This is a genomic window from Bradyrhizobium sp. A11, from assembly GCF_042077125.1.
In the GTDB taxonomy this organism is placed as follows: domain Bacteria; phylum Pseudomonadota; class Alphaproteobacteria; order Rhizobiales; family Xanthobacteraceae; genus Bradyrhizobium; species Bradyrhizobium japonicum_B.
In genome coordinates this window covers 6,510,092-6,737,645 of sequence record NZ_CP149509.1, presented here as the reverse complement: position 1 = coordinate 6,737,645, position 227,554 = coordinate 6,510,092, and the positions used below count along the sequence as shown (strand labels likewise).

At 65.1% G+C, this 227,554-nt stretch carries 205 protein-coding genes, 2 tRNA genes and 1 pseudogene (2 of these 208 cut by a window edge); 109 read left to right on the top strand and 99 right to left on the bottom strand.

Annotated elements, in window-relative coordinates; genetic code table 11:
- From leuC to ffh, 6 genes are all read right to left on the bottom strand, one after another.
- Positions 1-683: the 5' portion of a 3-isopropylmalate dehydratase large subunit gene (leuC, locus tag WI560_RS31655; protein WP_257178901.1), read on the bottom strand. It extends 724 nt beyond the left edge of the window; the window shows 683 of its 1,407 coding nt (coding positions 1-683); the start codon lies at positions 681-683; its stop codon lies beyond the left edge, outside the window.
- A 376-nt stretch (positions 684-1,059) separates the two neighbouring features.
- A complete protein-coding gene (rplS, locus tag WI560_RS31650; protein WP_028133304.1) occupies positions 1,060-1,443 on the bottom strand; it encodes a 50S ribosomal protein L19 in 384 nt (127 codons plus the stop codon).
- 110 nt (positions 1,444-1,553) lie between these two features.
- Positions 1,554-2,309 (bottom strand): tRNA (guanosine(37)-N1)-methyltransferase TrmD, encoded by a 756-nt coding sequence (gene trmD / locus WI560_RS31645; RefSeq protein WP_375306293.1) that lies wholly within the window; start codon positions 2,307-2,309, stop codon positions 1,554-1,556.
- Positions 2,310-2,436: 127 nt separating this feature from the next.
- Positions 2,437-2,994 carry a ribosome maturation factor RimM gene (gene rimM, locus WI560_RS31640; protein ID WP_375306292.1) on the bottom strand — a complete coding sequence of 186 codons (558 nt, stop codon included), beginning with the start codon at positions 2,992-2,994 and terminating at the stop codon, positions 2,437-2,439.
- Between the two features lie 125 nt (positions 2,995-3,119).
- A complete protein-coding gene (gene rpsP / locus WI560_RS31635) occupies positions 3,120-3,452 on the bottom strand; it encodes a 30S ribosomal protein S16 (protein ID WP_008133080.1) in 333 nt (110 codons plus the stop codon).
- A gap of 86 nt (positions 3,453-3,538) precedes the next feature.
- Positions 3,539-5,086 (bottom strand): signal recognition particle protein, encoded by a 1,548-nt coding sequence (gene ffh, locus WI560_RS31630; RefSeq protein WP_375306291.1) that lies wholly within the window; start codon positions 5,084-5,086, stop codon positions 3,539-3,541.
- 444 nt (positions 5,087-5,530) lie between these two features.
- Here ffh and WI560_RS31625 point away from each other — a divergent pair, with 444 nt between their 5' ends.
- The gene (locus WI560_RS31625; protein WP_375306290.1) at positions 5,531-6,595 is read left to right on the top strand and encodes an MBL fold metallo-hydrolase; all 1,065 of its coding nucleotides are present in this window, start codon (positions 5,531-5,533) and stop codon (positions 6,593-6,595) included.
- A gap of 186 nt (positions 6,596-6,781) precedes the next feature.
- Here the strand turns inward: WI560_RS31625 and WI560_RS31620 are convergent, their stop codons facing one another.
- Positions 6,782-7,507, bottom strand: coding sequence for an SIMPL domain-containing protein (locus tag WI560_RS31620; RefSeq protein WP_375306289.1), 726 nt, complete (start codon positions 7,505-7,507; stop codon positions 6,782-6,784).
- Complete coding sequence (locus WI560_RS31615) at positions 7,504-8,307, bottom strand: GyrI-like domain-containing protein (RefSeq protein WP_375306288.1); 804 nt, start codon at positions 8,305-8,307, stop codon at positions 7,504-7,506. Before WI560_RS31615 ends, WI560_RS31620 begins: the two co-directional genes overlap by 4 nt.
- Here WI560_RS31615 and WI560_RS31610 point away from each other — a divergent pair.
- From WI560_RS31610 to mtaB, 3 genes are all read left to right on the top strand, one after another.
- Positions 8,224-8,442: a hypothetical protein gene (locus WI560_RS31610; protein ID WP_375308977.1), complete on the top strand. Its 219-nt coding sequence runs from the start codon at positions 8,224-8,226 to the stop codon at positions 8,440-8,442. The genes WI560_RS31615 and WI560_RS31610 overlap by 84 nt on opposite strands.
- A 112-nt stretch (positions 8,443-8,554) precedes the next feature.
- Entirely contained in the window at positions 8,555-9,430 is an 876-nt protein-coding gene (gene dapF, locus WI560_RS31605) for a diaminopimelate epimerase (RefSeq protein ID WP_375306287.1), read from the top strand.
- Positions 9,430-10,683 (top strand): tRNA (N(6)-L-threonylcarbamoyladenosine(37)-C(2))-methylthiotransferase MtaB, encoded by a 1,254-nt coding sequence (gene mtaB / locus WI560_RS31600; RefSeq protein WP_375306286.1) that lies wholly within the window; start codon positions 9,430-9,432, stop codon positions 10,681-10,683. The genes dapF and mtaB overlap by 1 nt, the downstream gene beginning before the upstream one ends.
- 93 nt (positions 10,684-10,776) lie before the next feature.
- Here mtaB and WI560_RS31595 read toward each other — a convergent pair whose 3' ends face one another.
- Together WI560_RS31595 and WI560_RS31590 are read right to left on the bottom strand one after the other, a co-directional pair.
- Complete coding sequence (locus WI560_RS31595) at positions 10,777-11,886, bottom strand: DUF2336 domain-containing protein (protein WP_375306285.1); 1,110 nt, start codon at positions 11,884-11,886, stop codon at positions 10,777-10,779.
- Between the two features lie 245 nt (positions 11,887-12,131).
- On the bottom strand, positions 12,132-12,833 hold the full coding sequence (locus WI560_RS31590) for an RluA family pseudouridine synthase (RefSeq protein ID WP_375306284.1): 702 nt from the start codon (positions 12,831-12,833) through the stop codon (positions 12,132-12,134).
- A gap of 44 nt (positions 12,834-12,877) precedes the next feature.
- Here WI560_RS31590 and ftsY point away from each other — a divergent pair, with 44 nt between their 5' ends.
- Entirely contained in the window at positions 12,878-13,822 is a 945-nt protein-coding gene (gene ftsY / locus WI560_RS31585) for a signal recognition particle-docking protein FtsY (RefSeq protein ID WP_375306283.1), read from the top strand.
- A gap of 121 nt (positions 13,823-13,943) precedes the next feature.
- Entirely contained in the window at positions 13,944-14,546 is a 603-nt protein-coding gene (locus WI560_RS31580; RefSeq protein WP_257178888.1) for a septation protein A, read from the top strand.
- A gap of 137 nt (positions 14,547-14,683) precedes the next feature.
- On the opposite strand, the gene WI560_RS31575 is transcribed toward WI560_RS31580, so the two are convergent.
- The 5 genes from WI560_RS31575 to ccmA form a co-directional block, all read right to left on the bottom strand.
- Positions 14,684-15,277: a DsbE family thiol:disulfide interchange protein gene (locus tag WI560_RS31575; RefSeq protein ID WP_375306282.1), complete on the bottom strand. Its 594-nt coding sequence runs from the start codon at positions 15,275-15,277 to the stop codon at positions 14,684-14,686.
- Complete coding sequence (ccmD, locus tag WI560_RS31570) at positions 15,274-15,459, bottom strand: heme exporter protein CcmD (RefSeq protein WP_375306281.1); 186 nt, start codon at positions 15,457-15,459, stop codon at positions 15,274-15,276. Before ccmD ends, WI560_RS31575 begins: the two co-directional genes overlap by 4 nt.
- Complete coding sequence (locus tag WI560_RS31565; RefSeq protein ID WP_028133289.1) at positions 15,456-16,244, bottom strand: heme ABC transporter permease; 789 nt, start codon at positions 16,242-16,244, stop codon at positions 15,456-15,458. The genes ccmD and WI560_RS31565 overlap by 4 nt, the downstream gene beginning before the upstream one ends.
- A gap of 91 nt (positions 16,245-16,335) precedes the next feature.
- On the bottom strand, positions 16,336-17,004 hold the full coding sequence (gene ccmB, locus WI560_RS31560) for a heme exporter protein CcmB (RefSeq protein ID WP_375306280.1): 669 nt from the start codon (positions 17,002-17,004) through the stop codon (positions 16,336-16,338).
- A gap of 163 nt (positions 17,005-17,167) precedes the next feature.
- A complete protein-coding gene (ccmA, locus tag WI560_RS31555) occupies positions 17,168-17,770 on the bottom strand; it encodes a heme ABC exporter ATP-binding protein CcmA (RefSeq protein WP_257197051.1) in 603 nt (200 codons plus the stop codon).
- Positions 17,771-18,009: 239 nt separating this feature from the next.
- Here ccmA and acnA point away from each other — a divergent pair, with 239 nt between their 5' ends.
- The 3 genes from acnA (at position 18,010) to WI560_RS31540 (ending at position 22,705) form a co-directional block, all read left to right on the top strand.
- Positions 18,010-20,730, top strand: coding sequence for an aconitate hydratase AcnA (gene acnA, locus WI560_RS31550; RefSeq protein ID WP_028133286.1), 2,721 nt, complete (start codon positions 18,010-18,012; stop codon positions 20,728-20,730).
- A 214-nt stretch (positions 20,731-20,944) separates the two neighbouring features.
- Positions 20,945-21,718, top strand: coding sequence for a DUF1223 domain-containing protein (locus WI560_RS31545; protein WP_375306279.1), 774 nt, complete (start codon positions 20,945-20,947; stop codon positions 21,716-21,718).
- A 615-nt stretch (positions 21,719-22,333) separates the two neighbouring features.
- Positions 22,334-22,705, top strand: a complete 372-nt coding sequence (locus WI560_RS31540; protein WP_375306278.1) for a DUF2794 domain-containing protein — start codon at positions 22,334-22,336, stop codon at positions 22,703-22,705.
- 145 nt (positions 22,706-22,850) lie between these two features.
- Here the strand turns inward: WI560_RS31540 and WI560_RS31535 are convergent, their stop codons facing one another.
- From WI560_RS31535 to WI560_RS31520, 4 genes are all read right to left on the bottom strand, one after another.
- On the bottom strand, positions 22,851-23,381 hold the full coding sequence (locus tag WI560_RS31535; protein WP_375306277.1) for a GNAT family N-acetyltransferase: 531 nt from the start codon (positions 23,379-23,381) through the stop codon (positions 22,851-22,853).
- Positions 23,382-23,596: 215 nt separating this feature from the next.
- Positions 23,597-24,388, bottom strand: coding sequence for a Bax inhibitor-1/YccA family protein (locus WI560_RS31530; protein WP_257178879.1), 792 nt, complete (start codon positions 24,386-24,388; stop codon positions 23,597-23,599).
- Between the two features lie 281 nt (positions 24,389-24,669).
- Positions 24,670-27,240: an ABC transporter permease gene (locus tag WI560_RS31525; RefSeq protein WP_375306276.1), complete on the bottom strand. Its 2,571-nt coding sequence runs from the start codon at positions 27,238-27,240 to the stop codon at positions 24,670-24,672.
- On the bottom strand, positions 27,237-27,959 hold the full coding sequence (locus WI560_RS31520; RefSeq protein ID WP_257178877.1) for an ABC transporter ATP-binding protein: 723 nt from the start codon (positions 27,957-27,959) through the stop codon (positions 27,237-27,239). Before WI560_RS31520 ends, WI560_RS31525 begins: the two co-directional genes overlap by 4 nt.
- Before the next feature lie 55 nt (positions 27,960-28,014).
- Here WI560_RS31520 and WI560_RS31515 point away from each other — a divergent pair, with 55 nt between their 5' ends.
- Both WI560_RS31515 and thpR read left to right on the top strand, forming a co-directional pair.
- Complete coding sequence (locus WI560_RS31515; protein WP_375308960.1) at positions 28,015-28,650, top strand: arylesterase; 636 nt, start codon at positions 28,015-28,017, stop codon at positions 28,648-28,650.
- Between the two features lie 171 nt (positions 28,651-28,821).
- Entirely contained in the window at positions 28,822-29,358 is a 537-nt protein-coding gene (thpR, locus tag WI560_RS31510; RefSeq protein ID WP_257178876.1) for an RNA 2',3'-cyclic phosphodiesterase, read from the top strand.
- 55 nt (positions 29,359-29,413) lie between these two features.
- On the opposite strand, the gene WI560_RS31505 is transcribed toward thpR, so the two are convergent.
- Complete coding sequence (locus tag WI560_RS31505; protein ID WP_375306275.1) at positions 29,414-29,668, bottom strand: type II toxin-antitoxin system VapB family antitoxin; 255 nt, start codon at positions 29,666-29,668, stop codon at positions 29,414-29,416.
- A gap of 135 nt (positions 29,669-29,803) precedes the next feature.
- On the opposite strand from WI560_RS31505, the gene zapE reads away from it, so the two are divergent.
- The 10 genes from zapE (at position 29,804) to WI560_RS31455 (ending at position 42,294) form a co-directional block, all read left to right on the top strand.
- The gene (zapE, locus tag WI560_RS31500) at positions 29,804-30,991 is read left to right on the top strand and encodes a cell division protein ZapE (protein WP_375306274.1); all 1,188 of its coding nucleotides are present in this window, start codon (positions 29,804-29,806) and stop codon (positions 30,989-30,991) included.
- Between the two features lie 234 nt (positions 30,992-31,225).
- Positions 31,226-32,194, top strand: a complete 969-nt coding sequence (mdh, locus tag WI560_RS31495; RefSeq protein ID WP_028133274.1) for a malate dehydrogenase — start codon at positions 31,226-31,228, stop codon at positions 32,192-32,194.
- Between the two features lie 204 nt (positions 32,195-32,398).
- Positions 32,399-33,598, top strand: a complete 1,200-nt coding sequence (gene sucC / locus WI560_RS31490; RefSeq protein WP_375306273.1) for an ADP-forming succinate--CoA ligase subunit beta — start codon at positions 32,399-32,401, stop codon at positions 33,596-33,598.
- Between the two features lie 4 nt (positions 33,599-33,602).
- Entirely contained in the window at positions 33,603-34,082 is a 480-nt protein-coding gene (locus tag WI560_RS31485; protein WP_028133272.1) for a DUF1579 family protein, read from the top strand.
- Between the two features lie 33 nt (positions 34,083-34,115).
- On the top strand, positions 34,116-35,000 hold the full coding sequence (gene sucD, locus WI560_RS31480) for a succinate--CoA ligase subunit alpha (RefSeq protein ID WP_024338867.1): 885 nt from the start codon (positions 34,116-34,118) through the stop codon (positions 34,998-35,000).
- Between the two features lie 137 nt (positions 35,001-35,137).
- Complete coding sequence (locus tag WI560_RS31475; RefSeq protein WP_257178873.1) at positions 35,138-38,107, top strand: 2-oxoglutarate dehydrogenase E1 component; 2,970 nt, start codon at positions 35,138-35,140, stop codon at positions 38,105-38,107.
- Positions 38,108-38,218: 111 nt separating this feature from the next.
- Positions 38,219-39,460, top strand: a complete 1,242-nt coding sequence (odhB, locus tag WI560_RS31470) for a 2-oxoglutarate dehydrogenase complex dihydrolipoyllysine-residue succinyltransferase (RefSeq protein ID WP_375306272.1) — start codon at positions 38,219-38,221, stop codon at positions 39,458-39,460.
- Between the two features lie 52 nt (positions 39,461-39,512).
- A complete protein-coding gene (locus tag WI560_RS31465; protein WP_375306271.1) occupies positions 39,513-40,274 on the top strand; it encodes an SDR family oxidoreductase in 762 nt (253 codons plus the stop codon).
- 56 nt (positions 40,275-40,330) lie between these two features.
- Complete coding sequence (lpdA, locus tag WI560_RS31460) at positions 40,331-41,731, top strand: dihydrolipoyl dehydrogenase (protein ID WP_375306270.1); 1,401 nt, start codon at positions 40,331-40,333, stop codon at positions 41,729-41,731.
- A 32-nt stretch (positions 41,732-41,763) separates the two neighbouring features.
- Positions 41,764-42,294: a hypothetical protein gene (locus WI560_RS31455; protein ID WP_375306269.1), complete on the top strand. Its 531-nt coding sequence runs from the start codon at positions 41,764-41,766 to the stop codon at positions 42,292-42,294.
- 164 nt (positions 42,295-42,458) lie between these two features.
- Here the strand turns inward: WI560_RS31455 and WI560_RS31450 are convergent, their stop codons facing one another.
- A complete protein-coding gene (locus WI560_RS31450) occupies positions 42,459-43,046 on the bottom strand; it encodes a DUF4337 domain-containing protein (RefSeq protein ID WP_375306268.1) in 588 nt (195 codons plus the stop codon).
- Positions 43,047-43,164: 118 nt separating this feature from the next.
- Here WI560_RS31450 and WI560_RS31445 point away from each other — a divergent pair, with 118 nt between their 5' ends.
- Positions 43,165-43,734, top strand: coding sequence for a hypothetical protein (locus tag WI560_RS31445; RefSeq protein ID WP_375306267.1), 570 nt, complete (start codon positions 43,165-43,167; stop codon positions 43,732-43,734).
- A gap of 4 nt (positions 43,735-43,738) precedes the next feature.
- On the opposite strand, the gene WI560_RS31440 is transcribed toward WI560_RS31445, so the two are convergent.
- On the bottom strand, positions 43,739-44,704 hold the full coding sequence (locus WI560_RS31440; protein WP_375306266.1) for a tyrosine recombinase XerC: 966 nt from the start codon (positions 44,702-44,704) through the stop codon (positions 43,739-43,741).
- 124 nt (positions 44,705-44,828) lie between these two features.
- Between WI560_RS31440 and WI560_RS31435 the strand changes: the two genes are divergently transcribed.
- Positions 44,829-47,039 carry a primosomal protein N' gene (locus tag WI560_RS31435; protein WP_375306265.1) on the top strand — a complete coding sequence of 737 codons (2,211 nt, stop codon included), beginning with the start codon at positions 44,829-44,831 and terminating at the stop codon, positions 47,037-47,039.
- A 177-nt stretch (positions 47,040-47,216) separates the two neighbouring features.
- Here the strand turns inward: WI560_RS31435 and WI560_RS31430 are convergent, their stop codons facing one another.
- Complete coding sequence (locus tag WI560_RS31430) at positions 47,217-47,711, bottom strand: septal ring lytic transglycosylase RlpA family protein (RefSeq protein ID WP_375306264.1); 495 nt, start codon at positions 47,709-47,711, stop codon at positions 47,217-47,219.
- A gap of 674 nt (positions 47,712-48,385) precedes the next feature.
- On the opposite strand from WI560_RS31430, the gene WI560_RS31425 reads away from it, so the two are divergent.
- From WI560_RS31425 to WI560_RS31405, 5 genes are all read left to right on the top strand, one after another.
- On the top strand, positions 48,386-48,946 hold the full coding sequence (locus WI560_RS31425) for a F0F1 ATP synthase subunit delta (protein WP_028133261.1): 561 nt from the start codon (positions 48,386-48,388) through the stop codon (positions 48,944-48,946).
- Complete coding sequence (atpA, locus tag WI560_RS31420) at positions 48,946-50,475, top strand: F0F1 ATP synthase subunit alpha (RefSeq protein WP_375306263.1); 1,530 nt, start codon at positions 48,946-48,948, stop codon at positions 50,473-50,475. Before WI560_RS31425 ends, atpA begins: the two co-directional genes overlap by 1 nt.
- A 148-nt stretch (positions 50,476-50,623) precedes the next feature.
- Positions 50,624-51,496, top strand: coding sequence for a F0F1 ATP synthase subunit gamma (locus WI560_RS31415; protein ID WP_375306262.1), 873 nt, complete (start codon positions 50,624-50,626; stop codon positions 51,494-51,496).
- Between the two features lie 83 nt (positions 51,497-51,579).
- The gene (gene atpD, locus WI560_RS31410; protein ID WP_025032831.1) at positions 51,580-53,013 is read left to right on the top strand and encodes a F0F1 ATP synthase subunit beta; all 1,434 of its coding nucleotides are present in this window, start codon (positions 51,580-51,582) and stop codon (positions 53,011-53,013) included.
- An 86-nt stretch (positions 53,014-53,099) separates the two neighbouring features.
- On the top strand, positions 53,100-53,507 hold the full coding sequence (locus WI560_RS31405) for a F0F1 ATP synthase subunit epsilon (RefSeq protein ID WP_028133258.1): 408 nt from the start codon (positions 53,100-53,102) through the stop codon (positions 53,505-53,507).
- A gap of 195 nt (positions 53,508-53,702) precedes the next feature.
- On the opposite strand, the gene WI560_RS31400 is transcribed toward WI560_RS31405, so the two are convergent.
- The 10 genes from WI560_RS31400 to proB form a co-directional block, all read right to left on the bottom strand.
- Complete coding sequence (locus WI560_RS31400; protein WP_375306261.1) at positions 53,703-54,203, bottom strand: RNA pyrophosphohydrolase; 501 nt, start codon at positions 54,201-54,203, stop codon at positions 53,703-53,705.
- A gap of 60 nt (positions 54,204-54,263) precedes the next feature.
- On the bottom strand, positions 54,264-54,770 hold the full coding sequence (locus WI560_RS31395; RefSeq protein ID WP_375306260.1) for an RNA pyrophosphohydrolase: 507 nt from the start codon (positions 54,768-54,770) through the stop codon (positions 54,264-54,266).
- 78 nt (positions 54,771-54,848) lie between these two features.
- Positions 54,849-56,057, bottom strand: a complete 1,209-nt coding sequence (locus tag WI560_RS31390) for a divergent polysaccharide deacetylase family protein (protein ID WP_375306259.1) — start codon at positions 56,055-56,057, stop codon at positions 54,849-54,851.
- A gap of 176 nt (positions 56,058-56,233) precedes the next feature.
- Entirely contained in the window at positions 56,234-57,595 is a 1,362-nt protein-coding gene (locus tag WI560_RS31385) for a S41 family peptidase (protein WP_257178859.1), read from the bottom strand.
- The gene (locus WI560_RS31380; protein WP_375306258.1) at positions 57,592-58,938 is read right to left on the bottom strand and encodes a murein hydrolase activator EnvC family protein; all 1,347 of its coding nucleotides are present in this window, start codon (positions 58,936-58,938) and stop codon (positions 57,592-57,594) included. Before WI560_RS31380 ends, WI560_RS31385 begins: the two co-directional genes overlap by 4 nt.
- 32 nt (positions 58,939-58,970) lie before the next feature.
- Positions 58,971-59,453 (bottom strand): 23S rRNA (pseudouridine(1915)-N(3))-methyltransferase RlmH, encoded by a 483-nt coding sequence (gene rlmH, locus WI560_RS31375; protein WP_375306257.1) that lies wholly within the window; start codon positions 59,451-59,453, stop codon positions 58,971-58,973.
- A 111-nt stretch (positions 59,454-59,564) separates the two neighbouring features.
- Complete coding sequence (rsfS, locus tag WI560_RS31370; RefSeq protein ID WP_028133251.1) at positions 59,565-59,921, bottom strand: ribosome silencing factor; 357 nt, start codon at positions 59,919-59,921, stop codon at positions 59,565-59,567.
- Positions 59,922-60,159: 238 nt separating this feature from the next.
- Positions 60,160-60,804, bottom strand: coding sequence for a nicotinate-nucleotide adenylyltransferase (locus tag WI560_RS31365; RefSeq protein WP_375306256.1), 645 nt, complete (start codon positions 60,802-60,804; stop codon positions 60,160-60,162).
- A gap of 19 nt (positions 60,805-60,823) precedes the next feature.
- The gene (locus WI560_RS31360; protein WP_375306255.1) at positions 60,824-62,119 is read right to left on the bottom strand and encodes a glutamate-5-semialdehyde dehydrogenase; all 1,296 of its coding nucleotides are present in this window, start codon (positions 62,117-62,119) and stop codon (positions 60,824-60,826) included.
- Positions 62,120-62,323: 204 nt separating this feature from the next.
- Complete coding sequence (proB, locus tag WI560_RS31355; RefSeq protein WP_257178854.1) at positions 62,324-63,445, bottom strand: glutamate 5-kinase; 1,122 nt, start codon at positions 63,443-63,445, stop codon at positions 62,324-62,326.
- Positions 63,446-63,589: 144 nt separating this feature from the next.
- Between proB and WI560_RS31350 the strand changes: the two genes are divergently transcribed.
- A complete protein-coding gene (locus WI560_RS31350; protein ID WP_375306254.1) occupies positions 63,590-63,805 on the top strand; it encodes a hypothetical protein in 216 nt (71 codons plus the stop codon).
- 139 nt (positions 63,806-63,944) lie between these two features.
- Here the strand turns inward: WI560_RS31350 and WI560_RS31345 are convergent, their stop codons facing one another.
- From WI560_RS31345 to WI560_RS31335, 3 genes are all read right to left on the bottom strand, one after another.
- Positions 63,945-65,579 carry an alkaline phosphatase family protein gene (locus WI560_RS31345; RefSeq protein WP_375306253.1) on the bottom strand — a complete coding sequence of 545 codons (1,635 nt, stop codon included), beginning with the start codon at positions 65,577-65,579 and terminating at the stop codon, positions 63,945-63,947.
- A gap of 219 nt (positions 65,580-65,798) precedes the next feature.
- Entirely contained in the window at positions 65,799-66,839 is a 1,041-nt protein-coding gene (obgE, locus tag WI560_RS31340) for a GTPase ObgE (RefSeq protein ID WP_375306252.1), read from the bottom strand.
- Between the two features lie 84 nt (positions 66,840-66,923).
- Positions 66,924-67,406, bottom strand: a complete 483-nt coding sequence (locus WI560_RS31335; protein ID WP_375306251.1) for a MaoC family dehydratase — start codon at positions 67,404-67,406, stop codon at positions 66,924-66,926.
- Positions 67,407-67,669: 263 nt separating this feature from the next.
- Here WI560_RS31335 and WI560_RS31330 point away from each other — a divergent pair, with 263 nt between their 5' ends.
- The gene (locus WI560_RS31330; RefSeq protein ID WP_375306250.1) at positions 67,670-68,584 is read left to right on the top strand and encodes a DMT family transporter; all 915 of its coding nucleotides are present in this window, start codon (positions 67,670-67,672) and stop codon (positions 68,582-68,584) included.
- Positions 68,585-68,662: 78 nt separating this feature from the next.
- Here WI560_RS31330 and WI560_RS31325 read toward each other — a convergent pair whose 3' ends face one another.
- The 3 genes from WI560_RS31325 to rplU form a co-directional block, all read right to left on the bottom strand.
- Positions 68,663-69,256, bottom strand: coding sequence for a GNAT family N-acetyltransferase (locus WI560_RS31325; RefSeq protein WP_375306249.1), 594 nt, complete (start codon positions 69,254-69,256; stop codon positions 68,663-68,665).
- Positions 69,257-69,404: 148 nt separating this feature from the next.
- Positions 69,405-69,674 (bottom strand): 50S ribosomal protein L27, encoded by a 270-nt coding sequence (gene rpmA / locus WI560_RS31320; RefSeq protein ID WP_028133240.1) that lies wholly within the window; start codon positions 69,672-69,674, stop codon positions 69,405-69,407.
- A 103-nt stretch (positions 69,675-69,777) separates the two neighbouring features.
- Complete coding sequence (gene rplU, locus WI560_RS31315) at positions 69,778-70,164, bottom strand: 50S ribosomal protein L21 (protein WP_028133239.1); 387 nt, start codon at positions 70,162-70,164, stop codon at positions 69,778-69,780.
- A gap of 331 nt (positions 70,165-70,495) precedes the next feature.
- Between rplU and WI560_RS31310 the strand changes: the two genes are divergently transcribed.
- Positions 70,496-71,620 (top strand): ROK family protein, encoded by a 1,125-nt coding sequence (locus tag WI560_RS31310; protein ID WP_375306248.1) that lies wholly within the window; start codon positions 70,496-70,498, stop codon positions 71,618-71,620.
- A gap of 503 nt (positions 71,621-72,123) precedes the next feature.
- Positions 72,124-72,213, top strand: a tRNA-Ser gene (locus WI560_RS31305).
- 176 nt (positions 72,214-72,389) lie between these two features.
- On the opposite strand, the gene WI560_RS31300 is transcribed toward WI560_RS31305, so the two are convergent.
- The gene (locus WI560_RS31300) at positions 72,390-73,727 is read right to left on the bottom strand and encodes a GH1 family beta-glucosidase (RefSeq protein WP_375306247.1); all 1,338 of its coding nucleotides are present in this window, start codon (positions 73,725-73,727) and stop codon (positions 72,390-72,392) included.
- A gap of 143 nt (positions 73,728-73,870) precedes the next feature.
- On the opposite strand from WI560_RS31300, the gene WI560_RS31295 reads away from it, so the two are divergent.
- From WI560_RS31295 to WI560_RS31285, 3 genes are all read left to right on the top strand, one after another.
- Positions 73,871-75,211 (top strand): agarase, encoded by a 1,341-nt coding sequence (locus tag WI560_RS31295; protein WP_375308959.1) that lies wholly within the window; start codon positions 73,871-73,873, stop codon positions 75,209-75,211.
- Positions 75,212-75,593: 382 nt separating this feature from the next.
- On the top strand, positions 75,594-77,054 hold the full coding sequence (locus WI560_RS31290; RefSeq protein ID WP_375306246.1) for a trypsin-like peptidase domain-containing protein: 1,461 nt from the start codon (positions 75,594-75,596) through the stop codon (positions 77,052-77,054).
- 16 nt (positions 77,055-77,070) lie between these two features.
- Positions 77,071-77,379 carry a hypothetical protein gene (locus WI560_RS31285; RefSeq protein WP_375306245.1) on the top strand — a complete coding sequence of 103 codons (309 nt, stop codon included), beginning with the start codon at positions 77,071-77,073 and terminating at the stop codon, positions 77,377-77,379.
- Between the two features lie 124 nt (positions 77,380-77,503).
- Here the strand turns inward: WI560_RS31285 and WI560_RS31280 are convergent, their stop codons facing one another.
- Both WI560_RS31280 and WI560_RS31275 read right to left on the bottom strand, forming a co-directional pair.
- Positions 77,504-77,716 carry a hypothetical protein gene (locus WI560_RS31280; RefSeq protein WP_080672208.1) on the bottom strand — a complete coding sequence of 71 codons (213 nt, stop codon included), beginning with the start codon at positions 77,714-77,716 and terminating at the stop codon, positions 77,504-77,506.
- Between the two features lie 20 nt (positions 77,717-77,736).
- The gene (locus WI560_RS31275) at positions 77,737-78,423 is read right to left on the bottom strand and encodes a CBS domain-containing protein (RefSeq protein WP_375308958.1); all 687 of its coding nucleotides are present in this window, start codon (positions 78,421-78,423) and stop codon (positions 77,737-77,739) included.
- Between the two features lie 126 nt (positions 78,424-78,549).
- On the opposite strand from WI560_RS31275, the gene WI560_RS31270 reads away from it, so the two are divergent.
- The 3 genes from WI560_RS31270 (at position 78,550) to WI560_RS31260 (ending at position 80,413) form a co-directional block, all read left to right on the top strand.
- Complete coding sequence (locus tag WI560_RS31270; protein WP_375308957.1) at positions 78,550-78,993, top strand: host attachment protein; 444 nt, start codon at positions 78,550-78,552, stop codon at positions 78,991-78,993.
- Between the two features lie 110 nt (positions 78,994-79,103).
- Positions 79,104-79,925: a universal stress protein gene (locus tag WI560_RS31265; protein WP_375306244.1), complete on the top strand. Its 822-nt coding sequence runs from the start codon at positions 79,104-79,106 to the stop codon at positions 79,923-79,925.
- Between the two features lie 32 nt (positions 79,926-79,957).
- Positions 79,958-80,413, top strand: a complete 456-nt coding sequence (locus WI560_RS31260) for a CBS domain-containing protein (protein ID WP_375306243.1) — start codon at positions 79,958-79,960, stop codon at positions 80,411-80,413.
- A 157-nt stretch (positions 80,414-80,570) separates the two neighbouring features.
- Here the strand turns inward: WI560_RS31260 and WI560_RS31255 are convergent.
- The 5 genes and pseudogenes from WI560_RS31255 to WI560_RS31235 form a co-directional block, all read right to left on the bottom strand.
- Positions 80,571-81,294, bottom strand: a pseudogene (locus tag WI560_RS31255) (CBS domain-containing protein).
- A gap of 88 nt (positions 81,295-81,382) precedes the next feature.
- Entirely contained in the window at positions 81,383-81,904 is a 522-nt protein-coding gene (locus WI560_RS31250) for an Hsp20/alpha crystallin family protein (RefSeq protein ID WP_375306242.1), read from the bottom strand.
- A gap of 113 nt (positions 81,905-82,017) precedes the next feature.
- Positions 82,018-82,236: a ChaB family protein gene (locus tag WI560_RS31245; RefSeq protein ID WP_375306241.1), complete on the bottom strand. Its 219-nt coding sequence runs from the start codon at positions 82,234-82,236 to the stop codon at positions 82,018-82,020.
- A 45-nt stretch (positions 82,237-82,281) separates the two neighbouring features.
- Positions 82,282-83,904, bottom strand: coding sequence for a chaperonin GroEL (gene groL, locus WI560_RS31240; protein ID WP_375306240.1), 1,623 nt, complete (start codon positions 83,902-83,904; stop codon positions 82,282-82,284).
- A gap of 261 nt (positions 83,905-84,165) precedes the next feature.
- On the bottom strand, positions 84,166-85,065 hold the full coding sequence (locus WI560_RS31235) for a LysR family transcriptional regulator (RefSeq protein WP_375306239.1): 900 nt from the start codon (positions 85,063-85,065) through the stop codon (positions 84,166-84,168).
- Between the two features lie 115 nt (positions 85,066-85,180).
- Here WI560_RS31235 and WI560_RS31230 point away from each other — a divergent pair, with 115 nt between their 5' ends.
- Entirely contained in the window at positions 85,181-86,821 is a 1,641-nt protein-coding gene (locus WI560_RS31230) for an FAD-dependent oxidoreductase (RefSeq protein ID WP_375306238.1), read from the top strand.
- Positions 86,822-86,891: 70 nt separating this feature from the next.
- Positions 86,892-87,872 carry a Bug family tripartite tricarboxylate transporter substrate binding protein gene (locus tag WI560_RS31225; RefSeq protein WP_375306237.1) on the top strand — a complete coding sequence of 327 codons (981 nt, stop codon included), beginning with the start codon at positions 86,892-86,894 and terminating at the stop codon, positions 87,870-87,872.
- Between the two features lie 209 nt (positions 87,873-88,081).
- Here the strand turns inward: WI560_RS31225 and WI560_RS31220 are convergent, their stop codons facing one another.
- A complete protein-coding gene (locus WI560_RS31220) occupies positions 88,082-89,278 on the bottom strand; it encodes a tripartite tricarboxylate transporter substrate-binding protein (RefSeq protein WP_375306236.1) in 1,197 nt (398 codons plus the stop codon).
- A 409-nt stretch (positions 89,279-89,687) separates the two neighbouring features.
- Here WI560_RS31220 and WI560_RS31215 point away from each other — a divergent pair, with 409 nt between their 5' ends.
- Together WI560_RS31215 and WI560_RS31210 are read left to right on the top strand one after the other, a co-directional pair.
- Complete coding sequence (locus WI560_RS31215) at positions 89,688-90,962, top strand: DUF2157 domain-containing protein (protein ID WP_375306235.1); 1,275 nt, start codon at positions 89,688-89,690, stop codon at positions 90,960-90,962.
- Complete coding sequence (locus WI560_RS31210; protein WP_375306234.1) at positions 90,959-91,564, top strand: GDYXXLXY domain-containing protein; 606 nt, start codon at positions 90,959-90,961, stop codon at positions 91,562-91,564. Before WI560_RS31215 ends, WI560_RS31210 begins: the two co-directional genes overlap by 4 nt.
- Positions 91,565-91,570: 6 nt before the next feature.
- Here WI560_RS31210 and WI560_RS31205 read toward each other — a convergent pair whose 3' ends face one another.
- Complete coding sequence (locus WI560_RS31205; RefSeq protein WP_375306233.1) at positions 91,571-92,935, bottom strand: PLP-dependent aminotransferase family protein; 1,365 nt, start codon at positions 92,933-92,935, stop codon at positions 91,571-91,573.
- Between the two features lie 162 nt (positions 92,936-93,097).
- On the opposite strand from WI560_RS31205, the gene WI560_RS31200 reads away from it, so the two are divergent.
- Positions 93,098-93,958 (top strand): DMT family transporter, encoded by an 861-nt coding sequence (locus WI560_RS31200; RefSeq protein WP_375306232.1) that lies wholly within the window; start codon positions 93,098-93,100, stop codon positions 93,956-93,958.
- Between the two features lie 34 nt (positions 93,959-93,992).
- Here the strand turns inward: WI560_RS31200 and WI560_RS31195 are convergent, their stop codons facing one another.
- A complete protein-coding gene (locus tag WI560_RS31195) occupies positions 93,993-94,913 on the bottom strand; it encodes a LysR family transcriptional regulator (protein WP_375306231.1) in 921 nt (306 codons plus the stop codon).
- Between the two features lie 91 nt (positions 94,914-95,004).
- Here WI560_RS31195 and WI560_RS31190 point away from each other — a divergent pair, with 91 nt between their 5' ends.
- Positions 95,005-95,838 (top strand): NAD(P)H-dependent oxidoreductase, encoded by an 834-nt coding sequence (locus WI560_RS31190; protein ID WP_375306230.1) that lies wholly within the window; start codon positions 95,005-95,007, stop codon positions 95,836-95,838.
- Positions 95,839-95,929: 91 nt separating this feature from the next.
- Here the strand turns inward: WI560_RS31190 and WI560_RS31185 are convergent, their stop codons facing one another.
- Positions 95,930-97,138, bottom strand: coding sequence for an EAL domain-containing protein (locus WI560_RS31185; RefSeq protein WP_375306229.1), 1,209 nt, complete (start codon positions 97,136-97,138; stop codon positions 95,930-95,932).
- Between the two features lie 696 nt (positions 97,139-97,834).
- The gene (locus tag WI560_RS31180; protein WP_375306228.1) at positions 97,835-98,998 is read right to left on the bottom strand and encodes a hypothetical protein; all 1,164 of its coding nucleotides are present in this window, start codon (positions 98,996-98,998) and stop codon (positions 97,835-97,837) included.
- Positions 98,999-99,322: 324 nt separating this feature from the next.
- Here WI560_RS31180 and WI560_RS31175 point away from each other — a divergent pair, with 324 nt between their 5' ends.
- A complete protein-coding gene (locus WI560_RS31175; protein WP_375306227.1) occupies positions 99,323-99,946 on the top strand; it encodes a LuxR C-terminal-related transcriptional regulator in 624 nt (207 codons plus the stop codon).
- 45 nt (positions 99,947-99,991) lie between these two features.
- On the opposite strand, the gene WI560_RS31170 is transcribed toward WI560_RS31175, so the two are convergent.
- From WI560_RS31170 to WI560_RS31155, 4 genes are all read right to left on the bottom strand, one after another.
- A complete protein-coding gene (locus WI560_RS31170; protein ID WP_028133218.1) occupies positions 99,992-100,240 on the bottom strand; it encodes a hypothetical protein in 249 nt (82 codons plus the stop codon).
- Positions 100,241-100,339: 99 nt separating this feature from the next.
- On the bottom strand, positions 100,340-100,714 hold the full coding sequence (locus WI560_RS31165; RefSeq protein WP_375306226.1) for an Hpt domain-containing protein: 375 nt from the start codon (positions 100,712-100,714) through the stop codon (positions 100,340-100,342).
- Between the two features lie 152 nt (positions 100,715-100,866).
- A complete protein-coding gene (locus WI560_RS31160) occupies positions 100,867-101,565 on the bottom strand; it encodes a Crp/Fnr family transcriptional regulator (protein ID WP_375306225.1) in 699 nt (232 codons plus the stop codon).
- 184 nt (positions 101,566-101,749) lie between these two features.
- A complete protein-coding gene (locus WI560_RS31155) occupies positions 101,750-102,460 on the bottom strand; it encodes a Crp/Fnr family transcriptional regulator (protein ID WP_375306224.1) in 711 nt (236 codons plus the stop codon).
- 446 nt (positions 102,461-102,906) lie between these two features.
- Here WI560_RS31155 and WI560_RS31150 point away from each other — a divergent pair, with 446 nt between their 5' ends.
- The 7 genes from WI560_RS31150 to WI560_RS31120 all read left to right on the top strand — a co-directional run bounded on the left by WI560_RS31150 (position 102,907) and on the right by WI560_RS31120 (position 109,450).
- Positions 102,907-103,371 (top strand): response regulator, encoded by a 465-nt coding sequence (locus WI560_RS31150; protein ID WP_375308956.1) that lies wholly within the window; start codon positions 102,907-102,909, stop codon positions 103,369-103,371.
- 440 nt (positions 103,372-103,811) lie between these two features.
- Complete coding sequence (locus WI560_RS31145; protein ID WP_375305574.1) at positions 103,812-106,628, top strand: chemotaxis protein CheW; 2,817 nt, start codon at positions 103,812-103,814, stop codon at positions 106,626-106,628.
- 24 nt (positions 106,629-106,652) lie between these two features.
- Positions 106,653-107,129, top strand: coding sequence for a chemotaxis protein CheW (locus WI560_RS31140; protein WP_375157752.1), 477 nt, complete (start codon positions 106,653-106,655; stop codon positions 107,127-107,129).
- A 31-nt stretch (positions 107,130-107,160) separates the two neighbouring features.
- Complete coding sequence (locus tag WI560_RS31135) at positions 107,161-107,547, top strand: PleD family two-component system response regulator (protein WP_028133211.1); 387 nt, start codon at positions 107,161-107,163, stop codon at positions 107,545-107,547.
- A gap of 59 nt (positions 107,548-107,606) precedes the next feature.
- On the top strand, positions 107,607-108,485 hold the full coding sequence (locus tag WI560_RS31130; RefSeq protein WP_375306223.1) for a CheR family methyltransferase: 879 nt from the start codon (positions 107,607-107,609) through the stop codon (positions 108,483-108,485).
- 2 nt (positions 108,486-108,487) lie between these two features.
- Positions 108,488-108,805, top strand: a complete 318-nt coding sequence (locus WI560_RS31125) for a hypothetical protein (protein ID WP_027563592.1) — start codon at positions 108,488-108,490, stop codon at positions 108,803-108,805.
- A 141-nt stretch (positions 108,806-108,946) separates the two neighbouring features.
- Positions 108,947-109,450, top strand: coding sequence for a response regulator (locus WI560_RS31120; RefSeq protein WP_375157750.1), 504 nt, complete (start codon positions 108,947-108,949; stop codon positions 109,448-109,450).
- A gap of 46 nt (positions 109,451-109,496) precedes the next feature.
- On the opposite strand, the gene WI560_RS31115 is transcribed toward WI560_RS31120, so the two are convergent.
- On the bottom strand, positions 109,497-109,787 hold the full coding sequence (locus tag WI560_RS31115) for a hypothetical protein (RefSeq protein WP_257196987.1): 291 nt from the start codon (positions 109,785-109,787) through the stop codon (positions 109,497-109,499).
- 149 nt (positions 109,788-109,936) lie between these two features.
- On the opposite strand from WI560_RS31115, the gene WI560_RS31110 reads away from it, so the two are divergent.
- A complete protein-coding gene (locus WI560_RS31110) occupies positions 109,937-110,572 on the top strand; it encodes a response regulator transcription factor (protein WP_257178827.1) in 636 nt (211 codons plus the stop codon).
- Between the two features lie 172 nt (positions 110,573-110,744).
- Positions 110,745-111,797: an IS110 family transposase gene (locus tag WI560_RS31105; protein ID WP_375306222.1), complete on the top strand. Its 1,053-nt coding sequence runs from the start codon at positions 110,745-110,747 to the stop codon at positions 111,795-111,797.
- 329 nt (positions 111,798-112,126) lie between these two features.
- On the opposite strand, the gene WI560_RS31100 is transcribed toward WI560_RS31105, so the two are convergent.
- From WI560_RS31100 to WI560_RS31090, 3 genes are all read right to left on the bottom strand, one after another.
- The gene (locus WI560_RS31100; RefSeq protein WP_375306221.1) at positions 112,127-115,720 is read right to left on the bottom strand and encodes a PAS domain S-box protein; all 3,594 of its coding nucleotides are present in this window, start codon (positions 115,718-115,720) and stop codon (positions 112,127-112,129) included.
- Entirely contained in the window at positions 115,698-116,117 is a 420-nt protein-coding gene (locus WI560_RS31095; protein ID WP_028133205.1) for a response regulator, read from the bottom strand. The genes WI560_RS31100 and WI560_RS31095 overlap by 23 nt, the downstream gene beginning before the upstream one ends.
- A 181-nt stretch (positions 116,118-116,298) precedes the next feature.
- Positions 116,299-117,015: a GntR family transcriptional regulator gene (locus tag WI560_RS31090; protein ID WP_375306220.1), complete on the bottom strand. Its 717-nt coding sequence runs from the start codon at positions 117,013-117,015 to the stop codon at positions 116,299-116,301.
- A 93-nt stretch (positions 117,016-117,108) separates the two neighbouring features.
- Between WI560_RS31090 and WI560_RS31085 the strand changes: the two genes are divergently transcribed.
- The 5 genes from WI560_RS31085 (at position 117,109) to WI560_RS31065 (ending at position 122,338) form a co-directional block, all read left to right on the top strand.
- Positions 117,109-118,128 (top strand): ABC transporter substrate-binding protein, encoded by a 1,020-nt coding sequence (locus WI560_RS31085; RefSeq protein WP_375306219.1) that lies wholly within the window; start codon positions 117,109-117,111, stop codon positions 118,126-118,128.
- Positions 118,128-118,889: an ABC transporter ATP-binding protein gene (locus WI560_RS31080; RefSeq protein ID WP_375306218.1), complete on the top strand. Its 762-nt coding sequence runs from the start codon at positions 118,128-118,130 to the stop codon at positions 118,887-118,889. The genes WI560_RS31085 and WI560_RS31080 overlap by 1 nt, the downstream gene beginning before the upstream one ends.
- A gap of 11 nt (positions 118,890-118,900) precedes the next feature.
- Positions 118,901-119,761, top strand: a complete 861-nt coding sequence (locus tag WI560_RS31075; RefSeq protein ID WP_375306217.1) for an ABC transporter permease — start codon at positions 118,901-118,903, stop codon at positions 119,759-119,761.
- Positions 119,758-121,494 (top strand): L-arabinonate dehydratase, encoded by a 1,737-nt coding sequence (gene araD, locus WI560_RS31070; RefSeq protein WP_375306216.1) that lies wholly within the window; start codon positions 119,758-119,760, stop codon positions 121,492-121,494. Before WI560_RS31075 ends, araD begins: the two co-directional genes overlap by 4 nt.
- Positions 121,495-121,618: 124 nt before the next feature.
- Positions 121,619-122,338: a ribonuclease activity regulator RraA gene (locus WI560_RS31065; RefSeq protein ID WP_375306215.1), complete on the top strand. Its 720-nt coding sequence runs from the start codon at positions 121,619-121,621 to the stop codon at positions 122,336-122,338.
- A gap of 185 nt (positions 122,339-122,523) precedes the next feature.
- Here the strand turns inward: WI560_RS31065 and WI560_RS31060 are convergent, their stop codons facing one another.
- Positions 122,524-124,629 carry a S9 family peptidase gene (locus tag WI560_RS31060; protein WP_375306214.1) on the bottom strand — a complete coding sequence of 702 codons (2,106 nt, stop codon included), beginning with the start codon at positions 124,627-124,629 and terminating at the stop codon, positions 122,524-122,526.
- Between the two features lie 299 nt (positions 124,630-124,928).
- Between WI560_RS31060 and WI560_RS31055 the strand changes: the two genes are divergently transcribed.
- The gene (locus tag WI560_RS31055) at positions 124,929-126,365 is read left to right on the top strand and encodes an MBOAT family O-acyltransferase (protein WP_375306213.1); all 1,437 of its coding nucleotides are present in this window, start codon (positions 124,929-124,931) and stop codon (positions 126,363-126,365) included.
- On the top strand, positions 126,365-127,468 hold the full coding sequence (locus WI560_RS31050) for a hypothetical protein (RefSeq protein ID WP_375306212.1): 1,104 nt from the start codon (positions 126,365-126,367) through the stop codon (positions 127,466-127,468). The genes WI560_RS31055 and WI560_RS31050 overlap by 1 nt, the downstream gene beginning before the upstream one ends.
- 240 nt (positions 127,469-127,708) lie before the next feature.
- On the opposite strand, the gene WI560_RS31045 is transcribed toward WI560_RS31050, so the two are convergent.
- From WI560_RS31045 to WI560_RS31035, 3 genes are all read right to left on the bottom strand, one after another.
- Positions 127,709-128,896 carry a pyridoxal-phosphate-dependent aminotransferase family protein gene (locus WI560_RS31045; RefSeq protein WP_375306211.1) on the bottom strand — a complete coding sequence of 396 codons (1,188 nt, stop codon included), beginning with the start codon at positions 128,894-128,896 and terminating at the stop codon, positions 127,709-127,711.
- 100 nt (positions 128,897-128,996) lie between these two features.
- Positions 128,997-129,719: a thermonuclease family protein gene (locus tag WI560_RS31040; protein ID WP_375306210.1), complete on the bottom strand. Its 723-nt coding sequence runs from the start codon at positions 129,717-129,719 to the stop codon at positions 128,997-128,999.
- 214 nt (positions 129,720-129,933) lie between these two features.
- Positions 129,934-131,661 carry a hypothetical protein gene (locus tag WI560_RS31035; RefSeq protein ID WP_375306209.1) on the bottom strand — a complete coding sequence of 576 codons (1,728 nt, stop codon included), beginning with the start codon at positions 131,659-131,661 and terminating at the stop codon, positions 129,934-129,936.
- 432 nt (positions 131,662-132,093) lie between these two features.
- Here WI560_RS31035 and WI560_RS31030 point away from each other — a divergent pair, with 432 nt between their 5' ends.
- Positions 132,094-132,942, top strand: coding sequence for a caspase family protein (locus WI560_RS31030; protein WP_257178814.1), 849 nt, complete (start codon positions 132,094-132,096; stop codon positions 132,940-132,942).
- A gap of 175 nt (positions 132,943-133,117) precedes the next feature.
- Here the strand turns inward: WI560_RS31030 and WI560_RS31025 are convergent, their stop codons facing one another.
- Positions 133,118-134,008, bottom strand: a complete 891-nt coding sequence (locus WI560_RS31025; RefSeq protein WP_375306208.1) for an efflux RND transporter periplasmic adaptor subunit — start codon at positions 134,006-134,008, stop codon at positions 133,118-133,120.
- Between the two features lie 291 nt (positions 134,009-134,299).
- Here WI560_RS31025 and WI560_RS31020 point away from each other — a divergent pair, with 291 nt between their 5' ends.
- Positions 134,300-134,911, top strand: coding sequence for a PAS domain-containing protein (locus WI560_RS31020; protein ID WP_375306207.1), 612 nt, complete (start codon positions 134,300-134,302; stop codon positions 134,909-134,911).
- A 6-nt stretch (positions 134,912-134,917) separates the two neighbouring features.
- Here WI560_RS31020 and WI560_RS31015 read toward each other — a convergent pair whose 3' ends face one another.
- Together WI560_RS31015 and WI560_RS31010 are read right to left on the bottom strand one after the other, a co-directional pair.
- On the bottom strand, positions 134,918-135,049 hold the full coding sequence (locus tag WI560_RS31015) for a hypothetical protein (RefSeq protein ID WP_257180939.1): 132 nt from the start codon (positions 135,047-135,049) through the stop codon (positions 134,918-134,920).
- Between the two features lie 125 nt (positions 135,050-135,174).
- Complete coding sequence (locus WI560_RS31010; protein WP_375306206.1) at positions 135,175-136,317, bottom strand: lactonase family protein; 1,143 nt, start codon at positions 136,315-136,317, stop codon at positions 135,175-135,177.
- A 486-nt stretch (positions 136,318-136,803) separates the two neighbouring features.
- Here WI560_RS31010 and WI560_RS31005 point away from each other — a divergent pair, with 486 nt between their 5' ends.
- From WI560_RS31005 to WI560_RS30960, 10 genes are all read left to right on the top strand, one after another.
- Positions 136,804-136,968: a hypothetical protein gene (locus WI560_RS31005; RefSeq protein WP_375308976.1), complete on the top strand. Its 165-nt coding sequence runs from the start codon at positions 136,804-136,806 to the stop codon at positions 136,966-136,968.
- A gap of 172 nt (positions 136,969-137,140) precedes the next feature.
- Positions 137,141-138,118 carry a phosphatase PAP2 family protein gene (locus WI560_RS31000; RefSeq protein ID WP_375306205.1) on the top strand — a complete coding sequence of 326 codons (978 nt, stop codon included), beginning with the start codon at positions 137,141-137,143 and terminating at the stop codon, positions 138,116-138,118.
- Between the two features lie 60 nt (positions 138,119-138,178).
- A complete protein-coding gene (locus WI560_RS30995) occupies positions 138,179-138,331 on the top strand; it encodes a hypothetical protein (RefSeq protein ID WP_375306204.1) in 153 nt (50 codons plus the stop codon).
- A 22-nt stretch (positions 138,332-138,353) separates the two neighbouring features.
- On the top strand, positions 138,354-139,478 hold the full coding sequence (locus WI560_RS30990; RefSeq protein ID WP_375306203.1) for a LysM peptidoglycan-binding domain-containing protein: 1,125 nt from the start codon (positions 138,354-138,356) through the stop codon (positions 139,476-139,478).
- 314 nt (positions 139,479-139,792) lie between these two features.
- Positions 139,793-141,097, top strand: a complete 1,305-nt coding sequence (locus tag WI560_RS30985; RefSeq protein WP_375308955.1) for a Spy/CpxP family protein refolding chaperone — start codon at positions 139,793-139,795, stop codon at positions 141,095-141,097.
- A 112-nt stretch (positions 141,098-141,209) separates the two neighbouring features.
- Positions 141,210-143,960: a class I SAM-dependent DNA methyltransferase gene (locus tag WI560_RS30980; RefSeq protein ID WP_375306202.1), complete on the top strand. Its 2,751-nt coding sequence runs from the start codon at positions 141,210-141,212 to the stop codon at positions 143,958-143,960.
- 83 nt (positions 143,961-144,043) lie between these two features.
- Positions 144,044-144,328: a BrnT family toxin gene (locus WI560_RS30975; protein ID WP_375306201.1), complete on the top strand. Its 285-nt coding sequence runs from the start codon at positions 144,044-144,046 to the stop codon at positions 144,326-144,328.
- A complete protein-coding gene (locus WI560_RS30970; protein ID WP_375306200.1) occupies positions 144,300-146,483 on the top strand; it encodes a DEAD/DEAH box helicase in 2,184 nt (727 codons plus the stop codon). The genes WI560_RS30975 and WI560_RS30970 overlap by 29 nt, the downstream gene beginning before the upstream one ends.
- Positions 146,476-147,672, top strand: coding sequence for a GIY-YIG nuclease family protein (locus WI560_RS30965; protein WP_375306199.1), 1,197 nt, complete (start codon positions 146,476-146,478; stop codon positions 147,670-147,672). The genes WI560_RS30970 and WI560_RS30965 overlap by 8 nt, the downstream gene beginning before the upstream one ends.
- A gap of 19 nt (positions 147,673-147,691) precedes the next feature.
- The gene (locus tag WI560_RS30960) at positions 147,692-147,859 is read left to right on the top strand and encodes an AbrB/MazE/SpoVT family DNA-binding domain-containing protein (protein WP_375306198.1); all 168 of its coding nucleotides are present in this window, start codon (positions 147,692-147,694) and stop codon (positions 147,857-147,859) included.
- Positions 147,860-148,601: 742 nt separating this feature from the next.
- Here the strand turns inward: WI560_RS30960 and WI560_RS30955 are convergent.
- Positions 148,602-151,049, bottom strand: a complete 2,448-nt coding sequence (locus tag WI560_RS30955; RefSeq protein ID WP_375306197.1) for an adenylate/guanylate cyclase domain-containing protein — start codon at positions 151,047-151,049, stop codon at positions 148,602-148,604.
- 171 nt (positions 151,050-151,220) lie between these two features.
- Positions 151,221-153,284 carry an AsmA family protein gene (locus WI560_RS30950; protein ID WP_375306196.1) on the bottom strand — a complete coding sequence of 688 codons (2,064 nt, stop codon included), beginning with the start codon at positions 153,282-153,284 and terminating at the stop codon, positions 151,221-151,223.
- Between the two features lie 248 nt (positions 153,285-153,532).
- Between WI560_RS30950 and WI560_RS30945 the strand changes: the two genes are divergently transcribed.
- Positions 153,533-154,207 carry a Crp/Fnr family transcriptional regulator gene (locus tag WI560_RS30945; protein ID WP_028133182.1) on the top strand — a complete coding sequence of 225 codons (675 nt, stop codon included), beginning with the start codon at positions 153,533-153,535 and terminating at the stop codon, positions 154,205-154,207.
- Between the two features lie 67 nt (positions 154,208-154,274).
- Here WI560_RS30945 and WI560_RS30940 read toward each other — a convergent pair whose 3' ends face one another.
- The 5 genes from WI560_RS30940 to WI560_RS30920 all read right to left on the bottom strand — a co-directional run bounded on the left by WI560_RS30940 (position 154,275) and on the right by WI560_RS30920 (position 161,173).
- Positions 154,275-154,514, bottom strand: a complete 240-nt coding sequence (locus tag WI560_RS30940; protein WP_375308954.1) for a DUF433 domain-containing protein — start codon at positions 154,512-154,514, stop codon at positions 154,275-154,277.
- Positions 154,515-154,574: 60 nt separating this feature from the next.
- The gene (locus tag WI560_RS30935; protein ID WP_375306195.1) at positions 154,575-157,724 is read right to left on the bottom strand and encodes an efflux RND transporter permease subunit; all 3,150 of its coding nucleotides are present in this window, start codon (positions 157,722-157,724) and stop codon (positions 154,575-154,577) included.
- The gene (locus tag WI560_RS30930) at positions 157,724-158,656 is read right to left on the bottom strand and encodes an efflux RND transporter periplasmic adaptor subunit (protein ID WP_375306194.1); all 933 of its coding nucleotides are present in this window, start codon (positions 158,654-158,656) and stop codon (positions 157,724-157,726) included. The genes WI560_RS30935 and WI560_RS30930 overlap by 1 nt, the downstream gene beginning before the upstream one ends.
- A gap of 158 nt (positions 158,657-158,814) precedes the next feature.
- Complete coding sequence (locus WI560_RS30925; protein ID WP_375306193.1) at positions 158,815-159,486, bottom strand: OmpA family protein; 672 nt, start codon at positions 159,484-159,486, stop codon at positions 158,815-158,817.
- A 142-nt stretch (positions 159,487-159,628) separates the two neighbouring features.
- The gene (locus WI560_RS30920; protein WP_375306192.1) at positions 159,629-161,173 is read right to left on the bottom strand and encodes a caspase family protein; all 1,545 of its coding nucleotides are present in this window, start codon (positions 161,171-161,173) and stop codon (positions 159,629-159,631) included.
- A gap of 365 nt (positions 161,174-161,538) precedes the next feature.
- Between WI560_RS30920 and WI560_RS30915 the strand changes: the two genes are divergently transcribed.
- Entirely contained in the window at positions 161,539-162,345 is an 807-nt protein-coding gene (locus WI560_RS30915) for an N-acyl homoserine lactonase family protein (protein WP_375306191.1), read from the top strand.
- Between the two features lie 242 nt (positions 162,346-162,587).
- Here the strand turns inward: WI560_RS30915 and WI560_RS30910 are convergent, their stop codons facing one another.
- Positions 162,588-162,818, bottom strand: a complete 231-nt coding sequence (locus WI560_RS30910) for a hypothetical protein (RefSeq protein ID WP_375306190.1) — start codon at positions 162,816-162,818, stop codon at positions 162,588-162,590.
- A gap of 167 nt (positions 162,819-162,985) precedes the next feature.
- Between WI560_RS30910 and WI560_RS30905 the strand changes: the two genes are divergently transcribed.
- Positions 162,986-163,714 carry an outer membrane protein gene (locus tag WI560_RS30905; protein WP_375306189.1) on the top strand — a complete coding sequence of 243 codons (729 nt, stop codon included), beginning with the start codon at positions 162,986-162,988 and terminating at the stop codon, positions 163,712-163,714.
- A gap of 263 nt (positions 163,715-163,977) precedes the next feature.
- On the opposite strand, the gene WI560_RS30900 is transcribed toward WI560_RS30905, so the two are convergent.
- Positions 163,978-164,520 (bottom strand): MarR family winged helix-turn-helix transcriptional regulator, encoded by a 543-nt coding sequence (locus WI560_RS30900; protein ID WP_375306188.1) that lies wholly within the window; start codon positions 164,518-164,520, stop codon positions 163,978-163,980.
- Positions 164,521-164,629: 109 nt separating this feature from the next.
- Between WI560_RS30900 and WI560_RS30895 the strand changes: the two genes are divergently transcribed.
- From WI560_RS30895 to fahA, 5 genes are all read left to right on the top strand, one after another.
- Positions 164,630-166,246 (top strand): FAD-dependent oxidoreductase, encoded by a 1,617-nt coding sequence (locus tag WI560_RS30895; RefSeq protein WP_375306187.1) that lies wholly within the window; start codon positions 164,630-164,632, stop codon positions 166,244-166,246.
- Positions 166,247-166,267: 21 nt separating this feature from the next.
- The gene (locus tag WI560_RS30890; protein ID WP_375306186.1) at positions 166,268-166,495 is read left to right on the top strand and encodes a DUF2783 domain-containing protein; all 228 of its coding nucleotides are present in this window, start codon (positions 166,268-166,270) and stop codon (positions 166,493-166,495) included.
- A gap of 24 nt (positions 166,496-166,519) precedes the next feature.
- On the top strand, positions 166,520-167,476 hold the full coding sequence (locus WI560_RS30885) for an MBL fold metallo-hydrolase (protein ID WP_375306185.1): 957 nt from the start codon (positions 166,520-166,522) through the stop codon (positions 167,474-167,476).
- Between the two features lie 2 nt (positions 167,477-167,478).
- On the top strand, positions 167,479-168,825 hold the full coding sequence (gene hmgA, locus WI560_RS30880; protein WP_375306184.1) for a homogentisate 1,2-dioxygenase: 1,347 nt from the start codon (positions 167,479-167,481) through the stop codon (positions 168,823-168,825).
- A 211-nt stretch (positions 168,826-169,036) separates the two neighbouring features.
- Entirely contained in the window at positions 169,037-170,308 is a 1,272-nt protein-coding gene (gene fahA / locus WI560_RS30875) for a fumarylacetoacetase (RefSeq protein ID WP_375306183.1), read from the top strand.
- Between the two features lie 99 nt (positions 170,309-170,407).
- On the opposite strand, the gene WI560_RS30870 is transcribed toward fahA, so the two are convergent.
- The 5 genes from WI560_RS30870 to WI560_RS30850 form a co-directional block, all read right to left on the bottom strand.
- Entirely contained in the window at positions 170,408-170,719 is a 312-nt protein-coding gene (locus WI560_RS30870; RefSeq protein ID WP_375306182.1) for a DUF1272 domain-containing protein, read from the bottom strand.
- Positions 170,720-170,803: 84 nt separating this feature from the next.
- Positions 170,804-171,919: a CaiB/BaiF CoA transferase family protein gene (locus WI560_RS30865; RefSeq protein ID WP_375306181.1), complete on the bottom strand. Its 1,116-nt coding sequence runs from the start codon at positions 171,917-171,919 to the stop codon at positions 170,804-170,806.
- A 199-nt stretch (positions 171,920-172,118) separates the two neighbouring features.
- Positions 172,119-172,919, bottom strand: a complete 801-nt coding sequence (locus WI560_RS30860; protein WP_375306180.1) for an FAD binding domain-containing protein — start codon at positions 172,917-172,919, stop codon at positions 172,119-172,121.
- Between the two features lie 15 nt (positions 172,920-172,934).
- Positions 172,935-175,277 carry a xanthine dehydrogenase family protein molybdopterin-binding subunit gene (locus WI560_RS30855; RefSeq protein WP_375306179.1) on the bottom strand — a complete coding sequence of 781 codons (2,343 nt, stop codon included), beginning with the start codon at positions 175,275-175,277 and terminating at the stop codon, positions 172,935-172,937.
- An 83-nt stretch (positions 175,278-175,360) separates the two neighbouring features.
- A complete protein-coding gene (locus tag WI560_RS30850) occupies positions 175,361-175,846 on the bottom strand; it encodes a (2Fe-2S)-binding protein (protein ID WP_028133164.1) in 486 nt (161 codons plus the stop codon).
- Between the two features lie 93 nt (positions 175,847-175,939).
- Here WI560_RS30850 and WI560_RS30845 point away from each other — a divergent pair, with 93 nt between their 5' ends.
- From WI560_RS30845 to WI560_RS30820, 6 genes are all read left to right on the top strand, one after another.
- On the top strand, positions 175,940-176,143 hold the full coding sequence (locus WI560_RS30845) for a hypothetical protein (RefSeq protein ID WP_375306178.1): 204 nt from the start codon (positions 175,940-175,942) through the stop codon (positions 176,141-176,143).
- 209 nt (positions 176,144-176,352) lie between these two features.
- Positions 176,353-176,802, top strand: a complete 450-nt coding sequence (locus WI560_RS30840; protein WP_375306177.1) for a carbon monoxide dehydrogenase subunit G — start codon at positions 176,353-176,355, stop codon at positions 176,800-176,802.
- Between the two features lie 261 nt (positions 176,803-177,063).
- Positions 177,064-178,779, top strand: a complete 1,716-nt coding sequence (locus WI560_RS30835) for a PQQ-dependent methanol/ethanol family dehydrogenase (protein ID WP_375306176.1) — start codon at positions 177,064-177,066, stop codon at positions 178,777-178,779.
- 140 nt (positions 178,780-178,919) lie between these two features.
- Entirely contained in the window at positions 178,920-180,110 is a 1,191-nt protein-coding gene (locus WI560_RS30830) for a c-type cytochrome (protein ID WP_375306175.1), read from the top strand.
- A 108-nt stretch (positions 180,111-180,218) separates the two neighbouring features.
- Complete coding sequence (locus WI560_RS30825; RefSeq protein ID WP_135167195.1) at positions 180,219-180,905, top strand: response regulator transcription factor; 687 nt, start codon at positions 180,219-180,221, stop codon at positions 180,903-180,905.
- Positions 180,906-181,017: 112 nt separating this feature from the next.
- Complete coding sequence (locus WI560_RS30820; RefSeq protein ID WP_375306174.1) at positions 181,018-181,713, top strand: response regulator; 696 nt, start codon at positions 181,018-181,020, stop codon at positions 181,711-181,713.
- Between the two features lie 148 nt (positions 181,714-181,861).
- Here WI560_RS30820 and WI560_RS30815 read toward each other — a convergent pair whose 3' ends face one another.
- Positions 181,862-183,220: an ATP-binding protein gene (locus WI560_RS30815; protein WP_375306173.1), complete on the bottom strand. Its 1,359-nt coding sequence runs from the start codon at positions 183,218-183,220 to the stop codon at positions 181,862-181,864.
- On the bottom strand, positions 183,217-184,383 hold the full coding sequence (locus tag WI560_RS30810; RefSeq protein WP_375306172.1) for an FIST N-terminal domain-containing protein: 1,167 nt from the start codon (positions 184,381-184,383) through the stop codon (positions 183,217-183,219). Before WI560_RS30810 ends, WI560_RS30815 begins: the two co-directional genes overlap by 4 nt.
- A 245-nt stretch (positions 184,384-184,628) precedes the next feature.
- Here WI560_RS30810 and WI560_RS30805 point away from each other — a divergent pair, with 245 nt between their 5' ends.
- On the top strand, positions 184,629-186,668 hold the full coding sequence (locus WI560_RS30805; protein WP_375306171.1) for a methyl-accepting chemotaxis protein: 2,040 nt from the start codon (positions 184,629-184,631) through the stop codon (positions 186,666-186,668).
- Positions 186,669-187,051: 383 nt separating this feature from the next.
- Positions 187,052-189,085: a methyl-accepting chemotaxis protein gene (locus WI560_RS30800; RefSeq protein WP_375306170.1), complete on the top strand. Its 2,034-nt coding sequence runs from the start codon at positions 187,052-187,054 to the stop codon at positions 189,083-189,085.
- 278 nt (positions 189,086-189,363) lie between these two features.
- Here WI560_RS30800 and WI560_RS30795 read toward each other — a convergent pair whose 3' ends face one another.
- A complete protein-coding gene (locus WI560_RS30795) occupies positions 189,364-189,750 on the bottom strand; it encodes a DUF3175 domain-containing protein (RefSeq protein ID WP_375306169.1) in 387 nt (128 codons plus the stop codon).
- Between the two features lie 178 nt (positions 189,751-189,928).
- Between WI560_RS30795 and WI560_RS30790 the strand changes: the two genes are divergently transcribed.
- From WI560_RS30790 to WI560_RS30780, 3 genes are all read left to right on the top strand, one after another.
- Entirely contained in the window at positions 189,929-191,413 is a 1,485-nt protein-coding gene (locus WI560_RS30790; protein ID WP_375308953.1) for an MFS transporter, read from the top strand.
- Positions 191,414-191,417: 4 nt separating this feature from the next.
- A complete protein-coding gene (otsB, locus tag WI560_RS30785) occupies positions 191,418-192,236 on the top strand; it encodes a trehalose-phosphatase (RefSeq protein WP_375306168.1) in 819 nt (272 codons plus the stop codon).
- A 243-nt stretch (positions 192,237-192,479) separates the two neighbouring features.
- Entirely contained in the window at positions 192,480-193,943 is a 1,464-nt protein-coding gene (locus tag WI560_RS30780) for a trehalose-6-phosphate synthase (RefSeq protein WP_375306167.1), read from the top strand.
- Positions 193,944-193,993: 50 nt separating this feature from the next.
- Here the strand turns inward: WI560_RS30780 and WI560_RS30775 are convergent, their stop codons facing one another.
- Positions 193,994-194,335, bottom strand: coding sequence for a hypothetical protein (locus tag WI560_RS30775; RefSeq protein WP_375306166.1), 342 nt, complete (start codon positions 194,333-194,335; stop codon positions 193,994-193,996).
- Positions 194,336-194,529: 194 nt separating this feature from the next.
- Between WI560_RS30775 and WI560_RS30770 the strand changes: the two genes are divergently transcribed.
- Together WI560_RS30770 and WI560_RS30765 are read left to right on the top strand one after the other, a co-directional pair.
- A tRNA-Ser gene (locus tag WI560_RS30770) sits at positions 194,530-194,619 on the top strand.
- Positions 194,620-194,791: 172 nt separating this feature from the next.
- The gene (locus WI560_RS30765; protein WP_375306165.1) at positions 194,792-196,348 is read left to right on the top strand and encodes an amidase family protein; all 1,557 of its coding nucleotides are present in this window, start codon (positions 194,792-194,794) and stop codon (positions 196,346-196,348) included.
- 182 nt (positions 196,349-196,530) lie between these two features.
- On the opposite strand, the gene WI560_RS30760 is transcribed toward WI560_RS30765, so the two are convergent.
- Both WI560_RS30760 and WI560_RS30755 read right to left on the bottom strand, forming a co-directional pair.
- The gene (locus WI560_RS30760; RefSeq protein WP_375306164.1) at positions 196,531-197,331 is read right to left on the bottom strand and encodes an SDR family NAD(P)-dependent oxidoreductase; all 801 of its coding nucleotides are present in this window, start codon (positions 197,329-197,331) and stop codon (positions 196,531-196,533) included.
- Positions 197,332-197,401: 70 nt separating this feature from the next.
- Entirely contained in the window at positions 197,402-197,980 is a 579-nt protein-coding gene (locus WI560_RS30755) for a TetR/AcrR family transcriptional regulator (protein ID WP_375306163.1), read from the bottom strand.
- A 209-nt stretch (positions 197,981-198,189) separates the two neighbouring features.
- Here WI560_RS30755 and WI560_RS30750 point away from each other — a divergent pair, with 209 nt between their 5' ends.
- The 6 genes from WI560_RS30750 to recQ all read left to right on the top strand — a co-directional run bounded on the left by WI560_RS30750 (position 198,190) and on the right by recQ (position 207,997).
- Positions 198,190-199,293: an efflux RND transporter periplasmic adaptor subunit gene (locus WI560_RS30750; protein ID WP_375306162.1), complete on the top strand. Its 1,104-nt coding sequence runs from the start codon at positions 198,190-198,192 to the stop codon at positions 199,291-199,293.
- Positions 199,293-202,403, top strand: a complete 3,111-nt coding sequence (locus WI560_RS30745; RefSeq protein WP_375306161.1) for an efflux RND transporter permease subunit — start codon at positions 199,293-199,295, stop codon at positions 202,401-202,403. The genes WI560_RS30750 and WI560_RS30745 overlap by 1 nt, the downstream gene beginning before the upstream one ends.
- Positions 202,404-202,634: 231 nt before the next feature.
- Positions 202,635-203,936, top strand: coding sequence for an O-acetylhomoserine aminocarboxypropyltransferase/cysteine synthase family protein (locus tag WI560_RS30740; RefSeq protein ID WP_375306160.1), 1,302 nt, complete (start codon positions 202,635-202,637; stop codon positions 203,934-203,936).
- Positions 203,937-203,948: 12 nt separating this feature from the next.
- Complete coding sequence (locus WI560_RS30735) at positions 203,949-204,947, top strand: homoserine O-succinyltransferase (protein WP_375306159.1); 999 nt, start codon at positions 203,949-203,951, stop codon at positions 204,945-204,947.
- Between the two features lie 106 nt (positions 204,948-205,053).
- Complete coding sequence (locus WI560_RS30730) at positions 205,054-205,800, top strand: polysaccharide deacetylase family protein (protein ID WP_375306158.1); 747 nt, start codon at positions 205,054-205,056, stop codon at positions 205,798-205,800.
- A 331-nt stretch (positions 205,801-206,131) separates the two neighbouring features.
- Positions 206,132-207,997, top strand: coding sequence for a DNA helicase RecQ (gene recQ / locus WI560_RS30725; protein ID WP_375306157.1), 1,866 nt, complete (start codon positions 206,132-206,134; stop codon positions 207,995-207,997).
- A gap of 201 nt (positions 207,998-208,198) precedes the next feature.
- On the opposite strand, the gene WI560_RS30720 is transcribed toward recQ, so the two are convergent.
- Positions 208,199-209,215 carry a 1-aminocyclopropane-1-carboxylate deaminase gene (locus WI560_RS30720; protein WP_375306156.1) on the bottom strand — a complete coding sequence of 339 codons (1,017 nt, stop codon included), beginning with the start codon at positions 209,213-209,215 and terminating at the stop codon, positions 208,199-208,201.
- A 158-nt stretch (positions 209,216-209,373) separates the two neighbouring features.
- On the opposite strand from WI560_RS30720, the gene WI560_RS30715 reads away from it, so the two are divergent.
- Positions 209,374-209,838 carry an Lrp/AsnC family transcriptional regulator gene (locus tag WI560_RS30715; protein ID WP_375306155.1) on the top strand — a complete coding sequence of 155 codons (465 nt, stop codon included), beginning with the start codon at positions 209,374-209,376 and terminating at the stop codon, positions 209,836-209,838.
- A 66-nt stretch (positions 209,839-209,904) separates the two neighbouring features.
- On the top strand, positions 209,905-211,065 hold the full coding sequence (locus WI560_RS30710; RefSeq protein WP_375308952.1) for a PLP-dependent cysteine synthase family protein: 1,161 nt from the start codon (positions 209,905-209,907) through the stop codon (positions 211,063-211,065).
- 13 nt (positions 211,066-211,078) lie between these two features.
- Here the strand turns inward: WI560_RS30710 and WI560_RS30705 are convergent, their stop codons facing one another.
- Both WI560_RS30705 and WI560_RS30700 read right to left on the bottom strand, forming a co-directional pair.
- Positions 211,079-212,662 (bottom strand): diguanylate cyclase, encoded by a 1,584-nt coding sequence (locus tag WI560_RS30705; RefSeq protein ID WP_375306154.1) that lies wholly within the window; start codon positions 212,660-212,662, stop codon positions 211,079-211,081.
- Positions 212,663-212,892: 230 nt separating this feature from the next.
- Positions 212,893-213,765: a hypothetical protein gene (locus WI560_RS30700; protein WP_375306153.1), complete on the bottom strand. Its 873-nt coding sequence runs from the start codon at positions 213,763-213,765 to the stop codon at positions 212,893-212,895.
- A gap of 204 nt (positions 213,766-213,969) precedes the next feature.
- On the opposite strand from WI560_RS30700, the gene WI560_RS30695 reads away from it, so the two are divergent.
- Positions 213,970-214,215: a hypothetical protein gene (locus tag WI560_RS30695; RefSeq protein ID WP_375306152.1), complete on the top strand. Its 246-nt coding sequence runs from the start codon at positions 213,970-213,972 to the stop codon at positions 214,213-214,215.
- Between the two features lies 1 nt (position 214,216).
- Here the strand turns inward: WI560_RS30695 and WI560_RS30690 are convergent, their stop codons facing one another.
- Positions 214,217-215,152 carry an alpha/beta hydrolase gene (locus tag WI560_RS30690; RefSeq protein WP_375306151.1) on the bottom strand — a complete coding sequence of 312 codons (936 nt, stop codon included), beginning with the start codon at positions 215,150-215,152 and terminating at the stop codon, positions 214,217-214,219.
- A gap of 134 nt (positions 215,153-215,286) precedes the next feature.
- Here WI560_RS30690 and WI560_RS30685 point away from each other — a divergent pair, with 134 nt between their 5' ends.
- The gene (locus WI560_RS30685; protein ID WP_375306150.1) at positions 215,287-216,174 is read left to right on the top strand and encodes a branched-chain amino acid aminotransferase; all 888 of its coding nucleotides are present in this window, start codon (positions 215,287-215,289) and stop codon (positions 216,172-216,174) included.
- 106 nt (positions 216,175-216,280) lie between these two features.
- On the opposite strand, the gene WI560_RS30680 is transcribed toward WI560_RS30685, so the two are convergent.
- Together WI560_RS30680 and phaR are read right to left on the bottom strand one after the other, a co-directional pair.
- The gene (locus tag WI560_RS30680) at positions 216,281-216,898 is read right to left on the bottom strand and encodes a class I SAM-dependent methyltransferase (protein WP_375306149.1); all 618 of its coding nucleotides are present in this window, start codon (positions 216,896-216,898) and stop codon (positions 216,281-216,283) included.
- Between the two features lie 41 nt (positions 216,899-216,939).
- Positions 216,940-217,530: a polyhydroxyalkanoate synthesis repressor PhaR gene (phaR, locus tag WI560_RS30675; protein WP_028139066.1), complete on the bottom strand. Its 591-nt coding sequence runs from the start codon at positions 217,528-217,530 to the stop codon at positions 216,940-216,942.
- Positions 217,531-217,847: 317 nt separating this feature from the next.
- Between phaR and WI560_RS30670 the strand changes: the two genes are divergently transcribed.
- The 4 genes from WI560_RS30670 to WI560_RS30655 all read left to right on the top strand — a co-directional run bounded on the left by WI560_RS30670 (position 217,848) and on the right by WI560_RS30655 (position 221,322).
- Positions 217,848-219,026, top strand: coding sequence for an acetyl-CoA C-acetyltransferase (locus WI560_RS30670; protein WP_257196917.1), 1,179 nt, complete (start codon positions 217,848-217,850; stop codon positions 219,024-219,026).
- A gap of 264 nt (positions 219,027-219,290) precedes the next feature.
- Positions 219,291-220,016: an acetoacetyl-CoA reductase gene (gene phbB, locus WI560_RS30665; protein WP_028139064.1), complete on the top strand. Its 726-nt coding sequence runs from the start codon at positions 219,291-219,293 to the stop codon at positions 220,014-220,016.
- A 164-nt stretch (positions 220,017-220,180) separates the two neighbouring features.
- Entirely contained in the window at positions 220,181-221,050 is an 870-nt protein-coding gene (locus tag WI560_RS30660) for a DMT family transporter (protein ID WP_375306148.1), read from the top strand.
- Positions 221,050-221,322: a hypothetical protein gene (locus tag WI560_RS30655; RefSeq protein WP_375306147.1), complete on the top strand. Its 273-nt coding sequence runs from the start codon at positions 221,050-221,052 to the stop codon at positions 221,320-221,322. The genes WI560_RS30660 and WI560_RS30655 overlap by 1 nt, the downstream gene beginning before the upstream one ends.
- A gap of 45 nt (positions 221,323-221,367) precedes the next feature.
- On the opposite strand, the gene WI560_RS30650 is transcribed toward WI560_RS30655, so the two are convergent.
- A complete protein-coding gene (locus WI560_RS30650; RefSeq protein ID WP_375306146.1) occupies positions 221,368-221,790 on the bottom strand; it encodes a cupin domain-containing protein in 423 nt (140 codons plus the stop codon).
- A gap of 37 nt (positions 221,791-221,827) precedes the next feature.
- Positions 221,828-222,595, bottom strand: coding sequence for a hydroxyacylglutathione hydrolase (gene gloB, locus WI560_RS30645; RefSeq protein WP_375306145.1), 768 nt, complete (start codon positions 222,593-222,595; stop codon positions 221,828-221,830).
- A gap of 108 nt (positions 222,596-222,703) precedes the next feature.
- Between gloB and WI560_RS30640 the strand changes: the two genes are divergently transcribed.
- Positions 222,704-223,447 (top strand): class I SAM-dependent methyltransferase, encoded by a 744-nt coding sequence (locus tag WI560_RS30640; protein ID WP_257178750.1) that lies wholly within the window; start codon positions 222,704-222,706, stop codon positions 223,445-223,447.
- Positions 223,448-223,504: 57 nt separating this feature from the next.
- Here WI560_RS30640 and WI560_RS30635 read toward each other — a convergent pair whose 3' ends face one another.
- The 4 genes from WI560_RS30635 to ptsP all read right to left on the bottom strand — a co-directional run.
- Positions 223,505-224,287 (bottom strand): DUF4167 domain-containing protein, encoded by a 783-nt coding sequence (locus WI560_RS30635; protein ID WP_375306144.1) that lies wholly within the window; start codon positions 224,285-224,287, stop codon positions 223,505-223,507.
- A 463-nt stretch (positions 224,288-224,750) separates the two neighbouring features.
- Complete coding sequence (gene prmC / locus WI560_RS30630) at positions 224,751-225,632, bottom strand: peptide chain release factor N(5)-glutamine methyltransferase (protein ID WP_375306143.1); 882 nt, start codon at positions 225,630-225,632, stop codon at positions 224,751-224,753.
- 3 nt (positions 225,633-225,635) lie between these two features.
- Positions 225,636-226,721, bottom strand: a complete 1,086-nt coding sequence (gene prfA, locus WI560_RS30625) for a peptide chain release factor 1 (RefSeq protein WP_257178740.1) — start codon at positions 226,719-226,721, stop codon at positions 225,636-225,638.
- Positions 226,722-226,778: 57 nt separating this feature from the next.
- Positions 226,779-227,554, bottom strand: partial view of a phosphoenolpyruvate--protein phosphotransferase gene (ptsP, locus tag WI560_RS30620; protein ID WP_257178739.1) — the end only. The gene runs 1,492 nt beyond the window's last position; the window shows 776 of its 2,268 coding nt (coding positions 1,493-2,268); the start codon falls outside the window, past its right edge; its stop codon occupies positions 226,779-226,781.

The following is a 227,554-nucleotide window of genomic DNA, read 5'->3' as shown; positions in this document are numbered from 1 at the left end:
CCTTCGATCGACATGTTGCAGACCGTCATGCGGCCTTCCATGCTGAGCGCACTGATCGCATCGCCGGCATATTCCAGCACGTAGCCGGTGCCGCCCGCGGTGCCGATCTCGCCGATGATGGCCAGGATGATGTCCTTGCCCGTGACACCGTCCGGCAATTTGCCGTCGACGGTGACGCGCATGTTCTTCGCCTTCTTCTGGATCAGCGTCTGCGTCGCCAGCACGTGCTCGACCTCGCTCGTGCCGATGCCGTGCGCGAGCGCCCCGAACGCGCCATGCGTCGAGGTGTGGCTGTCACCGCAGACGATGGTGGTGCCGGGCAGGGTGAAGCCCTGCTCGGGGCCGATGACGTGGACGACGCCCTGGCGCTTGTCGAACTCGTTGTAATATTCGATGCCGAATTCCTTGGCGTTCTCGGCCAACGCCTTGATCTGCTCGATGCTCTCCGGATCGGGATTCGGCTTGGTGCGATCGGTGGTCGGCACGTTGTGGTCGACGACGGCGAGCGTCTTCTCCGGCGCGTGAACCTTGCGCCCCGTGGCGCGCAGGCCTTCGAACGCCTGCGGCGAGGTCACCTCGTGCACCAGATGGCGGTCGATATAGAGCAGGCAGGTGCCGTCCTCGGCTTCGTGCACCAGATGGTCGTTCCAGATCTTGTCGTACAATGTGGTCGGCTTGGACATGAGCGTCAGCTCCGAAGAATGTTGGTAGCGGATGTGCGCGAGTGCGCGCGGGCAACAAAATCGTCAGCGCAGCCTTTCAGGCTGCGCGAATAAGCTCTGACGTTGCCGAGGTCGCGAAGCGGCCGAAGAACCGCCCAGGCAGCCGCGAGCGATCGTCGATGACGACGCGCTGGACAGGGGCGAAGCTGGTCGGATCTGGAAACATTCCAGGAATATATAGCAGGCCGAATTGAAATCGCGAGTGGTTTCAATGCGCGGTCAGGGCATGACCCTCATCCAGAGGAGCGCGGGCGGCACCGCATGCGCGGCTTGAGGCCCAACAAAAAAGCGCGGAGCCGAGCCCCGCGCTTTCGAAACTCGCATGGAGCAGCGAGGCTTACTCGTTGACGGCAGCCTTGGCGTGCTCGGTCTTCTCGACGATGCGGGCCGACTTGCCGCGCAGGTTGCGGAGGTAATAGAGCTTGGCGCGACGCACCTTGCCGCGGCGCACCACCTTGATCGAGTCGATCATCGGCGACATCACCGGGAACACGCGCTCCACGCCCTCGCCGTAGGAGATCTTGCGCACGGTGAAGCTCTCGTTGAGGCCACCGCCGGAACGGCCGATGCAGACGCCTTCATAGGCCTGCACGCGGGTGCGGTCGCCTTCGACGACCTTCACGTTGACGATCACGGTGTCGCCGGGACCGAATTCCGGAATGTCCTTGCCGGCGGACAGCTTGTCGAATTGCTCTTGCTCGAGCTGCTTGATCAGGTTCATGGGTAAATCTCCATCGGCGCGCCCAGCCCTGGAAGCGGGGGGCTGCGCAAAATTCGTCTATCCAGCCATTGCGGATTTGGCCGCTCCTATAAGGCAAGCCGGAGCGTTTGTCACCCGTCTGTCTTGTTTTTTGGCGTTTTTTGGCGCCCGGCCCGATTCGCCGGCTTCGGCGGGATCCGGGCCCATAAATCAGGCCGCCGGGCCTCGGTAAGCGCCTCCGATTGCGCCCGCCGCCAGGCTGCGACCTTGGCGTGGTCGCCGGAGGTCAGCACCTCCGGGATCGGAGCTCCCTCGAACAGCTGCGGGCGGGTGTATTGGGGGTATTCCAGCAGGCCCTCGGAGAAGCTTTCCTCGGTTCCCGAGGCCTCCTTGCCCATCACCCCCGGCAGCAGCCGGACGCAGGCGTCGATCAGGGCCAAAGCGGCGATTTCGCCCCCGGACAGCACGTAATCGCCGATCGAGACCTCCTCCAGCCCCCGCTTGTCGATCACCCGCTGGTCCACCCCCTCGAAGCGCCCGCAGACGATCAGCGGGCCGGACCCGCAGGCGAGCTCCTGGACACGGGCCTGGGTCAATGGCCGACCGCGCGGGCTCATCAGCAGGCGTGGCCGTTCGGGTCCTGCCTCCGCCGCATCGATGGCCGCCGCCAGGACATCGGCCCGCAGCACCATGCCCGGGCCGCCGCCGGCCGGGGTGTCGTCGACGCTGCGGTGGCGGTCGGTGGCGGAGGCCCTGATGTCCCGCGCCTCGAGCTGCCAGATCCCGGACGCCAGCGCCCGGCCGGCGAGGCTCACGCCCAGCGGCCCCGGAAACATCTCCGGAAACAGCGTCAGCACGGTTGCGCGCCAGGGTGAGGGATCGGTCATCGGATCTCAGTTCTCGTCATCCCGGACAAGCGCGCCTCAAGCGCGCGCAGATCCGGGATCCATAACCACCGCAGCCAGTTTTGCGATGGCTGGAGCAAACAGCTTAGCGAAAAATGTTGGCCTGTGGTTATGGGTCCCCGCGTTCGCGGGGACGACCCGTGGAGAGAGCTTCGCCCCGCTCCTCGGCCTCGATCTCCTGCGGCAGCGCGATCACCACACGGCCGCCGGCAAGATCGACCTCCGGCACCACCGCGTTCGAGAACGGCAGCAGCATCGTCGCGCCCTTGGGCGGGGCGATCTCGATGATGTCGCCGGCGCCGAAATTGTGGATCGCGAGCACGCGGCCGAGCGCATCGCCCTCCGTGGTAACGGCGGCGAGCCCGATCAGGTCGGTGTGGTAATATTCGTCCTCATCCGTCGCGGGCAGCTTGTCGCGCGCGACGTAGAGCTCGATGCCGTTGAGGCGCTCGGCCTCATCGCGGGTCGTGACGCCCTTGAACGTCGCGACCAGATGATCCTTCGCCTCACGCGCCTGTGCGACTTCGAACTGGCGCTTGCCGTCCTTGGACAGCAGCGGGCCATAGCGCTTCACGGCAAAGGGATCTTCGGTGAAGGTCCACAACTTGATCGCACCGCGCACCCCGTGCGCGGCGCCGATCCGCGCGACGCAAACGAGCTGAGACATCAGCTGGCCTCGTCCTTCGAGACGCCGCTTCGCGGCTCCTCAGGATGAGGAGATAGACCCTCATGCTGAGGAGCACGGCGCAAGCCGTGCGTCTCGAAGCATGAAGGCCCGGCCATCGAAGCGACTTAGCCCTTCGCCGCAGCTTCGGCCTGCGCCTTGCGCTCCTTGCGCGGCACGGCCTTTTCGGGATTGTTGCGGGCTTCGCGCTTCTTGACGCCGGCGGCGTCGAGGAAACGCGCCACGCGGTCCGAGGGCTGCGCGCCCTTGGCGAGCCAGGCCTTCACCTTGTCCATGTCGAGCTTGAGACGGGTCTCGTTGTCCTTCGGCAGCAGCGGGTTGAAATAGCCGAGACGCTCGATGAAGCGGCCATCGCGCGGAAAGCGCGAATCGGCGACGACGACGTGATAGACGGGACGCTTCTTGGTGCCTGCGCGGGCGAGGCGGATAACGACGGACATTCAGTTCTCCTTCAAAGTACGTTTTGTTCGGTTGATTGGTATTTCCGCGTCGCGCGAGACCGGTGCGATCCCGTGCGACGAATTCCTCATTTCTTCTTGCCCGGGAAACCGCCGAGCCCCGGAAGGGTCGGCTTGCCGCTGAGGCCGGTAAGCCCCGGCACATTCGGCAGGCCCGAGCGAAGACCGGGCGGCAGATCCTTCGGCAGGCTGGGCAGGCCCTGGCCGCCGCCAGCCTGCATTTTCTCCTGCATGGCCTTCATCTCTTCCGGAGACGGCATCTTCATGCCGCCGCCAAAGCCCATGGCCTGCGCGATGCCGGCGAGCGGGCCGCGCTTGCCCGAGCCCATGGCCTTCATCACGTCGGCCATGTTCCGGTGCATCTTCAGCAGCTTGTTAACCTGCTCGACGCTCTGGCCGCTGCCGGCGGCGATGCGCTTCTTGCGGCTGGCCTTGAGCAGGTCGGGATGACGGCGCTCGTCGCGCGTCATGGAATCGATGATCGCGACCTGGCGCTTCAGGATCTTGTCGTCGATGCCGGCGGCCGCGATCTGGTTCTTCATCTTGGAGATGCCGGGCATCATGCCCATCAGCCCGCTGATGCCGCCCATGCTCGACATTTGCAGCAGCTGCTCGCGCATGTCGTTGAGGTCAAACTGACCCTTGCGCATGCGCTCGGCGGTGCGCGCGGCCTTCTCGGCGTCGATGTTGGCGGCGGCGCGCTCGACCAGCGAGACCACGTCGCCCATGCCGAGGATGCGGCCGGCGATACGGTCGGGGTGGAAATCCTCCAGCGCGTCGGTCTTTTCGCCGGTGCCGAGCAGCTTGATCGGCTTGCCGGTGACCGCACGCATCGACAGCGCGGCGCCGCCGCGGCCGTCGCCGTCGACGCGTGTGAGCACGATGCCGGTAAGGCCGACGCGCTGGTCGAACGCGCGCGCGAGATTCACGGCGTCCTGGCCGGTGAGGCTGTCCGCGACCAGCAGCACTTCGTGCGGGTTGGCCGCGGCTTTGATCGCCGCCGCTTCCGCCATCATGTCTTCGTCGAGCGTGGTGCGGCCGGCGGTGTCGAGCAGCACGACGTCGTAGCCGCCGAGCTTGCCGGCCTCCAGCGCGCGCTTGGCGATCTGCGGCGGCTGCTGTCCGGCGACGATCGGCAGGGTCGGAATGTCGAGGTCGCGGCCGAGCACGGCGAGCTGCTCCATCGCCGCCGGACGATAGACGTCGAGCGAGGCCATCAGCACCTTGCGCTTGTCGCGCTGGACCAGGCGGCGGGCGAGCTTCGCGGTGGTGGTGGTCTTACCCGAGCCCTGCAGGCCGACCATCATGATCGGCACCGGCGGCACGGAATTGACGTCGATGGTCTGGCCTTCGCTGCCCAGCGTATTGACCAGCTCGTCATGGACGATCTTGACCACCATCTGGCCGGGGGTGACCGACTTGACGACGGTGGCGCCGATCGCCTGCTCGCGGACGCGCTCGGTGAAGCTGCGCACGACCTCGAGCGCGACGTCGGCCTCCAGCAGCGCGCGGCGCACCTCGCGCATCGCGGCGTCGACGTCCTTTTCGGTCAGCGCACCGCGCCCCGTCAGACGATCGAGAATTCCGCCTAGCCGTTCCGACAGATTGTCGAACAATGCCGTTGTCCTTTGTCCTGCTCGCGCAGGGTTGCCGCGTTCACCGCTGTCATGCCCCGGCTTGACCGGGGCATCCAGTATGCCGCGGCTTCTCGATTCTAGCCGAGGGGCCTCGGAATACTGGATCCCCCGCCTTCGCGGGGGATGACCACTCTCCTGGTAAGCAGTCGTCCAAACACCTTTGCGCCCGAGGGCGCACAGCGCTGTCGGGCGTTGACCTCCGGCCTCGAGGGCCGGTCGGCGGGTCGAAAAGAAAGCCTTTCCGAGAAAGTGCCGGGGTTAAACGCCGCTCCCGCCCAAAAGTCAAGGAAAGTTAGGGTGCCGGGGCGGCGCTGCCAGGGCAAGATCCTGAAAAGAGAGCCATTTCGACTGCCGGTTCCTTTTCGCCCGGATCCGCCCATATAGAACTGATGACCCGCCTCCGTTACCACCGCTGAAACCCCCGTGCCGATCACCCGCCGCCGCCTGTTCGGACTGCTTGCCGGGGCCGGCGCCCTGGTCGGTGCTCCCCCGCTCTGGATGTCCCATATGAAGACCTATGACGGCCCGGTCTCCGATCATTTCGACGGCCTCACCTTTTTCGATCCGGACGGAGCCCCGCCGAAATCGCTGCGTGAGGTGCTGCGCTGGCAGTTGGGCGGCAAGCGCCAGCGCGCGACATGGCCGGATTGGGCCCCCAGCCCCCACGCCGACACCCCGCCGGAGCGGGTCGACGGCGACAAGGTGCGGCTCTCCTTCGTCGGCCACGCCAGCTGGCTGATCCAGGCCGGCGGCCTCAACATCCTGGTCGATCCGGTCTGGTCGATGCGGGTGTCGCCGGTCGCCTGGGCCGGGCCGAAGCGGCACAACGATCCCGGCATCGCCTTCGAGAAGCTGCCGCAGATCGACGTCGTGCTGGTCTCGCACGGGCACTACGATCATCTCGACATCGCGACGCTGTCGCGGCTCACCAAGAATTTTGCCCCGCGCGTGGTCACCCCGCTCGGCAACGACGTCACGATGCGCAGCTGGGATCCCAGCATCAAGGTCGAGGCGTTCGACTGGCACGACCGCGTCGAGCTCGGCAGCGGCATCGCCGCGCATCTGGTGCCGACCCGGCACTGGACGGCGCGCGGCATGTTCGATCGCAACAAGGCGCTATGGGCGAGTTTCGTCCTGGAGACGCCGGCCGGGAAAATCTACGTCGTCTGCGATTCCGGCTATGGCGATGGCCGGCATTTTCGCCGCGTCGCCGAGAAGCACGGCAAGCTGCGCCTCGCCATCCTTCCCATCGGCGCCTACGAGCCGCGCTGGTTCATGCGCGACCAGCACATGAACCCGGAGGACGCGGTGAAGGCGCTGGCGGATTGCGGCGCCGAGGCCGCGCTCGGGCATCACCATGGCACGTTCCAGCTGACCGACGAAGCCATCGACGCCCCGGCCAAGGCGCTGGTGGCCGCGCTCGACGCTGCGAAGATCCCGCAGGAGCGGTTCGTGGCGATGCAGCCGGGACAGGTGGTGGAGATTTAGCTGAGATTTCGCGTCATTCTCCGCTGTCGTCCCGGACAAGCGCAGCGCAGATCCGGGACCCATAACCACAGGGAGAAGTTTGGCGAAGATTCGGAGTGACCTGCGTCGCGCGATAACCACTCTCTGTGGTTATGGGTCCCGCCTGCGCGGGGACGACAGTTGTATTCTTCGCCGGCAGCGTGCGTCTTACTGCACCTGCTTGATCGCCCAGCTCACATTCACCGTCACCGACAGCGTCTCCTCGCCCGGCGCGACCGCGGCCTGCGGGGCTGCGGCCATTCGGTCGGCCATCCGCGGCTTGAACAGCGGCACCGGCGCGCCGCCCTCGGACACGCTCAGCGGCGCGCCCAGCGTCACGCCGGTGGCCTTGGCATAGACCTCGGCCTTGCGGCGGGCGTCCGCGACAGCCTGCTCGCGCGCATCGTCGAGCAGCTTCGAGGCCTGCGTCACCTCGAAGGAGATGTTGCCGATGTCGTTGGCGCCGGCGCCGACCAGCGTGTCGATGATGGCCGCGACCTTGGTGATGTCGCGGATCTTCACGGTGACGCGGTTGCTGGCGCGGAAGCCGACCACCGGGGATGCGCCGGTGGATTTGTTCTGGCCGTATTGCGGCTGCAGCGACAGGCGTGAGGTCTGGTAGTCCTTCTCGGCGATGCCGGCGCCCTTCAGCGCCAGCAGCACCTTGCCCATCGCGGCGTTGTTGGCGTCGGAGGCTTCCTTCGCGGTCTTGGCGTCGTTGGCGACGCCGGCGTCGATCTGCGCGAGATCCGGCGCCACGGAGACATTGGCTTCGCCGCTCACCGAAATGGCGGACGGAAAATCATCGGCGAGCGCAGGCATTGCCGGCAGCGCGACGGCAACAACGGCGGCAAGGGACGCGGCAAGGATGGCAGGGTTCTTCATGATTCTCATTTCAGCGGCACGAAAACGTTGATCACCAGCTTGTCTTCAACGGTCTTCAGGGGATCGGTGAGGTATTCCTCGATGAAGGTGTCCTTGGCTTCCAGCCTCTTGTCGTCAAGGTGATTGGTGATCGCCTCGTAGGTGTTGTCCATGTTGTCGTAGGAGCCGCGATGGACGAATTTCAGCACCTTGCCCTCCGGCGATTTGCCGATGCTCATGTCCTTGGGCAAGTTCTTGGGGTCCTGCTCGACCGGGATCTCGGCCAGGAAGGTGAAGCCGGTGTCGTCGGTCGAGGTGTAGACTACCATCGCATTGCCGGCGGCCTTGATAGCCTGCTTGTCCAGGAGCGTGTTCAGCGCCTTGAAAGCGTCGATCAGCGTGTCGAAGGCCGAGTCCCAGTTCGCGGTGCCCTTGACCATCACGACTTTCCTGGCCTCGAGCGTGGTCTCAAGGCCGAACGGGTCGGCGGTCTGCACCGGGGCGGGGGTTGCAGCGGCCGCCGGAGGCGGAGCCGTTGGGCTGGCCGAGGGTGAGGCGCTGGCGGCGGGCGAGGGCGTTGCCGCAGGTGCCGGCGAAGCGCTGGCTGCGGGTGATGGCCCTGCCGCAGGCGCGGGCGATGCGCTCGCGGCCGGGGAGGGGGTCGCCAACGGGGCCGGCGAGGGACTTGCGGAGGCGGCCGGTGCCGGGCTTGACGTTGCCGGGCTTGGCGTTGCGGGGCTTGGGGTTTGCGCCAGAACCTCAGGCAGGCCAAGCAACAAGGCCGCTGCCGGGATCAGCGCGGCCAGAGCAAGACGACGAAACCCGATCATTTCATTCTCCCCAAGACCTTCACCACCAAGACCTTCAAAACCAAGGCCTTAATCACCAAGACCTTGCCCACCAAGGCCTCATCCGGCTCGAGCCCGGCCCCGCATCCCGGCTCGCGGCGAGCGGCGCCGTTCTAACACGCGAGTGCGGAATTCGTCCCATGACAGATGCGTCATGTCGCCGACCGCAAATCACTGGCCAAGCGGGCCAAGGATCGCCATATAAGGCGGGCGAAATTCGGGAATTTTCATGAGCGCGCTGGCCAACCACGCATTTGCCAAGATGAATGGCATCGGCAACGAGATCGTCGTTGTCGACATGCGCGATTCCGCTGGCCGGGTGACGCCGGACGACGCCCGCGCGGTGGCGTCCGCGAACGGCGGCGTGGCTTACGACCAGCTCATGGTACTGCAGAAGCCGCGGCTGGGCGGCACCGAGGCCTTCATCAGCATCTACAACAATGACGGCTCGGAGGCCGGCGCCTGTGGCAACGGCATGCGTTGCGTGGTCCGCCGCATCTTCGAGAAGACCGGGCAGACCAGTGCGACGTTCGAGACCGCTGCGGGCCTGCTCAACGCCTGGCAGGGTCCGTCGCCCGATCTCTACACCGTGGACATGGGTGCGCCGAAGTTCGGCTGGCAGGACATTCCGCTGGCGGAAGAGTTCCGCGACACCCGCTACATCGAATTGCAGATCGGGCCGATCGACAATCCGATCCTGCATTCGCCCTCCGTGGTCAGCATGGGCAATCCGCACGCAATCTTCTGGGTCGACGACGTCGACGGCTACGATCTCGCCCGCTTCGGCCCCCTGCTCGAAAACCATCCGATCTTTCCGGAGCGCGCCAACATCACGCTCGCCCATATCGTCGATGACAAGCACATCACGATCCGCACCTGGGAGCGCGGCGCCGGCCTGACCAGGGCCTGCGGCTCGGCGGCCTGCGCCACCGCGGTCGCCGCGGCCCGCCTGAAGCGTGCCGAGCGCAATGTCGAGATCACGCTGCCCGGCGGCAAGCTCGGCATCGAATGGCGCGAGCGCGACGACCACGTGCTGATGACGGGCACCGCGACCTTCGAATATGAGGGCAAGTTCGATCCGGCGCTGTTCGCGCCGGTCGCCTGATGGCCGTCGACATCGTCACCTTCGGCTGCCGCCTCAACGCCTTCGAGGCCGAGGTGATGCGCCGCGAAGCCGAAGCTGCCGGACTCGAGGACACCATCGTCATCAACAGTTGCGCGGTCACCAACGAGGCGGTGGCGCAGGCGCGGCAATCGATCCGCAAATTGAAGCGCGAACGGCCCGGTGCGCGCATCGTCGTGACCGGCTGCGCGGCACAGACGCAAGCGGCGATGTTCGCCGACATGGCCGAGGTCGATCGCGTCCTCGGCAATGACGACAAGATGCGCGCGTCTGCGTGGCAGGAGACGCGCAGCGCGTTGGACCTCGGCGCCCGCGAGAAGATTGCCGTCAGCGACATCATGGCTGTCAGGGAGATGGCGCCGCATCTCGTCGACGGCTATGCGGGCGGCCTGCCGCGCGTGTTCGTGCAGGTGCAGAACGGCTGCGACCATCGCTGCACCTTCTGCATCATTCCCTATGGCCGCGGCAATTCGCGCTCGGTGCCGATGGGCGCGGTGGTCGAGCAGGTGCGGGCGCTGGCGATACGCGGCCATGCCGAGATCGTGCTGACCGGCGTCGACCTCACCAGCTACGGCGCCGACCTGCCGGGCGCGCCCAAGCTCGGCCTGCTGACGAAGCAGATTTTGCGGCACGTGCCGGAGCTGAAGCGCCTGCGCATTTCCTCGATCGATTCGATCGAGGCGGATGACGATCTGCTCGATGCCATCGCCGAGGACGCGCGGCTGATGCCCCATTTGCACCTGTCGCTGCAATCCGGCGACGACATGATCCTGAAGCGCATGAAGCGGCGGCATTCGCGGCAGGACGCGATCGCGTTCTGCGACCAGGTCCGCCGCCTGCGCCCCGACGTCGTGTTCGGCGCCGACATCATCGCGGGCTTCCCGACCGAGACGGAAGAGATGTTCTCGCGTTCGTTCGATCTCGTCGAGGCATGCGGCCTGACATTCCTGCACGTCTTCCCCTATTCGCCCCGCCCGGGCACGCCGGCCGCAAGGATGCCGCAGGTGGCGGGGCCGGCGATCAAGGAGCGTGCGAAACGGCTGCGCGCGGCAGGCGAAGCGGCGCTGCGCAAGCGGCTGCAAGCGGAGGTGGGAAAGACGCGGCAGGTGCTGATCGAGAGCGAGGCGCAGGGCCGCACCGAGCACTATCTGCCGGTAGCGATTGCAGGCGAGCCGGTGGGCAGCGTTGTGCCGCGCAGGATCGCTGCCAGCGATGGCGAGCGGCTCACCACGTAATCGGGAAGTTACGCCGCGCTCCATCCTCGACGTCGTCTCTGCGCACGCAGGGACGACACCGAGGGTACAGATGGGCCGTGCCTCGGAGCGCCGCTACGAAGCCCTGACCTGCCAGAACCGCAGCGTCCGCTTGGCATCCTCCGCCGTTATCCGCGCATAATGCGCTTGCGCTCGCGCGAGGTCCGCGGGCTTCATCGCGCCGGTGGCGAAGCGACTTTCGAGCACGGCGATGGCGGTTTCCCAGCTGAGCTGAGCGGCCTTGCACGGCACCAGGAGCCCGTCGTCGCGCAGGCTCTGCATCAGCGGACGAATCACCTCGACGGTCGATCCGGACAAGGCGGCCAGGGCGGCGGCGGTCTCCTCGTAACGCCGCTGCCTGGCGAAGCCGAGCAGCGTTGCCTCGTTGAGCTGGCCGGTGGCTTTGAGCATCGCAATCGCGCGTTTGGCGCCCTCGAAATCGCGAACACCCGACATCTCGCGCTCGACGCCGACGGCGATGGCCGCGATCGCGCTCTGGATCTCCTCGAACAGATGCGGCGGCGCGCGCGACAACAGGCGGGCGCGCACGGCATCGGTGGCCGAGCACAGCAATCGGCGGCGCAGCTCCGAGGGCAGGTCGACGCGGACGCCGACGCTGACGGCAAGCTCGGGATCCGCCTCGGCTTGGGCGACCATGAGCGCGAATCCGCTCCCGGAGACGCGCGCGCCGGGATTGGCGGCGATCCTGCGGCTGACGCTGGGATAGCGGCGCGCCAGCAGCGCGTCGGTGACGACCTCCTTCAGCCACCAGCGGCCGGCAATCGCGAGCAGATGCGGCTCGCCCTTGGCTGATGCGATCTTCACCAGCTCGCCGTCGTCGAGGCGGGCGGATTCCTGCAGCACGGGACCGGCGATGCGGATCTCGTCGTTGCTGGCGAGGCGGCGGATCACGGAGGGCGGCGCCTGCGCGACCGGCGCCAGCTGCGCGCTGATCTCGGCGAGGGCGATGCGTGCGCCCATGTCGGCGAGCGCGCGCAGCTCGATGGTGCCGATCAGGCGATCGAGTACGTCGTCGAACAGCGCAATCTGCTCATCGTCGAAACTGCCAGCGGAAGTGAGGAACAGGTCGGTGACCCTGCGGGCCGTTGCCAGGCCCTTCTCCGGCGAGCCGGCGCGAATCGCGGATTCGACCTCGTCGATGATCGATAGCCCGGCCGTGGACATGACGCGTTGCTCGTCCTGAGCGAATTGACGGAAGCTTGTTCTAAGCAACCGCGATCATGAGGGACGAGGACTGAAGGTTTCGTAAACCATGGGGCGGTAGCTGAGCGCGACGCTCCTTCCGACCACCGCTCCTCATCCTGAGGAGCCCGCGACAAGCGGGCGTCTCGAAGGATGGCGGCAACGATCGGGCCCTTCATGGTTCGAGACGGCCGCTACGCGGCCTCCTCACCATGAGGGTCGGACCCCTATTCCCCGTTCCAGCCGCAAGCCCTCAGCTTCTCGTGCATATGCGCCGGCGCCGGCGCCACGACGCGGACCGGCTCCTTGTTCCGGGAGATCGGCACCACGATCTCGCGGGAATGCAGGTGCAGCTTCGGCTCGCCGAAGCGCGGGCCGTTGCCGTAAATGTTGTCGCCGAAGATCGGCCAGCCGGTGGCCGACGAATGCACCCGCAATTGATGGGTCCGTCCCGTCACCGGTTCCATGGCGAGCCAGGTGAAACCGTCGCCGCGGCCCATCACTTTCCAATTCGTGACGGCCTTCTGGCCTTCCGGATCGGGCTTCTGCCACCAACCGCGCTCGGCATTGAGCCGTCCCAGCGGCATGTCGATGGTGCCTTCGTCGTCAGTGGGGCCGCCCTCGACCACGGTCCAGTAGGTCTTGCCAATCTTGCCGTGCTTGAACAACAGGCCGAGCGAGGCGGTTGCCTTGCGATGGCGGCCCAGCACGAGGCAGCCGGAGGTGTCCTTGTCCAGCCGGTGGGCCAGCACCGGCGGCCGCGGCAGGCCGAAGCGCAGCGCGTCGAAGGAATCCTCCAGATTGGGACCGCCCTTGGGGCCGCGATGCACCGGCAGGCCGGCCGGCTTGTCGATGACCAGCATCAGGCCGTCGCGATGGAGTACGCGCGACAAAATCTCCTCGGCGGTCAATTGGGGAACATCGAGCAATTGCAAGACTTTCGTTTGGAAGCGGGAACGGCTAACACGCCTCCATGAACGATACCACCTCCGAGACCCCCAAGCTGAGCTGGTGGCGCCGCCTGTCAAACGGGCTCAAGCGCACCTCGTCCTCGCTCGGGACCGCGGTCGCCGACCTCGTCACCAAGCGCAAGCTCGACCGCGCCATGCTCGACGACATCGAGGACGTGCTGCTGCGCGCCGATCTCGGCACCTCCGTCGCAGTGCGCATTGCGGATGCGGTCGGCACCGGCCGCTACGACAAGGCGATCTCGGCGGACGAGGTCAAGGACGTCGTCGCCACCGAGGTCGAGAAGGTGCTGGCGCCGGTGGCAAAGCCGCTCGAGATCGATGCGGCCAGGAAGCCTTTCGTCATCCTCGTGGTCGGCGTCAACGGCTCCGGCAAGACCACCACGATCGGCAAGCTCTCGCAAAAATTCGCCTCCGAAGGCCGCAAGGTGATGCTCGCCGCCGGCGACACGTTTCGCGCGGCGGCGATCGAGCAGCTCAAGGTCTGGGGTGAGCGGACCAGGACGCCCGTCATCGCGGGCGCGCAAGGCTCGGATTCCGCAAGCCTCGCCTTCAACGCGCTGACGGCGGCGAAGGAGCAGAACATCGACGTGCTGCTGATCGACACCGCCGGGCGTCTGCAGAACAAGGCCGAGCTGATGAACGAGCTCGAAAAGGTCGTGCGCGTCATCCGCAAGGTGGATGACACTGCGCCGCATGCCGTGCTGCTGGTGCTGGACGCCACCGTCGGCCAGAATGCGCTGTCGCAGGTCGAGGCGTTCCATCGCACCGCCGGGGTCACCGGCCTCGTGATGACCAAGCTCGACGGCACCGCGCGTGGCGGCATCCTGGTGGCGCTCGCCGAGAAGTTCAAGCTGCCGGTGCATTTCATCGGCGTCGGCGAAGGCGTCGACGATCTCGCGCCCTTCACCGCGCGCGATTTCGCCCGCGCCATTGCCGGAATCGAATAGCTTCATCCTTCGAGACGCCGCTTGCGCGGCTCCTCAGGATGAGGTCGTGCCACACAGGAGGTCCTCACCCTGAGGAGACCGCGAGGCGGTCGTCTCGAAGGGCGAGAGAGACGGAAAGAGAATGGACAAGACCCAGCCGCATCCGCTGTTCAAGCTGGCGACCGAGCTCGGTCCGCTGCTCGTGTTCTTCTTCGTCAACGCGAAGTTCAACCTGTTCGCCGCGACCGGGGCCTTCATGGTGGCGATCGCAATCGCGATGGTCGCGTCCTACGTGGTGACGCGCCACATCCCGATCATGGCGATCGTGACGGGCGTGATCGTGCTGGTGTTCGGCACGCTCACCCTGGTGCTGCACGACGAGACCTTCATCAAGCTCAAGCCGACCATCATCTACGGCCTGTTCGCGGCGATCCTCGGCGGCGGCCTGTTGTTCGGCCGTTCCTTCATCGCCGTGATGTTCGACCAGGTGTTCAACCTGACGCCGCAGGGCTGGCGCATCCTCACGCTGCGCTGGGCGCTGTTCTTCGCCGGCATGGCGGTTCTGAACGAGATCATCTGGCGCACCCAGAGCACGGACTTCTGGGTGAACTTCAAGGTGTTCGGCGTCACCCCGCTGACCATGATCTTCGCCATCGCCCAGATGCCGCTGACCAAGCGCTACCACCTCGAGCCGGTGTCGCTGGAGAGGAGCGAGGCCGAGGCGGGGGACATCAGCAAGGGCTGACGGTCCCGTGTCCCGGACGCGCGAAGCGCGAGCCGGAACCCAGTCTCTTTCCAAACGTGACGTCGTGGTGACATGGGCCCTGGCTCTGCAGCGCATCGATGAAGGATCGCTGCGCTGCGTCCGGGGCACGAGATGGCTTACGAGCCGGCGTTCAACGCCTTCTCCATCTGCGGCATCAGCACCGTCCGCAGATTGTCCGGCGTGATCGGGCCGACCAGCTTGTAGACGATGGTGCCCTCGCGGCCGACGACGAATGTCTCCGGCACGCCGTAGACGCCCCATTCGATCGAGGCGCGGCCGTTGGCGTCGACGCCGACACGACTGAACGGGTTGCCGTAGCGGCCGAGGAAGCGGCGCGCGTTGTCGGCGGCGTCCTTGTAATTGATGCCGACCAGCTGGAAGCGCTTGTCCTTGGCGAGCTCGGTCAGCAGCGGCGCCTCGTCGTGGCACGGTACGCACCAGGACGCCCAGACATTGACGAGGCTGACCTTGCCCTTGAACGCGGCGGGATCGAGGCCCGGCACCTGCGCGCCGTTGTCCTGCAATCCCGCGAGCTCAGGCAAAATGGTCTGCGGCGCCGGACGGCCGATCAGCGCCGAAGGAATCCGTGAGATATCGCCGCTGCCGAGCCGGAACCAGAACAGCAGCGCAAGCCCGATGAAGGCGATCAGCGGCAGCACCATCAGGAAGGTGCGGCGCTGCGGCGCCGCGGAGGCGGGTTGATCGCTCATCGCAGGTCCGTCGCGCTGCTGCCGGACCGGCGCGTGATGCCGCGCTCCTCCAGCTCGCGCAGGCGCTGGGTCTGATTGCGATAGTCGAGCGCAATCCAGCCGATCAGGATCGCGACCACGAATGCCGCCGCCGCATAGGACGTCACGATGAAGGATGCATAGGGACCGAGCGACATCATCATGCGGCCCCGACTTCGTTCGCATTTTGCCCGCGCGAGCCGGCGCCCATCTCGCTCGAGAACGCGACGCGGCTCGCCTGCATCATCTGCAGCGAGCGGACCCGGCGGCGCAGGATCTCGTTGCGCATCGCCGCCAGATGCAGCGTCACGAACAGCAGCGTGAAGGCGATCGCCATCACCAGGAGCGGAATCAGGAACGATTTGTCGAGGGCCGATCCGCCCATGCGCATCACAGAGGCCGGCTGGTGCAGCGTGTTCCACCAGTCGACGGAGAATTTGATGATCGGCAGATTGAGCGCGCCGACCAGGGTCAGCACCGCGGCGGCGCGTGCCGCGCGCGAGGGATCGTCGACCGCGCGCCACAGCGCCATCAGGCCGAGATACATCAGGAACAGGATCAGCACCGAGGTCAGCCGCGCATCCCATTCCCAATAGGTGCCCCACATCGGCCGGCCCCACAGCGATCCCGTGAGCAGCGCCAGGAAGGTGAAGGCGGCGCCGATCGGCGCGGCCGCCTTGGCGGCGACGTCGGCGAGCGGATGCCGCCACACCAGCGTGCCCAGCGAGGCGATGCTCATGACGCCCCAGACGAACATCGACAGCCAGGCATTGGGCACGTGGATGAACATGATCTTCACCGTCGCGCCCTGCTGGTAGTCGTCGGGCGCGAGCGCGGCTTGATAGAGACCGATCGCGAGCAGGACGACGGTCGCGGCCGCGAGCCACGGCAGGACCCGCGCTGTCAGCGCGAGGAACCGCGTGGGGTTGGCGAGGTCGATCAGTGACATGGTACCCTGATAATCATCGATGGCCGCTCAGGCAATCAGCACGAAAGCGCGCGGTGAAAGTTGATCCGGGTCAAGGCCGGTCGCGTGCATCTCAATCGAGCCCGTGCCGCAAGCTCGCTGCGGCTGCGAAGGGGCCGATCACGAGGCTGACCAGCGACAGCGCGCACAGGATCGAGAACGGCGCGCCGAACGTCATCGGGCCGACGATCACGGCCTGCGAGGCCGCAACCCCGAAAATCAGCACCGGAATCGACAGCGGCAGCACCAGCACCGCCATCAGCAGGCCGCCGCGGTGCAGCGTGACCGCCAGCGCCGCGCCGATCATGCCGGTGAAGGTCAGCGCCGGGGTGCCTGCCAGCAGCGTCAGCGCCACCGCCCCGGTCGCGACCATGTCGAGGTTGAGCAGCAGGCCGAGCACGGGGGTTGCGACAATCAGCGGCAGGCCCGCCGCCAGCCAATGCGCCAGCGCCTTGGCGGCGCAGGCGAGTTCCAGCGGGGTCCGGCTCATCGTGATCAGGTCGAGCGAGCCATCCTCGTGGTCGGCCATGAACAGCCGGTCCAGGGTCAGCAGGCTCGCCAGCAGCGCGCCGAGCCAGAGGATGGCCGGCCCCAGCCGCGACAGCAGCGCCAGATCGGGCCCGACCGCGAACGGCATCAGCACCACCACGGTCAGGAAGAACAGCACCCCGATCAGCGCCCCGCCACCGACGCGGAGCGCGATCCGGATGTCCCGGTGGATGAGGGCGGACAGGGCGATCATGGGGTGGCTCCGGCGCGCCCCAGGGGCGGTGCGCTCCCTCCCCCGCTTGCGGGGGAGGGCTGGGGAGAGGGTGTCTCGACGACGAAGGCTCCCCCAGAGGAGAGAGGCGAGGGAACGGCGAGGCCGGTGCCTAGCCGCTCGGAAAGCTGAGGGTGCAGGGGAATCACGCCGCACCCCCGATCCGCAGCTCCCGGGATTCGATCCCGAGCGGGGCATGGGTCGCCGCGACGATGAGGCCGCCGCGCGCGAGGTGCTCGCGCATCAGGCCGCCAAACATGTCCTGGCCGGCAACGTCCAGCGCATTGGTGGGCTCGTCCAGCAGCCAGACCGGGCGGCGGACGGTCAGCAGGCGCGCCAGCGACAGCCGGCGGCGCTGGCCCGCCGAGAGGAAGCCCGCAGGCAGATGGGTGGCATGGTCGAGCCCGACGGTGGCGAGGGTCGCGGCGGCGTCACCGCGCTCGCCGCCCAGGAAATCAGCCCAAAAGGTCAGGTTCTCCGCCACGCTGAGGGCCGGCTTCAAGGCATCGCGATGGCCGAGATAATGGCACTGCTCGGGCAGCGTCAGCTCGGCATCGCCGCCTGCGAGCGCGATCTGGCCGCCCGCCGGCACCAGCAGGCCCGCGATCAGCCGCAGCAGCGAGGTCTTGCCCGAGCCGTTGCGGCCGACCACCGCCACGGCCTCGCCGGAGACCGCGGCGAAATCGAGCCCGGCAAACACCTGGCGGCCGCCCCGCACGCAGGCAACTCCCTGTCCGGAGAGCCGCATCTCGCCTCGTTTCAATTCACTCAAAGCCGGGCCTCAGGAAAACTTGGGGTAGCGCATGGGAATTTTTGGCTCGCGATTGCTGCGGCACGATTGTGGCTGTGGCGGTGCGGTTAGAAAGCTTCTATAAGCCCGGAACTACTTGATGCAGCAACTCAACCTGCCCCTGCAAGCGGCCCAGCCTGATACGCTGACGGTGTTAAGATACCCTGCCGGGTATAGCTAACAATTGGGATTCCTACATGACCTCGCTCGACAGCTTCAAATGCAAAAAGACCCTCAAGGTCGGCGCCAAGACCTACGTCTATTACAGCCTGCCCACGGCCGAGAAGAATGGTCTGAAGGGAATTTCCAAACTCCCCTATTCGATGAAGGTGCTGCTCGAGAACCTGCTGCGCAACGAGGACGGCCGTTCGGTCAAGAAAGAGGACATCGTCGCCGTCTCCAAATGGCTACGCAAGAAGTCGCTGGAGCATGAGATCGCGTTCCGTCCGGCGCGCGTGCTGATGCAGGACTTCACCGGCGTGCCGGCGGTGGTCGACCTCGCCGCGATGCGCAACGCGATGCAGAAGCTCGGCGGCGATGCCGAGAAGATCAATCCCCTGGTGCCGGTCGACCTCGTCATCGACCACTCCGTGATCGTGAACTTCTTCGGCGACAACAAGGCCTTCGGCAAGAACGTCACCGAGGAATACAAGCAGAACCAGGAGCGCTACGAGTTCCTGAAGTGGGGCCAGAAGGCGTTCTCGAACTTCTCCGTCGTGCCGCCCGGCACCGGCATCTGCCACCAGGTCAACCTGGAATACCTGGCCCAGACGGTCTGGACCAAGAAGGAGAAGATGACGGTCGGCAAGAAGACCGGCACCTTCGAGGTCGCCTATCCCGATTCGCTGGTCGGCACCGACTCCCACACCACCATGGTCAACGGTCTGGCCGTGCTCGGCTGGGGCGTCGGCGGCATCGAGGCGGAAGCCTGCATGCTCGGCCAGCCGCTGTCGATGCTGCTGCCCAACGTCGTCGGCTTCAAGCTGAAGGGCGCGCTGAAGGAAGGCGTCACCGCGACCGACCTCGTGCTGACCGTGACGCAGATGCTGCGCAAGCTCGGCGTGGTCGGCAAGTTCGTCGAGTTCTTCGGCCCCGGTCTCGACCACCTCTCCGTTGCCGACAAGGCCACCATCGCCAACATGGCCCCCGAATACGGCGCGACCTGCGGCTTCTTCCCTGTGGACGCCGCCGCGCTCGACTATCTCAAGACCTCCGGCCGTGCCTCGGCGCGCGTTGCGCTGGTGCAGGCCTATGCCAAGGCGCAGGGCCTGTTCCGCACCGCCAAGTCGCCCGATCCGGTGTTCACGGAAACGCTGACCCTCGACCTCGGCGACGTCGTGCCGTCGATGGCCGGCCCGAAGCGCCCGGAAGGCCGCATCGCGCTGCCGACCGTCGCGGAGGGCTTCTCGCTTGCGCTCGGCAGCGAGTACAAGAAGGCCGAGGAGCCCACCAAGCGCTTCCCGGTCGAAGGCAAGAACTTCGACATCGGCCATGGCGACGTCGTGATCGCCGCGATCACCTCCTGCACCAACACCTCGAATCCGAGCGTCCTGATCGGCGCCGGCCTGCTGGCGCGCAACGCCGCGGCGAAGGGCCTCAAGGCCAAGCCGTGGGTGAAGACCTCGCTCGCCCCGGGCAGCCAGGTGGTCGCCGAATATCTCGCCAATTCCGGCCTGCAGCCCTATCTCGACAAGGTCGGCTTCAATCTGGTCGGCTTCGGCTGCACCACCTGCATCGGCAATTCCGGTCCGCTGCCTGAAGAGATCTCGAAATCGATCAACGACAACGGTGTGGTCGCGGCCGCCGTGCTCTCCGGCAACCGCAACTTCGAAGGCCGCGTCTCGCCGGACGTGCAGGCGAACTACCTGGCCTCGCCGCCGCTGGTCGTTGCCTACGCGCTCGCCGGCAGCGTCACCAAGAACCTCGCCACCGAGCCGCTCGGCGAGGGCAAGGACGGCAAGCCGGTCTACCTGAAGGACATCTGGCCGACGACCAAGGAGATCAACGCCTTCATGAAGAAGTTCGTGACCGCGTCGATCTTCAAGAAGAAGTACGCCGACGTGTTCAAGGGCGACACCAACTGGCGCAAGATCAAGACGGTCGAGAGCGAGACCTATCGCTGGAACATGTCTTCGACCTACGTGCAGAACCCGCCCTATTTTGACGGCATGAAGAAGGAGCCGGAGCCGGTCACCGATATCGTCGAGGCGCGCATCCTCGCCATGTTCGGCGACAAGATCACCACCGACCACATTTCGCCGGCCGGTTCGATCAAGCTCACCTCGCCCGCGGGCAAGTATCTCAGCGAGCACCAGGTGCGTCCCGCCGACTTCAACCAGTACGGCACGCGCCGCGGCAACCACGAAGTGATGATGCGTGGCACCTTCGCCAACATCCGCATCAAGAACTTCATGCTGAAGGGCGCCGACGGCAACATTCCGGAAGGCGGCCTCACCAAGCACTGGCCCGACGGCGAGCAGATGTCGATCTATGACGCCGCAATGAAGTACCAGGAAGAGAAGGTGCCGCTGGTGGTGTTCGCCGGTGCCGAATACGGCAACGGCTCCTCGCGCGACTGGGCGGCCAAGGGCACGCGTCTGCTTGGCGTGCGCGCCGTGATCTGCCAGAGCTTCGAGCGCATCCATCGCTCCAACCTCGTCGGTATGGGCGTGCTGCCGCTGACCTTCGAGGAAGGCACCTCCTGGTCCTCGCTCGGCCTGAAGGGCGACGAGAAGGTCACGCTGCGCGGCCTCGTCGGCGACCTCAAGCCGCGCCAGAAGCTGACCGCGGAGATCGTCTCCGGCGACGGCTCGTTGCAGCGCGTTTCGCTGCTCTGCCGCATCGATACGCTGGACGAGCTCGACTACTACCGCAACGGCGGTATCCTGCACTACGTGCTGCGCAAGCTCGCGGCGTAAGCGCGGATTTGTGAACAATGGCTCACTGCGAAGTGAGTAGAAGCCCAAACGAAGGCGGCCTATCACAAGGCCGCCTTCGCGCGTTTGCGGCACGCTTCGAATCGGCCCGCCCGGCGAAAAGCTTCGCATCGGACGGACTGCCGTGCCCGTAAGACTACGGTGACCATCAGGCGATAGAATCCTTCCCTATGAGTGACGGTGTGTGACGTTCGACATGACAGCAATGACGGCTTCTCATCTTTCGCGTTGGTCTGGTGCGCTGTGGTCGGGAGCTCTCGGCATCTGTGCCATCGTCGCCGTCATCCGGCCCGCCGAGGCTGAACCCCGTGCCGTCGTCGAACTGTTCACCTCGCAGGGCTGCTCGTCCTGCCCGCCCGCCGACCAGATCATCGGCGATCTTTCGAAAGACCCGTCGATCATCGCGCTGAGCATGCCGATCGATTATTGGGACTATCTGGGCTGGAAGGACACGCTGGCTGATTCGCGTTTCTCGGCGCGGCAGCGTGCCTATTCGCGCGTGCGTGGCGACCGCGAGGTCTACACCCCGCAGGTCGTGGTCAACGGCTCCACCCATGTCGTCGGCAACGATCGTGCCGGCATCGAGAATGCGATCGGCAAGGCCACCAAGGGTACGGGCGTGATGAGCGTGCCGGTGACCATGTCGCTCGCGGGCAAGCAGATCAACGTCTCGGTCGCCGCGAGCAACGAGCCGGCCGTCTCGCGCGGCGAGGTCTGGATCTGCTCGATCGCCAAGTCGGTGCCGATCGCGATCACCCGCGGCGAGAATCGCGGGCAGCAGGTCACCTATCACAACGTGGTGCGCAACCTGCTCAAGGTCGGCGACTGGACCGGGCGTCCGGAAAGCTGGACGGTGCCGATCGAGAACCTCACGCGCGACGGCGTCGATGGCGCTGTGGTCTACGTCCAGGACGGCAGCCGCGAACGACCGGGCCCGATGCTGGGCGCGGCGTACACGTCGCTGCATTGAAGAGCGCGCTTCGAATCCTTTGAGTCGAACATACTCTCAACCCTCATGGTGAGGAGCGCGCCCTTGCGCGCGTCTCGAACCATGCAAGGCCCCCGCCGGTGCAGCTCGGGCCTTTCATCTTCGAGACGCCGCGCAAGTGCGCGGCCCTCAGGATGAGGCGAGAGAGTCTTGCCTCGGATGCTTGGAGAGACGGTCGCACGTCGCCAGCAACATCCCGGCACAAACAAAAAAGGACCAACTTGCGTTGGCCCTCCTTGTGGCGCGTACAGACCCGATCCTGTTCGACCCCGGGGGGCTGGGGGCTGAGGAATCCGGAACCGAAAGGACCGGGTCAACGCACGTGAATCTTCTCGCAGTGCAGGGCGGCAGTCGCTAGGCGGAAAAGCGGCGATACTATGATTCCTGCTAACGATCCCGTGACGGTTTGCCGCGACAGAGTTCCACCTTTGCGTGTGGGAGGAGTGCCGGCTGATTCGACCGGTTGAAAGCAGACACCGGGTTCCATCAAGGGCCCTTGCGGCGAACAACGGTTGGCGCAATCATACCCTTGTCATGATCCGGTTCCGGGGACGGTTCGCGGACCGGGGTTCAAGCCGTGCGATGAGGAGGCTCTCCATGAGTCTGATGTCGGAGGATGCCGATCCGAGCGAGCAGCGCGCGGCGGCGCGCTCCGCCGCCGTGAATGCGCAACAGAGCAGGGTGACGTTCAACCGGCTCGAGCTGAACCGTATCCTCAATCTCTACGGCCGCATGGTCGCCGACGGCGAGTGGCGCGACTATGCCATCGACTTCCTGAAGGACCGCGCCGTTTTCTCGGTCTATCGCCGCGCCTCGGAAGTGCCGATCTATCGTATCGAGAAGGATCCGCGCCTGGCGCGCAAGCAGGGCATGTACAGCGTGATTTCGGCGACCGGCCTGATCCTGCGCCGCGGCCACGAGCTGGAGCGCGTGCTGCTGGTGATCGATCGGAAGCTGGCGGTGGTGTAGACGGACGAGCGGTGCCGTAGGGTGGGCAAAGGCGCAAAGCGCCGTGCCCACGTCCTGTCTCGATCGCCGCAGATCGTGGGCACGCTTCCGCCTTCGCTCTTCGAGCTACGGCGGACAAGCCGCTTTGCCCATCCTCCGGGACCGCTTATTTCGTTGGCACCGTTCTCGCGCCCTCGCCGAGGTCGCGCTGCATCATCACCGTGTCCAGCCAGCGGCCGAATTTCAGCCCGACATTGGGATGCGTGCCGATCATCCTGAAGCCGCCCCTGGTGTGCAGGCCGATCGAGCCGGCATTGGCGGAATCGCCGATCACCGCGATCATCTGGCGAAAGCCGCGCGCCTCGCATTCGGCAACCAGCCGCTCGAGCAGCAACGAGCCGATGCCGCGGCGGTGGAAAGATGGATCGAGATAGATCGAGTTCTCGACCGTGAAGCGATAGGCGGGCCGCGGCCGGTAGGCGCCGGCATAGGCGTAGCCGGCCACGCGTCCCTCGAGGATGGCGACGAAATAGGGATAGCCACCGTCGATCAGCGTGCGGTAGCGGCGCGTCATCTCCGCGAGGTCGGGCGGCTCCAGCTCGAATGTCGCGGTGCCCTCGCGGACGGCCTGCTGGTAGATGGCGGTGATGGCGGGAAGGTCGGCCTCTAGCGTGGGCCTGATTTCGGGTGCGGACATGGCGTGAAGATAGCAGGGACGTAGCGATGAGCAACGCTGTTCCCGCATACGTCATGGCCGGGCTTGTCCCGGCCATCCACGTTCTTCCGCGCCTTCGACTGCCGAGGTCGTGGATGCCCGGGACGAGCCCGGGCATGACGAGAAGTTCATGACTCACCCAAACAAAAACCCCGGCCTCGCGGCCGGGGTTCGTGTCGTTCGCTCTGGTCCGTCGCCTACTCGCGCTGGCCGAGCAGCTGCAGCAGCAGCGTGAACAGGTTGATGAAGTTCAGGTACAGCGACAGTGCGCCGGTGATGGCCGCGCGCTCTGCGATGTCACCGCCGGCCGAGGCATAGCCGTAGATGTAGTCGTTCTTCAGCCGCTGGGTATCCCAGGCGGTGAGGCCCGAGAACACCAGCACGCCGACCACCGACACGATGAACTGCAGCATCGAGCTGGCCAGGAACAGGTTCACCAGGCTGGCGAGAACGATACCGATCAGGCCCATGAACAGGAACGAGCCCATGCCGGTGAGGTCACGCTTGGTGGTGTAGCCATAGAGGCTCAGGGCACCGAAGGTGGCCGCGGTGATGAAGAACACCCGCACGATCGAGGTGTGCGTGAACACCAGGAAGATCGACGACAGCGAGATGCCCATCAGCGCCGAGAACACCCAGAACAGGATCTGGGCGGTCGAGGGAGCCAGACGGTTGATGCCCGCCGAGATCACGAACACCATCGCCAGCGGCGCGAGCATGAACAGCCACTTCAGGGGGCTGACGAACATCGCGTAGCCGAACGGCGTCAGGAACAGCTTGCCGACGCGCACCGCGTCCGGCGTCGCGACGTCGGTCACGGCAGCCATGTAGACGCCGAGCGCGGCAAGGCCGGTGATGGCCAGGCCGATGGTCATGTAGTTGTAGATGCGCAGCATGTAGGCGCGCAGGCCGGCATCGACCGTCGCGGCGTCAACACGCCCGGCGGCCCTGCCGAAAGGAGAAGCGTAGTTACGGTCTAGGTCCGACATGGTCGAATTCCCGTTGGTTGGTCCGGTCCGGCACGAGGGTCGCCATGCCGCCGGTTCGTCAAATTCTATCTCGGATACCGACGCCAGCCGGCTAAATTTTGGCTAACGATCCGGACTCCGAACCCATTCGATATGTGGGAAACTAACACATCCGCTGCAACCTTCCACGCGCGGCTGAATGTCGCCCTTGGCGGCAATCCTGACGCGAACCTGACGAGCAGTCGTGGTTAATCGCGGGAATCATGCGATTCCGCATCGGTGCGGGCATCCGCTACCATTTGTCACAAATTCCGCAACACCGTGGCAGGCTTTTTGTTCAACGCCAGCAGCGTGCCCGCGAGCCCGAGCCCGACGGTGACGACGAGCGCGGCCGCCACAACCCCGGCCGCGCTGCCGGCCTGCCAGACGAAGCTGAGCGTCATCAGCCGCGTCACGATCATCCAGGCCGCGACGCTGCCGGCGATCACCCCGAACAAGGCGGTGGCGAGCCCGATCAGGAGGTATTCGAGCGCATAGGCGCCCAGCAGCCGCAGCCGCGTCGCGCCCAGCGTCTTCAGGATCACGGCATCGTAGACCCGGTGGCGATGACCGGCGGCAAGCGCCCCGCCCAGCACCAGGATCGCCGAGATCAGGGTCACCGCGCTGGCGCCGCGAATCGCCAGCGCCAGATTGGTCACCACCGAGCCGACGGTCTCCATCACCTCGCGCACCCGCACGCTCGTCACCATCGGATAGGCGTCGGCCACCTGCCTGATGATCTTGCCGTCGGCTGCGGCATTTCCGCCCGGTTCCGTCAACGTCGCGATATGGGTGTGCGGCGCGCCCTTGAAGGCGTTCGGCGAGAACACCAGGACGAAGTTGATGCCGAGCCCCTGCCAGTCGATGGTGCGCAGATTGCCGATCCTGGCCGGGATGTCGCGGCCGAGCACGTTGACCACGATCTCGTCGCCGAGCTTGAGGCCCAGTCCGTCGGCGATCTTCTTCTCCATCGAGACCAGCGTCGGGCCGGAATAATCGGCGCTCCACCATTCACCCTCGACCACCTTGGAGCCCTTCGGCAGCTCGCCGGTATAGGTCAGGCCGCGGTCGCTCTGCAGCACCCATTCGGAATCGGCGGACGGCTTGAGCTCTTCGGCACGCAGCCCGCGCGCGGCGACGATGCGCCCGCGCAGCATCGGGACGTCCTCGACCTTCGCGCCGGGCGCGATCTTGCGGAGATAATCGTCAAACGGTGCGGCCTGCCCGCTCGGAATGTCGATGAAGAAGAACGACGGTGCCTGATCGGGGAGGGCCGCGAGGAACTGCCGCCGCAGATTGCCGTCGATCTGGGTGATGGTGACGAGCACGGCCAGCCCGAGCCCCAGCGACAGCACGACCGAAGGCGTCAGTGCGCCCGGCCGGTGGATGTTGGCGATCGCAAGCCGCAGCATCGGCAGCCGCGTCCGCGGCAGCCGCCGCGCGATCGCCATCAGCAGGGCGGCGATGCCGCGCAGCAGCGCGAACACGACGACCGAGGAGGCCACGAACACCGCGGCGATGCGCTTGTCGAAGGAGAGCCCGATCACCACGGTGATGAGCAGGGCGATCACCACGCCCATGAACACGAGATAGCCCGCGCGCGGCCGGTGCCATTCCGAGCTGACGGTGTCGCGGAACAAGGCGGCCACCGGTACGTCGTGGACGCGTCCGAGCGGCCACAGGCCGAAGGCCAGCGCGGTCAGGAGGCCGTAGACGAACGACAGCGCGAGCTCGTCGGCATGCACGGCCGGCACCACCGGCAGCGGCAGCAGCTTGCCGAACAGGCCGACGATGGCGAACGGCATGGCGGCGCCGAGCGCAAGGCCGATCACCGAGCCGATGCCCGCGAGCACGAGAACCTGCGCCAGATAGATGCCGAACACGTCGCGGCCGGTGGCGCCGACGGCCTTGAGGGTCGCGATCACCTCGATCCGGCGGTCGATATGGCTCTTCACCGCATTGGCGACGCCGACACCGCCGACCAGCAGCGCGGCGAGCCCGACCAGCGTCAGGAACTGGGTGAAGCGGTTGATGTTGCGTTCGAGCTGCGGCGAGGCGTTGGAGCGGCTGCGGATCTCCCAGCCCGCCTGCGGCGCCGCGCTCCGCGCATCCGCGATGAAGGCTTCGGTGGCGCGCTCGTTGTTGGCGGCTTCAGGCAGCTTCACCCGGTAGACCCAGCGCACCAGGCTGCCGGGCTGGATCAGGTCGGTGGCGCGCAGGCCGGCCTGGCTGATCAGGAAGCGCGGGCCGAAGCCGATGCCGCCGGCGAGCTTGTCGGGCTCGGCTTCGACCGTCGAGCGGATCTGGAAGGTCGCCGAGCCGATCGTGACACGGTCGCCGGTCTTCAGCGACAGCCGCGCCAGCAGGGTCGGATCGGCGGCCGCGCCGAACGCGCCGTCGCGCTCCGCGAGCAGGTCGGACATCGCCAGCTGTGGCGCCAGCGTGAGCTGGCCCAGCATCGGATAGGTGTCGTCGACCGCCTTCATCTCGACCAGTGCGAGCTGGCCGTCGGCCGCGCGCGCCATGCCGCGCAAGGTGGCGGCGGTCGACACCGTGCCGCGCGAGCGCAGGAAGGCAACCTCCTCGGGCTTGGCTTCGCGCTGGAACAGCACGAAGGAGACGTCGCCGCCGAGCAGCGTGCGGCCCTCGCGGGCAAGGCCGTCGGAGAGGCTCGCCGACACCGAGCCGACGCCGGCGATCGCCATCACGCCGAGCGCGATACAGGCGATGAAGACGTAGAAGCCGCGCAGGCCGCCGCGCAATTCGCGCAGCGCATAACGCAGCGACAGCGCGACCCCGTTCGGCTTCGCAAAGGGTTCGGCCGCCGTGCTCATGCCGGCGCAGTCTGCGTGTCGATGCGGCCCGAGCGCAGGCGGATCACGCGATCGCAGCGATGCGCCAGCGAGGAATCGTGCGTCACCAGCACCAGGGTCATGCCGCGCTCGGCGTGCTTGCTGAACAGGAGATCGACGATCTGTTGTCCGGTGGCCTCGTCGAGATTGCCGGTCGGCTCGTCGGCGACGAGGATGGCGGGATCGGGCGCCAGCGCGCGGGCCAGCGCGACACGCTGCTGCTCGCCGCCCGAGAGCTGCGTCGGATAATGATGCAGGCGGTCGCCGAGCCCGACCGATTGCAGCTCCTCTGCCGCGCGCCTCGCGGCATCGGGATTGCCCGCAAGCTCGAGCGGCACCGCGACATTCTCCAGCGCCGTCATGGTGGGGATCAGATGAAAGGACTGGAAGACGATGCCGACCTGGCGGCCGCGGAAGCGGGCCAGCGCATCCTCGTCGAGGGCATTGAAAGGCGTGCCTGAGACCACCACCTCTCCGCTGTCAGGACGCTCCAGCCCCGCCATCACCATCAGCAGCGTGGATTTGCCCGAGCCTGACGGGCCGATCAGGCCGACCGTCTCGCTACGGCCGACCCGCAAGCTGATATTCTTGAGGATATGAACGCGTGCCGCGCCCGTGCCCAATGAGAGATTGACGTTGGAGATGGCGATGGTGTCCGCCGACGTGACGGCGAGCGAAGAGGGATCGATGCGAGTGTCCATGGTCCGGTCATATGGCAACTCCGATAGCGCGGTCGAGAGGCGTTACGGATTGTTCATGCACATAGCCGTGTTGATGCTCGCCTTCATGACAATGGCGAACCCGGCCTGGGCGGACGCGACAAAGCCGATCAAGCTCGTCGTGCTCGGCGATTCCCTGAGCGCCGGCCTCGGCCTGCCGGCTCAGGACGCGTTCCCCCAGAAGCTCAAAAAGGCCTTGCAAGTCAAGGGCATAGCGGTCGATATGACCAATGCCGGGGTGTCCGGCGACACCACTTCCGGCGGCCGCGACCGGCTCGACTGGTCGGTCCCCGAGGGAACCGACGGCGTCATCGTCGAGCTCGGCGCCAACGACGCCCTGCGCGGCATCGCTCCCGATCTGGCGCGCGCCGCGCTCGCCGACATCGTCCAGCGGCTCAAGGCGCGCAAGATCGCGGTGATGCTGTGCGGCATGCTGGCGCCGCCGAATTACGGCGCCGATTATGCCGCGCGATTCAATTCGATTTATCCGGATCTGGCGAAACAATTCGACGTGCCGCTCTACCCCTTCTTTCTGGAGGGCGTTGCGGCCGACGCCAAGCTCAACCAGCCCGACGGCATTCATCCGACCGCTGAAGGCGTCGACATTATCGTCGGCAACATCATGCCCGCCGTGCAGGCATTCGTTGGCACGATCGCTGAGCAACGGCGTTGAAAGCAGGCAGCGCTATCAGTAATTCCCAGGGTTTTACCGGGGTGAGGCGCGGCATGCTTCGCAGAGTCACACAACTGCGATAGGAATCAGGGTACCGGTGATTCGTCGCCGGCTCTAATTTGGATATGATCCTGCTCAGGGATCGTACCCAAGCATCGGGAGTGCGAAACGATGCCGCGTTTGTTCACGGGTCTGGAAATTCCGGCCGAGATCGGCCAGGCGCTTTCCAACTTGAGAGGAGGCCTTCCCGGCGCCCGCTGGATCGATCCCGAAAATTATCACGTCACCTTGCGCTTCATCGGCGATATCGACGGCGTCTCCGCCAACGAGATCGCCTCGATGCTGTTTCGCGTCGACCGCAAGCCCTTCGAGGTCAAGGTGCAGGGCCTGACCAGTTTCGGCGGCCGCAAGCCGCGCGCCGTCGTCGCGACCATCGCGCCGAGCAAGCCGCTGATGGAATTGCAGGCCGAGCTCGAACGCATGATGCAGCGGATCGGTCTCAATCCCGAAGGCCGCAAGTTCATTCCGCATGTGACGCTGGCCCGGCTGCACGATGCCACCGACCGCGACGTCGCCGACTATCTCTCGCTGCGCGGCTATTTCCCGAGCAAGGCGTTCATGGCCGAGCGGTTCGTGCTGTTCTCCTCGCGCGCCTCGACCGGCGGCGGCCCTTACGTTGTCGAGGACGCCTACGAGCTGTGCGAGTAGCTGGCCCGCAAGGAGACGGATTACACAGCGCGCGCACGCGTAACGTCTATCGTGGTCAAATTGGTAATCCGTGTTCGTCAAAGACGACAACTTCATCCGCCGTCGGGTCAGCGACAACAGGCAGCTCGCTCCAGCGTCGGCGGATCGCGGCCATATCGTCCAAGAGAGCAGCTTTGCGCTGTTGGTCGTCGAGCCGAGGAAGCCGCTCCTGGATAGCTCGCTTCGTTGCGACTACAACGGACTCGCCGGTGAGTTGCGCCAGCCTCCGCATGAGGTGTTCGGTCTCGGGGTCATCAATATTAAGAGCCATACAGAACCTCGAATAGCCGCGTAACTATCTGATATTCCAGTTATTCACCTGCCTCACGTCGGTGAGGATAAGTGCATACGCCCCTTGCGCCAATATACCATTGCAATTTGCCGCTTTCTCTGGCGGTAAAGGGCCATGCTCTCGACCCCGAGTTCCCCCTTCAGCGAAGCCTATCAGGCCCAGATCGCCTCCGGCGCGATCGAGGCCGATGCTGCGCAGGCGGAGGTCGCCGAGGCCTATGCGGCGCTGGACCTGCGGCTTGCGACCTACAGCCCCAAACGCAAGCAGGGCCTGCTCAGCCGCCTGTTCGGCGGCGGTGACAGGGACGATGTGCCGCGCGGGCTCTACATCCATGGCGAGGTCGGCCGCGGCAAGACCATGCTGATGGATCTGTTCTTCCAGCACTCCGATGTCGAGCACAAGCGCCGCGCGCATTTCCACGAATTCATGGCCGACGTGCATGAGCGCATCTACGACTATCGCCAGAGCATCGCGCGCGGCGAGATCGCCGACGGCGACGTCATCGCACTGACCGCGAATGCGATCTTCGAGGAGAGCTGGCTGCTCTGCTTCGACGAATTCCACGTCACCGACATCGCGGATGCGATGATCCTGGGGCGCCTGTTCGCCAAATTGTTCGAGCTCGGCACCGTCGTGGTCGCGACCTCCAACGTGGCGCCTGACGATCTCTACAAAGGCGGCCTGAACCGGTCGCTGTTCCTGCCCTTCATCAAGCAGATCACCGACCACATGGACGTCGCGCGGCTCGATGCGCGCACCGACTTCCGGCTGGAGAAGCTGCAGGGCGTGCCGATGTGGCTGACGCCGGCCGATCGCGATGCGGACGCTGCGCTCGATCGCGCCTGGTCGCGGATGTCGGGCGGCGCCAAATGCCGCTCGCGCGACATTTCGATCAAGGGCCGCATCCTGCACGTGCCGTGCTCCGCTCACGGCGTGGCGCGGTTTTCGTTCGCCGACCTCTGCGAGAAGCCGCTCGGCGCATCGGATTACCTCAGGCTGGCGCACGATTATCACACCATCCTGGTCGACCATATTCCAGTGATGGATTTCTCCCAGCGCAACGCCGTCAAGCGCTTCATCACGCTGATCGACACGCTCTACGACAATGCGGTGAAGCTGATGGCCTCGGCCGACGCCAACCCGATTTCGCTGTACCTCGCCCATGAGGGCACTGAGGCCATGGAATTCAAGCGGACCGCCTCGCGCCTGATCGAGATGAGTTCGGAATCCTACCTGGCGCTGGCTCACGGCCGCAAGGATTCCACCGCCAGCGGCTCCACCAAGGGCCTGGTAGAGACTTAAGTCCTATTTGCCACCGCCGTCATTCCGGGCGCGCGTCAGCGCGAACCCGGAATCCCGAGATTGTCGCGCGAGATTCCGGGGTCGTGCTCCGCACGCCCCGGAATGACAGGGCTGCGTGCCCGCGGCCGCGCCAAGCCCGACAATTGGGCATTGGGCGACTTGAACGGGGGAGGCGAAAGGGATAACCACCCGTCTCAGTTTTCCCCTCCTTACGTGTCTAAAGGACAGGCTCACATGGCGCGCGACAAGATTGCTTTGATTGGCTCCGGTCAGATCGGCGGAACGCTGGCTCACCTCATCGGCCTGAAGGAACTGGGCGACGTCGTGATGTTCGACATCGCCGAGGGCGTGCCGCAGGGCAAGGCGCTCGACATCGCGCAGTCCTCGCCGGTCGATGGCTTCGACGCGCACTACACCGGCGCCAATTCCTACGAGGCGCTCGACAATGCCAAGGTCTGCATCGTCACCGCCGGCGTGCCGCGCAAGCCCGGCATGAGCCGCGACGACCTGCTCTCCATCAACCTCAAGGTCATGGAGCAGGTCGGTGCCGGCATCAAGAAGTACGCGCCCGACGCCTTCGTCATCTGCATCACCAACCCGCTCGACGCGATGGTCTGGGCGCTGCAGAAGGCTTCCGGCCTGCCGCACAAGAAGGTCGTCGGCATGGCCGGCGTGCTGGACTCGGCCCGCTTCCGCTACTTCCTGGCCGACGAGTTCAACGTCTCCGTTGAAGACGTCACTGCCTTCGTGCTCGGCGGCCATGGCGACACCATGGTGCCGCTGGTGAAGTATTCCACCGTTGCCGGCATTCCGCTGCCCGACCTCGTCAAGATGGGCTGGACCTCGCAGGCGCGCCTCGACGAGATCGTCGACCGCACCCGCAACGGCGGCGCCGAGATCGTCAACCTGCTCAAGACCGGCTCCGCCTTCTACGCGCCGGCCGCCTCGGCAATCGCGATGGCCGAGAGCTATCTGCGTGACAAGAAGCGCGTGCTGCCCTGCGCCGCCTATCTCAACGGCGAGTACAGCGTGAAGGACATGTATGTCGGCGTGCCCGTCGTGATCGGCGCCAAGGGCGTCGAGCGCGTCGTCGAGATCGAGCTTGCCGGCAAGGATCGCGAGGCCTTCGACAAGTCGGTCGGTGCCGTGCAGGGTCTGGTCGATGCCTGCAAGAAGATCGCACCCGATCTTCTCGGCCGCTGAGGCGCAAACAATCCCGCCGAAGATCGAAACCCGGTCTTCGGCGGTTTCACTTCCGGACCCGGCTGACCGGGGTGGGGTTCCGGTTCCGGCAGAGATCTCGATGTCAAAGAATCCGGGTTGCAGTTCCTGTGGTATATGGTATGCCAGCCACAAGACTGAGGTGGGCCCTAGAGGTCACCGCCCGCGGGTTCAGGGAGCGACCATATGAATATCCATGAATATCAGGCCAAAGCGCTGCTGCATGAATTCGGCGTACCGATCTCGCGCGGCGTAGCAGTTCTCAAGGCCTCGGACTCCGACGCCGCCGCAAGGAAGCTTCCCGGCCCGGTCTGGGTGGTGAAGAGCCAGATCCATGCCGGCGGGCGCGGCAAGGGCAAGTTCAAGGAGGCGTCCGCCGGGGACAAGGGCGGGGTCCGCATCGCCAGGTCGGTGGAAGAGGTCAACGAATTCGCCAAGCAGATGCTGGGCGCCACGCTGGTGACCGTGCAGACCGGCCCGGCCGGCAAGCAGGTCAACCGCCTCTACATCGAGGACGGCTCCGACATCGACAAGGAATTCTACCTCTCGATCCTGGTCGACCGCGAGACCTCGCGCGTCTCCTTCGTGGTGTCGACCGAAGGCGGCGTGAACATCGAGGACGTCGCACACAACACGCCCGAGAAGATCGTCACTTTCTCGGTCGATCCCGCCACCGGCATCATGGGCCATCACGGCCGCACCGTGGCGAAGGCGCTGAATCTGTCCGGCGACCTCGCCAAGCAGGCCGAGAAGCTCACCGCGCAGCTCTACGCCGCCTTCGTCGCCAGGGACATGTCGATGCTGGAGATCAATCCGCTCGTCGTCACCAAGCAGGGTGAGCTCCGCGTGCTCGACGCCAAGGTGTCGTTCGATGACAACGCCATGTTCCGCCATCCCGAGATCGCGGTGTCGTTGCGCGATCTGACCGAGGAAGACGCCAAGGAAATCGAGGCGTCGAAATACGATCTCAACTATGTCACGCTCGACGGCGACATCGGCTGCATGGTCAACGGCGCCGGTCTCGCCATGGCGACGATGGACATCATCAAGCTCTACGGCATGGCGCCGGCGAACTTCCTCGACGTCGGCGGCAGCGCCAGCAAGGAGAAGGTCGCCGCCGCCTTCAAGATCATCACCGCCGATCCCAACGTGAAGGGCATCCTGGTCAACATCTTCGGCGGCATCATGAAGTGCGACGTGATCGCCGAGGGCGTCACGGCGGCGGTTCGCGAAGTCGGCCTCAGCGTGCCGCTGGTGGTCCGCCTCGAAGGCACCAACGTCGAGCTCGGCAAGAAGATCATCCGTGAATCCGGCCTCAACGTAGTGCCGGCCGACAATCTCGACGACGCCGCGCAGAAGATCGTGAAGGCCGTCAAGGGAGGCTAACGCCATGGCCCAGGACCATCTCGCCGCATCATCCCCGCTTCCCGAGCATGCGCGCCTCGCCGCGTTCGCCGGTGAATGGGATGGCGAAGAGATGGTCTTCCCGTCGCGCTGGACGGCGGGCGGGCCGGCGACCTCGCGCACCGTCGCGCGCATGGATCTCAACGGGTTCTATCTGATCCAGGACTCGGTCCAGATGCGCGACGGCAAGCAGATCTTCGCCACCCACGGCATCTTCAGCTACGACCGCGACGACCGGACCTACAAATTGTTCTGGTACGACTCGCTCGGCTACACGCCGCCCTCGCCCGCCTCCGGCGGCTGGGTCGGCAAGACCCTGACGCTGGTGCGCGGCTCGCTCCGCGGCAATGCGCGCCACGTCTACGAGATCATCAACGAGGATTCCTACTCGTTGAAGATTCAGTTCTCGCCGGACGCGGAAGGCTGGGCTGACGTGCTCACCGGCGTCTACCGCCGCATCCACTGACCTCTCACTCGTTAGTTCGCGAAAGCAGACCTCATGTCCATCCTGATCGACAAGAACACCAAGGTCATCTGCCAGGGCTTCACCGGCAAGAACGGCACCTTCCATTCCGAGGCCGCGATCGCCTATGGCACCAAGATGGTCGGCGGCACCTCGCCCGGCAAAGGCGGCTCGACGCATCTGGGCCTGCCGGTGTTCGACACCGTTCGCGAGGCGCGCGAGAAGACCGGCGCGGATGCGTCGGTGATTTACGTGCCGCCGCCGGGCGCGGCGGATGCGATCTGCGAGGCCATCGACGCCGAGATCCCGCTGATCGTCTGCATCACCGAGGGCATTCCCGTTCTCGACATGGTGCGGGTGAAGCGCTCGCTGCTCGGCTCCAAGTCGCGCCTGATCGGGCCGAACTGCCCGGGCGTCATGACCGCAGGCGAATGCAAGATCGGCATCATGCCCGCCAACATCTTCAAGACCGGCTCGGTCGGCATCGTCTCCCGTTCGGGCACGCTGACTTACGAAGCCGTGTTCCAGACCTCCCAGGAGGGCCTCGGCCAGACCACCGCGGTCGGCATCGGCGGCGACCCGGTCAAGGGCACCGAGTTCATCGACGTGCTGGAGATGCTGCTGGCCGATCCCAAGACCGAATCGATCATCATGATCGGCGAGATCGGCGGCTCCGCCGAGGAGGACGCCGCCCAGTTCCTCAAGGACGAGGCCAAGCGCGGCCGCAAGAAGCCGATGGTCGGCTTTATCGCCGGTGTCACCGCCCCTCCGGGCCGCCGCATGGGTCATGCCGGCGCGATCATTTCGGGCGGCAAGGGCGACGCCGGTTCCAAGACCGAGGCGATGAAATCGGCAGGGATTACAGTGTCTCCGTCGCCCGCCCGGCTCGGCCATACGCTTGCCGAAAAGTTGAAAGGCTAATTCACTTCTTCGTGCTTTTCCGGGCGAAGTTTCGCAGCAAATAGGGTAAAGGGTGCCTGTCGCGCCGAGCCTCTGCCGGGGAGCTCGGTGCCAGCGCCGTTTGTTATGCGCGAACCGAAATCGCCAGGAACTCCAGTATGTCTCGCCAGGACGCGAACGCAGCCTTTGCCTTGTCATCGTTTTTGCAGGGCACCAACGCCACCTACATCGACGAAATCTACGCCCGCTACGAGAAGGACCCGTCCTCGGTCGACGCCGAATGGCAGGAGTTCTTCAAGAGCCTCAACGACCAGCCGGCTGACGTCCGGAAGAACGCAGAAGGCCCGTCCTGGGAGCGCGACAACTGGCCGCTGACGCCGCAGGACGATCTCACCTCCGCTCTCGACGGCAATTGGGCCGAAGTCGAGAAGGCGGTCGGCGCCAAGATCGCCGCCAAGGCGCAGGCCAAGGGCGGTGACAAGGGCGCAAGCCTCTCCTCCGCCGACCTGCTCCAGGCGACGCGCGATTCCGTCCGCGCCCTGATGCTGATCCGCTCCTACCGCATGCGCGGTCATTTCCATGCCAAGCTCGATCCGCTCGGCATCGAAGCCCAGCGCAACCGCGAAGAGCTCGATCCGCGCACCTACGGCTTCAGCGAAGCCGATTTCGACCGCAAGATCTTCCTCGATCACGTGCTCGGTCTCGAATACGGCACCTTGCGCGAGATCACCGCGATCTGCGAGCGTACCTACTGCCAGACGCTCGGCGTCGAGTTCATGCACATCAGCAACGCCGCGCAGAAGGCCTGGATTCAGGAGCGCATCGAGGGGCCCGACAAGGAGATCTCGTTCACCCGCGAAGGCCGCCGGGCCATCCTGATGAAGCTGGTCGAGGCCGAAGGCTTCGAGAAGTTCTGCGACACCAAGTTCACCGGCACCAAGCGCTTCGGCCTCGACGGCGGCGAGGCGCTGATCCCGGCGCTCGAGCAGATCATCAAGCGCGGCGGCAATCTCGGCGTGAAGGAGATCGTGCTCGGCATGCCGCATCGCGGCCGTCTCAACGTGCTGACCCAGGTGATGGGCAAGGCGCACCGCGCCCTGTTCCACGAATTCAAGGGCGGCTCGGCCAATCCCGACGCGGTCGAAGGCTCCGGCGACGTCAAGTATCACCTCGGCGCCTCCTCGGACCGCGAGTTCGACGGCAACCGCATCCATCTGTCGCTGACCGCCAACCCCTCGCATCTCGAGATCGTCGATCCCGTGGTGCTCGGCAAGGTGCGCGCGAAGCAGGACCAGCACGGCGATCCGCCCGATATGCGCATCTCCGTGATGCCGCTGCTGATGCACGGCGACGCCGCGTTCGCCGGCCAGGGCGTGGTCGCCGAGTGCTTTGGCCTGTCCGACCTGAAGGGCTACCGCACCGGCGGCTCCGTGCACTTCATCGTCAACAACCAGATCGGCTTCACCACCTATCCGCGCTACTCGCGCTCCTCGCCCTATCCGTCGGATGTGGCGAAGATGATCGACGCGCCGATCTTCCACGTCAACGGCGACGATCCGGAAGCCGTGGTGTTCGCGGCCAAGGTCGCGACCGAATTCCGGCAGAAGTTCCACAAGCCCGTCGTCATCGACATGTGGTGCTACCGCCGCTACGGCCACAATGAGGGCGACGAGCCGGCTTTCACCCAGCCGGTGATGTACAAGCGCATCGCGGCCCATCCCTCGACGCTCACGCTCTACTCCAAGCGCCTGATCGCCGAAGGCGTGGTCACCGAGGGCGAGGTCGACAAGCTGAAGGCCGACTGGCGCGCCCGGCTCGATGCCGAGTTCGAGGCCGGCACCTCCTACAAGCCGAACAAGGCCGACTGGCTCGACGGCAAGTGGGCCGGCTTCAAGATCGCCGACCAGGAAGAGGACGCCCGCCGCGGCGTCACCGGCGTCGATCTGCCGATCCTGAAGGACATCGGCCGCAAGATCACCAAGGTGCCGGACGGCTTCCGCGTCCACCGCACCATCCAGCGCTTCCTGGAGAACCGCTCCAAGGCGATCGAGAGCGGCAACGGCATCGACTGGGCAACCGGCGAGGCGCTGGCGTTCTGCACGCTCTTGAACGAGAACCACCATGTCCGCCTGTCCGGCCAGGACTGCGAGCGCGGCACCTTCTCGCAGCGTCACTCGGTCCTGATCGACCAGGAAGACGAGAGCCGCTACACGCCGTTCAACCATCTCGGCGGCGAGCAGGGCCATTACGAGGTCATCAACTCGCTGCTGTCGGAAGAGGCCGTGCTCGGCTTCGAATACGGCTATTCGCTCGCCGAGCCGAACACGCTGACGCTGTGGGAAGCCCAGTTCGGCGACTTCGCCAACGGCGCGCAGGTCGTGTTCGACCAGTTCATCTCCTCGGGCGAGCGCAAATGGCTTCGCATGTCCGGCCTCGTCTGCCTGCTGCCGCACGGCTATGAGGGCCAGGGACCCGAGCATTCCTCGGCGCGGCTCGAGCGTTTCCTGCAGATGTGCGCCGAAGACAACATGCAGGTGGTCTACCCGACCACGCCGGCGAATTACTTCCACGCGCTGCGCCGCCAGCTGCATCGCGAGATCCGCAAGCCGCTGATCATGATGACGCCGAAGTCGCTGCTGCGTCACAAGCGGGCGGTGTCGCGTCTGGAGGAGCTGGCCAAGGGTACGACCTTCCACCGCATCCTCTATGATGACGCCCAGATGCTGCCGAACGAGGCGATCAAGCTCGTCCCCGATGAGAAGGTCCGCCGCATCGTGCTGTGCTCCGGCAAGGTCTATTACGACCTCTACGAGGAGCGCGAGAAGCGCGGCATCGACGACATCTATCTGATGCGCGTCGAGCAGCTCTATCCGGTGCCGCTGAAGGCGCTGGTGGCCGAGCTGTCGCGCTTCAAGAAGGCCGAAGTGGTGTGGTGCCAGGAAGAGCCCCGCAACATGGGAGCCTGGCACTTCATCGAGCCCTATCTGGAATGGGTGCTGAATCAGGTGAACGGCGCGAGCCGGCGTCCGCGTTATGTCGGCCGCGCCGCTTCCGCTGCGACCGCCACGGGTCTGATGTCCAAGCATCAGGCGCAGCTGAAGGCGTTCCTGGACGAAGCACTGAGCTGAGAAGTTTTTAAGACGCTGTCATCATGCCCCGCCCCAGTGCGCAAGCGCGCACTAGGCGGGCGATGACACTTGAATTCCTGTCCGCGACTGCGATCCCTTAAGGAAAAGACCATGACTGAAATTCGTGTGCCGACGCTCGGCGAATCCGTCACCGAGGCCACCATCGGCCGCTGGTTCAAGAAGGCCGGCGATCCCGTCGCCGTCGACGAGCCCCTGGTGGAGCTCGAGACCGACAAGGTCACCATCGAAGTGCCCGCGCCCTCCGCCGGCACGCTGAGCGAGATCATCGCCGCCGATGGCGCGACCGTTGCGGTCGGCGCGCTGCTCGGCCAGATCACGGAAGGTGCCGGTGCAGCCAAGCCGGCCGCCGCGCCAGCGAAGCCCGCTTCTGCTCCCGCACCCGCTGCTGCAGCTCCGGCCGCTGCCGCTGCGCCGAAGGCGCCGCCTGCCGATGCCCCGCTCGCGCCCTCGGTGCGAAAACTCTCCGCCGAGACCGGCATCGACGCCTCGACCGTTCCGGGCTCCGGCAAGGACGGCCGCGTCACCAAGGGCGACATGCTGGCTGCGATCGAGCGCGCGGCCTCGGCGCCGACCCCGGTCAACCAGCCTGCCGCCGCCGTGCAGGTCCGCGCGCCGTCGCCGGCCGATGACGCCGCGCGCGAAGAGCGCGTCAAGATGACCCGGCTGCGCCAGACCATCGCGCGCCGCCTCAAGGACGTGCAGAACACCGCGGCCATGCTGACGACCTTCAACGAGGTCGACATGACCAACGTCATGGCGCTGCGCGCGCACTACAAGGACGCGTTCGAGAAGAAGCACGGCGCCAAGCTCGGCTTCATGGGCTTCTTCACCAAGGCCGTCGTGCAGGCGCTGAAGGACATCCCGGCGGTCAACGCCGAGATCGACGGCACCGACCTGATCTACAAGAATTATTATCACATCGGCGTCGCCGTCGGCACCGACAAGGGCCTCGTCGTCCCTGTGGTGCGCGACTGCGACCACAAGTCGATCTCCGACATCGAGAAGAGCATCGCCGATTTCGGCCGCCGCGCCCGCGACGGCCAGCTCAAGATCGACGAGATGCAGGGCGGCACCTTCACCATCACCAATGGCGGCATCTACGGCTCGCTGATGTCGACCCCGATCCTGAACGCGCCGCAGTCCGGCATCCTCGGCATGCACAAGATCCAGGAGCGGCCGATGGTCGTCGGCGGCAAGATCGAGGTCCGCCCGATGATGTACCTGGCGCTGTCCTACGATCACCGCGTCATCGACGGCAAGGAAGCCGTCACCTTCCTGGTTCGCGTCAAGGAGAGCCTGGAAGATCCGGCGCGCCTGGTGCTCGATCTCTGATTCCTGATGCTCTGCGAGCGCCGTCGCCATGCACGACGGCGCGTGTCGAACCATGGAGGCTGATGTGACGGATAAGGTCGTTGTCATCACCGGCGGCAGCCGCGGCATCGGGCGGGCGACCGCGATCGCGGCGGCCGCGCGCGGCTACCGGGTTGTGGTCGGCTATGCCAGCAACAAGAAGGCTGCCGACGAGGTGGTGGCGCAGATCGAGGCCAGCAACGGCAAGGCCGTTGCGGTGAAGTGCGATGTCGCCGAGGAGCGCGACATCATCGACCTGTTCAAGGAGGCCGACAAGCTCGGCACGCTCGGCGCACTCGTCAACAATGGCGGCATCGTCGGCACCAGCGGCGTACGCGTCGACGAGATGTCGGCCGAGCGCATCCAACGCGTGCTGGCGGTCAACGTCACGGGCTCGATCCTCTGCGCGCGCGAGGCGGTGAAGCGGATGTCGACCCGGCATGGCGGCGAGGGCGGCGTGATCGTCAATCTGTCGTCGGTCGCCGCCAGGCTCGGCGCGCCCAACACCTATGTCGACTATGCCGCCTCCAAGGGCGCGATCGATTCCTTCACCACTGGCCTCGGCTATGAGGTCGCCGGCGAAGGCATTCGCGTCGCGGGCATTCGCCCCGGCCTGATCGACACCGAAATCCATGCCTCGGGCGGCGAGCCCGACCGGCACCATCGCCTGGCCCATATGGTGCCGATGAAGCGCGTCGGCACCGCCGACGAGATCGCGAACGCCATCCTCTGGCTGATGTCGGACGAGGCCTCCTACATCACCGCAGCCACTCTCGATGTGTCCGGCGGACGCTGACGCGCCGCGCGGACGCTGACACAATCTCATCACGCTAAACTTACGGGACTTCTCTCATGGCTACCTACGATCTCGTCGTCATCGGCACTGGACCTGGCGGTTACGTCTGCGCGGTGCGCGCCAGCCAGCTCGGCATGAAGGTCGCCGTGATCGAAAAGAACGCTACCCTCGGCGGCACCTGCCTCAATGTCGGCTGCATGCCGTCGAAGGCGCTGCTGCACGCCTCCGAGATGTTCGAGGAAGCCGCGCACTCCTTCGCCAAGATGGGCGTGTCGGTGTCGGCGCCGAAGCTCGATCTTCCGGCGATGATGAACTTCAAGCAGCAGGGCATCGACGGCAACGTCAAGGGCGTCGAATTCCTGATGAAGAAGAACAAGATCGACGTGCTCAAGGGCACCGGCAAGATCCTCGGGAGCGGCAAGGTCGAGGTTTCCGCCGACGGCAAGTCCCAGGTGGTCGAGACCAAGAACATCGTGATCGCCACCGGCTCGGACATCGCGCGCCTCAAGGGCATCGAGATCGACGAGAAGCGCATCGTGTCGTCCACCGGCGCGCTGTCGCTGGACAAGGTCCCCGGCAAGCTCCTGATCGTCGGCGCCGGCGTGATCGGCCTTGAGCTCGGCTCGGTCTGGCATCGTTTGGGCGCCGAAGTCGTCGTCGTCGAATTCCTCGACCGCATCCTGCCCGGCATGGACGGCGAGATCGCCAAGCAATTCCAGCGCATCCTTGAAAAGCAGGGCTTTGCGTTCAAGCTCGGGGCCAAGGTCACCGGCGTCGATACCTCCGGCAAGACGCTGAAGGCGACAATCGAGCCCGCGGCCGGCGGCACTGCGGAGACGCTGGAGGCCGATGTCGTGCTCGTTTGCATCGGCCGCGTGCCCTACACCGACGCGCTCGGGCTGAAGGAAGCCGGTGTCGCGCTCGACAATCGCGGCCGCGTGCAGATCGACCCGCACTTCGCCACCAGCGTGAAGGGCGTCTATGCCATCGGCGACGTCGTTGCCGGCCCGATGCTGGCGCACAAGGCCGAGGACGAAGGCGTTGCGGTGGCCGAGATCATTGCCGGCCAGGCCGGCCATGTGAACTACGATGTGATCCCGGGCGTTGTGTATACCTCGCCGGAAGTGTCCTCCGTCGGCAAGACCGAGGAGGAGCTGAAGCAGGCGGGCGTGGCCTATACCGTCGGCAAGTTTCCGTTCACCGCCAATGGCCGCTCCAAGGTCAACCAGACCACTGACGGCTTTGTGAAGATTCTCGCAGATGCGAAGACCGATCGCGTGCTCGGCGTGCACATCATCGGCCGCGAAGCCGGCGAAATGATCCACGAGGCCTGTGTTCTCATGGAGTTCGGCGGCAGTGCGGAAGATCTCGCGCGCACCTGCCACGCACATCCGACCCGCTCGGAGGCCGTCAAGGAAGCCGCGCTTGCAGTCGGCAAGCGGGCCATCCATATGTAGCCACGCCCAGCGCCGAACCGGGCGGGAAACACATGCTGCGCCGCCTTCTTCAACCGCTCTGGGTCCTGCTTGCGATCATCTTTTTGATCGAAGCCTGGCTGTGGGACCATCTCGAGCCGATCGTTGCCAGGATCGTCGCGGCCATCCCGCTGGCGCGCTTCAAGCATTGGCTGACGGAGCGCGTCAATGCGCTGTCGCCGGCCATGACGCTGATCGTGTTCGCCGTCCCGGTCGTGCCGCTGTTTCCGCTCAAGCTGGTCGGCCTCTGGCTGCTCGCGCACGAATACTGGACCAGCGCGGTCTTCATGATCGTGTTCGCAAAGCTGGTCGGCGTCGGCGTCACCGCCTTCGTGTTCGACGTGACGCGCCACAAGCTCCTGGAGATGCACTGGTTCGAGCGGATCTACGATCTGGTGCTGAGGATCCGCGCCAAGGCCGCCGAGCTGGTCAACCCGATCAAGCAGCGCATCCGCGAGCTGATTGCCGGCAACGGCGAGGGATGGTCGTCACGGACGCTGCGCATGATCCAGCGCTTCAGGAAGAGCGTCCACGAGGCGCGGTAGTTGCCAGCCACACGCTCAGCTGTCATCGCCCGGCTTGACCGGGCGATCCAGTATTCCAGAGACGTGAGTGATTGAATCGAGAGGCCGCGGCCTGCTGGATGCCCCGGTCAAGCCGGGGCATGACACCGTCTGCGAGGCTTCAAGCCTGCGCGACACCGCGCGTCCTAATGCAAATGCAAGAGATGCGGCCACCACAGGCCGAGCGCGGTCATGATGAGTCCGGCGACGGTCAGCACGCCGCTGACGTAAGCCAGCGCAAGCATGCCAGTGATGATGGTGGCCGAGGCCAGCACGATGCCGATCTGGAACGCGGCCGAGGCCAGCTCGAAGTGATGGTATTTCGCGGTCGCCTCGTCGCGCGCGTGCTCGGCATGCTTGGCCTTCTCGGCGAGCTGCTCGGTGCCTTCGCCGGTTTCAGGCTCGGAGCGGTAGCGCGCCGCCGTTCTGGTCCAGTCGTCGATCTGCTTCTGCACGGCGGGCTTCTGCGCCTCGTCGGCGGCGGCGAGCGCGAGCTTGCCCTGCTCGCCTGCGGTCACCACCACGGTGCGGCGGATGCTCTTGGCCTGGAAGAATGCCCAGAGATTGGCGGCCTCGACGTTCTTGCTGATCGATTCGGTCTGCGCGCCCTTGCCGAGCGTCTCCGAGATCGCAAGAAATAATGCCAGCACCGCGATCAGGAGCGCGATCTTCTTGTTCGAGCCGGACGCGTGTTCGGCGTGCTCGGCGTGCTCCATGCTTTCGTGTGCACCCATGAATCTCTCCTGCCTGTTTACCAACGATTGACCGAACCGCGCGACAGGCGCAAGTGCCAACGTTTCGCGGCGATTGCAATTAATGGTTTTGCGGTTGAGACCATTCTAGTAGTTTGTCATGACCACAGCGGAATTCATTGCAGCCTGCTTCTGGCCCTTCGTCGTCATCGCGGTGCTAATACTGTTGAAGGTCCGCAACACTGATGTCTCGTGGTTTGTTGCTTGGCCCGTTGTCGCTATCGGCATCATTTATGCCATCCTGCTGATATTTTATGACAAGAGCTCGATGATTGCGGTCAACGACGTTCATATTGGCGGCGTCGTTCTTGGTCTGGCCATCGTGTGCCATCGGCTTCTCGTGCTCGATCTTCAAGGCTCATTGAAAGACAAGATGAAAGCGCTTGGGGTGATGATCTTGGGCATCGTTCTCGGCAGCGGATTAGCCTGGATAACCGGGCGGATGCTCTATCTGGACTACTTCTCGCCCCGGCTCGTGATCGAAGGCCGCGTCGACAAACCAAGGACGTCGGGTGGCCGCAGAACCAACTACCTCGTCGACATCGGAGGCCGAACAATGAAGGTCACAACGCCGCTTTATGAGCGTCTCGAGAAGTTCAGGCCGATGGTCCGCGTCGAGGTCGGACGCGGATCGGATTACGTCTACGATATCGAATATCTCGCCAACTGAGCCGCTAGCGCCGCGGATGCGCGCTCGCATAGACTTCGAGCAGGCGCTCGGAATCGATGCCGGTATAGACCTGCGTGGTCGACAGCGAGGAATGGCCGAGCAATTCCTGGATGGCGCGCAAGTCGCCGCCGCGCGACAGCAGATGCGTGGCGAAGGAATGGCGCAGCGCGTGCGGGGTGGCGCTGTCGGGCAGGCCGAGCGCGCCGCGCAGACGCTCCATCGCCAGCTGGATGATGCGTGGGCTCAAGGGCCCGCCGCGCGCGCCGACGAAGATCGGCCCTTCCGCCGGCAGCGGATAGGGGCACATCGAAACGTACTCCTGCACCAGCTCGAGCACGTTCTGCAGCACCGGCACCATGCGGGTCTTGTTGCCCTTGCCGGTCACGACCAGGACGTCGCCTTCGCCGGGCCGCGGCACCTCGCGGCGCGTCAGGCCGAGCGCTTCGGAGATGCGCAGGCCCGAGCCGTACAGCAGCGCCATCACCGCGGCATCGCGTGCCAGGATCCAGGTCTCGCGGTCCTCGCCGGCGCGCTCGTCGGCATCGGCAAGACGCTTCGCGGAAGCCATCGGCAGCGGCTTCGGCAGGCTCTTGGCCACCTTCGGCGCCCGAATCGCGGAGAGGGCGCCGACTTTGCCCTTGCCTTCGCGCTCGAGGAAGCGGCCGAACGAGCGGAGCCCTGCGAGCGCACGCATCAGACTGCGGCCGGCGATGTCGTCGGCCCTGCGCATCGCCATGAAGGCGCGCACGTCGGTGGCTTCCAGCGCGGCGAAACGCTTGAGCGTGACGCGCTCGCCCCAATGGGCACAGAGAAAATCCAGGCATTGCCGCAAGTCGCGGCCATAGGCTTCCAGCGTCTTCGGCGACAACCGCCGCTCGGCCCCGAGATGCGACAGCCAGCGCGTCATCTCCTGCGCGATCGAGGGATCGGCGCTGGCGAGCTCGATCTGAGGGGCGGCTGCTTTGCTCATGCGCTCTGGACGGAATGATTCCGCACAGTATATCGCATCACACTCGTTTATCGTTCGCTAAGGTCGCCCCCGGACGCTAGCCTTCGCACCCCCGGGGTTCCGATTCTCCCTGCAAAGACCGTTGATGGATCATTCGTCGCGCAGCAACGCCGCCCCCACCAACGCGACCGGCATGGTCGACGTGCTGGTGCCGGTCGCGCTCGACCAGACCTATTCCTACAAGGTGCCGCGCGGCATGGAGCTGAAGGCGGGCGATCTCGTCGGCGTGCCGCTCGGGCCGCGCGAGGTGCTGGCCGTGGTCTGGGGCGAGAACGCCAATCCGGATCCGCGCCTGCACAACCGTCTCAAGGAGGTCAGCGAGAAGCTCGACATCCCGCCGCTCAAGCCGGAGCTGCGCCAGGTCGTCGACTGGGTCGCCAATTACACGCTGAGCCCGCGCGGCATGGTGCTGCGCATGTGCCTGCGGATGGGCGACAATCTCGGTCCTGAGCGGGTGCGTCCCGGCGTGCGCCTGACCGGCGAGCCGCCGAAGCGGCTGACGCCGGCGCGCCAGCGCGTGATCGAGCTGCTGTCGGACCGGCTGCTGCACGGCAAGTCGGAGGCCGCCAAGGAGGCCGGCGTCTCCTCAGGCGTGATCGACGGCCTCGTCGACGAAGGCACGCTCACGGTCGAGCCGATGCCGCCGCCGGCGCCGCCCCCGGCACCCGATCCGGATTTCGGCCGGCCGGATTTTTCGCCGCTGCAGCGGGCCGGCGTGGACGCGATGCGCGCGCTCGCCGCCAACGGCACCTTCCACGTCGCGCTGCTCGACGGCGTCACGGGGTCGGGCAAGACCGAGGTCTATTTCGAGGCCGTCGCGGAAACCATCCGCCGCGGCAGACAATCGCTGATCCTGATGCCGGAGATCGCGCTCACCGGCCAGTTCCTCGATCGCTTCGCGCAGCGCTTCGGCGTGCGGCCGATCGAGTGGCACTCCGAGCTCACCCCGCGCACGCGCGCGCGCAATTGGGCGGCGATCTCCTCGGGCACCGCGCCGGTCGTGGTCGGGGCGCGCTCGTCGCTGTTTCTGCCTTACGCCGATCTCGGCCTGATCGTGGTCGATGAAGAGCACGACCAGGCCTACAAGCAGGACGAGGGCGTGCATTATCATGCCCGCGACATGGCGGTGGTGCGCGGGCATATCGCCAAGATCCCGGTCGTGCTGGCGTCGGCGACGCCGTCGGTGGAGTCCGAGGTCAATGCGCGCAAGAACCGCTATCAGCGCATCGCGCTGCCCTCGCGCTTCGGCGGCCAGCACATGCCGCATATCGAGGCCATCGACATGCGCCGCGAGCCGCCCGCGCGCGGCCGCTTCATCTCGCCACGGCTGGCCGGCGAGATCAGGACCGCCATCGAGCGGCGCGAGCAGGCGCTGCTGTTCCTCAATCGCCGCGGCTATGCGCCGCTGACGCTGTGCCGCGCCTGCGGCCATCGCTTCGCCTGCACCATCTGCGATGCCTGGCTGGTCGATCACCGCTTCCGCCAGCGCTTGGTCTGTCACCATTGCGGCTTCTCGATGCCGCGCCCGCACATCTGTCCGAACTGCTCGGCCGAGGAATCCCTGGTCGCGGTCGGACCCGGCGTCGAGCGCCTGCAGGAAGAGGCGGCCGCGCTGTTCCCGCAGGCGCGCACCATGGTGCTGTCGAGCGATCTCGTCACTTCGATCGAGACGATGCGAAGCGAGCTTGCCGAGATCGCGGAGGGCCGCGTCGACATCATCATCGGCACGCAGCTGGTGGCCAAGGGCCACAATTTTCCGCGGCTCAACCTGGTCGGCGTGGTCGATGCCGATCTGGGCCTGTCCAACGGCGATCCGCGCGCGGCGGAGCGCACCTGGCAATTGCTCAACCAGGTGATCGGCCGCGCCGGCCGCGAGCAGGGCCGCGGCGTCGGGTACTTGCAGACCTACCAGCCCGACCATCCCGTGATGCGAGCGCTGATCGCCTGCGACCGCGAGGCCTTCTACGACAGCGAGATCGAGCTGCGCGAGAAGACGCTCTATCCGCCGTTCGGCCGGCTCGCCAGCCTGATCATCTCCGCCGGCGACCGCCCCAGCGCCGAAGGTCTCGGCCGCCGTCTGGTCGCGCTCGCGCCGCGCGACGAGCGTGTCGTTGTGCTCGGCCCGGCCGAAGCGCCGCTCGCCGTGATCAAGGGCCGCTACCGCTTCCGCATCCTGGTGAAATCGGCGCGCAATTTCGACCTGTCGGACTACTTGCGCAACTGGCTCGCGGTCTGCCCGAAGCCATCAGGCAATCAGAAGCTCGAAGTCGACGTCGACCCGCAGAGTTTTTTGTAGCTCCACTCTCTCCTCTCGTGCCCCGGACGCAGCGCAGCGCTCTTCAGCGCTGCGCTGCAGAGCCGGGACACGTGCGCCAAACAAAAAGCCCGCGGTCCCCCAAGACCGCGGGCTTGTTTCAGGCGCGCATCAAATTGATGGAAACTGCGCGCGTTGATGTGAGGCGCGGCTGGCGCCTTAGGAGACGACTTCCGCGGTGACGCGGCCGACGCCGGCGCCGGTGAGGCCGATGGCGCGGGCGGCACCGGTGGAGAGGTCGAGAACCCGGCCGCGAATGAACGGGCCGCGGTCGTTGATGGTGACGATGACGCTCGAGCCGCGGTGGGTGACGCGCAGCTTGGTGCCGAACGGCAGCGAGCGGTGCGCCGCGGTCATGGCGTTCTGGTTGAAGCGTTGGCCCGAGGCAGTCTTGCTGCCGGACTCGTTGCCGTAAAAGGAGGCCATGCCGGAGAAGCTGTGGCCGCTGCCCGAGGTCGGATTCATCGACGCATTGGCGTTGCGCCAGTCGGAGCTGGCATTGGTGTCGGCCTGGGCGTGGTGGCGGTGATGCTTGTGGTGGCGGGATTTGGCGGAAGCTTCGGTGGCAATTCCACCGATCAGGAGAGTTGCGGCAACGAAAGCAATCGCCGTACGCGGCCGGGTCACAAAGCCCAGCGTCTTCAAAGACAGCATTTATTGGTCCCTAAGCTAGTATTGCCACATATGTGGCAAGTGGAGCCCCCATCAATTTGCGAGCGATCTGGCGTTTCGATTCCCAATGCGGCGTGAATTGGGCAGTAAATCCGTTCTGTGTCGTCATGAAACATCTTGTTACTCGAACAAGATATTCATCTCATGTTCGCTAATCTTCGCATTTAACGATTTGTTAACCTATGGATTACTCACGAATACTGTAAAACGAAGTCATCCCTTCCGGCGTTTAGAATTGGGTAAGTATTCGGCGAGTGAAGCTGTCGGCGCGGGATTCACGGCTCAGCGATCCGTGTTCATGGCCGCTATGCACTGGGGGCAGGAACCAATCCGGGCAGAGTGGCAAACCCGCCAATTCCGCGACCGGGAAGATCGCCATCCAAGTCCTTGATCGAGTCCTGCTCCGATCGCCGAACCGGACAAAAGATGTCGCAGCGTGCGACGAACTGGCGACAGAACCTCGTGCCTTTAATTTGGCGTCATGTTGCACCTGCGCGCCTGCTATGTTAGCAAAGCCGCGATTTTAACGAGCCCGGCACGTCCCGTGCTGGTCGAAAATCGAAGTCCCGCTTGAATTCCAAGGGCTTGGATCGCTAGGCGCCGCTTCGTGGCGACGGTTTTTCCCTTGCGAGTTTGACAGCAAAAAGAGCGCGTCTGTGGCTGCAGAAGATACCTCCGTTTCCGGTGTGTCCGGCCGTTATGCAACGGCCTTGTTCGACCTGGCCCGCGATCAGAAAGTGGTCGACGAGGTCAAAGCCGATCTCGAGAAATTCGAGGCCCTGCTGAACGAGAGCGCCGATCTGAAGCGTCTCGTCCGTAGCCCGGTGTTCGCCGCCGACGCCCAGTCCAGGGCCCTGTCGGCCGTGCTGGCCAAGGCCGGCATCGCCGGCATCTCCGCCAATTTCCTCAAAGTGCTGACCGCCAACCGCCGCCTGTTCGTGGTGGCGGACGTCATTCGCGGCTACCGCGCCCTCGTCGCCAAGTTCAAGGGCGAGACGACGGCCGACGTCACGGTGGCGGAAGCGCTCTCTGACAAGAATCTCGACGCCCTCAAGGTTGCCCTGAAGTCGGTGACCGGCAAGGACGTCGCGCTGAACGTGAAAGTCGATCCCGCGATCATCGGTGGCCTCGTCGTCAAGCTGGGCAGCCGCATGGTCGATGGTTCGCTTCGCACCAAACTCAATTCGATCAAGCACGCGATGAAAGAGGCAGGCTGATGGACATCCGCGCCGCGGAAATTTCCGCGATCCTCAAGGACCAGATCAAGAATTTCGGCCAGGAAGCTGAAGTCTCCGAAGTCGGACAGGTGCTGTCCGTCGGCGACGGTATCGCCCGCGTCTACGGTCTGGACAACGTCCAGGCCGGTGAAATGGTCGAGTTCGAGAACGGCACCCGCGGCATGGCGCTGAACCTCGAAACCGACAACGTCGGCGTCGTTATTTTCGGTGCCGACCGCGAGATCAAGGAAGGCCAGACCGTCAAGCGCACCCGCGCCATCGTGGACGCGCCGGTCGGCAAGGGCCTGCTCGGCCGCGTCGTCGACGCGCTCGGCAACCCGATCGACGGCAAAGGCCCGATCCAGGCCGACAAGCGCATGCGCGTCGACGTCAAGGCGCCCGGCATCATTCCGCGCAAGTCGGTGAGCGAGCCGATGGCGACCGGCCTCAAGGCGATCGACGCCCTGATCCCGATCGGCCGCGGCCAGCGCGAGCTGATCATCGGCGACCGCCAGACCGGCAAGACCGCGATCGCGCTCGACACCATCCTGAACCAGAAGCCGCTCAACGCGCAGCCCGACGAGAACATCAAGCTGTACTGCGTCTACGTCGCGGTCGGCCAGAAGCGCTCCACGGTTGCCCAGTTCGTCAAGGTGCTGGAAGAGCAGGGCGCGCTCGAATACTCGATCATCGTCGCCGCCACCGCCTCGGATCCGGCGCCGATGCAGTACATCGCGCCGTTCACCGGCTGCACCATGGGCGAGTACTTCCGCGACAACGGCATGCACGCCGTCATCATCTATGACGACCTGTCGAAGCAGGCCGTCGCCTATCGCCAGATGTCGCTGCTGCTGCGCCGCCCGCCGGGCCGCGAAGCCTATCCGGGCGACGTGTTCTATCTGCACTCCCGCCTGCTCGAGCGCGCGGCGAAGCTGAACAAGGACCAGGGTTCGGGCTCGCTGACGGCGCTGCCGGTCATCGAAACCCAGGCCAACGACGTGTCGGCCTACATCCCGACCAACGTCATCTCGATCACCGACGGCCAGATCTTCCTGGAAACCGACCTGTTCTTCCAGGGCATCCGTCCCGCGGTGAACGTCGGTCTGTCGGTGTCGCGCGTCGGCTCCTCGGCGCAGACCAAGGCCACCAAGAAGGTCGCCGGCAAGATCAAGGGCGAGCTAGCGCAGTACCGCGAAATGGCGGCATTCGCGCAGTTCGGCTCCGACTTGGACGCCTCGACCCAGCGCCTGCTCAACCGCGGCTCGCGCCTCACCGAGCTGTTGAAGCAGCCGCAGTTCTCGCCGCTGAAGATGGAAGAGCAGGTCTGCGTGATCTGGGCCGGCACCAACGGCTATCTCGATCCGCTGCCGCTCAACAAGGTGCGCGCGTTCGAGGACGGCCTGCTCTCGCTGCTGCGCGGCAAGCACGTCGACATCCTCAACGCGATCCGCGACAGCCGCGACCTCTCCGACGACGTTGCTGCGAAGCTGAAGTCGGTGGTCGAAGGCTTTGCGAAGAGCTTCGCTTAATTGAAGCGCCGTCATGGCCGGGCTTCCGCCCGGCCATCCACGCGCTGCGCGTGGAGACGAAGACGTGGATGCCCGGGACGAGCCCGGGCATGACGACAGAGATAGGCTAGCGGCTTGATCCGAGCGATCGAACCGTCGGGGACGAAGAATGGCGTCACTTAAAGACATGCGCGTCCGCATCGCCTCCACCAAGGCGACGCAGAAGATCACCAAGGCCATGCAGATGGTCGCAGCCTCCAAGCTGCGCCGGGCGCAGACCGCCGCGGAAGCGGCGCGTCCCTATGCCGACAAGATGAGCGCGGTGATCTCCAACATCGCCAGCGCCGCGGCGAGCTCGCCCGGCGCACCGGTGCTGCTGGCCGGCACCGGCAAGGACCAGGTCCACCTGCTGCTGGTCTGCACCGGCGAGCGCGGCCTGTCCGGCGCCTTCAACTCCTCGATCGTGCGTCTCGCCCGCGAGCGCGCCTTGGCGCTGATGGCGCAGGGCAAGGACGTGAAGTTCTTCTGCGTGGGACGCAAGGGCTACGAGCAGTTGCGCCGCCAGTTCGACAAGCAGATCGTCGAGCACATGGACCTGCGCAGCGTCCGCCAGCTCGGCTTCGTCAATGCCGAGGAGATCGCCAGGAAGGTGCTGGCGCGTTTCGACAACGGTGAGTTCGACGTCTGCACGCTGTTCTATTCGCGCTTCCGCTCGGTGATCGCGCAGATCCCGACCGCCCAGCAGATCATTCCGCTGGTGGTCGAGGAGGGCGGTGCCGCCAACACGACGTCCTACGAATACGAGCCGGAAGAGGACGAGATCCTCACCCGCCTGTTGCCGCGCAATCTCGCGGTCCAGATCTTCCGCGCGCTGCTCGAGAACAACGCCTCGTTCTACGGCGCGCAGATGAGCGCGATGGACAACGCGACGCGCAACGCCGGTGAGATGATCCGCAAGCAGACGCTGGTCTACAACCGCACGCGTCAGGCGCAGATCACCAAGGAACTGATCGAAATCATCTCGGGCGCCGAGGCCGTCTGACCAGGACGCTTCAGCACCCATTACACGCAACATCCCGGTCACGCTGACCGCGGTTTAGAAGTTCGGATCGAAGGAGACATTCAATGGCAGCCCAGGTCGGTCGCGTCACCCAGGTCATCGGCGCCGTCGTCGACGTGCAGTTCGAAGGCCACCTCCCGGCCATTCTCAATTCGCTCGAGACCAAGAACGGCGGCAACCGCCTGGTGCTCGAAGTCGCCCAGCATCTCGGCGAGTCCACCGTCCGCACCATCGCGATGGACACCACCGAGGGTCTGGTCCGCGGCCAGGAAGTGACCGACACCGGCGCTCCGATCCGCGTTCCCGTCGGCGAAGGCACGCTCGGCCGCATCATCAACGTCATCGGCGAGCCGATCGACGAAGCCGGTCCGGTCAAGACCGAAGGCCTGCGCGCCATCCACCAGGAAGCGCCGACCTACACCGACCAGTCCACCGAAGCCGAAATTCTCGTCACCGGCATCAAGGTCGTCGATCTCCTGGCTCCCTACGCCAAGGGCGGCAAGATCGGCCTGTTCGGCGGCGCCGGCGTCGGCAAGACCGTGCTGATTCAGGAGCTGATCAACAACGTCGCCAAGGCGCACGGGGGCTACTCCGTGTTCGCCGGCGTCGGCGAGCGCACCCGCGAAGGCAACGACCTCTATCACGAGTTCATCGAATCCAAGGTCAACGCCGATCCGAAGAATCCCGATCCGAGCGTGAAGTCGAAGTGCGCGCTGGTGTTCGGCCAGATGAACGAGCCGCCCGGCGCCCGCGCCCGCGTCGCGCTCACGGGTCTGACCATTGCGGAAGACTTCCGCGACAAGGGCCAGGACGTGCTGTTCTTCGTCGACAACATCTTCCGCTTCACCCAGGCCGGCTCGGAAGTGTCGGCGCTGCTCGGCCGTATTCCTTCGGCGGTGGGTTATCAGCCGACGCTCGCCACCGACATGGGCGCGCTGCAGGAGCGCATCACCACCACGCAGAAGGGCTCGATCACCTCGGTGCAGGCCATCTACGTTCCGGCCGACGACTTGACCGACCCGGCGCCGGCGACCTCGTTCGCGCATCTTGACGCGACCACGACGCTGTCGCGCTCGATCGCCGAAAAGGGCATCTACCCGGCGGTGGACCCGCTCGACTCGACCTCGCGCATGCTCTCCCCGCTGGTCGTCGGCGAGGAGCATTACGCGGTGGCCCGCCAGGTCCAGCAGGTGCTGCAGCGCTACAAGGCGCTGCAGGACATCATCGCCATTCTCGGCATGGACGAGCTTTCGGAAGAGGACAAGCTGACCGTGGCCCGCGCCCGCAAGGTCGAGCGCTTCATGTCGCAGCCGTTCCACGTCGCCGAAATCTTCACGGGCTCGCCCGGCAAGTTCGTCGACCTCGCCGACACCATCAAGGGCTTCAAGGGCCTCGTGGAAGGCAAGTACGACCACCTGCCGGAAGCCGCCTTCTACATGGTCGGCACCATCGAAGAAGCCGTCGAGAAGGGCAAGAAGCTGGCGGCGGAAGCCGCCTAAGGGCGAATGGCGAATGGGGAGTAGCGAAAGACGCGCTGCTCCCGACCGCCACTCGCTATTCGCCACTCGCTATTCGCAGGTTTCCCATGGCCACCTTCCATTTCGATCTCGTCTCTCCGGAAAAGCTCGCCTTCTCGGGCGAGGTCGACCAGGTCGACATCCCCGGCGTCGAGGGTGACTTCGGCGTGCTGGCAGGGCATGCGCCGGTCGTGGCGGCGATCCGCCCCGGCATTCTCACCATCACCACCGGCGGCAAGCACGAGAAGATCATCGTGCTCGGCGGCATCGCCGAGGTCTCCGAAAAGGGCCTGACCGTGCTCGCCGACGTCGCGACGTCGCTGGCCGAGCTCGATCGTGCCCAGTTCGCCGAGACGATCGCGGAGATGGAAGAGAGCCTGAAGGAGCACGAAGGCGGCGAGCTCGATCACGCCATCGAGCGGCTCGACCACTTCAAGAGCATCCAGCATCAGCTCAACGCGACGGCTATGCACTAAGCCCCGGAGCGCCGCTTCGGGGCTCAAGTCTGAATTCCTGAACAGGTTCAGCGCTCGTCACCGACCGTGGCGGGCGCTGAAACTTTGTTGACCGAGAGATGAGGGTCTCTCACACGCGCAGCCGCAAATGGCCGGTCGAAATCCTCCAACAATTTCAATCCCATTCTACTGTGCATGGGGTTGTTTTCGCGGTTTTCAGTTTGCGAAGGGCGCAAACTGCCCAGCCACCGCGCGATAGACCTCGCGCCGGAACGGCACCACGATGTCGACAACGCGGTCGAGGCGCTCCCAGCGCCAGGCGTCGAACTCGGCGGGCTGGCCGTTGCGCGGCGTCAGCGGGTCGATCTCGTCATCCGTGCCGGTGAAGCGCAGCGCGAACCACTTTTGGCGCTGGCCGCGGAATTTCGCCAGGCGATGCGTCTGTGGGCCGTCGTAGGGCGGGAATTCGTAGGTCAACCAATCGGTCTCGCCGAGATAGTCCGCGCTGACGACGCTGGTCTCCTCCCAGAGCTCGCGCATCGCCGCGTCGCGCAAGTTCTCGCCCTCGTCGACGCCGCCTTGCGGCATCTGCCAGTCGAGCCCCGGCAAAATGATCTCGGGTCCGTCGCCCTTGAAACGGTGGCCGACCAGCACGCGGCCATCGGCATTGAACAGCGCGATCCCCACATTGGGGCGGTAGGGCTTTTCAGTCGTCACGCGCAATCTCTCATCGTCGTCCCGGCGATGCATTAGCACCGAAGGCGGGGCGAATCCGATTTATTGGTCCGCCAGCGCGGAAAATTCCTGCACCACGCGTTCATAGACCGGGCGCTTGAACGGAATGATCAGTCCGGTCAAATTCTTCATCGGCTCCCAGCGCCAGCTGATGAACTCGGCCTTGTGGCCGCCGCCGCCGGGCTTTTCGACGTTGATCTCGCTGTCCTTGCCGGTGAAGCGCACCGCGTACCATTTCTGGCGCTGGCCGCGGTAGCGGCCTTTCCAGGCGCGTCCGGCGACCGTGCGCGGAATGTCGTAAGTGAGCCATTCCGGGACCTCGCCGAGCCGCTCGACCGAGCGCACGCTGGTCTCCTCGTACAGCTCGCGCTTGGCGGCCTCCCAGGTGTCCTCGCCGGGATCGACGCCGCCTTGCGGCATCTGCCAGACATGGGTGTCGTCGACATGCTCGATGCCGCCGGCGCGGCGGCCGATGAACACGCGGCCTTCCTTGTTGAGCAGCATCACACCGACACAGGTCCGGTAGGGCAGATCCTCGTAACGCGCCATTCCGCCAGACCTCTCACATGCTGCCGGTACGGCTGAACCGGTCCCCCGTCAGGACAAGCGCCGTACCAATCCGTTGATTTAGCTGGATTTTGATTTCAGCATCGCGGTTGTCAATGGCACCAGGAGAATGCCCCGGTCGGCCAATGTCTTGGTCCACGCGGCGATGCGGTCGATCGAGACGGGCAAAGCGGAGGCCGTGCCGACGGCGATGCCGCGCTCGCGCGCCGTCGATTCGAGTTTGTTCAGGGCGCGGTCGATCTCGGTCGCCGTCGGCACCACGTCGATCGCGATGTCGCCCCTGCCGAACGGCATGGCCTGGCTCGCTGCCGTCTGGCCTGCGATGCTGCGGGGCGAGGAGCCGTCGTCGAAGAAGCCGAGGCCGCGCTTGGCCGCCTCGCGGACGATCGGCTGCATCGCCGGCTCGGTCGCGATGAAGCGGGCGCCCATGAAATTGGCGATGCCGGCATAGCCCTGCATCCGGCTCAGATGCCAGTACAGGCGGTCCATGTTCTGGTCGGCGCTGAGCGAGGTCAGCAGCGTCTGCGGTCCCGGGTCGTTGTCGGGAAAATCGTAGGGCTCCATCGGGATCTGCAGGAAGATCTCGTGGCGCTGCGCACGGGCCCGCTCGGCGAGCTTGCCGGGATCGGCGCCATAGGGCGTGAAGGCCAGCGTCACCGCCCCCGGCAGCTTCATGATGGCGTCGGTGGTCTTGGCGGCGCCGACGCCGAGGCCGCCGATCACGATGGCGACCACCGGCATCTTGGCGGCCTTGGCGCGGTCGGCATCCGCGGCATAGACGTTGAACGGCTTCAGCCCGTCGGCCACCACCGGGATCATGCCGTAGCGCGATTTCTCCAGTAGTTTCGGATTGATCCCGGCCATCACGGGCGGCGGGGCCGACGCTGCGGCATCGCCCTTGTCGGCGCTATCGCCGCCGCCGATGACCACGTCGTGGCGGGCGCCGGTGGAGCCGTCGATCATGGTGACGGTCTTCTGCTCGCCGGGAGAGGCCTGCTTCGGCGCCTCCTTGGTCTCGTGCTTGCTGTCCTGAGCGGCGGCGGGCTTGTCGTCCGCTGCCTTGTCCGCCGGCTTGATCGCGATCCGCGTCATCGGCTCGCCGCCGAGCGGATCCTTGTTGAAGAGGGCGAAGCCGGCAAAGGTGACAAGGAACAGGCCGAGCAGCACGGCAAGCAGCTGCGTGGCCGTGAACGGCAGCCGCAGCCGGCGTTTCCGGCGCGGCTTGTCCTGTCCGAGCGGAGCGCTCAGATCATCGGCCGTTTCAGTCATGCGCGATCCCGAATCACTGCGAATGACGATACCACGCCGAGGTCAAGCGGCGGCAGGCCGGGAGAGGCCGGGGATGCCAGGAGTTCCCAAGCAAAAAGGGCGGCTCATGGAGCCGCCCTTCAGGGATCGCGTGATACGCGAGCTGGTTCGTCGACCTAGTTCGCCGACCTAGTTCGCTAGTTCGCCGCCTTGGGCTTGTCGGTCGTGGCCTTGGTATCGCCGCCGGGCGCGGGCGCGGCCGAGGCGCTGTTCTTGATGCCGTGGAGCAGGTCGCCGGCGAGCTTGAGCGCCTTGTCGTCCTTGGCGTCCGGCGGGACGTAGGATTGCGAGCCGGTCTTCTCGTCGCCGTCGTTCTTGAGATGGCCGCGCAGCGAAGCCTCGCCCTTGGTGTCGGTGCGCGCCTTCAGCTCGTCCGGCACGTCCTGCAGCACCTCGATGTCGGGCACGATGCCCTTGGCTTGGATCGACTTGCCCGACGGCGTGTAATAGCGCGCCGTGGTCAGGCGCAGCGCGCCGTTGCCGCTTCCGAGCGGGATGATGGTCTGCACCGAGCCCTTGCCGAACGAGCGCGTGCCGACGATGGTCGCGCGCTTGTGGTCCTGCAGCGCGCCGGCGACAATCTCCGACGCCGAGGCCGAGCCGCCATTGACCAGCACGATGACCGGCTTGCCCTTGGTGAGGTCGCCCGAATGCGCGGTGCGGCGCTGAGTCTCCTCGGCATTGCGGCCGCGGGTCGAGACGATCTCGCCCTTCTCCAGGAAGGAGTCGGAGACGGTGACCGCTTCCTCGAGCAGGCCGCCCGGATTGTTGCGCAGGTCGATGATGAAGCCCTTGAGCTTGTCGCCGCCGATCTGATTCGAAAGGTTGCCGATCTCGCGCTTCAGCCCTTCGGTGGTCTGCTCGTTGAAGGTGGTGATGCGGATATAGCCGATGTCGTCCTGCTCCACGCGGGCGCGCACCGAGCGGACGCGGATGTTGTCGCGCACCAGGGTGACGTCGATCGGATTGTCCTGGCCCTTGCGGATGATCTTGAGCTTGATCTTGGTGTTGACCGGGCCGCGCATCTTCTCGACCGCCTGGTTCAGGGTCAGGCCCTGCACCGCCTCGTCGTCGAGATTGGTGATGATGTCGTTGGCCATGACGCCGGCGCGCGAGGCCGGCGTGTCGTCGATCGGCGAGACCACCTTGATGAGGCCGTCTTCCATCGTGACCTCGATGCCGAGGCCGCCGAACTCACCGCGCGTCTGCACCTGCATGTCGCGGAAGCTCTTGGCGTCCATGTAGCTGGAATGCGGATCGAGGCCGGTGAGCATGCCGCTGATGGCCGATTCGATCAGCTTGGTGTCGTCGGGCTTCTCGACATAGTCGGAGCGCACGCGCTCGAACACGTCGCCGAACAGGTTGAGCTGGCGATAGGTGTCCGCGGTGGCGGCTCGCGCGCTGGAGCCCATGAAGACCGCGCGCGGCTGGGTCACGAACAGCGTCAGCGCTGCACCGGTGGCGGCGCTGAGGAGGATTACTGAAGTCTTGCGCATCATCCGCGAACCTTCTCGCCTTCATTTGCGGCCCACCATGGGCCTGGATCGATTGGAGTGCCGTCCTTACGGAACTCGACATACAGCACAGGTTGACTCGCGTTCGTCGCGAGAATGGAGGCGACTTGAGATGTCGACCCCATGGTCGCGACCGGCTCTCCCGTGAGCACGAACTGTCCGATGTTGACCGAAATACGCTCCATCCCGGCGATCAGGACATGATACCCGCCCCCGGCGTTGAGGATCAAGAGTTGTCCATAGCTGCGGAACGGGCCGGAATAGACCACCCAGCCGTCACACGGCGTTGTGACCTGGGAGCCGGGCTTGGTTGCCAGCGAAATGCCCTTCTGAACCCCGCCGACCCCGTCGGAACCGCCGAAATCCCTGATCTTGTTACCGTTAACCGGAAGCGGCAGCAGACCCTTGGCCGAGGCGAACGCGATGGCGGGGGTGGTCCGGGATCGGTCCTTGAATGCGCCAGGGCCCGACTTGGCGCTGGCGGCCGCCAGCTTGGCTTCCTTGGCCTCGGCCTGCCTTGCGGCCTCGGCTGCTTTCTCGGCGGCCTTGGCGGCGCTTTGCAGGTCCTGCTCCATCTTGGTGATCAGGCCCTGGAGGTCGCCGACCTGCTTCGACAGCATGATCGCGCGCGCGTTCTCGGCGTCGAGATCCTTTTCGCGCGCCGCCTGCTGGCGCTGCCGCTCCTCGACCAAGGCGGTGAGCCGGGTCTGGTCGCTGCGGACCCGGTCGCGGTCGGCGGCGAGCTGGTCGCGCTCGGAGGCGATGGTCTTGCGCAAGGCCACGAGCTCGCCGAGCTCGCTTGCGATCTTTTCGGCGCGGCCGCGCAATTCCGGCACCACGGCGCCGAGCAGCATCGCGGTGCGCAAGGATTGCAGCGCGTCTTCGGGCCGCACCAGCAGCGCCGGCGGCGTCCGCCGCCCGGCCCGCTGCAGCGCCGCCAGCACCTCGACGATGTCGCCGCGGCGCGAATCCAGCGACGCGCGCATCTCCTGCTCGCGGCCGTTCAGGCTTCGCAGCCGCGCTTCGGTGTCGTCGATCTTGGTCTCGACCGTGCGCACATTGGCGGCGGTGTCGATCAGCTGCTGATTGAGCTGGGTGCGGTCCTTCCCCAGCGAGGTGATCTCGGCCTTGAGCTTGGCCTGTGCCTCTTCCGCGCTCTTCTGCCTGGCGCGGGCGGCTTCCAGCTCCTGCTCGCGCTGCTTGATGGCATCGGGCGAGACCGCGGCGGTCTGCGGCGGCGCCGTCTGAGCCTGCGCGAGGCTTGCGCCCGGAACGCCTGTTTGCAGGACGCTCGCGATCAGCAGCAGGTTGAGGACAGGCGCTCGCATCGCTTAGGCAAAGATGCTCGTTGTGGCGCGCATCACGCGCGGTGATAGGGATGGCCGGCCAGAATGGTGGCGGCACGGTAAAGCTGTTCCAGAAGCATGACGCGGACCATTTGGTGCGGCCAGGTCGCAGAGCCGAACGCGATCGCGAGCTTGGCCTTACGGCGCAATTCGGGCGAAAGTCCGTCCGCCCCTCCGATCATGAAGATAGTATGTCCGGCGCCTTCGTCCCGCCAGCGCGCCAGATGCCGTGCGAATACGGTGGAATCGAGATTCTGCCCGCGCTCGTCCAGCGCCACCAGGACGGATTTTTCCGGGACATGGGCCGAGATCGCCGCGGCCTCCTCGGCCATCCGCGTCGCCGTGTCCCGCGCGCGGCTTTCGGCGACTTCGTGGACGCTGAGCCCGCGGAATCCGAGCTTGCCGCCGGCTTCGCTGAACCGCTCGAAATAGCGGTCGGCAAGCTCCCGTTCGGGCCCCTGCTTCAGCCGGCCCACCGCAATGACGGCAACACGCATGATCTTTTCAGGGTCGCGTTTTCAACACCGCGCGCATGATGCGCGCGCACGACGCTAGCATGCGCGTCAGCCGATTCGAAATCGGCCAGCGAGCCTAGATCGCCTTGGAGCCTAGATCGCCTTCGCCGCCCCTGGGCCCTGGGTGTACAATCGCTCGAGATTGTAGAACTCGCGGACCTCGGGTCTGAACACGTGCACGATCACGTCGCCGGAATCGATCAGCACCCAGTCGCAATTGGGCAAGCCCTCGACATGGATGTTCTTGATGCCGTTTTCCTTCAGGCTCTTGGTGACGTTTTCCGCGATCGCGCCGACGTGCCGGTTGGCCCGGCCGGTGGTGACGATCATGTAGTCGGAGTACGCCGATTTGCCGCGAAGGTCGATGGTGACCGTCTCTTCCGCCTTCATGTCCTCGAGGCGGGAGAGGATCAGGCTCAGCGTCTTGTCGGCGTCGGGTTGCGCCTCCAAGGCCGCAGCTTTGGTCGATGTTTTACGCGCCGGCTTGGCAACCTTGGGTAAAACAGGCTTCGTCGAAGCTGACTTCGGGGAAGTAGACTTGGACAATACAGATGCGGTCAGGGACCATTCCTTTCACTGTATCGCGAACGCCGAATCCGGCGTCCACCGGTTACACTACATCATGTGGGGTTAAGGGTTTCAATATGCCAGAGAGGCCCGAAGCCCACACGTTCCCCCACGGTCTGACTCACTTCGTACCTTTCCAGCTCCCGTCCGGGTTCCGCAGGCCTGTCGAGGACAGGTTCAGCTTCATTCCGGTCAGGAAGACCCAGGCCGGCGCCGGCTGATCCGCAAGGAGCGGGGCCTTCTTCTCGGGCAGGCGGTAGCGCGCCAACGCCCTGGCAGCGGGCGAGGCGAGGGCGCGAAAACTCTGCGGCGGGCGATCGACCACCGCGATCGGCACCTGGTCGGCGATGCGCCGCCAGTGCTGCCAACGATGGAATTGAGCGAGGTTGTCGGCGCCCATGATCCAGACAAAGCGCAGGCCCGAGAGGCGGCGGCGCAAGGTGTTGATCGTGTCGATAGTATAACGGGTGCGAATGACGGATTCGAGACAGCTGACCTCGATCCTGGGATCGTCGGCGACGTCGCGCGCGGCCTGCATGCGCTCGCCGAGCTCATGCAGCGTGCCGTTCTCCTTCAGCGGATTGCCGGGGGTCACCAGCCACCAGACGCGATCGAGTTGCAATCGCTTCAGCGCGAACTGGCTGATGGCACGATGCGCCTGATGCGGCGGATTGAACGAGCCGCCGAGCAGGCCGATGCGCATGCCCTCCGTATAGGGCGGGACCGCTTGCGCCAGGAAACGCGGCAAGACGAAATTGTTGGTCAATGCCCGCGCCTCGCGACGTTTACGGCCGTGTCTGCCCGGTGCCGTGGACGCGATATTTGAAGCTCGTCAATTGCTCGGCGCCGACAGGGCCGCGGGCATGGAAGCGGCCGGTGGCGATGCCGATCTCGGCGCCGAAGCCGAACTCGCCGCCATCGGCGAACTGCGTCGAGGCGTTGTGCAGCACGATTGCGGAATCGACCTCGCTGAGGAACTTGTTCGCCGCAGCCTCGTCGGCACTCACGATCGCATCGGTGTGGTGCGAGCCGTGATTCTGGATGTGCGCGATCGCGCCGTCGACGCCGTCCACCACCTTCGCCGCGATGATCGCATCGAGATATTCGGTGTCCCAATCGTCGTCGCTGGCGGGTTTGACGCGCGCGTCCGTTTTCTGAACCGCGTCGTCGCCACGCACTTCGCAGCCGGCATCGAGCAGCATCTCGACCAGCGGCTTGAGATTCTTGCCGGCGGCGGCGCGGTCGACCAGCAGCGTCTCGGCCGCGCCGCAGACGCCGGTGCGGCGCATCTTCGCGTTGAGCACGATCGACTTCGCCATGGCGAGATCGGCGCTGGCATCGACATAGACGTGGTTGACGCCTTCGAGATGCGCGAAGACAGGCACGCGCGCTTCCTGCTCGACGCGGGCGACGAGGCTCTTGCCCCCGCGCGGCACGATCACGTCGATGGCGCCGTTTAATCCTGACAGCATCATGCCGACCGCGGCGCGGTCGCGCGTCGGCACCAGCGTGATCGCAGCTTCAGGCAGGCCGGCTTCGCGCAGGCCCTGCACCAGGCACTCATGGATGGCGCGGCACGAGCGGAAACTGTCGGAGCCGCCGCGCAGGATCACGGCATTGCCGGATTTCAGGCACAGCACGCCGGCGTCCGCCGCAACGTTCGGCCGGCTCTCGAAGATCACGCCGACGACGCCGAGCGGCACGCGCACGCGCTCGATGGTCATGCCGTTCGGCCGCTGCCAGCTTTCGGTGACGGTGCCGACGGGATCGGCGATGCCGCGCACGATGGCGATACCCTCGGCCATGCCCTCGATCCGCCCCTCGGTCAGCGTCAGGCGGTCGATGAAGGCGGAGGTGGCGTTACCGGAGGCGCGGGCCTCGGCGACGTCCTCGGCATTGGCGGCAAGAATGGCGGCCGCATGGCTGCGGATCGCCCGCTCCATGGCTTCCAGCGCCCGGTTCTTCTGCTCCGGCGGCGCCAGCGCCAGCACCCGCGCGGCCGCGCGGGCACGGGTCCCGAGATCGGACATCAGCGTCTGGAGATCGGCATTGCCATCGATAGCTTTGAGGGGGGCGGCCATTGGAGTTTCAACCTTCTGCTAAGGCGGTGTCCTAGCACGGAAATCCCGCTTTTGCGAAGGGCGGGCAGGGTATGGCAGGTCTCCCGACGTCATTCCGGGGCGGTGCGTGAGCACCGAGCCCGGAATCTCGAGATTCCCCGGTGCGCAATTGCGCACCTGAGGTCTGGTCCTTCGGACCATCCCGGAATGACGGCGCAAAGGGCGCTACCCGCCCACCACCAGATCGTCGCGGTGGATCATCTCGGCGCGGCCGCTGATGCCGAGGATGGCCATCACGTCCGGGGAGGAGCGGCCCCTGATCCGCTCGGCCTCGTCGGCGTCGTAGGCGATCAGGCCGCGGCCGACCTCGCTGCTGTCGGGGCCGCGCACGATCACGGCATCGCCGCGGGCGAACTGGCCCTCGACCTTGATCACGCCGGCTGGCAGCAGGCTGGCGCCGGCGCGCAGCGCCGTCACCGCGCCGGCATCGATCGTCAGCGTGCCCTTCGGCTCGAGCGTGCCCGCGATCCAGCGCTTGCGCGAGGTGATGGGGTTGGCGGGCGTCAGGAACCAGGTGCAGCGGCCGCCATCGGCGATCGCCCGCAGCGGATGCTCGATCTTGCCGGAGGCGATCAGCATATGCGTGCCGCCTGTCGTGGCGATCTTGGCCGCCTCGACCTTGGTGCGCATGCCGCCGCGCGACAGCTCGGATTCGGCATCGCCGGCCACCGCCTCGATCTCCGAGGAGATGCTCTCGACCACCGGAATGAGCTTGGCGTTCGGGTTGTTCTTCGGCGGAGCGTCGTAGAGCCCGTCGATGTCGGACAGCAGCACGAGCAGGTCGGCGCTCGCCATGGTGGCGACGCGCGCGGCGAGGCGGTCGTTGTCGCCGTAGCGGATCTCGTTGGTCGCCACCGTGTCGTTTTCGTTGATCACGGGGATGGCGCGCCATTCCAGCAGCTTGCCGATGGTGGAGCGCGCGTTGAGATAGCGGCGGCGCTCCTCGGTGTCCTGCGGCGTCACCAGGATCTGGCCGGTGCCGATGCCGTGGGTCCCGAGCACCTCGGACCAGATCCGGGCCAACGCGATCTGGCCGACTGCGGCCGCGGCCTGGCTCTCTTCCAGCTTCAGCGGGCCGCGCGGCAATTTCAGCCGGCTGCGGCCCAGCGCGATCGAACCGGAGGAGACCACGAGGACGTCGCGCCCTTCCTCGTGCAGCTTGGCCATGTCGTCGGCGAGCGCGGCCAGCCAGGACGCCCGCACCTCGCCCTTGTCGGAATCGACCAGCAACGCCGAGCCGACCTTGACGACGATGCGGCGGAATTGACTGAGTTCGGGGCTGGCCATGTCTCTGCGTGCTGGCGCTGGATGGAATGACGGCGAAGCGGCAGGCGGCGCCGATGAGCCCTGCTTTTGCAGCAGGACGGTGACCGGCGCAAGGCAATCGGGATGGTAAACGGCGCATGTCGGCCTTGTGTCGCCCGTCCCGGCATGTGGCTTCCCGCCGGCAGCCCGCCGGACTTCGCCGGCAAGCTCGCCGCGGCCGCGAGCGCGGCGCTGGCCAAGCCCGAGGTGAAGGAGAAGCTCACCGCGATCGGGCTCATTCCGGTCGGCTCGACCCCGGACGGATTGACCAAGGAGCTCGCCGCCAACACCGCGTTGTGGCAGCCGATCGTGAAGGCGACGGGCTACAAGATCGAGAATTAGGAAGCGTAGCGCGCTCCACTTTATCCCCTCATCCTGAGGAGCGCGCTCTTGCGCGCGTCTCGAAGGATGAAAGGCCCGCTGCACTAGCCGGGCCTGCATGGTTCGAGACGGCGCTTCGCGCCTCCTCACCATGAGGGTCTTATAGTTTCCTGCGCTGCGTGATCCCGTCCTTGATCGCGGCGAGCTCTGTCTCGTCCCAGATGCCGATCAGGACGCCGTTCTTCACCTGGAGCTGGTTGTCGGCGTAGGCCGCGATCTTCTCGCGCGGGGTGGTGATGTGGCCGTTCGGATGTAGCGCCCAGTCGAACAGCTCGGCCTGCAATCGCGCGATGATGCCGGCGCAATCGGGGTCATCGCCGCGATCCAGATATTCTTCCGGATCGGTCTCGAGGTCGTACAGCATCGGGCGGAAGCCGGAGGCATGGATGTATTTCCAGCGGCCGTCGAACACCATGAACAGGCGGCAGCGCTCGATCGGCTGGTTCAGCTTCAGCCTGACATCCTGCATCGCATAGTCGTATTCGGAGAACGCCACCTTGCGCCAGTCCGGCGGGCTCTCGCCGCGCAACAGCGGCAGCAGCGAGCGTCCCTCGAGGATGTGGCCCGGCACCTTGCCGTCGAAATAATCGACGAAGGTGGGAGCAAGGTCGATGGCCTCGACCAGCGCGTCGCTGCGCGTGCCGCGCGTGGCGTCGGCCGCCTTCGAGGGATCGATGATGATCAGCGGAATCTTCGCCGACTGCTCGTGAAACAGATCCTTCTCGCCCATCCAGTGATCGCCGAGATAGTCGCCATGATCCGACGTGAACACGATCATGGTGGTGTCCAGCAGATCGCGCTCTTCCAGAAACTTCATCAGCACGCCCATCTGGTCGTCGATCTGCGTGATCAGGCCCATATAGGTCGGGATCACCTTTTCCCGCGCGTCATCGCGCGCCATGTTGCGGGAGTACCGCATGTCCATATAGGCACCGAACACCGGATGCGGGTTCTGACGCTCGCGCTCGGAGCGGATCACCGGGATCATGTCGTCGGTGGAATACATGCTGGCATAGGGCTCCGGCGCGATATAGGGCCAGTGCGGCTTGATGTAGGACAGATGCAGGCACCACGGCTTGCCGTCGGTCTCGGCCTCGGTGATGAAGTCCATCGCGCGGCGCGTCATGTAGGGCGTCTCGGAATGCTCCTCCGGCACACGCGCGGCCTTGTCCGCATGCACCAGCAGCCAGCCGTTCTGCAAGGAGCCATCGTCGGCCGCGCCTGAATTGGCCCAATGCTCCCAGGGATTGGTCGCTTCAAAGCCCTGCTGGCGCAGATATTCGTCGTATTTCGGCCGCGGCCGCCCCGTCGGATGCAGGCCGTCGTCGCGTTCATAGGGCTCGAACCCGCATTCGGCGACATGCACGCCGATGATCGATTCCGGGGGGATGCCGAGCGCCTTCATGCCTTCGAGATCGGGCGCCATATGGGTCTTGCCGACCAGCACGTTGCGCACGCCGATCTTCTTGAGGTGATCGCCGAGCGTGGGCTCGCCGACGCGCAGCGGCCAGCCGTTCCAGTGCGAGCCGTGCGAGCGCATGTAGCGGCCGGTGTAGAACGACATCCGCGAGGGCCCGCAGATCGGCGATTGCACATAGGCCTTGCTGAACAGCACGCCGCGCCTGGCCATGGCGTCGATATTGGGCGTCTTCAGCGTGGGATGGCCGGTGCAGCCGAGATAATCATAGCGAAGCTGGTCGCACATGATCCAGAGAACGTTCTTCGCGCGCGCCATGCGTCATCCCTGCATTTTCTTGATTGTGTGATGCTGCGATATCGGACGCGCGAAGACAAGCTAGTGCCCACTTGATTGAGTCACAACCACCGACCCTCATCCTGAGGAGCCCGCCTAAAGCGGGCGTCTCGAAGGATGGCCGCGCGCGAGAACCGGGCCTTCATGGTTCGAGACGCGCGTTCCGCGCTCCTCACCACGAGGGTCTCCAAGCGTGAACAATCACGCGGACCACGGCTCCGCTTCCGCCGCGCTCTTGGCCTTGGCCGACACCGGGGCTTCGCCGATCACCTCGGCCAGCGCGCGCAAGGCTTCCTTGACGCCCTGGCCGGTCACGCCGGACAGCAGCAGCGGAGTCTTCTTGGCGGCGCGCTTCAGCCGCTCCTTCTGCTTCTTCAATTCGTCCGGCTCGACTGCGTCGATCTTGTTCAGCGCGACGATCTCAATCTTGTCGGAGAGCTGGTCGCCATAGGCGTCGAGCTCCTTGCGCACCGTCTTGTAGGCCTTGCCGGCATGCTCGCAGGTTGCGTCGACCAGGTGCAGCAGCACGCGGCAGCGCTCGACATGGCCGAGGAAGCGGTCGCCGAGACCGGCGCCCTCATGCGCGCCCTCGATCAGGCCGGGAATGTCGGCCAGCACGAATTCGCGGCCGTCGGCGTTCACGACGCCGAGCTGCGGATGCAGCGTGGTGAAGGGATAATCGGCGATCTTCGGCTTCGCCGCGCTGACCTTGGACAGGAAGGTCGACTTGCCGGCATTGGGCAGGCCGACGAGGCCAGCATCGGCGATCAGCTTCAGCCGCAGCCAGATCCAGCGCTCTTCCCCGGGCTGGCCGGGATTGGCGTTGCGCGGCGCGCGGTTGGTCGACGACTTGAAATGCGCGTTGCCGAAGCCGCCATTGCCGCCCTCGGCCAGCACGAACTTCTCGCCGACCTTGGTGAAATCGTGGATCAGCGTTTCGCGGTCCTCGTCGAAGATCTGGGTGCCGACAGGCACCTTCAGCACGATGTTCTTGCCGTTGGCGCCGTGGCGGTCCGAGCCTGAGCCGTTCTCGCCTTTCTGGGCCTTGAAGTGCTGCTGGTAGCGGTAGTCGATCAGCGTGTTGAGGCCGTCGGCGACCTCGATGATGACGTTGCCGCCGCGGCCGCCATTGCCGCCGGAGGGGCCGCCGAACTCGATGAACTTCTCGCGGCGGAACGCCACGCAGCCGTTCCCGCCGTCGCCGGAGCGGATATAGACCTTTGCTTCGTCAAGGAATTTCATCGGCCATAGGTAGGCCAGCAGGTCTCCCGCGGCAACCCGGATAGACCCGCAAATCGGCCGAATTTCTGCGAACTTGGGGCGTGCTTAACCAGCCGGCCGCTTCCGGATCAGGAATTTCTGCATCCCCTCCAGCACCAGCTCCTTGCGCTGGTTGAACACCGTGCTGCGCAGCGTCACCGCGCCGGTCGTGCGGCCCGGCAAGAGCTCGGTGACCTCGAGCGCCGGATAGATCGTGTCGTCCGCGAACACCGGCTTGAGAAACCGGCTCGACTGCTCGAGGAAGCCGACCAGGGAGTCCTCGACCATGAACGGAAACAGGCCGGCGCCGGGGGCGGTGTGGATCAGGGTCTGGAAGCCGTGGGCGAGCAGATGCGGCATGCCGCGGCTGCGGCAATATTCCACGTCGTAATGCACGGGATGGGTGTCGCCGCTCGCGGTCTGGAACGCCGCGAAGATCGCCGGCGTCTGGGTGCGGCCCGGCAGCACGAAGCGCTCGCCGACGACGAAATCCTCAAACCAGCGTTGCGTCGGGATCATGCGATGCTGGGTGGGATCGAAATCGGTCATGTCGGAGCTCTCTCGGTCGCTGGGGCGTTATCGCTACCGCGATGCGAGGAGTGCGACAATCCGTTCAATTCGGCGGATGCGGGCTTGTCCGGCGCGGCCACGTCATTAAAACGACCGCAGGCGACTCTAATCGTCGGATTTCCGCGCTCTCTCCGCTCGTCATTGCGAGCGAAGCGAAGCAATCCAGTCTGTCTCTGCGGAAGCAGACTGGATTGCTTCGTCGCAAGAGCTCCTCGCAATGACGGCTCCCACCCACGACAGCAATGCCCCTCTTCAAGAACCTCTCCGCCTATGACGACCGCTCCGCGCGGCTGGCCGGCATTGCGCTCATGGTGCTGTCGATCTTCATGTTCTCGTTCGGCGATGCCATGGGCAAGTTCCTGGTCGGGACTCATTCGGTGGGCCAGCTGCTGTTCCTGCGCGCCTGTGCGGCGCTGCTGCTGCTGTCGCCGCTGATCTGGAAGCAGCGTCACCTGTTCCTCCATCTGGAGCGGCCGGGCCTGCAGCTGTTCCGCGTCGTGCTCTCAACGCTGGAGGTCGCCGCCTTCTTTCTTGCGACCGTCTACCTGCCGCTTGCCGACGTCATCACCTATTATCTCGCCGGCCCGATCTTCGTCACCGCGATGTCGGCGATCTTCTTAGGGGAGAAGGTCGGCTGGCGGCGCTGGACCGCGATCCTGATCGGCTTCTGCGGCGTCCTGATCGCGCTGCGGCCATCGGCCCAGACCGTCAGCCTGCCGGCGTTGATCGCGCTCGGCGGCAGCCTGTCCTTCGCGACGCTGATGCTGATCACGCGCAGCCTGCGCAAGACGCCCGACATCGTGATGGCGTCCACGCAATTCGTCGGCACGTTCTCGCTGGGCGCGGTGCTATCGGCCTTCAACTGGGTGCCGCCGACCGCTGGCAGCCTCGTCATCTTCGCAGCCGCCGGTCTGGTTTCGGTCACCGCGCTGTTCTGCGTCAACCGCTCGCTCAAGCTGGCGCCGGCCAGCGTCGTGGTGCCGTACCAATATTCGATGATCGTCTGGGCCGTGATCTTCGGCTTCGTCGTGTTCGGCGACGTGCCGTCGGTCGCAACCCTCGTCGGCGCCGCGATCATCATCGGCGCCGGGTTCTATATTTATCTGCGCGAGCGCGATCTGGGGCGTCCGAGTGAGGAAGTGAATCCGCCAGCGTAGCTACACTCACAACGTCATCCCGGGCTCGCGGCTTTGCCGCGCCCCGGGATGACAGTTGTGAATGACGCTGCAGCGCGCCTACCGCACCCGTCTTGCGCTGCTCCAGCTCTTCAGCGAGGCCCACACGCCGCGCGACAGGCGGAAGCAATCGACCGGCGTCGAGGAGCCCAGCGCCAGGAATCGATGCAGCTGCACGCCGCTCCATTGGAAGCCGCACTTCTCCAGCACCTTGCGCGAGGCCGGATTGGTGACGCGCGCGCCGGCATGGAGATGCTCGTCCTCGAACTCCTCGAAGAAGAAATCGATCGCGCCGCGCGCCGCCTCGGTGGCAAAGCCGCGGCCCCAATGCTCGACGCCGAGCCAATAGCCGAGTTCGGCATTGCCTGATGTGGAGCAGTCGATGCCGACCATGCCGACCGGGCCGTTATCGTGCTCGATCAGGAACACGGTCTCAGCTCCGAGCGCGGCGGTGGCGCGGATGAACTCGACGGCGTCGTCCTGCGAATAGGGGTGCGGCAGGCGGCGGGTGTTTTCCGCGACGCGGCGGTCGTTGGCGAGCCGGGCGATGGTCCTGACGTCGGCCAGCGTCGGCCGCCGCAAGGTCAGCCGTTCGGTGGCGACGACGCTGGGTCTCGCCTCGGCCAAGGTCACGCTCGAGAAATCCTGCAACATGTCCGGCTCCGTGAAAGTCACTAAGTCAAAGTGAGCAAGTCAAAAGAAAAGGGGAGGCCGGTTTCCCGCCTCCCCTGGAGCCTTCGATCGCTATGATCTGGACTCCGCCGGTTCAGTCGGGACCGGCGGACTCCATTTGATCCACCGTCTATTCAGCAGCCTCTGCGATCGGGAGTACCGATACGAAGGTGCGGCCGTTGGCTTTGGCCTGGAACGCAACACGACCCTCGATCTTGGCGAACAGGGTATGGTCCGTGCCCATGCCGACATTAAGGCCGGGGTGCCAGGTGGTGCCGCGCTGACGCGCAATGATGTTGCCGGGAGTGACGAGCTCCCCGCCGAACGCCTTGATACCGAGGCGCTTGCCCTTGGAATCGCGTCCGTTACGCGATGAACCGCCTGCTTTTTTGTGAGCCATGGCTCGTCTCCGAAATCCTGCGTATGTCTAGGTCAATTCCTTGACGGAATCATTTCAAAACTTCTCACGCCTCAATTCGTGAATGGGCGTGATCGATCTTGCGTTACTCGGCGGCTTCCGCGGCCGGCTCCTTCGCCACCTTCTCCCGCTTCGGACGCGGGCCCTTGGTGGGCTTGGCGCCGTCGGTCAGGATCTCGCTGACGCGCAGAACCGTGATCTCGTCGCGATAGCCGCGCTTGCGGCGCGAATTCTTGCGGCGGCGCTTCTTGAACGCGATGACCTTGGGGCCGCGCTTGTGGTCGAGCACCTCGACCGCAACGGACGCGCCTGCGACCGTGGGAATGCCCAGCACCGGCGTGTCGCCGCCGACCACCAGAACTTCATTCAACTGCACGATCGAGCCGACTTCGCCTTCGATCTTGCCTACTTCGAGAACATCATCCGGCACGACGCGGTATTGCTTGCCGCCGGTTTTGATGACTGCGAACATCGTTCTTTCTCCGTGTTCAATCCCGGCCTCGTGACGGATTGTCCGGGCCGGCTTTTTGTCAGTCGCTACGGGTTTATCTGCGTTTTGTGCGGGTGGGGTTTATCCCCTTGAAAACCCACGCAAAAACAAGCGGCGCGAGAAACGCCCCGCGCCGGCTGTGGGACTTATAGCCGCCATCGGCCGCAAGTCAAGGAAAACCGCGGAAAAAGGCCCGGATTTGAAGGATTTGGCCGGGCTGCCGGCTTTCATGCGAAATTCGGCGACCGTTGCAACAAACCGGTTCCCGCGCCGTTGTCCCGGCCGGAACAGGTAAGCGGGCAAGGGCTCTTCAATGGCAACGGACGAACTGGTCAAGACGACGACGGGCATCGCCCATCACGGCGCCGAGCGGCTGCCGTCGGTGGACATCGACAGCTTCAACATCGAGATCAAGGACGAGGACGGCTTCCTCGGCGACCGCGCCAGCAAGGGCGCGTTCCGCGACATCCTGGACGGCTGGCGCAAGCCGCTGCGAAAGACCGGCGAGGACCCGTTCGGCAAGGTGCCGACGGAGGAGATCAACAAGAAGACGCTGGATGCCATCATGATCGGCGACGACGCCGAGGCCGCGGCGGTGGTGCACAGCGCGATCGAGGATTTCGCCCAGGAGCTCGCTTACGTCACGCGCCGCTTCCTCAAGACCAAGGCCTGGGCCAAGACCGAGCGCATCATCGTCGGCGGCGGTTTCCGCGATTCCCGGCTCGGCGAGCTCGCGATCGCGCGCGCCGAGATCATCCTCAAATCCGACGACTTCAAGATCGACATGATGCCGATCCGCCATCACCCCGATGAAGCCGGCCTGATCGGCGCGCTGCATCTGGCGCCGTCCTGGATCTTCGAGGCCCATGACAGCATCATTGCCGTCGACATCGGCGGCACCAACATCCGCTGCGGCCTGGTGGAAACCGGCTGGAAAAAAGCCAAGGACCTGTCGAAAGCCAAGGTGGTGCATTCCGAGCTGTGGCGCCATGCCGACGATGAGCCGACGCGCGAAGGCGCGGTGAAGCGGCTCACCAAGATGCTGAAGGGGCTGATCACGGAGGCCGATAAGGAAGGCTACAAGCTCGCCCCCTTCATCGGCATCGCCTGTCCCGGCGTGATCAACGCCGACGGCTCGATCGAGAAAGGCGCGCAGAATCTTCCCGGCAATTGGGAGAGCAGCAAGTTCAACCTGCCGGCGAGCCTGCTCGAGGGCATTCCGCAGATCGGCGAGCACGACACCGCCATCCTGATGCACAATGACGGTGTGGTGCAGGGCCTCTCCGAGGTCCCGTTCATGCAGGACGTCGAGCGCTGGGGCGTGCTCACCATCGGCACCGGCCTCGGCAATGCCCGCTTCACCAACCGCCGCAAGGAGAACGGCAAGGACCGGGATTCCACGGACAACGGCAAGAAGAAGGACAAGAAGGGCGACTAGCTGGCGTTTTCGAGCGAAGTCGATGCCGGTTCGCATCAAGAAGACGCGTCCAAACAGAATCGGAAGCCCTCTCGGGCTCCAGAGTAACCTTGACCGGTTAGGTTAAGGACCGGATTGCGTTGCGCACCGGCCGCCGCACGCTAGGGTCGAATCGTCGCCTCGCCTGGCCGGCGAAGCCGCCCTTCACGGCCAGAGTTTCAATGAGCGGCACCGGGACCGCCAGTGTTTACCGCGTCTGGCGGTCCCACCCCGTTTTTCCGACCGGATCGGTGATTCGGCACCCGTGCGCGGCCCGGCCGGCGCGCCGGCTGAGAAGCGGCCCATTTCCCTCAAAGTGCCGCCCAAATCCGCAATTGGCCTTGCCGCCATCGCGACATCCCAGGACGGAGCTGGAAAACCGGTCTGATTTTCGTCTCCCGCGCCTTGTCTGGCCGGCCATCCTCGCCTATTAACGCCCCCAACCACAGGGGCCCTGCCTCTATATATGATATATGGCGCCTTCAGGAGAGGTGGCAGAGTGGTTGAATGCACCGCACTCGAAATGCGGCATAGGTGCAAGCCTATCGGGGGTTCGAATCCCTCCCTCTCCGCCAGCTCTGAAATCCGATCCGGCGCTTTCTTCTCGTAGCCCGCGATGCGCTCTCGTCCGCCAAGCTGCAACAGGCTGCTCGACGGAAGACGGGGCAGAGCCCATGCCGCCGCTTCGAGAAGCGAGCGTTGGTCTCCCCGATGTCTGCGAGCAGAATGGCGGGCGTCGAAGAAGTGGCCGTCATGACGAGCGCCACGCCTTGATGAGCTCGGCGTACCAACCGAACGAAGCCTTCGGTATCCGCCGCAGCGAGACATAGTCCACATAGGCTAGGCCGAACCTGTTGCTGTATCCGGAATCCCATTCGAAATTGTCGAGCAGCGACCAGATGAAATAGCCGCGCAGATCGGCTCCGCTGGAGGCGGCGGCATTCATCGCCTCGATATAGGCCTTCAGGAATTCAATTCGGTCGCCATCGTTCACCGAACCCGTCTGGTCGGGCTCGTCGAAGCTGCCGTATCCGTTTTCGAGGACGTAGATCGGCAGCCCATAACGCGCGTGGACGGACTGGATGGTTTGCCGGAAAGCTTCGGGATCGATCGGCCAGCCGATCGGCGTCAAGGGGGTGCCGGCAGGCTTGTCGCCGAAGTCGTAACCCAGCATCGAATCCGCGCTCTCCTTCACATAGACCGGACTGTAATGGTTCAGTCCAAACCAATCGACCGGACGGCAAATGCGCGCCATATCGCCGGGTTGCATATGCGGCTCGATCGCTGTCCGCATCGACGCAGGATAAGCGCCAACGCATTGCGGATCGGGAAAAATATCATTCCAATACATGCTCAGGCGCGCCGCCGCCGCCGCATCGGCTTCGTTTGCGGTGGAGGGCCGACAGGGCTGCCGATTGTGAATGCATCCGATCGAGGCGCCAGCGACGCTCGCGCGCAGCACGTCGACAGCAGCCCCGTGCGCGAGATTGACGTGGTGGATCATGCGGTGGAGCTCATGTTCGCTTCGGCGATCCCGCTTGCCGAGCGAGCGGCCGAAGAGAGTGAAAATGGACGGCTCGTTGAATGTCGCAAACCGCTTGACCCGGTCGCCAAAGCGCCTGGCGGCCAGAGCCGCGTAGTCGGCGAACCAAGTCGTGGACTCCCGGTTCAGCCAGCCGCCCCGCTCCTCCAGGGCCTGGGGCAGGTCCCAATGATAGAGGCACAGCCATGGCTCGATTCCGGCGGCCAAGAGCGCGTCGATCAAGCGGTCGTAGAATGCAAGGCCAGCCTCGTTGGCGGAGCCCGTCCCTTGCGGCAGCACGCGCGGCCAGGCCACGGAGAACCGGTAAGCCTGCACGCCAAGGGCCTTCATCAGGCCGACATCCTCGCGATAGCGATGATAATGGTCACACGCGACATCGCCGGTATCGTGATTCTTGATGGCACCGCTCTGACAGTAGATATCCCAGACGCTGAGCCCGCGGCCGTCTTCCCGCGTCGCGCCCTCGATCTGGAAGCTCGAGGTGGAAACGCCCCAGATGAAATCCGGGCGCAGGCTCGTGGTGTTCGCCAGTTGCGTTGTCGCCATGAACGACCTGCTTGCTCCAGCCCGCCGTGATTGTCGCGAAATTGGTAATCATGCTGGTTCCGGACGGTATTGAGATAGCTCAACAAGTTCCGGCGCGGCCGTGCAAAGGATTGACATCCCAAGACCGTTGCCGGGGGCCGCAATTGCAGAGAACCAGATGGGGCGGGGTCGTTGACGGCGACCTCAGCGGGAGCGGCTACTTTCGCATCGCCGAGCGCAATGGCGTATTCTGGCTCGTCGATCCGGACGGAGGCCGTTTCCTCTCGAAGGGGGTCAATACGATCCGCTTCGATCAGGAACGCATTGGGGGGAGCGAGCGCGTGCCCTATGCCGAGGCCTGCCGGGCCAAGTATGGCAGCCTGCAGATCTGGCGCACGGCCGTGTCTGACCGGCTGGCAAGCTGGGCCTTCAACACGGTCGGCTGCTGGTCGGACGAGCTCGTTGCCAGTTCCGGATCGCACTTGCTGGCAACCACGCCGATCGCGGAGCTCGGCGCGTCCTTCCGCCTGCACCGGCGCGATCAAGTCTTCCCTGATGTTTTCGATCCCGAATTCTGGGCGCATATCCGTGCGAGCGCCAATAAGCGTTGCCGGCATCGCCGCAATGATCCCGGCTTGCTCGGGACCTTCATCGATAACGAGCTCTACTGGTCACCCGACTGGCGTAACACCGACGAGCTTCTGACGCTGTTCCTGAACCTGCCGTCTCGTCGACCTGGCAGGGACGCCGCTATCGCGGGACTGCAGGCGCGCTATCAGGATTTTGATCAGTTCAATGCGGTCTGGCGCACTCAGGCGCGATCCTGGCAGGAGCTCGGCAGAATCGAACATGTCGCGGCCCCGTTCGTCAGGCTTCGTCCCGGCGTCTTGAACGACGCTCTCGAGACCAAGGCCAATCTAGCAGATCCCTGCCGCGAGGCCTTCTCGGCAGATTGCGATGCCTTCGTGGCTGTCGTGGCTGACAGATATTTCGAACTGTGTGTCTCGGCCATCAAGACGGCCGATCCCAATCATCTCGTGCTCGGATCCCGGTTCGGCTATCAGCCGCCGGCAGGCGTCATCGCGGCTGCCGGCCGCCATCTCGATGTCATTTCCTTCAATTGCTACGAGTTCGACCCCGGCCCGGTCATCGACGCTTACGCTGCCGCCGGGAAGCCATGCCTCATTACTGAATTCTCATTTCGAGGCGACGATGCAGGCTTGCCGAATACGAAGGGAGGGGGCCCCCGGGTGGCGACCCAGACAGAGCGCGCCCGAGCTTTCGAGGGCTACGTTGCGGCGGCGCTCAGCAAGCCGAATGTGGTCGGCTATCACTGGTTCGAGCATGCCGATGAGCCGGCGCAGGGGCGATTTGACGGCGAAGATTCGAATTTCGGAACCGTCACGATCGAGGATCAGGTTTATGAAGAGCTGACGCGGACCATGACCAGGGTGAACGCATCGGCGGAGCGCATTCATGCCGCGGCTGTCCCGGCTCTCATCTAGGCGGTGAACTCATGAAACGGTCCGCGTCACGCATGCGGACTAGGGTCGCTTTCCTCCGTTAGCAGTCAAGTTTGTGCGGCGGCGCCGTTCCATTCGCGCCAATGCGTTGGGGCTCATTCGCGAGCTTATCCAGCTCGGTGATCAACAACGTGGTGATAGCCGTTCGTTTGTCAGGCGTCAGATCATCGCCGTTCAAAAGGCTGATGAAGTGGTCCACATTGGGCGCACCAAAAACCAAAGTTGGCCGGCCTTGGGGAAGCCAGCGGCTTCTGATGATTGTTTCAGCTTACGTGATGCGTCAGTTCGGTTGAGGTAAATCAACGTGCCGGTGCGAAAGCCGGCCAAGCTCAGCCGCCATTTGAGCGCGAAACGAGGTGGGAGAGTGAGTCCCGTCAACAATAGTGTGCGGGCTGCCGCCTGTGCCGGCAAACTCATCGCATTAGGCCTGTGCGTCGCGGTGTTGGGGGCGACGCTTGCATGGGATGGAGCGGGGCATGCGGTCGCCGCCGAGGTCGACGCCGCTGGCGTCACCGCTCCGGTCGGATTTGCAGAGGTCATTGAACGGGTGAGACCGGCAGTCGTGGGCATCCGGGTGAAGACCGAGCCGGGTGACGGCGAGCGGGGGCAGCTGCCGCCGGCCGGATCGCTGTTGGACCGGTTGTTCCGGCAATTCGGTGTGCAGATTCCTTCCGATCCGGCTCCCGGGTCCGACGTCACGGTTGGCGCGGGATTCCTGATCTCCGGTGACGGCTATGTTGTCACGAACGAGCACGTCGTAACCAAGGGCGTCGACATCGAGGTAACGATGGACGACGGAAAGATCTACTCGGCCAAGCTTATCGGCAGCGACCCGCAGACCGATCTCGCGCTGATCAGGATCTCCGCTCCAGGTGACCTGCCTTACGTGCGTTTTGCTGCGGCGGGGCCTCGGATAGGCGACTGGGTGCTTGCGATCGGCGATCCATTCGGGCTCGGCGGCACGGTCACCGCCGGGATCGTTTCGGCCCTCGGCCGCGATATTGGCGGAGAATCCTACAACGATTTCATCCAGATCGATGCTCCGGTCAACAAGGGCAATTCCGGCGGGCCATCGTTCAACGTGAGAGGGGAGGTCATCGGGGTCAACACCGTCATCTACTCGCCGTCGGGCGGATCGGTGGGGGTGGCGTTCGATGTGCCGGCGGAGACGGTGAGATCGGTCGTCCGCCAGCTGCGAGAGAAAGGCTACGTCTCTCGCGGTTGGGTTGGAGTCTACCTTCAAGAGATTTCGACCGGCATTGCCGACGCGCTGAACCTGAGGAGCACCCGGGGTGCTCTCGTTGCGCAGCTCGATGAAGGGCCCGCAGCCAAGCAAGGTGTAGAGCCTGGCGACGTGATTACTTTCGTGAATGATCTCGAGGTGAAAAATCCTCGCGACTTCGCCAGGAGGGTAGCTGAGATCACCCCAGGCACGGTCATCCATCTCCGCATCCTCAGGAATGCGCGGGAGATGTCGATCGAACTGACGGTGGGCGAGCTTCCCCGCGCGAGAGAATTGCCTAAAGACAAGCAAGCGGAGTTGAAGGAACGGGCGGAGCTTGGCCTCACGATCGCGCCAGCCCGTCTTGTCCCAGGTGCCGGGGATACCGGGGTGGTGGTGCTCGAAATCAGGCCGGGCAGCGGCGCGGCAGACGGTGGCCTTCAGGTCGGCGACATCATTATAGGCATCGGGGGACAGCCCATCGTCGCCGGCGCCGACCTCGATAGGATGGTCAACGAGGCCCGTGCACAATCCAGGCGCACGATTCTGGTCCGGATCAAACGTGCCGGCGCGATGAATTTCGTCGCCGTTCCCATCACCTGAGCAAGGCTCGGAGAGGATGAGCCTGCCGGGAAAGGAAGACAATATCCTCCTTGACCGATATCAAGGCGCCGCCATTTGCTTCGGCGACCATACGACTATGGAAGCCAGAACAAAGAGCAGTGCAATCAGCGAACCGGGTGATCGCGCAGCGGATTTGTTGCCGGCAGAGCGTCAGGTGCTGTCGGCGAATAAGGGTTCCCGAAGATGGGTTCGTATCAGCCCCAAGGTCTCTTGGTACGGAAAGATACTCATCGCGGGGGCCCTGCTGATCACCTTCGGATGGCAGCTGTTTCACCTCTTTATCACCCTGATGACCCTGGACTGACGTTAGTCAGGAGGCAAGGCATGCGCCGCAAATTTCACTTTGCACGAGCTTGAGGACAAGCTGGATGAGATCCAGGGCGGGGCGCTCGTTCAGATCAGCCGTCGGCGTTCAGGCCTCTCCTGGATCAAGACGGGAAGTCTGCTGGTTGCACGTCGATGCGATCCGCATGTAGCGACCAATCTCGTATTTCGCGGAGTTCGCAAAATTGTTGCGCTGCCAGAGCCGCGGCTTCAGCAGCGTCCCGTGCGTCAACGTCAATGGTACGTTGGCAAGCTTCGCAGGGTTGCCCCTGATCGCCGAGCACGTCCTTCAGGAAGCGGACGGTGAAGTGGGCCATGGCAAACCCTCCAGACGCGATCAATAGACAAAGGCCGGGGTTTCGAGCAGGTGATCGTTGACGGTTTGCACGCCAGGGACGGCTTCCGCGACCACGCGGATAGCCGTGCGCTCAGCGACTGACGGCGCGAAGCCCCAGAGATCCATCACACCATTCTGGACCGTGGCATTCACATTGAGCGTATGAGCCCAAGGTTGCTTCTTGAGCTCGTCCAAGAACCTTTTCCTGATGGCGGCATCCGGAAGAGATATTTCGAGCTTCGGCCGGGCACTCGCGATAGCCTGAAGCAGATTGGAGCGGCTGACGATCCCGACGAGCTGACCTTCTCTGTTGACGATCGGGACGCGTTTGATCTGCCGCTTCTCAAGCAGCATCGCAATATCGTTCAAGGGCGTCTCGGGCGACGCGGTCACGACGTCTTTGACCATGACGTCTTGTACCTTGGCCGAGTGCGATCTGACGTAATCAGCTGCCTGTTCGGCGTCACCGGTCAACAGGCGCAGCCACCAGGAATAGGAGCGCTCGGTACCGCTCTCCGCCCGGTGCATGAGATCGCCCTCGCTCACAATTCCAAGAAGCTTGTTGTCGGAATCCACTACCGGCACCGCGCTGATCCGGCGTTCCAGCAGGATCTTCGCGACCTGCTGAACGGACGCGTGCGGGCCGACTGTCACGACCGGGGACATCATGATGTCGCGTGCTTGCATAACAGGCTCCTTGTCGGTTCCGTATTGCTGCAACGTGCCAGCTTGGGAATCCTTTGGCTTGATGCTGATCAAAGGGGGCGCTCGACGGAGCGATAGCAATTTGCAGTGTTCACCAAGGAGGCCGAAATGGTCAGGATACCGCATCGGGCAATCGTGTTCGTAGGTGACGGACGGAAAGCATTATTCCTGCGCAACGAAGGGGACGAGAAGTTTCCGCACCTGAAAGCACAAGCGGTGTTTGAGCACGACAATCCGCCGACGCATTCACAAGGAGCAGACCGGCCGGGTCGGGTCAGCAAGGCTTCCCATTCCTCGCACAGGAGTGCCGTGGAGACCACCGATTGGCACGAGCTCGAGGAAAGCCGCTTCGTGAGGCAGGTCGCGGCGGCCGCCGAGCAGCTCATTCGCAGCGAGCAGTCGACACCCCTCATTGTTGTCGCGCCGCCCCGAACCTTGGCAGAGCTTCGCTCCGCCTTTCATGACGATGTCAAACGGCGGATTATCGGCGAACTCGACAAGGATCTCACCAAGCATCCGGTCGACGAAATCGAGAGGCATCTCCAGGGATAGGAGGTGGGCCCGTTGATGCGGCCAGCTGCGGTCCAGGGTTTGATCCTGCTCAACGGGTGAGTTACCCGCCGAGCGATAAAGAAGAAGGCGCGCATTTCCGGAGGAACCTCATGTCAATCGCCAGCGTCATGGTTTACGTCGACACCGATCAGCAGGAAGCGGGACAAGTCGCCGTCGCGGATAGTGTCGCCTCGAGGTTCGAGGCCTCGATTCTGGGTGTGTCCGCTATGGCCGTGCAGCCTCCGTTCGTGGCGGAAGGCGTCATCATTGAACAGGCCACCGAGGACGACATCAGGCGCATGCGAAATGCTCTTGCGGAAAAGGAGGTTTGGTTCAGGAGAGTTGTGCGTTCGACGAGCGAGAAGGTCGAATGGCGCTGGGCGATCGAGAATCCGACCGACTTCGTGATTGAGCAGGCGAGGGCGGCAGATCTCGTCGTCGTCAAACGCAGACCGCCTAACGCCGGTCCTTCTCACTTCTTCGACCCGGCAGAAGCCATGCTGCGCATGGGGCGCCCGACTCTATCGGTACCCGACGGCGTGACGGAATTGTCCGGAGACCAGATCGTGGTTGGTTGGAAGGATACGCGCGAGGCGCGCCGCGCCGTTCGGGACGCAATGCCGTTCCTGACTCGCGCTTCAAAAGTCACCATAACCGAAATATGCACCTCGGACGAACAGGACGCGGCACGCCGCCGCGTGCGGGATGTCGCCGATTATCTCAAGAAACATGGAGCCAATTGCGAGCACGAAATCCGGGTGCATACGGCAGAGGCCGATGCCGGGTATCTCATTCGCCTTGCCGAGGACGTTCGTGCCGATCTCATTGTTGCAGGGGGCTACGGCCATAGCAGATTGGGTGAATGGATCTTCGGAGGCATGACGCTCGGTCTCCTGCGAGACGCCAGGATCTGCGTCCTCATGTCTCACTAGGCGGCAAAATGCGGCTTTGACGGAGTGGAGCAATGAAAGCGGCAGATGTGATGCGAACCCGGTTCGCAACAATAAGACCAGGTGCGCCGCTGCTTGACGCTATCCATCTCTTGCTCGAAACCAATCAGCGCGGCCTGCCGGTGGTGGACGAGGTAGGGTCTCTGGTCGGCATCATTTCCGAGGGGGATTTCCTCCACAGACGCGAGTTGGGAGTGGAGTTCCCTGAGGGGTTTTGGCTCGAATGGCTGCTCGGAAAAGACGAGGGTCAGCTCGCCCGAGAGCGGACGAGCGGGCTTCGAGTCGCCGCCGTCATGAGTCGTCACCCCGTCTGCGTCGATGAAGAAGCCTCGATGGAGGAGGTTGTCAAACAGATGGACATCTACGAGATCTCCCAGGTGTTGGTCCTGCGTGACAAGAAGCTTGTCGGCGTTCTCGGCCGTACACAGCTGCTCGTAGCTCTTGAGGAACGGTTGAGACGATCGAGATAGGAGCCGGAAAGTCCTCAGGGAGTTCGGAGACAAGGTCGCACAGGCGTCGATGCCGCTGAGGGATGCGCCAATAGCGAATATCCGGCCCTTCGTGGGTAGAATCCTATGATCAGGCCCAAGCGATGATTGTGGCGATCCAACGAGTCGCGGAATCGGACTAACCCGCAGCCTTCAGGTCCTCCGGTGATTCCACGGCGTATCCGGAATACGTATCGACGAAGCAAAGGTGGTCGTGGACTTCCTTGACGCCATTGGTGTTCTCGGCCGCGACAATGGCCGCCCGTCGAGCCTCATCGGTGGTGATGAGCCCGTGCAGATGGACGACCCCCTGCCGGGCAGTGACCCTGAAGCCTATGGGGCGCCAGTCCGTGGCTTCGACAGCCCTGGTGATGCGTTCGCGGATGTGCTCGTCGTCGGCGGTCGGGTCCGGGATTTCGTGAGCAAGGCTCGCCATGGCTTGCAGCAGATTGCTTCTCGTGACGATTCCGACCGCGCTTCTTGCCGCGCATCACGGGAACTCGCTTGATGTCATGCTTTTCCATCAGGGCGACGATATCCGACAAGGACGTCTCTTCCTGAACCGTGATAACGTCCCGCGTCATGACGTCCGCGACCTTTCGGCCGCGCTCGTGAATGAACTCTGCGGCCGCTCGCCCCGGTCCCATGAAGAAGGTCAACCAGACGGCATGGCGACGCCCAGTGCCGATCTCGCTGCGACGCAAGAAGTCGCTTTCCGAAACCATGCCGACCAAGTTGCCAGCGTCGTCGATGACGGGCAGCCCGCTGATGTGCATCCGAAGCATGATCTTCGCGGCTTCCTCGATCGTCGTGTGCGGGGTTACGGCGACGACGTCTCTCGTCATGACATGAATTGCGTGCATTTCCTCGTCCTCGGAAGGCTGATGAAACGGTAAGGCGCCGGAATCGGCGCGAGACGGCGACAACGACCGCCTCGCGCCAGCGGGGCCGTCACGCGGCTTTCACATTGATCGTCTTGGCCGGCTTTTGGGCTTCCTCGGTTTTGGGCAGCGTAACCTTGAGCACGCCGTTCTTGAAGGTCGCCTCGATCTTGTCGGCGTTGACGCCGTCGGGCAGCGCGAAGTAGCGCTCGAAGGAGCCATACCGGCGCTCGGATACGTAATAGTCCTTGTTCTTCTCTTCGGTCTCTTCCTTCTTCTCGCCGCGGATGGTGAGACCGCCGTTAGCGAGCTTGACCTCGATGTTCTTCTCGTCGAGGCCGGGAAGTTCCGCGGTAATCTCGTAAGCCTTGTCGCTCTCGGCGACATCGACGGCCGGCGCGTTGAAGGTCTTCGGCAGGTCACGCTCAAGCCGTGCGAGCGACCGGAACGGCCGGTTCCAGAACCCGTTGCCGAAATCGTCGAAGATCTGATCGATTTCGTTTCTCAGCGCCTGAAACGGCTGCCAAGTCTCGCCGGCAGCGGCGGGCGCGGTGGACGTCTTGGTGACAGGTAGCTTGGTTTCGGTTGCCATGATCGCCTACTCCATTGAGGTTTGACCATCCGGTCGCCGGAAAGATAGGCCGAGCCATCGGGCTTTGATTGATCCTCCTCAAATGCAAAAGCGGTGCAGGAAAAATTTGATATCTACGCATCGGGCCATTTTGGCAGCCACTGATCGCCACGTTTCACGTAGCAGCGCTTCACGGCGGCCCATGCGGTTCGATGCGCGATTTCCTCCTGACGAAGGTCCCCCGCGTGTGAAGCAAAGGAATGGTTGAACGCTTCGCGGTAGATGTCGAGGGCATGAGGTGGCAGGTGGTGCCGCACGCCCGATGGAAGCTCCATGTTCGAACGGTAGGGCATCCCGATGTCTCCTGTTCGAAGGGCTGAAGCGGAGAGCCGCTGCGGCTACATCGCCAGATCGTGTTCCGGTAACCGCTCGCGCTTCGGCTCCGGAATTTCCGTCATCGTCGCCTCGGTCAGAAGCAGGACGCTGGCCACGGAGACGGCGTTTTCCAGTGCGATCCGCACCACCTTTACAGGGTCGACAATGCCGGCTTCCACCAGATCGACATACACCTTACGGGCGGCGTCGAAACCGAGATTGCCTTCACTGCTGAGCATCCGCGCGACCACGACGCCGCCGTCCGTAGCGGAGTTTTCGGCGATCTGGCGCGCCGGCGCTTCGAGCGCGCGCCTCAGGATCTGCACGCCAGTGCGCTCGTCCCCCTCGCAAGCCGCTTCTTCCTTGGCCACGGCTGCCACTGTTCGAAGCAGCGCAAGTCCGCCGCCAGGCACGATGCCCTCCGCAACGGCTGCTTTGGTCGAGCTGATGGCGTCGTCGAGCGCCTCCTTCTTCGCCTTCATCTCGGCCTCGGTCGGCGCCCCGACCCGGATCACCGCGACGCCGCCGGACAGCTTCGCGAGGCGTTCCTCGAGCTTCTCCCGGTCGTAGTCGCTGGTGGTCTTCTCGATCTCGACGCGGATCTGCGCCAGCCGTGCGTCGATGCGCGAACGGTCGCCGCCGCTTCCGATCAGGGTGGTGTTCTCCTTGTCGGCAACCACACGCGCAGCGCGGCCGAGCTGTTGCAGGGTGGCGTTTTCCAGCTTCAGGCCGATCTCCTCCGAGATCACCTGCGCGCCGGTCAGAATTGCGATGTCTTCCAGCATGGCCTTGCGCCGATCGCCGAACCCCGGCGCCTTGACCGCGCACGCCTTGAGCACGCCGCGAAGCTGATTGACGATAAGCGTCGCCAGAGCCTCGCCTTCGATGTCTTCGGCGATGATCAGGAGCGACCGGCCGCTCTTGGCCACCTGCTCGAGCAGGGGCACGAGGTCGCGCAATGCGCCGATCTTGTGGTCGCAGAGCAGAACGTAGGGATCCTGCAGCACCGATTCCATCCGGTCTGCATCCGTGACGAAATAGGGGGAGAGGAAGCCACGATCGAATTTCATGCCTTCGACGACGTCCAGGAGCGTCTCCGTCGTCTTGGACTCCTCGACCGAGATCACGCCGTCGCCGCCGACCTTCTCGATCGCGTCGGCGACCAGTTCGCCGATCGACGTATCGTTATGGGCCGAAATCGTCGCGACTTGCGCCTTTTCGGCCCTGGTCTTCACCGGCTTTGCCATCTCGCGCAACGCCGCGATGGCAGCCTGCGTCCCTCGGTCCAGGCCACGCTTCAGGTCGATCGCACTCGCGCCGGCGACGACGTTGCGGACGCCGTCCGACAGGATGGCCTGCGCCAGGATTGTCGAGGTGCTGGTGCCGTCGCCGACGACGTCGCCCGTTTTCTCGGCGGCCTGGCGAAGCACCTGGGCGCCAAGATTCTCTTCGGCATCCTTGAGATCGAACTCCTTCGCGATGGTGACGCCATCGTTGCAGACGATCGGCGCCCCCCATCCTTTCTGGATCAGAACGGATTTCGATTTCGGGCCGAGCGTGACCCGCACCGCATCCGCGAGCAGGGAGGCGCCGCGCAAAACTTTCTCGCGGGCCGCTGAATGGAACAGAACTTGTTTGTGTGCCATTGAAATGCCCTCGGGCGTGCCGACGTTGCCGATATTTCGTCGTCAGTGTGTACGACCGTGCTTCGTCGGGAGTTGATCCTGGTCAACAGGATGTCGATGCCGATGTCACGGCCTCCAGCCGTATCGGCCACCTCGTTGACCTGAATCCTGAGCGGGCCGGCCGGTCAAAAGTCGCGAAAGCAGATTATTGCGACGGCCATCATGTTCGCGGGAGACATGCTGCCTGCTGTGCTGCAGTTTTTTTCACCATATCGGCAAAGCTCACCCCGATCGCTCCGCCAGCACCGCTCGCGCCGTCGCCACGAACGCCTGCGCCGCCGGCGACAGGGTTCGGCCCTGCCGCTGCAGCACGGACACCGGTCGCGTGATGGCCGGGCGCACCAATGGCCTTGCGATCAGGGTCGGAAACTGGTCGGCCGGCAGCATCGTCGCGGGCAGGATGGCGAAACCCAGGCCCTGGGCCGTCATGGCGAGCGCGGTGTTGATCAGCGTCACTTCATAGGTTGGCGACAGACGCTTGCCCTGTGCGCCCAGCGCCTGATCGATCTGCATCCGGATCCGTGTCTCGCGCCGCATCGCGATCGTCGGCAGCTGCGCCAGCTCGTCCCATGTGAGGGAACGCCGCGCGGCGAACTCGGTGGTGCGGCGGCCGATCGCGCTCAAGCGTCCGCGCGTCAGCGTCTCGATCGTCATCTCCGCGAACTCGCCTTCCACGCTGCCGATCGCGAATTCCGCGTCGGTTGCGATCAGGCGCGGCACGAGATCGTCGGCAGCGACATCGCGCATGTCGATCTCGATGTCGGGATGGCTAGCGCGGAATGTCGCGAGCACCAGGGGCAGCAGCGCCGATGCGGCGCCGGCTGACGCGACGAACGCGACGCGGCCGGCGCGCGCTTGCGCGAGGTCGTGCATGCGCCGCGACAAGCCCAGCGCATCGCTCAGCATCCGTTCGGCGGCGTGAAATGCCTCATGGGCGGCCAGCGTCGGTTGCACCGACCGCGTGGAGCGGTCGAACAGCCTGACGCCGAGCTGGCCCTCGAGCTGCTGGATCAACAGGCTCGCTGCCGATTGCGTGATCCCGAGCTCGCGCGCCGCCCGCGTGATGCTGCGGGTGCGGTACACGCCGGCGAAGGTCCGCAGCTGCCGCAAGGTGATATTCATAGGCAAAATTCATGAGTTGATGAGTTCTTTCTGTCTTATCTCATAAACGACCCTGCAATAAAGTGCATGTTGCGCGGACGACGAAACCGCAGCTGCCCAGGGGGATGAAACGAGCATGAAGACACAGGTGCTGGTCGTGGGCGCCGGGCCCGTGGGTTTGACCGCGGCCATGGACCTGGCTTCGCGCGGGATCGACGTCGTGATCGCCGAGACCCGCCATGCCGGCGATCCGCCCAGCGTCAAATGCAACCACGTCTCGGCGCGCTCGATGGAGATCTTCCGAAGGCTCGGCGTCGCCGCCAAGCTGCGCGAGGCGGGACTTCCGGCGGACTTTCCCAACGACTGCTCCTATCGGACCACGGCGACCGGCATCGAGCTCTGCCGCATCGATATTCCCTCGCGCGCGCGTCGCTACAGCGCAACCGGCGGTCCCGATACCTGGTGGCCGACGCCCGAGCCGCCGCACCGGATCAACCAGGTCTATCTCGAGCCGATCCTGTTCGATCATGCCGCCGCGCAGCCGCGCATCACCATGCTCGCGCGCACGGAAGTCGTGTCGATCGAGCAGTATGACGATCATGCGGTCGTGCTGGCGCGCGACCTCGACAGCGGAAGCCTGCTGCGCATCGACGCCGGCTTCGTGATCGGGTGCGACGGCAGCCGCTCGCTGGTTCGCAAGTCGATCGGAGCCAGCCTGTCCGGCACGCCGGTGATCCAGCGCGTGCAATCGACCTTCATCGAGGCGCCGCAGCTCAAGGAGCTGATGGGCGCGCACAAGCCGGCCTGGATGGTGCTCTCGCTCAACCCGCGGCGCTCCGGCACCACCGTTGCCATCGACGGTCACGACCGCTGGCTGATCCACAATCACCTCAAGCCCGACGAGCCCGAATTCGACTCGGTCGATCGCGACTGGTCGATCCGCGCCATCCTCGGCGTCGACGAGCGCTTTGAATATCGTGTGCTCAGCAAGGAGGACTGGGTCGGGCGGCGCCTGGTGGCCGATCGCTTCCGCGATCGCAGGGTCTTCATCTGCGGCGACGCCGCGCATCTGTGGATGCCCTATGCGGGCTACGGCATGAATGCGGGCATCGCCGACGCCGTCGATCTCTGCTGGCAATTGGCGGCGCATCTGAACGGCTGGGCGCCGGCGTCGATCCTCGATGCTTATGAAGCGGAGCGCCAGCCCATCACCGAGCAGGTCTCGCGCTTTGCGATGGACCACGCCATGAAGATGATGGCGCAGCGCGGCGGCGTCTCGGCGGAGATCGAGGACGACACGCCGCGCGGCCAGGCGGCGCGCGCCGCGCTGGCGAAGGCGGCCTACGATCTCAACGTGCAGCAATATTGCTGCGCAGGATTGAATTTCGGCTACTATTACGATGCCTCGCCGATCATCGCCTATGACGGCGAGACGCCGCCGGCCTACACGATGGGAAGCTTCACGCCTTGCACCGTGCCGGGCGCCCGCGCGCCGCATCTGTTCCTGCGCGACGGACGATCGCTCTACGACGCCTTCGGGGTCGGCTACACCTTGCTGCGGCTCGACCCTGCGATCGACGTGGCGGCGCTGAGATCCGCAGCCGAGACACGTGGCATGCCGCTGGCCCTGGTCGACGTCGCGCCGGATGAGGCAAACGGGGCCTATGCCGAAAAGCTGGTGCTGGTGCGGCCCGACCAGCACATCGCCTGGCGTGGGCAGGCTGCGCCCGAAGATGCGCCGGGCTTGCTGGCGCGGCTCACCGGCGCGGCGGCGTAAAGACGATCAAGCTGCCGGCCTGACGACGGACGCCAGGCGGCTCACACAAAAACGCATCGAGGAGGAGAACGTGTTTCGCATTGCAAGGCGCCGCATTCTGGCCGTGCTGACGGCCGCGACTTTCGTCGGGCTGCCGCTGGGGGCCGTGAAGGCGGCCTATCCGGAGCAACTGATCAAGATCATCGTGACCTTTCCGCCCGGCGGCAGCGCCGACACGGTCATCCGCGCGCTCGAACCCTTGGTCACTGCCGAGCTCAAACAGGGCCTGGTCATCGAGAACCGCGCCGGAGCAGGGGGCAACATCGGCATGGCCGCGGTCGCGCAGGCGAAGCCGGACGGCTACACGCTCGGCGTGGCGCCGGCGGGTGCGCTGACGGTCAACCCGTATCTCAACTCGTCGATGCCGTTCGAGCTGAAAGATCTCGCGCCCATCACCCTGCTCGCGGAAATCCCCTTCGTGCTCGTCTCCGCCGCCGACATTCCCGCGCACAACATGGCCGAAACGGTCGCGCTGGCCAAGGCCAGGCCGGGCGCGCTGTCGATTGGACATGGCGGCAACTCGACCGCGATGCATTTGACAGCCGCGCTGTTCACGCACAAGACCGGGATCGCGATGGAGCTGGTCCCCTATCGCGGCACCGCACCGGCGACGGTCGACGTGCTCGCGGGCCATATCCCGTTCGCGGTGCTCGATATCCCGGCATCGCGGCAATTGATCCTGGAGCGCAAGCTCAACGCGATCGGCGTTTCCTCGGCGCGCCGCCTTGCGTCCTTGCCCGATGTGCCAACCCTCGCGGAGAGCGGCATTGCAGGCTTCGAATCCGTTGGTTGGTTCGGGCTCGTTGCTCCCGCAGGCACGCCTGCCGACGTCATCAGCAGGCTGAACGAGGCCTTCACGAAAGCGCTGAAGGACCCATCGGTGGTCGAGAAAATTAGGACGCTCGGCGCAGAGCCTGCGCCGATGTCGCCCGAACAGTTCGCCCGCTTCATTCAGGACGAAAGCGCGAAATGGGGCAAGCTCATCCGCGAGGCCGGTATCAAGGCGAACTAAAGCATGATCCGGAAAAGTGCGCAGCGGTTTTCCGAAAGGATCATGCTCAAACAACAAGCTAAAGCGCGATGGCGATATATCCTCATCGCATCGCGCTTTAGTCGTCATGCGACCGCAGCCTCGTGAGCAGGCGCTGCTCGGCAACCCGAAGCTCGTGACTCCGGGCCGCTTACGCGGTGTTGCAGCCAATGTTCGACACCGGTCGCCCGCTAATGCACGGCGATGCCCGCCCTCTCGATCACGCGCTTGTTTCGCGCCGTCTCCTCGACGATGAACGGCAGCATCTCGGCCGGTCCCTTGTCGGCGATCGAGACCTGGCCGTTGGCGGCGAGGTCCGCGGCGATGCCGGGGTCGGCGAGCACGGCGGCCAGCGCTTCGGAGAGCTTGCTCACGATTTTCGGGTCGGTCCCGGCCGGGACCGCGACCCAGGTCGAGCCGGCATTGACGGCGTCGGGATAGCCGGCCTCGAGCACCGTCGGCGCATCAGGCAGCGCGGCCATCCGCGCCGCGCCGGTGGTGCCGAGCACCTTGACCTTGCCGGTGTCGATCAGCGGCCGGAGCACGGTGAGGTAGTCGAAGGAGACGTCGAGGATGCCCGACATCATGTCGGTCATCTGGCTCGAGCCCGACTTGTAGGGCACATGCGTCAGCTTGATGCCGGCGGCCGCCTGGAGCATCTCACCGGCGAGGTGCTGTGCGGTGCCGGGGCCGGGCGAGCCGAAATTGACCTTGCCCGGATTGGCCTTCGCGTAGGCGACGAACTCAGCCAGCGTGCGGTAGGGCGCTGCCGCGGTCGCGACCAGGATCTGGTTGGACGAGCTCACGCCGCGGACGTGGACGTAGCTCTTGAGCGGGTCGTAGTTGAGCTTCGTCAGGCCCAGGCTCGGCTGGATCGTCATCGGTCCGCCGGAGGCGTAGAGCACCGTGTAGCCGTCGGGCTGGGCCCGGGCCACGAACTCCGTCCCGATGGTCCCGCCGGCGCCGGGTCGGTTCTCCACCACCACGGGCTGCCCAAGCCGCGTTCGCAGCAGCTCCGCGATCTTGCGCGAGACGAGGTCGGTGACGCCGCCGGCCCCGAACGGCACCACCCAGGTGATCGCGCGGTTCGGCCAGGATTCCACAGTCGTCTGGGCCCTCGCGGCGCCCGCCTGGAGCGCCAGCGTCGTCGCGGCGACCAGACACAGCAGCGCTCGCGTCACCGTGGCTCCGGGGCGACCGCTCAGGCCGTAGCCCGCGCCGGATCCCGCGGCGGGGCCGTCACTGTTGACGTGATGCTCGATGAACCAGGCTGCATCGAAACCGGCGGCGTGCGCGGTGACGGTCTGCTCGACCGCCTCGCTGATCACCTGTTGCGAGGTTTCATGATCGCCGCGCGTCTGCGTCACGGCGAAGGCGCCGGTGCCCATGGATGCAGTCCCCCCTCATTGCAGCGTGGCCGTTCATGGCCGTGTTGAGCGGACGCTATAGCCTCGAGTCTTCTCCAACCATGGGCGTAGTCTGAGCATCTCCTTTGCAGAATATGAAAAGATCGATTGATCGCTGTCAGGCCATGGAGCCGATCCCTGTCGCGGGTCCGCCGAGACTCGCGGAGAGCGGCGTTGCGGCTCTTGAATCCGTCGGTTGGCCCGGGTTCGTGGCCCCCGCGTAACTCATTGAACTTGCAGCCCACGTTTACTGTGCATGGGGTTGTTCTCGCGTTTATTGTTATCCGGGGCATAAAACCTCTGGCACGGCGGCACGCGCTTGAACCCAATCCCCGCCCGCTCCGACCCAGCAATGCCCCGCCCTCCGGCGGGACCGAGGTAACCACACCCGATGTTCGACAAGACTTACCGCGACCGCCTCGAAGCCGATCTGGCGCGATGGGAGGCCGAGGGCGTGATTGCGCCGGCGGCGGCCGCGTCCATCCGCAATGCGCTGCCGCCGCTGCCCGCGGGCATCAACATCGCCGTGGTCGTCGGCATCGTCGGCGGTCTGCTGATCGCGGCCGCGTTCCTCGCCTTCGTCGCCGCGCACTGGACCGAGATCGCGCGGCTGGCGCGGTTCGCGATCCTGATCGCAGGCATGGCCGTAACAGGTGCCCTCGGCGCCTGGTTCGCCGCCAGAGGCCGCGACGTTCTTGCCGATCTCTGCGCCAGCATTGGCGCGATCATCTTCGGCGCGGGCATCGCGCTGGTCGGCCAGATGTATCATCTCGGCGAGGATTTTGCCGGCGGCATGCTGCTGTGGTCGATCGGCGCGTTCGCCGCCGCGCTGTTGACCGGCTCGCGCGGGGCGCTCGCGGTCGGCCTCGTCGCCGCCAGCATCTGGACCTGCATGCGGATCCACGATTCGCCGGACGTCCTGCATCTTCCCTTCATGGCGGTCTGGCTGATCGCAGCAAGCCTTGCCGCCGCGTGGAATTCCCGCGTCGCCGCCCATCTCGTCGCGCTCGCGGTGGTGCCGTGGTGGATCGCGACCTCGCTGCGCTTCGAGCTCGACGGCGCCCAGCCGGCCTTCGTGCTCGCCAACGGCGCGGCCCTGCTGTTCGGCGCCGGGCTTGCGATCGCCGCGATGCCATCGCCGCGGGCGGCGCGGCTCGGCAGCGTGCTGTCGATCCACGGTGCGTTCGCGCTGGCCGCTGCGGCTTTCCTGGAGGTGACGACGGCCGACGACATCATTCGCTTGCGGACGGCGCGCGCAGCGTCGGCCCAACCGCTGTGGGCGATCCTGTGCGGAGCGGCGGGGGTGATCCTCGCCCTCGTCTCTGCCACGCTCACCAGGCGCAGAGGCGAGATCCTTGCCGCCGGCGCCATCGGGCTCGTGCTGCTGGCCGCGCCGTTTTGGCCGGTCGCCCCGGCCGGCGAGCCCTGGCTGGCTTATGCCGCGCTGCTTTGCGCCATGCTCTGCCTCGTCGTCTCCGGCGTGCTCGATGACGTCCGTCCGCGCATCGTCGCCGGCTGGCTCGGCATCGCCGGCGTGATCGCCGGCATCACCTGGGCGGTGAAGGGCTCGCTGCTCGCCCGCTCGGCGTTCCTGGCGGCGGCCGGTGTCGTCGCCGTTGCCTTTGCCACGGCGCTCAACCGCGCGCTGCCGAGGAGTGCACGATGAGCCGGCTGGTCACGTCCTTGTCTGCGCTCTGGCAGCGTATCCCGAAAGCCGTGCTGTTCGGCGTCGCCGTGCTGGTGCAATGCCTGCTGCTGATGCTGATGGTCGTCGATCGCGTGCAGATCCTGCGCGAAGGCGTCGAGGTGACCTTGCAGACGCAGCCGGTCGATCCGCGCGATCTCCTGCGCGGCGACTATGTCGTGCTCCGCTACCTCATCTCGGAAGTGCCGGCCGGCGCGCTCGCCGGCAAGCCGGCCGACGCGCGCAATCCGACCGTGTTCGTCAAGCTCGCGCCCAACGCCGAGGGCCTTTACACCGCCGTTTCCGTGCATGCCGAGCCGGTGCCGGTCACCGCGCCCGAGGTGCTGATCCGCGGCCGCGTCAGCTATTCCTGCGGATCGAACGTCCGCACCTTCTGTGACAAGCTGACCATCAAATACGGTCTCGAGAGCTATTTCGTGCCGCAAGGCGAGGGCGGCAAGCTCGAGCAGGCCCGCAATCAGCAGAAGCTGCGGATCGTCGCCGCCGTGCTGCCCTCGGGTCGCGCCGCCATCAAGCGGCTGCTGCTCGACGGCGAGCCGGTGTACGAGGAGCCGCCGTATTGAGCTTCGTCATCTCGCTGCCGCCTTCAGCGCCCGCCGCAGCGCGTCCCACACATGGGGATCGTTCATCTGCGCCACGTTGAAGCGCATGAAGTGCGAGGCGGTCTGCGACACGCTGAACACGTTGCCGGGCGCCAGCACCAGATTGTCCTCGAGTGCCTCGCGCGCGACCTCGGCGGCGTCCTGCCCGCCCGTGAGGCGGCACCACAGGAAGAATCCGCCGCGCGGCATCAGCCAGGGCTCGATGCCGATTGCCCCAAGCTTTCGCGCGACGTCGCGGCGGGCGTTCGCGAGCTTTTGCCGGAGCTCGTCGATGTGCTTGCGATAGCCGCCGCCGGCCAGCACCTTGGCGATGATCTCGGTCGCGACCGGGCTGGGGCCGCCAAAGTGGGTCGCGACCTGGAGGTCGACGAGATGCTCGATCCAGTCGGCCCGCGCGGCGATGTAGCCTGAGCGCACCGAGGCGGACAGCGTCTTGGAGAAGCTGCCGATGCGGATCACGCGATTGAGCCCGTCGAGCGCGGCAAGCCGCGGCGAGCGCTCCGGCTCGAGGTCGCCGAAAATGTCGTCCTCGATGATGGTGAGGTCGTGCGCGGCGGCCGCCGTCAGCAGCCGGTGCGCCGTCTGAAGCGACAGCGTCGCACCGGTCGGGTTGTGCAGGGCCGAATTGGTGATGTAGAGCCTGGGACGCTCGGTGCCGAGGATCTCTTCGAAACGCGCGACGTCGGGGCCCGTCGAAGTATAGGGCACGCCGACGATCTTGGCCTGATGCGCCCGCAGCAGGGCGCGGAAATTGAAGTAGCAGGGATCATCGACCAGCACGGTGTCGCCGGGACGGAGCAGGAAGCGGCAGACGAGGTCGGCGCTTTGCGTGCCCGAGCCCGTCAGCATCAGCTGATCGACGGAGGCGGGAACCGCATCCTCGGCCAGTCGTGCGAGCAGCAGCCGGCGCAGCGCCAGTCCGCCGCGCGTGCTACCGTAATCCGTCAGCAGATGCGTTTCGGTCCGCGCCAATGCGCGGACGGCGCGGCGCAATCCGGCCTCGGGCATCCAGCGCGGCGGCAGCCAGCCGCAGCCCGGCTTTGCCACGGCGGCGTCGGCATCGAGCGATTGCCTGGAGACCCAGAACGGATCGACCTCGCGGTCGCGCCGCGGCCCGGCTTCGGCAAGCGCAAGCGGCGGCATGGTCGTCGGCGCGACGTAGAAACCCGAGCCGCGGCGGGCGCGGATCAGGCCCTCGGCCGCAAGGCGGTCATAGGCTTCCACCACCGTGGAAGGGGAGACCTCCATCGCCGCGGCGAGACTGCGTATCGAGGGCAGCCGGTCGCCGGCACCGAGCGCACGGCCCGCGACCTTGGCCCGGATCGCGCTCATCACGTCGATGGTCCGCGTGCCGTTGCGGCCTCTGGTTTGCGCCTCGCCGGCCAAAGTGTATGACCTTCCATACCCACACAGTTCGGCCAGATTGTACTGGATTGTCACTGGTCTCGCCACCGCCGAAGGCCCAGTGTCGCGGCTCCGGAGAATGGGACGGACATGCAATCTGCGGGCAGCGGCTGGGGCAACGGACTTCTCGGCGTCGTCATCTTCAGCGGCTCCTTGCCGGCGACGCGCGTCGCGGTCGGCGGCTTCTCTGCGCTGTTCCTGACGTCGGTGCGTGCGGTGATCGCGGCGCTGATCGCTCTCGCCGTGCTCGGCCTGCTCCGTCAGGCCCGGCCGCAGCGCAACGATCTCGCTTCCCTCGTCATCGTCGCCGTCGGCGTCGTGGTCGGCTTTCCGCTGCTGACAGCGCTCGCGCTCCAGCACATCACGTCCGCGCATTCGATCGTCTTCATCGGCCTTCTGCCCTTGTCGACGGCGATCTTCGCCGTGCTGCGCGGCGGCGAGCGGCCGCAGCTGCCGTTCTGGCTGTTCGCCGGTCTCGGCAGTGCGACGGTGGCGGGCTTCGCCTTGTCCGGCGACGGATCGGTCTCGCTCACCGGCGATCTCTTGATGGTTGCCGCAATCGTGCTGTGTGGGCTCGGCTATGCCGAAGGCGCGGCGCTGTCGCGCCGGCTCGGCGGCTGGCAGGTGATCTCCTGGGCGCTCCTGCTCGCGCTGCCGCTGATGATCCCGGTCGCGCTCCTGACCTGGCCGCCATCCTGGAGCGGCGTCGGCGTGCCCGCCTGGATCGGGCTCGCTTACGTCTCGATCTTCAGCATGTTCGTCGGCTTCATCTTCTGGTATCGCGGCCTCGCCCTCGGCGGCATCGCGCGCGTCGGCCAGCTGCAGCAGCTCCAGCCGTTCTTCGGCCTCGCGCTCGCAGGGCTTCTGCTGCACGAGCCGGTCGCCTGGAGCATGATCGCCGCGACCATGCTCGTGGTCGCCTGCGTCTTCTTCGCGCGGCGATATGCGTGAGAACACCCCCCGCTAGCCCCTGTCTTCCGGCCGATCAGGCTCTTTCGATCCCTGGGATTCGCGCGATCGTCTCGGCGAGGAAATCGACCAGCAGCCGCACCCGCGCGACACCGGATCGCTCGGGCACGATCAGCATGTTGAGCGGAACGGGAGGCGGCGAATAGTCCGCAAGCACGCGTTCGAGCTTGCCGGTCGCGAGAAGATCGTCGACGAGCCAGAGATGTGTGGGCGCAATGCCGCGACTGGCTGAGAGCGCCTCTCGCGCCGCAAGTCCGTGATCCACGCGCAACCGCCCGGCGAACGGGACCTCATGGCGTCCGCCGCGGCGTCCTTGCAGAACGAGCACATCGCTGCCGGCGATGTTGGACATTCTGATTCCCTGGTGATGGGCGAGCTCTTGCGGACGCGCGGGCCTGCCGCGCTCGGCAAGATAGCCGGGTGCGGCGACGAGCACGCGCCGCGACTGGCCCAGGGATCTGCGCTTCATCGAACTCTCGGCGAGCGGCCCCAGACGGAGCGCGACATCGACCCCCTCCCTCACGAGGTCGATCCGTTCGTCCGTCAGGCTGAGATCCACCGACACGTCGGGATAGCGATCCTGGAAGGCAAAGACGAGGCGGCTGACGTGGAGCACGCCGAAGGCCGCCGTGCACGATATCCGCACCATGCCGGCGGGCGCGCCGCGCGTGCTGCGTGCCTCATCGCCCGCGCGCTCGACCAGGCGCAGGATCTGAACGCAATCGGCATAGTAGCGGCGCCCCTCCTCCGTCATCGTCACGCTGCGCGTGGTCCGCGTCAGCAGCGGCACGCCCACGGCGTGCTCCAGTTCCCGGATATGCCGCGTCACGCTGGACTGGCCCATGCCAAGCTCGCGTGCGACGGCCGACAGGTTTCCCCGCTCGGCGACCCTCACGAAGCTTCGCATCCGCTCGAGGCTGACCTCCGATCTATCCATTTTTCGGCATAATCCTATTCATTGCCAATATCTACCGGATTGCCGTCAGCCGCGCTAGCTGCGTGACATCCTCAACGAATGGGTGCTGATCATGAAGGTGTTGGTTGTCTTTGCGCATCCCGAGCAGCGTTCGCTCAACGGCTCGCTGCGGGATGTTGCTGTCAGAGAGCTGGAGGCGCAGGGCCACGACGTGTTTGTGTCGGATCTTTATGCCCAGGGCTGGACGTCGGCCGTCGATCGCGCCGACTTCCCCTCGCTGCCAGCGGATGCGCGGCTCGCGCCCGCCGCTGCATCCAAGCAAGCTTTCGAGGCGGGCACGCTCACTCCTGACGTCAAGGGCGAGATCGAGAAGCTGCTGTGGGCGGACGTCCTGATTCTGCAATTCCCGCTGTGGTGGTTCAGCATGCCGGCGATCCTGAAGGGATGGGTCGACCGCGTATTCGCCTACGGCTTCGCCTATGGCGTCGGCGAGCACAGCGACAAGCGGTGGGGCGACCGTTATGGCGAAGGCAAATTAGCCGGTAAACGTGCGATGCTGATCGTGACGGCCGGCGGCTGGCAGGAGCACTATTCGGCGCGCGGAATCAACGGGCCGATCGACGATCTGCTGTTTCCGATTCATCACGGTATTCTCTACTACCCGGGATATGCGGTCCTTCCGCCCTTCGTCGTCTACAAGGCCGACAAGCTCGACGAAGCCGGATTCGAGGCGACCACCGAACGTTTGCGGGAGAGGATGAGGACGCTTGCGACGGCCTCGCCCATTCCCTATCGGCGCCAGAACGGCGGCGATTACCTGATTCCGAGCATGCAGCTCCGCGCCGGGCTCGAGCCTCCCGAGGCGCGCGGCTTCGCGATTCACCTCGCGCGTGCCGAGGCGAGCATCTCGGTCGCGGCGTCCGGCACCAAAGCGCGATGCGATTAGGATCGTCATCGCGCTTTAGGTTGTTGCCGCGGACGCGGGGGAGATTGACGATTCGCGGCTGCGTCGATCGACGTTGGAGCCGCGAACGAGCTCACTCCATCACGGTTTTCGTCAGCGTCGAACGGGCGAATTTCTTCAGCGGCATCGGCTTGCCGAACAGGAAGCCCTGCACGAAGTCGAAGCCGAGCTCGTTGGCGACGACGAGGTCGGCGCGGCTCTCGACACCTTGCGCCACCGCGCGCGCGCCATAGCCCTTCGCGAGCTCGACGATGTGACGGCACACAGTGCGCTTGAGCCGGTCGTTGCCGCTGCCGGTGACGAACTGACGGTCGGCCTTCAGCTTGACGAAGGGAATCCGGTCCAGCTCCATCAGCGCCGGCCAGTTGGCGCCGAGATTGTCGATCGACAGGCCGATATTGTGCAGGCCGACCTCGCGCGCGACCTCGGTGAGAAGATCGAGGTCGCGGATCGCCTCCTCGCTGTCGATCTCGACGGTCAGGCCGCCGAAAGCCGGATGCGTCGGCACGCGGCGGCAGAGATCGCGCACCGCATGCGGCTCCCTGAGATAGGAGGCGGGAAGATTGATCGACAGATCGACCGGGCTCTGTTGCTCCAGCAGATAGTGCCAGTCCTGCATGGCGCGGTCGATCACGAACTCCGACAGGTCGCGCAGATGCGGATCATGCGGCTCGGGAATGAAATAGGCCGGCGGCACGACGCCCCAGGTCGGATGCCGCATCCGCACCAGCGCCTCGGCGCCGCTGCGGACCAGCGTGCGCGCGTCGATCTTGGACTGGTACCACAGCTCCAGCCAGCCGGCATGCAGCGCTTCGCCGACATGGACGGCCGGGCTCGGCGCCGGCTCCTCCGGCAGCAGCATCGCCACGCGCTCGCGCAGCGTCTCCGCGGCGAAGGGCGTGGTCAGCGGCGGCAGCATGGCCAGGCCATATTCCTCGCCGACCTGCCGCACGGCCCTGACGATGATCGATTCGCGCGCGCCGACCGCCAGAACCTTCCCGGCGAAGGCCTCGCGCACCAATATCTCCAGAAACCGTCCCGGCTCGATGCCGTCGGTGGCGACGCCGAGCAGGATCAGATCCGGCAATTCGCTGGCGAGCACCGTCTGCAATTCGTCCGCACTGGCGCATTCGCTGGTGACGAAGCCGAGATCCTCGAGCACTTCGCTGAGGAAGGCGCGCAAGTGACGCTTGCTGTCGGCCACGCAGGCCCGCGGCGTCACCTTTCTTCGCCCGAAGGTCACAGGCCTCCGTCCGACGAGTTCAACCATCCCATCGTTCATCTACACCACTCCCGTTCCGTGACGGTTTCTTAAACGGCGAGCGTGGGTTCAAATAAGGAGAGCTTCCCATCGTTGTTGAATTATCTGAGTAACGTTAAACCCTGCAATTCGAGCTAATTTCTCGACAGTTTGTTCGAAAAGAATCTGCATACCCCAGCACCGCACGCTCAACGACTGCGAGCGCTCGCAGAATCGCCTGCACGCGATACCGGGAGCGTCTGCTCGTCGACGGACGCAGGCGGCGGCGAGGCGGTGTGCCCTTTCGAGGCACCATCGACGCATCCGAGAATGAATCACAGCCGCTCGTTCGAAATGCGCCGCTGCCGGCGCTTGGCAAGTTAAGGTGAACAGGACTGCGTTCTCCGCGGCGGACTCAGTCACATCTGCCCGATGCGACCGCGTGCATTGGGCGAGCGACCGGCAAGCCGAACGATCCGCATGCGCGCGGGGCGGGCATGTTTCGCTGACGCTCGCGATGGTTCTGCGACATCGCGGCTGCGCCTGCGGCCGCGAATGTGAAGCGCATTACACGCGGATTCCCGCACTTGCGCTAATGCTCCGCGCAGCCGGTGGTGGGCTGTCGAGGATTACGACCATGACGACACGGCGAATGATGTACTGGTGGTTCCGGATCGTGATGTCAGGGCGATTTCTGGATCGCTTCCTGTGCCTGCCGCGCGCGCATTAGGCGCAAGGTCAGCTCTGCCCGATCAATTTGCGAAACGCCGCGGCGCCGTCGTGCACCACGTCGCGTCCCTTCCAGGCGAGGTAAGTCAGCTTGCCCGAGAGCGTGTCGTGGCTCCGCAATCGACGCGATCCGAGGATGTGGCCGACATTGTCGGGAAAGCGGCTCACCTCGGCCGACACCAGGGTCGCGATCGCGTCCATCAATTGCTGAAGGCGGACGCCCCATTCGCAATTCTCGATGCCGTCGATGCGCACCTTGAGCGCATATTCGGTGTCGTAGATATCGGCGAGCAGGTCGCGGGCGATCAGCACCCGGTTGTGCCGGAGCGCGACACGAAGCGCGAGGCGCTTGTCGTCGAGCCGGTCGAGCACCATGTGAACGACGCAGGCATAGGGCGTGGCGGCGACATCACTGGCGCTCTTGCTTGCGGCAGCCTTGGTGGCGAGCCGCACCAATTGCCAGGACGTCGTCAGGCGCCTCGCCACCAGCGCCAGCGCGAAGGGCAGTGCTTCGGGATGGGCCTTCTTGAAGGCGTCGAGCTGTGCGGTGATCTGAACCACCTGGCCGTCGTCGAACTTCGCGATCTTGTCGGGCAGCTTCTCGTTGAATTTCGGCAGCGCATCGCTGGCGCGCAGCACATACAGCATCTTCCTGACGTCGTCGAAGGCGCTGCGCGAGGCGGTGTATTGCGCGAGCTTGCCGCGCGCGAACTCGGTGCTGTCCACTGATGCGAAGGTGCTCTCGAGAACCTTGACGACCTTGGTCTGGAAGGTCGAGGCGACCTTCAGGACCTCCTTCTGGTTGTTCACGGCGATCTGGTCGTTGATCGCCTTGATGTAGTCGCGCGCCATGGTCGGCAGCAGGTCGCGGCAGATCCACTCCCAGATCGGAGTGAGGGTGTTGCGCGAGATCCGTCCCATGTTGGCGTGCTCGGGCGCGCCGTCGATCAGCAGCAGCTCGAGCGGCGCGAAGAAATAGCGCGAAGGGCTGGTGGCGCGCGCCTGGGTCGATCCGTCCTTGCGAAATTCGGCGCGCAAGCGGGACTGGATCTCGCTCGAACCCGGCATGTCGATGCCGCACAGCTCGAGCCGCTCGAGCTCGCTGAGCAGACAGCTGCGAGACAGCGGCGTCAGCCGCTGCAAGAATTCCGACAGCCGATCGATCTCGTTCATGGCACGCAATCTTTCGCAGCGTTTCCCGCAGGCGTTCAGGCCCAATGCGTGGGAGGCATTTGCGCGCTCTCAATCTCGCCAAGAGAAGCAAGTCGCCGTTAATTATTCCGTAAAATCCGGGGGGAGCGCGGCCGGACCGGGCGATCAGGGCCCGCCTGCCGTCCGATTCCGGCTGAATTCAACCTTCGCGGGGGCGGCCGCGACCTCGCGCAAGCACAAATTGTGCCGACGCCGCTATTTCAGCGCAAAGCCGCCGAAATCACCGTAGTCTTACGGAGCAAAAAGTTAACCACAGGCCGCCCCCGGTTCCGCTAAATGAGTGACATGGGGTCACAGAATGATACGGCCACCGATTCGCGGCCGTCGGAATGGTACGACAGCAGCGCCGCTGCAGCCGAAGAGCTCGATTTGGTCCGCCTCAGCGCCGCCCGGGCCAAGGCAGCCGACGAAATGGCTGCGGCCATCGCCCGCGAGCTCAACGGCCCCCTGACTGCGCTGCTGCTCTATATGGGCGAGATCAAGCATCACAGCGATCAGCTCGCGCCGGCGACCGGCGACCGAGCCTATTTGCAGCGGGTGGTCGAGAATGCGCTGGCACAGACCGAGCGCGTCTGCGCCCTGGTCAAGCAGCTTGCCGGCCCCGACAAGGGCGGCCTGCCGGTCCCGTCCAGCGCCGCGGATACGGACACGAAGGCCCTGCGCACACAGCAGAACCCGCGCGTGCCGAGCGCCGAGCTCCTCGGCCTGTCGGGCCAGAAGCGCCTGACCAAGCGGGAGCGCGAGGTGCTGAGGCTGATCAGCGAAGGATACTCGAACAAGCAGGGTGCGCTTCGGATGCAGATCAGTCCGCGCACCTTCGAGAGCCATCGTGCCGAGGCGATGCGCAAGCTCGGTGCGCGCAACACTGCGGACCTGGTCCGCGCGGCACTGCTGCATTCGATCGACTGAGGGGGCCGCCGGTGGCGGCCCGGGCTCGACGAAATCCGGTCGCGCTCAGAAATAGTCTTCGGCGAAGGGACGCGCGCGCGAGGCGGGGCGCAGCGGCTTGATCTCTTCCTTCGGCCCGTTCGGAATGATCGTGATGGTCCAGCGGGGCGGCATGCTCGATTCCTGCTCCAGCACCGAACGCACGAAACCCGTCACCGTCGAGTCGCCAGCTTTCACCGTTGCCATCCGGCCGTTGAACTGTGCGATGCGGAAGCGGCGAACCTCTTTCTGGTCCGCAGTCTCAAAGGTGAACATGGAAACCCTCCTGGTTTGCCGCGACTATCGCCACCTATGATTAGCCATCTCTAAAAATCCAAAGCCGTAGAAGTACGGCGGGAATGCACGCGCGGGTGGTCAGCGCGGCTCCTGCGCGCGGGCGGCGGCATAAGCCGCATCCATCAGGTCCAGGAGATCGCCGAATTCGACATCGCCGAGTCTCTCCGCGGTCTTCTCCAGCGTCAGCGCCAGCGCCGCCAGCCTGACGTAGCCGAACGTTCCAGCCGCGCTCTTGAGCGAATGCGCTTCGCGCGCGATCCTGCCATGGTGCTGGGCGAGCGCAAGCGTCCGGAATTGCTGCAGGCGCGCGGCGGTCTCGCTCCAGAACACCTCGCGCACCTCGCGGGCCCCGTCCTCGCCGATCTCGCGCACCAGCGCTTCGTATGCACGCCCCTCGCGCGCGGGCTCGGCATCAAGCGCCTTCTGCGCGGGCGCGACGGTGACGTCTAACATGGTCCTGCTGCCTTGATCACGGGTCGTTTGCCGCGCGGCACGTGCCGGCGCGAGCGGCCCCCGTGTCTACCGCACGCCAATTTCAGTTCCGGTAGCAGGACCTGAGGTGTTTGAAGGCCGGCATTAGCCGGCGGTTCACCATGCGGCCGCGGTCAGCGCGCGCCGAGCAGCCGGTCGTACTGCGCCTTCACGGTGGCGTAGCATTCGCAGGCCGTCTGGCGCAGGCCGTCGAGGTTGAGGATCTGGATATGTCCGCGGCTGTAATGGATGAAATTGGCCTGCTGCAACGTGTTGGCCACCAGCGACACGCTGTTGCGACGCGCCCCGATCATCTGTGCCATGGCCTCCTGGGTCAGCAGCAGCCGGTAATCGCCGGACAGATCATGCGTGTGCAACAGGCAGCGCGCCAGCCGCGCCTCCACCGGATGGGCGGCGTTGCAGCCCGCGGTCTGCTGGACCTGGGCATAGACCGCCAGCCCGTGGCGCGTCAGCAAGGTGCGCAGGGTGCTGCTCTGGTCGGCGGCGATCCGCAGCCGGTCGAGATCCATCACCGACGCAAGGCCCGGCATCAGCACGATGGCGGTGTTCAACGCGCACGCATCGCCCATGGTCGAGAGCGTCCCGAGCACGCTGTCGCGGCCGATCATGGCGACCTGAACGTGTTCGCCCTTGGCGAGTTTCACCACCAGCGAGATGACGCCGCGGTGCGGAAAATAGGCGCGCTTCAGCGTCTTGCCGGTCTCGACCAGCACGGCGTCATGGGGCAGGTCGACTGTCCGCAGGTGCGGGCGGATCAATTCATAATCGTCTGCCGGGAGCGCGGACAGGAAACCGTTGGACGAGCGCACCATCGTTTCCAAAGCTGCCTCCCGTGTCCTGCCGATTGAATCGCGATGCCCAAAGTCACGTGCGGCGCAGCAGCTTCCATCATGTTCCCCTCGGGATATGTTGGCAATTGGGACAAGATGTCCGCCCCGACGATCGTTCCTGGATGCGGCGTTCATGCCGGCACACAATTGATGTCCCGAGCCATCGTCACGGCACGGCTCCCAGGAGGCGGAGACGGTCGACCTTCACCGTCGCATAGCACTCGCAAGACGTCGCCTGCAGCGCCCGCAGGTCGCGGATCTCGATGTGGCCCCGGCTGTATTGGATGATGCCAGCGCGCTGGAGGTCATGTGCCACCAACGAGATGGCATTTCGCCGGACGCCGATCATCTGGGCCAGCGCCTCCTGGGTCAGCGGCAGGATTTCGCCGGGAGAGAGGTCGCGGGCGCGCAAGAGCCAGCGCGCGAGCCGCGCCTCGACCGGGTGCAGCGTATTGCAGAGCAGCGACTGCTGCGCATGCGCGAGCAAGAACTGCTCGTGGCGGATGATCAGCTCGCGAAACGACGCGCTTGCGGCAGCGACGGCCCGGAAAGCTGCTATTTCCAGCACAGAAGCCGTCCCGGGAAACAGCACGGCCGCGTCCGACAGCGCGATGCCGTCGGCCAGCGCGGCGCCGCCGCCCACGACGCTGTCGCGGCCGAGCATCGCAATCTCGATCGTCTGACCGTCGGACAGGCCCACCGTGATCGAGACCGAGCCGCCATGCGGGAAGTGGACATATCTCAGCGCGGCACCTGCTTCACCCAAGACAGACCTCCTGACCATTTCGACCGTCGCGAGATGCGGGCGCAGGAGCTCGAAAGCCGGCGGGTCGAGCAATTGCAGCAGCTGATTGGGCGGGGGTCCGCTCGCGGTCATGCAGGTCAATCCGGCGGGTTCGATGGAACAACTCTGCGGGCGTTGGTTGTTCAGTGGCGCGGCGAACACAACCTATTGTAAAGGTTGCATCGGCGTCCATATACCCGTTACAGGGCAGACAGACCGTCCGATTTGCGGCCGAAATGAGAAGGGCGTCGATTCGCTGGTGAGCGGCGGCGTCTCCTGCAAGGGCATGCAGGAAAAAGCGGTAATGGGGGCCTCATGAGCCGGAAGCATTGCATCCGCGCCGCCATCGGGCGACTGATGACCTGCGCCCTCTCGTCCGTCGAACGCGTGACGATCGTCCAACATTGCTCTGGGCCCTGGCGCGCGATGGCCGCGCAGCTCGATTCCGTCGTCTCCGTTCTCCTCGGTCCGCCAACGACATTTGCGGCCATTCCCTTTCTTGATCGAAAGCAAAGGAGAAAGGCGTGCCCCACGGTCCAATGATTGAAACGCCTAAGCCGGACGCTCACGAGAGGACCGAGGGTCGATACCATATTCTCGTCGTCGACGACGATCCGATGGTGTGCATGGCCATCGAGGTCTATCTTCAGCGCAACAATTTTCGAGTGACGATTGCCGATGGAGGTGAAGCCGGACTGCGCGCTCTCGAACATGGACAGGTCGACCTGATGATCGTTGATATTTTCATGCCGCACATGCGCGGGTTCGAATCGATCCGGCTCTTCCACGAGCGCGCGCCGGTCGTTCCGCTGATCGCGATGTCCGGCTACGCCTTCGCCGATCTGAATTCGCCTGCACCCGACTTCCTCCGGATGGCGCTGGAGCTCGGTGCCGCACGCTGTCTGCGCAAACCATTCACGCCGCACGCGCTGCTCGCGGCCATCAACGATTGCCTGGCGGAGCATCGTGCCAACGGCGGCGGCATGGCCGCGAGATTGGGTTAGCGCGGCGCCGGCCGCCATGACAACGAGGTAATCGTTCGTTTACCTCAAACGCTGGATCTGCAGCGCGGGGCGACAACGCGAAACCGGGCATGCGAGCGCGTTGCCGCTCGCGCGCGGTCCGGTCCAACGTTCCGCACGCCGGCCCTATGGTCCTTCACGAGCAGGACTTTCGCGCGCGCTTCGCCCCGTCGTTGTCGTCGGTACGTCACCGCATGCCTCCGGCGCTGCGGCGCGCAGCCGGATTTGCCGAAAAGCGCTGCTGCCTTCCGCCGAACCCCAAACTTCTCATCAATATCCGTATTAGCACGGAGGATGAAATTAACGGGACTGTGAAAGGGGTTGTCTAACGATCCAAGAGGAGGGCTTCCGTCCGTGCCAAGGATGGCTCAGGCGTCGAAGTCCGGATTTAAGTTAGTGTTCAGGTCAGTAAGGCGTAGCTCATGGATGATCTGTTGCGGGAGTTTCTGACGGAGACCAGCGAGAGCCTGGACACCGTGGACAATCAATTGGTGAAGTTCGAGCAGGAGCCGAACAACGCCAAGATCCTGGATAACATCTTCCGCCTGGTCCACACCATCAAGGGCACCTGCGGCTTCCTCGGGCTGCCGCGGCTGGAAGCGCTGGCCCATGCCGGCGAGACCCTGATGGGCAAATTCCGTGACGGCATGCCGGTGACGGCCGAGGCCGTGACGGTGATCCTGTCCTCGATCGACCGCATCAAGGAGATCCTCGCAGGGCTCGAAGCCACCGAGGCCGAGCCCGAGGGTAACGACCGCGATCTCATCGACCAGCTGGAAGCCATGGTCGAGCAGGGCATGGCCGCCATGTCAGCGTCGGCTTCGCCGATCGCGGCAGGCGCTGCTGCTCCCGCACCCGTCGCCGACGCCCCGCCGCTGGTGCCGGAAGCCCCGGCTGCCGCACCCGCCAAGGAGATGGCCACGGGCACGCTGATCGACCAGACCCTGGAGCGTCCGCTGCGTCCGGGCGAAGTCTCGCTCGACGAGCTCGAGCGCGCCTTCCGCGAGACCGCGATCGAAGCGCCGGTGCCCGCGCCGGTTGCCAAGGCCGAGGTGAAGCCCGAGGTGAAGCCCGAGGTTGCTCCCGAAGCACCGGCCGCCAAGGACGCAAAACCCGCCAGGGAGAAGGCCGCGCCGAAGAAGTCGATGGCCGACGAGGGCGCCTCTGAAGGCGACCGCATCGCCAACCAGTCGATCCGCGTCAACGTGGATACGCTGGAGCATTTGATGACCATGGTCTCCGAGCTGGTCCTGACCCGCAACCAGCTGCTGGAGATCTCCCGCCGCAACGAGGACACCGAGTTCAAGGTGCCGCTGCAGCGCCTGTCCAACGTCACCGCCGAGCTGCAGGAAGGCGTCATGAAGACGCGCATGCAGCCGATCGGCAATGCCTGGCAGAAGCTGCCCCGCATCGTCCGCGACCTCTCATCCGAACTCGGCAAGCAGATCGAACTGGAGATGCACGGCGCCGACACCGAGCTCGACCGCCAGGTGCTCGATCTGATCAAGGACCCGCTCACCCACATGGTGCGCAACTCCGCCGATCATGGCCTGGAGACCCCCGCCGAGCGCCTGGCCGCCGGCAAGGGCGAGCAGGGCACCATTCGCCTGTCCGCCTATCACGAGGGCGGCCACATCATCATCTGCATCGCCGACAACGGAAGAGGCCTGAACACCGAGAAGATCAAGGCCAAGGCGATCTCTAGCGGTCTCGTCACCGAGGTCGAGCTCGAGAAGATGAGCGAGGCCCAGATCCACAAGTTCATCTTCGCTCCGGGCTTCTCCACCGCGGCCGCCATCACCTCGGTCTCGGGCCGCGGCGTCGGCATGGACGTGGTGCGCACCAATATCGACCAGATCGGCGGCACCATCGACATCAAGAGCGTGGCCGGCGAGGGAAGCTCGGTCACCATCAAGATCCCGCTGACGCTCGCCATCGTCTCCGCTTTGATCGTGGAAGCCGCCGGCGACCGCTTCGCCATCCCGCAGCTCTCGGTGGTCGAGCTGGTGCGGGCCCGCGCCAACTCCGAGCACCGCATCGAGCGGATCAAGGACACCGCGGTGCTGCGCCTGCGCAACAAGCTGCTGCCGCTGATCCACCTCAAGAAGCTCTTGAAGATCGACGACGGCGCGGCCTCCGATCCCGAGAACGGCTTCATCGTGGTCACTCAAGTGGGCAGCCAGACCTTCGGCATCGTCGTCGACGGCGTGTTCCACACCGAAGAAATCGTGGTCAAGCCGATGTCGACCAAGCTGCGTCACATCGACATGTTCTCCGGCAACACCATCCTGGGCGATGGCGCCGTCATCATGATCATCGACCCCAACGGCATTGCCAAGGCGCTCGGCGCCGCCGGCTCCTCGGCCCATGACATGGGCGACGAGAACGGCGCCCATCACATCGGCTCGGGCGAGCAGACCACCTCGCTGCTCGTGTTCCGCGCCGGCTCCTCGCAGCCCAAGGCGGTCCCGCTCGGCCTGGTCACGCGCCTGGAAGAGCTCCCCGCCGACAAGATCGAGTTCTCCAACGGCCGCTACATGGTGCAGTACCGCGAGCAGCTGATGCCGCTCGTGGCCATGGAAGGCGTCACCATCGCCAGCCAGGGCGCCCAGCCGATCCTGGTGTTCGCCGACGACGGCCGCTCCATGGGCCTCGTCGTCGACGAGATCATCGACATCGTCGAGGAACGGCTCAACATCGAGGTCGGCGGCTCCTCCTCCGGCATCCTGGGCTCGGCCGTGATCAAGGGCCAGGCCACCGAGGTGATCGACGTCGGCCACTTCCTCCCGATGGCGTTCTCCGACTGGTTCACCCGCAAGGAGATGAAGCCGTCGCTGCACTCGCAGTCGGTGCTGCTGGTCGACGACAGCGCGTTCTTCCGCAACATGCTGGCCCCGGTGCTGAAGGCGGCCGGCTACCGCGTCCGCACCGCGCCGACCGCGCAGGAGGGTCTCGCTGCGCTGCGGGCCCAGAGCTTCGACGTGGTCCTGACCGACATCGAGATGCCCGACATGAACGGGTTCGAGTTCGCCGAGACCATCCGCGCCGACAACAATCTCGGTTCAATGCCGATCATCGGCCTGTCCGCCTTGGTGTCGCCGGCGGCGATCGAGCGCGGCCGCCAGGCCGGCTTCCACGATTATGTCGCCAAGTTCGACCGTCCCGGCCTGATCGCGGCGCTGAAGGAGCAGACCGCGGGCGCCGCCGGCGCCTCCGAGCTGAGCCGGGCCGCAGCGTAACCCAGGGGATCAGGAGACAGGCTTATGGCCAACAACAAGATGCAGTCCAGCGAAGGCGCCATGGTCGAATACGTCACCGCGATGATCGGCGGCCAGCTGTTCGGCCTGCCGATCTCCCGCGTCCAGGACGTGTTCATGCCCGAGCGCGTCACCCGCGTGCCGCTGTCCTCGCGCGAGATCGCCGGCGTGCTCAATCTGCGCGGCCGCATCGTCACCGTGGTCGACATGCGCGCCCGTCTCGGCCTGCCGCAGCCCGAGGACGGCAAGGTGCCGATGGCGGTCGGCGTCGATCTGCGCGGCGAATCCTACGGCCTTCTGATCGACCAGATCGGCGAGGTGCTGCGCCTGCCCGAGGCCGGCATGGAAGAGAACCCCGTCAACCTCGATCCCCGCATGGCCAAGCTCGCCGGCGGCGTCCACCGCCTCGACGGACAGCTCATGGTCGTCCTCGACGTCGATCGCGTCCTCGAGCTCGAAACCAAAGTGCAGATGGCCGCGTGAGCCAACGAAACATCGGAGCCGGAGAACCGAAATGAAAACCTGCTTGGTGGTCGATGATTCCAGCGTGGTGCGGAAGATCGCGCGCCGGATCCTGGAGGGCCTGGAATTCGAGGTGACCGAGGCCGAGGACGGCTCGAAGGCGCTCGAGATCTGCCAGCGGCAGCTGCCCGACGCGGTGCTGCTCGACTGGAACATGCCCGTGATGGACGGTTTCGAATTCATGGGCCACATGCGCCGCCTGCCCGGCGGCGACCAGCCCAAGGTGGTGTTCTGCACCACCGAGAACAATGTGGCTCATATCGCCCAGGCGCTCAGCGGCGGCGCCAACGAGTACATCATGAAGCCCTTCGACAAAGACATCATCGCCGACAAGTTTGCTGAAGTCGGCTTGCTCCCGGTCGGACAAGCCATGGCCTGAGCGAATCTGGCCCGCGCATCTGGTCAGAATGTTCCAGTACTGCTTCGAAGAGGCTACCAGTGACCCCGACCGAGTATGAGTACCTGCGTAAGTTCCTGAAAGACAATTCCGGTCTCGACCTGTCCGCAGACAAGCAATATCTGATCGAAAGCCGCCTGCTGCCGCTGGCCCGCAAGGCCGGGCTCTCCGGCATCGCCGAGCTTGTGCAGAAGCTGCAAGGCGGCTCGCGTCAGCTGATCACCGACGTGGTCGAAGCCATGACCACCAACGAGACCTTCTTCTTCCGCGACAAGGTCCCGTTCGATCATTTTCGCGACACCATCATGCCCGAGATCATCAAGGCGCGTGCCGGCAAGCGCAGCGTGCGGATCTGGTGCGCCGCCGGCTCGACCGGGCAGGAGCCCTATTCGCTGGCGATGTGCCTGAAGGAGATGGGCGCGGCCCTGACCGGCTGGCGCATCGAGATCATCGCGACCGATCTGTCGCAGGAGGTGCTGGAGAAAGCCAAGGCCGGAATCTACAGCCAGTTCGAGGTGCAGCGCGGCCTGCCGATCCAGATGCTGGTCAAATATTTCAAGCAGACCGGCGAGACCTGGCAGGTCAATCCCGAATTGCGGGCGATGATCCAGCATCGCCAGCTCAACCTGCTGCACGACTTCTCCCAGCTCGGCACGTTCGACGTCATCTTCTGTCGCAACGTGCTGATCTATTTCGACCAGGACACCAAGATCAACATCTTCAACCGGCTGGCGCGCCAGATCGAGCCCGATGGCTTCCTGGTGCTGGGCGCGGCCGAAACCGTGGTCGGTCTGACCGATACGTTCCGCCCGATCGCGGACCGGCGCGGCCTCTACAAGCCGAACGATCCGCGTGCCGCAGCCGCCAAGCCGGTCCTCGCCGGCGCGTCGCCGCGCCTCGCGGTGATGGCAGGACGATAGACATGGCCGAGGATGGCAAGGGTACCGAACGCGTGACTTTCAGTCGCGGCTATGATGTCTGCATCATGGCCATCGACGGCACCTGGCGCCGCGACTGCAAGCTCAACGCGATCTCCGACACCGACGCCATTCTCACGGTGGAAGGCTCGATCCAGGGATTGAACCTGAAGGAGTTCTTCCTGCTGCTGTCGTCCACCGGCCTTGCCTATCGCCGCTGCGAGCTGGTCCGCGTCAACGGCGCCGAAATGGACATCCAGTTCCTGCGCGGCAAGAACAGGAAGAAGCGCGGCGCGGCCGGCGGTCATGACGCCGCGGCGTGATCCGCCCGCGTCCTTCGTAGTCCTTTCCGATCTCTTGCTTCACACTTTCTGAAGATTTCGAAGCGAATTCGCGCCGGCAGCTTTACGTGGCCTCAGCGCGAACATTGTATCCGTTGACCGTCTCAATCTCAGGATACGGAAATGCCCAGAAGTCCTCTTTCGCCCATGACGTCAAACCTGCCCGACGGCGCCGAACGGCGTGCGCTTCAGCTTCTGGTGGTCGATGACGACGCCACACAGCGCAGCCTGATCACCGTCGCCGCCAACCAGGCCGGGCACGAAGTCACCGTGGCGCCGTCCGTGGCGAATGCGATCGAGAAGCTGCGCACCGCCCGCTTCGATTGCGTGACGCTGGATCTCGTGCTGGAGGATGGCGACGGCATCGACGTGCTGCGCGAGATGGCGGCGGCGAAGTTCGGCGGCGCCGTGATCGTCATCAGCGGCATGGACGGCAAGCGCCGCAGCGCCGCTCGCAGCTTCGCCCGGTCCGTCGGGATCGAGCTCCAGAGCCTGCCGAAGCCGCTCGACCTCGCGGCCCTGCGCATCAGCCTCGCCAATCTGGGCAAGATCGCCATGGGCCTTCCCGCGATCCACACCTGGGGCGGTGTCGCTACCGACGCGATCGTGGAACGGCACCGCGCTTAGGGCTCGCGGAGTTTCCATGCGGTCGGCGTTCAGCGCCGATCGCGCTCTATGTCGGGTTGCTGAATTCCGACAGCTGTCGCAGGGCTTGGCCGAGTTCAGCCCGGCAGGCGTTGAGGGCGGCGCTGGCCGTGGCATAACGGGGCGTAACGTCGTCGAGCACCACAATCTCGCTGGAACCCGAAACACCGCCGGCGTCTTCTTCCTCCATGGCCGCGTCGATCAGACGCATACTGAGGTCGATGCGCGCGATCAGGGAGCGAAGTTCGGCTGCAATCAACTGACGGCTGTCGGTGTCAGCCATCGCGGCGAGCGGGGGTGTGCCAGCGTAATTTAGCATGGATATTCTCCGTCCCCCGCAATAAGGCACCTTGCCGCTACTTGTGCGTTAAGTCCATGTCCCGTACAAATACGGGTGGGCCGAATCCGCGCCGAACGCCATAACGGTTGGCGCGGACGCGAGTCCTTCATGCCAACCGGATGTGGCACATGGCCGAACAAAGCTCTCGCGGTGAAATCTTCGTGGTCGACGACGACCCTGCCGTTCGCGACACTCTGTCGATGGTGTTGAAGGCGGCGGGTTATGAGGTGATCTGTTTCGCGGACGGCGCAGCGCTGCTCTCCGTCGCGCGCAACCGCACGCCGGCTGCAATCCTGCTCGACGTGCACATTCCCGGAAAGTCGGGGCTCGACATTCTGAAGGAGCTGCAGGGCGAGGATTATCCGGCGCCGATCTTCATGATCTCGGGACAGGGCGACATCACGATGGCGGTGGGCGCGATCAAGAGCGGCGCGCTCGACTTCATCGAGAAGCCGTTCCGCGGCAGCGAGATCGTCGGCCGGCTCGACGAGGCGATCGGCGCCTATGCACGCAGGCAGGCTGAGAATGCCTCGCCGAAATTCGGCTCGCTGCATTTCCCCGGACGCGAGCCGCTGACGCGCAGGGAGCGCGAGGTGCTCGAGCAGTTTGCTTCCGGCGCGTCCAACAAGGAAGCCGGTCGCACGCTCGGCATCAGCCCGCGCACGATCGAGGATCACCGCGCCAACATCATGAAGAAGCTCGGCGCGCGCAACGCCGCCGATCTGATCCGCATCGTGATGACCGCGGCCCAGCGCGCGTCGTAGGCGTTGGTTCTCTTTCGTGCCCCGGACGCGGTGCATCATGAAATGATGCGCCGCTGAGCCGGGACCCATCTCTCAAATCTCACTGCTGACAGTTCTGATGGGGTGGACGGCCCCCTACGGCATCAGTTGTGCCAGAATGAGGTTGTCAGACACCCATTCACAGGAGCCGTCCGTGAACCAGATTATCCGTATTGGGATGGATACGTCGAAGCATATTTTTCAACTGCATGGGGTTGATGCATCCGAGCAGGTGGTGCTGCGCAAGCGGCTGACCCGCAAGGCGATGCTGGAGTTTTTCACTAAGCTGCCGCCGACGGTGATTGCGATTGAGGCTTGCGGGGCTGCTCACCACTTGGCACGGGAGCTCGGCAGGCTGGGACACACGGTCAAGCTGATTGCGCCGCAACTGGTGAAGCCCTACGTGCCGCGCAACAAGAACGACGGACGCGATGCGGAGGGACTTTGCGAGGCGTCGAGCCGGCCGCGGATGCGGTATGTGCCTGTAAAGACGGCGGAGCAGCAGGCCGCACTGATGCTGCTTGGCGTCCGCGAGCAATTGGTCGGGCGTCGCACGCAACTCTCCAACACGATCCGCGGTCATGCGGCGGAGTTCGGTCTGACCGAGGCCAAGGGGCTGGACAAGCTCGCTGCGTTTCTGGCCGCGATCGAGCGGGACGAACGTGTGCCCGTGCTGGCCCGCGAGCTTTTTGTGATGCTTGCTCGGCAATACGACCAGGTGCAGACCGAGCTGAAGGCGATCGAGGCCAAGCTGCGGGCCTGGCACCGGGCCGATGCCACGAGCCGGCGATTGGCGCAGATCCCGGGGGTCGGCCCGGTGACGGCGGCCGCGCTGGTGATGAAGGCGCCTGATCCGCACGCCTTCCGTTCGGGACGATTGTTCGCAGCCTGGCTCGGCCTGACGCCCAAAGACCATTCCACCGCAGGAAAGACCAGGCTCGGCAAGATAACCCGAGCCGGCGACGAGAGATTACGTCAACTTCTTGTGGTCGGGGCGACCGCGGTCGTCAAGCAAGCGACCGGGAAGCGCCGTCGTGGATCGCGCTGGCTGCTCGACCTACTCCAGCGCAAGACGCCGAAGCAGGCAGCCGTGGCGCTGGCCAACAAGACTGCACGCATCGCCTGGAAGCTGATGGTGACGGGAGAGGATTATGACCGCGCGCGGTTCGATGCCAAAAGCGATGCCGAAGTGGCCGCCGCCGCGTAGTTGAGATTCGGCCGACCGGCGGGCTCGCCCACCGGCCGAACCGGAGCTGCAAGAGCAGAGGAGATGGTGCGATCGATCGTTCCGAGATGCGAGCAAATCCGTGGGACCCAGTGGTCGAACAAGACCGCCCTTCTGATTGGAACTCGCGTCGCGAAAACCATCTTGGCCCGCGGTTCAACACGCCGCATCAACAGGCCGGACATATGGATGCAAGCGATCCGATCAAACCTTACAAAGCTCTTGTGCCACGGGGGCCGTCCACATATGGGTCCCGGCTCTGCGCCGCAGCGTTTCCACGCTGCGTCTTGTCCGGGACACGAAATCGCGCCTTACGCCTGCAGCGCCTTGCGGATGATCCGCGCCAGATCCGATTTGCGATAGGGCTTGGCCAGCAGCATCACGCCGGAATCGAGCCGGCCGTGATGGATGATCGCGTTCTCGGTATAGCCCGACGTGTAGACCACCTTGAGATCGGGCCGCGTCTTCATCAGCTCGTCGGCAAGCTGCCGTCCGTTCATCTTGCCGGGCATGATGACGTCGGTGAACAGAAGGTCGAACGGCTTTCCGGCGGCGACGATCGCGAGCGCCTCCGCGGCGTTGGCGGCCTGCAAGGTGACGTAGCCCAGCGAATGCAGCTGCGCCAGCACGTAGTCGCGCACCAGCCTGTCGTCCTCGACCACCAGGATCGTCTCGTGCCCGCCCTCGATGGCCGCCGGCGTCACGCCCTCGCCGGCCGCCGTCGGCGTCTTGCCGGGCGGCAGGTACATCTTGATCGTGGTGCCGTGGCTTTCCTCGCTGTAGATCTTGATGTGGCCCGCGGACTGCTTGATGAAGCCGTAGACCATCGACAGGCCGAGCCCGGTGCCCTTGCCCGGCCCCTTCGAGGTGAAGAAGGGATCGAACACCCTGGTCAGCAGGTTCGCGGGAATTCCGGTGCCGGTGTCGCTCACGGCGATCAACACGTAGTGCCCCGGCGACACGTCGTTCGCGTTGGCGTAGGCCTCGTCGAGATAGGCGGCGCCGGTCTCCAGGATCAGCTTGCCGCCGCCGGGCATGGCGTCGCGGGCATTGAGCGCGAGGTTGAGGATCGCGGTGGTGAGCTGGTTGGGATCGACGATCGCGACGCAGTTCTCGTCCTCGAACACGGATTCGATCTGGATCTGCTCGCCCAGCGTCGGCCGCAACAGCTTCGCGGTGTCGACCACCAGCGAATTGATGTCGATCTCGCGCGGCTGGAGCGGCTGCTTGCGCGCGAAGGCGAGCAGGTGCTGGGTCAGGTCGGCGCCGCGCGCGGCCGCCTCGTCGATCATCTTCGTGATGGCCGCGAGCTGCGGCTCCTTCTCGACCGCCTCCGCGAGGATCTCGATCGTCCCGGTGATGACGGTGAGGATGTTGTTGAAATCGTGCGCCACGCCGCCGGTGAGCTGGCCGATCGCCTCCATCTTCTCGGCGTGACGGATGCGTTCCTCGGCGGCGATCTTGTCGGTGAGGTCGCGGTAGAAGATGTTGAACAGCAGGCCCTCGCGGCGCTTCAGCGCGGTGACGCTCAGCTCGGCCTTGAATTCCTTGCCGTCGCGGCGGCAGCACATCAGCTCGCGGCGCCGGTTCAGCGTCCTGCCGCTCTCGTTCGCCAGGAACTGCGTCAGACCCGCCCTGACTCGCTCGCGCTGGCTCTCCGCGACGATGAGGTCGATCGTGCTCTTGCCGAGCACTTCCTCGCGGCGCCAGCCGAACAGCTGCTCGGCCTGCGAGTTCCAGTTCAGGATGCTGCCGGTCTCGTCGGTCTGGACGAAGGCGTCGAGCGAGGTCTCGATGATGTTGCGGGCGAGCCGCTCGCTCTCGCGCAGCGATTCCTGCGCGAGCCGCGCTTCCGTCATGTCGCGTCCCACGAAGAAGAAGCGATGCGCCTGCTCGGACCAGCTGCCGAGCCAGGACAGCCAGACCTCGTGTCCGCCCTTGTGGAAGCAGCGCGTGTCGTCGATCTTGGGACGCTCGCCGCGCCGCATCGCGCGCATCTCGGCGCGGGATCGCTCCAGAAAGTCCGGATGAATGAAGTCGGCGCCGCTGCGGCCGATCATCTCCTCCGGCCGATAACCGAGGATGGTCGCGCTGCTCGGACTGATCTGTGCGATATGGCCCCGCGCATCCATGATCATGATCAGGTCCTGCGAGGTGTCGAAGATCTGCCGGCGCTCCTCGAGCTGCTGCTGGAGCTGCCGCTCGGCCCGCCGCGCCTCGGTGAGGCTGTGCGCGGTCCCGGAGACGCCGATGATCTCGCCGGACGGACCTTTGATCGGCGACAGGCTGAGCGAGATTTCGACCGGCGTGCCGTCCTTGCGCAGGCGCACCGTCTCGAAGCGTTCGATCGGCTCGCCGCGCGCGATCCGCGCCAGATAGTCCTTGCCCTGCTCGCGGCGGTCCGCCGGCACGATGATCGACGTCGGCTTGCCGATCGCCTCGTCCGCCGAATAGCCGTACAGACGCTCGGCGGCCGGATTCCAACCCGTGATGACGGCATCGAGCGTTTGCATCACGATCGCATCGTCGGAGGATTCGATCGCGGCGCTGAACAGGCGCTCGCGCGCCGCGTGATGGCTGCGCGCGGCCTCGGTGCGGCGATGCTCCTCGATCTCGCGTTCGAGCGCAGCGGTCTTCACCCGGGTTTCCTCGACCGTCTGCGCGAAGGCCCGCGCCAGCACGCCCGTCTCGCCGCCGGCATCGACGGGGATGTCCGCCGGACGCCCGCTGCCGATGGCCTGGACTGCTGCGGTCAAGCGGCCGATCGGACGCGTGAGCGAGCGCGCCAGCAGCACCGCCAGCACGGCCGCGGCGACGACGGCCAATATGCCGACCAGCAGGGACGTCTTCTGGATCGCTGCCGGTACGAGGCCGAACACGGGCGCGGGAATTGTCTCGATGACGGCGACCCATTCCTTGCCGGCAAGCAGCGCAGGGGCAATGGCCGCGCCGCTCGGCCGGCCCGACCCATCGGTCATGAGTCGCGTGGATACGTCCTGCGTGCCCGTCAGAGCCGCGAAGTAAGGGAAGTCCTGGCGCCAGTCGCCGGGACGGTCGCGCAATGTGCCCAATTCGCGCGCGCGATCGGGATGAACGAGATAGTCGCCGTGCGAATTCACGACGTAGATCTCTCCTCCCGAGGCCGCCGTCGCGCGGACCTGGTCGAGGGCCGGCCGCATGTCGATATTGGCGACGATGATGCCGAACGGCTTGCCGTCCGGTGCGAACAGCGGCGTCCCAACGCGGAGAGTCGGGATGTGAGGAGTCGTGGTGCCCCCTTGGCGGGTGGCGAGATCGACGGGTGACACATAGATCTCGCCAGACGGCAGCCGGATCGTTTGCTGAAAGTACGGTCGGTCGCTCTTGCTCTCCAGCTCGTTGTCCGGGGCGATCCGGGCGGTTCCGTTCGGTCCGGAGCGATCGACACGGACCAGCTCGCGCTGGTCGTTATCGATGCCGATGATCCGAAACTGCCCATAGATGGGTTTGGCCTCGATCTCGGCCGCGAGCCGCGTGGCGATACGCTCGCGCCAGATTTGCTCCGAGACGCCGTCGGCCGGATCGATGCCGCCGCCGGTGTGAGCGCGGATGAGGCCCTGGATGGCCGCCGCGGCGCGATAGCCGATCAGGTCGCCGCGCGCTCCGGAAACGTAGGATTCCAGATTGGCCGCCAGCAGGCGCGACTGGGCCTCGACCCGTTCCAGGACCCGCGGAATGACCGCTTGCGTGGTGTTGCGATAGCCCAGCCAGCCGACCGCGGCCACGGTGACCGCCACCAGCAGGATCATGGCGACGGCCAGCCGCGTGGCGAGTGTCATGGGAATGCGCGCAGGACTTCCCGGATGATCGCGGCCGATCCGGCCTGAAGCAGAGGAGCCCTCGTTATCGGCGGCCGGAGCTGACATCGGACCCCTCCGGCTCGCCCGCCTTCAGGCAGCCATCGACTGCGGCGAGCAGTGCGCCGGGCCGGAATGGCTTCTGCAGGCTTGCCACCGCGCCGAGCTTGGTCGCCATATTGAGGAAATCGGGTTCCGCATAGGCATCCGGCGCGGCCGAGCGGCCGGAAATGACGATGATGGGAATGGCCGGGGCCAACGCCCGGATGTGACGCATCGTCTCCAGCCCATCCATGCCAGGCATGAAGATGTCGAGGAACAACAGATCGAACCGGCCGGCCTCAAACAGCGCCAGTGCCTTGCGGCCATCGCCGGCGAGGGTGACCTGATGACCGGCCCTCTCCAGGAGCAGCCGGATCGTGATCTGAACGGCCGGGTCGTCATCCACGATCAGGATGTTGGCCACGTCTAAATTCCTCCGCGCCGGGACGGGACATTCCCATCGGCGCAAATCAAACCATTAAAGATGAAATTGTTGCGCGGATTCCGCCCGGCCTGCAAGCACTTCGCGAATGGCCGGTGAACGCTCGCCTAAGCCAAGCAGGCATGCCTATGCACGGTTGCGTGCATAAGGGGCGAGGCGCCGTCTAATCGGTCAGATATTCCGGATAATGGCTTCGGATCTTGTCGAGCTCGCTCAGCGTGCCCGACAGGTGCTTGCGCAGATGCTGTTGTGCGGCCTCGGGGTCGCCGGCCTCGATCGCGCGAGTGATCAGTCGGTGGTGACGGAGGATATTCTGGGCCTTGCCGGGGGAGGGCAGGTGCAGCCGGCGCAGCCGGTCGATATGTCCGCTGCGGCTGCGCACCAGCGTCCATAGCTCCTGCTTGCCGGCCGCGGCATACAGCTGCGCATGAAAATCATTGTCGGCGGCGATGAAGCTCTCGAAATCGCCGGCCTTGGCGAATTGCTGTTGCAGCGCGATGGCGTGGTCGAGGCGGAGAACCAGGGCCTGATCGGGTCGCTCCGCGAGCAGTCGGACGATTTCGAGCTCGAGCGCCTGGCGCAGGAAATGCGCCTGCTCGGCGCGGCCGACATCGACCCGGCTGACCACGGTGGCGTGCTGCGGAAACACCTCGACCAGCCCTTCTTCCTCGAGGCGCATCAGGGCGTCGCGGATCGGCGTCGAGCTGACGCCGAATTGCGCGGCGAGATCGGTGCGCGACAGCGGCGCGCCGGGAGGCAGCTCGAGCGCGAGAATGGCGTTGCGAAGCCGCTCGAACACCTGCGGTGCGGCTTGCCGGGCCCGGTCCAGCCGCGGCTCGCGGCGGACGGACGCGCGGGGCGCGGGATCGGCGGTTTCCATGCAACGGCTCCGGCGGGCTTGCGCTTGATGCACTAATGCATTAGTGCATCAGCAACGCCACTCGTCAATGGCGGCCGGAGGAAACCAACAATTATGATCAAGCCATTTCAGCGCGGCGCCGCCGCCATCGTCCTGATCGCCGCAACCGTGCTGGCGGCCCTGCCGGCGCGTGCGCAGCAGAAATCCGAGATCGCGCTGTCGCGCCAGCCCGGCATCTTCTACATGCCGAGTCACATCATGGAGAAGCTGAAGCTGATCGAGAAGCACGCGGCTTCGCTCGGCGTCTCCGGCGTCACCACCAAATGGATCACCTTCTCCGGCGGCGGCGCGCAGACCGATGCGCTGCTGGCGGGCGGCGTCGACATCCTCAACACCGGCACCGGCAACCTGCTGCTGCTATGGGACCGCACCCGCGGCGGCGTGAAGGGCATCGTCGCCACCTCGGCGCAGCCGATGACGCTGATCAGCCGCGACGCCAACATCAAGTCGATCAAGGACTTCGGTCCGGCGGACAAGATCGCGGTGCCGACCGTCAAGGTCTCGACCCAGGCGATCGTGCTGCAGATCGCGGCCGCGGAGGCTTTCGGAGCCGACCAATGGTCGAAGCTCGACGCCAACACCGTGCAGCTCGGCCATCCCGACGCCTATGCGGCGCTGTCCAACCCCAAGCACGAGGTGCACAACCATTTCTCGATTCCGCCCTTCACCTTCCTGGAGCTGAAGAACGTGCCGGGCGCGCATGTCGTGCTGTCGTCGCCGGACGTGATGGGCGGGCCGCTCAGCCAGGCGCAGTTCTTCACCACGACGAAGTTCGCCGACGCCAATCCGAAGATCGTCCAAGCCGTGCGCGACGCCACCAAGGAAGCGCAGGATCTGATCCGCCGCGATACCAGGCAGGCGGTCGAGATCTACAAGGAGATCACCGGCGACAAGACTTCGGTGGAAGAGCTGCTCGATCTCCTGAAAGAGCCCGGCATGATGGAGTGGAATCTGGAGCCGCAGGGCACGATGAAATTCGCCGCCCATCTGTTCAAGACCGGCACGCTGAAGACCCAGCCCAAGGCATGGACGGACTATTATCTGCCCGTCGCGCACGATCTGAAGGGCAATTGATGGCGCTGCTCGACGTTAGCGGGGTGACGCTGCGCTACAAGACCTCCAGCGCCGTCGTCACCGCCACCGAAAGGGTCTCGTTCACGGTCGACAAGTCCGACCGCTTCGTGCTGCTCGGTCCCTCCGGCTGCGGCAAGTCGACCCTGCTCAAGGCCGTCGGCGGCTATATGAGCCCGAGCGAAGGCCGCATGTCCATCAACGATCGCGAGATCCACGGTCCCGGCGCCGATCGCATGATGATCTTCCAGGAGTTCGACCAGCTGCTGCCCTGGAAGAGCGTGCTCGCCAACGTGATGTTTCCGCTGTTGACCGCGCGCAAGCTGTCGCGCAAGGACGCCGAGGCACGCGCGCGGGCCTATATCGAGAAGGTCGGCCTGACCCGCGTCGTCGACGCCTATCCGCACACGCTGTCGGGCGGCATGAAGCAGCGCGTCGCGATCGCACGCGGCATGGCGATGGAGCCGGACATCCTCCTGATGGACGAGCCGTTCGCCGCGCTCGACGCGCTGACGCGCCGCACCTGCCAGGACGAGCTGCTCCAGCTCTGGAGCGAGACCCGGTTCACCGTGCTGTTCGTGACCCATTCGATCGCCGAGGCGATCCGCATCGGCAACCGCATCCTGCTGCTGTCGCCGCATCCCGGCCGGGTCAAGGCCGAGGTGGTCGATGTCGACAAGGTCTCCGGCGGGGATGGCAGCGCCGGCCGGCTGGAGAAGGAGATCCACGATCTCCTGTTCGCCGGCGAAGCCACCGCGCATTGAAGGAGGCTGTCATGGGTGAAGCCAGGATATTGCTGCGTGACGCGCCGGTCGCCGCCACCGGCGCGGGCGAGGTCGAGCGCAAGCTGAGCGTGCCTGAGCTGCTCTGGAATGACGGCTTCGTCCGCAAGACCGTGATCATCCTGTTCCTGGCGGCGGTGTGGGAAGCCTACGGCGTCGCGCTCGACAATCCGCTGCTGTTCCCGACCCTGCACGACACCGCGATCACGCTGTTCGAGCGGGTCAAGGACGGCACCATTCCGATGCGGGCCTGGGCGTCGCTGAAAGTGCTGTTCATGGGCTATTCGGCCGGCATCGTGCTGGCCGCGATCTTCACGGTGCTCGCCATCTCCACCCGCATCGGCACCGATTTCCTCGAGACTGTGACGGCGATGTTCAATCCGCTGCCGGCGATCGCGCTGCTGCCGCTGGCGCTGATCTGGTTCGGGCTCGGCAATGGCAGCCTCGTCTTCGTGCTGATCCATTCCGTGCTGTGGCCGGTCGCGCTCAACACCCATTCCGGCTTCAAGAGTGTCTCCAGCACGCTGCGCATGGTCGGGCGCAATTACGGCCTGCGCGGGCTGCCATACGTGGCCAAAATCCTGATTCCGGCGGCGTTCGGCTCGATCCTCACCGGCCTGAAGATCGGCTGGGCCTTTGCCTGGCGCACGCTGATCGCGGCCGAGCTGGTGTTCGGCGTCTCCTCCGGCCAGGGCGGGCTGGGCTGGTTCATCTTCGAGAACCGCAACCTGCTCGACATACCCGCCGTGTTCGCGGGCCTCTTGACCGTGATCATCATCGGGCTCTTTGTCGAGAACCTGATCTTCCGCGCCATCGAGCGGAACACGGTCCAGAAATGGGGCACCCAATCATGACCAAGAAGAAAACACCCGATCAGCTCCGTAGCGCGCGCTGGTTCGCGCCCGACGATCTGCGCTCGTTCGGCCACCGCTCCCGCGCCATGCAGATGGGCTACGCGCCGGAGGAGTGGAAGGACCGCCCTGTTATCGCGATCCTCAACACCTGGTCGGACGCGCAGCCCTGCCACATGCATTTCAAGTCGCGGGTCGACGACGTCAAGCGCGGTATCCTGATGGCAGGCGGGCTGCCGCTGGAGCTGCCGGCGCTGTCGCTGTCGGAATCGCTGCTCAAACCCACCACCATGCTCTATCGCAACCTGCTGGCGATGGACGCCGAGGAGCTCTTGCGTAGCCATCCCGTCGACGGCGTGGTGCTGATGGGCGGCTGCGACAAGACCACGCCGGCGCTGCTGCTGGGGGCCACCTCGATGAACATCCCGGCGATCTATCTGCCGGCGGGCCCGATGCTGCGCGGAAACTGGAAGGGCAAGACGCTCGGCTCCGGCTCGGACGGCTGGAAATATTGGGACGAGCGCCGCGCCGGAAAGATCTCCGACAAGGACTGGCTCGACATCGAGGCCGGCATCGCCCGCAGCTACGGCACCTGCATGACCATGGGCACCGCCTCGACCATGACGGCGATCGCGGAAGCGATCGGCATGACGCTGCCGGGCGCCTCTTCGATCCCCGCCGCTGACGCCAACCACATCCGCATGGCCTCCGAATGCGGGCGCCGCATCGTCGAGATGGTGTGGGAAGACCTGACGCCGAAGACGATCCAGACCCGCAAGGCGTTCGAGAACGCGATCGCGGTCGCGATGGCGATGGGCTGCTCGACCAACGCGATCATCCACCTGATCGCGCAGGCCCGCCGCGCCGGCCAGGACATCGGGCTCGACGATTTCGAGATCGCGAGCCGCAAGGTGCCCGTCATCGCCAACGTCCGGCCGAGCGGCGATACCTACCTGATGGAGGACTTCTTCTATGCCGGCGGCCTGCCGGCGCTGATGGGCCAGATCAAGCCGCATCTGCATCTCGACTGCATCACGGTCACCGGCAAGACGCTGGGTGAGAACATCGAGGGCGCGGAGGTGCACAATGCCGACGTGATCCGCTCCATCGACGACCCTATCTACAGGGAAGGCGCGCTTGCCGTGCTCAAGGGCAATCTGGCGCCCGACGGCTGCGTCATCAAGCCTTCCGCCTGCGCGCCGCGTTTCCTCAAGCACACGGGGCCGGCGCTGGTGTTCGACGATTATCCCTCGATGAAGCAGGCGGTCGACGATCCCAATCTCGACGTCACCGAGGACCACATTCTCATCCTGCGCAATGCAGGGCCGCAGGGCGGGCCGGGCATGCCGGAATGGGGCATGCTGCCGATCCCGACGAAACTCGTGAAGCAGGGCGTGCGCGACATGGTGCGCATCTCGGATGCGCGCATGAGCGGCACCAGCTATGGCGCCTGCATCCTGCACGTTTCGCCGGAATCCTACATCGGCGGCCCGCTCGCTTTGGTGCAGAACGGCGATCGCATCACCCTCGACGTCGCCGCGCGCACCATCAATCTCGACGTGAGCGAAGCCGAGCTGGACAAGCGCCGCGCCGCCTGGAAGCAGCCCGAGCGCCGCTTCGAGCGCGGCTATGGCTGGATGTTCACAAAACACATCAAGCAGGCCAATGACGGCTGCGACTTCGACTTCCTCGAGACCGATTTCGGCGCGCCGATCGGCGAGCCGTCGATTTACTAGTGACCCTGTCATTCCGGGGCGCCGCGAAGCGGCGAGCCCGGAATCCATAACCACAATCGTGAGTATGGATTTCCGGCTCGCGCCAAGTGGCGCGCCCCGGAATGACGACAAGAGAGAGCGCGACATGACCAAACTCACCGAAGCCACCCGCAACAAGCTCAAATCCGTCTCCACCGCGACCGTCGCCACCGCCTTGTTCAAGCGCGGCCTGCGCATCCAGATGATCCAGGATGTCCATCCCGTCGGCCCCAATCAGCCGACCATGGTCGGCGAGGCCTTCACGCTGCGCTACATGCCGGCGCGCGAGGACCTCAACACCATCGACGTGTTCAAGGACCGCTCCCATCCGCAGCGCAAGGCGGTTGAGGATTGCCCGCCGGGTGCGGTGCTGGTGATGGACAGCCGCAAGGACGCGCGGGCGGCGTCGGCCGGTGCCATCCTGGTGACGCGATTGATGAAGCGCGGCGTTGCCGGCGTCGTCACCGACGGCGGCTTTCGCGATTCCACCGAGATCGCCAGGCTCGGCATCCCCGCCTATCACCATCGCCCGAGTGCGCCGACGAACTTGACGCTGCACCAGGCGATCGAGATCAACGTCCCCATCGGCTGCGGCGATGCGCCGGTGTTTCCCGGCGACGTCATCCTCGGCGATGCCGACGGCGTCATCGTCATCCCCGCGCATCTCGCCGACGAGATCGCGAACGAGAGCTTCGAGATGACCGCGTTCGAGGATTTCGTCACCGAGGAGGTCGGCAAGGGCCGCGGCATCTTCGGCCTCTATCCCGCCACCGATCCGCAGACGCTCACCGACTTTGCGGAGTGGCGAAAGAAGAACGGGAGGTAGTTGGAGAGTTGGCAGCGCGCCATTCTCCGCTGTCGTCCCGGCGAACGCCGGGACCCATAACCCCAGGCAGAAGTTTGACGAAGGCCCGCAGTTAAGAGGCCTTGCCGAGGTACTGCTACCGGGCCCACCGATAAATCACGCGGTATGAGTCCCGGCGTTCGCCGGGACGACGGCGTTGGGTGTGGCTACACCCCGGCCTCCGCCATTCCCGCCGCCCACAGCGCGAACGCGTAGACGATCGCGACCTCGTCGAGCCGGTCGAACCGGCCCGAGGCGCCGCCATGGCCGGCGCCCATGTTGGTGCGAAGCAGGACCGGGCCGCCGCCGGTCATGGTGGCGCGCAGGCGCGCGATCCATTTGGCGGGCTCCCAATAGGTGACACGCGGATCGGTCAGTCCGCCCATCGCCAGGATCGCCGGATAGTCCTTCGCTGCGACATTGTCGTACGGCGAATAGGACAGGATGGTGCGGAAATCCTCCTCGCTCTCGATCGGGTTGCCCCATTCCGGCCATTCCGGCGGCGTCAGCGGCAGCGTGTCGTCGAGCATGGTGTTGAGCACGTCGACGAACGGCACCTCGGCGACGATGCCGGCGAACAATTCGCCGGCGCGGTTGGCGACCGCGCCCATCAGCATGCCGCCGGCCGAGCCGCCATGGCCGATGATGCGCTTGGCGCTGGTGTATCTGGCATCGATCAGCGCACGGGCGCTGGCCGCGAAATCGTCAAAGCTGTTGGTCTTCTTCTCGCGCTTGCCGTCGAGGTACCAGCCCCAGCCCTTGTCGGCGCCGCCGCGGATATGCGCGATGGCGTAGACGAAGCCGCGGTCGACCAGCGACAGGCGGTTGGCATTGAACGAGGCCGGCATCGCCATGCCGTAGGAGCCGTAGCCGTAGAGCAAGAGCGGCGCCGTGCCGTCCAGCTTCAGCCCGCGGCGATGCAGGATCGACACCGGCACCTCGGCGCCGTCATGCGATTTCGCCGTGATGCGCGTCGTGACGTAATCGGCCACGTCGTGGCCGGACGGGATCTCCTGGCGCTTGCGCAAGACGCGCGTGCGCTTGACCATATCGTAGTCGTAGACCTCCGACGGCGTCGTCATCGACGAATAGGCAAAGCGCAGATTGGTCGTCTCGAATTCGTAGGAGCCCATCGTGTCGAGCGAATAGGCGGCCTCGTCGAAGGCGATGGCGTGCTCCTCGCTCAAAGCGAGATCGCGGATCACGATCGACGGCAGCGCATTGGCGCGCTCCAGCCGCACCAGATGGCCGGCATAAAGATCGAGGTCGATGATGTAGATGCCGGGCCGATACGGGATCAGGTCGCGCCAGTTCTTGCGCTCGGGCGCGTGAAGCGGCGCGGTGACGATCTTGAAGTCGATGGCGTCATCGGCATTGGTGAGGATGAACAGCTGGTCGCCGCGGTCGGCCAGCGAATATTGCACGCCCTCCTCGCGCGCGGCGACCAGGCGCGGCGGCGCCTCGGGATTCGCGAGATCGATCAGCCGCTGCTCGCTGGTCTCGTGGTCGCCGCCCGCGATCACGCAGAAGCGGCCGCTGGTGCTCTCGTGCAGATGGGTGAACCACCCGGCATCCTGCTCCTCATACACCAGAATGTCGTCGGCCTGCTTGGTGCCGAGCCTGTGGCGCCAGACCTGCATCGGCCGGTGATTGTCGTCGAGCCTCACGTAGAAGAAGCTTTTGCAGTCAGCGGTCCAGACCACGCCGCCGTCGGTCTCTTCAACAAGATCATCCAGATCGTTTCCGGTCGCCCAGTCGCGCACGCGGATGGAGAAATATTCCGAGCCCTTGGTGTCCGCGCTCCAGGCCTGCATCTTGTGATCGTTCGAATGGCGGCTGCCGCCGAACTTGAAATAGGCGTGATCCTTGGCGAGCGCATCGCCGTCGAGCACGATCTCGCCGTCGCCGCCCTCGCGCGGCATGCGGCCGAACAGCTCGTGTTGCCCGCCCTCGCGAAACCGGCGGAAATAGGCGAACGGACCGTCCGGCGACGGCACGCTGGAATCGTCCTCCTTGATCCGTCCGCGCATCTCGCGCACCAGCGTCTTCTGCAGCGGCGCGGTATGGCCGAGCAGGCTCTCGGTGTAGCTGTTCTCTTCAACCAGATATTTGCGGATGTCAGGATCGAGCACCGCGGGATCGCGCAGCACCTCCTGCCATTTCGCGTCCTTCAACCAGGCATAGTCGTCGGTCACGGTGATCCCGTGCCGCGTGAAGGAATGCGGCCGGCGCGGCGCGACGGGGGGCTTCGAAGCTGTTTTGGCCTGGGTCACTCGATCCTCGTTCAGATGGGGCGGGCGCTCTTCGCCTCGCCCCGCCTGCGGGGAGAGGCCGGATTGCATCGAAGATGCAATCCGGGTGAGGGGGACTCTCCGCGAGTCCAACTGTCGCTGTCCTTGCGGAGACTCCCCCTCACCCCGACCCTCTCCCCGCAAGCGGGGCGAGGGAGACGATGCACCACCTTATATCGTTCCGATTCCGCGGATTGCCAGCACGAACACTCCAGCCGCCGGGTTGTTGATCGGCCCCGTGTATGCTTTACGGACCCTATCCCCGCTGCCGGTCCAGCCTGATGCTGTTCAATTCCTACCCGTTCATCCTGCTGTTCCTGCCCCTCGTGCTGGCGGGCTATTTCTGGCTCGGGCGGCGCAGCAATCTCATGCCGGTGATCTGGCTGGCACTGGCCTCGCTCGCCTTCTACGCCATCGGCAGCTGGCAGTTCGTGGCGCTGCTGCTGCTGTCGATCGGCTTCAACTACGGCGTCGGCCATCTGCTGATCGTGTCGGAGCTCGACCCGTCGCGACGAAAGGCGGTGCTCGCGCTTGGCGTCGCCGGCGATCTCATCGTGCTCGGCATCTTCAAATATGCCGGTTTCGTCACCGAGAACGTCAACGCGCTGTTCGGCACGCATGTCGCGGTCCACATCCTGCTGCCGGTCGGCATCTCCTTCTACACGTTCACGCAGATCGCGTTCCTGGTCGATGCTTATCGCGGCCAGGTCGCGGCCTACGCCCTGCCGCATTACACGCTGTTCGTGACCTATTTCCCGCATCTGATCGCCGGGCCCATCCTCCACCACAAGGATATGATTCCGCAATTCGAACGGGAGGAGACCAAGCGCCCGGACGGGCACCTCATGTTATGCGGAATCATCATCTTCGCCATCGGCCTGTTCAAGAAGACCTGTCTTGCCGACGGCATCCAGCCGCTGGTCGCGCTCGCCTTCGAGGCGCGCTCGCCGAGCTTCGACCAGGCCTGGCTGGGTGCGCTCGCCTACACGTTCCAGCTCTATTTCGACTTCTCCGGCTATTCCGACATGGCGATCGGGATCTCGCTGATGTTCGGCATCTTCCTGCCCGTGAACTTCAACTCGCCTTACAAGGCGACCAGCATCGTCGAGTTCTGGCGCCGCTGGCACATGACGCTGTCGCAATTTTTGCGCGACTATCTCTACATCCCGCTCGGCGGCAACCGCAGGGGACGCGTGCTGCGCTACGTCAACCTGATGATCACGATGCTGCTCGGCGGGCTCTGGCACGGCGCGGCCTGGACTTTTGTCATTTGGGGCGCGCTGCATGGGGCCTATCTCTGCATCAATCACGCCTTCAATGCGTTGGTGCCGAACGTTCCGCCGCTGCTTGCACGCCCAGCTCGCATCGCAGGCGCTGCGCTGACGTTCCTCGCTGTCGTGGTCGCCTGGGTGTTCTTCCGTGCCGCGGGTGTGGAATGGGCGCTGCGCGTGCTCCAGGCCATGGCCGATCCCTCGAATATCGTCTTCGGCCGCGAGGAGATCGCGGCGCTGGTGATGGTCGTCATCTACGCCGCGCTGGTGTGGCTGGCACCGAACACGCAAACGCTGATGGGATACGATCACGCGGGCCGCAGGGTCGGCGAAGCCTTGCGGGCAGGGCGGATGCGGCCGCTGGTCCTCTACGCGGCGTCGCTGGTGCTCGCGTTTGGAATCCTGGGCATCCAGAGCCACAGCGAATTCATCTATTTCCGGTTCTGATGCGCGGGGCTTTCACACATCTGGTGCGTCTGCTGCTCGCGAGCTTCGTGTGCGTGCTGGGCGCCGCGCTGCTCACCTATGCCGTCGATCCCCTGCAGCTGTTCCGCCCTTCGCGTCTCGCCTTCTATTCCGACGACACCCGCGTGCAGAATGCCGGGCTGATCCGTAGCCAGTCGTTCGACACGGCCTTCATGGGCACCTCGCTCGCGATCCATTTCCGCCAGAGCGACATCGACCGCGCGCTCGGCGTGCATTCGCTCAAGCTGGCGATGACCGGCTCCAACTCGCGCCAGCAGGGTTTCGTGCTGGAGCAGGCGATCGGGCGCGGCGCCAGGCGCGTGATCTGGGCGATGGACGATTTCATCTTCATCGATGCCGCCGACATCGAATCCGATCCTTATCTCTCCGTCGATCTCTACCGCGGGACGGCGAAAGGGATTGCGTCCTATCTGTTCAGCGCCGCGATGGCGAAGGAATCCCTGTTCGCGCTGCTGCGCTCGGTTCCGCCATTGCGGCCGCCGCTGACCCGGGCGGCGCCGTTCCTGCCCGTCAAATTCGCGCTGCCTGACGTGGACGACATCTACGCGCTGCCGCGGGATTTCGACGTCGCGCGCGACTACAATGCGAAGAAGACACTCGCGGCCTTCACCTATATCACTAATCCCACGCGCAGCCGTTTCCTCGGCGAAGGCTACAATTACGAGGTCATGGTCCGGCATTTCGAGCAGGATGCCGTCGGCCTGATCGCGCGTCACCCTGACGTCACCTTCGACGTCTACTTCCCGCCCTATTCGATCCTGCAATTCGTCGCGATGCGCGAGGCTTCGCCCGCGACGCTGAAGACCGTCGCCGATCTCACCGCCGTCATCGCGCGGCGCCTGACGCAGCTCCCCAATGTGCGTCTGCACGATTTCCGCGCGATCAAGGAGGTGACGCATGACCTCGACCATTACGGCGACGTCATCCACCATTCGCCGGTCGTGGACGCCATGGTGCTGAGATGGCTGGCGAGCGGCGCCTATCGCGTCGATCTGAAGCAGCCGACCGCGTCACTGGAGCAGCTGAAGGCGCAGGTCGAGACGTATCGTGTGCCGACGCCCTAGCCAAACACTCCGCCGTCGTCCCGGACAAGCGCGCCTCAAGCGCGCGCAGATCCGGGACCCATAACCAAAGGGAGGAGTTTGGCGAAGATACGCAGTTAAGAGTCGTCTGTACTCTCGCCGTGACCGATCGCGAGATCACGCGGTATGGGTCCCGGATCTGCGCTCCACGCTGACAACGCTGCGCGTTGCCAGCGTTTCGCTTGTCCGGGACGACAGCGTGTTTGTGGCTGGCGTGCTGCCCTACGCCGCCACCTCGTCGCCGAGATACGACACCGCAGCCTCCATCCCGCCCTTGCCGTGCGGGATCTTCAGCGCGTTGAGGCCGACCTCGATCACGCCGAGCGTGCCGAGCAGCATCGGCGCGTTGACGTGGCCCATATGGGCGATGCGGAAGGCCTGGCCGGAGAGATCGCCGATGCCGGTGCCGAGCACCACGCCGCATTTGTCCTTGCAATAGCGTTGCAGCACCGCGGGGTCGTGGCCGTTGCTCATGGTCACCGTGGTCACGGTGTTGGAGCGCTCGCTGGCTTCGGCGACGTTGAAGCCGAGCACCTGGCCTTCCGCCCAGACGGCAACGGCGCGGCGCGCGGCTTCGCCGAGCAAGCTGTGGCGGCGGAAGGCGTTCTCGAGGCCTTCCTCGTGCAGCAGGTCGATCGCACGGCGCAAGGCGAACAACAGATGCACCGGTGCGGTGCCGGCATATTTGCGATAATTCTCGGTGCCCTCGCGCTCGCTCCAGCTCCAATAGGGCGTCGACATGTTGGCCTTCTTGTGCACCTCGAGCGCGCGCGCATTGGCGGCGACGAAGCCGAGGCCGGGCGGCGTCATCAGGCCCTTCTGCGAGCCGGACATCGCAACGTCGATGCCCCATTTGTCCATCTCGAACGGCATGCAGCCGAGCGAGGCCACGGTGTCGACCATGTACAGTGCGGGATGGCCGCTTGCCTTGATCGCCTTGCCGATCGCCTCGATGTCGTTCTGCACGCCCGATGCCGTGTCGACCTGGACCACGACGACGGCCTTGATGCTGTGCTCCTTGTCGCGGCGCAGGCGCTCCTCGACCTCGTGCGGCCGCACCGCGCGGCGCCAGTCGCCCTTGAGCACCTCGACCGCGGCGCCCATCAGCGCCGCCGCATTGCCCCAGCCGATCGCGAAACGGCCGCTCTCCAGCACCAGCACCTTGTCGCCGCGCGACAGCACGTTGCTGAGCGCCGCTTCCCAGGCGCCGTGACCGTTGGCGATGTAGATGTAGGACTTGCCCTTGGTCGCAAACAGCTTCGAGATGTCGCCGAGCAGGCTCTCGGTCAGGTCGAGCATCTCCTTGGAATAGATGTCGATCGCCGGACGGTGCATCGCCCGCAGCACCTCGTCGGGCATCGTGGTGGGCCCGGGGATGGCCAGAAACTCCCGGCCCGCGCGAACGGTCATTGCTGTCAGTCCTTGTTGCCAGAGAACAGGATGGTGGGTTGCTGAATTACGTTCTACGCGCGGCCCGGGTTCGAGAAAAGCACGTAAAACGCAGGTCTGGTTATCGCTTGGTCTCGCGGCAGCCGGCGGCTTCGGCCTCCTCGACCGAGCAGAACCAGCGGGTGCCCTTGCTGATCTTCATCTTGATCTGGGTGTACCAGCGGCTGGTCGGCTGGTGGAAGATGCACTCGCCGGCGCTGTTGACGTTGCCTTTGATGGTGCAATCCGGGGAGGGTGCGACCGGGCCGGAGGCCGAGGCGAGCAGCACCGCATGCGCCCCGTCGGGGGCCTTGGTGGCGCCCAGGATGACGGTCTTCTTGTTGCGGACGCGCCAGTCCCAGGGCGCGATGAAGGCGCCCTGCCACATCCCGGCCTTGGCCTCGCGCGCGGCCTTTTCGTCCGCTTCGTAATCATGGGACATGCGGGTGTAGGCCAGCGCCCAGCCGCTGCGCACCAGCCATTTCTGGATGTCCTCGCCGCCAACCTCGCAACGCGCCACGGTGCGGCCGCGCCGGTCGATCGACCTCGTGTGGCAGGTCCAGGTCTTGCCGTCGGCATGCTTTGCGAGCTCGTCGCGCGCCGCGATCCCGCAGGTCCAGCGCTCGGTCTTGGTGTTGAGGCAGAGCTGGTCGATCGCAGGCGCGTCGATGCCGCCGAGCCGGATCCGCGTGTTGCCGATCACCACGGCGTCGCCGGCGCGAACCTTCGCCGCGCCGGTGATGTCGGCGGCGTGCGCGAGCGAGGGGGCGAGGAAAGCAAGCGCAATCAGGATCTTTCGCAACATGCCGGTCCGCGTGTGATGAGATCTCGATAGAACGCGCAATTGTGGTCGGCTTTTGGCCTGCCGGCCAGCTTATGCCTGACGATGAGCTTTCAACTTCCCGTCATTGCGGCAGGTCTCGTGGGCGGGCAAAGCGAAGCGTGCCCACGATGTCTTACCTGGGCACGGCGCTCCGCGCCTTTGCCCACCCTACGAGACCCGTGCTCGGCGCACGAGCTCACCCCCGCGCCATCGCCCGCTTCGCCAATGCCAGCCCCATCAGCACGAAGGCCGACGTCACCTCCGGGCCGCCCACCAGGATCCGCGTCGGCGTCTTCATCTTGTTCCACTCATAGGCGCGGAACGGGCCGCGGCGGCCGCCTTCGCCGACGGCACCGACGATCACGTTCAGCGCCGGCGCGAAGTCGCGCGGGGCGGCGCCGAGATGGCCGAGCGCGATCAGCGCCAGCGCGGCGTCGAACGCGTTCATCTCCGCGGCCATCAGCTCGCTCTTGACGTAGGACAGCACGCGATGGCGGATGAAGTCGAAATCGCCGGCGGGATCGATCGCGGCCTGCGCCGCCGGCGGCAGCGCCAGGAAGGCCGCATAGCAGCGGCCGAAATAGGCGCTGTAGAGTTCCGGCAGGTAATAGATGTGGGAACGCGGATTGGCAAAGGCGCCACTCGCCGCCAGCCGCTTCTGGAAGCCGATGATGCGATGCACCGTGGCGAGCCGCGATGGCGTCTCCAGGACTTTCCAGCGCACCAGGTTGCGAAAGCTCACCTCGAGAATGTCGAGATTGAGCGTCGGATCGAGATCGTTGCCGTAGGGCCGCTCGCCCGCGAGGTTGTCGATCCAGGTCGCGACCCCGCCCTCGTAATCGATGTTGTCGTTGAGCGGCACGGTCACGCGCGCTGCGTTGATTCCGGCGCGCACCTGGTAGCCGGAATAGAAGTCGAGCAGCGGCTGGTCGATGATCGGATCAAGGCAGCCGGCCTGCGTCGCTGCCGAGATCGAGCACGCCGTGGTGTCGCAATCCGGCACGTAGACGCCGAAACCGAGATCCTGCTTGATCTGCGCGAAGTAGCGCGAGAAGCGCGGATGCGGCGCCGGCGCCAGCGCGGTGACGACGTTGAAGCGCGCGCCGTCGATGCCCTCGACCTCCTCGCGGCTGATGTTGACGCAGAAATTCACCATGTCGGCGATGGCGCGTTCCGCCGCGATCTTGTCGGCCTGCGAGGCGAGGCCGCTCTCGCCGTAGCTCAGCAGCGCCTCGATAAAGAACGCATCGTAATAGGCCGAGCGGTGCCGAATCTGCACCGGCTCCCACATTGGCTCGGCGATTCCCCGCCAGGGCGGATTGACGACGGCCGCGGCCTTCGAGCGCGCGATGAAGACGCGGGCGAGGTTGAACAGCAGCGAGGAATTCTTGTAGCCGCGGGCATTGAGACCCGTGAGCGCCATGATCAGCTCGCGGCCGCGGAAATCGGGGTCGCCGATCAGGTTGAAGGCGGCATAGGTCGGCAGGAAGCCGTTCTTGCGGTAGGAGCCGAGCAGATGCTGCGCGCAGTCGCGGATCACGGCGTCGATCTGCGCTTGCGGCGGCGCGGCGCCGGTGAGCATTGCCGGCGGCGGCTTGGGATGGTCGAGCGCGATGCTGTCGACGAGATCGGCGACCGGCTGGCCGACCGCCGCCCAGTCCGGCTCAGCCTCGTCGCGGGCGCGCGCCAGCGCCTCGCGCAGCGCCGTCAGCCTGGCTTCGTTGCGCAGCTCGGGCAGCCCGGCCCGCCGCAGCAGCACCCGCAGTGCGGGATTGCCGAGCGCGGTCTTGTAGAATTTGGCGAGATGCGGATCGCCGCCGGCCTGGCCCGAGAGGACGGGATCGCAGACGTCGTAAAGCGAGGGGCCATCCTTCGGCGCCAGCAGCGCCCGGCAGGCGGCGCCGGCAAAATAATGAAAGCTCATGAAGTACTCGGTCGCGGGGACTTTGGCGGGGTTTGGCCAGGGGTCGGCCAGCGCGCTCCCAGCCGCGCGCCACCCCCTGCAAGTCGTTGAAAAGGCTACCCGGATTCGCAGGAAAAACAAATGTGATGAGAGTCACGGAAGAAGCCGGCACGAAGGCTGCATGATCGGACTTGGAAGGGTACGGGGAGAACAGAAAATGCAGACATTGAGGCAGCGGAATTATCAAGTATCTTCAGTATCTTAGCTGAAATATTGAGCAATCTGTTGCCGGGCCCCCTATATCCGGTTAAAGGTTTGTTTGGTGCGGCGCCGCAAATTGCGCGCAATTCGGGGGCACATCCCCGGCCAATCCCTCAAACCTAAAGACGCTATCGCGCTACTCAAACAGTGTGCGCGCGCTTGGCTGGTCTTTGGCACAGGAAACGAACCGAGATGAATGTAAAGCAGCTCGACCTTTCCCGACGCACCATCGCGGTGGCCGCGGCCCTGATCGGCACGGTCTCGCTGGTGATCGGCGCCCATGCTGCTCTCAACATGCGTGCGATCGATGCCGCCAAGGCCGTCTCGACCGACCAGATCACCGGCTCGATCGGCCAGTCCTCGCGCCTCGCTCTGGTCATCGGCAATGGACATTATCCCGACGCCAGCGCGCCGCTGACGCAGTCGATCAACGACGCCCGCGCGCTGTCCTCGTCCCTGCGCAAGGACGGCTTCGACGTCGACATGGTGGAAGACGCGACCCGGGACGACATGGTCCGCGCCGTGAACCGCCTCAAGTCCCGGATCAAGCGCGACAGCGTCGTCATGCTGTTCTTCGGCGGCTACGGCGTGCAGGCCGGCCGCGAGAGCTACATGCTGCCGGTCGACGCCGCGATCTGGAAGGAAAGCGACGTCCGCCGCCAGGGCGTCTCGATCGACGGCGTGCTCGAGATGATGAAGGAGCAGGGCGCCAAGGCCAAGCTCGTCGTCGTCGACGCCTCCCGCCGTAACCCCTACGAGCGCCGCTTCCGCTCCTACAGCCACGGTCTCGCGCCGATCAGCGCGTCCGACAATGCGCTGATCCTCTCCTCGGCCTCGCCCGGCAAGGTCGTCGACGACGGCAAGGGCGAGCACAGCGTGCTGGTCAGCGAGTTCCTGAGCAACCTCAATGCCAAGGGCAGCGCCGAAAGCGTCTTCAACAAGACCCGCCTCGCCATCTCGCGCGCCAGCGAAGGCGACCAGGTCCCGACCGTCTCCTCCTCGCTGCTCGAAGACGTCCGTTTCGGCGAAGCCGGCGGCTAGTTTTTCTTACCCTCCCCTGGAGGGGGAGGGTCGATCGCGCGTAAGCGCGAGCGGGGTGGGGTGATCTCTCCCCACGAACAGTGCCCGGTGCCGAGAGATCACCCCACCCCGTCTCACATTTCGCTGCGCTCATGTGAGCCGACCCTCCCCCTCCAGGGGAGGGTGAAGCATCGCCCTACTTCGCCGCTTCGGCGGCCATCACCGGGCGGACCGGATCGCCCTCACGCAGCAGCGCGCCGGCGCGGGCGACGACGACATCGCCTTCGTTGAGGCCGTCGCGGATCTCGATATTGCCGCCCGACATCAAGCCGACCTCAACACGCTTGGTCTCGACGCGGTTGCGGCGGATCACCTGCACCACGGTGCCGGCGGAGGAATATTGCACTGATGTCAGCGGCACCGCGACGTTGCAGCTCTGCCCGGTCTTGATCAGCGCACGCCCGCTCGCCTTCAGCAGCAGCCGCTTCTGCGATGAGATGCCGATATAGACCATGCCCTGCTGGATGTTGGGCTCGATGGTCGCGCCGATGCGGCGCACCTTGCCGTCGATGTCGCCGCTGCCTGCGATCCGCACCGTCGCCGGCTGATTGACGGCGAGCTTGCGCACGTCGGAGGTCGCCACGAGGCCGACGAGATCGTATTCGCTGCGCGCCACGATCGTGAACAGCGCCTCGCCCTTGGCCGAGGCGAAATTGCCGATCTGGGCGGTCGATGTCGCGATCACGCCAGCCACGGGAGCGGTGACCTGCAGCGTGCCGCCCTCGGGCAGTGCCAGCCGCGCCAGCACCTGGCCGGCGGTGGTGGTGTCGCCGGCTTCCGCCAGCACGTCCGTGACCTTCAGGCCCGGACGCTCGGGCCGCACCGAGGTTTCCTCCCGCGCGATGATCGTGCCGGTGGCCTCGACGATGTCGGAGAAGCAGGATTTTGCGACTTTCAGCACCGTGACCGCCGGTCCCTTGGGCGCCTCGTCATCGGCGGCTTTGGCCGGACATGAACCGAGGGCAAGCACGCCGGCGACGGCTGCGGGACACAGGCTTCGAACAACGGCACGGGGCAAATGACGCATCGGAAATTCCACGGGTTCTATGGCTCCAATCGATAGCAGATGGCAGGGTCGCGGACTACGGCAGCCATGACCCCCACAAAGGCCGGTCATGCCGCCGCGGGTTGTCGCAGCAAGTCCTTGATTAGTCGCGGGATTGGAGAACAGGTTCGCCTTTTTGCCGGGCGGGCGCCGCGATCGGCCCTACCTTGAAAGTGCGACTATCACGGTCTTCTCACATGTGAGAGTCGCCTGTATGGGAGTAGGATCAGGATGACGCGGTATCGCCGCCGCACAGCTCATGGTTGAGGTGGGATGCAACGGTTCGTTTGCGAGCAGAATATCGCTCATTTCGAGCGGCTGCTCCATGAAGCGACCGATCCGACGGTCCAGAGCACCGTGCGGGGACTGCTGGCATCGGCCAAGCGCCAATTGGCGTTGCTGAGCTCGGCGGCATCAGGCGCCGATACGACGCCGCTTGAACAGCGGCGTCGGCAGCACGGTGACGCCGATACGATGCGGCGGCAATTCCAGCCCGAATTCGACGCCTCGCCGCATCCTTACATGCTGCTGGACCCGGGGCCGGGCCTGCTGATCGTCGACATCAACGATGCCTATGCCGCGGCGACCTTGACCGACCGCGTCGAGATCGCCGGCCGGTCGCTGTTCGAGATATTTCCTGACAATCCCGACGATCCGCTCGCCGATGGCGTTAGCAATCTCTACGGCAGCTTGAGGATCGTGGCCGAGACGGGGCAGGCGCACGCCATGGCGATCCAGCGCTACGACATCCGGAATCCCGGCGGCGTCTTCGTCGAGCGCCATTGGCAGCCGATCAACTCGCCAATCCACGACCCGGCGGGCTGTCTGCTCTACCTGCTGCACCACGTCGAGGACGTCACGGCGGAAGTCACGAGAGGGCGGTAACCGCCTTCAGCCGCGGCGCTCGCCCAGCGGCTTGCCGCTGGCCCGGTCGATCAAATGCAGCCGCGTGCAGGCCGGACAGGACACCGACTCATGCGTGCGGTCGGTCGGCTCGTTGCTGAGCCGATGCTGCACATTCATGCCCGTCTGCGGGCATTTGAAGACAATGTGACGGTCCATGGCCAATGATATGACGGCAAGGCGCGCTCTCCGAAATTGCGGATGTTTACGTTACGGATGTTTACGTAGGCCGTGGGGCGCCCTGCTCACGGCAGGGTCACGAACTCCACCCAGTTCGGCTTCTTGCCGGTGGAATAGGATTTCAGCTTGGCCAGCGCGCCGCTGCTCTGGTCGATCGCATAGACCGTCATGCTGTCGGAGAGCTCGCCGACCGCGGCGAGATAACGGCCGGAGGGATCGATCTGGAAGCCGCGCGGCTGCTTCTCGGTCGGCACGCTGCCGATCGTCGTCAGCGTGCCGCTGCTTGCGTCGACCTTGTAGGCGATGAGCGTGCTGGTGGTGCGCTCGGAGGCGTAGAGGAAGCGGCCGTCGGGTGTGATGTGGATGTCGGCGGCCCAGGGTCTCTTGTCAGGCTCTTTGCCGGAAAAACCCTCCGGCAGCGCGGTGGTGCGCTGGATCTCGTTCCAGGCGCCGCTCCTCGCCTCATAGGCGAACGCGGCGACGTCGCCGTTGAGCTCGTGGACGAGATAGACGAACTTGCCGTTGGGGTGAAATACGAAGTGCCGCGGCCCCGATTTGTCCGGCATCTTGTAGGCCGGCGGATTGCCCGGCGTCAGCGTGCCGGTCGCGGCATCGAACGCGAAGGCCAGCACCTGGTCGGAGCCCAGATTGGTCGCGAACGCGAAGCGGTTGTCGGGCGAGGGCAGGAAGGCGTGCGCGTTCAGCCCGGTCGCGATCACCTGTTTCGGCTCGCCGGCGACGCCGCTTGCGTGCAATGGATTCAGCGCGACCTTGTTGCCGCCATAGGAGGCGCTGAACAGGAACTTGCCGCTGCGGTCGATGGCGATATTGGCCATGCTGTCGGCGAGCGGCCCGCTGCCGACAGGGTTGAGCTGGCCCGTTTCGGGATCGATCGCGAAGCTCACGGCGACGTATGGCTGCGAGCGGACGCCGGCCAGCAGCACGCGGCGATCGGGCGTGATCGCAAGCGGCGTCGAGGAGCCGGGCTTGTCGACGCCCTGGAAGGCGGCCGTCTGCACCGCAATCATCTCGCCGCTCTCCGCCAGCTTGAACACGCTGATGTCGTTGCTGTCGGCGTTGCCGACATAAATGAAGGTTTCGGCCATGCCGGGGCGGGCTCCAGAAAACAGGGTGAGGGACGCGAACAGGGTGACGGCAATCGCGGCGCGGAACGCCGTGGCTGCGCTGCCTCGGGGCGGTCTCGACATGGGCTCCTCCTGTGGCTGCGTCGCGGCCTTGTGCTTTTGCCCATGAGGATAGCGAGCGGCGCACCGCCGCACCAAATTCGAATGGGAATTGATCGATGCCGAAATCGTATCGGTGGCCGCGTGGACGTCCCCGGCATTCCGTCGTGCACCGCAAAGTGCGGCCATCCCAAGCGATCGCGCGCAGCCAAATTGGCGGGCACCATGCGAACCAAAGCCGCGCCAGCGCATTGAACCCGCATGCCCCGTGAAAACGATCTTGAAGGTAAGCCCGACATGGGCGGCAAGCATGGAGGCCAGGCCGGCCTCCCCAAGTCGCCGCCGCGCCCGAACCTGGGCGAGCGCGATGAGGACGTCGTGGCAAAGCGCCACAGCGGCCAAACCGATCGTGCTCCGCCGCCGACCAAGTCAAAATAGTGCCCAACATAGCGCCGATAGCCGTGTTGCGACCCTGATGCCGCGGACGGCGATCGAAATGGAGGCTGGCTCGTGTTTTGGATCTATTGGAACACTGCCTGGTCGCTGATCATCAGCGGCATCTGGGTCGCCACCATCGTCAGCCATCCCGACGCCGAGTTCGTCGAAATCACCGCGGCAGAAGCTCTGAGCCCGCGAGCTATCATCAAGCAAGATCCCGCATCTCCAGCGGTTTGACCCCATTTTTCGGACGGCGGCTCCGGTCGAGCACGGCCGGCTGAAGGCAATTGAAGGGGCCGGAGAACGACTCTCTTAATCTTCGTCCGATAAAGCTGGCCCATCTGGCGGGGGCATTGTCATACCTCATCCCGCCGGTCGTTCCTGTTGCCGCCCCGGACGATCGCCGCCCATGAGCCACCCCATCGCCCCTGATCAGTCGAAGCACGCCGATCGCATCGCCTGGCTCGCGATCGGGGCTACGGCCACTGTCGTGCTGATCGCGGCGATGCTGGGGCCGTTCCGGATCGAATGGATCTCGTTCTGGAAACCTGCCCTCGTCGGCGGCCTGCTCATATCGCTGAGCTGGTTCTACGCGACGGTCCGCAAGGACGCGGCTCTCGCCAGCGCGTTGATCGCGGCAGCCCAGCTCATTGCGTTCGCAGCCGTCGCCGCGCCCCTGTCCTATGTCGCGGCGAGCGCGGCATTGCCGCTGTGGGACAGCGAGTTCGCCGCGCTGGACCGGCGCCTCGGCTTCGACTGGATGTCGTGGCTCGATGCCATGAACGCCGCGCCGCTTCTGCATCGGACGCTGGCGCTCGCCTATGCGAGCTTTGCCGTGCAAGCGACCGCGATCGTCCTCGTCCTGGCCGCCGCGGGGCATGCCCTGCGATTGCGCGTCTTCATGCTGAGCTTCGTACTGACGACCCTTCTGACCATCGGCCTGTCGACCTTGATGCCGGCGCAGGGCGTCTGGGGGTATCTGGATCTGTCGTCGGTCAACTCTCCGGCGATCGTGCCGGTGACGCGGGATCTGCCGCTTCCCGTGTTCTTTGGCTTGCGCGACGGAACCATCCGTCAGCTGGTCGCGGAGGGCGCCGACGGCATCATCAGCTTCCCGAGCCTGCATGCCGCACTCGGATTGCTGTTCCTGCTGGCGCTGTGGCCGGTGAGATATGTCGGCGGCATCGCCGCCCTGCTCAACGTTGCGATGATCGCGGCGACGCCGGTGGATGGAAGCCATTATTTCTGCGACGTCATCGCCGGCCTGGCGATCGCGCTGTTGAGCTGGCTCGCCGTGCAACGCGCGCTCGCCCGCCTGGCGGATGAACGAATGCAGCCTGCCGGACCTGTCGCAGCCGACGCCGTCTTCGCCCGCGTTCCGGAATGATCGCGTCCGCCAAAGCCTGATCCGGAAAAGTGAGTCGCTGGTGAAGCGGAAGCGCGTCGGGTGGGCAAAGGCGCGCTGTTCGCGCGCCTGGTTGCGCCGTCGGGCGAGGTGAAGGCGGGGTCGGCGTCGTCGGTGACGGTAAAGCCGGGCGATCATCCCTTCGACCGGCTTGCTGCCGCGGCCAAATCGGCGCACCTTGCCGGCCTCGGTTGATTTGCCATCCAAGGTTTTTCCGATGATGACCGCATCCAAGGCCTTCATTGCTTTCTGCCTGCTCGCACTGGTCGGCACGGTGCTGGTGATCGGCCCGACCGAGCTGCGCCGTATGCTGCCGGACGGGGCCAAGACCGCAATCGCCGCCAAGCCGGAAGTTAAGCCGGAATCCAAGCCGGAGACCAAGGTCGAACCCAAAGTCGAGGCCAAGGCCGAGCTCAAGGCCGACCTCAAGCCCGAGCCGAAACCGGAACAGCCGAAACTGGATCAGGCCAAGCCGGATCAGCCCAAGCTGGCTGCCGTCGCGCCGCCCGCACCCGAACCTGCGCCGGCGGCGGTCCCGGCGCCGGCGCCCGAGCCGAAGCCGGCCCCGCTGGCCGAAATCCAGAAGCAGGTCGCGGCGCTGCCCGATCTCGCGCCGGTCAAGCCGCCGGCGGTGGCCGCCGATACCGGGCCCCGTTTCGACGTCGCCCGCGTCGACGATCATGGCGAGGCGGCGGTGATCGCGGGCCGGGCCGCGCCCGGAGCCAAGGTCGAGCTGCTGCGCGACGGCAAGCCGCTCGATACGGTGACCGCCGACGCCTCGGGCCAGTTCGTGATGACCCCGCCGCAGCTTCCCGCCGGCTCCTATGAATTGACGCTGCGGGCCAAGGCGCCGGATGGCACGGTCACGCAATCCGGCAAGACCATGCCGGTGACCATCGCCGAGGCGGCACCGCCGCCCGCGCGCCCGGCGCAGGTCGCGCGGCAAGAGACCAGGCAAGAGACCAAGCCGGAGCCGAAGCAGGCCGAGAAGGCCGATGACAAATCGGACGTCGTGGCGGCCCTGCCGTCGGCCTCGCCGCGTCTGGCCTCAGCGCCCGACCGGCCAGCGCCCCGGCCGAAACCCCGGGCGATGGCGCGGGTGCCCGCCGCCACCACGACGGTGGCATCGGCCTCGCCGGCCGAGGTGCTTCACACGGTTCCGGCGGAGGCCGGCGGCAGCCGCGTGATCTCCCGCGGCGACAGCCTGTGGGCGCTCAGCCGGCTCGCCTACGGCGACGGCGCCCGCTACGCCGTCATCTTCAAGGCCAACCGCGACAAGATCAGCAACCCCAATTTGATCTATCCCGGCCAGACTTTTGTGGTGCCGCAAAAGCCGGAGTGAGCGGGAGCTTTCCCGCGGCCATCCTTCGAGACGCCCGCCCTTGGCGGGCCCTCAGGATGAGGACTGAGTGTGTAGCGGCAAATTCGACGGTGCTTAGCCTCATCCTGAGGAGCTTGCGTAGCAAGCGTCTCGAAGGACGAGGCGCGCGCGCAGGCCGCTGCCAAAGCGTCATTGTGCGGGCCCGGCCATAGGTCGCCCGCGACGCTTTGCCCTGTCTCGCCTCGGAACAATTGGTTCCCTGCCGCGTCATGTCCCCTGCGACGCAGTGTGCGCGTGGCAGCTGGGAGGAGGCCGAGTTGGTCAGGTCCGTGGTCATGTCGGGACGCATGGGACTGGCGCTGACCGGCGCGACCCTCCTGATTGCAGCCGTGCTGCTGCCCGAGAGAGCCGAGGCGCAATTCGGAATCCGCGGCGGTCCGCTCGGCGTGGCGCGTTTCGCCGTCGGCCACATGCTCGGCATGTCGCGCCTGCGCCATTCCCGCATGGCGGTGCGGGGCAGCCGCTACCGCTCCGCGGCCTTGCGCGCGCAAGATCCGCGCGGCGCCGAGCGCGGCCAGCCTGCGAACCCTTATATGCTCCGCGCGGCGCTTACCGCGCAGGCCGCGCTTGCGGGCTGGCAGGGCGGCCGCCGCATGCAAGGCTGGTGGCGCCATCCCGACGGCAGCTATGGCTGGACCGGCCCGGTGTTCTGGCCGTTCGCGCACGACGACCTCACCAACGCCATCATCCTCGGCGATGTCACCAGCCTCTCGCTCTACGGTTATGGCGACATCTATGCCGCGATCTTCGCGCCCTATGCGGCGACCGAGCTCGCGGCCTACACGGCCCCGCAAGGCCGGCGCGGCCGACGCGTGCCGACCGCCGAGGCCCTCTGCGACGCCAGCGATACCGGCGGCCTGCCGGTCGACCGCATCGCCGCGGCCGTGGCACCCAACGAATTGCAGCGCACCGCGCTCGACGAGCTCGCATCCGCCTGGACCAGTGCGCGCGACATGATTCGCGCGGCCTGCCCGGCGCAGGCGCCGGCCGCGGCCGCCGAACGCCTCGGCCTGATGCGCGAGCGCCTGGACGCCATGATCAAGGCCATCGACGCGGTCGCGCCGCCGCTTGCGAAGTTCACGGATCTTCTCGACGACGAACAGAAGGCCCGGCTCAATGCGCTCGGGGGCGAGCGCCGCGCCGCGCTGGCCTCGATGCAGCGCAGGGATTCGAGCAAAGAAGCGAACAAGGATCCGAGCAAGGATGCGCAGGCGGCCGCCGCCTGCGATGCCGACAGCGATCCCCGCTACGATGAAAAGCTGCAGCGTCAATACGAGCAGCTGGTGCAGCAGCAATGGCCCGCGAACGACATCGCCGCCACGCTGCGCCTCGACGAGACCGCCCGCGCCCGCTTCGAGGTGCTGCAGGACACCGCCCTGCGCACCATGCAGACGCTCAGCGCCTGTCCCGCGGAGGCGGCCGCCACGCCCCAAGCCCGCCTCACCGCCGCCAGGGCGCGGCTGCAGACGATGCTGCAAGCGGTGAACGGCGTCGCCGACGCGCTCGACGATTTCGAGGCGGACTTGAGCGACGAGCAGAAAGCGGGCTTCGAGGCGATCGGGCCGAAGCGGGGGGCGTGAAGGGGCAGGCTCGCAGAGCCCTCCTGTGCGCCCAACGGCCCCTTAAGAGGAGTTGCCACGGCCCGTCTTCTGAGGCACTTCTGAGGCCGATATCCGTCGGTCCCGGGGCTCTATGAACGCCGTTGAAATCGAAGAGGCCATCTCCGCGCTGGCCGAACAACCCTTTGACGCCGCAGAGTTCCCCTTCGCCTTCCTCCAGGCCTTCGGCAACAAGGAGACCACGCTCAGGCGCCTGCGGAAGGGCGAGACCAACAAGTCCGATCTCGGCGGCGTGCTCCAGACCGGCAACATCCATATCGCAGTCGCTCCGCCCGGCGAGGCCACGGCCACGCTCGCCGCTTTGAAAGCAAGTCCGGCGACTACCCGGGCCAAGGCCAAGTTCGTGCTCGCGACCGACGGCGTGATGTTCGAGGCCGAGGATCTCGCCAGCGGCGAAACCGTCGCCTGCCCCTATCCCGACTTCCCCAATCATTTTGGCTTCTTCCTGCCGTTGGCAGGCATCACCACCGTCAAGCAGATCCGCGAGAACGCCTTCGATATCCGCGCCACTGGCCGGCTGAACCGGCTCTACGTCGAGCTGCTGAAGACAAACCCGGACTGGGGCACCTCCGAGCGCCGCCACGACATGAACCATTTCATGGCGCGGCTGATCTTCTGCTTCTTCGCCGAGAGCACCGATATCTTCAACGGCAACGACCTGTTCACGGCGACCGTGACGCAGATGAGCGATGCCACCAACACCCACGAGGTAATCGGCGCCGTCTTCCTCGCCATGAACACCGCGATCAAGGACCGCCTCGCCGCCAACCTGCCGCGCTGGGCCGACGCCTTCCCTTACGTCAATGGCGGCCTGTTCTCCGGCAGTCTCGACGTGCCCCGCTTCAGCCGCATCGCGCGCTCCTATCTGCTGCACATCGGCAGCCTCGACTGGCGCCTGATCAACCCCGACATCTTCGGCTCGATGATCCAGGCCGTCGCAGAAGACGAGGAGCGGGGCGCGCTCGGCATGCACTACACCAGCGTGCCGAACATCCTGAAAGTGCTCAATCCGCTGTTTCTCGACGATCTGCGTGACCGTCTCGCGGAAGCCGGCGACAACACCCGCAAGCTGCTTAATCTGCGCAACCGGATGGCGCGCATTCGCGTCTTCGATCCCGCCTGCGGTTCGGGCAATTTTCTCGTCATCGCCTACAAGGAGATGCGGAAGATCGAGGCTGAGATCAATCAGCGTCGCGGCGAGCCCGAGCGGCGGACAGAGATTCCGCTGACCAACTTTCGCGGCATCGAGCTACGCGATTTTCCGGCCGAGATCGCTCGTCTCGCGCTGATCATCGCGGAGTATCAGTGTGACGTTTTGTATCGCGGACAGAAGGAGGCGTTGCAGGATTTCTTGCCGCTGGATGCGGAGAACTGGATCACTTGCGGCAATGCGCTGCGATTGGACTGGCTCAGCATTTGCCCACCACTCGGGACGAGCGTGAAACATCAGGGTGACGATTTATTTCAATCTACCTTCAGTCAGCCGCAAATCGACTTCGAGAATACCGGAGGAGAGACCTACATATGCGGAAACCCGCCTTATGCCGGTCACGCCCGCCAGAGTGAGCAACAAAAGCTCGATATACGTGACATCTTCGCCAAACACACCACTTCGTGGAAATCGCTCGACTATGTTTCGGGATGGTTCGCGAAGGCCGTGTGGTATTCCACTCAAACGAACAGTTCAACCGCGTTTGTGGCGACGAATTCAATTTGCCAAGGAGAGCTGGTTTCTATTCTTTGGCCCATTTTACACGGATCAGGTCAGTCCATTCGCTTCGCCCACACCTCGTTCAAATGGTCGAACCTCGCGAGCCACAATGCGGGCGTCATTGTTGTCGTAGTAGGGTTGGGGCGTCCGTCTAGCGAGGCTCGCTTGTACGAACCAGACGAGTCCGGAAAAATCCAAATTCGCCGCGGACCCAACATAAATCCATATTTGGTAATGGGGCCCGATATCATTGTAAGGCCGGTGTTTGCTTCGCCCGATGATCGCGGGACAATGATCCGGGGAAACATGCCAACTGACGGTGGAAATCTCATTCTCGATGCAGAGGAGATGAGGCGCGTCTCGCACGACATCCCGGATGTTCTTCCATTTATACGTCGCTACGTCGGATCCGAAGAAATGATAAGCGGTAAGATCCGAGGTTGTCTGTGGATCGAGGACAGCAAGGCAGGAGAGGCCTGCCAAATCCCGTTCATTTCTCGTCGGTTAGAAAAAGTCCGAGATGTCCGGCTTAAGAGCCCCGCGAAATCAACTCGAGAATTCGCGGGCGGATCGCATCGATTCTTGCAGATACAAGGAAGTGGCAAGAAATGGACAATTGGCGTGGCGCGCGTGTCTTCAGAGCGTCGGAGCTTTCTGCCTGCCGATCTCTTGGATAGCAATGCCATTATAAGCGACCTTCTATTTGGCATCTATGATGCCCCTCTCTGGAATTTATCGTTGATCACATCAAGGTTGCATCTTGCCTGGATCGCGACGGTCTGCGGCAAACTCAAGACCGACTTTCGATATTCAAATGCCCTCGGCTGGAACACCTTCCCCGTCCCCACGCTCACCGACAAGAACAAGGCCGACCTGACGCGTTGTGCCGAGGACATCCTGCTCGCGCGCGAGGCGCAATTCCCCGCGACCATCGCCGAGCTCTACGATCCCGACAAGATGCCGACCGATCTCCGCGAGGCCCACGAGCGCAACGACGAAACGCTGGAGCGCATCTATATCGGACGGCGCTTCCGGAACGACACCGAGCGGCTGGAGAAGCTGTTCGAGCTGTACACCAAGGCTGTCGCCAAGAAGACGAAGGATGTCGCCTGAGCGCACCTGCAATCAGCGCGAGAAAGAAGGCTGGACGCACGCCTTTCTGGAACATATGATGAACGTTGCAAACGGGGGCGTCCATGGGAGGGTTCGAATGGGACCCCGAGAAGAACATTGCGAACCAGCGCAAGCATGGGCTGTCCTTCGAGGAAGCCGCCCTGATCTTCGACGGGCCGGTGCTGACGGGGCCGGACCACAGCACAAGCGAGGCTCGCGACAAGAGCTTTGGTCTGCTCGGCAGTATGATCGTGGTCTGCGTGATCCACACCGAGCGCAACGGCAGGATACGCATCATCAGCGCCCGCAAGGCGACGGCGAGTGAAAGAAAGCATTTCGATGTCTATCTCAAAAAAGCGCTTGGCTGAGCTGGCCGCCCTCCCGGAGGAGGCGATCGACACCTCCGATATCCCAGAGGCGGACGAGGCGTTCTTTCGTTCTGCGAAGCTGCGGCCAGCAAAGCCGAGGGTGCCGGCCGGCGTCCCGAGCGTTGCGGTCACCTATGCCCGAACCGGGCAATCGACCCGCGCCAATGCGCTCGGCATGCGGCTGATGCAGGAGCGCGCCTATGAGCGTCGCGGCGAGCAGTACCTGCTGATCAAGTCGCCACCGGCCTCGGGCAAGAGCCGCGCGTTGATGTTCATCGCGCTCGACAAGCTGCACAACCAGGGCATCCGGCAGGCGATCATCGTCGTGCCGGAGAAATCCATCGGCGCGAGCTTCCATGACGAGCCGCTGACGAAATACGGCTTCTGGGCCGACTGGACCGTCGTGCCCAAATGGAATCTTTGCGATGCCCCCGGCGCCGACAATGGCGGCAAAGTCAATTCCGTCGGCGCCTTCCTTGAAAGCGGCGACAAGGTGCTGGTCTGCACCCACGCCACCTTCCGCTTCGCCGTGGACAAGTTCGGCGTCGAGGCCTTCGACGGCCGGCTGATCGCGGTGGACGAATTCCACCACGTCTCCGCCAATCCCGACAACAAGCTCGGCCAGCATCTCGGCGAGTTCATCGCCCGCGACAAGGTCCATATCGTCGCGATGACGGGCTCCTATTTCCGCGGCGACGCCGAGGCAGTGCTGTCGCCGACCGATGAGGCGAAGTTCGATACCGTGACCTACACCTATTACGAACAGCTCAACGGTTACGAGCATCTCAAGGAACTCGATATCGGCTATTACTTCTATTCCGGCTCCTATGCCGACGACATCATCAAGGTGCTCGACCCGGACGAGAAGACGATTGTCCACATTCCCAATGTCAACTCGAAAGAGAGCACCAAGGACAAGATCAAGGAAGTCGAGCACATCATCGAATCGCTTGGTGAATGGCAAGGCACCGATCCCGCAACCGGCTTCCAGCTCGTGAAGGCTCCGGGAGGCCGCGTGCTCAGGATCGCCGATCTCGTCGATGACGATTCCACTAAGCGCGACCGGGTTTCCGCCGCACTGAAAGACCCCAAGCAAAAGGGCAACCGCGACCATGTCGACCTCATCATCGCGCTCGGCATGGCCAAGGAAGGCTTCGACTGGGTCTGGTGCGAGCACGCGCTGACCGTCGGCTATCGGTCGAGCCTGACCGAGATCGTGCAGATCATCGGCCGCGCCACCCGCGACGCACCGGGTAAGGCCCGCGCTCGCTTCACCAACCTGATCGCCGAGCCCGACGCCTCGCCCGAGAACGTCAACGAGGCCGTGAACGACACGCTGAAGGCCATCGCAGCTAGCCTGCTCATGGAGCAGGTGCTGGCCCCGCGCTTCGAGTTCAAGCCAAAGAACCCGGCTGTTGGTGCGGCGGAGGGATACGATTACGGCGAAGGCGGCTACGATCCCACCAAGTGCAATGTTGGCTTCAATGAAAGCACCGGCCAGTTCCAGATCGAGATCAAGGGCCTGGTCACGCCGAAGAGCGAGGAAGCGCAGCGCATTTGCCAGCAGGATTTGAATGAGGTCATCGCCGCCTTCGTCCAGGACAAGACCTCGATCGAGCGCGGCCTGTTCGACCCGGAAGTGGTGCCAGCTGAATTAACCGAGCTTCGGCTCGGCAAGATTATCAAGGACAAATACCCGGAGCTGGATGATGGCGATCAGGAGGCCGTGCGCCAGCACGCCATTGCCGCGCTCAATCTCACCCAAATGGCAAAAAAGGCCGCTCTCGGCGGGACCGATGGTCCGGGCGAAACCAGCCCGAACACGGCCTTTGTCGATGGCGTCCGCAAGTATGCGATGGACGTGCGCGAGCTGGACATCGATTTGATCGACAGCATCAATCCATTCGGGGAAGCCTACGCCATTCTCGCCAAGACGATGAGCGAAGAGAGTCTGAAGCAGGTTCAGGCCGCAATCTCAGCCAAGCGCGTCAGCATGACCGTGGAGGATGCGCGCGAACTCGCCAAGCGTGCCCTCAAATTCAAGCAGGAGCGCGGTCGGCTGCCTTCGATCACGGCGGCCGACGCTTGGGAAAAGCGCATGGCCGAAGGCGTCGCCTTCCTCGCCCGCATGAAGGCGGAGGCCGCGCGTGGCTGACTTCACCGACGAGGACGACGCGCTGCTCGAAGAGCTGGGCGTCGAGGTCGAGACCAGGAAGCAGGGAGGCCGGACGCCGCGCGAAGAGCGCATCATCGCGGGTTTCGAGGACATCCAGCGTTTCGTTGATCAACACGGACACCCGCCACAGCATGGCGAGGATCGCGACATCTTCGAGCGGCTCTACGCTGTCCGCCTCGACAGGCTGCGCGATCTGGACGAATGTCGCGCCTTGCTAGAGCCGCTCGACCGCCAGGGGCTGCTGGAGCGTGCCAGCATGACGCCGCCGGGCTTCGCCGACGACCTCGACGACGATCAGCTCCTGTCCCAACTCGGTGTCGACGCTGAAGCGCCGACGGACATCACCGAGCTTCGTCACGTCCGCTCCACCGCGGAAAAGCGCGCCGCCGAAGAGATCGCCAACCGCACCAAATGCGAGGATTTCGAACGCTTCAAGCCGCTGTTCGTTCAGGTGAAGCGCGAACTGGACGCGGGCATCCGGCAGACACGCCCGTTCCAGACCATGGCCGAAATCAAGCAGGGCGAATTCTTCATCGTCGGGGGACAGATCGCCTATGTCGCGGAGGTCGGCGAGGAATTCATCTCGCAATATGACCGCCGCGACAGCCGGCTGCGTGTAATCTATGACAACGGAACGGAGAGCGACGTGCTACTCCGTTCACTCCAGCGCGCACTCCACCGCGACGAGGCCGGCCGCCGTATCACCGATCCCTCTGCCGGGCCGCTGTTCGCCGACGCCAGTGAGGATGGCGATCTCGCCAGCGGGACGATCTACGTCTTGCGCAGCAAGTCCGATCATCCCGTCGTTGCAGCCAATCGTGACGTGCTGCACAAGATCGGCGTGACGGGTGGCGACGTCGACAAGCGCATCGCGAACGCCAAGTTGGACGCCACTTACCTGATGGCTGACGTCGATATCGTTGCGACGTACAATCTCTACAACGTCAACCGTACCAGGCTGGAAAACCTCATCCATCGCGTCTTCGGCCGTGCGCAACTCGATCTCGAAATCAAGGATCGCTTCGGGCATCCCGTCGTTCCCCGGGAATGGTTCCTCGTGCCCTTGTTCGTGATTGACGAGGCGGTCGATCGCATCAAGGACGGCACGATCACCGATTATACCTACGATCCGCAAAAGGCCGCCTTGGTGCGGGTGAAGGAATGCTGATTGCTTGGGAGCACTTCAAGTGGAAGTTGTGTTGAAAGTCTTCAAATGGGGCGACGATCTGGCCGTGGAGCTGCCCGAGGAGCTGGTCAGCCAGCTCGGGCTCAAAGAGGGCGACGAGCTGAACATTGTCGCGCCAGGAGAGGCTCAACCCGCTGTGCGGGAGCACGGTCGGCCTCCAGCGCCATAGCCGACGGATCAATGCATTCGGTCGCTTAGGCCTCGGGCCACCGAGACTTCCTGCACTCTAACGCCTTGATCCGCCTGGCCTCGTCTACTGTGCATGGGGTTGTTTTCGATGTTTTTGAGATACGTCGACCTCCTCATCTTCGAATAATCAAAAATTCGCTTTACAAGAAAAACGACACACCCTATGATCCGCTCCAACTCATCCCATGGTAAGGGACGGATCGCGATCGTCAGGGTTCGTGGGGTGAGGGGCGGTGGACGCGGGCGGCGTCGGCGCCAGAAGCGGTCGCAGGGCGGGGTAGTCCCCCGTGAGCGATCAGCGGGCGCGTGTACGACGACGTCGAACGCGTACGGCAAAATCGTGTGGTCGTGACGCCCGACATTCCGGCGTCAAGTCTTGCGGCGGTGCGATCGTCCGACCGGACGGCGCATCCGATGACAGTTGCAAGGCGACGGTGGCAACGGGAAATCGTCTCACCGGCGAGAGCGCGACATAAGCCGTTTCAACCATCGCGCAGGGAAGGCCGGGCATTCGGTCGCACCTGTTTCTCCCCTGTGAGCGACTATCACGCACTCACGCACAGGGGTCTTGCGGGTGCCAGCCGGTGCCCGGTCTTCCCTGCGCCCTTCCATGTCGAAGGGCTCGACGAAGCAAAACCCGGGCGCCATGTGCCGCGGGATCGCGAAACGCTGTCGGTGAGCGATCGCAGGCCACGCTGGATCGCTAGAGGCAGCCGACGAAGCTACCCCCGCATCCGCAGCGCCGATGCATCCACCACGTTCTCCGCCTCATCGTTCCAGCTCAGGATCTCCATCGCCAGCACGGGATGGTTAAAACCCTTGAGCTGGAGATCGTCGAGGGCGCGGGCTTCGACGAAAGGCTCGACCATGCCGTAGACGCGGCGGCTCACCACGATCTGGTTGGGCTTGGCTTCGCCGCACAGGCGCGAGGCGAGGTTGGTGACGCTGCCGATCGCAGCATATTCCAGCCGCTGCTCGAAGCCGACCTGGCCGAGCGTGGCGTAGCCGAGCGCGATGCCGATGCCGAAGCCGAGGCTGTGCCCGCGGTTGCGCCAGCGCTCTGTCAGGGGGCCGATCGTGTCGCGCATCTCGACCGCCATCTTCACGGCGCGTCTGGTGTGGTCCTCGAACTGGATCGGCGCGTTGAACAGGATCATGACGCCGTCGCCGGCATATTTGTCGAGCGTGCCCTCGTATTTGAAGATCAGCCCGCCGAGCGCGGCATGATATTCGCGCAGCACGTTCATCGCCTCTTCCGGCTCGGTCGCTTCGGTGAACGCGGTGAAGCCGCGCAAGTCGCAGAACACCACGGTGACCTCGCGGCGCTGGCTGGTGAGCAGCCCTTCCGGGCTGTCGGAGGAGGCGATCAGCTGCGCCACCTGCGGCGCCAGGAAGCGCTCGAGCTTGCGGATGCGCTCGATCTCGCCGAGCTGGGTCTTGACCCGCTCCTCCAGCGACTTGTTCCAGTCCTTGAGCTGCTCGGTCTGTATCCGCAGCTTGTCGGCCTGGGCGCGCACGGTCGCGTTCGCAGCCTCGAGCTCGCGGCCCTTGTGGTCGACCTCGGTGAACAGGCGCGCATTGCGCATCGCCAGCACCGCCTGGTTGGCGAAGGTGCGCATCAGGCCGATCAGGCTGGGCGCGAACTCGCCGCCGCGACGGCGCAGCACCACCAGCGAGCCGAGCGTGCCCTGCTGGTCGACCAGCGGCACCACCAGCACCGAATGGAAGCCGGCCGCGAGCGCGGCCTCGCGCAGCGGCTGCTCGGCGGCCTGGTCGAGATCGGCGAGCGCGATCGGCTCGCCGCTTCTGGCGGCATCGCTCAGGATGTTGTCGCCCTCGTCGATGGTGACATGCGCGCCGTCGGCCGATCTGTCGATGCCGCCGGCCTCGACCAGGGTGAAGCGGCGCCGCTCGGCGTCGAAGCCGTAGATCAGCACGGCATCGGCGTGGGTGATCTCGATCGCGCGCGCGGCGATGGTCGGCAGCACGGCGTCGAGATCGAGCGAGGCGGCGAGCGCGCGGCCGACCTCCTCCAGCACCTTCAGCTCGTTGATCGATTGCGCGAGATCGCGGGTGCGCTCCTCGACCTTGGTCTCCAGGTTCGAATAGGTCTCCTGGATCTGGTCGGCCATGCGGTTGAACTGGCTGGCGAGGTCCTCCAGCTCGTCCGAGGTATGGACGTCGATGCGGTGGCTGAAATCGCCTTCGCCGAGCTTGTGCGCGCCGTCGCGCAGCGCCGTGATCGGGATGATCATGCGGCGGGCGAGCAGCGTGCCGGCGAGGATCGCGACCATCAGGCCCATCCCGATCAAAAGCGCGATGCGCACCAGCTGGTCGCGGATCGGCATCAGGGCCTGCGTGGTCGGCTGCTCGAACAGCACGCTCCAGCCGAGCTTCGGCACGATGCTGGCGGCGCTCATCACCGCATGGCCGTTGAAGTCGGTGCCGGACGTCTCGGCGGCGTGACCGGGCGCGATCGCCGCCGCGACCTGCGGCAGCTTCGACAGGTCCTTGCCGACCTCGGGCCCCTTCGACGACGTCGCCAGCACGCGGCCGCGCGGATCGACCACATAGGCGAAGGCGGCCTTGCCGACCTGCGCATCGGACAGGAAGTCGGAGAGGAAGCCGAGGTCGATCTCGGCCACGGTGACGCCGGCATTGAAGCCGGAATGCGCCACCGAGATCGACATCATGGGCGTGCCGTCGGCGAACCAGGCCGGCGCGTAGCTGACGCCGCGGGCGACCGTCTCGGTGAAGCGGATGTCGCGGGAGAGGTCGGCGTTGCCGCCGGTCGTGGTCGACTGGCGCGAGACCCGCAGCACCTCGCGGCCCTCGCCGTTGAGCTGGAACAGCTGGTTGACGACCGAAACCTGGTGCAGCAGCGAGGCGTAGTCGGCGCGGCGCTTCTCGAGCGTGTCCTGGCTCGCCCGCGTCACCCAGCTGATCTGGCGGTCGAGTTCCGAGATCGATTGCTCGATGCGCCGGGCGGCGCTTTGCGCCTTGTCCTCCAGGCCGTCGGTGAGCTGGGTCCTGGTGGCGCGGTAGGAGATCCAGGTCTCCATCGCGCCGTTGACCGCGAGGACGAACACGACGAGGCCGACGAGGGAGACGACGTATTTGGCGAACAGGCCCTCGCGCAGAAACCGTGTCTTGTCGTTCGCTCCTGCCATCCCGATCCTCTCGCGCCGCCATCGACGCCGGCGCTACGGGCCGCAAGGCCCTTGCGGGGTCGTTCTATCACAATTTGGGCCAAAGGACCGCCGCGCGGCCCGGGGACGAGCCGGCGTGGTTACCCGCTGCGGACGCCGGGGCTGGTGGAAGGAGGGATGGTCGCAGTCCCATCAGCGGTTGAAGAGCTGCCGCAGCACGTCGTTCATTGGCTGACTGTCCTGCTGCGCGACCGGCGGGTCGTCCAGAGCAGGGGCTGCGGGCGAAGCCTGCGGCGCCGGCGTGGAGGGCGTGACCGGCACGCTGCGGCTGCGGCCACTGCCTGGCGCGGCGCCGGTGCTGCTTCCCGCGCCACCGGACAATCCCTGCTGGATCAAATTGCCGAGCGCCTCTCCCAGCGGGCCGCCGAGCAGATTGTTCTGCCCGGGCTGCTGGGCCTGCGGATTGGCGTTGCCGGCCGCATTGCCGCTGGGCGCAGTGGTGCCGCCGAGGCCGAGACCGCCCAGAATGTTGCCGAGCCCGGCGCCGTCAGGGCCGAACAGGCCCTTGCCCATCTCGCGCAGCTTGGCATAGGCGGCGTCCGGATTGTCCAGCATGCCGGCCATGTCAGGGTAGATCCGCGGCTGCGACCAGGAGCCCTGGATCATCACGGGAATGCCGAAGCCGACCGGTTCATTGGTGCGGCCCTGGCCTTCGGTGGTCATCACCAGCTTCGGCTCGACCCGAAAGCCCATCATCTTGGTGTCGAGCGCGATGGTGCCGGCGCCGGTGACGCGCACCAGCGGCCCGATCAGATTGAGATCGGTCGTCACCGCCTGCCCCTTGTCGATGCGGAACGAGGCCGAGAGCTGCGACAGGTCGGTGCTCTGCTCCTGACTGGGGCTCTGGCTGTCCTGCCAGCCCGACAGCGTGCCCGACGTCAGCGAGCGGATCATCTGCGCGACGTTGATGCCGCGGATGGCGCCGTCCTGGAAATTGACGAAGGCGGTGCCCTGCATGTTCGCCATCAGGGCGCGCTGGCTGGTGCCGGCGCTGCGCAGTGCGAGCTTGGCCTGCAGCTTGCCGTCGATGCGGTCGAACTCGGCAAGGCCCTGAAGCAGCGGCAGCGCGCGCACGCCGACGAGATCGGAATGCATGGCAAAGCTCGGCGCGCCCGTGGTCGCATCCAGGATCACCTCGCCCGAGACCTGGCCGCCATAGGCGCCGAGATTGGCGGTGCCGGCCTTCAGCACGCCGCCGGCGAGCTTGCCATCGAGCGCCAGCGGCGCGATGCGTGCATCGCCGATCACGGCCTCGTTCGCGGAAATCCTCACCTGCGCATCGACATAATTGAGCCCGGAGACGTCGATCGGCGCATTGCTCCAGGGCTGCCCGGACGCACCCTGCGGCGATTTGGCCAGCGGAATCGCCAGCCGCTGGAAGTCGAGATCGACCTTCACCAGCGGCTTGCTCGCGATGTCGACCGACGCCCAGCCGTTGAACGCGCCGTCGCCGAGCCGGCCATTGACGCCGTTGATCATCACGACGTCGCCGTTCATCCGCATCTCGGCGTGACCGGTGAGTTGCGACTTCAGCACGTCAGGCATGTCGATGGCGAAATCCACCGGGATGGTCGGGCGGTCGGTGGACGATGCCGGCGCAGTCGCCTTGATGTCGAACTTGGTCGGGTGGTCGCCGACGCGCGCGGTGCCGGTGACGTCGACCTTGCGGTCGCGGCCGACGATCGCCTCGGCGTTGATGGCGCTGATGCGGCCCTCGACGCGATCGCGCAGGCGGGAGAAGGCGACTTCGCCGTCGGTGACCTTGACGCGGTCAATCGACGCGCCGTCGAGCTTGAGCGCGGTCGCCTTCGAGGAGGATCCGGCATTCGGCAGGCGCTCGCGCAGCAGCGGCTGGTAGAGCACGGGACGGGTGACGATGAGCTCGCCGATCTCGGGACGGCCCGACCACAGGCTGGAGAGCGACATCTCGGCCTGCACGCTGTCGACCGTCAGGCGCGTGATGCCGCTGCGATCCCTGGGGTCGGCAAGCGTGAGGTCGTTCAGGGTGACGTTCAGCGCCGGCCACAGGCTGATCTTCGTGGTGCCGTCGATCGACAGCCGATAGCCGGTCGCACTCTCGACGCGCGAGGCGATCGTCGAGCTCAGGAAGCCCGATGGGATCCCGATCACCAGCAGGAGCACGATCACGATGATGACGGCGGCCAAAGCCGCGCCGGCGAATTTCACTACTCTCATCTCGACTTTCCAGCGACGGACAATCGGCGTCGAATCCCGCGGATGACCGTCCTTTGCACCCATCCTTTGCGCCTTGAGTTTATCCCCGGACGGGAAGCGGCTCCAAGCGCGTAAAAATAGTCAGGGGGTGCTGCAAAGTTATGTGACTTATGACACACTTCTCCAGCGCGGTTTTACGCGATCCTGATGGTGATGGTTTCAAGCACTTTGCCGAGACAACGCACCGGAACGTTCACAAGGACATTGAAATGAGCAAGCAGGCCGAATTTGCGGTCATTCTGAAGATGAACGCGATGTTCGCGGATCTCGGTGCAGACGAGCTCCAGCGGCTGTCCAACCTCTGCCACACCCAGCATCTGGGCAATGGCGAGGTGCTGTTCCAGAAGGGGGACCCCGGGGACGCGCTGTTCGGCGTGCGCCGTGGCCAGGTCCGGATCGAGACCGGCGCCGCCGACGGCAGCCGGCTGACGCTGAATTTCATGGGACCGGGCGACCTGTTCGGCGAGGTTGCGGTGCTGGACGGCCAGAATCGCACCGCGGATGCGACCGCGGGCGAGGCCAGCGAATTGTTCGTGCTGCGGCGCGAAGATTTTCTCAGCTTCCTCGAACGGGAGCCGAAGGTCGCGATCAAGATCATCGCGCTGCTGTGCCAGCGCATCCGCTGGCAAAGCGAGCGCATGGAGGAATCCATGCTGCAGCCGCTGCCGGTGCGCCTGGCGCGACGGCTTTGCGCGCTCGCCGCCGATTTCGGCTCCGAGGTTCACATCTCGCAGGAGCAGCTCGGCGTCTTCGTCGGCGCCGCCCGCGAAAGCGTCAACCGTCAGTTGCAGGCCTGGCGCAAGGAGGCGATCCTCGATCTGCAGCGCGGTCGGATATTGCTGCGGAACATGACCAAGCTGACGGCGATCGCGCGCAACGAGTGAGGTCAGCCGATCGGGAGTTTGCGGCGGCGGACGCGATCCCGATCAATGGCGATGTCGACGAGGACCTTCACTTAGCAGGGACGGTGAGACGCAGCTCGACGGCCTCGTCCTCAGCGAGGAAGGCCGCGTAGCGCAATGCTTCGTCAATGTCTTCACGTTGGAGATACGGGTAGTCGTTCAGAACGGATTCCCGGGTCTCGCCGGCGGCCAGCAGGCCGAGCAGCCGCGCCACTGGAAACCGCAATCCGCGAATACAGGGTTTGCCGGTGCAGACCGCGGGGTCGATCGTAATGCGCGTGAACGTCATAGCCACGACATAGCGCCAGCGGCCGCCTTTCGCCAGCGCACGACCGCGGCCTTTCGAACCCTACTCCGCCGCGGGGTGCACGATATTCCTCGGCACTGGCCCCGCTTCCGCCGGCGTTGCCCCGTGATGGCCGTCCGTCTCGGCGTCGTCGCTGTGCACGATCAGCCGCTTGGCGAAGCGCCAGATCAGCGCGCCGAAATCGTCCATCACCATGAACATCGCGGGCACGAACACCAGCGACAGGATGGTCGAGAAGATCAGGCCGCCGATCACCGCGAGCGCCATCGGCGAGCGGAACTCGCCGCCGGCACCGACCGCGAGCGCGCTCGGCATCATGCCTGCGGCCATCGCGATCGTGGTCATCACGATCGGCCGGGCGCGTTTCATGCCGGCGTCGATCATGGCCTCCTCGCGCGGCTTGCCGGCGTGAATGGCTTCGATCGCGAACTCCACCAGCATGATCGCGTTCTTGGTGACGATGCCCATCAGCATCAGGATGCCGATCCACACCGGCGTGGTGAGCTGCTTGCCGGTGAGGAGCAGCGCGGCGATGGCGCCGCCGATCGAGAGCGGCAGCGAGAACAGGATGGTGATCGGCTGCAGGAAGGTGCCGAACAGCAGCACCAGCACGGCATAGACCATCATCAGGCCGGCCGTGATCGCGGTGGCAAAGCCCTCGGACAATTCGTTCAAGCTCTCGGCGTCGCCGGAGGGCGAGACCTTCACGCCCTTCGGCAGGGTCTTCATGACCGGCAGGTCGTAGATCTTCTTGGTGGCATCGCCGAGCGCGGCGGAGCCGACGAGGTCGGCGGCGACGGTGGCCTGGCGCTCGCGGTCGTAGCGGTTGATGCTGGTCGGACCCTGGTCGAGCTTGACGTCGGCGATGACCGCGAGCGGCACGCCGCCCTTCTCGCCTCGCTCGCCGAGCGGCACGCGCAACTGTTCGAGCGTCTTCAGATTGCTGCGCGCGGTATCCTCGAGCTGCACCCGGATCGGTACCAGGCGATCGCCGACGTCGAATTTGGCGAGCGCAGGGCCGACGTCGCCGATGGTGGCCACACGGATGGTCTGCGACAGGCTTTCGGTGGACACGCCGAGCCGTGCGGCGAGATCGGCGCGCGGCTCGATGCGCAGCTCGGGACGCTCCAGCGAGGTCTCCGAGATCACATTGGCGATGGTGGGAATGCGTTTCATCTGCGTCGCAAGCTCGCTCGCGACGTTGTTGACGATGTTGGGATCGACACCGGTCACCACCAGCGAGATAGCGCGCAAGCCGTTCTCGTCCAGGAACCAGAATCGGATGTCGGGAACGTTCTCCAGCTCCTGGCTGATCGAGAACTCGAGCTCGCGCTGGGTGATGTCGCGGCTGCCCTTGGGCGTGTAGTTGATGATCAGGGCGGCGCGCCGCACTTCCTGCGTCCCCGGCGGGACGCGTCCGCCGTCGACGAAGATGCTCTTGACCTCGGGCCGCTTGCGCAGGCGCGCGACGATGTCCTCGGTGACCTTCTCGGTGTAGGCGAGCTGGGTGCCGGGCGGCAGCTCGAGAGCCAGCAGCGAGCGGGCGCTGTCCTGCGCCGGCAGGAAGCCCTGCGGCAGCAGCGTGATGCTCCAGATCGAGGCGGCGAAGACGCCGAAGCCGATCAGCACCGTGATGAAATAGTGCTTCACCGACCACGCCACGATCCGGTGATAGGACCGCAGGATGCGCCCCGGCGGCGGCTCCTCGTGCTTGCCATGCTTGAGGAAGTACGCAGCCAGCACCGGCGTGACGAAACGCGCGGCGAGCAGCGAGAAGAACACCTGCACCGAGACGGTGATGCCGAACTGCTTGAAGAACTGTCCGGCGATGCCCGACATGAAGCTTGCGGGTGCGAAGATCGCGATGATGGTCAGCGAGATCGCGATCACCGCGAGGCCGATCTCGTCGGCGGCCTCGAGCGCGGCGCGATAGGGCGATTTGCCCATGTTCATGTGCCGAACGATGTTCTCGATCTCGACGATGGCGTCGTCGACCAGGATACCCGTCGACAGCGTGATGGCGAGGAAGCTGACGAGGTTGAGCGAGAAGCCGAGCAGGTCCATCGCCCAGAACGCCGGGAAGATCGACAGCGGCAACGAGATCGCGGCAATGATGGTGGCGCGCAGGTCGCGCAGGAACAGCAGCACGATGATGACGGCGAGGATGGCGCCCTCGAACAGGGTCGAAATCGCCGCGTGGTAATTGCCGTTGGTGTACTCGACCGAGGTGTCGATCACCTTGAGGTCGACGTCGGGATAGGCGGCCTTGAGCGCGTCGATGCGCTTCTGAACGGCCTCGGCCACCTTCACGTCGCTGGCGCCCTTGGAACGCTTGATGCCGAGCGCGACGATCGGCTCGCCGTTGAAGCGGGCGAAGGTGCGGCGATCGGCGATGGTGTCGGTGACGGTGCCGAGATCGTCGAGCCGGACCTCGCCGCCGCCGAACAGCGGAATCATGGTGCCGGCAAGGTCACCGAGCGTCTTGGCGCCCGCGAGCGTGCGGATCGCCTGGTCGTTCTTGCCGATCTCGGCGCGGCCGCCGGCAACGTCGACATTGGTGCCGCGCAGGCTCTGGCTGACATTGACGGCGGTCAGGCCCATGGCCTGCAGGCGGTCCGGGTCGAGCGAGACCAGGATCTCGCGCTCGACGCCGCCGATGCGTTCGACCTGGGCAACGCCGCGGACGCCCTGCAGCGCGCGTTTGACCACGTCGTCGACGAAATAGGAGAGCTGCTCCGGCGTCTTGCCGGGCGAGATCGCGGCATAGGTCACGATCGGCAGGCCGATGACGTCGACGCGCTGGATCAGCGGCTCGGTGACGTTCTGCGGCAGGTTGGAGCGCACCCGCGTCACCGCGTCCTTGACGTCGTTGAGGGCGCGGTCGGTGTTGGTCTCCAGTGCGAACTGGATCGTGGTGACCGACACGCCGTCGGTGATCGAGGAGGTGATGTGCCGTACGCCCTCGACGCCGGAGACGGCGTCTTCGACGGTCTTGGTGACCTGGGATTCGAGCTCGGCGGGTGCCGCGCCGAACTGCGAGACCACGACCGAGATCACGGGAATGTCGGCCGACGGCAGCCGCGTCACTGCGAGCTTGGTGAAGGAGACCCAGCCGAGGATCAGCAGGATGATCGAGAAGACGACCGACGGCAGCGGATTGCGGATCGACCATGCCGAGATATTGAGAGCCATCAGCGTACCCGCGTGCGATCGAGTTCATCGGCGAACATGGTCTTGATCTGGTCGCCGTCATGGAGCGAAGAGCCGGCATCGGCGACGACGATCTCGCCGACCTGGAGCCCTTCCAGGATTTCCGTGGCACTGTCGGACGACAGCCCGACCCGTACCTTGCGCGTCTCGATGGTGTTGCCGCCCTTGACGACCTGAATGGTGAGATGGTCGATCGCGGTCTTGGGAATCGAGACGCCGCAGCTTCGCTTGGCGTCGATCGAGGCGCGCGCGAACACGCCGACCTTCAGCGAGGGATTGTTGGTGACGCTGATGCGGACGCGGCCGAGCTGCGTGGCGCGGTCGATCTCGGGCGCGACCAGCCGGACCCGGCCGATCAGATCGGGCGCGTCGTCGCGGCTGATGCGCACGGTGGCGCCGGCGTTGAGCTTGGGCATGTGCACCGCCGGGACCTGAGCATCGAGCTCGATCTCGTTGTTGACGGCGATGCGGAACATCGGACCGGCCTGCGGCGAGGCCGGCGCGCCGACGATGGTGCGGACCTCGGTGATGAGGCCCGGTGCCGGCGCCTTCAGCGAGATCGGGCCTTGCGGGCCCGGTCGCTGCGGCTGGCCCGGGATCTGCGGCGGCGCAGTCAGGCGCGCCAGCTCCTGGTTGTCGGCGACGATCGCGCCCTCGGTGACCAGGAGGTCGGTGACCCTGGAGCCTTCCTGGTCGGCGATCACAACGGCCTCGCGGCGCGGCACGAAGAAGCCGGTGACCCGCACCAGGTCGGAGAAGCAGGCATTGGTCGACTTCGTCACGATGACGAGCGCGTCGCTTTGCGTCTCCTTCGGCTCGGGGCGCTTGCGATGCTCGAACAGATAATAGCCGATGCCGAGTGCCGCGACGAACACCACGGTTCCGGCAGGCTTGAGGTATTCGGAGAGCTTCATCGCCGGATCATCCTGGCCTGGCACACGGCCGTCCGCGCGAGGCCCATCGAGAACGTTTCCCTGAAACGAAGCGGCGTCCCGCAAGGCTGCGGGACGCGCTCTGGAAGCGAGACTTTACACCACATCACGACCGGTCACTTCAAAGGATTGCGTCGTGCTTACTTCGATGCGGTGGTCTTGTTTTCCATGTTGACGACCTGCACGCGGCGGTTGACCTCCGCCATCGGCTGGCCCGGATCCTTCAGCTTGCTCTTGCCGTAGCCGACGGTGACGAGGTCGGTCGCGGAGATGCTGTACTTGTCGACGAGGTAGCGCTTGATCGCGTCCGCGCGACGCTCCGACAGGTCCTGATTGTAGGCTTCGCCGCCGGCAGCGTCGGTATGACCGGCAACCACGAAGGTGGAGCCTTTCAGGTCGGGGCTGGTCAGCGCGCGACCGAGCGCCTGCACGGAAGGCATCGACTTGGCGCTGATATTGGCGGAGTTGTAGTCGAACGTGATTTCGAGATCGATGTTCGGCTTGTCCTTGGCGACCGACGCGATCTCCTCGCGCTCGGTCGACGACAGCGAGCGCGTCGAGCGGCCGCGCACCGACTGGATCAGCTTGGTTTCCGCCGCGTTCGGCGCGGGATTGGCCGGCGGGGCGATCGAGAGGCCGCGGGTCAGGGGCTTCTTCGGCGCCGGTGCCAGCGCGCGGACGATGTCGTCCTCGGTGACGTTCTTGCTGTTGCCGTCATCGCCGGCGAATGCGGGCGCAGCCGGCAGCGACAGGGCGGCGCCAAGAGCGATGATGGACAGGATCGCGGTAAGTCCTTTTGCAGCCGATTTCATAGCCAGTCCCTCCTGTGCAGCCAGCTCGCGCTGTTCGAAATTCCTGCAATGAGCCCCCCGGGGGCGCCTGCGGCATCCGTTCGTTAGTCTTGCCTGGGCCCCCCAGGGTTCGAGGCGCCGCCGGCCTCGGCTCAAAAAAATACTAGCGCACTCCGTAGCTTGCAAATTCCTGAACGATGTTCGGATCCATCGCTTTGGCATTGGCGATATCGAGCGCCCCTTCCTGGGCGGAGCCGTTGCGCTGCTTGGCGAGGCCGCGTCCGTAGAGCGAGGAGGTCAGGCGCGGGTTGATCTTCAGGGCCGCGTCGAAATCGGCGATGGCGTTCTTGACCGCGCCCGACTTGAGATTGACGAGCCCCCGGCTGTCCAGCGCATCGACGAAATTCGGCCGCAGCCGCAGCGCCTCGTTGCAATCCTTCAAGGCGCCCTGGAGGTCGCCGACCACGGTGCGGGTCCAGCAACGATTGTTCAGCGCCTCGACGTCCTTCGAATTGATCCGAAGCGTATCGTCAAAATCCTTGATGGCGAGGTTGTAGGCGCCCTTGCTGGCGTAGACCTGACCGCGTCGGTACAGCGCGTTCACGTCATCAGGATTGGCGGCAATCTTGGAGGTGAGACTCTTGATCGTGGGATCGTCGGCCAGGACCGCGGCACTCGGCCCGCTGCCCGCGCTCGGCGCCGGATCGATCGGCGTCACCGGCGGTGGCGGTGGCGGCGGGGGAAGGGCCGCCTCGACCTGCGGCTTCGGCGTGGGAGCCGGCGCGGGTGCGAGCGCAGGCGGAGAAGCAGGCGCGGGCGCTGCGGCAATGTCGGCCGGCTTCGGCGGCGGAGGCGATGTCGGCGGCGCGGGCGGCGTCGGCGGCGGGTTGTTGACGGCGACCGGCGGCGGCGCGGGCGGCGCAGGCGAGGCGCCAGGTGCCGGACGCGATCCGCCGGCTGTCGGGCTGAACGAGAAATCCTCGGCCAATGAAGAGGATATCCACGGCACCTGCTCGCCGCGCGAAGCCCTTGTGACGCCCATCTTGGTGCGGTTCAGCGTCTCTTCGGCCATCAGGTCGGGGACGCGGATTTCCTTCAGGAGCTCCTGGACAAACAGGCTGTGATCGCCGCCGGCGTCGGAGACCACCGAGGCCAGCGCCGCCGAGTACATCACCAGCGTGCCGTTCGGCGCGATGACCGGGGTCAGGCCGGCCGAGAAGCTGCGGAACCGGCGTTCGAACGGATTGCGCCGGGAGGCGTCGATCAGTGCGATCTTGACGCCGGCGCCGCGGGTGTTGAGCTCGCCGAGGACGGTCTCGAGGCTGAAACCGTCGCGGCGCACGTCGGATTCCGTCCAGATCTGCGCATCGACCGGCAGCATGTAGCTCTGGCGCGCCGACTGGATGCCGAAGCCGCTGAAGAACACCAGCGCCACCGATCCTGGCTTGATCTTGCTGTAGAGCTTGTCGAAGGCGCGGCGCATGCCGTCGCCGGTCAGATTCTCGCCGATATCGACCGCAAAGCCGTCGCGCCTGAGCTCGTCGGCGACGTTGCGCGCGTCATTGATCGGTTCCCTCAGCGGAGCATCCGCGTCCGGATATTTGGCATTGCCGATGACCAGCGCAAAACGCTCACCGGCCGCAAGCGAGGGCGCAGTCGGGACGAGCGAGATGAGCAAGGACAGAAGAAAAAAGAAGCGAATTTTCATAATCAGCGCGGTCCAGCCAAAAAGGCGCCGTTCCCAGCTTGCGCCGCGGCGACCTTAACTTACGCTTCATTCATTATCAAACCGGGGGCGGGGGGCGTCAACCGCTTGGAGATTCGGCGTTATCGCGACGATTGACCGCAACGCCCGGGTGCGCCGCAAGGGAAATAAATAGGGTGTCATGGCTGTCCTCGTCGGGATCGGGCTCGATCCTGTCGGCATGGTAGGGCAAGCCCGCCGCCGAAAACGTGATGGGTCTCACATTGAAGGCCCGCCTCGGTCGTGCCGCGCGCGGTTTGACCTTTGCCGCGGACAATGGCTTGCTGCGCTGGATCGTCCCCTAAGACCCACTCAGAAAAGCAAGAACCATGGGAAACGCCTACGAGATCTACGCCCTGCGCTATGCGACGATGTCGCCGCGCACCCCCAGCATGAACTTCCTGGCGCCCGATCCGCATGACAGCGCGGCGCAGGATCTCGACTATTTTGTCTGGCTGATCCGCGGCGGCGGCCGCGACATCCTCGTCGACACCGGCTTCAATGCCGAGGAGGCGAGCGCGCGGGCGCGCAAGCTGACGCTCAACCCGGTCGATGCGCTGGAGCGCTTCGGCGTCGCGGCATCAAGCATCCGCGACGTCATCGTGACCCATCTGCACTACGACCATGCCGGCAATCTCGACCGTTTCCCCAAGGCGCGCTTCCATTTGCAGGAGCGCGAGATGGCCTACGCGACCGGCCGCTGCATGTGCAACGGCCTGCTGCGCCATCCGTTCTCGGTCGAGCACGTCACGCAGATGGTGCGCCATGTCTATGGCGAGCGCGTCACGTTTCATTCGGGTGACGGCGAGGTCGCGCCCGGAATCACCGTGCATCGTGTCGGCGGCCATTCCGACGGCTTGCAGGTGGTCAAGGTCGAAACCGCGCGCGGGCCGGTGGTGCTCGCTTCCGATGCCGCGCATTACTACGCCAATCTGCAGCGCAGGAGCCCGTTCCCGATCGTCTACAATGTCGGCGACATGGCGGTGGGCTGGGAGACGATCGAGCGCCTCGCCGGCCACCCTGACCGGTTCATTCCCGGTCACGACCCGATCGTGACGGAAATCTATCCGCGTGCCAGCGACAAGGTCGACGCCTTCGCGCTGCACCTGCCGCCGTCGCGGTCGTTTGCGAAATAGCATGGCGTCAGTGTCTCGCGCCCTCGCACGCGTCTCGAAGGATGAAGGCCGAGATGCAGCAGCCTTCATGGTTCTCGCGGCGATGCGAGGCATCGACCGCGAGACGGCGCTTACGCACCTCCGCGATCGACTTGGGTTCGTGCTCATAGATCCTGGATGCCGGCTTTCGAGGGGCGAGCGGACTCGCAGCGCTACCCGCGGGACGTCGCCTTGTGACCCCAAGCGGACATCGCGCCTGCGCATTACGGATGGCCGTGGCGCTCGCCAACCACCGCAAGCACACCATCGATGAATGCTTGGCATTCAGCGTGAGTCTTAAAAGTCCCCTTGTACTTTCCAAATAAGAAGACGGTTCGGCCCTGCCCCTTTCCGAATAGGTACTGGCCAACGGGCCGGCCGCGCTCGTCTTTGAGTTCATGGCTGACAATGGTTTGCACGGTCTTGAGGTCCGTATCGGGCAGGTTGACCTTCAAGTCAGTTTCCGGCTCTCTAACTGGTTCAGCTTCTTAGCGAGTAGCGTGGGGCCACTGCTCATATTGCGGGCAGCTGTGGCGTACAGGTGACACTAGTAGGGCGACTCATGGGCTATACTGCATCATCAACTACTCGCATTCCATGTTCGAAAATTGGGGAAGATATAATGAAAAAGCTCGCCATCGCCGCTGCCGCTCTCGTCCTCGGCACCGCCGGCGCGTCAGCCGCCGATCTGGCCGCCCGGCCCTACACCAAGGCGCCCGCGCCCGTCGCCGCCGTTTATAACTGGACCGGCTTCTACATCGGTGCGCAGGTCGGTTACGCCTGGGGAGACAACAGCACCCGTGAGTTCACCGATGCAACTGGCCTTCCCACGGGCTTTGTCCAGGGCTTCAACGCTGACGGCGTCGTTGGCGGTGGTCACGTTGGCTACAATTGGCAGTTCGGCCAGTTCGTCTTCGGTCTCGAAGGCGACATCGAAGGCGCCGACGTCAGTGGCGGTTATCGCCTTGGAAACCTCAACGGCACCGATTTCCGGATCGATGCTCAAGCCTCTATCCGCGGCCGCCTCGGCGTCGCTTTCAACAATTCGCTGCTCTACGTGACGGGCGGTGCGGCCTGGGCCGATATGGACCACACCTACGTGCTCGCGAACGCTCTGTTTGAGACCGTCTCCACCACCCGCACCGGCTGGACCGTCGGCGCCGGCTGGGAGTACGGTTTCACGCCCAACTGGTCGGCTCGTGTCGAGTATCGCTACACCGACTTCGGCAACTTCCGGAACAACTCGACCGTGGCGTTCCCCGCCTTCTCGTACGAGCATGATCCGGTGTTCCACACGGTGCGTGCGGGTGTCAGCTATCGCTTCGGCGGCCCGGTGGTCGCGAAGTACTGATCTGGCAAACCTAATCAACATCAACAGCTCAAAGCCCCGGCCTCGTCCGGGGCTTTTTGTTGTCTGGTGGTGATAGCTCATCAGGAGGTCTCGCTTTTGCTTCGCGGCCTTCACACGCGCAGTCATCGGCGGGCCGGGAATGCCTCAATGCGCAGCGAAGCCAGTAGCGGAATCGGGACAGGTTGAAGCAGTGGCCACGTCAGCATTTGGCCCATCGCGGACGTGGGCGTGCTTCGTCGATGTCCGCTTTATGGGCACACGCGTTAATACGCCTGCTTCGCATCCGCCTCTTCGCTGGTCTGAATCAAATCGAGGCTCTGCTCGATCTTGCCGAGCAGCATGGACAACTGCTTGCGCTCCTGCGCCGAGAGACAGGACAGGATCTCGTCTTCACGCCGCAGCAATTGCGGGAACAGTTGCTCGTAGAGGGCGCGGCCCTTCGCCGTCAGTTGCAGGCGGAATTCGCGGCGGTCGGCCGCGTTCTCGACCCGCTCGATCAGATCCTGGTTGAGCAGCGCGGTCACCGCGCGGCTGATGGTGGATTTGTGCGTGCGGGTGCATTGCGCGATGAACTGCGCGCTGCAGGCATCGTTACGGAACCCGAGCGTGGCGATCACGCGCCAGGCCGGGATGTCGAGACCGTGGCGTTCCTGATATTCGACCGCGAGCGCGGAACTGACTTCGGCCGCGAGCCGGTTGAGCCGGAACGGCACGAACTTGAACAGATCGAGCCGCGGCTCTCGCCGCACTGCGGCCTGATCGGCCTCGCGCGCCTTCAGTGCGGTGTCGCTGGATGTCCTCGCCAAGGGAGTGCTCCGAATTCCAGTTGACGGCCGGCCGGCTCCGGTCCAAAATAGTTGCACGTGAGACTATCTAGCAGATCAGTGCTCTCCTGACCAGAGCCGAGGTTAGTGTATGGCGCAACCCACGACGCATCAGGCCAAAGCCCAGTTCGGTTATCGCCGCCATCCCGATCAGGACCGCGCCAGCCAAAGCCCGGCCGAGCATCCGGTCGTGGTTGTCGGCGCCGGCCCGGTCGGGCTGTCGCTTGCGATCGATCTGGCCCAGCGCGGCCAGCGCGTCGTCCTGCTGGATGACGCCGACCGCATCGGCGAGGGCTCGCGCGCGATCTGCTTCTCGAAGCGGTCGCTGGAATATTGGGACCGGCTCGGCGTCGGCGACCGCATGGTCGCCAAGGGCGTGGTCTGGAGCGTCGGCCGGATCTTTCACGGGGAGTCCCAGCTCTACCAATTCAACCTCCTGCCTGAAGACGGCCACAAGCGGCCGGCCTTCATCAATCTTCAGCAATATTACGCCGAGGCTTATCTGGTCGATCGCGTCAGCGAGCTTCCCGAGATCGATCTGCGCTGGCGCAACAAGGTGACGGCGCTGGAGCAGCGCAACGACGGTGTGGCGCTGACGATCGAGACGCCGGAGGGCGCCTATCGCCTGCATGCGCAATATGTCATCGCCTGCGACGGCGCGCGGTCCTCGCTGCGGCAGATGGTCGGCGCCGAGTTCGCGGGGCAGGTGTTCGAGGACCAGTTCCTGATCGCTGACGTCAAGATGACGGCGGAATTCCCGACCGAGCGCTGGTTCTGGTTCGATCCGCCGTTCCATGCCGGCCGCTCCGCGCTGCTGCACAAGCAGCCCGACGACGTCTGGCGCATCGATCTTCAGCTCAATCGCTATGCCGATCCCGTGGTCGAAAAGAAGCCCGAGAACGTGCGGCCGCGGATCGCGCGCATGCTGGGCCACGACAAGTTCGAGTTCGAATGGATCTCGCTCTACAAATTCCAGTGCCGGCGGATGGATCGCTTCATCCACGGCCGCGTGATCTTCGCCGGCGATTCCGCGCACCAGGTTTCGCCGTTCGGTGCGCGTGGCGCCAATTCCGGGCTCGAGGACGCGGAAAATCTCTCGTGGAAGCTCGACCGCGTGCTGCGCGGCACGTCGCCTGCGAGCCTGCTCGAAAGCTATCATGCCGAGCGCAGCATGGCGGCCGACGAGAACATCCGCCAATCCACCCGCTCGACCGATTTCATGGCGCCGAACTCGCATCAGGAAGCGCGGCTGCGCAAGGCGGTGCTGTCGCTCGCCAAGGAGACCGAGTTCGGCAAGCGAATGGTCAATGGCGGCCGGCTGTCGGTGCCGTGCAGCTACGACTCCCCGTTGTCGTCGCCGGATGCCGATGCCTGGCACGGAGGGCCTCCTCCCGGCTGTTCCATGCTCGATGCGCCGATCGCCGGGCAGGCCTACCTGACGGATGCATTCCGCAAAGGCGGAACGGACTTCACCCTGCTGTCGTTCAGCAATGGTGCCGCAATCGATCCGCCCGCCGGCGTCAAGGCGATCCGGATCGGCGGCGAGGGAGGGCTTGCCGATCCCTCCGGCCTCGTCGCCAAGCGCTATGATGGCGAGCCCGGCACGGCCTATCTGCTCAGGCCCGACGGTTACGTCACGGCGCGCTTCCGCCATCCGACGCGCGAAGCCGTCGCTGCGGCGCTGTCGCGCGCCCAAGGTTTGAATTGACGGCTTGAATCGAGGTCTTGCATGCCGCTCTCCACCGACTCCAATTTCGCGCGGCCTGACGATGCCTTTCGCGCCGTCGTCGAAGCGCATCGCGGGCTCACCGAGGAGCAGAGCGCCGATCTCGACGCGGCGCTGGTGCTGATCCTCGCCAACCATATCGGCGACATCGACGTGCTGCGCGAGGCGATCGGGCTCGCCAAGCGCCGCATGATCGACGGCCAGCAGCAGCAGCAACAACAGCAGCAATAACCTCAGGACTCAAAGGACGAATTGATGGCGAAGAACTTCGCATCCACCGGCGATCTCGCCGAGAAGAAGATCACCTTCTCCGAGATCGGCACCGATCTCTATGCCTTCACCGCCGAGGGCGACCCGAACACGGCCGTGATCGTCGGCGACGACGGCTGCCTCGTGTTCGACGCGCAGGCGACGCCGGCGATGGCGAACAAGGTGATCGAGCGCGTGCGCGCGGTCACCGACAAGCCGATCAAATATGTCGTGCTGTCGCATTATCACGCCGTGCGGGTGCTGGGGGCCTCCGCCTACAAGGCGCAGGGCATCGTCGCCTCGCAGGAGACCTATCGGCTGATCGCCGAGCGCGGCAAGCAGGATTGGGATTCCGAATACGGCCGCTTCCCGCGCCTGTTCCAGGACGCGCAGAGCATCCCCGGCCTGACTTGGCCGACGCTGACCTTCGAAGGCGAGATGACGATCTACCTCGGCAAGCGCGAGGTGCGCTTGATGCAGCTCGGAGCCGGCCACACCTCGGGCGACATCGTCGCCTGGGTGCCGGATGCCGAGGTCATGTTCTCCGGCGATCTGATCGAATATCACTCGGCCTGCTATTGCGGCGATGCGCATTTGCGCGAATGGCCGATGACGCTGAACGAAATCCGCAACTTCAATCCCAAGGCCATCGCGCCGGGCCGCGGCGACGCGCTGAAGGGTACGGCCACGGTGCGCGAGGCCATCGCGATGACGCGCGATTTCGTCACCTCGCTCTACGGCGCCGCCGAGATCTCCGTCGCCAGGGGCCGCAGCTTGAAGGAATCGATGGCGGCGACGCGCGAGGTGATGGATCCGAAGTTCTCCAGCTTCGCCATCTACGAGCACTGCCTGCCGTTCAACGTGTCGCGCGCCTATGACGAGGCGTCGGGGATCGACGATCCCGTGATCTGGACCGACAAGCGCGACCAGGAGATGTGGGCTGCCCTGCAAGGAGGAGGATAGTCATGAACATCAACACCTCGCCCGATCAGATCATCCGCAGCTCGGCGCAGGTGACGCCGGGCTACATGTCCGGTTTCGGCAACAGCTTTGAGACCGAGGCGCTGCCCGGCGCGCTGCCGATCGGGCGCAACTCGCCGCAGCGCTGCGCCTACGGACTCTATGCCGAGCAATTGTCCGGCTCGCCCTTCACCGCGCCGCGCGGCAGCAATGAGCGCTCCTGGCTCTACCGCATCCGCCCCTCGGTGAAGCATTCGGGACGGTTCGAGAAGGTCGATGCCGGGCTGTGGCGCTCGGCGCCGTGCCATGAATATGATCTGCCGATCGCGCAGCTGCGCTGGGATCCGACGCCGCTGCCGAAGGAGGACGTCACCTTCGTGCAGGGCGTGCAGACCATGACGACGGCCGGCGATGTCAACACGCAAGCCGGCATGGCCGCGCATGTCTACCTCATCACCAAGTCGATGGTGGACCAGCATTTCTACAATGCCGACGGCGAGCTGATGTTCGTGCTGCAGCAGGGCAATCTTCGGCTCGTCACGGAGTTCGGTCGCATCGATGCCGAGCCCGGCGAGATCGTGGTGATCCCGCGCGGCGTCAAGTTCCGCGTCGAGATCCCGAATGGGCCGGCGCGCGGCTATCTCTGCGAGAATTACGGCGGTGCCTTCACGCTGCCGGAGCGCGGGCCGATCGGCGCCAATTGCCTCGCCAATGCGCGCGATTTCCTCACACCGGTGGCGCATTACGAGGACAAGGACACGCCGACCGAGCTCTACGTGAAATGGGGCGGCGCGCTGTTCAGGACGCAGCTCGGCCATTCGCCGATCGACGTCGTCGCCTGGCACGGCAATTACGCGCCTTACAAATATGATCTGCGTACCTTCTCGCCGGTCGGCGCGATCGGGTTCGATCATCCCGATCCCTCGATCTTCACCGTGCTGACCTCGCCGTCGGAGACCGCGGGCACCGCGAATATCGATTTCGTGATCTTCCCCGAGCGCTGGATGGTGGCCGACAACACTTTCCGCCCGCCCTGGTACCACATGAACATCATGAGCGAGTTCATGGGCCTGATCTACGGCGTCTACGACGCCAAACCGCAAGGCTTCGTCCCCGGCGGCATGAGCCTGCACAATTGCATGCTGCCGCACGGCCCCGACCGCGACGCCTTCGAGCACGCCAGCAACGGCGAATTGAAGCCGGTGAAGCTGACCGGCACCATGGCCTTCATGTTCGAGACCCGCTACCCGCAGCGCGTCACCGCCCACGCGGCCAACGCCGCCACGCTCCAGGACGACTACGCGGATTGCTGGAAGGGCCTGGAGAAGAAGTTCGACCCGAGCAAGCCGTGATGCCTCTTACCCTCCCCTGGAGGGGGAGGGTCGCTACGCATGCAGCGAAAGCGGAATGCGTAGCGGGGTGGGGTGACGGTCTCTCCGCAAGGAAGACTGCCCGTGTTGAGAGATCACCCCACCCCGTCTCATATTTCGCTGCGCTCAATGTGAGCCGACCCTCCCCCTCCAGGGGAGGGTGACACCGTCACCGCTGCGCCACAGGAAACCCATGCCCCACCCCAACGACCCCAGCCTGCGCTCCTTCATCGAGGTCGATCCTTCCTCCGACTTCCCGATCCAGAACCTGCCTTACGGCGTGTTCTCGACCGCGGTCAATCCGACCGCGCGCGTCGGCGTTGCGATCGGCGATTACGTGCTCGATCTCTGGGTGCTCGAGCAGGATTCCCGGCTCGATGTCGGTCCGCTCGGCGTGTTCTCCGGAGCGTCGCTCAACCCCTTCATGGCGCTGGGGCCGAAGGTCTGGGCAAGGACACGGGCACGGATCAGCGAGCTGTTGCGCCACGATCATCCAGAGCTGCGCGACAACGAGGAGCTGCGCAAGCAGTCGCTGGTGCCGATGCGCGATGCCAAGCTGCATCTGCCCTTCGCCGTCTCCGGCTACACCGATTTCTATTCCTCGAAGGAGCACGCCACCAATGTCGGGGTGATGTTCCGCGGCAAGGACAATGCGCTGCAGCCGAATTGGCTGCACATGCCGATCGCCTATAACGGCCGTGCCTCCACCGTCGTGGTCTCCGGCACCAAGGTGAAGCGCCCGCGCGGGCAGCTGAAGCCGCCCAATGTGGAGGTGCCGAGCTTTGCGCCGTGCAAGCGGCTCGACTTCGAGCTGGAGATGGGAGTCGTGATCGGCCAGCCCTCGCCGATGGGCGGCATGCTCAACGAGCAACAGGCGGAGGAGATGATCTTCGGCTTCGTGCTGCTCAACGACTGGAGCGCGCGCGACATCCAGCAATGGGAATATGTGCCGCTCGGCCCGTTCCTCGCCAAGGCCTTCGCGACCTCGATCAGCCCGTGGGTGGTGACGCGCGAGGCGCTGGAGCCGTTCCGGCTGAAGGGGCCGGAGCAGGAGCCGGTGCCGCTCGATTATCTCAAGCAGAGCAAGCCGCAGAACTACGATGTCGAGCTCGACGTCGCCTTGCGCGCCGCCGGCGCCAACGCGCCCGCCAGCATCAGCCGCACCAATTTCAAGTACATGTACTGGTCCTCGGTGCAGCAGCTGATGCACCACGCCTCCTCAGGCTGCGCCATGAATGTCGGCGATCTCCTCGGCAGCGGCACCATCTCCGGCCCGGAGAAGAACCAGCGCGGCAGCCTGCTCGAGATCAGCTGGAACGGCACCGAGCCGGTTGAGCTTCCCGGCGGCACCAGGCGCTCGTTCCTGGAGGACGGCGACAGCCTCATCATGCGCGGCTGGTGCCAGGGCAAAGGCTACCGCGTCGGCTTCGGCGAGGTCGAGGGGACGATTCTGCCGGCGGAGTAGGCCGCGCGCGAGGTCTCGTAGAGTGGGCAAAGCGAAGCGTGCCCACGCTGTCTGTCACGTGGGCACGGCGCAAGAGCGCCTTTGCCCACCCTACGAGACCTAGCGCTTGTCTGGCGGCACGTCCTTGATCCGCGCGCAATGCGCGGCGACGTCCTCGAGGCTGTATTTCAGATGCACCCGCTTGTCGGACGGCGTCTGCTTCGCGGTGCAGACGCCCGGCCGCCATTCCTGCGCCGGTCTGATCGGGCGCGGCGCAAAGCCGCCGCCGCAGTTCGGGCAGACATTGGACAGCTTGGTCTCGACGCAGTCCGCGCAGAACGTGCATTCGTAGGAGCAGATCCGCGCGTCCGTCGCGGTTGGCGGCAGGTCGCGGTCGCAATATTCGCAGTTCGGCCGAAGCTGGAGGGCCATGGCAAATCTCCGGGATCGACCGCGATCATCGCAGATCGTGCGCGGATCGCGAATGACGTAGTTCCCTCGATTTCCGCCGGGCCCTCAGGAGCGTGCCGTCTTCCAGGCTTGCGCCACCGCGGCGATCTCCGCCGGCTCCGGCTCGCGCACCGCCGAAGGCGTGCGCGAGAAGCGCGGCGCGGGACCGGGCTGCTTCACGCCGTGGCGCTCGATGAACACGTTGCGGGCGACCATGTGCGGATGCCTTGTCGCCTCCGACATGGTCAGCACCGGCGCGAAGCAGATGTCGGTGCCTTCCATGATCTTGCACCAATCCTCGCGCGTCTTGCTCTTGAACACCGCCTTGAGCTTCTCCTTCAGCGCCGGCCACGCCTTGGGATTCATCTGCGCGTCGAAATCGGCGTCGGTCAGGCCGGCGTGCTGGCGCAGCAGCGCGTAGAATTGCGGCTCGATCGAGCCGATCGAGATGAAATGACCGCAGGCGCATTCATAGACGCCGTAGAAATGCGCGCCGCCGTCGAGGAAGTTCTGGTCGCGCCCCTCGGTCCAGCGCCCCATATTGGTCATGTCGAAGAAGAACGACATCAGCGAGGCCGCGCCGTCGCACATGGCGGCGTCGACGACCTGGCCCTTGCCTGATCTCTGCGCGTCCAGCAGCGCCGCGAGCACGCCGACGACGAGATAGAGCGCGCCGCCGCCGAAATCGCCGACCAGATTGAGCGGCGGCACCGGCGCTTCCTTCGTGCCGATGGCGGCGAGCGCGCCGGTGATCGAGATGTAATTGATGTCGTGGCCGGCGGCGTTGGCGAGCGGGCCGTCCTGGCCCCAGCCGGTCATGCGGCCATAGACCAGCTTGGGGTTGCGCGCGAGCACGATGTCGGGCCCAAGGCCGAGCCGCTCCATCACGCCGGGCCGAAAACCTTCGACCAGCGCATCGGCGCTCGCGAGCAGATCGAGCACTTGCGCGATCGCCGCCTTGTCCTTGAGGTCGAGCTCGATCACCTTGCGACCGCGACCCGCGACCGACTTCATGTTCTTCTTCGCACCGACGCGGTCGAGCGTGACGACGTCGGCGCCCATGTCCGCCAGCATCATGCAGGCGAACGGGCCGGGCCCGATGCCGGCGAATTCGACGATGCGGAAGCCCGAGAGCGGGCCGGAGCTGCGGACGGTCGAGGTGGGGGCTGGTTTGTCGAGCACGTTGTTGTTTCCTCGGGTCGCGGGCGCATGCGCCTGATGCGGCAATCGCCTCTGACGTTTCTTCTGTTGAGCGAGTTAATCGGCCGATTAACTTTTCTCGCCTTCGCGCCAGCGAGGCAAGCGGTTTTCATGCCGCATGGTCAAAATAAAACGGCGCGCACCGAAGTGCGCGCCGCGGAAAATTTGTGTCGAGACGCTATCAGCGCGCAGCGGTCACCGCGCGCTGCGCCATCACCTTGACGAGATTGGCGCGATACTCCGCGGTGCCGTGGATATCGGCCAGCAATCCGTTCGCCGAGATGCTGACGCCATCGATCGCTGCCGGCGACCAGTTCGCCTTCAGCGCGGCTTCGATGGCGGGGACCCGCATCACGCCGCTCTGCGAGGCGCCGGTCGCGGCGACGCGAACCTCGCCCGCCTTGGTCTGGGCCACGAACACCCCGGTCAGCGCGAAGCGCGAGGCCGGATGGCGCATCTTCTCGTAGCCCGCCTTTGCCGGCACCGGGAACGACACGGCGGTGATGATCTCGCCGTCCTCCAGGGCCGTGGTGAACAGGCCCTTGAAGAAGTCGTCCGCCGCGATCGACCGCTTGTTGGTCTTGACGGTGGCGCCGAGCGCGAGCAGCGCGGCCGGGAAGTCCGCGGCGGGATCGTTGTTGGCAATCGAGCCGCCGATCGTGCCGCGATAGCGTACGGCAGGGTCGCCCAGCACCGAGGTGAGATGGGCGATCGCAGGGATAGCTTTCTTCACGTCGGCATTTGTCATGATGTCGTAATAGGTGGTGGCGGCCTTGATGGTCAGCGTGTCGCCCGACAACTCGACGCCCTGCAGCTCCTTGATCTTGCCGAGGTCGATGACGTCGGAGGGGCTTGCGAGGCGCTGCTTCATCACAGGCAGCAGCGTCTGGCCGCCGGCAAGGAATTTCGCTTCGCTGCTCTTGCCGAACAGGCTGACGGCCTCGTCGACCGAGGAGGCGCGATGATAGGTGGTCTGGTACATCTTTGATGCTCCCTCTTAAGCCGCGTGGATCGTGCGCCACACCCGGTCAGGGGTCGCGGGCATTTCCAGATTGTTCTTGCCGATCGCATCCGTGATCGCGTTGATCACGGCCGCGGACGCCCCGATCGCGCCGGCCTCACCGCAACCCTTGATGCCCAAGGGATTGCCCGGACACAGCGTCGTGGTGTGGGAGAGGTTGAAGGAGGGCACGTCGTCGGCGCGCGGCATGGCGTAGTCCATGAACGAAGCCGTGACCGGCTGGCCGTTGGCATCGTAGATCGCATGCTCGAGCAGGGCCTGTCCGATGCCTTGAACAAGGCCGCCATGGACCTGGCCTTCGACGATCATCGGGTTGATCAGCCGGCCGAAATCGTCGGCCGCGACGAAGTTGACGAAGGACGTCTTGCCGGTGCCGGGATCGACCTCGAGCTCGCAGATATAGGTGCCGGCCGGGAAGGTGAAGTTGGTCGGGTCGTAGAAGGCGCTCTCCTTCAGGCCCGGCTCCATCCCGTCAGGCAGATTGTGCGCGGTGTACGCCGCGAGCGCGACCATCGGCAGGGCGATCGCCTTGTCGGTGCCGGTCACCTTGAACTCGCCGTTCTCGATGACGATGTCGGCCTCGGAAGCTTCCAGCGCATGGGCTGCAATCTTCTTGGCCTTCGCTTCCATCTTCTCCATCGCCTTCAGGATCGCGGTAAGGCCGACGGCGGCCGAGCGCGAGCCGTAGGTGCCCATGCCGAACTGCACCTTGTCGGTGTCGCCGTGGACGATCGAGACCTGGCTGATGGGAACGCCGAGGCGCTCCGCGACGAGCTGGCAGAACGTGGTCTCGTGACCCTGGCCGTGGCTGTGCGACCCCGTCAGGATCTCGATGGTGCCGACCGGATTGACGCGCACCTCGGCCGATTCCCACAGGCCGACGCCGGCGCCCAGGCTGCCGACCGCCTTCGACGGCGCGATGCCGCAGGCCTCGATGTAGCAGGACACGCCGATGCCGCGCAGCTTGCCGTCGGCTTTCGCCTTGGCCTTGCGGGCGGGGAAGCCGGCATAATCGATCGCCTTCATCGCGGCATCGAGCGAGGCGTTGAAGTCGCCGGTGTCGTAGGCCATGATCACGGGCGTCTGGTGCGGGAATTGGGTGATGAAATTGGTCCGCCGCAGCTCGGCCGGATCGACCTTGAGCTGCCGGGCCGCCGTTTCCATCAAACGTTCGATCAGATAGCTGGCCTCGGGACGGCCTGCGCCACGATAGGCGTCGACCGGCGTGGTATTGGTGTAGACCCCGATCACCTCGGCATGGATCGCCGGGATGTTGTACTGGCCCGACAGCAGCGTCGCGTAGAGATAGGTCGGCACCGAGGACGAGAACAGCGACATGTAGGCGCCGAAATTGGCGTAAGTCTTCACCTTCAAGCCGACGATCTTGTTGTTGGCGTCGAACGCCATCTCGGCATGGGTGACATGGTCGCGGCCATGCGCGTCGGTGAGGAAGGCCTCGGTGCGGTCGCCGGTCCATTTCACGGGACGGCCGACCTTCTTCGAGGCCCACAGCGCCACCATCTCCTCGGGATAGATGAAGATCTTGGAGCCGAAGCCGCCGCCGACATCGGGGGCGATCACGCGCAGCTTGTGCTCGGGCGCGATGTTGTAGAACGCCGACAGCACGAGGCGGGCGACGTGCGGGTTCTGCGAGGTCGTGTAGAGCGTGAAATGCTCTTCCGCCGCGTCGTAATCGGCGATCGCCGCCCGCGGCTCCATGGCATTGGGGGCGAGGCGGTTGTTGGTGACGTCGAGCTTGACCACATTGGCGGCCTTGGCGAAGGCCGCATCGGTGGCGCCCTCGTCGCCGATCACCCAGTCATAGACCTGGTTGCCGGGCGCTTCGGGATGAAGCTGCGGCGCGCCAGATTTGATCGCGGCCTGGACGTCGGCGACCGCGGGAAGCTCTTCATAATCGACGACGACCGCTTCCGCGGCATCGCGCGCCAGATTCTTGCTTTCGGCGATCACGACCGCGACGGCCTGTCCGACGAAGCGCACCGTCTCCGGCGCCATCGCCGGCCATGCGCCCATCTTCATCGGGCTGCCGTCCTTGGAGGTGATGGCCCAGCCGCAGATCAAATTGCCGACCTTGTCGTCGACGATCTCTCGGCCCGTGAGCACCGCGACCACGCCCGGCATCTTCAGCGCGGCGGACGAATCGATCTTCTTCACCTTGGCGTGGGCGTGCGGGCTGCGGATGAAATGGGCATGGGTCATGCCCGTCAGCTTGATGTCGTCGACGTAGCGGCCCTTGCCGGTGATGAAACGCTTGTCTTCCTTGCGCACGACGCGCGCGCCGATACCTTCAACACCCATGTCTGGTCCTCCCGACCGGAAATTTTATGGCTGCGCTTTCCTTCGAAAGCCGCAGGCGGATTCTTCTTTCGAGGCGCGCCGCTTTACTCGGCCGCCTGCGAGACCTTCATGCGCCCGGCTGCATCCAGCACTGCCTTGACGATGTTGTGGTAGCCGGTACAGCGGCAGATATTGCCTTCCAGCTCGCTGCGGACGGTGGCTTCGTCGAGCTGACCCCCATGGCGATGCACGATGTCGATCGCCGACATGATCATGCCCGGCGTGCAATAGCCGCATTGCAGGCCGTGATTGTCGCGGAAGGCGGCCTGCATCGGGTGCAGCTCGTCGCCCTTGGCGATGCCCTCGATGGTGGTGATGGTGGCGCCGTCGGCCTGGCCCGCCAGCATGGTGCAGGATTTCACCGCCTTGCCATCCATATGGACCACGCAGGCTCCGCACTGGCTGGTGTCGCAGCCGACATGGGTCCCGGTGAGGTTGAGGTGATCGCGCAGAAGCTGGACCAGCAGCGTGCGGTCCTCGACATCGACGGCAACGGCCTTGCCGTTCACCGTCAGTTTGACTGTAGACACTTGAAGTCCTCCCAAAGTGATTTTGATTGGTTCTAATTAGAGACAGCGCAACGGAACTTTGCAACTGGCATTTTGATGATCCGGCGTCACGGAGTGGTCATCGTCGCGGCGCGCGATTCGGTCATGACGCTGCAAGCCGTCGCCAACACGTGGCGCGGCCGCAAGCCAGGTCTGGAGAGTTCGGCATCGCCTCCTCGGCAATATCGCAGCGTCGATGCCGCGTATCTCCGCCGCTTGCGCGCGAGTTCAGCCCTGTCGCACGTCGTTCTCCCCTCGCTGTCTTGTTCCTTGGCGTGAATAGGAGCACGTGCCCGCGGCTTTGTAATCGCGATCTTGGTAGTATACGGCTGAAATCTAAGTAATTGATTTTGCTGTTGATATTTTCAGGTGACGGACATTGTGCCCCGCCGTTCGCACGGCGTCCGCTCGCCTCCTACTTCCTGGCGATTGTTCGACGGCTTGTGCCGCCCTATCCGCGCTGGCCAAGCACAATGGAGGGTGGAACGATGCAGATGAACGACAGCCAGCGCATCCCGGCGTCGAAAGCGAAGGTCTGGGCCGCGCTCAACGATCCCGAGATTCTGAGACGCTGCATTCCCGGCTGCCAATCGCTGGAGATGACCTCGCCCACGGAGATGACGGCCATTGTGGTGCTGAAGGTCGGCCCGGTGAAGGCGACGTTCAGCGGCAAGGTCACGCTGACCGATATCGATGCGCCCCACGGCTACCGCATCGTCGGCGAGGGCGCCGGCGGCGTCGCCGGCTTTGCCAAGGGCGGCGCGAAGGTCAGGCTCGCCGAAGAGACGCCGGACGTCACCATCCTGCATTACGAAGCCGACGCGCAGATCGGCGGCAAGCTCGCGCAGCTCGGCGCGCGGCTGATCGATTCGACATCGCGAAAACTTGCCGCGAGCTTCTTCGACAACTTCGCCGCATTGGTAGCGCCGTCATCGTGACCGATGCGCGGGCGGAGGCGGTGTGCTGCCTGAATTCGATTGCGCGTTTCGAGCTGCAAAACAAGGCCAAGACGCGAGGCGCGACAACGAGATGAGCGGCGAAAGCCGCCAATGATTTGCACTACTACCTTCCGCCTATACTAAGCGCGAGAAGCCGATGCTGTAATTTCCAACGATGGTTCGCAGACTAACTGCGCATCGCGAGCGCAATGCGCTCCGGCGTCCAACGTGGCGTGCACAACAACATCGTGGAGGGAATACATGACCTTTGGAACGAAGGGATTCTTGGCTGGCATCTCGATGATTGCGGTGCTGGCCGCCGTGAACTCAGGCGTTCGCGCCAACGACTCGGTGATCAAGGCGCAATCCGAGTCAAACCAGTGGGCCGTTGCCGGCCACGACTACGCCAATACGCGCTACAGCCCGCTCAAGCAGATCAACACCGAGAACGCCGGCAAGCTGACGCTCGCTTATTCGTTCTCGCTGGCGTCGCTGCGCTCGAACGAATCCTCGCCGATCGTCATCGGCAACACGCTGTACGTGTCTAGCTCCTGGGGCCCGAAATACGTCTATGCGCTCGATGCCGCGACGGGGCAGCGCAAATGGACCTGGGAGCCCGAGATTCCCGAGGACGTGCTGCAATATGCCTGCTGCGACGTGAACAATCGCGGCGTCTCCTATGCGGACGGCAAGATCTTCGTCGGCCGTCTCGACGGCAAGCTGACGGCGCTCGATGCCGCCACGGGCAAGTCGCTGTGGACCACCAAGGTCGTCGATTACAAGCAGGGCTCGGTCATCACCTCGCCTCCGCTGGTCGTGCGCGACAAGGTCATCACCGGGTTCGGCGGCGGCGAATACGGCGTGCGCGGCTCGCTCCAGGCCTTCGACATCAACACCGGCAAGCAATTGTGGCAGACCTTCACGGTCCCGAGTCCGGACGAGCCCGGCGGCGACACCTGGAAGGGCGATTCCGCCCAGCATGGCGGCGGCGCGGCCTGGCTGGTCGGCTCCTACGATCCCAAGACCGACACAGTCTATTGGGGCACCAGCAATCCCGGTCCGTGGAACACCGGCGTCCGTTCGACCGGCGACGGCAATTTCGGCAAGCTGACCAACCTCTACACCGCTTCGACGCTCGCGCTCGATCCAAACACCGGCAAGATCAAGTGGCACATCCAGACCACGCCGGCCGACGCCTGGGACTATGATGGGGTCAACGAGGCCGTGCTCGCGGACCTGAAGATCGGCGGCAACACCGTTCCGGCGCTGATGAAAGCGGATCGCAACGGCTACTTCTTCGTCGCCAACCGCGAGACCGGCAAGGTGCTCTCGGCGGAGAAATACGTCTTCTCCAACTGGGCGACGAAGTGGGACGTCAACACCATGCGCGCGATGGAAGACCCGGACAAGCGTCCGGGGCCGGGCCATCCCGCCAAGGACATCTGCCCGAACCTGATCGGCGGCAAGAACTGGCAGCCGATGTCCTTCAATCCGCAGACTGGCCTCGTCTACATCCCCTCGAACAACGTCTGCATGGACTGGTCGGTCTCCGACGTCTCCTACAAGCGCGGCGTGTTCTATCTCGGCGCCGAATTCCCCACCAAGGAAGGCCCCGGCGGCTTCCTCGGCGAGCTCGTGGCCTGGGATCCGGTGGCGCAGAAAAAGGTCTGGTCGATCAAGGAAGACCTGCCTTTCAACGGCGGCACGCTGACCACCGGCGGCGGCCTGGTGTTCGCCGGCAACCTTCACGGCGACTTCCGCGCCATCGATGCGAAGAGCGGCAAGGTGCTCTGGAGCAGAAATCTCGGCTCCGGCATCGGCGCGGGGCCGGTGACCTATGAGGTCGGCGGCAAGCAATACGTCGCCATCGTCGTCGGTCGTACGGCCGCGATACCTGCGTTCCTGGGCGATATTGGAAAGAAGATGACGGCCGCAGCTCCCGAGGGCGGTTCTCTCTTCGTGTTCTCCGTCCAGTGACGACTCGCGCGCGTATCCCGAAGGAGACGGGATACGCGCGCGCTTTCTCGACATCGCGCGGCGACGGCATCGGCCTGACCTTGGCTCAGACCCCATGCCGCAGCGCCTGATCCACCCATTCCCAACTGCCGGAGACGAGGATGCGTCCGACCAATCCAGGGAACGGCAAGCGCCGACATCACAGCATCGCGGGACGGCTCGCATGGGCCGCAATCTCCGCGACGATTGCATCGGTCCCGGCCGTTCATGCCGACGAGACGAAGCCGTTCCGCTTGTGCGCCGATCCGACCAATCTGCCGTTCTCGAGCGATAATCCGGCGCAGCCGGGCTTCTATGTCGAAATCGGCCAGGCGCTGGCGCAGGCGCTCGGCCAACCGATCACGTACGACTGGTACAAATCCTATTTCGGCAAGCGGACCGTGCGGGTCACGCTGCTGGGCAAGCAATGCGACGCCATGATCGGCTTGCCGCGATCCGAGGATTTCATGGGGCCGGCCGTGATCTTCTCCGACACCATTGCGAAGGAAGGCTATGCGCTGGTCGCCGCGAAAGGTCAGGCGATCGGCGGCGTGGACGACCTCAGAGGCAAACGCGTCGCCGTCCAATACGCCAGCACGCCGCAAAACCTGCTCGCGACGCGTGACGACATCCGGAAGGTGACCGTGCTGTCACCCGAGGAAGCCATGCAGGCGCTCGACCAGGGCCGGGCGGACGTCGCCTTCATCTGGGGGCCCGTCGCCGGCTGGCTGAACATGACCGCCTACAACGATCGCTATCAGATCCGGCTCACCGAAGGCGAAGGCCTGTCATGGGATGCCGCCATCGGCTTCGCGAAGGGATCCACCGAGCTCCGCGACCGCGTCGATGCGATCCTGCCGACACTTCGGACGACGATCGCCGCTCTCGCGGTGAAATACGGCTTGCCGGCCGGACAGTCCATCCGCTTCGGCTCGGCCGAGGCCGTGGCGGCGGGAACCACGACCGGAGCGGGGCCCGGCGCGGCCGTAGGACAGGTCGCAAATGTGGTGGCGACCGAGACCAAGGGCGATGCAGCGGCGCCGAGTGCGGAGACTGCGCGTGCAGGCAAGGAGATCTTCAACGGAACCTGCGCGCATTGCCACGGCCCCGACGCCATCCAGAGCGAGCGGAAGATCGACCTGCGGCTGTTGCGTCACCGCTACGGCGACGACATGCGCGACACCTTCCTGAAGACCGTGCATGACGGGCGACCGGCCAAGGGCATGCCGGCGTGGAAGGAGGTCTTCACCGACAACCAGTTCGACAGCATCTATTCCTTCCTGCTGACGGTGCAGGTCGAATCGAACGACTGAACGGACGGGCAAGATGTGGTAGCATCCATGCTGCATCATTTCGGCGCCGGACCGGCACGGGTGGGTGCGCTGCTGCCGCCGGGTGCGGCGGATCCTTTGGAAGGCGCCATGGCCAGCTTCCTGATCATCGACGATCATCCGCTGTTTCGCGAAGCTCTGGGCAACGCCGTGCGGCTGGCACTGCCGGAGGCCCGCATCCTGGAGGCGATGTCGATCGAGGATGCGCTGGACATCCTGTCGGCCGAGCAGGGGATCGACCTTGCGCTGCTCGATCTGTCGCTGCCGGATGCGACCGGCTTCTCCGGCTTCCTCCGCTTGCGCGAGACCTATCCGCGCCTGCCGGTCGCCATCGTATCGAGCGAGGAGGACCAGCACGTGGTCCGCGAAGCGCTGGCGCTCGGCGCGGCCGGCTACCTGCCGAAGTCGACGTCGAAGCGCGAGCTGGCCGCCTCGATCGAGGGCGTGCTCTCAGGATCGGTGTCGGTGCCGCGGGATTTCGTGGCGACGCCGCAGCGGCGCAAGGCCGAGACCAGCAAGGCCCTCGAGGTCAAGCTCCGCGAGCTCACGCCGCAGCAGATCCGGGTTCTGGACCTGCTGCGCCGCGGCTACCCGAACCGGCAGATCGCCCAGGAGCTGCAGCTCGCAGAATCCACGGTCAAGGCGCACATCACCGAGATCCTGCGCAAGCTCGGTCTGTTCAGCCGCAACAAGGCGATCATCGAGATCGGCAAGATGGACCTGCCCGACCCGAGGAACCGGCCCTATGCGCGGGCCGACCGCGGCAGGCCGCAATGATCGGCCTTGGATCGGTCTGGCCGTTGTTGACCTCGATCAAGCCGGCGCGCGCCGGCCGGTACAGTCTCGGGTCAAGCCCGACACCCGGCAACGTTTTGGGGATGGCTGACGCGTGACCCGATTTCTGATTGTCGAAGACCATCCGTTGTTCCGCGAGGCGCTCGAAGGCGCGCTGCAAATGGTGGCGCCCGGAGCCGAGATCCTGCAGGCGACTTCGGTCGACGGCGCGCTGGAGCAGCTGTCGGCGGGCGCCGAGCTCGATCTCCTGCTGCTCGATCTGTCGATGCCGGGCACGACCGGCCTGTCGGGCATCGTTCGCATCCGCAAGGCCTTCCCGAAGGTCCCCGTCGTCATCGTGTCGGGACATCAGGATCCCAGAATCATCTCCGGCGCGCTGTCGCTGGGCGTCGCCGGTTACATCTTCAAATCCTGCTCCAAGCAGGAACTGGCCCAGTCGATCGGCGAGGCGTTGCAGGGTCTCGTCTGCCTGCCCGATGCCTATCGCGCATTGCGACCGCAGCGGGCCCCCAGTCCCGCCCATGATCTGCTGAAGCGGCTGCATGATCTGACGCCGCAGCAATTGCGGGTCCTGGAAATGCTCAAGCGCGGTCTTCAGAACAAGCAGATCGCCTATGAGCTGAAGATTTCCGAGACCACCGTGAAGGTCCATGTCTCGGACATCCTGCGCAAGCTGAACGTCGTCAGCCGCACCAAGGTGATTGTCGAGATGTCGCGAATCGATTTCGCGACGCTGGCGAGCGACGGGGGCCGGGCCAAGCACGATCGCGCACAGTCGGATCAGCAGTGAGGCGGACTTCACCGGTCCTGTGTCGCAGGTCGGTGCCGCTGCCTCGGTGAATCGACAAACAAAGCATGCCATTGGCGGCATGTAATTTATTACCGCTACTGTGCATGGGGTTGTTTTGCGATATTTGGGTGAGCGCGTCCGTGCGGCGCTAGCTCAGCAGGAACGATAACAGCGCGCGCATCTCTGCCGGCTTGACCGGCTTCTTCAAGACTTCGAGCCCGGAGAGGCTCGCTTGCTTGGCGGCCTTCTCGGAATAATCGGCGGTGATGATCATCGCGGGCACGTCGAGCTTCAGCTGCGCCCGGATGTCGGCGATCGCCGACAATCCGCTCTCGCCGTGATCGAGATGAAGATCGGCGATGACCGCGTCGGGCGCTCCGCCCAGCTCGCTGAGGCGCAGCAGCGCGTCCGCAGCCGAGGGCGTGGTCGCGACGTCGCAGCCCCACCCTTCCAGCAGGGCGGCCATGGCCTCGGAGCCGGATGGATCGTTCTCGACCAGCAAAATCTTGGCGCCTTCGAGGCCGCCATATTGACGTTCGCTGAGCTTGGGCTCGTGCACCTCGTCGCTGACCTCGGCGAGATCGGCCGGCTCGAGCTCGAGGACGAACGTCGATCCCTTGCCGACCTGCGACGACAGCCGCACCTCGTGTCCGAGCACGGTTGCGAAGCGGCGAACGATGGAGAGGCCCAGCCCGAACCCAGCCTGGTCGGTGGCGCTGGCTTCGCCGCGCTGGAATTCGCGAAAGATGGCCTCCTGTTGCGTCTGCGCGATTCCCGGCCCGGTGTCGGAGACCTGGACGCAGATGCGGTTGCCGCGGCGCCTGCACCCCATCACGACGCCGCCGCTGCGGGTGTAGCGGATGGCATTGGCGAGCAGGTTCTGCAGCACGCGCCGGAGCATCATCGCGTCCGACGACACCGCGACCGGCGAGCTGCGGATGCGCAAGGACAGGCCCTGCCGCGCAGCGAGCGGCGCGAATTCGTTGCGAAGCTGCTCGAACAGCGGCGCCAGCGCCAGCGGACGCACGTCGGGCCTGAGCGCGCCGGCGTCGAGCTTGGCGATCTCCAGCAACGAGCGCAACAGATCCTCCAGCGTCACCAGCGAGCGGTCGACCTGGTCGATCAGCAGACCCGCCTCCTGCGCCTCCATCATCTCGGCCAGCGCCGACAGCGTCAGGCGCGCCGCGTTCAGCGGCTGCAGCAGATCGTGGGTGACCGAGATCAGGACGGACGATTTGAGCGAGCTGGCGGCTTCGGCCTGCTGCTTGGCGCGATACAGGCCCTCATTGGCGCGCTCGATCGAATGCAGCGCCTCGCGCAATTGGTAGGTCCGGTCCCGGACCTGGCGGTCGAGCGCGATGGCGGTCTCGAACAGCGAGAAGGCGTTGAGCTGCTGGTCCATCGAGCGCTCGACGCGCGACATCAGCGCGGCATTGATCTTCTTCAGCTTCGCGGCCTCCCGCTGCAGCTGCTCGACCGCATCGGGGTCCTGCCACGGCCCGGTCACGCGGGACGCCTGCCGATGGCGACGCCGGTGAAGGTCTGGTTCACGTGCATCGAGCCGAACTGCTCGCCGTAGGTATGAAAGCCGACGACGCGATTCTGGCGGTAGAGCTCGGACATGTCGCGGGCGAGCTGGTGCTGTTCGGCATCGAGCCGGCGCAGCAGGCATTCGAAACCGATATAGAGCGAGACCTCGCCGATCTGGTCGCGCGTCTCCGCGAAGGCCTCGCGCGTCGTGCCGACCAGGCTGCGCGACGTCGCCGCCGTCAGCACCATGCCTTCGTCGATGGCGCAGAAGAAGTGCAGCGAGCCGTCCGGTTCGACGCGCTGGATCGACCGGGCGTAATAGGAGCCGCCGACCCGGACCAGAACGGGATGCGAGGCGAACGAGAACGGGTCGAGCTTTTCGTCCATGATCCCGACGACGCGGGAATATTCCTCGGCCGCGGGCTCGGCGTTCAGCTCCCTGACGGTTCGATTCTCGGTGTCGGCCTCGGTGACCACCATCTTCTGGGGCCGTGGTTCGAAATTGTCACACTTGAAGACCCGGAACGGCAGCGACGTGCTCAACAGGATCAGCAGGGCGGCATTGGTGTAGGCCTTGCCGTCGAAAAACACCCAGGTGCGCTCGAACCGCATGCCGTCGCCCGCCGATCCCCCGACGATGGGAATGTCGTCGAGCGAGGCATAGATCGCGGACATCACGGCTTCTTCGCGGCGGCACAGGCCGTCGATCAGAACCAGGCCGAACGGATTTCCGCGTTCGCCCTGGGACGATTCCCGCAGCAATTCCTGCCGCAGCTCGGTGCCGATCCTGCGGCCGTCCTCGACGCGAAAACCGTCGAGATTGAGAATCGGCCGCACCACGGCCGAGAAGTCGGCGCGGCTGAAGGCGAGAGCAACGACGCTGTTCTCGTCCCAGCCGTCAGGCGCGAGCTCGCCGGCCGTGGTGCAACCGCAGACCTGGGTCCCGTCGAATTGCCGGCTGATCTCCGCGATGAATTGGTGCGGATCGTAGCATGGGGAGACGAAGAGCAGGATGAGTGCCAGCTCCTCGGATGGGAGCTGATCGGCGAGGTCGGCAACGGCTTGCGCGACGCCCGCGGCCTTCGACTTCGCGACGGCAACGCCGGATGCACCGCCAAACCGAAAGTCGGTTTGCCCCACTCCGTTTCTCCCTCAAGGACCCGCCCGGTCTGATGCCGAGTGCCTGACAAGTGCCCAAAGAGTATGGCCTTTTTCGTCTGGTCGCAACATTGCGGCCGAATCCGCGGAACGTGTGTTTCGCGACCTGTGGCGTTCAGGCGGGAATTTACCGGCCCTTGACGAATCTGCCCTAATTTTCATCCCGGGTCGGGCGTGGGCTGCTCCCGGCCGTGCTGCACTTTGCAAGAACCGATCTGGGGGTGGGAATGTCCGGGCGTATCAATTCGCCGTCAAAGCGCACGCTATTTCCCACGCTCAGGTTCCGCGCCAAGATCATCCTGGGCTTCGCGGTCGTGCTCGCCATCTCAGCGGTAAGCCTCGGCTTCGCCTATTTCGGCTTCGAGCGCGTTGCTGAGGGCGTAGGATCCTACCGCAGCAGCGTCTCGGAGGCCGATCTCGCCCGCAATATCGATCGCGAGCTGCTCGGCTATCGTGCGGCGGCCCGTTATTTCGTGGTGACCGGCAAGGAGGACGACGCCAAGGCGGCGTTGGACGCCGAGGCCAGCCTTAAGGATGCGATCGATCAGGCCATCAAGAATGCCAAGAACCCGGCGCGGCTGGAGAGCCTCAACAAGCTCGCGAAGGAATTCTCCAACTTCTCGGCGACCTTCGCCAAGATCCTGCAGGCCAAGCGTGACAGCGCGCTCCTGGTCCAGAATCAGCTTCAGCGCAACGCCAACCTGCTGAAATACAAGCTCGACGACATCGGCAACAACGCCTCCGACTCCGAGGCGCAGGCGATCGAATTCGGCACCAAGCAGGTCAACGCCCAATTCCAGACCGCCAGTGCAGCCGCGAGCAACTTCATCCTCAACTCGGACCAGGCCGTCGGGGCAAGCGCGATGGCGCGGCTGAAGTTCGTCGAGAACTCGCTCGGCGCGGTCTATTCCATGGACGAAAAGGTCGTCGCCGGCCTGAAGGAGGCCAAGGCGCTTCTCGCCGCCTATCGCGACGCGCTGGAAAAGCTGATCGCGAAAGCCAAGCTGGTCGACGACCTCGTCACCGAGATGAGCGGCTCGGCCGGTGCGATCCTGCAAGGCGCCAGTGCCATGAAGGCGGACCTCGTCGCCGAACAGCAACGGCTCGACTCGGAGTCGGAAGCGACCATCGGGCGGACCGAGCGGCTGGTTCTGATCCTCGCCGTCGGCGGCACGCTGCTCGGTGCGCTTCTCGCCTTCGTGCTCGGTACCGGCATCTCGCGTCCGATGATCGCGATGTGCAAGGCGATGCGGGAGCTCGCCTCGGGCAATTTCGACGTCGTGCTGCCGGGTCTCGGCCGCAAGGACGAGATCGGCGAGATGGCCGGCGCGGTCGAGGAGTTCAAGGTTCAGGCTGTTGCAAAAGCCGAGCGTGACGCCGCTGCCAGCGAGGTCCAGAACCGGGAGCAGGCCGCAAGCCGCCGCGCCGAGCTGATCCGCTTCGCCGACGATTTCGAGAGCGCGGTCGGCGCCATCGTCTCCAACGTCTCGGCCTCGGCCGTGCAGCTGGAATCGGCGGCCTCCACCCTGACCCGCACCGCCGAAACCACCCAGAGCCTGTCGAGCCAGGTCGCCGGCGTCTCCGAGCAGGCCTCCTCCAACATGCAGTCGGTCGCCACCGCGACCGAGGAGCTGTCCGCCTCGGTCGAGGAGATCGGCCGCCAGGTCCGAGATTCAAGCCGCATCGCCGAGGCCGCCGTGGTCCAGGCCAAGGAAACCGACGGGCGCATCGGAAAGCTCTCGCATGCGGCCCAGCAGATCGGCGAAGTGGTCAAGCTGATCACGGCGATCGCCGAGCAGACCAACCTTCTGGCGCTCAATGCCACCATCGAGGCGGCGCGCGCCGGCGAAGCCGGGCGCGGCTTTGCCGTGGTCGCCAGCGAGGTGAAGTCGCTGGCGAGCCAGACCGCGAAGGCGACCGACGAGATCTCCTCGCACATCGCGGGCATGCAGGGCGCCACCGCCGAATCGGTTGCCGCGATCAAGGAGATCGGGGCGACCATCGGCCAGATCTCGTCGATCTCGACGTCGATCGCCAGCGCGGTCGAGCAGCAGGGCGCGGCGACGCAGGAGATCGCGCGCAGCGTCCAGACCGTGGCGCAGGGCACCCAGACCGCGGCCACCGATATCGGTCAGGTCAACCGCGGCGCCGCCGAGACCGGCTCGGCCTCGGAGGAGGTGCTGCACTCGGCCAAGACGCTGTCGTCCGAAAGCACCCGCCTGCGCGCCGAGCTCGATCGCTTCATGGGGAATATCAGGGCGGCGTAAGACGCGCTGGTGCGTCACGCTCCGCCGTCGTCCCGGACAAGCGCGCCCTTAAGGCGCGCGTAGATCCGGGACCCATACTCCAAGAACGTGCTTGTGGAGCGAGCAGATAATTCCGAGTCTTCGCCAAACCACTCCCTGTGGTTATGGATCCCGGATCTTCGCTTCGCTCGTCCGGGACGACGGCGGAGGGTTTGCACGCCGGCCTTCAATTGTAGCGGCGCGGGAAAGCCCGCCTTAACAAATTCCCTGCGTCACCTAACTGCCAGTTGTGGCGCCATAAATTTACCACAGCTTATCCTTTGCCGATTACCGTGCGTGCGAGTCAGGGAGCGGGCTGCTCTCGGGCTGCGCCTGGTTTTCCGCGAATGGAATGGGGTGGGGGAATGTCGGTCAAGTCGAAGTCGAACCAATCGAAGCTGCCAACTCTGCGGTTTCGCGCAAAAATCATCCTCGGCTTCGTGGCGGTGCTGGCCATCCTCGCCGTCAGCATGGCCTTCGCCTATTTCGGCTTCGAGCGGATTGCCGGCGCCGTGGCCTCCTATCGCACCAGCGTCTCGGAAGCCGACCTCGCGCGGACGGTCGATCGCGAACTGATCGCCTATCAAGGATTGGCCCGGGCCTACACCCTGACCGGGGCGGCGGACGACGAGACCGCAGCTAAGGCCGCCGAAGAAAATCTGAAGGGCGCCATCGCCAAGTCGGTCGCCGCCACGACCGGCGCCGCGCGCCGCGAGCAGGTCGGCAAGCTCGAGGCGGAGTTCCAGCGCTTCACGAAGGTGTTCGGAGAGATCATCACGCTGACGCGTGCCAACAACAAGATCGCGGCCGACGAGCTCAACAGCGTCGGCAACAAGATCCGGTTCAAGTTCGACGATCTCGCCGATACTGCGGCGCTGGGGGGGCTGGCATCGGTCCAGACCACGGCCAAGGACATCACCTCGCAATATCTGGCGGTCTCCACCTCGGTCAGCGCCTTCGTCGCCAAGCCGGAGCCCAAGACCGCCGATGGCGTGATCGCCCGCGTCAAATTCCTGGAGACCCTGCTGGTCTCGATCTATGCCAACGACCAGAAGATCACCGACCGCGTGACCGAGATCGGCAATCTGCTGAAGCAGTACCGCAGCTCCTTCACCAAGCTGTCGGAGAACGTGAAGATCATCGTCAAGCTGAACGGCGAGATGACCAAGACCGCGGCGACCATCCTCAAGCTCTCGGACGAGCTGCGGTCGGAGCTGACTGCGGATCAGCAGCGCATCGAAGCGAGCGCCAATGCGACGATTGTGGATACCGAGCGGCTGATGATGATGTTGGCGCTCGGCGGCCTCGCCATCGGAGCCGTGCTCGCCCTGATGCTCGGCAACGGTATCTCGCGTCCGATGATCGCGATGTGCAAGGCGATGCGGGAGCTCGCCTCGGGCAATTTCGACGTCGTGCTGCCGGGTCTCGGCCGCAAGGACGAGATCGGCGAGATGGCCGGCGCGGTCGAGGAGTTCAAGGTTCAGGCTGTTGCAAAAGCCGAGCGCGACGCCGCTGCCAGCGAGGTCCAGAACCGGGAGCAGGCCGCAAGCCGCCGCGCCGAGCTGATCCGCTTCGCCGACGATTTCGAGAGCGCGGTCGGCGCCATCGTCTCCAACGTCTCGGCCTCGGCCGTGCAGCTGGAATCGGCGGCCTCCACCCTGACCCGCACCGCCGAAACCACCCAGAGCCTGTCGAGCCAGGTCGCCGGCGTCTCCGAGCAGGCCTCCTCCAACATGCAGTCGGTCGCCACCGCGACCGAGGAGCTGTCCGCCTCGGTCGAGGAGATCGGCCGCCAGGTCCGCGATTCCAGCCGCATTGCCGAGGCCGCCGTGGTCCAGGCCAAGGAAACCGACGGGCGCATCGGAAAGCTCTCGCATGCGGCCCAGCAGATCGGCGAAGTGGTCAAGCTGATCACGGCGATCGCCGAGCAGACCAACCTTCTGGCGCTCAACGCCACCATCGAGGCGGCGCGCGCCGGCGAAGCCGGGCGCGGCTTTGCCGTGGTCGCCAGCGAGGTGAAGTCGCTGGCGAGCCAGACCGCGAAGGCGACCGACGAGATCTCCTCGCACATCGCGGGCATGCAGGGCGCCACCGCCGAATCGGTTGCCGCGATCAAGGAGATCGGGGCGACCATCGGCCAGATCTCGTCGATCTCGACGTCGATCGCCAGCGCGGTCGAGCAGCAGGGCGCGGCGACGCAGGAGATCGCGCGCAGCGTCCAGACCGTGGCGCAGGGCACTCAGACCGCGGCCACCGATATCGGCCAGGTCAACCGCGGCGCGGCCGAGACCGGCTCGGCCTCGGAGGAGGTGCTGCACTCGGCCAGGACGCTGTCGTCCGAAAGCACCCGCCTGCGCGCCGAACTCGATCGCTTCATGGGGAATATCAGGGCGGCGTAAGGCCACCGCTGCCTCTGAAGTTCGCGCAGCCGCATCACACTTCACTGTCGTCCCGGACAAGCGCGCCCTTAAGGCGCGCGCCGATCCGGGACCCATACTCCCAGGGAGAGGTTGGGTCGGACGGTGGTCACTCCGAATCTTCGTCCAACCCTATCCTGTGGTTATCGCGACAAGCGCAAAACGCTCGCGTGGAGTTCCCGGATCGGCGCTCCGCTTCGCTTGTCCGGGACGACAGCGGAGCAAGGATCGCCATTTGCGTCTCTCTCGCCCTTCCTGCCTCACTCCCGCCCGAACGCCCGCTTCAGCTCGACCTTTGCCTTCTCCAGACGCGCGCGCTGTGTCTTTGGCAAGGTCTTGCCGGCGCGGTTGATGTAGAAGGTCAGCATCGACAGCGCCGAACGATAGGCGCCGGTCTTGCGTCGTGAGCTGTGCTCGGCCGATTGCTTCAACGAGATCGCGATCTTCCTCGGGCTGGTCAGCTTGAACACGCCCTGCTTGAGATCGAGCGCGTCGCTCTCCTTCGTCACACGCTGCGACCAGCGCTTCGGCGCCGCGCGTTTGGTGCTCTTGCGCGCAATCGTGCTGCGCCGCGTGCTCGTCTTCCGGCGGCCGGACTTGCGTGGGCCGCTGTTTGGAGAATGTGTCCTCTTTCTGACATGAGCCATGCGTCAACTCCCTGCGGCTGCTTCGGAAACGAGCGGACCCGGGAGCCGTTCCTGCGGGAACCCGACCTCGCCGCAGGCGTTGTCGCAGGGGCAGGCGGAATGCCGCACCCCGACGATCGGACCAACCCCGTTCACATCCTGACCGGGGCCGCAGCCATTGATCGAGCGCAACAGCCTGATGGAATTGCAGCAAAGCCCAGCGCTGAACTACGCACCGACGGTGTCGGCGGCCGTCACCGACCGCATCGTCGAGACCAGTATTCCGGCGCGGCTCGACGCGCTGCCGTGGAGCGGCTTTCACACCCGCGTCGTGCTCGCGCTCGGCATCACCTGGATCCTTGACGGGCTCGAGGTGACATTGGCCGGCGCGCTCTCCGGTGCACTGAAACAGAGTCCGTCGCTGCAATTCTCCAACCTCGATCTCGGCATCGCCAATTCCGCCTATCTCGCCGGCGCCGTGCTCGGCGCGCTCGGCTTCGGCTGGCTCACCGACCGCATCGGCCGCAAGAAGCTGTTCTTCATCACGCTGGCGCTCTACCTTTCGGCCACGGCCGCGACCGCTCTGTCATGGGATGTCGCGAGCTACGCATTGTTCCGGTTCCTCACCGGTGCCGGCATTGGCGGCGAATATACCGCGATCAACTCGACCATCCAGGAGCTGGTGCCGGCGCGCTATCGCGGCTGGACCGATCTCGTCATCAACGGCAGTTTCTGGATCGGCGCCGCGATGGGCGCGGTCGCGGCCATCGTGCTGCTCGACCCCGCCGTGATCGTGCCCGATCTCGGCTGGCGGCTCGCTTATCTGATCGGCGCCGGCCTCGGTCTCGTCGTGCTGCTGATGCGGATGTGGATACCTGAAAGTCCACGCTGGTTGATGATCCATGGCCGGCCCGACCAGGCTCATGCGATCGTCGACGAGATCGAGCGCTCCGTGATCGGACACGATCAGGACGCGAGCGACGGGCGCTTCACCAAGATTCGCCTGAGGATGCGCGATCACACGCCGATCCGCGAGGTTATCCATACGCTTTTCACGATGTATCGCCAGCGCGCCGTGGTCGGCCTCGTGCTGATGAGCGCGCAGGCGTTCTTCTACAATGCCATCTTCTTCACCTTCGCGCTGGTGCTGACCGATTTCTACGGCATCAGGGCCGATCATGTCGGCTGGTACCTGCTGCCCTTTGCCGCCGGCAATTTCCTCGGGCCCCTGCTGCTCGGCCGGCTGTTCGATACGCTGGGACGCCGCACCATGATCATGTTCACCTATGGCATGTCGGGCCTGCTGCTGGCGCTGTCGGGCTATCTGTTCTCGATCGGCGTGCTCAGTGCGCAGGGACAGACCGTCGCCTGGATGGTGATCTTCTTCTTTGCCTCACCGGCCGCCAGCGCGGCCTATCTCACCGTCAGCGAGACCTTTCCGCTCGAAGTGCGCGCGCTGGCGATCGCGGTGTTCTACGCCGTCGGCACCGGCATCGGCGGCGTGATCGGGCCGGCGCTGTTCGGCGCGCTGATCGACACGGGATCACGCACCAGCGTGTTCGCCGGCTATTTGCTGGGGGCAGTCCTGATGCTCGCGGCCGCGATCGTGGCGTGGCGCTATGCCGTCTCGGCGGAGCGCAAATCGCTCGAACAAATCGCGCGGCCGCTCGCCTTTATGGAGTAGACTGATGAAATCGGAACTTGCAGAAATGGCGATGGACCAGCAGCCCACAATGTTCGACGATGAGGCGCCCGAAACGGTGCCGGTGCCGCATGCGCTGGTGCCGCATCTCGACGAGACCGCAATTCTGCTCGACATCGACGGGACCCTGCTCGACCTGATGCCGACGCCGCGCGAGGTATGGGTGCCGCCGGGCCTGTCGGAGACGCTGAACCGGTTGACCGAGCGAACGTCCGGTGCGCTGGCGCTAGTCAGCGGCCGCTCGCTCAACGACATCGACCTGATCTTCGCGCCCGAGGTATTTCGCGCCGTCGCCGGGCACGGCGCCGAGATGCGGCTGTCGGTGGACAATGAGGTCGATGCCGTGCATGCGCCGCCGCTGGACAAGGAGCTGAAGCGGCGGCTCGCGGCCATTGCCAAGCTCAGCCCGGGCATTCTGCTCGAGGACAAGGGCTATTCGCTCGCTCTGCATTACCGCCTCGCGCCGCATGCGGAGAAGGCGATCTACGAAGCCGTCTCGGTGATCCGCGCCGATCTGCCCAACGCGCCGATCGAGGTGCTGCCCGGCAAGTTCGTGTGCGAGATCAAGCATTCCGGATTCACCAAGGCGACCGGCGTGCGCGAACTGATGAAGCGGGAGCCGTTCAACGGACGGCGTCCGATCTTCATCGGCGACGACGTCACCGATGAAACCGTCTTCGCGATCATGCCCGACATGAACGGGCTCGCCTTCTCGGTCGGGCGCCGCGCCATGGGCGTGAACGGCCATTTCGACACGCCGAGCGACGTGCGTGCCTTCCTCGCGCGCCTGCTGGATCCAAGGTGAAACCAAGGCAGCGCCCTGTCGCAGGTATCATGAGAAGCGCATCGGCGTCGCTGCGCGCCGCAATACCTGTTACGCAACCTGATCGCACAAGGTATCGTTGCAACGAAAGTAACCGGGTTCCGCAAGCGAAACCAGTTCCAACGCGCACGCCTGATTTTGGTTTCAATTGGTTGAAACGATGATCAGGAACCATATTGATGAACGGCAGTTAAACGGGTGGAATGAAACAGGAGGGGACGACCTGTGAACCTAGTCGTCGTTTCAAATCGCGTCGCCCGCGGCAAGCCTAATGAGCCTATGACGGGCGGCCTCGCGGCGGCGCTGCTGCCGGTTGTGGAACATTCGGGTGCGATCTGGGTGGGGTCGTCGGGCCGGGTACGGGACGGCCATCAGAAGGAACCGTTTGCTGAGATCGAGGCGCTCGGCGCGGGCGCCATCGCGACCCTGGATCTGCCGGCGGCGCATTACGGCGGCTATTACGAGGGCTTTGCCAATTCGGCGCTGTGGCCGGCGCTGCACTCGCGCAGCGACCTCATTCGCGTCTCGCGCGAAGATTATGTCAGCTATCGCGAGGTCAACGCCTTCATGGCGCGCGCCTTGATGCGCTTCCGAAAAACAAAAACCGCGTTCTGGGTGCAGGACTACCATTTCCTCGCGCTCGGCGCCGAGCTGCGCGACCTCGGCGTCGACGACCCGATCGGCTTCTTCCTGCATACGCCCTGGCCCGTCGCCGCGGTGATGCAAGGCGTGCCCAACCATCGCGAACTGATCACGGCGATGCTGGCCTACGATCTGCTCGGCTTCCAGACCGAGGAGGATCGCCAGAATTTCCTTGGTTATGTCGGCGGCGAGCTCGGCCTTGCCGTCGAGGATGGCGTTGCGGTCTCGCAGCATGGCCGCACGCGCTGTGAAGTGTTTCCGATCGGGATCGACGCGGAGAAGTTCGCGGCCTATGCCGCCAAGTCGGCCTCGCATCCGGACGTGTCGCGGCTGCGGCGCAGCCTCAACGGTGAGCGGCTCGCGATCGGCGTGGACCGGCTCGACTATTCGAAGGGCCTCGTCAACCGCATCAGCGCGTTCGACCGGCTCTGGACCGAGCAGCCGCAATTTGCGCGCAGCATCTCGCTGCTGCAGATCGCCAATCCCTCGCGCGGTGCGATCGAGGCCTACGGCAATCTCCAGAACGAGGTGGCGCGCCTCGTTACCGACGTCAACGGCCGCCACGGCGAGGTCGACTGGACGCCGATCCGCTATTTGAACAAAGGCTTCAGCCAGGCCGTGCTCGCGGGCCTTTACCGGACAGCGCAGGTCGGCGTGGTGACTCCGCTGCATGACGGCATGAACCTCGTTGCCAAGGAATATGTCGCAGCCCAGAACCCGGCCGATCCCGGCGTGCTGGTGCTGTCGAAGTTCGCGGGCGCAGCCAACGAGCTCGACACCGCCTTGCTGGTCAATCCGCACGACATCGACGGTATGGCGCGCGCGATCGCGGTCGCAGCCGCAATGCCGCTCACCGAACGCAAGATGCGCTGGGACGCGATGATGAAGAAGCTGCGCGGCCACACCATTCAACAATGGTCGGCCGATTTCGTCGCCGCGCTCGAGAAGTGCCGGACCGAGAAGGCCGCCGTCGCCCCGCTCGCCGCGCAACCGCCGCAAGCGCTGCGCTGGCTGAAATCGGCGATCTCAGGCGTGCGGCTGATTTAGGGATCCGGCGTCGTGCCCGGGGACGCGCCCGGGCAGGACGGTGGGATGCCTCAATGGCAATACGAGACTCCCTCCAGAATCGCGCACTGCCGCTTGTTCGGCGCGTTGGGATCGTCCATCGGCACCATGCCCTTGCCCTGGCCGACGAACACGCCAGTGCCGACATGCACCGAGCTCTTGTTGCCGATGATCACCGTGGGATGCGGCGCCGAACTCGAGCGCGTCCCGTCCGGCCAGAGGATGGCATTGCCCGACAGCATCCCGCGCCGGCCGTCGTCGCAGCTGACGTCGGCGCCTTGACGTGTGCAGACCTGGGCCGCGGCGGACGCCGCGAGAGCGGAGCCGAGGGCCGAAATCAGGCCAAGGGCGACAATGGTCTTGCGGATGGTCATGGCTCCCCCAGTCGTGCTCGGCATCCTCAACTGAATCGTCGCGGCAAACCCGTCACGGGTTCAGCCTGCAGGCCGATCAGAGCATCCGCGGCGCCGAATTTTACCATGTGAATACAACGGCTTGCGGAAAATTCGCCGGTTTTCCTCGCGATCCCTTGCAAAATCGTCGGCGCCCCTTCAAGAGAGGGCGCTCCGGAGAGATGGCCGAGTGGCTTAAGGCGCACGCTTGGAAAGCGTGTGTGCGGGAAACCGTACCGTGGGTTCGAATCCCACTCTCTCCGCCATTGGCTATACGCCACCACGTCCTCTTGCCAGTGCCGTCCGGCTTGCAGCACGAGCGCGAGCCAGCCGTATCCCATGTCGATGTTGATCCCGAGGTGAGCGATGCAGAATCGCACCTGTACAGGGATCGGAGCCGTCCCTAACCTCCGCCGCGCAATTTTTGGGAGATATGGCGTGGCGAAGAAGACGGCGACCAGGAGCAAGACTGCAGGGAAGAAGGCGCGAGCCGCGACGAAGACCGGGGCCCGCAAGGGAGCTTCCGCGAAGCCGGCCGGAAAGGCCGCCGCCGGCAAATCGGCCAGGCCGCGGCGCCCGTCTGGGCCGATCTGGCAATGGTCGGCGGTGGCGACTGCCGCCGCAATCCGCTCCGGCGCGATCTCGGCGGTCGAGACCGTCGAGGCGCATCTCGAACGGATGCGCGCGGTCAATCCGAAGCTGAATGCCGTCGTCGTCGATCTCTCGGAGGAGGCGCTGAAGGCTGCGCACGCAGCGGACAAGCAGCGCGCCAAGGGTGCTGCGCTCGGCCTGCTGCACGGGGTGCCCATCACGATCAAGGAAAACGTCGATTACGAGGGACGGCCGAACTTCAACGGCGTGCCCGCCAACAAGGGCCTGATCGCGCCGTCGGATGCGCCCGTGGTCCGCAACCTGAAGAAGGCCGGCGCGATCGTCATCGGGCTCACCAACACGCCGGAATTCTCCTTTCGCGGCTTCACCGACAATCCGCTGCATGGATTGACGCTCAATCCCTGGGACCCTGATATCACCTGCGGCGGCTCCTCGGGTGGCGCGGGTTCGGCGGTCGCCGCCGGCATCGGCACCATCGCCCATGGCAACGACATCGGCGGCTCGCTGCGCTGGCCTGCGCATTGCAACGGCGTTGCCACCATCAAGCCCACGCAAGGGCGCATCCCTGCGTTCAACGCCAGCGCAACGGCCGAGCGGCCGATGCTGGCGCATCTGATGTCGGCGCAGGGGCCGCTCGCCCGCCATGTCGCCGACGTCCGCCTCGCGCTGGAGGCGATGAGCCAGCGCGATCCGCGCGATCCCTGGTGGGTGCCGGCGCCGCTGGTCGGCGTGACGCCGAAGCGGCCGATCAAGGTCGCGCTGGCCAAGATACCGGAGGACATGGAGGTCGATCCGTCCGTCGCGGCGGCGCTGCGCCAGGCCGCGGACCATCTCGAACGGTCCGGCTACCGCGTCAGCGAGGTCGAGGTGCCCGACATCGACGGCGTCTGGCAGACCTGGTGCGACATCATCACCAACGAGACCGTGGTGATGCAGGAAGCCGGCATGCTGAAGGTGACCTCGGAGGACTTTCACAAGGCCTGGGGCGGCATGAAGGCCAAGGCCAATGTGCTCGATCTCAAGGGCTGGATGCAGGCGACCGCCGCGCGCAACGGCCATATCCGCGCCTGGCAATTGTTCTTCGAGGACTATCCGGTCGTGCTGGCGCCGACCACGGTGAAGCCGACGCCGGGCCCGCGCGAGGACACCGTCAGCGCCGAGCGCGTGCGCGAGATATTCTGGGGCGAGATCCGCTTCATCTCCGCGATTAACGTGCTGGGCCTGCCCGGCGCCGTGGTGCCGGTGGCCCTCCACGACGGCAAGCCGATCGGCGTGCAACTGATCGCCGGGCGCTATCGCGAGGATCTCGCGCTCGATGCGGCGGCCGCGATCGAGAAGCGGGCCGGCGTGCTCACGCGCCAACTGTGGGAGAAGATGGGGTAGGGCGATAATCTTACCCCATCTCCGTGCGGGAGAGGGTGGCTCGCGGGCGGCGTCTCGGCAAGCTGAAGCTCTGCTGCGCTGAAGAGCTAGATCGAGACAGCCGCATATGTCGGTTTAGCCGCGTCCAAACCACGTGGGTAAAACGCGGGTCGATAAGCGCCCACATGCAGCCGCTCTAGGCGTTAGGCGTCCATTATCCTCTTCATCGTGGCCCTTTGCATCGATCGCGGCGTCAAACGATTTGAAAAGGCAGCCATCTTGTTCGACAGGCCTGCGATCACGGTGGCCTTTCCTTGCATGAGCGCCCGAATGCCGCTCGTGGCGACCGGACGCGGCTTCATGGTGAGGAGCCGCAGCAAGCTTGAAGCGGTTGCGCCGGCTGCCACATCAAACCCTGTCGCCGTGTGTCCCGGGCAAAGACTGGTCACGACCACACCATGTGGGCGGAGTTCGTCATGCAGGGCCTCGCCAAAGGCCAGCACGTAAGCCTTGGTCGCTGCATAGGCCGCATAGGTGGGGACGGCCTGGAAGGCCAGGAGGCTGGCGATCAGAAGGATATGTCCAGATCGCCGCTGAGCCATGTCGCGGCCGAATAGATAGGTCAGCTCTGTGAGCGTGGTGATGTTGAGCTGGATCATGTTCGCGGTCTGCTCGATCGGCGTGTCCAAAAAATCGCCGTGCAAGCCGAAGCCGGCATTGTTCACCAAAATGTCGATCGTCACGGACCTCGCGTCGAGACTGCTTTTCAGGCGGCTGGCCGCGTCCGGCGCGGCAAGATTGATCGCCTCGACCAGCACATCCACCCCGTATTTGCTGCGGAGATCGGAGGCGAGCTTGTCCATCGGCTCCCGCCGTCGAGCCGCCAAGACGAGATTGACCTTCTGCGCTGCCAGGAGATCTGCGAATTCGAGGCCGAGGCCACTCGACGCCCCCGTGACCAGCGCCCATTTTCCGGCGAAGCTATCCGTTGCTTCTTTCGACATCGTTCTTCTCGTCTATCTGGAGTCAGCGAATGGGCTCGCGCCCATTCAATCGGAACACCGGCCCATCCACTCAAGCGGCTGCGGTGTCGCGAACCTGCTCGGCCGCGGCATCCAACAGCGCCTGAGCCAGGTCGGGGTCGTTGACGACGCGCGACAGCGTCACCGCGCCGATCATCGTCGCGAGGATGGCCATGGCCTTGCCGCGCGAGGCCTCCTCGCCGGCTCCGGCTAGGAAGCGGCTGAGCACGTCGAGATGCGCCTTAATCCCCGTTTCGAATTCCGCCTTCACCTCGGGGCCCTGTCGGGCGGCATCCGAGCCGAGCGCCACGATCGGGCAGCCGTCCATCCTTTCTCCGCGATGGTCGTCACTGAGGTAGAACGAGATTACCGCGCCGAGCGGATCATCGGGATGTGCCGTGGCCGCGTCTGACCATCGGCCGGACGCGCTTTCCAATGCGCGCCTGGACGCCTCGACCGCCAGATCCTCTTTCGAAGCGAATTGCTTGTAGAAGGCGCCTTGGGTGAGCCCGGCCCCCTTCATCAGATCTTTGAGGCCGATGCCATCAAAGCCGCGCTCCCTAAAGAGGCGACTGGCCACATTGATCACGGTTTGGCGGTTCTCGGCCGCCTGGGTGCGACTGACTCGCATCGTGGACCTCCATTTGGATTTCGTATGACCTCTATAACAATTATAGAGTTCAATTGCAATCTATCAGCCACCAGGAATTTGGCCGCCGCCCGAGGAAAACCTCCCGATCGAGGGATCACGCTCCCGTCATCCGTCGCAATTTAGATTGCGAACGAAATCTAACACATGTATAGAGTTCGTATGCAATCTAATTCTCAATGGAGACGGCCATGAAAAGGGGTATTGCGGTGCTCGCCGGTATTTTAGTCCCGGCGGGGGTGGCGACTTTCGTTGCGCTTGCGATTCCCGCCCATGAAGCTTCCGCAGTTAGCGACCCCAGGCAGGAGCCACCGATGGTCCGTCTGGTGACCCCCAACCGGGTCGGAGGATCTGAACGCGGTTTTACCGGGACCATTGGCGCCCGCGTGGAAAGCAATCTCGGCTTTCGCGTCGCCGGAAAGATCGTCGAACGACTCGTGAATGTCGGTGAGCAGGTCAAATCCGGCCAGCCGCTGATGCGGATCGACGAAACCGATCTTCGTCTCGCGCTCACCGCGAAGCGCAACGCCGTTGCGGCTGCACGCGCAATTGTCGTGCAGACCGATGCCGACGAGCGGCGCTACGCCAATCTGATGAATGACGGATGGACGTCAAAGCAACGCTACGAGCAGGCGAAGGCCGCATCGGACACCGCTAAAGCGCAGCTTGCCGCGGCGGAAGCCGATGCAGGGGTTGCCGAGAACCAGGCGACCTATTCCGTCCTGGTTGCCGATGCCGACGGGACGGTCACGCAGACGCTTGGTGAGCCCGGACAAGTCGTCTCCGCCGGCCAGGCTGTCGTTCGGCTGGCACAGTCCGGTCCTCGCGAAGCCGTGGTGGCGCTTCCGGAGACGATCCGGCCGGCGATCGGTTCGCTGGCGGAGGCCAGTCTGTATGGGAGCGACGGACGCCGCCATACCGCACATCTTCGTCAGCTGTCGGATTCCGCCGATCCGCAGACCCGGACCTATGAGGCCCGCTACGTGCTCGATGGTGAGGCCGCGGCGGCGCCGCTTGGCGCGACGGTCACCATTCGGCTTGCAAGCCAGGACAGTCAACCGGAAGTCCAGGTGCCGCTGGGAGCCGTGCTCGACGACGGCAGAACGACTGGCATCTGGGTCTTCGACGCTGCGACCTCGACCGTACGCCTGCAGCCCGTCAAGCTTCTGCGTGTGACCAGCGAGACGGCCGTTATCTCCGGATCGAGGTCCGGTGACCAGATCGTTTCACTCGGCGCTCATCTCCTGCACGAAGGTGCCCACGTCAGGACTGCCGCGGACAGCAGGAGCAACTGATGAGCTTCAATCTTTCCGCGCTCGCCGTTCGCGAGCGGGCCGTCACCCTGTTCTTCATCCTCCTGCTGGCGGCCGCGGGCGCCTACGCCTTCTTCAAGCTCGGACGGGCCGAAGACCCGTCCTTCACCATCAAGACCCTGACGGTCACCACCGTATGGCCCGGCGCCACCGCACGCGAGATGCAGGACCAGGTCGCCGAACCCCTGGAGAAGCGGATTCAGGAGCTGACCTGGTACGATCGGGTGGAGACGACGACGCGGCCCGGCTATGCCTACATGACGGTGACGCTGAAGGACAGCACGCCGCCATCGAGCGTGCAGGAGGAGTTCTATCAGGCCCGCAAGAAGCTCGGAGACGAAGCGCGCAAGCTGCCGTCCGGAGTGCTTGGCCCCTTCGTCAACGACGAATATTCGGACGTCAGCTTCGCGCTTTATGCCCTCAAGGCCAAGGGCATGCCGATGCGCGAGCTCGCCAGGCAGGCCGAGACCATTCGCCAGGATCTGCTGCACGTGCCCGGCGTCAAGAAGATCAACATTCTCGGCGAGCGTCCCGAGCAGATCTTCGTCGAGTTCTCCTATGCCAAGCTGGCAACGCTCGGCGTGTCGGCAACGGATATCGTCGCCGCCTTGCAGCGGCAGAACACGGTCACACCGGCGGGCTCGATCGACACCAAGGGCCCGCAGGTCTTCATCCGGGTCGACGGCGCTTATGACAGCGTCCAGGCGATCGCAGACACGCCGATCGTCGCTGCCGGGCGGACGCTGAAGCTGTCCGACATCGCCGAGGTCCGCCGCGGCTACGAGGATCCTCCCACCTACATCATCAGGCACCAGGGTGAGCCCACGATCATGCTCGCGGCGGTGATGCAGGAGGGCTGGAATGGTCTGGCGCTCGGCAAGGCGCTGGAGGAAAGGTCCGCGGCGATCGCCCGGACGTTGCCGCTCGGGATGAGCCTGGCCAAGGTCAGCGACCAAGCCGTCAACATCACCTCGGCGGTCGACGAATTCATGATGAAGTTCGCGATGGCGCTCGGCGTGGTGCTACTGGTGAGCCTGCTGAGCCTCGGCTGGCGCGTCGGCATCGTCGTCGCGGCGGCCGTGCCCCTGACGCTCGCCGTCGTGTTCCTGATCATGCTGGAGACCGGCCGGTTCTTCGACCGCATCACGCTCGGCGCTTTGATCCTGGCACTCGGTCTCCTCGTCGACGACGCTATCATCGCGATCGAGGTGATGGTCGTGAAGATGGAAGAAGGCATGGACCGCATCTCGGCGGCCGCCTACGCATGGAGCCACACCGCGGCACCCATGTTGTCCGGAACGCTGGTGACGATCGCGGGCTTCCTGCCGGTGGGTTTTGCCCGCTCGACCGCCGGCGAATACGCCGGCAACATCTTCTGGGTCGTGGGGTTCGCCCTCATCGTCTCCTGGATCGTCGCGGTGATCTTCACGCCGTATCTTGGCGTCAAGATGCTGCCCGCGATCAAGCCGGTCGAAGGCGGTCACCACGCGATCTACGGCACGCCCAACTATCAGCGCCTGCGAGGCGTGATCACCCTCGCCGTCCGCCACAAATTCCTGACCTGCAGCATCGTCGCCGTCGCCTTCGTGCTTTCCGTCGTCGGCATGGGTGGTGTCAAGCAGCAGTTCTTTCCGACCTCTGACCGCCGGGAAGTGCTGGTGGAGGTTCGTCTGCCTGAGGGCACCAGCATCGAGACGACGACGGCCACTGTCGAGAAGCTCGAGGGTTGGCTGCAAGATCAGCCCGAGGCCAAGATCATCACCAGCTATGTCGGCCAGGGTGCGCCGCGCTTCTTCTTCGCGATGGCGCCCGAATTGCCCGATCCGGCCTTCGCAAAGATCGTCGTCCTGACGCCTGATGCGGAAGCGCGCGAGGCTTTGAAACACCGGCTCCGACAAACCGTGTCGCAGGGCCTTGCGCCCGAGGCCAATGTGCGCGTCACCCAACTCGTGTTCGGACCTTATACGCCGTTCCCCGTCGAGTTTCGTGTGATGGGGCCGGATCCCGCGCAACTGTACGCCATCTCGCAAAAGGCTCTCGAAGTGATGCGCGGTGTTCATGACGCGCGGCAGGCCAATCGGGATTGGGGCGATCGCACGCCCGTGCTTCGCTTCGTCCCGGATCAGGATCGACTGAACCTGATCGGCCTTTCGCCGGCCGAGGTCGGTCGCCAGCTCCAGTTCCTGCTCACCGGCATCGCCGTGACGCAGGTTCGCGAGGACATTCGCAATGTCCCCATCGTGGCACGCAGCGCGGGTGGCGAGCGGCTCGATCCGGCGCGTCTGGCGGATTTCTCATTGATGAGCCGCGACGGCCGCGCGATTCCGCTCGACCAGGTCGGTCATTCGGAAATCCGGCTCGAAGAGCCGATCATGAAGCGGCGCGATCGCACCCCAGTCGTCACCATTCGTTCTGACATCAATGAGGCGACCCAACCTCCGGAAGTCTCCAAGGAGATCAAGACAGCCCTGCAGCCCCTGATCGCATCCCTTCCGGCCGGCTATCGTATCGAGCTGGGCGGATCGATCGAGGAAGCAACCAAGGCCAACGACGCGCTGGCGACGATCTTCCCGGCCATGATCGCCGCGATGCTGATCGTCGTCATGCTGCAGGTGCGGTCCTTCTCGACGATGGCGATGGTCGTCCTGACAGGACCGCTCGGCCTGGTCGGTGTCGTGCCGGCACTGCTCATCTTCAACCAGCCGTTCGGGTTCAACGCGATCCTGGGCCTGATCGGACTGGCGGGCATCCTGATGCGCAACACGTTGATCCTGACCGAACAGATCAAGGAGAATCTTGCCGCGGGCCTTGACGACTATCACGCCGTCATCGAAGCCACGGTGCAACGCACGAGGCCCGTGATCCTGACTGCCTTGGCTGCCGTGCTGGCCTTTATCCCGCTCACTCACTCCGTGTTCTGGGGATCGATGGCCTACACGCTGATCGGCGGCACCGCGCTCGGAACGGTTCTGATCTTGCTGTTCCTTCCTGCGCTCTATGCCGCGTGGTTCCGCATCAAGCCGACCGCAGACGATATGCATGAGGCTTCGCGCGAGAAGCCGGACCTGCAAGCGGCATTGGCTGCCGAGTAAGGCTCCGTTGATCCCATGGAGGATCGGTGGCCGACATCGCCGTCGCTGATTGATTAATGCAAATTAACCCGGATTTCGGCCAGTTCGCCAATAACGGTTAGGGTTACTTCCTCGATCTCTAAGCGAATTATTGTCCGCTTTACCACCCGCCTCTAACAGAGGAACGGCGGACAACGCACATGCCTCATTCTAGGCCAATAAGTGCGGACCGCTCCACGCGGAGGTGGCATAATGCGAAACGAGACGATCGCTATTCACGCCGGTTATGAGCCCGAAGCGACCACGCATGCGGTCGCCGTGCCGATCTACCAGACCGCGGCCTACGCTTTCGACAGCGCCGACCACGGCGCGGCGCTCTTCAACCTCGAGACCGAGGGCTTTCGCTACAGCCGCATCGCCAATCCGACCAGCGCGGTGCTGGAGAAGCGCATCGCCCAGCTCGAAGGCGGCGTCGGCGCGCTCGCGGTCGCGACCGGCCAGGCGGCGCTGCATTTCGCCTTCGTCAACGTCGCCGACCACGGCGGCAACATCGTTTCCGTGCCGCAGCTTTACGGCACAACGCACACGCTGCTCTCGCACATCCTGCCGCGGCAGGGCATCACCGGCCGCTTCGCCGAGAGCGACACGCCGGATGCGGTCGAGAGGTTGATCGACGAGAACACCCGCGCGGTGTTCGCCGAGACCATCGGCAATCCCGCCGGCAATGTCTGCGACATCGAGGCGCTGGCCAAGGTCGCGCATGCCCATGGCGTGCCGCTGATCGTCGACAACACCGTCGCAACGCCGATCCTGCTCAAGCCATTCGACTACGGCGCCGACATCGCCGTGCACTCGCTGACCAAGTTCCTGGGCGGTCACGGCACCACGCTCGGCGGCGCCATCGTCGATTCCGGCAACTTCCCCTGGGCCAAGCATGCCGAACGCTTCCCGGCCTACAACAAGCCCGATGCCTCCTATCACGGCCTGATCTATGCCGAGCGTTTCGGCCGCACTGCTTACATCGAGCGGGCGCGCAGCGTCTATCAGCGCACCATGGGCTCGGTGCTGTCGCCATTCAACGCCTTCCTGCTGCTCCAGGGCATCGAGACCGTGGCGCTGCGCATGGAGCGCCATGTCGAGAACGCCCGCAAGGTCGCCGAATTCCTCCGCAAGGATTCGCGCGTCGCCTGGGTCAACTACAGCGGCTTTCCCGACAGCCCCTATTATCCGCTGGTGCAGAAATATCTCGACGGCAACGCCTCCTCGCTGTTCACCTTCGGCATCAAGGGCGGCATGGAGGCCGGCAAGACCTTCTATGATGCGCTGAAGCTGATCACGCGGCTCGTCAATATCGGCGATGCCAAGTCGCTGGCCTGCCATCCGGCCTCGACCACCCACCGCCAGATGTCGGCGGAGCAGCAGCGCCTTGCCGGCGTGCTGCCGGAGACCATCCGGCTCTCGATCGGCATCGAGCACGTCTCTGACATCATCGAGGATATCGACCAGGCGCTGGACAAGGCCTGCCGGTCGGCGCGCCTCGAGGCTGCGGAGTAGGCGGACGCGCCCATGACGATCCTGATCGACAGGGATCAAGTCATCTCGGGGCCGGCATTGGTGCCGACCGAGTCCGATCTCGCGCACGATCGCGGCGCCGAGCTCACGATCGGGCTCGTCAACAACATGCCGGATCCGGCGCTGAAGGCGACCGAGCGGCAGTTCATGAAGCTGCTCCAGGCCGCCGCCGGCCCGCACCGCATCCGCTTCCACTGCTTCTCGCTTCCGAGCGTGAAGCGGTCGCCGGAAGCGAGGTGGCACGTCGAGAGCGAGTATTCCGACCTTTCGGACCTCAAGCGCCAGAAATTCGACGGCTTGATCGTGACCGGCGCGGAGCCCGTCGCGCCCGAGCTCGACCGGGAGCCGTACTGGCGTGACCTCACCGAGCTGATCGACTGGGCCAAGGCCAACACGCGCTCGACGATCTGGTCGTGCCTTGCCGCGCACGCGGCGGTGCTGCACCTGGACGGCATCGCGCGACGACGGCTGCCGGCGAAATGCCACGGCATCTTCGATTGCGAATTGGTGAGGCGCGATCCGTTGACGCGCAGCGCGCCGGCGCCGCTGAAGGTCTCGCATTCGCGGCTCAACGAGATCGTGGAGAGCGACCTGTTGCAGGCCGGCTATCAGGTGCTGACACGCTCGGCTGAGGCCGGCGTCGACGTTTTCGTTCGCCAATATGCCAGCCGCTTCGTGTTCTTCCAGGGCCATCCGGAATACGACGCGCTGTCGCTCCAGCGCGAATATCTGCGCGACATCGGCCGCTATCTGGCGCGGGAGCGCGAGACTTATCCGCGGCTGCCCGTGAGCTATTTTGACGCAGCGACCGAGGAGAAGCTGGCCCGCTTCCAGAAGAAGGCGGCGCACCAGCGCCATCCGGCGCTCAGCAACGAGCTGCCAGGACTGCATTTGCGCGCTGATATCGGTGCCGGCAGCGCGGCGGCAGTGCTCTTTCGCAATTGGTTGCGGTATCTCAGCGTGGAAGCCGGTGGGTCGGTCCCCGCGGGCTAGCCAATGGATATTGGTTCCGCGTTAGGATTACCCGAGCGTTAGGCTTGCCTCAACCGGCGCGCGAATGTTTCAGTGCGGAAATAAACACATCACGGGAAACGCAGTCGTGTGGTCGGCACTCCAGGGACGCGTGAGCAATCGGCTGGCCCGGCATTTCCGCGCCGCGCCGCACCGGCTGCCTGAGTCGCATGCGCCGATGGTGAGCTTCACCTTCGACGATGCTCCCGACAGCGCCGCAGGCGAGGGCGCCGCGCTTCTCGAGAAGCACGGCGGGCGGGGCACGTTCTATCTCGCCGGCAGCCTGATCGGTCAGCCGTCGGACCACTGGCACGGCATGTCGAACGACGCGATCGTCCGGCTTCATCGCGCCGGTCACGAGATTGCCTGCCATACCTTCTCGCACAAGAGCTCGGCCGATCTCGACGAGGCCGCCATGGCGCGCGAGATCGAGCGGAACCGCGCGTATTTTCACGCGATCGATTCCTCGATCACGCTGCAGAATTTCGCCTATCCCTATGGGCTTGCCTCGGTCTGGCGCAAGCCGCAGCTCGCCAGGACCTTCCGTTCGGCCCGTGGCATCCTTCCCGGTGTCAACAGCGGCGTCATCGACCTGCAGTTCCTGCGCGCCTCGCCCTTGGTCGATTGCGAGACCGATCGAGCGGGCATCGATCGCTATTTCGACGAAGCGGTCGCGCGCGGCGGGTGGCTCATCTTCTATGGTCACGACGTTGCGAGCGCGCCAAGCCCCTATGGCTGCACGCCGGACCTGATGCGTCACGCGCTGGAGGCCGCCGGAAGGCGCAACATGCCGATCGTGACGGTCGCAGAGGCGCTGCGGCGAATCGGGGCGTAACTCTTCATCTCTCCTCGCTTGCGTCAGGGTGATCGCAGATCGGATCGATTTCCCCTGTGGCCATCCTTCGAGACGCCCGCCGTTGGCGGGCCCTCAGGATGGATCGAGTGCGCGGCTGCAATCTTCAATGAGCACCGATGCTGCTTAGCCTCACCCTGAGGAGACCGCGAAGCGGTCGTCTCGAAGGACGAGGCGTGCCCTCGAGTCGCAAAATGCCATTTGCGTTTCCCCCTTCCGCGGGTGGGGAGAGGGAGAAGATGGCCTTGCCACGCCCCCCGCCGCCATGCGACTGGCCTTGTGACAATCTCACGGCCCAGGTTCCAGCTCCCTCATGTCCGTTCCCTCCACTGCCCCGCTGCCTGCGCCGGCCAACGGCCGCGACGCGCTGTCGGTGCTGCATTCGGTGTTCGGCCTGCCGGGTTTTCGCGGCGCCCAGGGCGAGATCATCCGGCATGTCACTGAAGGCGGCAATTGCCTGGTGCTGATGCCGACCGGCGGCGGCAAGTCGCTGTGCTATCAACTTCCCTCGCTGCTGCGCGAAGGCTGCGGCATCGTGGTGTCGCCGTTGATCGCCTTGATGCGCGATCAGGTCGCCGGGCTGATCGAGGCCGGCGTCAACGCGGCCGCGCTGAACTCGTCGCTGACGCCGCAGGAAGCCTCCGATATCGAGCGCCGCCTGCTCGCGGGCGATCTCGATCTGCTCTACGTCGCCCCGGAACGCCTGGTCACGCCGCGCTGCCTGTCGCTGCTGGCGCAAGCGAAGGTGGCGCTGTTTGCGATCGACGAGGCGCATTGCGTCTCGCAATGGGGCCATGACTTCCGCCCCGAATATGTCGGCCTCTCGATCATCGCCGAGCGCTTTCCCGACGTGCCGCGCATCGCGCTGACCGCGACCGCCGACGAGCTGACGCGCAAGGAGATCGTCGCGCGGCTTCAGCTCGCGGATGCGCCGCAATTCGTCTCGAGCTTCGACCGGCCGAACATCCGCTACGAGATCGTCGACAAGCGCAACGCGGTGTCGCAGCTGAAGGAGTTCATCCGGGAGCGGCATGCGGGCGATGCCGGCGTGGTCTATTGCCTGTCGCGCAACCGCGTCGAGGAGGTCGCCGCCGCGCTTCAGGACGCAGGCATCGCGGCGCTGCCCTACCATGCCGGGCTCGACGGGGCGTTGCGCTCGCGCAACCAGGACCGCTTTCTCAATGAGGACGGCATCGTCATCGTTGCGACCGTCGCCTTCGGCATGGGTATCGACAAGCCGGACGTCCGCTTCGTCGCCCATCTCGACCTGCCCAAGAGCATCGAGGCCTATTATCAGGAGACGGGCCGCGCCGGCCGCGACGGCAAGCCGTCGGCGGCCTGGATGGCCTATGGGCTCTCGGACATCGTGCAGCAGCGCCGCATGATCGACGAGTCCAGCGCCTCCGACGAATTCAAGCGTGTCTCGATCGGCAAGCTCGATGCGCTGGTCGGCCTCGCCGAAACGCCGCACTGCCGGCGCCGGCGGCTGCTCGCCTATTTCGGCGAGATCGTGATGGGCGAGCATTGCGGCAATTGCGACAATTGCCTGACGCCACCGAAGATGCGCGACGGCAAGGTGCTGGCGCAGAAGCTGCTGTCCTGCGTCTATCGCACCGGGCAGCGTTTTGGCGCGATGCACCTGATCGACGTGCTGGTCGGGCGCCTGACCGAGAAGGTGACGCAGTTCGGCCACGACAAATTGTCGGTGTTCGGCATCGGGCGCGAGCTCAACGAAAAGCAGTGGCGCACCGTGCTGCGGCAGCTGGTGGCGATGGGCCATTTGCGGAGCGACAGCGAAGCGTTCGGTGCGCTGAAGCTGACCGAGACCGCGCGCGGCGTGCTGCGCGGCGAGACGGAAGTGTGGCTGCGCGAGGAGGCGCCCGGCACGCGCATTCGCGCGAGCCGCGGCAAGTCCCGCCGCGGCGACCTCGCGCCCGCCGCCGACGCCGCGCCAGGCGATGTCGATCCCGAGCTGCGCGCGCGGCTGCGCTCGTGGCGTTCGGAGGTCGCGCGCGAGCGCGGCGTGCCGGCCTATGTGGTGCTGCACGATGCCACCATCGACGGCATCGTCCGGGCCTGGCCGACGACACTCGACGAGCTCCGCAATATCCCCGGCATCGGCGACAAGAAGCTCGAGCATTACGGCGACGAGCTGCTGCAAATCGTCAGGACGCGGTAGGCGCGGCCCAATACTCCGCCGTCATCCCGGACAAGCGCGCCCTAAGCGCGCGCAGATCCGGGATCCATACCGCGCGATCTATCTTGGGGCAGGGAAGGAGGCGTTCGTCGCCAAACCTCTCCCTGTGGTTATGGGTCCCGGGTCTGCGCTGACGCTTGCCCGGGACGACAGCTGTGTAGAAGGCGAGAGCTGCGCCCTCACTCACCCATTCCTGAACGCGTACGCGTAGCCGTTCAGCGCGGGGGCGCCGCCGAGATGGGCGTAGAGGATCTTCGCGCCCTTCTCGAAATATCCCTTCTTCGCGAGGTCAATCAGGCCCTGCATCGACTTGCCCTCGTAGACGGGGTCGGTGATCATGCCTTCGAGACGCGCGCTGAGGCGGATCGCCTCCTTGGTCTCTTCCGAGGGCACGCCATAGGCGGGATAGGCGTAGTCTTCGATCAGGACGACGTCCTCGGCAACGAGCTGCTTGCCGAGCTCGACGAGCCCGGCGGTGTTCTGCGCGATCTCGAGCACCTGCGCTTTGGTCTGCGCCGGCGTGAACGAGGCGTCGATACCGATCACCTTGCGAGCGCGGCCATCGGCGGCGAAGCCGACTAGCATGCCGGCATGGGTGGAGCCGGTCACCGTGCAGACGATGATGTAATCGAACTTGAAGCCGAGCTCGGCTTCCTGCTTGCGCACTTCCTCGGCGAAGCCGACATAGCCGAGCCCGCCGAATTTGTGCACGGAGGCGCCGGCGGGAATGGCGTAAGGCTTGCCGCCCGCGGCCTTCACTTCCTCGATCGCCTGCTCCCAGCTCTTGCGGATGCCGATGTCGAAGCCCTCGTCGACCAGGCGCACGTCGGCGCCCATGATGCGCGAGAGCATGATGTTGCCGACGCGGTCATAGACCGCGTCCTCGTGCGGCACCCAGGCTTCCTGCACCAGGCGGCACTTCATGCCGATCTTGGCCGCGACCGCCGCGATCATGCGGGTGTGGTTCGACTGCACGCCGCCGATCGAGACCAGGGTGTCGGCGTTGGAGGCGATCGCGTCAGGGATGATGTATTCGAGCTTGCGCAGCTTGTTGCCGCCATAGGCGAGGCCGGAATTGCAGTCCTCGCGCTTGGCATAGATCTCGACATTGCCGCCGAGGTGCTTGGACAGCCGTTCCAGCTTCTCGATGGGCGTCGGGCCGAAAGTCAGCTTGTAGCGCGGAAATTTGTCGAGCTTCATGGGGCATCCCGATTGGCGTTGGTGGCGGCAGCTGCCTAGCATCGCGCAAACGAAATGTGCTCTCGAATGTTGCGCTCCTGTTGCGCCATCACTTACACTGATGGCGAGATCATGTCATATTTCTTCCGAAATATTGCCAAGTAATGGAAGTTTCTATCATGCCAGCCCGGCTAGACCGTATCGACCTTAAGATCCTGAGATTGCTGCAAAATAATGGGCGGCTCAGTAACGCCGAGCTGGCCGAGACGGTCGCAATCAGCCCCGCGACGTGCCATCGCCGAACCCAGCGCCTGTTCGAGGACGGATTCATCGCAGCGGTCCGCGCCATGGTCGCCCCCAAGAAGGTGGCGAAGGGCACGCTGGTGATGGTCGGCGTCGTGCTCGACCGCTCCACGCCGGAGAGCTTCGCCAGCTTCGAGCAGGCCATCGCGAGGTTGAAATTCGTGCTCGACTGCCACCTCGTCGCCGGCGACTTCGACTATTTCCTGAAGATCCGCGTCGGCGACATGGAGGATTTCAACCGCATCCACGGCGAGCAGTTGATCGCGCTGCCCGGCGTGCGCCAGACCCGCACCTTCTTCGTGATGAAGGAAGTCGTGGACAACGCGCCGCTGGAATTTTGAGCGCGGTACGCGAAGCGCCTCGTGCTAGATGGACGTCAGTTTTCGAGGAATCGCCTGGTCATGCCGATGGAGCCACTTCCCTTCCGCAACGCGGCCGGGCCTGCCTATCGGCGCGGCTGGGTCGACGAGGCCGTCGCCGCGATCGAGGCCGACCAGTGCCGCACCGCCGATACGCATCTGATCCGGCTGATCGTACCGGCGCTATCGGGCATCGATATCTATCTGAAGGACGAGTCCACCCATCCGACCGGCAGCCTGAAGCATCGCCTGGCGCGATCGCTATTTCTCTACGCGCTCTGCAACGGTCACATCCGTGAAGGCACACCTGTAGTCGAGGCCTCGTCGGGATCGACTGCGGTGTCGGAGGCCTATTTCGCAGAGATGATTGGGGTCCCCTTCTACGCCGTGATGCCGCGCACGACCTCGGCGGAGAAGATCGCCGCGATCGAGCACTATGGCGGCCATTGCCACCTGATCGACGATGGCCGCGCGCTCTATGCGGAAGCCGCCGCGCTCGCCTCGCGCCTGAACGGTCACTACATGGACCAGTTCACCTTCGCCGAGCGCGCGACCGACTGGCGCGGCAACAACAACATCGCCGAGTCGATCTTTACGCAATTGCAGGGCGAGCGGCGCCCGCTGCCCGACTGGATCGTGATGGGCGCGGGCACCGGTGGCACCTCGGCCACGATCGGGCGCTATTTGCGCTATCGGCAATATCCGACACGTCTGTGCGTTGCCGATGTCGAGCATTCCGCTTTCTTCGACTGCTTCCGCTCGCAGGACCGCTCTCATGTCTGCGATCGTCCGTCGCTGATCGAGGGCGTCGGTCGGCCGCGTTGCGAGCCCTCCTTCGTGCCCGAAGTGGTCGACCGCATGATGAAGATTCCGGACGCGGCCACGATCGCGGCGATGAACGTGTTGTCGCGCCGGCTGCGCCGTCCGGTGGGCGGCTCCACGGGCACCAATTTCCTGGCGCTGTGCCGGCTGGCCTCGGAGATGCGCCAGGCGAACATCGTGGGGTCGCTGGTGACGTTGATCTGCGATTCCGGCGAGCGCTACCGGCAAACCTATTACGAGCCCGAATGGCTGAAGGCGCGCGGGCTCGATCCGGCTCCGTTCGAGGCGGCGCTGTCGTCGTTTCTCACGATGGGCGAGCCGTTGACGCTTGCCGTCGACGACGTTGCAAATCCCCAAAGCGTGTTCGACGTTTCGCCGCCACGATAGCGGCGTCGTTCGATCACTCCGCCGCCTTGCTTGCCGGCGCCGGGGGCACGAAGGCAACGCAGCGATTACGGCCTTCGGCCTTGGCTTGGTAGAGCGCGTGATCGGCCGCGCCCATCAGCGCGTCGATGCCGGACATGCTGACGGTGGCCTCTGCGATGCCGATGCTCACGGTGACGCCGAACCGGATCTCGCCGGCGACGATCTGCGCGCCCATCACGCGCTTGCGGATGCGATCGGCCACCGTCCTCGCGCGCGAGAGGCTGGTCTCGGGCAGCAGGACAGCAAACTCCTCGCCGCCGAGGCGGCCGACGATGTCCGGCTTGCGCTTGCCGTCGAGGCACGCGGTCCCAACCGCCCTGATCGCGGCGTCGCCCACGGCATGGCCGTAGCGGTCGTTGACTGATTTGAAGTGGTCGATGTCCAGCATCAGCACCGAGACGGAGCGATAATAGCGCTGGAACCGGCTCCATTCTGCCTCGAGGCTGTCGAGAAAGTGGCGGCGGTTGTAGAGGCCGGTGAGCGGATCGGTGGTGGCGAGCGTCTCCAGCATCGCGGCTTTTTGCATCAGGTCGGTGATGTCGACATAGGTCAGCATGCGGCCGCCGTTCGACATCGTGGTGCAATGAGCCCTGATGCGCCTTCCGTCCGGGGTCTGCAGGTCGCGCACATGGTCGCCGGCCTTGACCTCTGCGACCCGCCTGGCTGGAAATTTCGTCAGCTCATTTGCCGGAAGATCCGGCGCGCTGGCGCGATGGACCCGGCTCACCAGTGATGCATAGGTCGGTCGGCTCTCCGCCTCCTGTTCGCTCACGTCCCAGAACCGTCGCATCCGTCGGTTCATGAAGCTGGCGTTGAGATCGCGATCGAGCAGTAGCACGCCGTCCTCGACATTTTCCAGCGCGTCGCGCAGCAACTTCAGCTCATCGGAATAGCGCACGATGTCTGTGACGGGCGTATAGGTCAGCATTCGCCCGCCGTCGGGCAGCGGCGTGCATTGCATCCGAACGACGTCTCCACTGGAGCGGCGCAGATCGAGCGGCGAGGCGTCGCCCGCCTGGACGTGACGGACCCGCTCGGCGACGTAGGCATCGAGTTCGGTCTGTGGAACCTCGTAAGCAAGAGTATCGCGGCCGTGATGCATCAGCGTCACGAACGACGGGCAGCTTTCGGCGACTTCATCCGGCAACCGCCACATCTGGCGGAACGCGCGATTGATCAACTTTGCGCGGAGCTTTGCATCCAGCAGCACGATGCCGAGCGGGACGAAATCAAGCGCTGCGCGAAGAGCCAGCATCTGCCCGCGCATCAGCGCATCGGACGAGCGCTCCCGCTCCTCGCCAGCCAGGCGCTCAACGCTGTCCCGCCGTTCGAAGGCGACGCCGACCTGGCGGTCCGATCGCCAGACCACCCGGCAGGTCAGGACCTCGCGCCCTGCCAGCCTGAGCTGGAAGCGCTCGGGCACGCCGAGGCCACTCTCCATCTCGAGCGTCGCCGCCTCTTCGGTCAGCCGGCGCACGACGCAATCGATCGACGACTGGCCGAAATTGAAGAAGATCTTCCCAGCAAGTAGCGTCCGTTCCGGAACCAGATGGGACATTCACAGCCTCCCGTGTGCTCCGGCTCAGTCTGTCGCAAGCATATTGCCGAGAGGTAACCGGATGGGGCTCTGGCGAGGGAACTGGCCGACACGCCAACGCTCGGAAGGAGCCGCTGGGGGTCCGCAGCGGATGCGAAAGTCCTTCATCTTCAATGCCCGGCTGTCGCGACCGCCGTGCGATATCCGGAAAGCGGGAGATCCGCTTTACCCGCTGTCCACCATGCTCCAAGTCAGTTGCGGATCGCGTAGAGGGGCGTTCGCAAGGTCAGCTGGTAAGATGGCTTCGGCGTCCAGGCGATCTGTGCGGTGATGCCGAACAGGCGGTTGTCGTTGTCGTCCATGCGATCAAGGTCGAGCCGCAGGATCGGCTGCGTGAAGGATTCCGCGAGCGTCCGGCCCGCCAGCTGCGCGCCGCCGAACGACTGCATGCCAAGGCGTCCAGTGAATTTCCAGTTGCTCGGCCATTGGTAATAGCCGCCGGCATAGAGGATCGTGTTCGGCCGGATGCTGGCGAACGGGCTGGCAATGGTGGTGTAGGTATGCTGCACGCCGGTCAGCCAGCCCCGCGTCTCGTCCTCGTCGAGCGCGTAGTCGAATTCCAGGATGTTGTTCAGCGAATTCGTCATGCCGTGATCGTTCGGCACCGATTGCGTCAAGGTCGATTGCAGTGTGATGGTCGGGATTGCGCCGCCATCCTGCCGGTAGAGGTCGGCCTGCACGCCCATGTTCCAGCTGGTGATGTCGAACTTCGACCAGCCGTCGCCAATGTCGGTCGTCGAGCCCGACACGCCGCCATAAAGCGAGACGCGGTCGTTGACGTCGACGGTGAGCGGCAGGTCGACGGCAATCGATTTCGCGGCCGGCAGGCCGTTCGGCAGCGTTGCGCCTCTGCGCACCGCCAGGGCTTGCAGCGCGGCCGATAGCGACGTGGTGCCGAAACCGAGTCCGAGCGTCCCTGCCGGAACCGACGCATAGCTCGTGCGCAGATCGAGATAGAGGTTCGGGACCGCAGGTTGCGCTGCTGCATCCTCCTCATCTTCGGCAGAGTAGGCGGCGCTGACCGAAATCGTCAGGCAGGCCAGTCCCATCGCGGCAGCGTGCAAACTCGGACGATGCGATGGGCGGTGAGGAGACACGAGACAATCCGACGCGCGGGCGAAATCGCGCGCTAGATGGAACGTGATCGCTGCCGCGGTCAAGCGCCATCCGCAAGCCATGGACTGCATCGATGCGCGCGGCTACCTTGTCGTGACTGCACCGACCCGCTCGCCGGCCGGAGCAGGCCGGAACAATGGAGGACGACAGCCATGACCACGTCACGCCGCATCCTGCTCGCCGGAATGGCAGGACTCGCCGTCGCTCCGGCCGCCGTGGCCGCGGTACCCGCGCCGGCGCGCGATGACACGACGGTTGCCGAAGAACGCTTTGCGCGCATGATCGCCGCAGCGCATGCGCCCGACGTCAATTGCGCCCGCCAGGCGGAGCGTTATGCGGATACGCATTGGCCTGACTATGTCATGGCGGCCCGGGCCGTGCTCGGCGCGCGGGTGTGATCTACCTCTCTACCGCTCGCCGCACCTGCTCGCCGATCTGCGACAGCACGAGCTGCGCCTGCGGCAGGATCGCGCCCATGGCGTGGAAATTGTGAACCATGCCGTCGTGGCAGATATGCTCGACGGCGACGCCTGCGGCGAGCAGCTTGCGGGCATAGGCATTGCCCTCATCGCGCATCGGGTCATACTCGGCGGTGTGGATGATCGCGGTCGGCAGGCCTGTGAGCCGTGTGGCGCGCAGCGGAGACACGCGGGGGTCGGCCGTGTCGACGCCCTCAGGCAGATAGTCGGAAAGATCGGCCTCGATCGTGACGCGGTCGATCAGATGGCCCTCGGCAAAGGCCTCGCGTGACGGCGAGGTTTCCTCGAAATCCAGCACCGGGCAGATCAGGCATTGCGCGGCGATGGCAAGGCCCGCGGTCTGTGCCGCCTCCTGGCACACGATCGCAGCAAGCGTTGCACCGGCGGAATCGCCGCCGACCACCAGGCGGTCCGCATCGATGCCGAGCGATGCGGCCTCGCGCGCGACCCATTCGGTGGCGGCGATGGCATCGTCGACGGCGGCCGGAAATCTGTGCTCCGGCGCGAGCCGGTAATCGACGGAAACGAGGCGGCAGCCGGTGGCATGCGCCAGCGCCGCCGCGATACGGTCATGCGTGCCAATGCCGCCGGCGACGAGACCGCCGCCGTGAAAGAACACGAAGCCCGGTGCAACCTCGTCGGCATTTGCAGGCGTGTAGAGGCGATAAAGCAGATCGCCGTCGCGGCCGGGCAGCACGCCGTCGCGCGTCGTCACATCGGGCGCATCCGCGCGCGCGAACTGCATCAGCTTGGCCAGCGATTGCCGCCGCGCCTCCACGCTCGGCCGGCTTTTCGCCTGCGGCGCGGCCGCGGCCATCATGGTCAACAAGCGCTTTGCGAGCGGATCGAGCGGCATGGCAATCTCCGTATCATTGCCCGCATTATAGCCTGTTTGGCGCGTTTTACCCGCCAGGAGAGGGGGCTGGCCCGGCAGCAAATCGTTTAGGAATTGGGACAATAGTGCCCTTATATTTCCAAGGGGAGGCCGTCATGGCCGAGATCAAGAAGCCGATCGAATATTCGCCGAGCTGGACCTTCTTCGAGGGCAAATGGCACGATGGCAACGTGCCGATCATGGGTCCGCGCACGCACGCGGCCTGGCTCGGCTCGGTGGTATTCGACGGTGCGCGCGCGTTCGAGGGCGTCGCGCCCGATCTCGACCGTCACCTCGCGCGCGCCAATCAATCCGCGATCAGTTTCGGCCTGAAGCCGGTGGTCGATACCGACACCTGGCTCGGGCTTGCGCGCGAGGGCATTGCGCGCTTTACGGCCAATGCCGAGCTCTACGTCCGTCCAATGTATTGGGCGCAGAACGGCTCGGGCGGCGGCGTGCTGTTCGACCCGGAGACCACCAATTGGTGCCTGTGCATCTACGAGGCGCCGATGCCAAAGCCGGTCGGCAACGCCATCACTCTGTCGCCGTTCCGACGGCCCACCGCCGAATGCGCGCCGGTCGAGGCGAAGGCAGCCTGCCTCTATCCGAACAATTCGCGTGCGCTGGCGGAAGCCGCCTCGCGCGGCTTTCAGAACGCGCTGATGCTGGACATGCTCGGCAACGTCGCCGAGTTCGGCAATTCCAACGTGTTCATGGCCAAGGACGGCGTGGTCTATACGCCGGCTCCCAACGGCACGTTCCTCAACGGCATCACGCGCCAGCGCGTCATCGCCCTGCTTCGCGGCGACGGCGTCAATGTGGTCGAGAAGACGTTGCGCTATGCCGATTTCCTCGCGGCCGACGAAATCTTCTCCACCGGCAATTTCGCCAAGGTCGCCCCGGTGATCCGCATCGACGAGCGCGAGCTGAAGCCGGGTCCGTTCTACGCCAGGGCGCGAAAGCTCTATTGGGACTTTGCGCATGCGGTGAAGCTGGCGGCTTGAACCCGCAATTTCCCCTCGTCATGCCCGGGCTTGTCCCGGCCATCCACGTTCTTCTGAGGACGCCGTGGTGCGTGGATGGCCGGGACAAGCCCGGCCATGACGGGAGCTATCTGCGCTTCCGAAACCGGCTGAACTGAAACGCCTGCGTCGAATCCCACGGCGTCTGGTGCATCTCGCTGCGCGTCTCGATCAGCTCGAACTCCGGCCCGAGCTCGGCTGCGAGGCTGGCGCTGTCATGGCGCTGCACCGGCAGGCCGCTGCATTTCTCCGGACCATCGGGCGCAAAGGTCGCGATGATGACGTGGCCGCCCGGCGCAACCGCCGACCGCAGGCGTTCGACGTAAGCCGCCCTGTCGCGCGGGTCGGTCAGGAAGTGGAACGCGGCGCGGTCGTGCCAGACCTCGTAGTTCTTCGCCGGCTGCCAACTGGTGGCATCGGCAACGATCCAGTCGACCATCGAAGCGGCTGCGCCGATGCGCTTCTTCGCCGCGTCAAGCGCATGGGCGGAAAGATCCAGCACAGCGACGTCGCGATAGCCGTCCGCCAACAGCGCATCGACCAGACGCGAAGCGCCGCCGCCGATATCGATGATGGCCGATCCGCGATCGGGATTGCTCGCCCGGATCATCGCGAGCGAGGTCGATGGGCTATCCTGAAACCAGCTGACCTCGTCCTCGCCCTTGGTGGCGTAGACGCTGTCCCAATGGGAGCTTCGGTCGGACATCCTGTATTCTCCGGCTCAATCGGGTGCCGGGACGAAGGAAGCTACTCCTCCTTCTTCGACATCCGCTCCAGGCGCTCCTGCATTTCCTTCATCTGCTGGCGCAAATCGTCGATGTTGCTGTCCTTCGGCGCTTCGGCATTCGCTTCGGACTCCGCCTCGGCGGCGGTCGCCGGGCGCGGCGGGACGAAGGGCTTGAACATCGAGAAGGTCTGCTGGAACAGCTCCATGTTGCGACGGACTTGTTCTTCCAGGGGAGCAAAAGGAGTGCCGGACAGCGTGTTGGCGATCTGCTTGCGGAACTTCTCTTGCTCCTGGGTCAGGGTCGCGATCGACTGCTCCAGATATTTCGGCACCACCATCTGCATGCTGTCGCCGTAGAAGCGGATCAGCTGGCGCAGGAAGGTGGTCGGGAGCAGGTTCTGGCCCGCCTTGTTCTCCTGCTCGAAGATGATCTGGGCCAGCACCGAGCGGGTGATGTCGTCGCCGGTCTTGGCGTCATAGACCAGGAAATCCTCGCCTTCCTTGACCATCGCGGCGAGATCTTCCAGCGTCACGTAGGTGCTCGTTCCGGTGTTGTAGAGCCGGCGGTTCGCGTATTTCTTGATGGTGGTGGGTTGGTCTGATTTCGCCATGGGCTCTCACTTGCAAGCGCGGAGAACGGGAACCCGGCGGGCCATGCCGCAGGGCGGGAAGAGTACGCAACGCAACAAAATAAGCATTTTCAAAGGGGTCACGCTACCGTTTTGTGCGGCACGGTTAATCGCAGAGCAAAATCTTGCTTGCGAAAGCGCCAAGAACGCTATTTTGAATGCGCTGCGGCATGAATTCGGTCGCCGGCCGATTGACATGCCTCAACGACGTTAACAGGATGGCTCACGACACTGGCGAGCTGTTTTCGTAAAGCCCCGCCTGCCCCCATTCAAAGAACCACAAGCCTCAGGAGATGCCCATGTCAGACGATGTCGTCATCGTCAGCGCCGCCCGCACCCCGGTCGGTAGCTTCAACGGAGCGTTCGCGACCCTTCCCGCCCACGATCTCGGCGCCATCGCCATCAAGGCGGCACTGGAGCGCGGTGGCATCGAGCCCGGCCGGGTCTCGGAGGTCATCATGGGGCAGATCCTGACCGCAGCCCAGGGCCAGAACCCGGCCCGGCAGGCCTCGATCGGCGCTGGCATCCCGGTGGAAAGCCCGGCCTGGGGCGTCAACCAGCTTTGCGGCTCGGGCCTGCGCACGGTTGCGCTCGGCTACCAGGCGCTGCTCAACGGCGATTCCGAGATCGTGGTTGCCGGCGGCCAGGAATCCATGAGCATGGCCCCGCACGCGCAGTATCTGCGCGGCGGCGTCAAGATGGGCCCTGTCGAGTTCGTCGACACGATGATCAAGGACGGCCTGTGGGATGCCTTCAATGGCTACCACATGGGCAACACCGCCGAGAACGTCGCGCGGCAGTGGCAGATCACCCGCGCCCAGCAGGACGAGTTCGCGGTGGCCTCGCAGCAGAAGGCCGAGGCGGCGCAGAAGGCCGGCAAGTTCAACGACGAGATCGTCCCCGTCACCATCAAGACCCGCAAGGGCGACGTCGTCGTCAGCGCCGACGAATATCCGCGTCATGGCGCAACGCTCGACGCGATGGCCAAGCTCCGTCCCGCCTTCGAGAAGGATGGCACGGTCACCGCAGGCTCTGCATCCGGCATCAATGACGGCGCGGCCGCCGTGGTGCTGATGACCGCCAAGCAGGCGGCCAAGGAAGGCAAGAAGCCGCTGGCGCGAATCGTCTCCTGGGCGCAGGCCGGCGTCGATCCCAAGATCATGGGCTCGGGCCCGATCCCGGCTTCGCGCGCCGCGCTGAAGAAGGCGGGTTGGAATGTCGGCGATCTCGATCTGATCGAGGCCAACGAAGCCTTCGCGGCTCAGGCCTGTGCCGTCAACAAGGACCTCGGCTGGGACACCTCCAAGGTCAACGTCAATGGCGGCGCGATCGCGATCGGCCATCCGGTCGGTGCGTCCGGTGCGCGCGTGCTGGTGACGCTGCTGCACGAAATGCAGAAGCGCGATTCGAAGAAGGGTCTCGCCACGCTGTGCATCGGCGGCGGCATGGGTATCGCGATGTGCATCGCGCGCGACTGACGATGGCTGACGTGCAGCTTGCGCGCAGTTTGCGGGTGCGCTGCACACCTCAGTGAGTGCGTTGCACGCGACTAAAAAGGCAGCGGCTGCAAATCAAATATTCTTCGCAATCGCGCAGGCCTCGACTAAATACAAACGCCCGGCTCGACGCCGGGCGTTTTGTTCTTGATGTCCGTCAAACCAACCGCATAATCCAACGTTAAAAAACGATCACGTCAGAAACGTCCGAGAGTCCAAGGAAGAGTCCAAGGGAAGGAATACGACATGGCACGTGTTGCATTGGTCACGGGGGGTACGCGGGGCATCGGTGCTGCGATCAGCAAGGCGCTGAAGGCGGCCGGCTACAAGGTCGCGGCGAGCTATGCCGGCAACGACGCGGCGGCGGAGAAGTTCAAGGCCGAGACCGGCATTGCCGTCTACAAATGGGATGTCAGCAGCTTCGAGGCCTGCGCCGAAGGTGTGAAGAAGGTCGAGGCCGATCTCGGGCCGGTCGAGGTGCTCGTCAACAATGCCGGCATCACCCGCGACACCGCCTTCCACAAGATGACGCTCGAGCAGTGGAACGCCGTCATCAACACCAATCTCGGCTCGCTGTTCAACATGACGCGCCAGGTCATCGAGGGCATGCGCGCGCGCAAGTTCGGCCGCATCATCTCGATCTCGTCGATCAACGGACAGAAGGGGCAGTTCGGCCAGGTCAATTATTCCGCGGCCAAGGCCGGCGACATCGGCTTCACCAAGGCCTTGGCGCTGGAGAATGCCAAGGGCGGCATCACCGTGAATGCGATCTGCCCCGGCTACATCAACACCGAAATGGTGCAGGCGGTGCCGAAGGACGTTCTGGAGAAGAACGTGATCCCGCAGATCCCGACCAACAGGCTCGGCGAGCCCGAGGAGATCGCGCGCGCGGTCGTGTTCCTCGCCGCCGACGAATCCGGTTTCATCACGGGATCGACGCTGACGGTCAACGGCGGCCAGTACATGGTGTGATGCGTCGGCATCACATGCGATCATATCGGTAACTCCGTCATGCCCGGGCTTGTCCCGGGCATCTTGCCCTGTCATTCCGGGGCGCCGCGCCAGCGGCGAACCCGGAATCTCGAGGTTCCGGGTTCGGCTCTTCGAGCCGCCCCGGAACGACGAGGCTCCCTGAAATGACTCCCCGCACCGCCACGCTGATCGGATTGACCGCGATCCTGATGTGGTCGCTGCTCTCGGTGATGACCGTGGCGACCGGAAAGATCCCGGCGTTCCAGCTCGCCGCGATGACCTTTGCGATCGGCGGCCTGGTCGGCCTGCTCACCTGGATCGGCCGTGGCGACGCCGCGAAGAGCCTGCGTCAACCGCTGGTCGTCTGGGTCGTCGGCGTCGGCGGCCTGTTCGGCTATCACGCGCTGTATTTCCTCGCGCTGCGCTTTGCGCCGCCGGCCGAGGCCGGCCTCCTGAACTACATGTGGCCATTGCTGATCGTGCTGTTCTCGTCGTTCCTGCCCGGCGAGCGGCTCGCTTTGCATCACATCGTTGGCGCCGTGCTCGGCCTCGTCGGCACCGTGCTGCTGTTCGCCGGCAATACCTCCGGCTTCGCGCCGGGAGCGGTGCCGGGACTGATCGCGGCCTTCATTGCTGCATTCGTCTGGGCAGCCTATTCGGTGCTGTCGCGCCGTTTGAAGGCGGTGCCGACCGATGCGGTCGCCGGCTTCTGCCTGGCCACAGCCTTGCTGGCCGCGATGATGCATGGCCTGCTTGAGACCACGGTGTGGCCGGAGACGGGCTTGCAATGGCTCTCCGTGATCGCGCTCGGCATCGGTCCCGTCGGCGCCGCCTTCTACGCCTGGGACATCGGCATGAAGCGCGGCGACATCCGCGTGCTCGGCGCCGCCTCCTACGCGACTCCGCTGCTCTCGACCGGCTTCCTCATCGCCGCCGGCTTCGCCAAGGCCAGCGCCAACATCGCCCTCGCCGCGATCCTGATTGCCGGCGGCGGTCTGATCGCTGCCAAGGACATGGTGCTCAGGAAGCGGTGATGCGCTCGATCACGGTCCCGCTGACAATGTTGATCGGACTCGTCTGCGCGAGCGCGTCGGCGCAAATGGGCGCGACCGCTGAGACCTTTACAGGCATGCATCGGAACGAGAGCATCGGTGGTCGCCCCGAGACGGCGACGATAACCGACGGAAAATCCTTCATCCGACTGACAGAGGAGCAGTATCGGACCGGTCATTATCGGCCGGCCTACGAAACGCTTCCGACCAGGATCGTTCGTCGATTGCACCTGAGGAAAGACGGCAAGGACTAGGGTGTCGAGGGAACGTGGAGTGGCGGTCGACAGGGCCGGTTTGACCTACGGCTCCCAGCCCTTTGGAGCGAGCTCGAAGCCAGCGAACTCGAACGCGGGTGCGACGGTGCAGCCGACCAGGGTCCATTCGCCCGATGTTTCCGCCATCTGCCATGCATGCGCCGGCACGATCGCCTGCGGCCGCTCGCCGCCGGCGAGGTCGGTGCCGAGCCGCACCTCGTGCTGGGAGCAGCCGTCACGGGCGATGCGCAGCATCAAGGGGTTGCCGGCATAATAATGCCAGGTCTCGACCGCATCGACGCGATGCCAGTGCGAGCGCTCGCCGCGGGCGAGCAGGAAGTAGATCAGCGTCGAGCGCGAACGGCCGTTGGCGTCGGTGGCCTTGTCGCGAAATGTCTCGCGATAATGGCCGCCCTCGGGATGCGGCCGCAGTTCAAGGCGCGCGATGATCTCGGCTGCGGTCGGCATCGAACCCCGTGAGGATCTGTGCGTCAGGACTTGCTTTTCAGGATTTATTCTTGCGCTCGCGCAGCTCGCCGAACACTGCGGCGGCATCGGCGCCCTTCATGTGCAGCTTGGCGGCGACCTGTGGCTCGTCGGCGCGCAGGAAGACGTTGGCGCGTTTCTCCTCGCCCAGCAGCGTCGGAATGGTCGGCCTGTTCTCGGCCCGCAGCTTCGCCACCTCCGCCGCGCGGGCCTGCAGCGCCGCATTGTCGGGCTCGACGGTCAGCGCGAACCTGACGTTGGAGGCCGTGTATTCGTGGCCGCAATAGAGCTTGAAGTCGTCGGGCAGGGCGCGCAGCTTCAGAAGCGAATCCCACATCATCGGATAGGTGCCTTCGAACACGCGGCCGCAACCGATCGAGAACAGCGTGTCGGCGGCGAAGACCGTCTTCTCGGTGTCGAACACGTAGGAGACGTGGTCGAGCGTGTGGCCGGGCGTCTCCAGGACGCGTGCCAGCAGATTGCCGATCTTGACCACGTCGGCATTGGCCACACGCAGGTCGACGTTCGCGATTGCCGTGGTCTTGTCGTGCGGCGCGACGACGCGGCAATTGTATTTGGCCTTGAGCTCGGCGACGCCGCCGACATGATCGCCGTGATGATGGGTGATCAGGATGTCGGTGAGCTGCCAGCCCTCGCGGTCCAGTGCCTTCAGGATGGGGCCGGCCTCGGGCGCGTCGATCGACGCCGTCGCCTTGGTCTCCACATCGTGGATCAGATAACCGAAATTGTCGTTTAAACAGGTGAAAATACGAATTTCGGCGGCCATGTCATCTCCATCGGGCTCAGCCCCGCCAGACAAATATGGCGTTAACGTTGCGCAGGCAATGCAATATTCCGCGCGCAGGCGCAGCCCTGCGCATGTTACATTGCGGTCATGACCATCGACGTCGTCGACCTCCGCGAGTTCTATTCGCGCCGCCTCGGGATCGTGGCGCGACAAATGATCAATCGCGGCATCAGGGAGCGCTGGCCGGGCGCGGAGGGCCAGCGCGTGCTCGGCCTCGGCTATCCCACGCCCTATCTGGGGTTGTTCCGCGAGGACGCCGAGCGCTGCATCGCCTTCATGCCGGCGGCCCAGGGCGTCCTGAAATGGCCGACGGGACGGCCAGCGCTGGCCTCGCTGGTCGACGAATTCTCGTTGCCGCTTGCCGACGCCGCGGTCGACCGCATCCTGCTGGTTCACGCGCTGGAGATGTCGGACGATCCGGCCGCGCTGCTGCGCGAGGTGTGGCGCGTGCTGTCGCCCTCGGGCCGCGTGATCGCCGTGATCCCGAACCGGCGCGGGGTGTGGACCCGCACCGACAGCACGCCGTTCGGTCACGGCCGGCCCTATTCGCGCTCGCAGATCACCGATCTGTTGCGCCAGACCTGGTTCACGCCGACCGCGTGGGGCGAGGCGCTGTTCATGCCGCCCTATGCCGGCGGCTGGGTGCTGAGATCGGCACAGATGTGGGAGCGTGCCGGTGCGGCGCTGTCGCTGCCCTTTGCCGGCGTGCACATCGTCGAGGCCACCAAGCAGGTCTACCGCGCGATCCCCGCCAAGCGCGAGCGGGCGCGGCTGATTCCCTCGCTCGCCAAGCCGGTGCTGGTGCCGTCCTCGACGGTGACGCGCAGCTGAAAAAAATCGTCCCGGCGCGAGGCCGGGACGAGTTCGGATCAGAACAGCAGAAAGAGCTTACTCGCCGGGCGCGAGATCATCGCTCGAGGCGGCTGGCGCTGCCTCGCGCTCGGGGCGCGGGCCATGGGGCCGGCGCCGACGGCGCGGAAACCGTTCGCCACCGCCGCTACCCTCGAAGCCGGGCTGGCCACCATTTGCGCCGACATTCACCTGCGGCTGCGGGCCAGTGATGAAGGACGGCAGGCGATCGACACCGCCGGCATCGGCGATGACGGGCTGCGGCTGGTTCGCCGGCAGCGGCTGCGGCTGATATTGCGGCTGCGGGCGATGATCGCGCTCGCGATGCTCGCGCGGCTGGTGGTCGCGCTGATAGGGCTGCTGCTGGTTGTCGCGTGGCTGATGATCACGCTGGTGATGTTCGCGCTGGCCGTCGCGGTCGCGCGCGAAAGGCTGCTGCGGCGGCTGCGGCACGAAGCCCGGCTCCTGGCCGAAATTCGAGAAATTCTCGCCGTCGTCTTCATCGTCGCCGCTGGGGCTGCTGATGGGCTCGTCACCGCGCGGCTGCTGATTCTGGCGGAATTGCTCCTGCGCTGCCGCGATCAAGCGGAAATAATGCTCGGCATGCTGGTAGTAGTTCTCCGCCGCAACGGGGTCTCCGGAGGAGCGGGCGTCGCGCGCAAGCTGGAGATACTTTTCGGCGATGTGCGAGGCCGTGCCGCGGATCTTGATGTCGGGTCCGTTGGACTCGTAGACCCGGGTCATCGGGTTCTGGCTGCGCCGATTGTTGTTGTTATTGTTGTTGCGGTTGCGCATCCGCTGCTTGTTCTGACCGTTTCTCATGTCCTGCCTTTAATTCCAGCCCTAAAGGTTGCACGCATTACTGATTGCTAGGAGTGACCTGATGGCAGCGGTTTCACGTCGCACGCGCGCACCGCGCGCAAGAGCGGATCCAACCCTGCCGATGTTCGTCGACCGTCGCGTTCAACAAGGACGCGTTCCCCACCCGCCAGCATTGATCGCCAGCGAATCCATTCATTTTGCCTGCCGAAACAAGCCCAGCGGTGTTGCGTAAGTCTTCAAGCGCAATATCAGGCTTTCGTTCACGTTGCGGTCGGAGAGCAGCGCAGCTCCACTGGCTATCGCGCTTCACAGGACCTGCGGCTTGGAACCTATAATCAGTAAAGCTCTCGCCCGAGAGCCCGGCTTTCACCCGCAAGTCTACGGGGCCGGCACCGATGTGTTGATCGGAACGTAGTCGTTCCCAAGGGATATTCCAAGAGCTTTTTGCAGGCCAATCCGGCTTTTATGGGGGCATTTTTCGGGCCGAAACGGCCCGCGGAATGCCCGCCAGGTCTGCCTTGGGTGACCTGTCCATCGTTAACCCCGCTGTCGCCATCAGGGTTTCAATATTTCCCGCCTGGCCCCGGCCGGCCTCGACGATCAGCACCCCGCCGGGGGCGAGGCGCTCGCTCGCCTGCGGGATCAGGGCGCGGTAGGCGTCGTATCCGTCGTTGCCGCCATCGAGCGCCAGATGCGGATCGTGCTCGCGCACCTCAACGCTCAAGGTCGGAATTTCGGCCGAGGGGATATAGGGCGGGTTCGACACGATGAGGTCGAACGGGCCGCGGAGCGCTGCCGCATAGGAGCAGGCGACGAAAGCGGCGCGGCGGCCGAGGCCGAGAGCGACGGCATTGTCGCGCGCCGTGCTGAGCGCGGTCAGGCTGATATCGGTGCCGATGCCGAACGCATCGGGAATTTCGTGCAACAACGCGAGCAGGATCGCGCCCGATCCGGTGCCGATGTCGGCGATGCGCACAGGCGCCGCCGCTTTTCGCTCGCGAAGGATCTCGAGCGCAAGCTCGACCACGGTCTCGGTATCGGGGCGCGGGACCAGCGTTGCTTCCGACAGGCGAAACGGCAGGCCCCAGAATTCGCGTGTGCCGAGAATGCGCGCCACCGGCTCGCCGGCGATGCGGCGCCGTGCATGCTGGGTGAGTCGCGAGGCCTCGGCTTCGGTGAGCGGCCGGGCGGCCTGTGCCATCAGGCCGGTCAGATCGAGGCCGAGGACAGCGCCGACCAGGATGCGGGCGTCGAGCTCGGCCTCCTCGACCCCTGCCGATCTCAGCTGTCCGGCCAGCGAGCGCCGCGCGGTCTCGATGGATTGTCCGGCGAGGGGATTACTCACGCGTCACGCCGCCGCGCCTTGTGCAGCGAGCTGCGCGGCCTGGTGCTCGGTGGTCAGCGCGTCGATCAACTCGCCGAGCGCTTCGCCTGCGATCACCTGCGGCAGCTTGTAGAGCGTCAGATTGATGCGGTGGTCGGTGACGCGTCCTTGCGGAAAATTGTAGGTGCGGATGCGCTCGGAGCGGTCGCCGGAGCCGACCTTCTCCTTGCGTTCGGCCGAGCGCGCGGCGTCGACGCGCTGCCGCTCGGCGTCGTAGATGCGCGAGCGCAGGATGTTCATGGCGGAGGCGCGGTTCTTGTGCTGCGAGCGGCTGTCCTGCATCATCACCACGATGCCGGTCGGGATGTGGGTGATGCGGATCGCCGATTCGGTCTTGTTGACGTGCTGGCCGCCGGCGCCCTGCGCACGCATGGTTTCGATGCGCAGATCGTCGTTCTTGATGTCGACGTCGACGTCCTCGACCTCCGGCAGCACGGCGACCGTGGCCGCGGAGGTATGGATGCGACCCTGCGTCTCGGTGTCGGGGACACGCTGGACGCGGTGTACGCCGGATTCGAATTTCAGCTTGGAGAAGGCGCCGCGGCCCTGCACCTCCGCGATGATTTCCTTGTAGCCTCCGACGGTGCCTTCGCTTGCCGAGATCACCTCGACCTTCCAGCCCTGCAGGGCCGCGAAGCGCTCGTACATGCGGAACAGGTCACCGGCAAACAGCGAGGCCTCGTCGCCGCCGGTGCCGGCGCGGATTTCCAGCACCACGTTGCGGTCGTCCATGGCGTCCTTGGGCAGCAGCGCGACGCGGATCTTCTGGACCAGCTCCTCGATCTTCGGCGCCAGCTCGTCGCGTTCGGCTTCCGCCATGGCCCGCATCTCGGCATCGGTCGCGGGATCGGCGATCAGCGCCTCGGTGTCGGCGAGCTCCTTGACGGCGGAACGATAGGCCTTCACCGCTTCGATCAGCGGGGTGATCTCGGCGAGCTCGCGCGTGATCTGCACGTAGCGTTCGGAAGCCAGCTGCCCCAAGGATTCGGCCTCGAGCGAGGCGTGATGGGCGAGCAGGACGTCCAGTTTGGCTTCGGGGAGTGACGACATCGGTTCAGTCTCAAATGGCGGAAAGAGGCAAGGCGGCAGGAAGCGGCGGCAGGCCCGCTACAAGGCCAGGCCTTCGGCCTCGGCAAATTCCGTCAGCTTCTGCCGGATCGAGACGCTGCCGGCCGGCGCGTCAAGCAGCGGGCCGAGCATGGCTTCGGCCTTCTTCGCGTCGACATCGAGCACCATGGCCTTGACCGGGCCGAGGGCGGTCGCCGACAGCGACAGCGAGCGATAGCCGAGCGCAATCAGCGCCAGCGCGCCGATCGGCTTCGACGCCATTTCGCCGCAGAGCGAGAGCGACTTCTTCGCGGCATGGCACTTGTGCGCGATCTGGCGCAGCGCGCGCAGGATCGGCGCCGACATGGTGTCGAAGCGCTCGGAGACCTTGGCATTGCCGCGGTCGACCGCGAACAGGAACTGGAACAGATCGTTGGAGCCGACCGAGATGAAGTCGACTTTCCGCAGGAGCTCGTCGAGCTGATAGAGCAGGGCCGGCACTTCGACCATGGTGCCGATGTCGATTCGTTCAGGCAGCGTGTGGCCGTGCTGGCGCAAGTAAGTGAGCTCGCGCTCGACCAGCGCCTTGGCCGCATCGAATTCGGCGACCTCGGAGATCATCGGGAACATGATGCGCAGCGCGCGGCCGCCGCCGGCGCGCAGCAGCGCCCGGATCTGGCCGCGCAACAGGCCGGGGCGGTCGAGCCCGAGCCGGATCGCGCGCCAGCCGAGCGCGGGATTTTCCTCGATCACGGCCTCCATATAGGGCAGCGCCTTGTCGCCGCCGATGTCGAGGGTGCGGAAGGTGACGGGCTTGCTGCCGGCGGCATCCAGCA

What these genes read in the sequence shown, in the direction of transcription:
- rplS (WP_028133304.1), bottom strand. Translation starts at nt 1,443, where the DNA reads ATGAACCTGATCAAGCAGCTCGAGCAAGAGCAATTCGACAAGCTGTCC.
- trmD (WP_375306293.1), bottom strand. Translation starts at nt 2,309, where the DNA reads ATGACCGATCCCTCACCCTGGCGCGCAACCGTGCTGACGCTGTTTCCG.
- rimM (WP_375306292.1), bottom strand. Translation starts at nt 2,994, where the DNA reads ATGTCTCAGCTCGTTTGCGTCGCGCGGATCGGCGCCGCGCACGGGGTG.
- rpsP (WP_008133080.1), bottom strand. Translation starts at nt 3,452, where the DNA reads ATGTCCGTCGTTATCCGCCTCGCCCGCGCAGGCACCAAGAAGCGTCCC.
- WI560_RS31620 (WP_375306289.1), bottom strand. Translation starts at nt 7,507, where the DNA reads ATGAGAATCATGAAGAACCCTGCCATCCTTGCCGCGTCCCTTGCCGCC.
- WI560_RS31615 (WP_375306288.1), bottom strand. Translation starts at nt 8,307, where the DNA reads ATGATCGGGTTTCGTCGTCTTGCTCTGGCCGCGCTGATCCCGGCAGCG.
- dapF (WP_375306287.1), top strand. Translation starts at nt 8,555, where the DNA reads ATGAGCGCGCTGGCCAACCACGCATTTGCCAAGATGAATGGCATCGGC.
- mtaB (WP_375306286.1), top strand. Translation starts at nt 9,430, where the DNA reads ATGGCCGTCGACATCGTCACCTTCGGCTGCCGCCTCAACGCCTTCGAG.
- WI560_RS31595 (WP_375306285.1), bottom strand. Translation starts at nt 11,886, where the DNA reads ATGTCCACGGCCGGGCTATCGATCATCGACGAGGTCGAATCCGCGATT.
- ftsY (WP_375306283.1), top strand. Translation starts at nt 12,878, where the DNA reads ATGAACGATACCACCTCCGAGACCCCCAAGCTGAGCTGGTGGCGCCGC.
- WI560_RS31580 (WP_257178888.1), top strand. Translation starts at nt 13,944, where the DNA reads ATGGACAAGACCCAGCCGCATCCGCTGTTCAAGCTGGCGACCGAGCTC.
- WI560_RS31575 (WP_375306282.1), bottom strand. Translation starts at nt 15,277, where the DNA reads ATGAGCGATCAACCCGCCTCCGCGGCGCCGCAGCGCCGCACCTTCCTG.
- ccmD (WP_375306281.1), bottom strand. Translation starts at nt 15,459, where the DNA reads ATGATGATGTCGCTCGGTCCCTATGCATCCTTCATCGTGACGTCCTAT.
- WI560_RS31565 (WP_028133289.1), bottom strand. Translation starts at nt 16,244, where the DNA reads ATGTCACTGATCGACCTCGCCAACCCCACGCGGTTCCTCGCGCTGACA.
- ccmB (WP_375306280.1), bottom strand. Translation starts at nt 17,004, where the DNA reads ATGATCGCCCTGTCCGCCCTCATCCACCGGGACATCCGGATCGCGCTC.
- ccmA (WP_257197051.1), bottom strand. Translation starts at nt 17,770, where the DNA reads ATGCGGCTCTCCGGACAGGGAGTTGCCTGCGTGCGGGGCGGCCGCCAG.
- acnA (WP_028133286.1), top strand. Translation starts at nt 18,010, where the DNA reads ATGACCTCGCTCGACAGCTTCAAATGCAAAAAGACCCTCAAGGTCGGC.
- WI560_RS31545 (WP_375306279.1), top strand. Translation starts at nt 20,945, where the DNA reads ATGACAGCAATGACGGCTTCTCATCTTTCGCGTTGGTCTGGTGCGCTG.
- WI560_RS31540 (WP_375306278.1), top strand. Translation starts at nt 22,334, where the DNA reads ATGAGTCTGATGTCGGAGGATGCCGATCCGAGCGAGCAGCGCGCGGCG.
- WI560_RS31535 (WP_375306277.1), bottom strand. Translation starts at nt 23,381, where the DNA reads ATGTCCGCACCCGAAATCAGGCCCACGCTAGAGGCCGACCTTCCCGCC.
- WI560_RS31530 (WP_257178879.1), bottom strand. Translation starts at nt 24,388, where the DNA reads ATGTCGGACCTAGACCGTAACTACGCTTCTCCTTTCGGCAGGGCCGCC.
- WI560_RS31525 (WP_375306276.1), bottom strand. Translation starts at nt 27,240, where the DNA reads ATGAGCACGGCGGCCGAACCCTTTGCGAAGCCGAACGGGGTCGCGCTG.
- WI560_RS31520 (WP_257178877.1), bottom strand. Translation starts at nt 27,959, where the DNA reads ATGGACACTCGCATCGATCCCTCTTCGCTCGCCGTCACGTCGGCGGAC.
- WI560_RS31515 (WP_375308960.1), top strand. Translation starts at nt 28,015, where the DNA reads ATGCACATAGCCGTGTTGATGCTCGCCTTCATGACAATGGCGAACCCG.
- thpR (WP_257178876.1), top strand. Translation starts at nt 28,822, where the DNA reads ATGCCGCGTTTGTTCACGGGTCTGGAAATTCCGGCCGAGATCGGCCAG.
- WI560_RS31505 (WP_375306275.1), bottom strand. Translation starts at nt 29,668, where the DNA reads ATGGCTCTTAATATTGATGACCCCGAGACCGAACACCTCATGCGGAGG.
- zapE (WP_375306274.1), top strand. Translation starts at nt 29,804, where the DNA reads ATGCTCTCGACCCCGAGTTCCCCCTTCAGCGAAGCCTATCAGGCCCAG.
- mdh (WP_028133274.1), top strand. Translation starts at nt 31,226, where the DNA reads ATGGCGCGCGACAAGATTGCTTTGATTGGCTCCGGTCAGATCGGCGGA.
- sucC (WP_375306273.1), top strand. Translation starts at nt 32,399, where the DNA reads ATGAATATCCATGAATATCAGGCCAAAGCGCTGCTGCATGAATTCGGC.
- WI560_RS31485 (WP_028133272.1), top strand. Translation starts at nt 33,603, where the DNA reads ATGGCCCAGGACCATCTCGCCGCATCATCCCCGCTTCCCGAGCATGCG.
- sucD (WP_024338867.1), top strand. Translation starts at nt 34,116, where the DNA reads ATGTCCATCCTGATCGACAAGAACACCAAGGTCATCTGCCAGGGCTTC.
- WI560_RS31475 (WP_257178873.1), top strand. Translation starts at nt 35,138, where the DNA reads ATGTCTCGCCAGGACGCGAACGCAGCCTTTGCCTTGTCATCGTTTTTG.
- odhB (WP_375306272.1), top strand. Translation starts at nt 38,219, where the DNA reads ATGACTGAAATTCGTGTGCCGACGCTCGGCGAATCCGTCACCGAGGCC.
- WI560_RS31465 (WP_375306271.1), top strand. Translation starts at nt 39,513, where the DNA reads ATGGAGGCTGATGTGACGGATAAGGTCGTTGTCATCACCGGCGGCAGC.
- lpdA (WP_375306270.1), top strand. Translation starts at nt 40,331, where the DNA reads ATGGCTACCTACGATCTCGTCGTCATCGGCACTGGACCTGGCGGTTAC.
- WI560_RS31455 (WP_375306269.1), top strand. Translation starts at nt 41,764, where the DNA reads ATGCTGCGCCGCCTTCTTCAACCGCTCTGGGTCCTGCTTGCGATCATC.
- WI560_RS31450 (WP_375306268.1), bottom strand. Translation starts at nt 43,046, where the DNA reads ATGGGTGCACACGAAAGCATGGAGCACGCCGAGCACGCCGAACACGCG.
- WI560_RS31445 (WP_375306267.1), top strand. Translation starts at nt 43,165, where the DNA reads ATGACCACAGCGGAATTCATTGCAGCCTGCTTCTGGCCCTTCGTCGTC.
- WI560_RS31440 (WP_375306266.1), bottom strand. Translation starts at nt 44,704, where the DNA reads ATGAGCAAAGCAGCCGCCCCTCAGATCGAGCTCGCCAGCGCCGATCCC.
- WI560_RS31435 (WP_375306265.1), top strand. Translation starts at nt 44,829, where the DNA reads ATGGATCATTCGTCGCGCAGCAACGCCGCCCCCACCAACGCGACCGGC.
- WI560_RS31430 (WP_375306264.1), bottom strand. Translation starts at nt 47,711, where the DNA reads ATGCTGTCTTTGAAGACGCTGGGCTTTGTGACCCGGCCGCGTACGGCG.
- atpA (WP_375306263.1), top strand. Translation starts at nt 48,946, where the DNA reads ATGGACATCCGCGCCGCGGAAATTTCCGCGATCCTCAAGGACCAGATC.
- WI560_RS31415 (WP_375306262.1), top strand. Translation starts at nt 50,624, where the DNA reads ATGGCGTCACTTAAAGACATGCGCGTCCGCATCGCCTCCACCAAGGCG.
- atpD (WP_025032831.1), top strand. Translation starts at nt 51,580, where the DNA reads ATGGCAGCCCAGGTCGGTCGCGTCACCCAGGTCATCGGCGCCGTCGTC.
- WI560_RS31405 (WP_028133258.1), top strand. Translation starts at nt 53,100, where the DNA reads ATGGCCACCTTCCATTTCGATCTCGTCTCTCCGGAAAAGCTCGCCTTC.
- WI560_RS31395 (WP_375306260.1), bottom strand. Translation starts at nt 54,770, where the DNA reads ATGGCGCGTTACGAGGATCTGCCCTACCGGACCTGTGTCGGTGTGATG.
- WI560_RS31390 (WP_375306259.1), bottom strand. Translation starts at nt 56,057, where the DNA reads ATGACTGAAACGGCCGATGATCTGAGCGCTCCGCTCGGACAGGACAAG.
- WI560_RS31385 (WP_257178859.1), bottom strand. Translation starts at nt 57,595, where the DNA reads ATGATGCGCAAGACTTCAGTAATCCTCCTCAGCGCCGCCACCGGTGCA.
- WI560_RS31380 (WP_375306258.1), bottom strand. Translation starts at nt 58,938, where the DNA reads ATGCGAGCGCCTGTCCTCAACCTGCTGCTGATCGCGAGCGTCCTGCAA.
- rlmH (WP_375306257.1), bottom strand. Translation starts at nt 59,453, where the DNA reads ATGCGTGTTGCCGTCATTGCGGTGGGCCGGCTGAAGCAGGGGCCCGAA.
- WI560_RS31360 (WP_375306255.1), bottom strand. Translation starts at nt 62,119, where the DNA reads ATGGCCGCCCCCCTCAAAGCTATCGATGGCAATGCCGATCTCCAGACG.
- proB (WP_257178854.1), bottom strand. Translation starts at nt 63,445, where the DNA reads ATGGCCAGCCCCGAACTCAGTCAATTCCGCCGCATCGTCGTCAAGGTC.
- WI560_RS31350 (WP_375306254.1), top strand. Translation starts at nt 63,590, where the DNA reads ATGTGGCTTCCCGCCGGCAGCCCGCCGGACTTCGCCGGCAAGCTCGCC.
- WI560_RS31345 (WP_375306253.1), bottom strand. Translation starts at nt 65,579, where the DNA reads ATGGCGCGCGCGAAGAACGTTCTCTGGATCATGTGCGACCAGCTTCGC.
- obgE (WP_375306252.1), bottom strand. Translation starts at nt 66,839, where the DNA reads ATGAAATTCCTTGACGAAGCAAAGGTCTATATCCGCTCCGGCGACGGC.
- WI560_RS31335 (WP_375306251.1), bottom strand. Translation starts at nt 67,406, where the DNA reads ATGACCGATTTCGATCCCACCCAGCATCGCATGATCCCGACGCAACGC.
- WI560_RS31330 (WP_375306250.1), top strand. Translation starts at nt 67,670, where the DNA reads ATGCCCCTCTTCAAGAACCTCTCCGCCTATGACGACCGCTCCGCGCGG.
- WI560_RS31325 (WP_375306249.1), bottom strand. Translation starts at nt 69,256, where the DNA reads ATGTTGCAGGATTTCTCGAGCGTGACCTTGGCCGAGGCGAGACCCAGC.
- rpmA (WP_028133240.1), bottom strand. Translation starts at nt 69,674, where the DNA reads ATGGCTCACAAAAAAGCAGGCGGTTCATCGCGTAACGGACGCGATTCC.
- rplU (WP_028133239.1), bottom strand. Translation starts at nt 70,164, where the DNA reads ATGTTCGCAGTCATCAAAACCGGCGGCAAGCAATACCGCGTCGTGCCG.
- WI560_RS31310 (WP_375306248.1), top strand. Translation starts at nt 70,496, where the DNA reads ATGGCAACGGACGAACTGGTCAAGACGACGACGGGCATCGCCCATCAC.
- WI560_RS31300 (WP_375306247.1), bottom strand. Translation starts at nt 73,727, where the DNA reads ATGGCGACAACGCAACTGGCGAACACCACGAGCCTGCGCCCGGATTTC.
- WI560_RS31285 (WP_375306245.1), top strand. Translation starts at nt 77,071, where the DNA reads ATGAGCCTGCCGGGAAAGGAAGACAATATCCTCCTTGACCGATATCAA.
- WI560_RS31280 (WP_080672208.1), bottom strand. Translation starts at nt 77,716, where the DNA reads ATGGCCCACTTCACCGTCCGCTTCCTGAAGGACGTGCTCGGCGATCAG.
- WI560_RS31275 (WP_375308958.1), bottom strand. Translation starts at nt 78,423, where the DNA reads ATGCAAGCACGCGACATCATGATGTCCCCGGTCGTGACAGTCGGCCCG.
- WI560_RS31270 (WP_375308957.1), top strand. Translation starts at nt 78,550, where the DNA reads ATGGTCAGGATACCGCATCGGGCAATCGTGTTCGTAGGTGACGGACGG.
- WI560_RS31265 (WP_375306244.1), top strand. Translation starts at nt 79,104, where the DNA reads ATGTCAATCGCCAGCGTCATGGTTTACGTCGACACCGATCAGCAGGAA.
- WI560_RS31260 (WP_375306243.1), top strand. Translation starts at nt 79,958, where the DNA reads ATGAAAGCGGCAGATGTGATGCGAACCCGGTTCGCAACAATAAGACCA.
- WI560_RS31250 (WP_375306242.1), bottom strand. Translation starts at nt 81,904, where the DNA reads ATGGCAACCGAAACCAAGCTACCTGTCACCAAGACGTCCACCGCGCCC.
- WI560_RS31245 (WP_375306241.1), bottom strand. Translation starts at nt 82,236, where the DNA reads ATGCCCTACCGTTCGAACATGGAGCTTCCATCGGGCGTGCGGCACCAC.
- groL (WP_375306240.1), bottom strand. Translation starts at nt 83,904, where the DNA reads ATGGCACACAAACAAGTTCTGTTCCATTCAGCGGCCCGCGAGAAAGTT.
- WI560_RS31235 (WP_375306239.1), bottom strand. Translation starts at nt 85,065, where the DNA reads ATGAATATCACCTTGCGGCAGCTGCGGACCTTCGCCGGCGTGTACCGC.
- WI560_RS31230 (WP_375306238.1), top strand. Translation starts at nt 85,181, where the DNA reads ATGAAGACACAGGTGCTGGTCGTGGGCGCCGGGCCCGTGGGTTTGACC.
- WI560_RS31220 (WP_375306236.1), bottom strand. Translation starts at nt 89,278, where the DNA reads ATGGGCACCGGCGCCTTCGCCGTGACGCAGACGCGCGGCGATCATGAA.
- WI560_RS31215 (WP_375306235.1), top strand. Translation starts at nt 89,688, where the DNA reads ATGTTCGACAAGACTTACCGCGACCGCCTCGAAGCCGATCTGGCGCGA.
- WI560_RS31210 (WP_375306234.1), top strand. Translation starts at nt 90,959, where the DNA reads ATGAGCCGGCTGGTCACGTCCTTGTCTGCGCTCTGGCAGCGTATCCCG.
- WI560_RS31205 (WP_375306233.1), bottom strand. Translation starts at nt 92,935, where the DNA reads ATGAGCGCGATCCGGGCCAAGGTCGCGGGCCGTGCGCTCGGTGCCGGC.
- WI560_RS31200 (WP_375306232.1), top strand. Translation starts at nt 93,098, where the DNA reads ATGCAATCTGCGGGCAGCGGCTGGGGCAACGGACTTCTCGGCGTCGTC.
- WI560_RS31195 (WP_375306231.1), bottom strand. Translation starts at nt 94,913, where the DNA reads ATGGATAGATCGGAGGTCAGCCTCGAGCGGATGCGAAGCTTCGTGAGG.
- WI560_RS31190 (WP_375306230.1), top strand. Translation starts at nt 95,005, where the DNA reads ATGAAGGTGTTGGTTGTCTTTGCGCATCCCGAGCAGCGTTCGCTCAAC.
- WI560_RS31185 (WP_375306229.1), bottom strand. Translation starts at nt 97,138, where the DNA reads ATGAACGATGGGATGGTTGAACTCGTCGGACGGAGGCCTGTGACCTTC.
- WI560_RS31180 (WP_375306228.1), bottom strand. Translation starts at nt 98,998, where the DNA reads ATGAACGAGATCGATCGGCTGTCGGAATTCTTGCAGCGGCTGACGCCG.
- WI560_RS31175 (WP_375306227.1), top strand. Translation starts at nt 99,323, where the DNA reads ATGGGGTCACAGAATGATACGGCCACCGATTCGCGGCCGTCGGAATGG.
- WI560_RS31170 (WP_028133218.1), bottom strand. Translation starts at nt 100,240, where the DNA reads ATGTTCACCTTTGAGACTGCGGACCAGAAAGAGGTTCGCCGCTTCCGC.
- WI560_RS31165 (WP_375306226.1), bottom strand. Translation starts at nt 100,714, where the DNA reads ATGTTAGACGTCACCGTCGCGCCCGCGCAGAAGGCGCTTGATGCCGAG.
- WI560_RS31160 (WP_375306225.1), bottom strand. Translation starts at nt 101,565, where the DNA reads ATGGTGCGCTCGTCCAACGGTTTCCTGTCCGCGCTCCCGGCAGACGAT.
- WI560_RS31155 (WP_375306224.1), bottom strand. Translation starts at nt 102,460, where the DNA reads ATGACCGCGAGCGGACCCCCGCCCAATCAGCTGCTGCAATTGCTCGAC.
- WI560_RS31150 (WP_375308956.1), top strand. Translation starts at nt 102,907, where the DNA reads ATGATTGAAACGCCTAAGCCGGACGCTCACGAGAGGACCGAGGGTCGA.
- WI560_RS31145 (WP_375305574.1), top strand. Translation starts at nt 103,812, where the DNA reads ATGGATGATCTGTTGCGGGAGTTTCTGACGGAGACCAGCGAGAGCCTG.
- WI560_RS31140 (WP_375157752.1), top strand. Translation starts at nt 106,653, where the DNA reads ATGGCCAACAACAAGATGCAGTCCAGCGAAGGCGCCATGGTCGAATAC.
- WI560_RS31135 (WP_028133211.1), top strand. Translation starts at nt 107,161, where the DNA reads ATGAAAACCTGCTTGGTGGTCGATGATTCCAGCGTGGTGCGGAAGATC.
- WI560_RS31125 (WP_027563592.1), top strand. Translation starts at nt 108,488, where the DNA reads ATGGCCGAGGATGGCAAGGGTACCGAACGCGTGACTTTCAGTCGCGGC.
- WI560_RS31120 (WP_375157750.1), top strand. Translation starts at nt 108,947, where the DNA reads ATGCCCAGAAGTCCTCTTTCGCCCATGACGTCAAACCTGCCCGACGGC.
- WI560_RS31115 (WP_257196987.1), bottom strand. Translation starts at nt 109,787, where the DNA reads ATGCTAAATTACGCTGGCACACCCCCGCTCGCCGCGATGGCTGACACC.
- WI560_RS31110 (WP_257178827.1), top strand. Translation starts at nt 109,937, where the DNA reads ATGGCCGAACAAAGCTCTCGCGGTGAAATCTTCGTGGTCGACGACGAC.
- WI560_RS31100 (WP_375306221.1), bottom strand. Translation starts at nt 115,720, where the DNA reads ATGTCAGCTCCGGCCGCCGATAACGAGGGCTCCTCTGCTTCAGGCCGG.
- WI560_RS31090 (WP_375306220.1), bottom strand. Translation starts at nt 117,015, where the DNA reads ATGGAAACCGCCGATCCCGCGCCCCGCGCGTCCGTCCGCCGCGAGCCG.
- WI560_RS31085 (WP_375306219.1), top strand. Translation starts at nt 117,109, where the DNA reads ATGATCAAGCCATTTCAGCGCGGCGCCGCCGCCATCGTCCTGATCGCC.
- WI560_RS31080 (WP_375306218.1), top strand. Translation starts at nt 118,128, where the DNA reads ATGGCGCTGCTCGACGTTAGCGGGGTGACGCTGCGCTACAAGACCTCC.
- WI560_RS31075 (WP_375306217.1), top strand. Translation starts at nt 118,901, where the DNA reads ATGGGTGAAGCCAGGATATTGCTGCGTGACGCGCCGGTCGCCGCCACC.
- araD (WP_375306216.1), top strand. Translation starts at nt 119,758, where the DNA reads ATGACCAAGAAGAAAACACCCGATCAGCTCCGTAGCGCGCGCTGGTTC.
- WI560_RS31065 (WP_375306215.1), top strand. Translation starts at nt 121,619, where the DNA reads ATGACCAAACTCACCGAAGCCACCCGCAACAAGCTCAAATCCGTCTCC.
- WI560_RS31055 (WP_375306213.1), top strand. Translation starts at nt 124,929, where the DNA reads ATGCTGTTCAATTCCTACCCGTTCATCCTGCTGTTCCTGCCCCTCGTG.
- WI560_RS31050 (WP_375306212.1), top strand. Translation starts at nt 126,365, where the DNA reads ATGCGCGGGGCTTTCACACATCTGGTGCGTCTGCTGCTCGCGAGCTTC.
- WI560_RS31045 (WP_375306211.1), bottom strand. Translation starts at nt 128,896, where the DNA reads ATGACCGTTCGCGCGGGCCGGGAGTTTCTGGCCATCCCCGGGCCCACC.
- WI560_RS31040 (WP_375306210.1), bottom strand. Translation starts at nt 129,719, where the DNA reads ATGTTGCGAAAGATCCTGATTGCGCTTGCTTTCCTCGCCCCCTCGCTC.
- WI560_RS31035 (WP_375306209.1), bottom strand. Translation starts at nt 131,661, where the DNA reads ATGAGCTTTCATTATTTTGCCGGCGCCGCCTGCCGGGCGCTGCTGGCG.
- WI560_RS31030 (WP_257178814.1), top strand. Translation starts at nt 132,094, where the DNA reads ATGAATGTAAAGCAGCTCGACCTTTCCCGACGCACCATCGCGGTGGCC.
- WI560_RS31025 (WP_375306208.1), bottom strand. Translation starts at nt 134,008, where the DNA reads ATGCGTCATTTGCCCCGTGCCGTTGTTCGAAGCCTGTGTCCCGCAGCC.
- WI560_RS31020 (WP_375306207.1), top strand. Translation starts at nt 134,300, where the DNA reads ATGCAACGGTTCGTTTGCGAGCAGAATATCGCTCATTTCGAGCGGCTG.
- WI560_RS31015 (WP_257180939.1), bottom strand. Translation starts at nt 135,049, where the DNA reads ATGAATGTGCAGCATCGGCTCAGCAACGAGCCGACCGACCGCACGCAT.
- WI560_RS31010 (WP_375306206.1), bottom strand. Translation starts at nt 136,317, where the DNA reads ATGTCGAGACCGCCCCGAGGCAGCGCAGCCACGGCGTTCCGCGCCGCG.
- WI560_RS31000 (WP_375306205.1), top strand. Translation starts at nt 137,141, where the DNA reads ATGAGCCACCCCATCGCCCCTGATCAGTCGAAGCACGCCGATCGCATC.
- WI560_RS30990 (WP_375306203.1), top strand. Translation starts at nt 138,354, where the DNA reads ATGATGACCGCATCCAAGGCCTTCATTGCTTTCTGCCTGCTCGCACTG.
- WI560_RS30985 (WP_375308955.1), top strand. Translation starts at nt 139,793, where the DNA reads ATGTCGGGACGCATGGGACTGGCGCTGACCGGCGCGACCCTCCTGATT.
- WI560_RS30980 (WP_375306202.1), top strand. Translation starts at nt 141,210, where the DNA reads ATGAACGCCGTTGAAATCGAAGAGGCCATCTCCGCGCTGGCCGAACAA.
- WI560_RS30975 (WP_375306201.1), top strand. Translation starts at nt 144,044, where the DNA reads ATGGGAGGGTTCGAATGGGACCCCGAGAAGAACATTGCGAACCAGCGC.
- WI560_RS30970 (WP_375306200.1), top strand. Translation starts at nt 144,300, where the DNA reads ATGTCTATCTCAAAAAAGCGCTTGGCTGAGCTGGCCGCCCTCCCGGAG.
- WI560_RS30955 (WP_375306197.1), bottom strand. Translation starts at nt 151,049, where the DNA reads ATGGCAGGAGCGAACGACAAGACACGGTTTCTGCGCGAGGGCCTGTTC.
- WI560_RS30950 (WP_375306196.1), bottom strand. Translation starts at nt 153,284, where the DNA reads ATGAGAGTAGTGAAATTCGCCGGCGCGGCTTTGGCCGCCGTCATCATC.
- WI560_RS30945 (WP_028133182.1), top strand. Translation starts at nt 153,533, where the DNA reads ATGAGCAAGCAGGCCGAATTTGCGGTCATTCTGAAGATGAACGCGATG.
- WI560_RS30940 (WP_375308954.1), bottom strand. Translation starts at nt 154,514, where the DNA reads ATGACGTTCACGCGCATTACGATCGACCCCGCGGTCTGCACCGGCAAA.
- WI560_RS30935 (WP_375306195.1), bottom strand. Translation starts at nt 157,724, where the DNA reads ATGGCTCTCAATATCTCGGCATGGTCGATCCGCAATCCGCTGCCGTCG.
- WI560_RS30930 (WP_375306194.1), bottom strand. Translation starts at nt 158,656, where the DNA reads ATGAAGCTCTCCGAATACCTCAAGCCTGCCGGAACCGTGGTGTTCGTC.
- WI560_RS30925 (WP_375306193.1), bottom strand. Translation starts at nt 159,486, where the DNA reads ATGAAATCGGCTGCAAAAGGACTTACCGCGATCCTGTCCATCATCGCT.
- WI560_RS30920 (WP_375306192.1), bottom strand. Translation starts at nt 161,173, where the DNA reads ATGAAAATTCGCTTCTTTTTTCTTCTGTCCTTGCTCATCTCGCTCGTC.
- WI560_RS30915 (WP_375306191.1), top strand. Translation starts at nt 161,539, where the DNA reads ATGGGAAACGCCTACGAGATCTACGCCCTGCGCTATGCGACGATGTCG.
- WI560_RS30905 (WP_375306189.1), top strand. Translation starts at nt 162,986, where the DNA reads ATGAAAAAGCTCGCCATCGCCGCTGCCGCTCTCGTCCTCGGCACCGCC.
- WI560_RS30895 (WP_375306187.1), top strand. Translation starts at nt 164,630, where the DNA reads ATGGCGCAACCCACGACGCATCAGGCCAAAGCCCAGTTCGGTTATCGC.
- WI560_RS30890 (WP_375306186.1), top strand. Translation starts at nt 166,268, where the DNA reads ATGCCGCTCTCCACCGACTCCAATTTCGCGCGGCCTGACGATGCCTTT.
- WI560_RS30885 (WP_375306185.1), top strand. Translation starts at nt 166,520, where the DNA reads ATGGCGAAGAACTTCGCATCCACCGGCGATCTCGCCGAGAAGAAGATC.
- hmgA (WP_375306184.1), top strand. Translation starts at nt 167,479, where the DNA reads ATGAACATCAACACCTCGCCCGATCAGATCATCCGCAGCTCGGCGCAG.
- fahA (WP_375306183.1), top strand. Translation starts at nt 169,037, where the DNA reads ATGCCCCACCCCAACGACCCCAGCCTGCGCTCCTTCATCGAGGTCGAT.
- WI560_RS30870 (WP_375306182.1), bottom strand. Translation starts at nt 170,719, where the DNA reads ATGGCCCTCCAGCTTCGGCCGAACTGCGAATATTGCGACCGCGACCTG.
- WI560_RS30860 (WP_375306180.1), bottom strand. Translation starts at nt 172,919, where the DNA reads ATGTACCAGACCACCTATCATCGCGCCTCCTCGGTCGACGAGGCCGTC.
- WI560_RS30855 (WP_375306179.1), bottom strand. Translation starts at nt 175,277, where the DNA reads ATGGGTGTTGAAGGTATCGGCGCGCGCGTCGTGCGCAAGGAAGACAAG.
- WI560_RS30840 (WP_375306177.1), top strand. Translation starts at nt 176,353, where the DNA reads ATGCAGATGAACGACAGCCAGCGCATCCCGGCGTCGAAAGCGAAGGTC.
- WI560_RS30835 (WP_375306176.1), top strand. Translation starts at nt 177,064, where the DNA reads ATGACCTTTGGAACGAAGGGATTCTTGGCTGGCATCTCGATGATTGCG.
- WI560_RS30830 (WP_375306175.1), top strand. Translation starts at nt 178,920, where the DNA reads ATGCGTCCGACCAATCCAGGGAACGGCAAGCGCCGACATCACAGCATC.
- WI560_RS30825 (WP_135167195.1), top strand. Translation starts at nt 180,219, where the DNA reads ATGGCCAGCTTCCTGATCATCGACGATCATCCGCTGTTTCGCGAAGCT.
- WI560_RS30805 (WP_375306171.1), top strand. Translation starts at nt 184,629, where the DNA reads ATGTCCGGGCGTATCAATTCGCCGTCAAAGCGCACGCTATTTCCCACG.
- WI560_RS30800 (WP_375306170.1), top strand. Translation starts at nt 187,052, where the DNA reads ATGTCGGTCAAGTCGAAGTCGAACCAATCGAAGCTGCCAACTCTGCGG.
- WI560_RS30795 (WP_375306169.1), bottom strand. Translation starts at nt 189,750, where the DNA reads ATGGCTCATGTCAGAAAGAGGACACATTCTCCAAACAGCGGCCCACGC.
- WI560_RS30790 (WP_375308953.1), top strand. Translation starts at nt 189,929, where the DNA reads ATGGAATTGCAGCAAAGCCCAGCGCTGAACTACGCACCGACGGTGTCG.
- otsB (WP_375306168.1), top strand. Translation starts at nt 191,418, where the DNA reads ATGAAATCGGAACTTGCAGAAATGGCGATGGACCAGCAGCCCACAATG.
- WI560_RS30775 (WP_375306166.1), bottom strand. Translation starts at nt 194,335, where the DNA reads ATGACCATCCGCAAGACCATTGTCGCCCTTGGCCTGATTTCGGCCCTC.
- WI560_RS30760 (WP_375306164.1), bottom strand. Translation starts at nt 197,331, where the DNA reads ATGTCGAAAGAAGCAACGGATAGCTTCGCCGGAAAATGGGCGCTGGTC.
- WI560_RS30755 (WP_375306163.1), bottom strand. Translation starts at nt 197,980, where the DNA reads ATGCGAGTCAGTCGCACCCAGGCGGCCGAGAACCGCCAAACCGTGATC.
- WI560_RS30750 (WP_375306162.1), top strand. Translation starts at nt 198,190, where the DNA reads ATGAAAAGGGGTATTGCGGTGCTCGCCGGTATTTTAGTCCCGGCGGGG.
- WI560_RS30745 (WP_375306161.1), top strand. Translation starts at nt 199,293, where the DNA reads ATGAGCTTCAATCTTTCCGCGCTCGCCGTTCGCGAGCGGGCCGTCACC.
- WI560_RS30740 (WP_375306160.1), top strand. Translation starts at nt 202,635, where the DNA reads ATGCGAAACGAGACGATCGCTATTCACGCCGGTTATGAGCCCGAAGCG.
- WI560_RS30735 (WP_375306159.1), top strand. Translation starts at nt 203,949, where the DNA reads ATGACGATCCTGATCGACAGGGATCAAGTCATCTCGGGGCCGGCATTG.
- recQ (WP_375306157.1), top strand. Translation starts at nt 206,132, where the DNA reads ATGTCCGTTCCCTCCACTGCCCCGCTGCCTGCGCCGGCCAACGGCCGC.
- WI560_RS30720 (WP_375306156.1), bottom strand. Translation starts at nt 209,215, where the DNA reads ATGAAGCTCGACAAATTTCCGCGCTACAAGCTGACTTTCGGCCCGACG.
- WI560_RS30715 (WP_375306155.1), top strand. Translation starts at nt 209,374, where the DNA reads ATGCCAGCCCGGCTAGACCGTATCGACCTTAAGATCCTGAGATTGCTG.
- WI560_RS30710 (WP_375308952.1), top strand. Translation starts at nt 209,905, where the DNA reads ATGGAGCCACTTCCCTTCCGCAACGCGGCCGGGCCTGCCTATCGGCGC.
- WI560_RS30705 (WP_375306154.1), bottom strand. Translation starts at nt 212,662, where the DNA reads ATGTCCCATCTGGTTCCGGAACGGACGCTACTTGCTGGGAAGATCTTC.
- WI560_RS30695 (WP_375306152.1), top strand. Translation starts at nt 213,970, where the DNA reads ATGACCACGTCACGCCGCATCCTGCTCGCCGGAATGGCAGGACTCGCC.
- WI560_RS30690 (WP_375306151.1), bottom strand. Translation starts at nt 215,152, where the DNA reads ATGCCGCTCGATCCGCTCGCAAAGCGCTTGTTGACCATGATGGCCGCG.
- WI560_RS30685 (WP_375306150.1), top strand. Translation starts at nt 215,287, where the DNA reads ATGGCCGAGATCAAGAAGCCGATCGAATATTCGCCGAGCTGGACCTTC.
- WI560_RS30680 (WP_375306149.1), bottom strand. Translation starts at nt 216,898, where the DNA reads ATGTCCGACCGAAGCTCCCATTGGGACAGCGTCTACGCCACCAAGGGC.
- phaR (WP_028139066.1), bottom strand. Translation starts at nt 217,530, where the DNA reads ATGGCGAAATCAGACCAACCCACCACCATCAAGAAATACGCGAACCGC.
- WI560_RS30670 (WP_257196917.1), top strand. Translation starts at nt 217,848, where the DNA reads ATGTCAGACGATGTCGTCATCGTCAGCGCCGCCCGCACCCCGGTCGGT.
- phbB (WP_028139064.1), top strand. Translation starts at nt 219,291, where the DNA reads ATGGCACGTGTTGCATTGGTCACGGGGGGTACGCGGGGCATCGGTGCT.
- WI560_RS30660 (WP_375306148.1), top strand. Translation starts at nt 220,181, where the DNA reads ATGACTCCCCGCACCGCCACGCTGATCGGATTGACCGCGATCCTGATG.
- WI560_RS30655 (WP_375306147.1), top strand. Translation starts at nt 221,050, where the DNA reads ATGCGCTCGATCACGGTCCCGCTGACAATGTTGATCGGACTCGTCTGC.
- WI560_RS30650 (WP_375306146.1), bottom strand. Translation starts at nt 221,790, where the DNA reads ATGCCGACCGCAGCCGAGATCATCGCGCGCCTTGAACTGCGGCCGCAT.
- gloB (WP_375306145.1), bottom strand. Translation starts at nt 222,595, where the DNA reads ATGGCCGCCGAAATTCGTATTTTCACCTGTTTAAACGACAATTTCGGT.
- WI560_RS30640 (WP_257178750.1), top strand. Translation starts at nt 222,704, where the DNA reads ATGACCATCGACGTCGTCGACCTCCGCGAGTTCTATTCGCGCCGCCTC.
- WI560_RS30635 (WP_375306144.1), bottom strand. Translation starts at nt 224,287, where the DNA reads ATGAGAAACGGTCAGAACAAGCAGCGGATGCGCAACCGCAACAACAAT.
- prfA (WP_257178740.1), bottom strand. Translation starts at nt 226,721, where the DNA reads ATGTCGTCACTCCCCGAAGCCAAACTGGACGTCCTGCTCGCCCATCAC.